209 protein-coding genes, 2 tRNA genes, 2 pseudogenes and 1 riboswitch (2 of these 214 only partly in view) are annotated in these 230,686 nt (G+C 40.0%); of the genes and pseudogenes, 123 read left to right on the top strand and 90 right to left on the bottom strand.

Annotated features, from left to right (window positions below; all coding sequences use genetic code 11):
* Positions 1 to 1,301, top strand: the 3' portion of a protein-coding gene (pap, locus tag MKL33_RS08220) for a polyphosphate:AMP phosphotransferase (RefSeq protein ID WP_005065911.1). 118 nt of this gene lie to the left of the window's left edge; only the last 1,301 of its 1,419 coding nucleotides appear in the window; its start codon lies off the left edge, out of view; it ends in the stop codon at positions 1,299 to 1,301.
* A 22-nt stretch (positions 1,302 to 1,323) separates the two neighbouring features.
* Here the strand turns inward: pap and MKL33_RS08215 are convergent, their stop codons facing one another.
* Positions 1,324 to 1,830, bottom strand: coding sequence for a hypothetical protein (locus tag MKL33_RS08215; protein WP_005065913.1), 507 nt, complete (start codon positions 1,828 to 1,830; stop codon positions 1,324 to 1,326).
* A 169-nt stretch (positions 1,831 to 1,999) separates the two neighbouring features.
* Here MKL33_RS08215 and MKL33_RS08210 point away from each other — a divergent pair, with 169 nt between their 5' ends.
* The 3 genes from MKL33_RS08210 (at position 2,000) to recD (ending at position 11,197) form a co-directional block, all read left to right on the top strand.
* Entirely contained in the window at positions 2,000 to 5,635 is a 3,636-nt protein-coding gene (locus tag MKL33_RS08210; RefSeq protein ID WP_270906793.1) for an exodeoxyribonuclease V subunit gamma, read from the top strand.
* A 3-nt stretch (positions 5,636 to 5,638) separates the two neighbouring features.
* Positions 5,639 to 9,337: a UvrD-helicase domain-containing protein gene (locus tag MKL33_RS08205; protein ID WP_270906792.1), complete on the top strand. Its 3,699-nt coding sequence runs from the start codon at positions 5,639 to 5,641 to the stop codon at positions 9,335 to 9,337.
* 108 nt (positions 9,338 to 9,445) lie between these two features.
* Positions 9,446 to 11,197, top strand: coding sequence for an exodeoxyribonuclease V subunit alpha (gene recD, locus MKL33_RS08200; RefSeq protein WP_270906791.1), 1,752 nt, complete (start codon positions 9,446 to 9,448; stop codon positions 11,195 to 11,197).
* A 695-nt stretch (positions 11,198 to 11,892) separates the two neighbouring features.
* On the opposite strand, the gene MKL33_RS08195 is transcribed toward recD, so the two are convergent.
* A complete protein-coding gene (locus MKL33_RS08195) occupies positions 11,893 to 13,191 on the bottom strand; it encodes a serine hydrolase domain-containing protein (protein WP_270906790.1) in 1,299 nt (432 codons plus the stop codon).
* 210 nt (positions 13,192 to 13,401) lie between these two features.
* Here MKL33_RS08195 and rpsO point away from each other — a divergent pair, with 210 nt between their 5' ends.
* From rpsO to MKL33_RS08180, 3 genes are all read left to right on the top strand, one after another.
* A complete protein-coding gene (gene rpsO / locus MKL33_RS08190) occupies positions 13,402 to 13,671 on the top strand; it encodes a 30S ribosomal protein S15 (protein ID WP_002114951.1) in 270 nt (89 codons plus the stop codon).
* A gap of 257 nt (positions 13,672 to 13,928) precedes the next feature.
* Positions 13,929 to 16,016, top strand: a complete 2,088-nt coding sequence (gene pnp, locus MKL33_RS08185) for a polyribonucleotide nucleotidyltransferase (RefSeq protein ID WP_170814194.1) — start codon at positions 13,929 to 13,931, stop codon at positions 16,014 to 16,016.
* 85 nt (positions 16,017 to 16,101) lie between these two features.
* Positions 16,102 to 17,313 carry a magnesium transporter CorA family protein gene (locus MKL33_RS08180; protein ID WP_270906789.1) on the top strand — a complete coding sequence of 404 codons (1,212 nt, stop codon included), beginning with the start codon at positions 16,102 to 16,104 and terminating at the stop codon, positions 17,311 to 17,313.
* Positions 17,314 to 17,543: 230 nt separating this feature from the next.
* Here the strand turns inward: MKL33_RS08180 and MKL33_RS08175 are convergent, their stop codons facing one another.
* The 6 genes from MKL33_RS08175 to MKL33_RS08150 form a co-directional block, all read right to left on the bottom strand.
* Positions 17,544 to 17,873: a chaperone modulator CbpM gene (locus tag MKL33_RS08175; RefSeq protein ID WP_002114963.1), complete on the bottom strand. Its 330-nt coding sequence runs from the start codon at positions 17,871 to 17,873 to the stop codon at positions 17,544 to 17,546.
* Between the two features lie 11 nt (positions 17,874 to 17,884).
* Positions 17,885 to 18,841, bottom strand: coding sequence for a DnaJ C-terminal domain-containing protein (locus tag MKL33_RS08170; RefSeq protein WP_270906788.1), 957 nt, complete (start codon positions 18,839 to 18,841; stop codon positions 17,885 to 17,887).
* Positions 18,842 to 18,987: 146 nt separating this feature from the next.
* Positions 18,988 to 19,599 carry a LysE family translocator gene (locus tag MKL33_RS08165; protein WP_002115157.1) on the bottom strand — a complete coding sequence of 204 codons (612 nt, stop codon included), beginning with the start codon at positions 19,597 to 19,599 and terminating at the stop codon, positions 18,988 to 18,990.
* Between the two features lie 137 nt (positions 19,600 to 19,736).
* Positions 19,737 to 20,612 carry an Hsp33 family molecular chaperone HslO gene (gene hslO, locus MKL33_RS08160; RefSeq protein ID WP_017481969.1) on the bottom strand — a complete coding sequence of 292 codons (876 nt, stop codon included), beginning with the start codon at positions 20,610 to 20,612 and terminating at the stop codon, positions 19,737 to 19,739.
* Positions 20,613 to 20,775: 163 nt separating this feature from the next.
* A complete protein-coding gene (locus MKL33_RS08155; RefSeq protein ID WP_270906787.1) occupies positions 20,776 to 22,620 on the bottom strand; it encodes a monovalent cation:proton antiporter-2 (CPA2) family protein in 1,845 nt (614 codons plus the stop codon).
* A gap of 76 nt (positions 22,621 to 22,696) precedes the next feature.
* The gene (locus MKL33_RS08150) at positions 22,697 to 24,925 is read right to left on the bottom strand and encodes a primosomal protein N' (RefSeq protein ID WP_270906786.1); all 2,229 of its coding nucleotides are present in this window, start codon (positions 24,923 to 24,925) and stop codon (positions 22,697 to 22,699) included.
* A gap of 148 nt (positions 24,926 to 25,073) precedes the next feature.
* On the opposite strand from MKL33_RS08150, the gene gspF reads away from it, so the two are divergent.
* The 4 genes from gspF (at position 25,074) to MKL33_RS08130 (ending at position 27,983) form a co-directional block, all read left to right on the top strand.
* Positions 25,074 to 26,279, top strand: a complete 1,206-nt coding sequence (gspF, locus tag MKL33_RS08145) for a type II secretion system inner membrane protein GspF (RefSeq protein WP_005065941.1) — start codon at positions 25,074 to 25,076, stop codon at positions 26,277 to 26,279.
* Between the two features lie 23 nt (positions 26,280 to 26,302).
* A complete protein-coding gene (gspG, locus tag MKL33_RS08140; RefSeq protein WP_005079288.1) occupies positions 26,303 to 26,887 on the top strand; it encodes a type II secretion system major pseudopilin GspG in 585 nt (194 codons plus the stop codon).
* Positions 26,888 to 27,154: 267 nt separating this feature from the next.
* On the top strand, positions 27,155 to 27,499 hold the full coding sequence (locus MKL33_RS08135; protein WP_227062224.1) for a hypothetical protein: 345 nt from the start codon (positions 27,155 to 27,157) through the stop codon (positions 27,497 to 27,499).
* A 145-nt stretch (positions 27,500 to 27,644) separates the two neighbouring features.
* Positions 27,645 to 27,983, top strand: coding sequence for a tRNA-binding protein (locus MKL33_RS08130; RefSeq protein ID WP_005065945.1), 339 nt, complete (start codon positions 27,645 to 27,647; stop codon positions 27,981 to 27,983).
* A 1-nt stretch (position 27,984) separates the two neighbouring features.
* Here MKL33_RS08130 and lnt read toward each other — a convergent pair whose 3' ends face one another.
* Positions 27,985 to 29,544: an apolipoprotein N-acyltransferase gene (lnt, locus tag MKL33_RS08125; RefSeq protein ID WP_270906785.1), complete on the bottom strand. Its 1,560-nt coding sequence runs from the start codon at positions 29,542 to 29,544 to the stop codon at positions 27,985 to 27,987.
* Complete coding sequence (locus MKL33_RS08120; protein ID WP_002114976.1) at positions 29,541 to 30,380, bottom strand: HlyC/CorC family transporter; 840 nt, start codon at positions 30,378 to 30,380, stop codon at positions 29,541 to 29,543. The genes lnt and MKL33_RS08120 overlap by 4 nt, the downstream gene beginning before the upstream one ends.
* Before the next feature lie 184 nt (positions 30,381 to 30,564).
* Between MKL33_RS08120 and tusA the strand changes: the two genes are divergently transcribed.
* Together tusA and MKL33_RS08110 are read left to right on the top strand one after the other, a co-directional pair.
* Positions 30,565 to 30,822 carry a sulfurtransferase TusA gene (tusA, locus tag MKL33_RS08115; RefSeq protein ID WP_002053527.1) on the top strand — a complete coding sequence of 86 codons (258 nt, stop codon included), beginning with the start codon at positions 30,565 to 30,567 and terminating at the stop codon, positions 30,820 to 30,822.
* A gap of 132 nt (positions 30,823 to 30,954) precedes the next feature.
* Complete coding sequence (locus tag MKL33_RS08110; RefSeq protein WP_032056275.1) at positions 30,955 to 31,335, top strand: hypothetical protein; 381 nt, start codon at positions 30,955 to 30,957, stop codon at positions 31,333 to 31,335.
* 86 nt (positions 31,336 to 31,421) lie between these two features.
* Here MKL33_RS08110 and MKL33_RS08105 read toward each other — a convergent pair whose 3' ends face one another.
* Positions 31,422 to 33,134 (bottom strand): electron transfer flavoprotein-ubiquinone oxidoreductase, encoded by a 1,713-nt coding sequence (locus tag MKL33_RS08105; RefSeq protein WP_005804177.1) that lies wholly within the window; start codon positions 33,132 to 33,134, stop codon positions 31,422 to 31,424.
* A gap of 187 nt (positions 33,135 to 33,321) precedes the next feature.
* On the opposite strand from MKL33_RS08105, the gene MKL33_RS08100 reads away from it, so the two are divergent.
* From MKL33_RS08100 to MKL33_RS08080, 5 genes are all read left to right on the top strand, one after another.
* The gene (locus MKL33_RS08100; RefSeq protein ID WP_270906784.1) at positions 33,322 to 33,933 is read left to right on the top strand and encodes a DUF1285 domain-containing protein; all 612 of its coding nucleotides are present in this window, start codon (positions 33,322 to 33,324) and stop codon (positions 33,931 to 33,933) included.
* Between the two features lie 46 nt (positions 33,934 to 33,979).
* Positions 33,980 to 34,846: a glutamate racemase gene (gene murI, locus MKL33_RS08095; RefSeq protein ID WP_069120435.1), complete on the top strand. Its 867-nt coding sequence runs from the start codon at positions 33,980 to 33,982 to the stop codon at positions 34,844 to 34,846.
* Positions 34,847 to 34,962: 116 nt separating this feature from the next.
* Positions 34,963 to 35,967 (top strand): DUF4062 domain-containing protein, encoded by a 1,005-nt coding sequence (locus MKL33_RS08090; protein WP_068930420.1) that lies wholly within the window; start codon positions 34,963 to 34,965, stop codon positions 35,965 to 35,967.
* A 73-nt stretch (positions 35,968 to 36,040) separates the two neighbouring features.
* The gene (hemH, locus tag MKL33_RS08085; RefSeq protein WP_069036483.1) at positions 36,041 to 37,057 is read left to right on the top strand and encodes a ferrochelatase; all 1,017 of its coding nucleotides are present in this window, start codon (positions 36,041 to 36,043) and stop codon (positions 37,055 to 37,057) included.
* A 23-nt stretch (positions 37,058 to 37,080) separates the two neighbouring features.
* Positions 37,081 to 37,725, top strand: coding sequence for an MBL fold metallo-hydrolase (locus MKL33_RS08080; protein ID WP_069036482.1), 645 nt, complete (start codon positions 37,081 to 37,083; stop codon positions 37,723 to 37,725).
* Here the strand turns inward: MKL33_RS08080 and MKL33_RS08075 are convergent.
* Positions 37,722 to 37,916 (bottom strand): DNA gyrase inhibitor YacG, encoded by a 195-nt coding sequence (locus tag MKL33_RS08075; RefSeq protein WP_270906783.1) that lies wholly within the window; start codon positions 37,914 to 37,916, stop codon positions 37,722 to 37,724. The two genes, MKL33_RS08080 and MKL33_RS08075, sit on opposite strands and share 4 nt — an antisense overlap.
* Before the next feature lie 87 nt (positions 37,917 to 38,003).
* Here MKL33_RS08075 and MKL33_RS08070 point away from each other — a divergent pair, with 87 nt between their 5' ends.
* From MKL33_RS08070 to MKL33_RS08050, 5 genes are all read left to right on the top strand, one after another.
* Positions 38,004 to 38,642 (top strand): SAM-dependent methyltransferase, encoded by a 639-nt coding sequence (locus MKL33_RS08070; protein WP_270906782.1) that lies wholly within the window; start codon positions 38,004 to 38,006, stop codon positions 38,640 to 38,642.
* Entirely contained in the window at positions 38,632 to 39,837 is a 1,206-nt protein-coding gene (locus tag MKL33_RS08065) for a TIGR03862 family flavoprotein (RefSeq protein WP_270906781.1), read from the top strand. The genes MKL33_RS08070 and MKL33_RS08065 overlap by 11 nt, the downstream gene beginning before the upstream one ends.
* 78 nt (positions 39,838 to 39,915) lie before the next feature.
* A complete protein-coding gene (locus MKL33_RS08060; protein ID WP_017398757.1) occupies positions 39,916 to 40,326 on the top strand; it encodes a GFA family protein in 411 nt (136 codons plus the stop codon).
* Positions 40,327 to 40,371: 45 nt separating this feature from the next.
* Positions 40,372 to 40,438, top strand: a riboswitch (Fluoride riboswitch).
* 124 nt (positions 40,439 to 40,562) lie between these two features.
* Positions 40,563 to 40,943 (top strand): fluoride efflux transporter CrcB, encoded by a 381-nt coding sequence (gene crcB / locus MKL33_RS08055; protein WP_044101313.1) that lies wholly within the window; start codon positions 40,563 to 40,565, stop codon positions 40,941 to 40,943.
* A gap of 166 nt (positions 40,944 to 41,109) precedes the next feature.
* On the top strand, positions 41,110 to 41,238 hold the full coding sequence (locus MKL33_RS08050; protein WP_014208263.1) for a hypothetical protein: 129 nt from the start codon (positions 41,110 to 41,112) through the stop codon (positions 41,236 to 41,238).
* Between the two features lie 158 nt (positions 41,239 to 41,396).
* Here the strand turns inward: MKL33_RS08050 and MKL33_RS08045 are convergent, their stop codons facing one another.
* From MKL33_RS08045 to MKL33_RS08035, 3 genes are all read right to left on the bottom strand, one after another.
* A complete protein-coding gene (locus tag MKL33_RS08045) occupies positions 41,397 to 41,729 on the bottom strand; it encodes a HopJ type III effector protein (protein ID WP_000046495.1) in 333 nt (110 codons plus the stop codon).
* Between the two features lie 249 nt (positions 41,730 to 41,978).
* A complete protein-coding gene (locus tag MKL33_RS08040) occupies positions 41,979 to 42,233 on the bottom strand; it encodes a type B 50S ribosomal protein L31 (RefSeq protein WP_002114896.1) in 255 nt (84 codons plus the stop codon).
* A gap of 101 nt (positions 42,234 to 42,334) precedes the next feature.
* Complete coding sequence (locus tag MKL33_RS08035; RefSeq protein WP_002115159.1) at positions 42,335 to 43,633, bottom strand: ABC1 kinase family protein; 1,299 nt, start codon at positions 43,631 to 43,633, stop codon at positions 42,335 to 42,337.
* A 256-nt stretch (positions 43,634 to 43,889) separates the two neighbouring features.
* Between MKL33_RS08035 and MKL33_RS08030 the strand changes: the two genes are divergently transcribed.
* Entirely contained in the window at positions 43,890 to 45,137 is a 1,248-nt protein-coding gene (locus MKL33_RS08030) for an SfnB family sulfur acquisition oxidoreductase (RefSeq protein ID WP_270906780.1), read from the top strand.
* A 32-nt stretch (positions 45,138 to 45,169) separates the two neighbouring features.
* A complete protein-coding gene (locus MKL33_RS08025; protein WP_270906779.1) occupies positions 45,170 to 46,420 on the top strand; it encodes an acyl-CoA dehydrogenase family protein in 1,251 nt (416 codons plus the stop codon).
* Between the two features lie 33 nt (positions 46,421 to 46,453).
* Here MKL33_RS08025 and abeM read toward each other — a convergent pair whose 3' ends face one another.
* Positions 46,454 to 47,800, bottom strand: a complete 1,347-nt coding sequence (abeM, locus tag MKL33_RS08020) for a multidrug efflux MATE transporter AbeM (protein WP_033849547.1) — start codon at positions 47,798 to 47,800, stop codon at positions 46,454 to 46,456.
* Between the two features lie 31 nt (positions 47,801 to 47,831).
* Positions 47,832 to 48,293 carry a DMT family transporter gene (locus tag MKL33_RS08015; RefSeq protein ID WP_031945662.1) on the bottom strand — a complete coding sequence of 154 codons (462 nt, stop codon included), beginning with the start codon at positions 48,291 to 48,293 and terminating at the stop codon, positions 47,832 to 47,834.
* A 116-nt stretch (positions 48,294 to 48,409) separates the two neighbouring features.
* On the opposite strand from MKL33_RS08015, the gene hemW reads away from it, so the two are divergent.
* Entirely contained in the window at positions 48,410 to 49,564 is a 1,155-nt protein-coding gene (gene hemW, locus MKL33_RS08010) for a radical SAM family heme chaperone HemW (RefSeq protein WP_270906778.1), read from the top strand.
* A gap of 45 nt (positions 49,565 to 49,609) precedes the next feature.
* Here hemW and MKL33_RS08005 read toward each other — a convergent pair whose 3' ends face one another.
* Positions 49,610 to 50,365 carry an SDR family oxidoreductase gene (locus MKL33_RS08005; RefSeq protein WP_017481992.1) on the bottom strand — a complete coding sequence of 252 codons (756 nt, stop codon included), beginning with the start codon at positions 50,363 to 50,365 and terminating at the stop codon, positions 49,610 to 49,612.
* 112 nt (positions 50,366 to 50,477) lie between these two features.
* Here MKL33_RS08005 and MKL33_RS08000 point away from each other — a divergent pair, with 112 nt between their 5' ends.
* Positions 50,478 to 51,374 carry a LysR family transcriptional regulator gene (locus tag MKL33_RS08000; protein WP_213385083.1) on the top strand — a complete coding sequence of 299 codons (897 nt, stop codon included), beginning with the start codon at positions 50,478 to 50,480 and terminating at the stop codon, positions 51,372 to 51,374.
* 63 nt (positions 51,375 to 51,437) lie between these two features.
* On the opposite strand, the gene MKL33_RS07995 is transcribed toward MKL33_RS08000, so the two are convergent.
* The 4 genes from MKL33_RS07995 to MKL33_RS07980 all read right to left on the bottom strand — a co-directional run bounded on the left by MKL33_RS07995 (position 51,438) and on the right by MKL33_RS07980 (position 57,152).
* A tRNA-Lys gene (locus tag MKL33_RS07995) sits at positions 51,438 to 51,513 on the bottom strand.
* Between the two features lie 22 nt (positions 51,514 to 51,535).
* Positions 51,536 to 51,611, bottom strand: a tRNA-Lys gene (locus tag MKL33_RS07990).
* Between the two features lie 184 nt (positions 51,612 to 51,795).
* On the bottom strand, positions 51,796 to 53,637 hold the full coding sequence (locus MKL33_RS07985) for a long-chain-acyl-CoA synthetase (protein WP_270906777.1): 1,842 nt from the start codon (positions 53,635 to 53,637) through the stop codon (positions 51,796 to 51,798).
* Positions 53,638 to 53,828: 191 nt separating this feature from the next.
* Positions 53,829 to 57,152: an Rne/Rng family ribonuclease gene (locus MKL33_RS07980; protein ID WP_161282805.1), complete on the bottom strand. Its 3,324-nt coding sequence runs from the start codon at positions 57,150 to 57,152 to the stop codon at positions 53,829 to 53,831.
* 721 nt (positions 57,153 to 57,873) lie between these two features.
* Between MKL33_RS07980 and MKL33_RS07975 the strand changes: the two genes are divergently transcribed.
* From MKL33_RS07975 to MKL33_RS07960, 4 genes are all read left to right on the top strand, one after another.
* Positions 57,874 to 58,806 carry an RluA family pseudouridine synthase gene (locus MKL33_RS07975; protein WP_017481996.1) on the top strand — a complete coding sequence of 311 codons (933 nt, stop codon included), beginning with the start codon at positions 57,874 to 57,876 and terminating at the stop codon, positions 58,804 to 58,806.
* A complete protein-coding gene (locus MKL33_RS07970) occupies positions 58,803 to 59,477 on the top strand; it encodes an HAD-IA family hydrolase (RefSeq protein ID WP_086393951.1) in 675 nt (224 codons plus the stop codon). Before MKL33_RS07975 ends, MKL33_RS07970 begins: the two co-directional genes overlap by 4 nt.
* A gap of 74 nt (positions 59,478 to 59,551) precedes the next feature.
* Complete coding sequence (locus tag MKL33_RS07965; RefSeq protein WP_002114898.1) at positions 59,552 to 60,247, top strand: helix-turn-helix transcriptional regulator; 696 nt, start codon at positions 59,552 to 59,554, stop codon at positions 60,245 to 60,247.
* A 49-nt stretch (positions 60,248 to 60,296) separates the two neighbouring features.
* The gene (locus MKL33_RS07960) at positions 60,297 to 60,902 is read left to right on the top strand and encodes a glutathione S-transferase family protein (RefSeq protein ID WP_005079230.1); all 606 of its coding nucleotides are present in this window, start codon (positions 60,297 to 60,299) and stop codon (positions 60,900 to 60,902) included.
* A 58-nt stretch (positions 60,903 to 60,960) separates the two neighbouring features.
* On the opposite strand, the gene MKL33_RS07955 is transcribed toward MKL33_RS07960, so the two are convergent.
* Together MKL33_RS07955 and hcaR are read right to left on the bottom strand one after the other, a co-directional pair.
* Entirely contained in the window at positions 60,961 to 61,638 is a 678-nt protein-coding gene (locus MKL33_RS07955) for a DUF1345 domain-containing protein (protein WP_270906776.1), read from the bottom strand.
* A 266-nt stretch (positions 61,639 to 61,904) separates the two neighbouring features.
* Positions 61,905 to 62,810: a DNA-binding transcriptional regulator HcaR gene (gene hcaR, locus MKL33_RS07950; RefSeq protein ID WP_002115024.1), complete on the bottom strand. Its 906-nt coding sequence runs from the start codon at positions 62,808 to 62,810 to the stop codon at positions 61,905 to 61,907.
* Positions 62,811 to 63,464: 654 nt separating this feature from the next.
* Here hcaR and MKL33_RS07945 point away from each other — a divergent pair.
* Positions 63,465 to 64,517 (top strand): MBL fold metallo-hydrolase, encoded by a 1,053-nt coding sequence (locus tag MKL33_RS07945; RefSeq protein WP_068930404.1) that lies wholly within the window; start codon positions 63,465 to 63,467, stop codon positions 64,515 to 64,517.
* Between the two features lie 66 nt (positions 64,518 to 64,583).
* Here MKL33_RS07945 and katG read toward each other — a convergent pair whose 3' ends face one another.
* From katG to MKL33_RS07930, 3 genes are all read right to left on the bottom strand, one after another.
* A complete protein-coding gene (gene katG / locus MKL33_RS07940) occupies positions 64,584 to 66,740 on the bottom strand; it encodes a catalase/peroxidase HPI (RefSeq protein ID WP_270906775.1) in 2,157 nt (718 codons plus the stop codon).
* Positions 66,741 to 67,265: 525 nt separating this feature from the next.
* The gene (gene ptsP / locus MKL33_RS07935; protein ID WP_005066019.1) at positions 67,266 to 69,560 is read right to left on the bottom strand and encodes a phosphoenolpyruvate--protein phosphotransferase; all 2,295 of its coding nucleotides are present in this window, start codon (positions 69,558 to 69,560) and stop codon (positions 67,266 to 67,268) included.
* 85 nt (positions 69,561 to 69,645) lie between these two features.
* Complete coding sequence (locus tag MKL33_RS07930; RefSeq protein WP_000567255.1) at positions 69,646 to 70,131, bottom strand: RNA pyrophosphohydrolase; 486 nt, start codon at positions 70,129 to 70,131, stop codon at positions 69,646 to 69,648.
* 182 nt (positions 70,132 to 70,313) lie between these two features.
* On the opposite strand from MKL33_RS07930, the gene MKL33_RS07925 reads away from it, so the two are divergent.
* The 3 genes from MKL33_RS07925 (at position 70,314) to MKL33_RS07915 (ending at position 73,394) form a co-directional block, all read left to right on the top strand.
* Positions 70,314 to 70,964 (top strand): HAD family hydrolase, encoded by a 651-nt coding sequence (locus MKL33_RS07925; RefSeq protein WP_002115098.1) that lies wholly within the window; start codon positions 70,314 to 70,316, stop codon positions 70,962 to 70,964.
* Positions 70,965 to 71,153: 189 nt separating this feature from the next.
* Positions 71,154 to 72,593, top strand: a complete 1,440-nt coding sequence (locus tag MKL33_RS07920) for a DUF2252 domain-containing protein (RefSeq protein WP_270906774.1) — start codon at positions 71,154 to 71,156, stop codon at positions 72,591 to 72,593.
* 54 nt (positions 72,594 to 72,647) lie between these two features.
* Positions 72,648 to 73,394: a sporulation protein gene (locus tag MKL33_RS07915; protein ID WP_002115100.1), complete on the top strand. Its 747-nt coding sequence runs from the start codon at positions 72,648 to 72,650 to the stop codon at positions 73,392 to 73,394.
* A gap of 29 nt (positions 73,395 to 73,423) precedes the next feature.
* On the opposite strand, the gene MKL33_RS07910 is transcribed toward MKL33_RS07915, so the two are convergent.
* Both MKL33_RS07910 and MKL33_RS07905 read right to left on the bottom strand, forming a co-directional pair.
* Positions 73,424 to 74,287, bottom strand: coding sequence for a LysR family transcriptional regulator (locus tag MKL33_RS07910; protein WP_005066023.1), 864 nt, complete (start codon positions 74,285 to 74,287; stop codon positions 73,424 to 73,426).
* A 115-nt stretch (positions 74,288 to 74,402) separates the two neighbouring features.
* A complete protein-coding gene (locus MKL33_RS07905; RefSeq protein ID WP_270906773.1) occupies positions 74,403 to 74,657 on the bottom strand; it encodes a DUF2061 domain-containing protein in 255 nt (84 codons plus the stop codon).
* Positions 74,658 to 74,894: 237 nt separating this feature from the next.
* Between MKL33_RS07905 and leuC the strand changes: the two genes are divergently transcribed.
* From leuC to leuB, 4 genes are all read left to right on the top strand, one after another.
* Positions 74,895 to 76,313 (top strand): 3-isopropylmalate dehydratase large subunit, encoded by a 1,419-nt coding sequence (leuC, locus tag MKL33_RS07900; protein WP_002115007.1) that lies wholly within the window; start codon positions 74,895 to 74,897, stop codon positions 76,311 to 76,313.
* An 18-nt stretch (positions 76,314 to 76,331) separates the two neighbouring features.
* Entirely contained in the window at positions 76,332 to 76,979 is a 648-nt protein-coding gene (gene leuD, locus MKL33_RS07895; RefSeq protein ID WP_002114814.1) for a 3-isopropylmalate dehydratase small subunit, read from the top strand.
* A gap of 112 nt (positions 76,980 to 77,091) precedes the next feature.
* The gene (locus MKL33_RS07890) at positions 77,092 to 77,676 is read left to right on the top strand and encodes a hypothetical protein (protein ID WP_005066026.1); all 585 of its coding nucleotides are present in this window, start codon (positions 77,092 to 77,094) and stop codon (positions 77,674 to 77,676) included.
* A gap of 38 nt (positions 77,677 to 77,714) precedes the next feature.
* Entirely contained in the window at positions 77,715 to 78,794 is a 1,080-nt protein-coding gene (gene leuB / locus MKL33_RS07885) for a 3-isopropylmalate dehydrogenase (protein ID WP_002114882.1), read from the top strand.
* Between the two features lie 53 nt (positions 78,795 to 78,847).
* On the opposite strand, the gene MKL33_RS07880 is transcribed toward leuB, so the two are convergent.
* The gene (locus tag MKL33_RS07880; RefSeq protein ID WP_005079209.1) at positions 78,848 to 79,255 is read right to left on the bottom strand and encodes a hypothetical protein; all 408 of its coding nucleotides are present in this window, start codon (positions 79,253 to 79,255) and stop codon (positions 78,848 to 78,850) included.
* A 170-nt stretch (positions 79,256 to 79,425) separates the two neighbouring features.
* Here MKL33_RS07880 and MKL33_RS07875 point away from each other — a divergent pair, with 170 nt between their 5' ends.
* Positions 79,426 to 79,800 carry a lysozyme inhibitor LprI family protein gene (locus MKL33_RS07875; protein ID WP_270906772.1) on the top strand — a complete coding sequence of 125 codons (375 nt, stop codon included), beginning with the start codon at positions 79,426 to 79,428 and terminating at the stop codon, positions 79,798 to 79,800.
* Between the two features lie 51 nt (positions 79,801 to 79,851).
* Here MKL33_RS07875 and infA read toward each other — a convergent pair whose 3' ends face one another.
* Positions 79,852 to 80,073 (bottom strand): translation initiation factor IF-1, encoded by a 222-nt coding sequence (infA, locus tag MKL33_RS07870; RefSeq protein WP_001284370.1) that lies wholly within the window; start codon positions 80,071 to 80,073, stop codon positions 79,852 to 79,854.
* Positions 80,074 to 80,336: 263 nt separating this feature from the next.
* On the opposite strand from infA, the gene MKL33_RS07865 reads away from it, so the two are divergent.
* A complete protein-coding gene (locus tag MKL33_RS07865; protein WP_005066032.1) occupies positions 80,337 to 81,347 on the top strand; it encodes an AraC family transcriptional regulator in 1,011 nt (336 codons plus the stop codon).
* A gap of 266 nt (positions 81,348 to 81,613) precedes the next feature.
* On the opposite strand, the gene truA is transcribed toward MKL33_RS07865, so the two are convergent.
* The 5 genes from truA to asd form a co-directional block, all read right to left on the bottom strand.
* The gene (gene truA / locus MKL33_RS07860) at positions 81,614 to 82,411 is read right to left on the bottom strand and encodes a tRNA pseudouridine(38-40) synthase TruA (protein ID WP_270906771.1); all 798 of its coding nucleotides are present in this window, start codon (positions 82,409 to 82,411) and stop codon (positions 81,614 to 81,616) included.
* A gap of 20 nt (positions 82,412 to 82,431) precedes the next feature.
* Positions 82,432 to 83,397 (bottom strand): asparaginase, encoded by a 966-nt coding sequence (locus MKL33_RS07855; protein WP_270906770.1) that lies wholly within the window; start codon positions 83,395 to 83,397, stop codon positions 82,432 to 82,434.
* Positions 83,398 to 83,455: 58 nt separating this feature from the next.
* Positions 83,456 to 84,718: a hypothetical protein gene (locus MKL33_RS07850; protein WP_060465237.1), complete on the bottom strand. Its 1,263-nt coding sequence runs from the start codon at positions 84,716 to 84,718 to the stop codon at positions 83,456 to 83,458.
* Between the two features lie 59 nt (positions 84,719 to 84,777).
* The gene (locus MKL33_RS07845; RefSeq protein ID WP_270906769.1) at positions 84,778 to 86,127 is read right to left on the bottom strand and encodes a type IV pilus assembly protein FimV; all 1,350 of its coding nucleotides are present in this window, start codon (positions 86,125 to 86,127) and stop codon (positions 84,778 to 84,780) included.
* 148 nt (positions 86,128 to 86,275) lie between these two features.
* Complete coding sequence (asd, locus tag MKL33_RS07840; RefSeq protein WP_005066045.1) at positions 86,276 to 87,394, bottom strand: aspartate-semialdehyde dehydrogenase; 1,119 nt, start codon at positions 87,392 to 87,394, stop codon at positions 86,276 to 86,278.
* 187 nt (positions 87,395 to 87,581) lie between these two features.
* Between asd and MKL33_RS07835 the strand changes: the two genes are divergently transcribed.
* The gene (locus MKL33_RS07835; RefSeq protein WP_270906768.1) at positions 87,582 to 88,691 is read left to right on the top strand and encodes an endonuclease/exonuclease/phosphatase family protein; all 1,110 of its coding nucleotides are present in this window, start codon (positions 87,582 to 87,584) and stop codon (positions 88,689 to 88,691) included.
* A gap of 698 nt (positions 88,692 to 89,389) precedes the next feature.
* Positions 89,390 to 90,676 carry a glutamate/aspartate:proton symporter GltP gene (gene gltP, locus MKL33_RS07830; protein ID WP_075383364.1) on the top strand — a complete coding sequence of 429 codons (1,287 nt, stop codon included), beginning with the start codon at positions 89,390 to 89,392 and terminating at the stop codon, positions 90,674 to 90,676.
* A 55-nt stretch (positions 90,677 to 90,731) separates the two neighbouring features.
* On the opposite strand, the gene MKL33_RS07825 is transcribed toward gltP, so the two are convergent.
* The 3 genes from MKL33_RS07825 to MKL33_RS07815 all read right to left on the bottom strand — a co-directional run bounded on the left by MKL33_RS07825 (position 90,732) and on the right by MKL33_RS07815 (position 93,776).
* Positions 90,732 to 91,832: a glycosyltransferase family 4 protein gene (locus MKL33_RS07825; RefSeq protein ID WP_202724485.1), complete on the bottom strand. Its 1,101-nt coding sequence runs from the start codon at positions 91,830 to 91,832 to the stop codon at positions 90,732 to 90,734.
* Positions 91,833 to 92,097: 265 nt separating this feature from the next.
* Positions 92,098 to 93,033 carry an LpxL/LpxP family acyltransferase gene (locus tag MKL33_RS07820; protein ID WP_270906767.1) on the bottom strand — a complete coding sequence of 312 codons (936 nt, stop codon included), beginning with the start codon at positions 93,031 to 93,033 and terminating at the stop codon, positions 92,098 to 92,100.
* A gap of 110 nt (positions 93,034 to 93,143) precedes the next feature.
* Positions 93,144 to 93,776, bottom strand: coding sequence for a LysE family translocator (locus tag MKL33_RS07815; protein WP_069031540.1), 633 nt, complete (start codon positions 93,774 to 93,776; stop codon positions 93,144 to 93,146).
* A 139-nt stretch (positions 93,777 to 93,915) separates the two neighbouring features.
* On the opposite strand from MKL33_RS07815, the gene MKL33_RS07810 reads away from it, so the two are divergent.
* A complete protein-coding gene (locus tag MKL33_RS07810; protein ID WP_119684855.1) occupies positions 93,916 to 94,923 on the top strand; it encodes an acyltransferase family protein in 1,008 nt (335 codons plus the stop codon).
* 21 nt (positions 94,924 to 94,944) lie between these two features.
* Here the strand turns inward: MKL33_RS07810 and MKL33_RS07805 are convergent, their stop codons facing one another.
* A complete protein-coding gene (locus tag MKL33_RS07805) occupies positions 94,945 to 96,855 on the bottom strand; it encodes an ATP-binding cassette domain-containing protein (protein ID WP_044101286.1) in 1,911 nt (636 codons plus the stop codon).
* A gap of 32 nt (positions 96,856 to 96,887) precedes the next feature.
* On the opposite strand from MKL33_RS07805, the gene MKL33_RS07800 reads away from it, so the two are divergent.
* Complete coding sequence (locus MKL33_RS07800; RefSeq protein WP_002115104.1) at positions 96,888 to 97,133, top strand: SlyX family protein; 246 nt, start codon at positions 96,888 to 96,890, stop codon at positions 97,131 to 97,133.
* A gap of 54 nt (positions 97,134 to 97,187) precedes the next feature.
* On the opposite strand, the gene MKL33_RS07795 is transcribed toward MKL33_RS07800, so the two are convergent.
* Entirely contained in the window at positions 97,188 to 98,198 is a 1,011-nt protein-coding gene (locus MKL33_RS07795) for a zinc-binding alcohol dehydrogenase family protein (protein WP_270906766.1), read from the bottom strand.
* A gap of 99 nt (positions 98,199 to 98,297) precedes the next feature.
* Here MKL33_RS07795 and MKL33_RS07790 point away from each other — a divergent pair, with 99 nt between their 5' ends.
* From MKL33_RS07790 to MKL33_RS07745, 10 genes and pseudogenes are all read left to right on the top strand, one after another.
* Entirely contained in the window at positions 98,298 to 98,675 is a 378-nt protein-coding gene (locus MKL33_RS07790) for a winged helix-turn-helix transcriptional regulator (RefSeq protein ID WP_044101283.1), read from the top strand.
* A 148-nt stretch (positions 98,676 to 98,823) separates the two neighbouring features.
* Positions 98,824 to 99,273: a hypothetical protein gene (locus tag MKL33_RS07785; protein ID WP_005066064.1), complete on the top strand. Its 450-nt coding sequence runs from the start codon at positions 98,824 to 98,826 to the stop codon at positions 99,271 to 99,273.
* Positions 99,274 to 99,308: 35 nt separating this feature from the next.
* Positions 99,309 to 101,945 (top strand): type I DNA topoisomerase, encoded by a 2,637-nt coding sequence (gene topA, locus MKL33_RS07780; protein WP_078224414.1) that lies wholly within the window; start codon positions 99,309 to 99,311, stop codon positions 101,943 to 101,945.
* Positions 101,946 to 102,032: 87 nt separating this feature from the next.
* Positions 102,033 to 102,791, top strand: coding sequence for a hypothetical protein (locus tag MKL33_RS07775; protein WP_270906765.1), 759 nt, complete (start codon positions 102,033 to 102,035; stop codon positions 102,789 to 102,791).
* 135 nt (positions 102,792 to 102,926) lie between these two features.
* A complete protein-coding gene (locus MKL33_RS07770; protein WP_017385703.1) occupies positions 102,927 to 103,499 on the top strand; it encodes an HdeD family acid-resistance protein in 573 nt (190 codons plus the stop codon).
* A 113-nt stretch (positions 103,500 to 103,612) separates the two neighbouring features.
* Entirely contained in the window at positions 103,613 to 105,592 is a 1,980-nt protein-coding gene (locus tag MKL33_RS07765; protein WP_270906764.1) for an ATP-dependent helicase, read from the top strand.
* A gap of 73 nt (positions 105,593 to 105,665) precedes the next feature.
* The gene (locus MKL33_RS07760; RefSeq protein ID WP_002115113.1) at positions 105,666 to 105,905 is read left to right on the top strand and encodes an RNA recognition motif domain-containing protein; all 240 of its coding nucleotides are present in this window, start codon (positions 105,666 to 105,668) and stop codon (positions 105,903 to 105,905) included.
* Between the two features lie 9 nt (positions 105,906 to 105,914).
* Positions 105,915 to 106,277: pseudogene (locus MKL33_RS07755) on the top strand (ASCH domain-containing protein).
* Between the two features lie 80 nt (positions 106,278 to 106,357).
* Positions 106,358 to 106,861: a DUF6586 family protein gene (locus MKL33_RS07750; protein WP_005066079.1), complete on the top strand. Its 504-nt coding sequence runs from the start codon at positions 106,358 to 106,360 to the stop codon at positions 106,859 to 106,861.
* 112 nt (positions 106,862 to 106,973) lie between these two features.
* On the top strand, positions 106,974 to 107,252 hold the full coding sequence (locus MKL33_RS07745; protein WP_002114792.1) for a hypothetical protein: 279 nt from the start codon (positions 106,974 to 106,976) through the stop codon (positions 107,250 to 107,252).
* A gap of 35 nt (positions 107,253 to 107,287) precedes the next feature.
* Here MKL33_RS07745 and MKL33_RS07740 read toward each other — a convergent pair whose 3' ends face one another.
* The 4 genes from MKL33_RS07740 to MKL33_RS07725 form a co-directional block, all read right to left on the bottom strand.
* Positions 107,288 to 108,997 carry a cation:proton antiporter gene (locus tag MKL33_RS07740; RefSeq protein ID WP_005066082.1) on the bottom strand — a complete coding sequence of 570 codons (1,710 nt, stop codon included), beginning with the start codon at positions 108,995 to 108,997 and terminating at the stop codon, positions 107,288 to 107,290.
* A 147-nt stretch (positions 108,998 to 109,144) separates the two neighbouring features.
* On the bottom strand, positions 109,145 to 109,300 hold the full coding sequence (gene rpmG, locus MKL33_RS07735) for a 50S ribosomal protein L33 (protein ID WP_001205031.1): 156 nt from the start codon (positions 109,298 to 109,300) through the stop codon (positions 109,145 to 109,147).
* A 12-nt stretch (positions 109,301 to 109,312) separates the two neighbouring features.
* Complete coding sequence (gene rpmB, locus MKL33_RS07730; RefSeq protein WP_000048256.1) at positions 109,313 to 109,549, bottom strand: 50S ribosomal protein L28; 237 nt, start codon at positions 109,547 to 109,549, stop codon at positions 109,313 to 109,315.
* 167 nt (positions 109,550 to 109,716) lie between these two features.
* Complete coding sequence (locus MKL33_RS07725; protein ID WP_270906763.1) at positions 109,717 to 111,165, bottom strand: coniferyl aldehyde dehydrogenase; 1,449 nt, start codon at positions 111,163 to 111,165, stop codon at positions 109,717 to 109,719.
* A gap of 112 nt (positions 111,166 to 111,277) precedes the next feature.
* On the opposite strand from MKL33_RS07725, the gene MKL33_RS07720 reads away from it, so the two are divergent.
* The 5 genes from MKL33_RS07720 to MKL33_RS07700 all read left to right on the top strand — a co-directional run bounded on the left by MKL33_RS07720 (position 111,278) and on the right by MKL33_RS07700 (position 115,107).
* Positions 111,278 to 111,970: a TetR/AcrR family transcriptional regulator gene (locus tag MKL33_RS07720; RefSeq protein WP_002114968.1), complete on the top strand. Its 693-nt coding sequence runs from the start codon at positions 111,278 to 111,280 to the stop codon at positions 111,968 to 111,970.
* A gap of 74 nt (positions 111,971 to 112,044) precedes the next feature.
* Entirely contained in the window at positions 112,045 to 112,908 is an 864-nt protein-coding gene (gene purU / locus MKL33_RS07715) for a formyltetrahydrofolate deformylase (RefSeq protein WP_019768007.1), read from the top strand.
* A gap of 381 nt (positions 112,909 to 113,289) precedes the next feature.
* The gene (locus tag MKL33_RS07710) at positions 113,290 to 114,039 is read left to right on the top strand and encodes an energy transducer TonB (RefSeq protein WP_002114938.1); all 750 of its coding nucleotides are present in this window, start codon (positions 113,290 to 113,292) and stop codon (positions 114,037 to 114,039) included.
* A gap of 43 nt (positions 114,040 to 114,082) precedes the next feature.
* Positions 114,083 to 114,703 (top strand): MotA/TolQ/ExbB proton channel family protein, encoded by a 621-nt coding sequence (locus tag MKL33_RS07705; protein WP_270906762.1) that lies wholly within the window; start codon positions 114,083 to 114,085, stop codon positions 114,701 to 114,703.
* Positions 114,703 to 115,107 carry an ExbD/TolR family protein gene (locus MKL33_RS07700; protein ID WP_000885432.1) on the top strand — a complete coding sequence of 135 codons (405 nt, stop codon included), beginning with the start codon at positions 114,703 to 114,705 and terminating at the stop codon, positions 115,105 to 115,107. The genes MKL33_RS07705 and MKL33_RS07700 overlap by 1 nt, the downstream gene beginning before the upstream one ends.
* A 57-nt stretch (positions 115,108 to 115,164) precedes the next feature.
* Here MKL33_RS07700 and msrA read toward each other — a convergent pair whose 3' ends face one another.
* From msrA to lgt, 7 genes and pseudogenes are all read right to left on the bottom strand, one after another.
* Positions 115,165 to 115,689 (bottom strand): peptide-methionine (S)-S-oxide reductase MsrA, encoded by a 525-nt coding sequence (gene msrA, locus MKL33_RS07695; protein ID WP_004794799.1) that lies wholly within the window; start codon positions 115,687 to 115,689, stop codon positions 115,165 to 115,167.
* 100 nt (positions 115,690 to 115,789) lie between these two features.
* Complete coding sequence (locus tag MKL33_RS07690) at positions 115,790 to 116,845, bottom strand: DUF4105 domain-containing protein (RefSeq protein ID WP_270906761.1); 1,056 nt, start codon at positions 116,843 to 116,845, stop codon at positions 115,790 to 115,792.
* A gap of 14 nt (positions 116,846 to 116,859) precedes the next feature.
* A complete protein-coding gene (locus MKL33_RS07685; protein ID WP_002114723.1) occupies positions 116,860 to 117,369 on the bottom strand; it encodes a dihydrofolate reductase in 510 nt (169 codons plus the stop codon).
* A 44-nt stretch (positions 117,370 to 117,413) separates the two neighbouring features.
* Entirely contained in the window at positions 117,414 to 118,256 is an 843-nt protein-coding gene (gene thyA / locus MKL33_RS07680; protein ID WP_270906760.1) for a thymidylate synthase, read from the bottom strand.
* 143 nt (positions 118,257 to 118,399) lie between these two features.
* A pseudogene (locus MKL33_RS07675) lies at positions 118,400 to 118,787 on the bottom strand (hypothetical protein); the annotation flags it as partial.
* 9 nt (positions 118,788 to 118,796) lie between these two features.
* The gene (locus tag MKL33_RS07670; RefSeq protein ID WP_270906759.1) at positions 118,797 to 119,156 is read right to left on the bottom strand and encodes a hypothetical protein; all 360 of its coding nucleotides are present in this window, start codon (positions 119,154 to 119,156) and stop codon (positions 118,797 to 118,799) included.
* 80 nt (positions 119,157 to 119,236) lie between these two features.
* Positions 119,237 to 120,055 (bottom strand): prolipoprotein diacylglyceryl transferase, encoded by an 819-nt coding sequence (gene lgt, locus MKL33_RS07665; protein ID WP_033849481.1) that lies wholly within the window; start codon positions 120,053 to 120,055, stop codon positions 119,237 to 119,239.
* Between the two features lie 93 nt (positions 120,056 to 120,148).
* Here lgt and MKL33_RS07660 point away from each other — a divergent pair, with 93 nt between their 5' ends.
* Positions 120,149 to 120,928 carry an NRDE family protein gene (locus MKL33_RS07660; RefSeq protein WP_033849479.1) on the top strand — a complete coding sequence of 260 codons (780 nt, stop codon included), beginning with the start codon at positions 120,149 to 120,151 and terminating at the stop codon, positions 120,926 to 120,928.
* Positions 120,929 to 120,976: 48 nt separating this feature from the next.
* Here the strand turns inward: MKL33_RS07660 and MKL33_RS07655 are convergent, their stop codons facing one another.
* The 5 genes from MKL33_RS07655 to MKL33_RS07635 form a co-directional block, all read right to left on the bottom strand.
* The gene (locus MKL33_RS07655; RefSeq protein ID WP_270906758.1) at positions 120,977 to 123,169 is read right to left on the bottom strand and encodes a PhoX family protein; all 2,193 of its coding nucleotides are present in this window, start codon (positions 123,167 to 123,169) and stop codon (positions 120,977 to 120,979) included.
* 205 nt (positions 123,170 to 123,374) lie between these two features.
* Positions 123,375 to 125,327, bottom strand: a complete 1,953-nt coding sequence (locus MKL33_RS07650; protein ID WP_270906757.1) for a PhoX family protein — start codon at positions 125,325 to 125,327, stop codon at positions 123,375 to 123,377.
* A gap of 175 nt (positions 125,328 to 125,502) precedes the next feature.
* A complete protein-coding gene (tatC, locus tag MKL33_RS07645) occupies positions 125,503 to 126,273 on the bottom strand; it encodes a twin-arginine translocase subunit TatC (protein WP_032005632.1) in 771 nt (256 codons plus the stop codon).
* Positions 126,270 to 126,707, bottom strand: a complete 438-nt coding sequence (gene tatB, locus MKL33_RS07640; RefSeq protein WP_002114889.1) for a Sec-independent protein translocase protein TatB — start codon at positions 126,705 to 126,707, stop codon at positions 126,270 to 126,272. Before tatB ends, tatC begins: the two co-directional genes overlap by 4 nt.
* A 12-nt stretch (positions 126,708 to 126,719) precedes the next feature.
* The gene (locus MKL33_RS07635; RefSeq protein WP_002114991.1) at positions 126,720 to 126,938 is read right to left on the bottom strand and encodes a Sec-independent protein translocase subunit TatA; all 219 of its coding nucleotides are present in this window, start codon (positions 126,936 to 126,938) and stop codon (positions 126,720 to 126,722) included.
* A gap of 252 nt (positions 126,939 to 127,190) precedes the next feature.
* Between MKL33_RS07635 and MKL33_RS07630 the strand changes: the two genes are divergently transcribed.
* Positions 127,191 to 128,066 carry an AEC family transporter gene (locus MKL33_RS07630; protein ID WP_086400282.1) on the top strand — a complete coding sequence of 292 codons (876 nt, stop codon included), beginning with the start codon at positions 127,191 to 127,193 and terminating at the stop codon, positions 128,064 to 128,066.
* Positions 128,067 to 128,258: 192 nt separating this feature from the next.
* Here MKL33_RS07630 and rdgB read toward each other — a convergent pair whose 3' ends face one another.
* The 7 genes from rdgB to MKL33_RS07595 form a co-directional block, all read right to left on the bottom strand.
* Positions 128,259 to 128,885 carry an RdgB/HAM1 family non-canonical purine NTP pyrophosphatase gene (rdgB, locus tag MKL33_RS07625; protein WP_032005168.1) on the bottom strand — a complete coding sequence of 209 codons (627 nt, stop codon included), beginning with the start codon at positions 128,883 to 128,885 and terminating at the stop codon, positions 128,259 to 128,261.
* A 174-nt stretch (positions 128,886 to 129,059) separates the two neighbouring features.
* Positions 129,060 to 129,647, bottom strand: a complete 588-nt coding sequence (locus MKL33_RS07620; RefSeq protein WP_005804213.1) for a tetratricopeptide repeat protein — start codon at positions 129,645 to 129,647, stop codon at positions 129,060 to 129,062.
* Positions 129,644 to 130,237, bottom strand: coding sequence for a methionine biosynthesis protein MetW (metW, locus tag MKL33_RS07615; protein WP_001217230.1), 594 nt, complete (start codon positions 130,235 to 130,237; stop codon positions 129,644 to 129,646). Before metW ends, MKL33_RS07620 begins: the two co-directional genes overlap by 4 nt.
* Positions 130,237 to 131,397 (bottom strand): homoserine O-succinyltransferase MetX, encoded by a 1,161-nt coding sequence (gene metX / locus MKL33_RS07610; protein ID WP_002114709.1) that lies wholly within the window; start codon positions 131,395 to 131,397, stop codon positions 130,237 to 130,239. Before metX ends, metW begins: the two co-directional genes overlap by 1 nt.
* Positions 131,398 to 131,480: 83 nt before the next feature.
* Positions 131,481 to 133,178, bottom strand: a complete 1,698-nt coding sequence (gene leuA, locus MKL33_RS07605; protein ID WP_032005170.1) for a 2-isopropylmalate synthase — start codon at positions 133,176 to 133,178, stop codon at positions 131,481 to 131,483.
* 458 nt (positions 133,179 to 133,636) lie between these two features.
* On the bottom strand, positions 133,637 to 134,320 hold the full coding sequence (locus MKL33_RS07600) for a Fe2+-dependent dioxygenase (protein ID WP_017398803.1): 684 nt from the start codon (positions 134,318 to 134,320) through the stop codon (positions 133,637 to 133,639).
* 107 nt (positions 134,321 to 134,427) lie between these two features.
* A complete protein-coding gene (locus tag MKL33_RS07595) occupies positions 134,428 to 136,716 on the bottom strand; it encodes a TonB-dependent receptor (RefSeq protein ID WP_032005620.1) in 2,289 nt (762 codons plus the stop codon).
* 414 nt (positions 136,717 to 137,130) lie between these two features.
* Between MKL33_RS07595 and tig the strand changes: the two genes are divergently transcribed.
* From tig to MKL33_RS07575, 4 genes are all read left to right on the top strand, one after another.
* On the top strand, positions 137,131 to 138,465 hold the full coding sequence (tig, locus tag MKL33_RS07590; protein ID WP_270906756.1) for a trigger factor: 1,335 nt from the start codon (positions 137,131 to 137,133) through the stop codon (positions 138,463 to 138,465).
* Positions 138,466 to 138,658: 193 nt separating this feature from the next.
* The gene (gene clpP, locus MKL33_RS07585) at positions 138,659 to 139,264 is read left to right on the top strand and encodes an ATP-dependent Clp endopeptidase proteolytic subunit ClpP (RefSeq protein WP_002114870.1); all 606 of its coding nucleotides are present in this window, start codon (positions 138,659 to 138,661) and stop codon (positions 139,262 to 139,264) included.
* Between the two features lie 105 nt (positions 139,265 to 139,369).
* Positions 139,370 to 140,683, top strand: a complete 1,314-nt coding sequence (clpX, locus tag MKL33_RS07580) for an ATP-dependent Clp protease ATP-binding subunit ClpX (protein ID WP_270906755.1) — start codon at positions 139,370 to 139,372, stop codon at positions 140,681 to 140,683.
* Positions 140,684 to 140,835: 152 nt separating this feature from the next.
* Positions 140,836 to 141,552, top strand: a complete 717-nt coding sequence (locus tag MKL33_RS07575; RefSeq protein WP_199943603.1) for a DUF2846 domain-containing protein — start codon at positions 140,836 to 140,838, stop codon at positions 141,550 to 141,552.
* Positions 141,553 to 141,576: 24 nt separating this feature from the next.
* Here the strand turns inward: MKL33_RS07575 and MKL33_RS07570 are convergent, their stop codons facing one another.
* The 5 genes from MKL33_RS07570 to MKL33_RS07550 form a co-directional block, all read right to left on the bottom strand.
* Positions 141,577 to 142,131, bottom strand: a complete 555-nt coding sequence (locus MKL33_RS07570) for a DUF2059 domain-containing protein (protein WP_174745914.1) — start codon at positions 142,129 to 142,131, stop codon at positions 141,577 to 141,579.
* A gap of 141 nt (positions 142,132 to 142,272) precedes the next feature.
* The gene (locus MKL33_RS07565) at positions 142,273 to 143,799 is read right to left on the bottom strand and encodes a fumarate hydratase (protein WP_005302199.1); all 1,527 of its coding nucleotides are present in this window, start codon (positions 143,797 to 143,799) and stop codon (positions 142,273 to 142,275) included.
* A 227-nt stretch (positions 143,800 to 144,026) separates the two neighbouring features.
* Entirely contained in the window at positions 144,027 to 146,171 is a 2,145-nt protein-coding gene (gene pta, locus MKL33_RS07560; RefSeq protein WP_114149524.1) for a phosphate acetyltransferase, read from the bottom strand.
* Between the two features lie 45 nt (positions 146,172 to 146,216).
* Positions 146,217 to 147,419 carry an acetate/propionate family kinase gene (locus MKL33_RS07555; protein ID WP_270906754.1) on the bottom strand — a complete coding sequence of 401 codons (1,203 nt, stop codon included), beginning with the start codon at positions 147,417 to 147,419 and terminating at the stop codon, positions 146,217 to 146,219.
* Entirely contained in the window at positions 147,401 to 147,520 is a 120-nt protein-coding gene (locus MKL33_RS07550) for a hypothetical protein (protein ID WP_005804223.1), read from the bottom strand. The genes MKL33_RS07555 and MKL33_RS07550 overlap by 19 nt, the downstream gene beginning before the upstream one ends.
* A gap of 659 nt (positions 147,521 to 148,179) precedes the next feature.
* Between MKL33_RS07550 and edd the strand changes: the two genes are divergently transcribed.
* The 5 genes from edd (at position 148,180) to MKL33_RS07525 (ending at position 154,553) form a co-directional block, all read left to right on the top strand.
* On the top strand, positions 148,180 to 150,033 hold the full coding sequence (gene edd / locus MKL33_RS07545) for a phosphogluconate dehydratase (RefSeq protein ID WP_270906753.1): 1,854 nt from the start codon (positions 148,180 to 148,182) through the stop codon (positions 150,031 to 150,033).
* Positions 150,034 to 150,053: 20 nt separating this feature from the next.
* Positions 150,054 to 150,683 carry a bifunctional 4-hydroxy-2-oxoglutarate aldolase/2-dehydro-3-deoxy-phosphogluconate aldolase gene (gene eda / locus MKL33_RS07540; RefSeq protein ID WP_009390833.1) on the top strand — a complete coding sequence of 210 codons (630 nt, stop codon included), beginning with the start codon at positions 150,054 to 150,056 and terminating at the stop codon, positions 150,681 to 150,683.
* Between the two features lie 185 nt (positions 150,684 to 150,868).
* On the top strand, positions 150,869 to 152,227 hold the full coding sequence (locus MKL33_RS07535; protein WP_002115035.1) for a GntT/GntP/DsdX family permease: 1,359 nt from the start codon (positions 150,869 to 150,871) through the stop codon (positions 152,225 to 152,227).
* A 17-nt stretch (positions 152,228 to 152,244) separates the two neighbouring features.
* Complete coding sequence (locus MKL33_RS07530) at positions 152,245 to 152,757, top strand: gluconokinase (protein ID WP_270906752.1); 513 nt, start codon at positions 152,245 to 152,247, stop codon at positions 152,755 to 152,757.
* Positions 152,758 to 152,924: 167 nt separating this feature from the next.
* Positions 152,925 to 154,553: an NADP-dependent glyceraldehyde-3-phosphate dehydrogenase gene (locus tag MKL33_RS07525; protein ID WP_270906751.1), complete on the top strand. Its 1,629-nt coding sequence runs from the start codon at positions 152,925 to 152,927 to the stop codon at positions 154,551 to 154,553.
* Between the two features lie 118 nt (positions 154,554 to 154,671).
* Here MKL33_RS07525 and MKL33_RS07520 read toward each other — a convergent pair whose 3' ends face one another.
* The gene (locus MKL33_RS07520) at positions 154,672 to 155,937 is read right to left on the bottom strand and encodes a glutamate-5-semialdehyde dehydrogenase (protein ID WP_044101247.1); all 1,266 of its coding nucleotides are present in this window, start codon (positions 155,935 to 155,937) and stop codon (positions 154,672 to 154,674) included.
* A 299-nt stretch (positions 155,938 to 156,236) separates the two neighbouring features.
* Here MKL33_RS07520 and MKL33_RS07515 point away from each other — a divergent pair, with 299 nt between their 5' ends.
* A complete protein-coding gene (locus MKL33_RS07515) occupies positions 156,237 to 157,550 on the top strand; it encodes an alpha/beta fold hydrolase (RefSeq protein ID WP_270906750.1) in 1,314 nt (437 codons plus the stop codon).
* Positions 157,551 to 157,605: 55 nt separating this feature from the next.
* Here MKL33_RS07515 and MKL33_RS07510 read toward each other — a convergent pair whose 3' ends face one another.
* On the bottom strand, positions 157,606 to 158,448 hold the full coding sequence (locus tag MKL33_RS07510; RefSeq protein WP_270906749.1) for a class I SAM-dependent methyltransferase: 843 nt from the start codon (positions 158,446 to 158,448) through the stop codon (positions 157,606 to 157,608).
* Positions 158,449 to 158,528: 80 nt separating this feature from the next.
* Positions 158,529 to 159,548 carry a beta-N-acetylhexosaminidase gene (gene nagZ, locus MKL33_RS07505; protein ID WP_270906748.1) on the bottom strand — a complete coding sequence of 340 codons (1,020 nt, stop codon included), beginning with the start codon at positions 159,546 to 159,548 and terminating at the stop codon, positions 158,529 to 158,531.
* Between the two features lie 192 nt (positions 159,549 to 159,740).
* Between nagZ and MKL33_RS07500 the strand changes: the two genes are divergently transcribed.
* The 33 genes from MKL33_RS07500 to MKL33_RS07340 all read left to right on the top strand — a co-directional run bounded on the left by MKL33_RS07500 (position 159,741) and on the right by MKL33_RS07340 (position 191,130).
* Positions 159,741 to 161,924 carry a carboxy terminal-processing peptidase gene (locus MKL33_RS07500; protein ID WP_017385731.1) on the top strand — a complete coding sequence of 728 codons (2,184 nt, stop codon included), beginning with the start codon at positions 159,741 to 159,743 and terminating at the stop codon, positions 161,922 to 161,924.
* 137 nt (positions 161,925 to 162,061) lie between these two features.
* Positions 162,062 to 163,351 (top strand): glycosyltransferase family 4 protein, encoded by a 1,290-nt coding sequence (locus MKL33_RS07495; RefSeq protein WP_270906812.1) that lies wholly within the window; start codon positions 162,062 to 162,064, stop codon positions 163,349 to 163,351.
* Positions 163,352 to 163,375: 24 nt separating this feature from the next.
* The gene (locus MKL33_RS07490; protein WP_017482038.1) at positions 163,376 to 163,927 is read left to right on the top strand and encodes a phosphatase PAP2 family protein; all 552 of its coding nucleotides are present in this window, start codon (positions 163,376 to 163,378) and stop codon (positions 163,925 to 163,927) included.
* A gap of 99 nt (positions 163,928 to 164,026) precedes the next feature.
* Complete coding sequence (gene iscX / locus MKL33_RS07485) at positions 164,027 to 164,227, top strand: Fe-S cluster assembly protein IscX (RefSeq protein WP_004698764.1); 201 nt, start codon at positions 164,027 to 164,029, stop codon at positions 164,225 to 164,227.
* Between the two features lie 113 nt (positions 164,228 to 164,340).
* Positions 164,341 to 164,772, top strand: a complete 432-nt coding sequence (ndk, locus tag MKL33_RS07480) for a nucleoside-diphosphate kinase (protein WP_000963851.1) — start codon at positions 164,341 to 164,343, stop codon at positions 164,770 to 164,772.
* 124 nt (positions 164,773 to 164,896) lie between these two features.
* Complete coding sequence (gene rlmN / locus MKL33_RS07475; protein ID WP_002115097.1) at positions 164,897 to 166,132, top strand: 23S rRNA (adenine(2503)-C(2))-methyltransferase RlmN; 1,236 nt, start codon at positions 164,897 to 164,899, stop codon at positions 166,130 to 166,132.
* Positions 166,133 to 166,146: 14 nt separating this feature from the next.
* Positions 166,147 to 166,947: a type IV pilus biogenesis/stability protein PilW gene (gene pilW, locus MKL33_RS07470; RefSeq protein WP_213030436.1), complete on the top strand. Its 801-nt coding sequence runs from the start codon at positions 166,147 to 166,149 to the stop codon at positions 166,945 to 166,947.
* Positions 166,938 to 167,729, top strand: a complete 792-nt coding sequence (locus MKL33_RS07465; protein WP_270906747.1) for a helix-turn-helix domain-containing protein — start codon at positions 166,938 to 166,940, stop codon at positions 167,727 to 167,729. Before pilW ends, MKL33_RS07465 begins: the two co-directional genes overlap by 10 nt.
* A 21-nt stretch (positions 167,730 to 167,750) precedes the next feature.
* Positions 167,751 to 168,866, top strand: coding sequence for a flavodoxin-dependent (E)-4-hydroxy-3-methylbut-2-enyl-diphosphate synthase (ispG, locus tag MKL33_RS07460; protein ID WP_086400274.1), 1,116 nt, complete (start codon positions 167,751 to 167,753; stop codon positions 168,864 to 168,866).
* Positions 168,863 to 170,155 carry a histidine--tRNA ligase gene (gene hisS / locus MKL33_RS07455; RefSeq protein WP_017385736.1) on the top strand — a complete coding sequence of 431 codons (1,293 nt, stop codon included), beginning with the start codon at positions 168,863 to 168,865 and terminating at the stop codon, positions 170,153 to 170,155. Before ispG ends, hisS begins: the two co-directional genes overlap by 4 nt.
* Positions 170,156 to 170,183: 28 nt before the next feature.
* Positions 170,184 to 170,882, top strand: coding sequence for a YfgM family protein (locus MKL33_RS07450; RefSeq protein WP_017398816.1), 699 nt, complete (start codon positions 170,184 to 170,186; stop codon positions 170,880 to 170,882).
* Positions 170,882 to 172,027: an outer membrane protein assembly factor BamB gene (bamB, locus tag MKL33_RS07445; RefSeq protein ID WP_064785518.1), complete on the top strand. Its 1,146-nt coding sequence runs from the start codon at positions 170,882 to 170,884 to the stop codon at positions 172,025 to 172,027. The genes MKL33_RS07450 and bamB overlap by 1 nt, the downstream gene beginning before the upstream one ends.
* A gap of 189 nt (positions 172,028 to 172,216) precedes the next feature.
* On the top strand, positions 172,217 to 173,626 hold the full coding sequence (der, locus tag MKL33_RS07440) for a ribosome biogenesis GTPase Der (RefSeq protein WP_005066184.1): 1,410 nt from the start codon (positions 172,217 to 172,219) through the stop codon (positions 173,624 to 173,626).
* A gap of 196 nt (positions 173,627 to 173,822) precedes the next feature.
* Positions 173,823 to 174,437, top strand: coding sequence for a beta-ketoacyl synthase chain length factor (locus MKL33_RS07435; protein ID WP_270906746.1), 615 nt, complete (start codon positions 173,823 to 173,825; stop codon positions 174,435 to 174,437).
* Positions 174,422 to 175,225, top strand: a complete 804-nt coding sequence (locus tag MKL33_RS07430; RefSeq protein ID WP_270906745.1) for a lysophospholipid acyltransferase family protein — start codon at positions 174,422 to 174,424, stop codon at positions 175,223 to 175,225. The genes MKL33_RS07435 and MKL33_RS07430 overlap by 16 nt, the downstream gene beginning before the upstream one ends.
* Before the next feature lies 1 nt (position 175,226).
* The gene (locus MKL33_RS07425) at positions 175,227 to 175,487 is read left to right on the top strand and encodes a phosphopantetheine-binding protein (RefSeq protein WP_000067033.1); all 261 of its coding nucleotides are present in this window, start codon (positions 175,227 to 175,229) and stop codon (positions 175,485 to 175,487) included.
* A 5-nt stretch (positions 175,488 to 175,492) separates the two neighbouring features.
* Positions 175,493 to 175,747 (top strand): acyl carrier protein, encoded by a 255-nt coding sequence (locus MKL33_RS07420; RefSeq protein WP_171257892.1) that lies wholly within the window; start codon positions 175,493 to 175,495, stop codon positions 175,745 to 175,747.
* Positions 175,744 to 176,298: a septation protein IspZ gene (locus MKL33_RS07415; RefSeq protein WP_086393920.1), complete on the top strand. Its 555-nt coding sequence runs from the start codon at positions 175,744 to 175,746 to the stop codon at positions 176,296 to 176,298. Before MKL33_RS07420 ends, MKL33_RS07415 begins: the two co-directional genes overlap by 4 nt.
* 9 nt (positions 176,299 to 176,307) lie before the next feature.
* Entirely contained in the window at positions 176,308 to 177,966 is a 1,659-nt protein-coding gene (locus MKL33_RS07410; RefSeq protein ID WP_270906744.1) for an AMP-binding protein, read from the top strand.
* Between the two features lie 2 nt (positions 177,967 to 177,968).
* Positions 177,969 to 178,709, top strand: coding sequence for a glycosyltransferase family 2 protein (locus tag MKL33_RS07405; RefSeq protein WP_270906743.1), 741 nt, complete (start codon positions 177,969 to 177,971; stop codon positions 178,707 to 178,709).
* A 2-nt stretch (positions 178,710 to 178,711) separates the two neighbouring features.
* Positions 178,712 to 179,638 (top strand): LpxL/LpxP family acyltransferase, encoded by a 927-nt coding sequence (locus MKL33_RS07400; protein WP_270906742.1) that lies wholly within the window; start codon positions 178,712 to 178,714, stop codon positions 179,636 to 179,638.
* 1 nt (position 179,639) lies between these two features.
* Complete coding sequence (locus MKL33_RS07395) at positions 179,640 to 181,175, top strand: HAL/PAL/TAL family ammonia-lyase (RefSeq protein WP_270906741.1); 1,536 nt, start codon at positions 179,640 to 179,642, stop codon at positions 181,173 to 181,175.
* 9 nt (positions 181,176 to 181,184) lie between these two features.
* The gene (locus MKL33_RS07390) at positions 181,185 to 181,613 is read left to right on the top strand and encodes an acyl-CoA thioesterase (protein ID WP_000542808.1); all 429 of its coding nucleotides are present in this window, start codon (positions 181,185 to 181,187) and stop codon (positions 181,611 to 181,613) included.
* On the top strand, positions 181,613 to 182,242 hold the full coding sequence (locus MKL33_RS07385) for a LolA family protein (RefSeq protein ID WP_270906740.1): 630 nt from the start codon (positions 181,613 to 181,615) through the stop codon (positions 182,240 to 182,242). Before MKL33_RS07390 ends, MKL33_RS07385 begins: the two co-directional genes overlap by 1 nt.
* The gene (locus MKL33_RS07380; protein WP_270906739.1) at positions 182,217 to 184,532 is read left to right on the top strand and encodes an MMPL family transporter; all 2,316 of its coding nucleotides are present in this window, start codon (positions 182,217 to 182,219) and stop codon (positions 184,530 to 184,532) included. Before MKL33_RS07385 ends, MKL33_RS07380 begins: the two co-directional genes overlap by 26 nt.
* A gap of 29 nt (positions 184,533 to 184,561) precedes the next feature.
* Entirely contained in the window at positions 184,562 to 185,857 is a 1,296-nt protein-coding gene (locus MKL33_RS07375) for an NAD(P)/FAD-dependent oxidoreductase (RefSeq protein WP_270906738.1), read from the top strand.
* 2 nt (positions 185,858 to 185,859) lie between these two features.
* Entirely contained in the window at positions 185,860 to 186,405 is a 546-nt protein-coding gene (locus tag MKL33_RS07370) for a DUF3261 domain-containing protein (RefSeq protein WP_270906737.1), read from the top strand.
* Complete coding sequence (locus MKL33_RS07365; RefSeq protein WP_270906736.1) at positions 186,402 to 187,604, top strand: beta-ketoacyl-[acyl-carrier-protein] synthase family protein; 1,203 nt, start codon at positions 186,402 to 186,404, stop codon at positions 187,602 to 187,604. Before MKL33_RS07370 ends, MKL33_RS07365 begins: the two co-directional genes overlap by 4 nt.
* Positions 187,604 to 188,029: an ApeP family dehydratase gene (locus tag MKL33_RS07360; RefSeq protein WP_042894862.1), complete on the top strand. Its 426-nt coding sequence runs from the start codon at positions 187,604 to 187,606 to the stop codon at positions 188,027 to 188,029. The genes MKL33_RS07365 and MKL33_RS07360 overlap by 1 nt, the downstream gene beginning before the upstream one ends.
* 23 nt (positions 188,030 to 188,052) lie before the next feature.
* Positions 188,053 to 188,778, top strand: coding sequence for a 3-ketoacyl-ACP reductase FabG2 (locus MKL33_RS07355; RefSeq protein WP_270906735.1), 726 nt, complete (start codon positions 188,053 to 188,055; stop codon positions 188,776 to 188,778).
* On the top strand, positions 188,778 to 190,004 hold the full coding sequence (locus tag MKL33_RS07350) for a beta-ketoacyl-ACP synthase (RefSeq protein WP_270906734.1): 1,227 nt from the start codon (positions 188,778 to 188,780) through the stop codon (positions 190,002 to 190,004). The genes MKL33_RS07355 and MKL33_RS07350 overlap by 1 nt, the downstream gene beginning before the upstream one ends.
* 11 nt (positions 190,005 to 190,015) lie before the next feature.
* On the top strand, positions 190,016 to 190,450 hold the full coding sequence (locus MKL33_RS07345; RefSeq protein WP_060465279.1) for a hypothetical protein: 435 nt from the start codon (positions 190,016 to 190,018) through the stop codon (positions 190,448 to 190,450).
* 23 nt (positions 190,451 to 190,473) lie between these two features.
* Entirely contained in the window at positions 190,474 to 191,130 is a 657-nt protein-coding gene (locus MKL33_RS07340; RefSeq protein ID WP_270906733.1) for a 4'-phosphopantetheinyl transferase family protein, read from the top strand.
* A gap of 69 nt (positions 191,131 to 191,199) precedes the next feature.
* On the opposite strand, the gene secB is transcribed toward MKL33_RS07340, so the two are convergent.
* The 4 genes from secB to rsgA all read right to left on the bottom strand — a co-directional run bounded on the left by secB (position 191,200) and on the right by rsgA (position 193,531).
* Complete coding sequence (secB, locus tag MKL33_RS07335) at positions 191,200 to 191,658, bottom strand: protein-export chaperone SecB (RefSeq protein ID WP_002115005.1); 459 nt, start codon at positions 191,656 to 191,658, stop codon at positions 191,200 to 191,202.
* Positions 191,659 to 191,685: 27 nt separating this feature from the next.
* Positions 191,686 to 191,943 carry a glutaredoxin 3 gene (gene grxC / locus MKL33_RS07330; RefSeq protein WP_002114715.1) on the bottom strand — a complete coding sequence of 86 codons (258 nt, stop codon included), beginning with the start codon at positions 191,941 to 191,943 and terminating at the stop codon, positions 191,686 to 191,688.
* Between the two features lie 11 nt (positions 191,944 to 191,954).
* Positions 191,955 to 192,371 (bottom strand): rhodanese-like domain-containing protein, encoded by a 417-nt coding sequence (locus MKL33_RS07325; RefSeq protein ID WP_270906732.1) that lies wholly within the window; start codon positions 192,369 to 192,371, stop codon positions 191,955 to 191,957.
* 98 nt (positions 192,372 to 192,469) lie between these two features.
* On the bottom strand, positions 192,470 to 193,531 hold the full coding sequence (rsgA, locus tag MKL33_RS07320) for a ribosome small subunit-dependent GTPase A (RefSeq protein ID WP_005066188.1): 1,062 nt from the start codon (positions 193,529 to 193,531) through the stop codon (positions 192,470 to 192,472).
* 125 nt (positions 193,532 to 193,656) lie between these two features.
* Between rsgA and orn the strand changes: the two genes are divergently transcribed.
* From orn to MKL33_RS07305, 3 genes are all read left to right on the top strand, one after another.
* Positions 193,657 to 194,223 carry an oligoribonuclease gene (gene orn / locus MKL33_RS07315; RefSeq protein WP_000099436.1) on the top strand — a complete coding sequence of 189 codons (567 nt, stop codon included), beginning with the start codon at positions 193,657 to 193,659 and terminating at the stop codon, positions 194,221 to 194,223.
* Between the two features lie 154 nt (positions 194,224 to 194,377).
* Positions 194,378 to 195,109 (top strand): Bax inhibitor-1/YccA family protein, encoded by a 732-nt coding sequence (locus tag MKL33_RS07310; protein ID WP_004794670.1) that lies wholly within the window; start codon positions 194,378 to 194,380, stop codon positions 195,107 to 195,109.
* Between the two features lie 136 nt (positions 195,110 to 195,245).
* The gene (locus MKL33_RS07305; protein ID WP_023274323.1) at positions 195,246 to 196,049 is read left to right on the top strand and encodes an enoyl-ACP reductase FabI; all 804 of its coding nucleotides are present in this window, start codon (positions 195,246 to 195,248) and stop codon (positions 196,047 to 196,049) included.
* A 68-nt stretch (positions 196,050 to 196,117) separates the two neighbouring features.
* On the opposite strand, the gene MKL33_RS07300 is transcribed toward MKL33_RS07305, so the two are convergent.
* From MKL33_RS07300 to leuS, 6 genes are all read right to left on the bottom strand, one after another.
* Positions 196,118 to 197,512 carry an efflux transporter outer membrane subunit gene (locus MKL33_RS07300; RefSeq protein ID WP_270906811.1) on the bottom strand — a complete coding sequence of 465 codons (1,395 nt, stop codon included), beginning with the start codon at positions 197,510 to 197,512 and terminating at the stop codon, positions 196,118 to 196,120.
* 22 nt (positions 197,513 to 197,534) lie between these two features.
* Complete coding sequence (locus tag MKL33_RS07295; protein WP_017385757.1) at positions 197,535 to 199,529, bottom strand: MacB family efflux pump subunit; 1,995 nt, start codon at positions 199,527 to 199,529, stop codon at positions 197,535 to 197,537.
* 2 nt (positions 199,530 to 199,531) lie between these two features.
* Positions 199,532 to 200,872, bottom strand: coding sequence for a MacA family efflux pump subunit (locus MKL33_RS07290; RefSeq protein WP_032005587.1), 1,341 nt, complete (start codon positions 200,870 to 200,872; stop codon positions 199,532 to 199,534).
* A 107-nt stretch (positions 200,873 to 200,979) separates the two neighbouring features.
* On the bottom strand, positions 200,980 to 201,969 hold the full coding sequence (gene holA / locus MKL33_RS07285; RefSeq protein ID WP_032005214.1) for a DNA polymerase III subunit delta: 990 nt from the start codon (positions 201,967 to 201,969) through the stop codon (positions 200,980 to 200,982).
* Between the two features lie 18 nt (positions 201,970 to 201,987).
* Positions 201,988 to 202,497: an LPS-assembly lipoprotein LptE gene (locus MKL33_RS07280; protein ID WP_002115142.1), complete on the bottom strand. Its 510-nt coding sequence runs from the start codon at positions 202,495 to 202,497 to the stop codon at positions 201,988 to 201,990.
* Positions 202,498 to 202,524: 27 nt separating this feature from the next.
* On the bottom strand, positions 202,525 to 205,149 hold the full coding sequence (leuS, locus tag MKL33_RS07275) for a leucine--tRNA ligase (RefSeq protein ID WP_270906731.1): 2,625 nt from the start codon (positions 205,147 to 205,149) through the stop codon (positions 202,525 to 202,527).
* A gap of 534 nt (positions 205,150 to 205,683) precedes the next feature.
* Between leuS and MKL33_RS07270 the strand changes: the two genes are divergently transcribed.
* From MKL33_RS07270 to MKL33_RS07255, 4 genes are all read left to right on the top strand, one after another.
* Positions 205,684 to 207,408, top strand: a complete 1,725-nt coding sequence (locus tag MKL33_RS07270; RefSeq protein ID WP_069036276.1) for an acetolactate synthase 3 large subunit — start codon at positions 205,684 to 205,686, stop codon at positions 207,406 to 207,408.
* Positions 207,408 to 207,899, top strand: a complete 492-nt coding sequence (gene ilvN / locus MKL33_RS07265; RefSeq protein WP_002114824.1) for an acetolactate synthase small subunit — start codon at positions 207,408 to 207,410, stop codon at positions 207,897 to 207,899. The genes MKL33_RS07270 and ilvN overlap by 1 nt, the downstream gene beginning before the upstream one ends.
* Positions 207,900 to 207,931: 32 nt before the next feature.
* Entirely contained in the window at positions 207,932 to 208,948 is a 1,017-nt protein-coding gene (gene ilvC / locus MKL33_RS07260) for a ketol-acid reductoisomerase (protein WP_002115094.1), read from the top strand.
* A 326-nt stretch (positions 208,949 to 209,274) separates the two neighbouring features.
* Positions 209,275 to 211,329 carry a bifunctional diguanylate cyclase/phosphodiesterase gene (locus MKL33_RS07255; RefSeq protein WP_262461759.1) on the top strand — a complete coding sequence of 685 codons (2,055 nt, stop codon included), beginning with the start codon at positions 209,275 to 209,277 and terminating at the stop codon, positions 211,327 to 211,329.
* Positions 211,330 to 211,768: 439 nt separating this feature from the next.
* Here the strand turns inward: MKL33_RS07255 and MKL33_RS07250 are convergent, their stop codons facing one another.
* Positions 211,769 to 212,341 (bottom strand): TetR/AcrR family transcriptional regulator, encoded by a 573-nt coding sequence (locus MKL33_RS07250; RefSeq protein WP_270906730.1) that lies wholly within the window; start codon positions 212,339 to 212,341, stop codon positions 211,769 to 211,771.
* Positions 212,342 to 212,667: 326 nt separating this feature from the next.
* On the opposite strand from MKL33_RS07250, the gene MKL33_RS07245 reads away from it, so the two are divergent.
* The 7 genes from MKL33_RS07245 to MKL33_RS07215 all read left to right on the top strand — a co-directional run bounded on the left by MKL33_RS07245 (position 212,668) and on the right by MKL33_RS07215 (position 222,076).
* Entirely contained in the window at positions 212,668 to 213,531 is an 864-nt protein-coding gene (locus MKL33_RS07245) for a hypothetical protein (protein ID WP_270906729.1), read from the top strand.
* 221 nt (positions 213,532 to 213,752) lie between these two features.
* Positions 213,753 to 215,345 carry a peptide chain release factor 3 gene (locus tag MKL33_RS07240; RefSeq protein ID WP_002117155.1) on the top strand — a complete coding sequence of 531 codons (1,593 nt, stop codon included), beginning with the start codon at positions 213,753 to 213,755 and terminating at the stop codon, positions 215,343 to 215,345.
* 69 nt (positions 215,346 to 215,414) lie between these two features.
* Positions 215,415 to 216,257 carry a hypothetical protein gene (locus MKL33_RS07235; protein ID WP_005066206.1) on the top strand — a complete coding sequence of 281 codons (843 nt, stop codon included), beginning with the start codon at positions 215,415 to 215,417 and terminating at the stop codon, positions 216,255 to 216,257.
* A 90-nt stretch (positions 216,258 to 216,347) separates the two neighbouring features.
* A complete protein-coding gene (locus MKL33_RS07230) occupies positions 216,348 to 217,289 on the top strand; it encodes an RsiV family protein (RefSeq protein WP_270906810.1) in 942 nt (313 codons plus the stop codon).
* Positions 217,289 to 218,101, top strand: coding sequence for a TatD family hydrolase (locus tag MKL33_RS07225; RefSeq protein WP_270906728.1), 813 nt, complete (start codon positions 217,289 to 217,291; stop codon positions 218,099 to 218,101). Before MKL33_RS07230 ends, MKL33_RS07225 begins: the two co-directional genes overlap by 1 nt.
* Before the next feature lie 124 nt (positions 218,102 to 218,225).
* Positions 218,226 to 220,982, top strand: coding sequence for an aconitate hydratase AcnA (acnA, locus tag MKL33_RS07220; RefSeq protein WP_270906727.1), 2,757 nt, complete (start codon positions 218,226 to 218,228; stop codon positions 220,980 to 220,982).
* Between the two features lie 332 nt (positions 220,983 to 221,314).
* Positions 221,315 to 222,076, top strand: coding sequence for a tRNA threonylcarbamoyladenosine dehydratase (locus MKL33_RS07215; protein ID WP_005079081.1), 762 nt, complete (start codon positions 221,315 to 221,317; stop codon positions 222,074 to 222,076).
* 62 nt (positions 222,077 to 222,138) lie between these two features.
* Here the strand turns inward: MKL33_RS07215 and MKL33_RS07210 are convergent, their stop codons facing one another.
* Positions 222,139 to 222,261 carry a hypothetical protein gene (locus MKL33_RS07210; RefSeq protein WP_002117232.1) on the bottom strand — a complete coding sequence of 41 codons (123 nt, stop codon included), beginning with the start codon at positions 222,259 to 222,261 and terminating at the stop codon, positions 222,139 to 222,141.
* A gap of 96 nt (positions 222,262 to 222,357) precedes the next feature.
* Here MKL33_RS07210 and MKL33_RS07205 point away from each other — a divergent pair, with 96 nt between their 5' ends.
* Positions 222,358 to 223,257: a LysR family transcriptional regulator gene (locus MKL33_RS07205; RefSeq protein ID WP_270906726.1), complete on the top strand. Its 900-nt coding sequence runs from the start codon at positions 222,358 to 222,360 to the stop codon at positions 223,255 to 223,257.
* A 10-nt stretch (positions 223,258 to 223,267) separates the two neighbouring features.
* Here the strand turns inward: MKL33_RS07205 and MKL33_RS07200 are convergent, their stop codons facing one another.
* The 6 genes from MKL33_RS07200 to MKL33_RS07175 form a co-directional block, all read right to left on the bottom strand.
* Entirely contained in the window at positions 223,268 to 223,663 is a 396-nt protein-coding gene (locus MKL33_RS07200) for a hypothetical protein (protein ID WP_075383422.1), read from the bottom strand.
* 169 nt (positions 223,664 to 223,832) lie between these two features.
* Positions 223,833 to 224,351, bottom strand: a complete 519-nt coding sequence (locus MKL33_RS07195; RefSeq protein ID WP_032005238.1) for a hypothetical protein — start codon at positions 224,349 to 224,351, stop codon at positions 223,833 to 223,835.
* A 336-nt stretch (positions 224,352 to 224,687) separates the two neighbouring features.
* A complete protein-coding gene (gene dusA / locus MKL33_RS07190; RefSeq protein WP_270906725.1) occupies positions 224,688 to 225,692 on the bottom strand; it encodes a tRNA dihydrouridine(20/20a) synthase DusA in 1,005 nt (334 codons plus the stop codon).
* A 142-nt stretch (positions 225,693 to 225,834) separates the two neighbouring features.
* Complete coding sequence (locus tag MKL33_RS07185) at positions 225,835 to 227,025, bottom strand: MFS transporter (protein WP_170247666.1); 1,191 nt, start codon at positions 227,023 to 227,025, stop codon at positions 225,835 to 225,837.
* Between the two features lie 15 nt (positions 227,026 to 227,040).
* Positions 227,041 to 227,451, bottom strand: a complete 411-nt coding sequence (locus MKL33_RS07180; protein ID WP_270906724.1) for a RidA family protein — start codon at positions 227,449 to 227,451, stop codon at positions 227,041 to 227,043.
* A 68-nt stretch (positions 227,452 to 227,519) separates the two neighbouring features.
* Positions 227,520 to 228,446 carry a DMT family transporter gene (locus tag MKL33_RS07175; RefSeq protein WP_270906723.1) on the bottom strand — a complete coding sequence of 309 codons (927 nt, stop codon included), beginning with the start codon at positions 228,444 to 228,446 and terminating at the stop codon, positions 227,520 to 227,522.
* 238 nt (positions 228,447 to 228,684) lie between these two features.
* On the opposite strand from MKL33_RS07175, the gene MKL33_RS07170 reads away from it, so the two are divergent.
* The 3 genes in view from MKL33_RS07170 to MKL33_RS07160 are tightly spaced (at most 12 nt apart) and all read left to right on the top strand, a layout consistent with a single transcriptional unit that may run on beyond the window.
* Positions 228,685 to 229,812, top strand: coding sequence for a Re/Si-specific NAD(P)(+) transhydrogenase subunit alpha (locus MKL33_RS07170; protein ID WP_262762540.1), 1,128 nt, complete (start codon positions 228,685 to 228,687; stop codon positions 229,810 to 229,812).
* 11 nt (positions 229,813 to 229,823) lie between these two features.
* On the top strand, positions 229,824 to 230,138 hold the full coding sequence (locus tag MKL33_RS07165; RefSeq protein ID WP_000230434.1) for a proton-translocating transhydrogenase family protein: 315 nt from the start codon (positions 229,824 to 229,826) through the stop codon (positions 230,136 to 230,138).
* 12 nt (positions 230,139 to 230,150) lie between these two features.
* Positions 230,151 to 230,686, top strand: the beginning of a protein-coding gene (locus MKL33_RS07160) for an NAD(P)(+) transhydrogenase (Re/Si-specific) subunit beta (RefSeq protein WP_233734423.1). It continues 919 nt past the right edge of the window; only the first 536 of its 1,455 coding nucleotides appear in the window; the start codon lies at positions 230,151 to 230,153; its stop codon lies beyond the right edge, outside the window.

The following is a 230,686-nucleotide window of genomic DNA, read 5'->3' as shown; positions in this document are numbered from 1 at the left end:
TGATATTAATGAGCGGTATTGAATTGGCTGGAAAAGGTGAGGCTGTTAAGCAACTCCGTGAATGGCTAGATCCACGATATTTACGAGTCAAAGCAGACGCGCCACGTGTGCTGACAGATACAGAAGCATTTTGGCAATCTTACTCGGAGTTTATTCCGACTGAAGGACAAATTGTGGTGATGTTCGGCAACTGGTATAGCGATTTGCTCGTCACAGCAACGCATGTTTCCGAGCCTTTAGATGATTCGCGTTTTGATGAATACGTTGAAAATATGCGGGCATTTGAGCAAGATTTAAAAAATAACTATGTCGATGTGGTTAAAGTCTGGTTCGATCTATCATGGAAATCACTACAAAAACGTTTAGACAAAATTGACCCGTCAGAGCAACACTGGCATAAGCTCCACGGCCTAGACTGGCGTAATAAAAAACAATATGACACTTTGCAAAAGTTACGCCGTCGTTTTACCGACGATTGGTACATTATTGATGGCGAAGATGAAAAGCAGCGTGATCAGTTTTTCGCTCAATACCTTTTACAACACATGCGTCAACTTCCAGAGCATGAAACTGAAGTTAAAGGAAAATGGCAGCAAGCTAAAATTCCAGAGAGTTTATTAAAACCTTCTAATGAACCACTTGAAAAAGCTGAATATAAAAAAGAGCTGGATAAGCTGAGTAAGAAAATTGCCGATGCCATGCGTTTTGATAAACGCAATGTCGTCATTGCTTTTGAAGGTATGGATGCTGCTGGTAAAGGAGGGGCCATTAAGCGAATTGTTAAAAACTTAGACCCACGTGAATATGATATTCATTGTATTGGTGCACCTGAACGCTTTGAAGCTCGACATCCTTACTTATGGCGCTTTTGGAACCGCATTAATGAAGCTGAAAAAATCACGATTTTTGATCGGACATGGTATGGGCGCGTACTCGTTGAACGTGTCGAAGGTTTTGCTTCGCCTTTAGAATGGCAGCGTGCCTATGATGAAATAAATCGCTTTGAAAAAGATTTATTTGATAGTCAAACGATTGTGGTAAAAATTTGGCTAGCGATTAGTAAAGATGAGCAAGAGCAGCGTTTTAAGGCCAGAGAAGAAACACCGCATAAACGCTTTAAAATCACTGCGGAAGATTGGCGTAATCGTGATAAGTGGGATGATTATTTAAAAGCAGCAGCCGATATGTTTGAGCGAACCAGTACTGAATATGCACCTTGGTATATCGTTGCAACTGATGATAAATATACGGCCCGTCTGGAGGTGTTGAAGGCCATTTTAAAACAGCTGAGAGCAGACTAAGCTCTCAGCTACAAGGCAAACATTAATTTACAATGGTGCTACGGCTTTTTTGCTGAATACGTTTTGCAAGGTTATAACTGTCATTCAGATGAGTTTCTGCTATTTTTTTCATCATGAAATAGCCTAAACTTGCTGCTACAATTTGTCCGCCTAGCGGTATAAATTTAGTCACCTGTTTTGTTACGATTTTGCCTAAAAAGCCGTTAAATGTTTTTTTAACGGTAGTACGTGCCACTACAAAACCAGAAAACTCAAAACCGCGTTTACGTAACTCATCCCAATGAATAGTTTTAGTTTTTGGGTCGTAAACGCTCACGTGCTCAGGTGCTAAACCGAAACGGGAATTGATATCTGGAATTAGGTGAGACAAAATTCCCAAATCTACCGCCACGTCAAAAAAAGGAATCGGTACAATTGCCGCTCCGGCTGAGACGTAAGCTCTTTTTTTGATGAGATCATGGCACTCATCGCGAATTTGTTCCAGATTTAGGCTAGGATCAATATAGTCAGGAATCTTGTCAATTTTCATAATGTCTACCTGTATAAGTTTCTTGATGGCGTCATTCAAACTAAGTGTAAGTGACACCTAAAGTTAAATTATGCTGTGTTTAAACCAACGTGACATAGTCAGATTCAGTTGTATAGTAATGAATGTTTATGATTTTGTGCATAAATTATGCAAGCAGGAAATGAAATAAATGGGGATCCATGTTATTCAAAGTCAACGTATTGATGTGTTGTTGCAAGGTGTATTGGCGTCTACATCTCAAGCTTCAACGCATCCATTACAGGTTTTGAAAACCCAACATTTTATTGTTCCAAGTCCTGCGGTCGAGCAGTGGCTGATACAAAAACTTGCAGAACAGCAAGGCATGAGTGCCAATTACCAGTTTCACCAACGGGTACGAGGTTTCCAATGGTTTGCCTATCAGCAAGTTTTAACTGCGCATAAAGAACAGGTCCGTAAAGCGAACATCCCGCGTTTGATTTTTAAATGGCGGGTGCATCAGGCTTTGCACGAATTTATTCAACCTGACACGATGAGCATCGATACGTCGCATCCTTTACATTCTATTGTTCAGCGTATTTATGACAGTGCAGATCGACTCGAACAAGGCATAGATAAACAATTAAAAAAACAAAAAATGCTGTATTGGGTCGCTGAGCAGGTTGCTGATCTATTTAGCAACTATATGATTTATCGTGGACAGTGCCAGCGTGGTTGTGAAAATAGTTGTACCTGTCCGGAAAACTGGTTGTCTGCTTGGGGACAGGGCCGAGCACTCGATATTGAAAAATATATTGTGCAGAAAGATGAAGAAGTGACTGCTTTTGCATTACATCAAACTGAGGAGCTAGAGCGTTGGCAGCGTTGGTTGTGGCAGCAACATTTTCATGATGATTTTGTGCAGATGCAGCAAATTGACGCGTTGTTTTGGCAAGAGTTAGATCATCCAGACCGTGGTAAGCGTGCTATTTCAAGATTACCTAATCAAGTGGTGATCTTTACATTATTAGATTTGCCGCCAAGTCAGTTACAGTTCTTGCGCCGTTTAGGCCAATATATTGATGTCTTGATTTTGCACTATAACCCTTCACAAGAATATTGGGCCGATAGTGTCGATCCACTCTGGAAACAGCGTTATGACTTAGGGGTAAAAGAGCGTTTTATTGCGAAAAATCCAAAGGCTACTGATGCTGAAATTAGTGATTTCTTTAATAAATTCACACTCAATTTTAATGCTGAAGCGCGTGAGTCTAGACATCCGCTTTTAACCAGATTGGGTAAACAAGCCCGCGACCACTTTTCTTTATTATCGAATTTATCTACGGGGGAAGAAGGTAAGTGGGTGGATGCTTTTGTGGATGATTTTCCTGAAAGTTTACTCGGTAAAGTTCAGTCAGATATTTTGCATTTAGTTGAACCTCAAGCTAAGCAATATGAGCTTGCCCCAGACGATGACTCGATTCAGATTCATGTTTGTCATTCGACTTTACGTCAGCTTGAAGTTCTAAAAGAGCAATTAATCTGTTGGTTGGCTAAACCACATGAGCAGCCGCGCCGACCAAACGATATTTTAGTTTTAGTTCCTAATTTGGCCGACATAGAACCTTTAATTCGAAGTGTATTTCCCGCTACTGCCACTGAGCAAGGTGTACATTTGCCAGTGAAAATTGCAGGTGTTGCATCACTTGATGCACTTAATGCTTGGCGTGCCGTAATTGGGCGTATTCAACTGATGCAGGGCCGTTTTAGCTTTGATGATTTTGCTGATTGGTTAAGCTTGCATGCTACCCAGCAACGTTACGAACTTGAGTATGTTCAGGTCGAGCGGATTTTAAATTTGCTTGCCGATGCGGGTTTTAAACGAGGGCTTGATGCAGAGCATCTCAAGCGCAGTTTGTGTGACGGTGATGATGATTATCGATATAGCTTTAAATTTGCCTTAGAGCGATTGGCTCTTGGTATTGCTGTGCCTGTACATGCGACCTTTAATCAGGTGTTGAGTTATGCCAAAGTTCAACCGAGCGATTTCGAGTTGGTGGGTACACTCATTCAGATTTATCAGGATTTGAACGAGCGCCGTGATTGGCTGACTCTGCATGAACAAGGAAAAGTCTATACGATTGAATATTGGCTTCAGGTACTAGGCAAAGATATTGTTGAATTTGAGCAGGTTGGTGTTGCTGCTCTAAAAGCTGTGCGTGAAATTGTTAAAAAACAAGAGCGAATGTTGACGCTCGCAAGCTATTACGCCGAGACAGAAACAGGAACTTTGCGCAAAATTACCTTGCCTCTGCCTTATATTATTGAAGAAATTCAACGGACATTAGAAAGCCAAAGTGCACAAGCTGAACCGACAGGGCAAATTACCTTTGCCCAAATTGGACACATTCGACCGTTACCTTATCGTTTAATGGTCATGCTAAATCTTGATGCAGGACAATTTCCAAACCGTGATACACACGTTCCATTTGATTTGATGGATGCACTGCGCCAACAGTTAGGTGATCGTTCTCGACTTGAAGATGATCAAGGTGCTTTTTTAGATGCTTTATTATTAGCCCAAGAAAATTTATGGCTGTTTTATAACGGCTTTGATGTGAACGATGGCGAGGTGCGCGAACCTTCCAGTATTCTTCAAGAGTTCCGTGAACATCTTGCCCTGATTGTGAAAGCTGAAGATGGTGAACCTGAAAGTGTCGTTATTGAAGGGATTGAGATACCTTCACAGTTAAAACAACTCTATCACTTACATGATTTACAGCCCTTCGATCCGAAAGGTTTTACTGTTGAAAAAAGTGTTATTCGCTATCAAGATCATTGGTTTAAGGTCGCTTCACAAATTCAGCAAGTTTCAGGAAGTCGCCAACCTTGGGCGAACACAACCTATCCGCTACAAGCGCCTGACATGCTGGTTTTAGAGAGCCAACAGTGGATACAGGATGTGACATTCCCTGCACGATTATATTTGAAAACTTTAGGGGTAGAAAACTTAGGAAGTGTCGGAGTGCTCGACCAAAATGAACCTTTATTATTAGATGGTTTAGGGCGCTATGCGATTCGACATTTTTTACAACAATCTGAACAGCAAGCACAACCTGAAGTATTAATTGATCAGTTGCCTGTCGGTAAAGTCAAATATAGCGCATGGCAACAAGGTGTTTTTGAGCAAGAATGTTTACTTGAACGCCTTCACCATTATGCACCAGCAGTGACACAAACAACTCAGCGTATTTGGCGAATTGCTAAACAGCTTCATATGAATATTACCGTTCCGAAGTCTGAAACTCGGGACTGGGTGAGTATGGAACCTTCAAGCGCTCGGGCAAAAAGACGTGCTAAAGTCTGGTTAGAATATCTGCTCTGGTTAGCTTATTTAAATGAGGGTAGTGCAGGAGCTGAAAAGCGCCGTATTGTGGTTTTTAGCGATCAAACTGTGATTTGTAGTGGGATTAGTTCTGAGCAAGCTCGGCAATATTTACAACCATGGTTTAAAATCTGGCGCCATGCACAGCAACAACCATTGGTTTTACCAGCAGCCTTATTATTAAAGCCATTAGAAAAAGCTAAAGCATATCAGTGGGAAACAACAAATCAGACAGAAAAAGCAAAACTGGATGAGAAGAGCTACACTGAGCTGTTAAAATACTGGAATGAAACAGGGTCATTTACCACAATGGATATGACTCAAAATGAAGCTTGTAAGTTGCATCAAGACTGGAGCTTTATTTTACAAGAACAAGATGCACAGGCTTTGCTTCAACATGCTTGTGATGAGTTTGCGTATGATTTGTATCATCCGGTTTTTCAATTTCAACATTCGGAGTAAGGCATGAACTCAAGAGTACAGGTGTCTTATCAACCTATTATTGATATTGAATTTAGTGGATTGCACTTAATTGAAGCTTCGGCAGGTACAGGGAAAACCTATACCTTATCAAGTTTGATGGTCCGTATCTTTCTTGAAAAATATTTGCCTAGACAAGTCATTGCGACCACGTTTACCCGTGCTGCTGCTGCTGAGTTAAAAAGCCGTATTCGTGCACGTTTGGTTGAAACGTACCGTTATTTAGATGCCAAGCGTAGTTTTACAGAACAAGAATTACTTACGCAGGCAGAGCAAGAACCTGACTTATTACTCCAGCATATTCTAAAGCATTTTGCGACGCGTATTGCCTATGCGTGTGAACGTTTAAAATTGGTTATAGATCAGTTAGACGAGTTATTTGTCGGAACACTCGATAGCTTTAGCCAAAAACTATTACGTGAGTTTGCCTTTGAGAGTGGCAAAATTGAACGCGCTCAAATTACCGATGATGCTAAAACTTATAGTCGACAACTGATTCATGATGTTTTGCGTGAATGGATACAGTCTCAACCTCAGACCGTGATTGATGCGTTGTATCTGGCAGGTGAGTTAAAAAGTGTCGATAGTTTTGTCAAACTTGTTGAAGACTCACTTAACTTTAGTTCTGCTCATTTTAAACTTCCTGAAAAACCAACCATTCAATTTGAAGAACTTACGCAGCTCAAACAATTAGCGACAGAAATTGATATCAGTCTTTTAGAAGCATATTACTTGCTTGATGGAGAGCACTATAAACATGTGAGCGGGACAGTATTTAGAAATGGGGCATTTAATAAACTATTTAGTGAATGTTTGCCACAGCTTTTGCAAGTTCTAACGCAAAGCGACAGCATTTTGGTTTTTGACGGTTCGTTGGCGGTACAGCGAGAGCTTGTTTTTAAGTTTTTAGGTCAACTTGTCGATCAAAAAGTTTTCAAGAAATGTCCTGTTGAAATTTCAGATGGTTTCTATCAACATCCTTGTATTCAACAGATTCAACAGCTATTTGGTGTGCTGAAAAACTACGCTGAGCAGTTCGACCAGCTTCATATTTTTTTAAAAGCCTATTTATGTGTTGAGGTTAAAAAACGTTTACCACAGGTTTTGCAAAATAAAGGTGAAACTACTTTTTCTCAGCAAATTCGAACACTTTCTGAAGCTTTAAAAGGTGAACAGGGACAGCGTTTCGCTGTGTTTGTGCAGGCGCGTTATCCCTTAATTTTGGTCGATGAATTTCAGGACACCAACCAAGATCAAGACGACATGTTAGCGAGCATTTGGCGCCATCCAGAGCGCTACCAAAAAGGTTGCATGATTATGGTGGGGGACCGTAAACAGGCAATTTACGGTTTCCGTGGTGGGGATATGCTCACCTTTTTAAATGCCTATAAAGATATTCAAGCCAAACATGGCCGCGAATATAAGTTAATTCATAACCATCGTTCTGTTGCTGATCTGGTTGAAGTGGTCGATGCCTTATTTCAAAGGCAAATCGACTTTGGCGAAGAAGTTCAATATGACCCAATTCGAGCGGGCACTCGACCTCATCCTGTACTGATTGAGCAGAACAATCATAATCCTCACCCTTTGCGCTGGTTAATGCTCAAAGATAAAGAAACAGAGGCTCAGCAAGTTGCATGGAAGATTCGAGATCTACTTAACCAGTCACATGCTGGACAGCTATATTTTCAAAAAGATGCTCAGACTCAAGTCTTAAACGAAGATGATATTGCGGTATTGTCTCGTAATCATGATGGGTTGGATAAAGTTCAATTTGAGCTAGAGCGTTTAGGAATTCGGGTTAATAGGCCATCAAAACGAAGTGTTTTCGACTGCACGATTGCTCAAGATGTGGGTGCTTTGTTGACCGCCATACTTCATCCTTACGATGAGGCAAAAGTGAAGCGAGCTTTAATTAGCCGTCTATTTGCCATGGATTTAAAACAACTCTTGCAACTTGAGCAGACAGCCGAAGGGTTAAGCCAGTTTATGACTGGTTTTGACACGATTAGAGAGTTGTGGTCCGCTCAAGGCTTTTTAGTGGCATGGCAACAATGCCTCATCCAGTTTGATATATGGCAAAATTTGGTCGCTGCCCAAAGTAAAGATAATGAAAGGGTTGTGGTGAACTTGCGTCATTTAACTGAAATTCTGAGTCAGCACAGTGAGAAATACTCAGGTGCTCAGAACCTTTATCACTGGTATCTCAAACAGTTGCGTTCTCCTCTTGACCGTGATTGGGAGTTAGAACGTAAATTATCGAGTGAAGCTGGTGTTCAGCTCATGACAATTCACCAGTCAAAAGGGCTGGAATTTAAGATTGTATTTTTATTAGGTGCAGATAAGCCCTTTCGAGAAAATAGTAAAACACTCAATTTTTCGACCCAAGATATTGTCAAACCGGACTCAAACCAGACTTTGACTCAACGTGTCGTTGCGATTGCTGACAAGACTTATTTGAATGAAATAGAACTTAAGCAGCACGAAGAACGAGCGCTCGCTGAACAGAATCGACTTTGGTATGTCGCTTTAACGCGAGCAAGCCACCGCGTCTATGCGCTTTTACAAGATGGGGATGGTAAATCAGTATCAGGCCTCGCGTTTTGGAAAAATAGGACTGAGCCTTTTCAACACCGTTGCTGTACGGATGAAATGGTTTTGGAGCAGATTCCACAGGCAATTCATTTAGCCAAACAAACAAGTATTATTGAAATACAAGCACAACGGTTTCCTGAACAACGTTTTTATTCGAGAGGTAAAACCAGTTTCAGTTATTTGGCACAGCATTTAAAACATAAGGCTGGCACAGATTTATTGGCGAGTCAGAGCAATGATGCTGTATTAGCAGAAGATGAGCTGGATTTAATCAACACTGCTGAAGCAATCGGTGCTCAGCCGATTGACTGGATCAAGAGTAACTTCCCGCGAGGAACGCTTGCCGGTAATTTCTTACATGAAATATTTGAGCATATCGATTTTCAATGCTCAGATGAGTGGATCATAGAAATACGTCGTCGTTTTAAAAATGACTATAGTAGCCTTTGGCAAGATTTACTTAATAAATATAACGAGAGCTTCCCAGACCAAGAGGACGCCGAGAATCTGCTTTACCAGTCAGTTGCAGACTGGCTGAAAGATATTTTGCGAACACCGCTTTATCAAGGTTTCCGGCTAAATCAACTTCAACAAGAACAGTATTTGTCAGAGTTTCCTTTTTATTTAGCACTCTCAGATCGAGTTTTAGCGATGACACGTATTCAGCAGCTTTTCGCTGAGTATGGTTTGAATATGCCGGAATTACTTGAGGCTCGTTCAGCGCGTTACCTTAATGGTTCTATCGATTTGGTTTACTTTGATGGGCAGCGTTACCACATTGCCGATTATAAAAGTAATTACTTAGGTGATGATCTTGCAGATTATCGTAGCGATAGCATTGCCCAAAGCATGTCTTTAGCAAGTTATTGGCTACAAGCAGGCTTATATCTCGTTGCATTACATCGCTATTTGCAAGTCAAAATGCAGGATTACCAAATTGAGCAACACTTAGGTGGGGCAACTTATCTTTATTTACGTGGCATGAATGGTGAAGCTGAGCAGGGCTATTATTACTGGCAACCTAGCATTGAGTTTATTCTGCGTCTTGATGCCATTTTAGGGTATTTTGCTGAGGATAAAATTGCATGAAAAATGCTGATAAAGTATGTAATTTTAATATTAACAAATATTTGGCATGTGGATAAGCCTGTCTATAACCATGTGGACAAGCGTGTGGAAAACTAGGTGGATAAGTGTGTGGACAATCTAAATAGCTCTGAACAGGCCGATTTAAGCTGGTTAACAACGTGGAGTAACTTCTTAAATCAGGCTCCATTTACTGAGCAATCGCAAGTGTCAGAAGCCACTTCTTACTTGCAGCAGCTTATTGAAGCGAGCTTACAAGGCGATAGTTGTATTGATATCAGTTCAGAGCAAATTGCAGCACTTGGTCAGCTTACTATATCTGCCGATCAAGCAACCTCAAAAGTTGCGCCGTGCGTCTACGATGAGCAGGGGTTGGCATTATACCGATATTGGCACCTAGAGCAACGACTTGCAGAACAAATTTGTCGATTAAAGCAACAATTAATTCAACCTGTCTCTTGTGATGACTATTTAGACCTGCTTACCGATGCTCATCAACAGGCAGCTTTACAAATGGTTGCTCGGCAGGGCTTGAGTATTATTACCGGTGGGCCGGGTACAGGTAAGACTTATACGCTGGCACGTATTATTGCTGTGCTGAGTCAGGCAATTCCGCATATTCGTGTGGCGATGGCTGCTCCAACAGGTAAGGCAGCACAGCGAATGCAAGAGGCTTTACAGAACTCATTTAACGATCCTAAATTGCTTGAGTCCGGATTAGTGAGTGAGGAACTCAGAAATCAGGGAACACAAACGATTCACCGTTTGTTAGGGATGGGACATAGCCAAACACCACGGTTTAATCAAAAACAGCCTTTGCCTTATGACGTGATTGTCGTGGATGAGGCTTCTATGCTGGATTTAAATCTGGCTACTCTTTTATTTGAAGCTGTGCCAGAGTCTTGTCGAATTATTTTATTAGGAGATGCAAATCAGCTCGCTTCTGTCGATGTCGGGGCGGTTCTTGCAGATTTGCAGCAAATACAGGCGTTGGCTGATAACCGGGTACAATTACAAACCAGTCGTCGTTTTGCTGAAGGTGCGTTGATTGGACAAGTGGCCAAATTTATTCAGGCACAAAGCTATCAACAAGACCATGTAGAAGTTTTGCAGCGGTTTGAAGTTGATATTGTTCAGGTGTCAGAATTAAAGCCCATACTTTTACAAAGAGATATGCCTGATGTTGTTCAGCTTGAATATTTACCAGAAGGAAATCACGCAGAAGTCGAAATTTATTATCAGAAGCTCATGCTCGGTTTCCAAGGATATGTAAAAAGCCTAAAAAATTATTTAAAAGAAGAACGCTCGATTGAACAGGTCCAAAACGTAGTAAAAGCATTTGATGACTACCGGATTTTAACCGCGGTTCGTCATGGTCCGTTTGGATTGCAGCAGTTAAACCAATATGCGCAGCGTTGGTTGCAGCAGCAACTTTCAATAGTGACAGCAGGGGGATGGTACGTGGGTCGTCCTGTAATGATGACTTATAACGATTATCAGCTCGGTATTTCAAATGGCGATATTGGTTTGTGTTTTGAGCACAGAACTCAGCCACAGCAGTTCGAAGTATATTTTCCAAGTTTGAATAAATGGGTCGCTGCAAATCGATTACCTAAAAGTATTCAAAGTGCATTCACTTTAACGATTCATAAATCGCAAGGGTCTGAATTCACACACACTGCTGTCGTTTTAGATCAGGCTGCCAAGAACTTATTAAGCCAAGAACTTATTTACACTGCGATTACACGAGCTAAGAAGGTAGTCAGTCTTTTGGTGCATCAAGAGGCTTTATTACAAGCATTTACAGTTCGTACTACACGAAAAAGCGGTTTAGTTCAAAAAGTTAATCGGTTAGTTCGTTAAGACAAACTTAATATTTTTACCCTTGTAAGAAAAAGCTTACATAGATTCGAGATATTTGCTGCTAGAGTACACCCCGTGTTTTTGAGATTATAAACGCACAACGAGCTTGGCACGGAATGTCGGGCAAAATCGCACAATAATAATAACTTAAGTCGAGAGACTGCGAACTTACAATGAAGTAGGTGTATAAAGAGGAAACTTACAGCCGCTAAGCCTTGTAGTTTTGGGAGAGACTACAGGGCTTTTTTATATTCTACTTTTCACTATGTTTAAAAAAGCATTACAACATTTCGTTTTTAGCACTATCTTCACTCTGTTTTTGTCTAAAGATTTAAATCAATAATATCAATATATTTATCTATAATATGATTTCAAAACAGGCATTTTTCCTGTGAATTGTTAAGTTATATGTTATACAGAACTGTACGTTAAAGGGTAAAAATGGCTATTTACCAAATATTATACAGACCTGTACGTTTTCACTTACATGATGATAAGAAAAATACTACTTTTCTTCATAATTGGATATGTCACAATACATCACATAAGGAAAACGAAAACATCGGAAGTGAGTTAAAACAACAAGAAGGATGTGACTAGCATCTCACCAACGACAATAAAAACAGCAATAACACGATAAACAAAAACTACAGCGCAAAAAACCCAAGCAGAAATGCTTGGGTTTTTATTTGCTTCTACACTAAGTCAGTCTCATGAGAATCACTACCAAATAACGAACGGCGTTGATCTCTCGGTATACGTGGACATTGGGTTGAGATTTGATAGAGCACTTTAGCTAAAGCAGGTAGGTGAGTACCTACTACAGACTTACCAGTTGTTAATAGAGAAACACTGATATCTCTTTCAGGATCGGCCCAACATAAAATGTTGGAGAACCCTAAGTGACCAAATGCTTGTCCTGTCATTGGGCCAAAAAGGCCTACAGGGTTGCTACCTAACATTGGCCCCAGAGCATAGCCCATTGGAATTAACAAAGTACGGTCAATGTTAACACCTGTGGTTGGCAGTGTTGCTCTGAAAATTGTTTTCTCACTAAAGATTTGCTGACCGCCGTAGCTTCCACCACTTAAAAGCATTTCAAAGAAGCGGCTAGCTTGTTCTGCACTGGTATAGATGTTTCCAGCTGGGCAAATGGTGTCCATAAAACGACTATCGTTAGTCACATCAACTGCAAGTTGTAAACCGCCACCTAACACATGATTCAGGTAGTGATCGGTACCAAGGCGAGGGTGCAGACCTGTTGCACAGTTTAAGGCGACTTCTGAACGGTATTCTGGTTTTAAGCCATAATTGAAATAAGGCATCCCCATTGGTTTTTCGATAGTTTGATGTACAAATTCACGTAAATCCTGCCCAGTCACCCGTTCAATGACTTCTCCTAAAATATAACCTGCCGTAACAGCATGATAGGCAAGGTGATTGCCAGCAGGAGACACAGGTCGGGCAGCATATAAGCGTTTTAAAATTTCATCTTTATCAAATAACAATTCTGGTGTGACATCACCATCAATATAGGGAATGCCACCACGATGTGCTAATAAATGAAAGATCGTTGCACGGCGCTTACCGTTGACACCATATTCAGGAACATAATAGCTCACTGGATCAAGCAAATTGATTTCACCTTTTTCATCTAATAGATGAATCAACATGGCTGTGATCATCTTTGATGCTGAAAATAGGCAAACAGGTGTGTCTGGTGTTGCAATCAGGGCATTTCCTTGAAGTCCTGCCGGAGAGTTTCCTTGGGCATATCCAATGCTTCTATTCAGCAAAATTTTACCTTGTCTGCGTAAACAAAAGGTAATAAGTGGATAGTTTCCGGTTTTATATAGTGCTTCTATACTTTTCCAGATTTTTTGAATCTGGTGATCACTCATTCCACCCTGTTCAGCAGCAACTTCATCTTTTTGTCGAATGACTTGCTCAATATTGTCCGGTACTGGACAAGTGTTGGTTGAAAAAATTTTCACACGTCCCTCGCGCTTCTTTCTTTTTATTCGAGGCTAGTGTGCAGGGTTAAGGTCTTCATGTCAGTGTCTAAAATGACAAGTTACTGAAAACTATTTTGCAATCCACCTATAGATACCTTAAAATAGGCGACTTGCTGTAGTGATGCACGGCAGTCAGTTGCCTCAACTGATTCATATCGTTTACTTTTTTAAGCATCTCGGAGAAATCGAATGGCTTTAACTAATGCAGACCGCGCAGAGATCATTGCTAAATTTGCTCGCGCTGAAAATGACACTGGTTCACCAGAAGTACAAGTAGCTTTATTGACTGCTCAAATCAATGATTTACAAGGTCACTTCAAAGCTCACAAACACGACCACCACAGCCGTCGTGGTTTGATCCGTATGGTTAACCAACGTCGTAAATTGCTCGACTACTTAAATGGTAAAGACCACGGTCGTTACACTGCTTTGATCGGTGCTTTAGGTTTACGTCGTTAATTCGATTTTTACTTTGTTTTCGCTATTTCGCATGTCGCAATGCTTTATCGCTGAAAAGAGAGTTTCACTTAATGTTAGGTTAAGTGATTTTTAGAAGGGGCGCTTGTGCGCTCCTTCTTTGCGTTTAACTTATTTTAAATAATTGATCTAGTGTGATGGCTTCTAAGCTTTGTCATTTATCTACCAATCGGTGTAGTCTGAATGCCAAACCTTAGGGGTCTCACTAGAATAAAATTAGGAAAATACAATACATGTCAATGTTTAATATCGTTCGTAAAGAATTCCAATTCGGTCAACATCAAGTCGTTTTAGAAACGGGTCGCGTTGCACGTCAAGCAAACACAGTTTTAATCACTATGGGTGGCGTAACTGTTTTAGTTGCAGTTGTTGCTCAACCTAAAGCAAAAGCGGGTCAAGACTTCTTCCCGTTAACAGTGAACTATCAAGAAAAACAATATGCAGCTGGTCGTATCCCTGGTGGTTACGGTAAGCGTGAAGGTCGTGCTTCTGAAGCTGAAACTTTAATTTCACGTCTTATTGACCGTCCAATTCGTCCGTTGTTCCCAGAAGGTTACTTCAACGAGATCCAAGTAACAGCAACTGTTGTTTCTTCTGACAAAACTATGGATGCTGACATTGCAGCAATGCTTGGTACATCAGCAGCATTGTCTATTGCTGGTACTCCTTTCCGTGGTCCAATTGGTGGCGCACGTGTTGGTTTAATCAACGGTGAATATGTTCTTAACCCGAACTTCGAACAGTTGAAAGAAAGTGACCTTGACCTTGTGGTTGCTGGTACAGAATCTGCTGTATTGATGGTTGAATCTGAAGCGAAAGAACTTTCAGAAGACCAAATGCTGGGTGCTGTTCTTTTCGGTCATGACGAAATGCAAATCGCAATTCAAGCGATTAAAGAATTTGCTGCCGCTGCTGGTGCTGTTGAGTCAACTTGGGTTGCTCCAACTAAAAACGAAGCTCTTCTTGAGCAATTAAAAGCAGCTTTCGAAGCGAAAATTTCTGAAGCATATACAATTGCGGTTAAACAAGATCGTTACGCAGCACTTGATGCACTTTATGCAGAAGCTGTAGCTCAGTTCGTTCCAGAAAATGATGAAACTGGTATTGCTGATGAAGTAAACGAATTATTCGAAGACCTTAAATACCGTACAGTACGTGACAACATCTTGTCAGGTAAGCCACGTATTGATGGTCGTGATACTAAAACTGTTCGTGCTATCGATGTTCAAGTTGGCGTATTAGATCGTGCACACGGTTCTGCATTATTTACACGTGGTGAAACTCAGGCGTTAGTAACAACAACTTTGGGTAATACTCGTGATGCGTTAATGGTTGATACCCTTGCTGGTACTAAAACTGACAACTTCATGTTGCACTACAACTTCCCTGCATACTCTGTAGGTGAAACAGGCCGTGAATCTGGTCCTAAGCGTCGTGAAATTGGTCACGGTCGTTTAGCACGTCGTGGTGTTCAAGCAGTTCTTCCTGCTGCTGACCGCTTCCCGTATGTAATTCGTATTGTATCTGACATTACTGAATCTAACGGTTCATCTTCAATGGCTTCTGTATGTGGTGCTTCATTATCACTTATGGATGCAGGTGTTCCGCTTAAAGCTCCAGTTGCGGGTATCGCAATGGGCTTAGTGAAAGAAGGCGAGCGTTTCGCAGTACTTTCTGACATCTTGGGTGATGAAGATCACTTAGGTGATATGGACTTTAAAGTAGCAGGTTCTGCAAACGGTATTACTGCGCTTCAAATGGACATCAAGATTGAAGGTATTACCGAAGAAATCATGGAAGTTGCATTAAACCAAGCATTTGCTGGTCGTATGCACATCCTAAACGAAATGAATAAAGTCATTTCACGTGCTCGTGCTGAAATCAGTGCTCATGCTCCGACGTTTGAAGTTATTAACATTAACCCAGACAAGATCCGTGATGTTATTGGTAAAGGCGGTGCAACTATCCGTCAAATTACTGAAGAAACTAAAGCTGCAATTGATATCGAAGACAACGGTACTGTTCGCGTATTTGGTGAAACTAAAGCTGCTGCTAAAGCTGCAATTGCTAAGATTCAAGCAATTACTGCTGAAGTTGAACCAGGTAAGATCTATGACGGTAAAGTAATCCGTATCGTAGAATTCGGTGCGTTTGTAAACATCATGCCGGGTACTGATGGTCTTCTTCACATTTCGCAAATTTCAAATGAACGTATTGCGAACGTAACTGATGTTCTTAAAGAAGGTCAGGAAGTGAAAGTACAAGTTGCTGATGTTGATAATCGTGGTCGTATTAAATTGACTATGAAAGACATTGAACAAGCATAATTGTTCTAGTGACATGAAAAAGTCCGCTTGATGCGGACTTTTTTTATGGCATGATGCAAGTAATACAAAAACAGATCATTGTGGTATGCAGGTTTATTACTTTTATCGCCATCAAGCTGACGGTTATGTCTTTTTAAGCCGTGAACAGCATAATGAACACATTCTGGAGTTTTTCTGGATTGATAGTGTCAGAGCTGATGTGGTGAACCATAACGAAGAATGGCAACAAAAAATTCAGCAGCTTTCAGGCGTGGTTATTAATGAATTTCATATGCGAGATATTGCGAATATTGAGCATCCTTGTGCATTTGATACGCTTGAAGAATATGACCTGCTTATTTTTAGAAAGCTCGTTACACCTGATGATGAAATTAAAAATGGGGAATCCCACGAGAGTGTATTTGGCCTAGCAACTACGCCGATTAGCTTTGTTTTTACCCCTAAAGTTCTGATTAGTGTTCGTGAGCAGGGCAATAAGTCGATTGAAAACTATATTCAACGTCTCGAAAATATTTTATGTAAAACTTTGGAAGAACAAAACAAAACCCGTAAGCTTCCTAATTCACCTGTAGATTTATGTTTACGACTGCTTAATAGTATGGTGGATGGCTACCTTGATATCCGTTCACCTTTGACTAGAAGGGTCGAGCATTGGCAACAGCAATTGCTGCAAGGTAATCGTCGTTTTAAACAATGGCATCAGTTGTTTCATGAAAACATGGCCTTTCAGCAAGTTGAAAATTTATGCGAAGAGCAAATCGAAACCTTACAAGAGTTTCGAGATGAAATTGTAGAAAACTATCATCATGTTATTGGTGAGAAGACGCATAGTTCTCAAGACCTTCTGTTAGTTCGTTTGAATGATTTAATGAGTCATGTCGAACGTATTCAAAAACATACTTTACGTTTACGTAGCGCTATTCAATCAGCGATTGATTTGCATTTCTCGGCAATTGCAAACCAGACCAATGAAAATATGCGTATTCTTGCCATTATTACTGCCGTATTTGCACCACTTACCCTTTTAACGGGTATTTATGGAATGAACTTTGAATTCATTCCAGGGCTTAAATCACCAGTAGGTTTCTGGATTATGCTGGGTGTCATGCTGCTCAGTACTGTTTTATTACTGTACTATTTTTATCGACAACATTTGGTCGGGCGAGGTGAAAAAAGTGTGATTGATTTATTGGCTCAACAACATCGCCAAGATCGGATGAATTTGTTTTGGTTTTTGGAATATGAACCGATTAAGCAGACTTTGAAGGAAGTGGAAAAGATTACTCGGTTGAAATAATTCTTCAATTTTTATTGAATTTTTTCCAAATTTGCTTGAGCTAAGCGTCATCCACAACCTGCCCATAATTTAGAAATTATTGTTTTTGAAAAGTAATATTTTAAATGAAAGTAGTGAACAGGTTTTGTGGATGACAATGGTTTTGGTTACTTTTGCCAAAACAAAAGTAACGTAATTAGCTGATGAAATAGATAGGGAGTGCCAGTAGGACTCCGTCGTGACTATCTAATCTAATGAAAATGCTTCAACTGTTTTCTAAGTTGTTGCACTTCATCAATCAAATCTAACATCACAGCAACTGCTGCCAAACTTGCGTCAAAGTCACGTTGTAAACGATAAGCTTTACGTGCGCGTGCGACATCTTCACCCATAAACTGGTGTGCTTCAGGTGTGTTCTCGACTGATAAAATGTCATATTCAATTAACTGAAGAATCCAGTCAGGACTTTGGCCACAAGCTTGGGCAAATTGTTGTAAATCAAATGTCGATTGTTCATCAACGACCTCTGCACTAAAGGTGTGGCCGTCATATACAATTTCTCGATAGTGAATGGTTGTCATGATCTTGCTCCCTAATGAGATGAACGAGGTTCGAATGAAGCAAATGCTTCTGCCAGTTGCTGATACGCTTCTTTTTCTTTTTCAGAATTTGCAGGCGGGAATACAATATTTAAAATTAAATACAGATGCCCTGGCGTTTTATTTGGTATCCCTTTGTCTTTTAAACGTAGCTGTTGTCCTTGTTTTGCATTTTTAGGTAAATTGACATGTAAAGATCCTGCTGGTGTTTTCACTTCAATACCTTGACCTAATGCCGCTTCCCATGGGGTTACATCTACAGTCAAATACACATCATTGCCTTCGACATGAACACGGTCTGTATCTTTATACTGGATTTCAATATAAAGATCGCCGTTCGCACCACCATTAATCCCACTTTGGCCTTGTCCACTTAAGCGGATCTGCTGACCTTCTTTCATACCTTTTGGTATTTTTACCTGCAAAGTTTTGCGTTGAACTTCAGGCTCACCATAAGCATTCATGGTTGGAATTTGCAGAGTAATTTGCTGGGTTGAACCATGATAGGCAATATCAAGATCAACCTCTATGCTGGCATGTTGATCTTCACCGCGATAACTACGTTGTTGTCTTTGATATTGTTGTTGGCCACCGCCAAAGCCTGCACCAAAGCGACCAAATAAATCTTCAAAACCACTAAAGTCTGCTTGTTCACCGCCTGTAAAACCTTGATGATAAAACTGTGCTCCATCAAAACCACCTTGTGCAGCACCTTGACCAAAGTTATTAAAACCTTGAGGATGATCTAACATTTGGTCATATTCGGCTTTTTTATCTGCATTGCTTAATGTGTCATAGGCAACATTAATCGCCTGCATTTTTTCTTCTGCATCTTTTTCTTTGCTGATGTCGGGATGATATTTACGGGCTAATTTTCGATAAGCTTTTTTAATTTCATCAGCAGAGGCTTTGCGTGTAACCCCTAATTCTTCATAATAATTTTTTGCCATAATGTTTTATCACGATGGTGTTGTTTATTTCATTATGAAACGATTTTTAGAGTTTTCAATAAGCTAGATTGTATAAGAGTTGTTCTATTACGAAATGAAATTGATAGAAAAAGATATAAGCAAGTGAAGCCCATATCTCTCAGGATTTAGATGAAACTTTGATATAAGCCATACAGGGCAATAAGTAGAAGTAATAAACCGCAGAGGCCTAATATTTTTGGATATAAATGACTGTTAGAAAGGCGGCGGAAAAAGATATAAACCAAAGATAGTGTGAGGAAGTCTAAAACAATCCATGTCAGCGTAAGTAGGGTTAAACTTAAATTTAACTGAGGTGTAATAGAAACAAATTGCGGAAAGAAAGCCGAGAAAAAGATAATATCTTTTGGATTTGAAATACCGACAAGAAAACCTTTTTTAAAGCCACCATTTTGTGCTGAAACTGTTTGTATCGCTTCTGGGTGAGGTGCTTGAATCACTTCTTTGAGAATACTAAAACCCAAATAACCAATATATAGGCAGCCTAAAATACGAATGATATTGAGGTAACTATCATTGACACTCAGTACTCCTTTTAAAACCAGTACTGAAATAAAAATTAAAACAAGGGATGCTAGGTTTGTACCAAAAATGGTTTCCAGTGCTTTTTTATAGCCCCCTTTAAGTCCAGCGCTTGCAACTAAAATCATGACAGGACCAGGGGTCGCAATCATGATAACTACACTAAAAATAAAGAGAAAATAATCAAAATAATTCATGGTATTTAGGCATCTTATTTATTAGGCTATAAAGTAGCCTTATATTATCCTATTTAAATTAACATGTTGAAAATTATCATCAAAAAATACAGGTAAATAAAAAGGCGGTATAACCGCCTTTTTATAAAGTTAAAATATTAACTTAAATGTTCACCAAATAACGCTAAAGCTTCTTCAGCGGTAAAGGTATATTGCGTATTACAGAACTGACAGTCCATACGAATCGGGTTCTGATGTTCTAGGGTTTCATGAACAGCGTCTACACCAATTTGAATCAGGGCATTTGCACAGCGTTCTTTTGAACATGTACAGCCAAATTTTAATGCTTCAATTTCTGGTAAACGAACTTCTTCTTCGTTATATAAACGATATAAGATTTCATTTGCATCTAAATTGGTAAGCTCTTCAGCTTTTAATGTTTCAGTCAACATCGTCAAACGTGGCCATAAATCTTCATCGACTAAGTTTTGCTCTTCTTCATCATGACGTGGTAAGAGTTGAATCAGTAAACCGCCAGAACGCTTATCTGTACTTGCTAACACAATACGAGTTGGAATTTGTGCAGATAAATCATAATATTGCATTAAGCAACCCGCTAAAGTCACTTGATCAAGCGGCACGATCCCTTGATAACGTTCGCCAAATTCCGGTTCAATATTAATAAATAAAACCGGATTAACTAAAGCGCCAAGAACTGTGCTGCTGTCTGTTGCTTCAACAAAGCGAGGGTCGGTTTCATAGTCCGCTAAAGCACGAACCTCTCCTAAGTGGTTACATTCAGCCATCGCCCATTTGAAGGTGCCGCTAGCCTGGATTTGCAAGCTGATACGGCCTTTGATTTTTAGTGTACTTGCAAGTAATGCAGTCGCACTCAACATTTCACCTAGCAGAATTTTAACCGCAGGCATATAGTCACGTTGAGCTAAGATAGTTTGTAGGGCTTCTTCTAGATGAACTACTTCTCCACGTACTGGAAAGTTCTCTATATAAAAGCGTTGGCGTAAATCAGACATAATATTCTCCAGGGCCCTAAGCAGAGTATAACTATTTCGTTTTAATCAAGCTCAGGAAATGCAGCTAAGCCGCAAGCCGGACAGGGGCAGCTTTGTGCCCATTGTCCAATTATTTAGGCAATGTGAATAAGTCCTTAATATAGCCATTTTCTGAAATCTCAAGTTATTCTAGATGATCTCTTGTAATGTCGATGCGATTTGGTTGTAAATGACGCTTTAAATTAACATCATGCTTTGATGTAGCCTGTTGCTGCGCATCACTTTCAAACAAATGTTCAAGCTCGGCTAAGGCATTACGATGTGTTTCAAAAATCTTCTGTTCATCAGTATAAATACTTTGCTGCTGTATGAGCAATTTCTCATCATAATCCCGAAAGATTTCGATATTGTTATAGGCTTGTTCATCAGAGATTCCAAGTTCTCGTAAAGCGCGATAAGCCATTCCTAATGAAGATAAGTACGTTTCACGCCAAATATATTCAACACCTAAATCTCTTAAAAGATGGACATGGTGACGGTCGCGAGCACGAGCTAATAGCTTTAAGTTTGGATAATTTAATCTAAGATGACGTGCGACATTCATGGAGTCTTCAACATCATCAATCGCTAAAATAAATACTTTAGCTTTTTCAATACCGGCAGAACGCAGTAAATCGGGCTGGGTCACATCGCCATAATAGAGCTTGCCGCCGTAGCGACGAACAAAGTCCACTTGATGAAGATTGTTGTCGATTGCAGTAAAGCCTAAATGCTGTAGGCGAGCAATACGCGCGATGATTTGTCCAAATCGACCAAAGCCGGCAATGATAATCGGGTTATCCTGCTGAGGAATTTCATCATACTCGGGAGGACGTTCTTTATTAAACAGAGGAATGACCTGAGTTGCCATGATCCAGTAAATTACTGGTGTAAGTACCATCGACAATGTCACGATCAGAGTCACGGGTTCTAATATAGCTTGAGTTAAAACCTTCTCACTTTTTGCAAGACTCAAAATTACAAAAGCAAATTCTCCGCCTTGTGCCAAGCAAGTACCTAAAAGCAAGCTGTTATTCCAACTGTATTTTTTATAGCGGGCAATGGCGGTCAATATCAGCGTTTTGATGAGCAATAAGCCGACTGCACCACCAATAATAAGCAAAGGCATTTCAATGAGCAGTGACAGCTGTGTAGTCATGCCGACGGTCATAAAGAATAAGCCAAGCAATAAACCTTTAAACGGTGCAATACTCGCTTCAACTTCATGGCGAAATTCTGAATCTGCTAATAATACACCTGTAAGGAATGCACCTAATGTGGTGCTAATTCCTAAAGTATCCATAAGCAAGACAACAGCAAGAATAATAAATAATCCTACTGCTGTAATAAGTTCAGTCGCTCCACTTTTGGCAACAAAGCGGAAGAATGGACGCATCACATAGCGACTAAACAGAAATAGACCAGTAAACGTTGCAATGATAGCCGCAAAATAAGCCACCCCATGATGGGTTGATTCTGTTCCTGCCAATAATGGAATAATGGCAAGTAAGGGGATAGCCGCTATATCTTGGAAAAGTAAAATGGAAAAAGACTGCTGACCATAAGTCGTATTGAGTTGCTGCTTTTCGGTCAGAAGTTGTAATACAAAAGCTGTAGAAGAAAGCGCAAGGGCAAAACCAATCACAAAGCTGACAGAAAGCTGCTGTTGAAAGAGTAATAGTACGATCAGCATAAGAATAGTCCCACTAATGAGGACTTGCAGACTTCCCATTACAAAAATAGAGTCACGCATTTCCCATAAACGTTGGGGGCGTAACTCTAAACCAATCAGGAACATTAATAAGATAACGCCAAATTCGGCAAGTTCCATAATCGCTTCAGGGTCATGTGCAATATTTAAAACACTAGGGCCCAGAAGTATTCCTGTAAATAAATAACCTAAAACTGTTGCTATCCCTAGGCGCTTGCCAAGAGGGACTAAAATCAGAGAAGCTCCAAGAAAAATTGTTGCTTGCAGTAAGAATGACATTCATTGCCTCGAATGTATTAGTCTCTTTTAAGTGTAAAGCCAAAAAGGCTTCTTCACACCATGATATTCAAGCCATCTAATTAAATTCTTGCGGATCAACATCAATTGACAGCCTGAGTTGATGCTGACGCGGTGCATGAACCAATTGAGACCACCATTGTCTTAAGTAAAAATGCAGGCGAGCACGGTCGGCAGATAAAATCACCATGTGGGCGCGGTAGCGTCCAGCTTTACGCTCCATAGGGGCTGGAATCGGTCCCCAAATATCAACAATGTCACCTGCAATTTGGCGTAAATGTTCTGCCGCTTCATTTAAGAAATGTAAGGTGTAGTCGCGATCTTTGGACTCTGCACGTATCAGTACGGCATAGCGATAAGGCGGCAGCAATGCGACTTTACGTTCCGCAAGAGTCTGTTTAGCAACCGCGCGATAATCTTTTTCGATGAGTGTGGTTAGTAAAGGGTGATCTGGTCTTAGGGTTTGTAAATAAACATGGCCTTTATGTTCACCACGGCCTGCACGTCCAGCGACTTGTACAATCAGCTGCGCCGTACGCTCTGGCGCACGGATGTCGACACTAAGTAACCCAGCATCAATATCTAAAATAGCAACCAAAGTTACGTGTGGGAAATGATGGCCTTTAGCCAACATTTGAGTGCCAAGCAAAATTGTTGGTTTGTTTTGATGAATACGATCATAGATTTTTTGCCAGCTACCGACACGACTGGTGCTGTCACGGTCAACCCGAATCACATCATAGTCTGGAAATAGTTCTTGTAAGTGCTCTTCAACCTTAGCCGTTCCAGCACCTAGGGTTTTTAGGCTTTTTTGCTGGCATTCAGGGCAGTGATCGGGCAAGCGATGAACAGTGCCGCAGTGGTGGCAGTGTAAATAAGAATAAGGCTGAGTGTGCAACGTAAAATGCGCATCACAATGCGGACAATTTGCTTGCCATCCACAACTTTCACAGACCAGTACAGGTGCATAGCCACGACGGTTTAAAAAGATTAAAACCTGTTCTTTTCTCGCTAGCGTATTTTTAATCTGTTCGATTAAAGGCTGGCTAATTCCATGCTGTTTTTTGACAATTTTAAGGTCAATCAAATGCATTTTAGGTAAAAGCGCATGGCCTGCACGTTGGTTAAGTTGCAGTGAAGTTAATTTACCAGTTTCGACCAAATAATAACTATCGATGCTCGGTGTTGCTGAACCTAAAATAACAGGGCAGTTTTGTAAGTGGCCTCGATAAAGTGCGACATCACGTGCATGGTAGCGGAAGCCTTCTTGTTGCTTATAAGACAGGTCATGCTCTTCATCTAAAATAATTAAGCCCAAACGTGGTAGTGGCGTATAGATGGCTGAGCGGGTTCCTAAAATAATAGATGCTTTGCCAGTCTGGGCCTGTTGCCATGCTTGTAAGCGTTTAGAGTCATTTAAGCCTGAGTGCAATAGAGCAATATCACAGTTAAAACGAGACTTAAAACGAGAAATCGTTTGAGGGGTTAGACCAATTTCTGGGACTAACACCAGTACTTGTTTACCTTGCTTTAGAACCTCGTGCATGATGTGCAGATAAACTTCAGTTTTACCACTTCCTGTTAAACCATCTAATAAAAATGCTTGGTATTGATGCTGTGCGTTTACTACGTGCTGAGTTGCTTTCTTTTGGTCTTCATTTAGCGTGAGCGGCATTTGTGCCAATTGAACAGGCGATGGGCTAAAGTCGTGTGGTTCAAGCGTACAGTCAACCAGTCCTTTCTTTTGAAGTGCTTTAAGCGTAGCCGTTTCTACACCACTTAAATTAAGAATATTCTCTGTAGTTCCGGCAGGGTGTAACTTTAAAATTTGATACGCGTCTTGTTGCTTAACAGAGCGTTTAAGAAGTGCTTCAACATTATCACATGGTGTGATTTTCCAAAGATGGAACAAAACATCCATCGGTTTGCCCTGACGCAATAACGCAGGTAGGGCGGTTTGCATGACCTCACCAATTGGAAATTGATAATACTGGGCTGACCATGTCAATAAACTTAAAACTTGTTCATCTAAAATAGGCTGTTCGTCTAAAAGGTCAGAAATGGCCTTAAGCTGAAAGGTACCTGTAAATGATTCACTTGGGTCAACTTTTTCAGTAATGATGCCAATCAGATTTTGGCGTCCAAATGAAATCGCGACGCGTGAGCCTACGTGAGCCCGTTCATATTGTGCTTGGGTGAGTGTATAGTCAAAAGTGTCGTACAGATGCACAGGTACGGCTACACGCACACGATAAACAACTGAATCAGGCTTTGGCGTTATGGTCATAGAGGCTCATTTCGTCAATTTTAAAAAACGGCATAGCGTCGTGAAGAGGACTTGGGTATTCTACACAGGCTATAGAACGAATATGAATGATTGCGTAGCATAGATGCAACAGCAGCGACTATTATTTTTGGAAAATTAGAACATTACCATGCCTGCATATCAATTTACTGCCATTGATGCTTCAGGGAAGCAGCAAAAAGGGGTGCTTGAGGGAGACTCAGCGCGCCAGATTCGCCAACAATTACGCGATAAAGCATGGACTCCCATTAGTGTCGATCCTGTTGAACAAAAAGATAAACATCAGAGTCAGGGGTTATTCCAAAAAAAGTTCAGTGCTTACGATTTGGCGCTCATGACCAGACAACTTTCGGTCTTGGTTGCTGCTGCTATTCCACTTGAAGAAGCTTTGCGCGCCGTGAGTAGGCAAAGTGAAAAAACACATGTGCAAAATCTTTTATTATCTGTGCGTTCTCGAGTCTTAGAAGGCCATTCACTCGCACAAGGTATGCAGCAATCTGGACGGTTTCCTGACCTTTATATTGCAACGGTCGCCGCTGGTGAACGCTCGGGACATTTAGATCTCATTTTAGATCAGCTTTCGGATTACACCGAAAACCGCTTTGCCATGCAAAAGAAAGTTCAGGGTGCCATGATTTATCCCATCATTTTAATGCTGATGTCTTTTGGTATTGTGATGGGTTTAATGACTTATGTTGTGCCAGAGATTGTAAAAACTTTTGATCAAAATAAAGATGCTTTACCGTGGATTACAGTCGCTTTAATGAAAGCCAGTGATTTTATTCGCCACGCTTGGGTGTTTATTATTCTTTTTGCAGTGGTGGGTGTTATTGCATTCGTACGGTTTTTAAAAACCACTGCTGGACATTATGCTTTTGATCGATTAACACTCAAATTGCCATTATTCGGTAAACTATCACGTGGTATTAATGCTGCACGATTTGCCAGTACCTTATCTATTTTGACCCGTTCAGGTGTCCCTTTGGTTGATGCCTTAAAAATTGGTGCAGCAGTGACCAACAACTGGGTTATTCGCGACTCAATTGCTCATGCGGCTGAGCGAGTGACAGAGGGGGGTAACTTAGGTACGCAACTGGAGCGCAGTGGTTATTTCCCACCAATGATGGTACAAATGATTCGAAGTGGAGAGGCATCAGGCGAGCTTGACAGGATGTTAGAACGAGCATCGACCATGCAAGACCGTGAGGTGACGACATTTATTTCAACCTTACTGGCATTACTTGAACCGCTTATGCTGGTTTTAATGGCAAGCATTGTACTGGTTATTGTAATCGCGGTTATGCTGCCAATCGTAAATATGAACAATATGATTTAATAACTTTGATATTAGAGATAATGATGAAAGTAAAAAATATTCAAAGCGAAACAGCGATGGAACAACATAGTGAATCTGCGGTTTCAAATCAGTTTGAGCCAACGTGCCATTCCGAGCATTGCTCTCTATCAGATGTTTGCTCCTCAAGCACAGCTTTCGGACTTGCGGCACGTTCGAGCGGTGCTCGAATGAAGCGTGCCTCAGGCTTTACCCTCATTGAAGTCATGGTCGTGATTGTAATTTTAGGTGTGTTAGCAGCTTTAATCGTACCAAATGTCATGGGGCGTAGTGAAAAAGCTAAAATTGATACTACTCAAATTGCATTAAAGGGTGTGGCGGGTGCTTTAGATCAGTACAAGCTAGATAATGGCCATTTCCCAACCATGCAAGAAGGTGGGTTAGATGCTTTGGTTAACCAGCCTGCTACAGCGAAAAACTGGATGCCAGGTGGTTATGTAAAAGGTGGTTATCCTAAAGACAGCTGGAAAAATGATATTCAATATGTCATTCCTGGGGCAGATGGTCGAGCTTTTGACTTGTACTCATTTGGAGCAGATGGCAAAGAAGGCGGTGAAGGTAATGATGCAGATATTTATTATCAACCTTAATTAAAATGTAATGGAGATTATCAATTCAGTTAAACAGTTAAAATGATAAATACGAATTGATAATCTCTCTCAATCAGAAAAATATAATAACTAACTGAAAAATATAAATTAAAGTTAATATCAATATTTGAGATTTATAATAAGAATTATTCCCATATTTAATAGTTACAAGAAAGTTAAAATGTAGAGAAAAATAAGCTATATATTTAAATAAAAGCTTTGCATAATAAATAAAAAGCACTTTATTCAATTAAAAGGAGAGATTAAATGAAAGCATTTCTCATATTAGATGAACTGACTCAGTTTCATTGGGTAATGCTCAAGTCTGTCCTATTGATTTTGGGTTTATTGCCGATTGCTGAGGTTTCATTAAAGTTATGGCTGAGTACAGAGGGAAGTAGCCAAATCATGATTGGTTTCTTCGCATTAAGTATTGTGAGCGCATGGTTAATGGTGAGCTTCTTTACAGCATTAAAAGCGAGCGTCTGGCAAGCTAAACAAATATCAACTAAATATGAGCAATTTCTTTTTAAAGCTTACCGTTATGTACCTATGGTCTTTTTATCGAGTTTAGTTGCTTATTTATCTTTGCAATTATCGATAGCTTTTTAATAACATTTTAAAAACAAATTTTTAGATAAAACGTAGACTAAACATCTACGTTTTATTTTTTAACTGGACTTAAAAGCAGGATGTTTCTTCATTTGTACATATTATATGCTTCAAATCAGCAACTTAAGAAAATGAGAAATATGAAATGGAACAAATCGAGTGGAATGATTTTTTTAAAGTAGAGCTGCGTGTTGGTAAAATTATTCAAGCTGAGGTTTTTGAAAAGGCGCGTAAACCTGCTTATATTTTACATATAGATTTTGGTGAAGAATTGGGTGTGCGTAAATCAAGTGCGCAGATTACTAAGCTTTATCAGCCACAAGATTTGTTGGGTAAATTAGTCGTTGCTGTAGTGAATTTCCCTAAAAAACAAATAGGGCCTATTCAGTCAGAATGTTTGGTGACAGGGTTTCATAATGCAGATGGTGATGTCGCACTTTGTATCCCAGAGTTTGAAGTGCCTCTGGGTACAAAGTTGTTGTAAATTAGCGACGAGATTTAAAAGAAACATCAACTTTACGTGGACGATAAACCCAACCTAAAATCAGCAGTAAGACTGCAAATCCTAAAATTGGATAATCACCTAAACGGTTATAAAGAGTTTGGCCTTGCATGGCAGGTAAATCACCTCTCAAGACAAACTCTTTATCAATCGGTGCTTGTTCAGTGATATGACCATTTTGATCAATAAACGCTGTTACACCTGTGTTGGTTGCACGAATAAACCAGCGGCCATTTTCTTTCGCGCGCATCTGCACCATTTGTAAATGTTGCCAAGGCCCAGCAGTGCCCGTAAACCAAGCATCATTCGATACAGTAACCAAGAAGTCGCTGTCTTCTGCATTACGTCTTGTCAGATTCGGGTAAGCCACTTCATAACAAATTGCAGCAGCAAGCGCATGCCCTTTAATTAAAAGTGGTTTTTGGTCACTCTCACCACGTGTAAAACCGCTCATGCTGATATCATTTTGCATGGCTGGTAACACCCAAGAGAGTAAACCTGAAAGAGGGATGTATTCACCAAATGGAACAAGACGCTGCTTTTTATAGAGTCCACTTGAATCACTGCCAGAAGCCATAATACTGTTGTAATACAGTGGGCTACCAACTTGATGTGATTTTGCAACATCCCAGTAGGGAATTCCAGTTACCCATGCAGTATGGTTCTTTTTAGCTTGTGCATCCATTGCATCCAAAAACGGTTCAATATCGGTTTGGAAAAGCGGAATTGAAGACTCAGGCCATACAATCAGATCACGGCCCCATTCAGATTGTGTCAAACCAGCATAAATTTCTAATGTTCTAACTTGGTATTCAGTCAGCCATTTTAAATCTTGTGGAATGTTACCTTGAATGAGTGAAACGCTAAGTGGTTTAGCAGCTTTAGGTTTTACAAACTGTATATATGATGCTCCCCATGCACCCAAAATCAATAGGGCCGAAGGGATAACCCAGAAAATACGTTTACGCAGAACTTCAACTAAAGCACATGCTAATACAATGACAACGAAGGAAATTGCATAAATACCAAATAACGGCGCATAACCATCGAGTAAACGTTCAGTAAAGGCGTAACCTACAAACAACCATGGGAAACCTGTAAACACCCAAGTTTTTGCCCATTCGAAAACAATCCAGAGCGGGGCAAAAGTAAGTGGTGTTTCAGGGAAGAATCGTCGGTAAACCCATGTCTGAAATGCTGTAAATAAACCCATCACAAGGGCCATAACAGCGATCATACATACGCTTAGAAATGCATTGGTATCGCCATATACATGGATGGAAGTATAGAGCCAGAAAGCGCCTACAAACCATAAGCCAAAGCCATAGCTCCAACCAATAGCAAAGGCTTGTTTAGCTGAGCGCTTATGTAATGCTGCATAGAGTAGGGCTGGAGATAAAATTGCCAACCACCACCAATAATAAGGTGCCAGTGAAAAACTGAACACGGCACCTGAAAATAAAGCAATGAGTAAAGGAAAAATTAAAGGAAGCTGTTTTTGTTGTTGCGAAGAATCTAACAGCTTTTCAAAGTATGCTCTCATTGACGTACAGCTCGAATCAGATGAATAGTGCGGGCATCTGCTTCAACAATTGTAAATAACCAATTTCCAAGCTCAACAGTTTGACCTTGTAAATCACTTACCAGACCAATCTCTTGAAGCAATAAACCGCCGACAGTTTCTACTTCATCGTCAGAAAAATCAGCATCTAAAACAGTATTGAAATGTTCGATTGGTGTAAGTGCTTGCACCATCCACGCATTTGCTACCGTATGGTCATTGTCAGGAACAATGTACTGAGCATCTTCATCGACCGTGTCGTGCTCATCTTCAATTTCGCCAACGATCTCTTCAAGAATATCTTCAAGCGTAACAAGACCGGCTGTTGAACCATATTCATCAATCACAATCGCAATGTGAGTCTGAGTATGTTTTAACATGCGTAGTACTTGATCGGAACGTGCACTTTCAGGAACAAATAACGGTTGGCGCATAAGAACTCGAATATCGACTTTGGTATTCGGTTCAGTTAGAAACGGCAACAAATCTTTTGCGAGCAAAATCCCGACAACATTGTCAGGTTGATCGGCAGAGAAGACTGGAAAGCGTGAGTGAGCAGACTCGACCAGTACATCAAGAATATCAAGTAATTGATCATCTTCTTGTAAACTGATCATTGCTGTTCGTGGCGTCATGACTTCACGAATTTTTGTAGCTGGAAGGTCAAGAACGCCTTCAAGCATAGCAACAGTATCGGGTTCTAAAAAGCGGCGTGAATTTTGGACTAATTTTAATAATTCATCACGGGTTTCTGGCGCTGTACCTAACCATTTTCGTAAGCCTCGCATTCCCCACGACGGACTTGGTTCCTCTTGCATGATCTTTCCTAAAGACTCAATGTATCAAATGAATACACAGATCATACCGAAGAAAAGATGCTTATGCATCTATAAAACAAGCTAAAAGACAAAACGTATATTGTTATGTAAAAGCCAGTTACAGTTAACAGCTCAGTAATTTGTTTATGCTAAAATGTGAAAATTCTATTTGTTCGAGTTTGTTATGTCAGAGCAACCCATTTCACCTACTGTACAACTCAATACGCGTGGTTTACGTTGTCCGGAACCTGTCATGATGTTGCATCAAGCCATCCGCAAATCTAAGTCTGGGGATGTGGTTGAAGTCTTCGCAACTGATAATTCGACCTCGTGGGATATTCCTAAGTTTTGTATGCATTTAGGCCATGAGTTGTTGTTACAAGAAGAACGCTTAGATGAAAATGGTCATAAAGAATTTCATTATTTAGTGAAGAAAGGTTAATAGGATAATAAGGCTTCTAATAAAGACGATTAGAAGCCATGAATAATTTAACTTTAATTTGAAATGATAATTTTTTACAAATAAGAATCGTTATATAATTTATAAAATTAAGTATATAAATGACGTATAAAAATGAATGATTATTTTGTGAAACGAAGCTTATTAATCTGTCTTTGGTTTTTCACTATTGCTGGTTTATTACATTTAGAGATCTCTTGGTTATCTGAAACTGTTGCTATCATTATTATATGTATTCTCATCGTTTTAGGTTCTGTTCTCCTCGGTTATAGGAATACATCTTTTGCTCCTGAACCAAAGATAAAGATGAGTTTGATCTTGCATACAAGATTTCTCGGGCTGATGTTAATTCTTGATTTATTATTTGGTAAATCGGTTTGGTACTACGATTTAGCGCGAAACTTTGGTTTTCTTGGCTTATTTTTATTAGGCACATTTATTTTCTATAAAAAGAATTTTAATTTAAACGTAGAAAAAATACCGCCTTTTCAATAAGTGGATACTAATAAAAAAGCCCCGAATAATCGGGGCTTTTTTATTACATATTAGGATATGAGCCGCGGCTAAAGCGGCGCAAGGAATTACATGTTAGGGTAATTCGGACCACCGCCGCCTTCAGGCGTTACCCACGTAATGTTTTGAGATGGGTCTTTAATATCACAGGTCTTACAGTGAACACAGTTCGCTGCGTTAATCTGGAAGCGTTTAGAACCATCATCATTTTCCATGATTTCATAAACACCAGCAGGGCAGTAGCGCTGAGCAGGCTCATCCCATTTTGGTAAGTTCACATTCACTGGAATTGAAGGATCAGTAAGCTTCAAGTGAGCTGGCTGGTTTTCTTCATGTACAGTGTTTGAGATAAATACTGAAGATAAACGGTCAAATGTAAGTTTGCCATCTGGTTTTGGATAGTTTGGCTTAAAGCTTGTTGCATCAACAGTTTTCAATGCAGCAAAGTCTTGCTTCAAGTCATGTAAAGTGAATGGCACTTTAAAGACATTCTGGTCGATAAAGTTAAATGCACCACCCATCCATTGACCAAATTTATGCATCGCTGGGCCAAAGTTACGAGAGTTATAAAGCTCTTCTTTTAACCAGCTGTTGTTAAATTTATCAGTGTATGAAGTTAATTCTTTAACGAATAAATCTTCGCCTTCAGTAACACGTGCAATCGCAAGATCACCGCCTTTTTCTACACCCGCAGCAATCGCTTCAAATACAGCTTCACCACATAACATGCCTGATTTCATGGCAGTGTGTGAGCCTTTGATTTTTGCAAAGTTTAAGAAACCTGCATCATCACCAATCAAGCAACCGCCCGGGAAAGTTAATTTAGGAAGAGAGTTGAAACCGCCTTTCACTACCGCACGTGCGCCGTAAGAAATACGTTTACCACCTTCTAAATACTGTTTAATCAGTGGGTGAGTTTTCCAGCGCTGCATTTCCATAAATGGATACATGTGTGGATTTTCATAAGACAAGTCCACAATCATGCCCAAAGTAACTTGGTTGTTTTCAGCGTGGTATAACCACCAGCCACCTGAAGAAGCTGTTTCTGCTAAAGGCCAACCTGCACCGTGCATGACTAAGCCCGGTTTATGTTTTGCTGGGTCAATTTCCCAAAGCTCTTTAATCCCGATACCGTAGTGCTGAGGATCAGCATCTTTATCGAGGTTGTATTTCGCAATTAGGCGTTTACCTAAGTGACCACGGCAACCTTCAGCGAAGAGGGTATATTTAGCGTGAAGCTCATAGCCTGGAGTAAAGTTATGCGTTGGTTCGCCATCTTTACCAATACCCATGTCACCTGTTTGAATACCTTTTACAGTACCGTCTTCATGGTAAAGCACTTCAGATGCAGCAAAGCCAGGGAAGATCGAAACTTCTAGCTCTTCAGCTTTTTGACCTAACCAGCGAACCACGTTACCTAAAGAGATCACGTAGTTACCGTCGTTGTGCATGGTTTTAGGAACCATCCAGTGAGGTACTTCTTTAGAAGTGGTGTCTGAAAGTAAGAAGAATGTTTTGTCTTCAGTTACAGGGACATTAAGAGGCGCGCCTTCATCTTTCCAGTTCGGGAAAAGTTCATTGATGGCACGTGGCTCAAGCACAGCACCAGACAAGATATGCGCACCTACTTCAGAGCCTTTTTCAACTACACAAACAGAAAGATCGGGTAAGTTTTTTTCAATCGCTAATTGACGGATCTTAATCGCAGCAGATAGACCTGCAGGTCCTGCACCTACGATGACAACGTCAAACTCCATCGATTCACGTTCGATGTGTTCCATGTAGGACTCCTCAATACTTAAAGGTGGCAACCGTCATATTCAGATAATTCGGTGCTGCCGTGAGTGTTTTAATCCATAGGCGCAAATATGCTATTGTGCCTTTTATCGTTTGGGCTAGTATAGTTTTAAACCATGATCTAGCCAATTGGCTGAGTCGTAACATTTTTTCGTCAGCAAGGCATAAACTATGGTAAATCAAAATAATTCACCATCGGATATGGGAAAAATACCGTTATCTGATGATAAAAACTTAATGAACATTGCACAATACTTAAAAGGTGTACAGCAAAGTCACAAAAGGTCAATTCCACCTTTAGAGCAGTGGCATCCAAAGCATTGTGGCAAAATGGATTTGACGGTGAAATCCAATGGAGAATGGTGGCACGAAGGTCAATTAATCAAGCGCCAAGCTCTATTAGATCTGTTTACCAAAGTCCTATGGAAAGAAGAAGGCAAATTCTACCTGAAAACCCCTGTAGAACAAATTGAAATCGAAGTTGAAGATGAACCTTTATTAATCAATCAGGCAGATCAGGTGGAAATTTCAGGTGAGCAGTTTTTACAACTGACCACCACCAACCAAGATGTAATTTTGGTTGATGCAGAACATCCTATTTTTATGCGTGAATATGCAGGAGAGTTGCGTCCTTATGTGCATGTCCGTTTTGGGATTAATGCGCTGATTCAACGTCAGGCTTTCTATCATTTGGTGAACTATGGAACACTAATTGAAAACGATAAAGGTGAAACCATTTTAGAGCTAAAAAGTGGTAATTTGCTCTTGCAATTAGGCACTTGAGGTTTAAGCTTTAGGGAGTGAAATTTTCTGACACTTCAGTACAGCTATGACCGCCATACAACCTTTATTTTCCGAGCTAGAACCTATGCCTAAAGCATCAGCAGATGCCCCAATTGGTATTTTTGATTCGGGAATTGGAGGGATGTCAGTTGCAGCAGAAATTGCCAAATATTTACCAAATGAACGTATTGTGTATTATGCCGATACTGCCTACGTTCCTTATGGACCACGCTCGGATGAAGAAATCAGGGAACTCACGGCTCGAGCAGTCGATTGGCTATATCGTCAAGGTTGTAAAATTGCAGTTGTAGCCTGTAATACGGCTTCCGCATTTAGCCTTGATCATTTGCGTGAGCATTATGGTGAACACTTTCCAATTGTAGGGTTGGTTCCAGCATTAAAACCTGCTGTATTACAGACTCGCTCTAAAGTGGTTGCTGTGTTGGCCACACCTGCTACTTTTCGCGGCCAGCTTATTAAAGATGTAGTCGAGAAGTTTGCTGTTCCAGCAGGCGTTAAAGTGATGACTTTAACTAGCCTTGAACTCGTTCCTTGTGTAGAGGCAGGTCAGCAAATGGGTGAAATATGTTTAAAGGCATTAAAAGAAGTTTTACAACCCGCTGCTGAGCAAGGTGCCGACTATTTAGTGCTCGGTTGCACGCATTATCCTTTCTTAAATCAAGCAATTCATCATCTTTTTGATAACCAATTCACACTGGTTGATTCTGGATTGGCAGTTGCCCGACAAACAGCCCGTATTTTAATAAAAAATGAGTTATTATGTGACCAAATAGGTCAGAATGTTGCACGTATTGAATGTTATGTCAGCGGTAATAATGCTGAGGCACTGCAACCTGTTTTACAACATATGATTCCACAAGAATTAACTTGGACACTTCATAATCTGAACTGAGCTTTTAGCATCATTTAGAAAGCAGTGTTTTTTAGATTTATTATTTTATTTGGGGCGGTTCATGATCTTGACTGATATTAAGTCACGGACAGATCATGGGGCGAAAGGGTATTGTTATGCTCGATACACGCTATCAGATTTTTATTTCAACATCCGGCCGCGATATGCAGCCAGAGCGAATGGTTTTGTCTCAAACCTTGGTAGGGATGGGTTTCTTTGCTTGGGGATTAGAACAACGAACACCCCTAACCACTACGCTTGCTCGTCGACAAATTGATGAGTGTGATTATGTAATCCTACTTTTAGGCAGCCAGTATGGAGAGCAGTCGATTGCTGGTGTGAGTTATTTATCTTTAGAATATGAATATGCGTTAAGTCAGGCTAAACCCATTATTGTGTTCATGCATGAGCAGCCTGAAAGTCGTGAAATGCATTTACAAGAAACACATCCACAGCTTAAAGATAAATTTCTCGTATTTAGAAAAAAACTATTACATGAAGCTCAGCACGTATTTTACTTTAAAACGCCACGTGAACTAGAGTTGGCTGTTCGTTTAAATATGCCTTTAATGGTTGAACAACATATGGGGCAAGGTTGGGTGCCTGCTCATCAGGCTCATCACTTAGAAGATGAAATTAAGTTATTAAAAAGTAAAATTTTACAGTTAGAACAACAATTAGCAGAATCATCAGCTCAAGTAAACGAAGTTGCTCCCCAAGACGTTTTTGCATTTGAATATCAAATTCAAGCATTTCAGGATGGGAATTTTAAAGAGCTTAAACGACAACGACAAATGACTTGGTCGCAGTTGTTAAGCATATTGGCAAAGCAGTTTGAAACAGCGACACCAGAAGAGAATTTTGGGACATGCTTAAATGAATATTTAAATCAGGCTGGCCTAGAAGATGCTCGTCAGGAGTTACCCCGCGCTCATGCTGTCGCCTGCGCTCAGATTAACCATAAAGCATTGTTTCGGATAAAAAAGCAAATGCAGTCACAGGGCTGGATTGTTCCAACTCAAACTGAACAATCCTATAGCTTATGGAAAGTCACAGCTAAAGCTCAAAAATTATTACTTAGCTATAAATGGAATCATCGGGGCATTCGATTAAAAGCTTAGAGCGATTCAATTTATATATGACAATAAAAGCTGTTACATTAGTGACATAAGATGAATTGAAAGGCATTTACACATGTCGTTTGAACAAAAACCGAAAGTCACAGTCATTTTAGCGAATTTAGGAACACCGGATGAGGCCACTGTTCCAGCGGTTCGCCGTTTTCTAAAGCAGTTTTTATCTGATTCACGCGTGATTGAAATACCGAAATTCATTTGGTGGATTATTTTAAATCTGTTTGTTTTACCTTTTCGCCCAAAAAGGGTAGCACATGCCTATGCTTCGGTATGGTCAAAAGATTCGCCCATGCGTGAAATTGTGTTTGAGCAAACTCAACGTATTCAGGCTTATTTGCAGCGAGAAAATAATCAGTTTGATTTAACCGTGATACCAGCGATGACCTATGGTAATCCGGGTATTGACGCAGTTTTAGAAAAACTGGCAGCTAATCCGCAAGAGCATGTCATTTTATTGCCTTTATTTCCTCAATATTCAGCCACTTCTACAGCACCATTATACGATGCATTTGCTAAATGGATTCCAGCCCAGCGAAACTTGCCGGGTCTAACGATTATTAAAGACTACTATCAGCATCCAATGTTTATTCAGGCATTGGCAGAAAGTGTTTTAGCTTACCAAGAGCAACATGGAAAACCTGAAAAACTGTTGATGTCATTTCATGGTATTCCACAGCCTTATGCAGACAAAGGCGACCCGTATGCAGACCGTTGTCGCATTACTGCAAAGTTAGTCGCTGAAGCTTTGCATTTAAAAGATGATGAATGGGCGATTAGCTTCCAGTCACGGTTTGGGAAACAAGAGTGGGTTAAACCTTATACAGACCAACTTTTGCAAGATTGGGCGAAGCAGGGCATTAAGTCAGTACAGGTATTAAGCCCAGCTTTTTCTGCTGACTGTTTAGAGACACTTGAAGAGTTGGCCATACAAAATGCTGAGTTGTTTCAACAAGCTGGTGGTGGCAGCTATGCTTATATTCCTGCTTTAAACAGTGATCAAGCTCATATTGATTTGCTTGCAGGGTTAGTTCAGGCTAATCTTGATGCCCTTACTTATACCTTAGCCCACCGTTAATTGCGTTTTAGCCAGAGGTTCTTATGCTGCAAGTCAAAATTGTTCCAGTTACTGCATTTGCCCAAAATTGTTCTCTTCTTTGGGACAGTGAAACAAAAGAAGCAGTTTTGATTGATGCTGGCGGTGATGCTTTAGTTTTGAAGAAAGAAGTTGAAGCCTTAGGTTTAAAAGTGAAAGCTCTTTGGCTCACTCATGGGCATTTAGACCATGCTGGAGCGGTGGGTGAACTTGCCAAAGAATGGAGCGTTCCAGTTATTGGTCCCCATAAAGAAGATCAGTTCTGGCTAGATATGATTCAGGAAGTTTCAGCACGTTATGGCTTTCCAATCCCACAGCCTGTTAAAGTCGATCAATGGCTTGAAGGCGGTGAAGTGCTAAAACTGGGTGAAGATGAGTTTGAGGTACGTTTTGCCCCAGGCCATACACCAGGGCATGTTATTTTCTATAATAAAAATCATGGTTTACTTTGGACTGGTGATGTCTTGTTTAAAGGCTCGATTGGCAGAACAGACTTCCCGCGTGGAAACCATGATCAGTTGATTGAATCGATTAAACGTGAGTGTTTTAGTTTGCCAGATGATACTCAATTTATTTCGGGACATGGTCCGATGAGTACCATTGGCTATGAAAAACAATTTAACCCGTTTGTCGCGGGTAAAGCAGGTTAATCCTCGTAATCATCTTCATTTTGACTACCCTTGTTATGCTGAGGCGCATCTTGGGTAGGCAGTCTATATTCATCATTTGCCCAAGCACCTAAATCAATTAATTTACAGCGTTCAGAGCAAAATGGACGAAATTCGTTACCTTCCCAAACACTTTGTTCACCACAACGTGGGCAGGGGAATGTACGTGGCATAAAGCGATATCCTCAAAGTGAAGAGAAATAGATTAGGCAAAAGTCAGGTGACTTGTTAGACTTATGCCGATTTTTATTTAGTTTGATGTGATTATGCAGATTCGTCAATTTCAAGCACAACGTATGCAAGCGCCTCGCGATTTTACCCCAATTGAAAATACCCCAATTTGTGTAGAAATTGGAGCGGGCAAGGGTAAACATGCTTTGCTTTTTAGCGGGCAACAGCCGCAGCACATATTGTATGCAATTGAACGAACCCGAGAAAAATTCTTGGCAATGCAAAAACAGCATGGTCTGGAACCAAGAGATAATTTAATTCCTGTACATGCAGATGCTTTACCGTGGGTGGTACATGCACTACATCCTGCTCAAGTTGAACATTTCTTTATTCTCTATCCAAACCCAGAACCCCATAATCCAGCACAGCGCTGGTTGAATATGCCATTTTTTGAGTTCTTAATCTCTCGTCTGCAAACAGGTGGAACCATTACTTTGGCAAGTAATATCCATGAATATATTGAGGAAGCTGAACAACAATTAATTAATGTCTGGAAGCTGCCTTACCAAAAAGAAAAAATTGCTCAAACATCTGCACGTACTCATTTTGAAATTAAGTATTTAGAACGTGGAGAACTTTGCCAACAGCTTGTGATCACTAAACCTGAAGGTTACAGCACACGTTTTGATGAGTTTGCCCCATTACAAGGTCATGTGCATGGCGAATAAGCGGGTTGCCATTATTGGTGCGGGTCCGGCTGGTTTAATGGCAGCTGATGTACTGAGCCAGTATGCTTATGAAATTGATTTGTATGAGCAGAAACCTTCAGCTGCGCGTAAGTTTTTGATGGCAGGTAAAACAGGGTTAAATATCTCGCATGCTGAACCTTTAGTGCAGTTTATTGAGCGCTATGACCATGCAGAATGGCTTAAACCATGGGTTGAAAAATGGGATGCAGTCTGGATTCAAAACTGGATGAAAAGTCTGGGAATAGAATCTTATGTGGGTACTTCAGGTCGTATTTTTCCTGTCGAAATGAAAGCGGCACCTTTACTGCGTGCTTGGCTAAAGCGTTTGGCAGAACAGCAGGTTAAATTCTTTTATCGTCATCGTTGTATTAATTTACAAGGCACAACGGTGACTTTAGAAAACCAAAATAATCAAAGCACTGAAACCTTTACCCAGCAATACGATGCAGTAGTATTGGCTTGTGGCGCTGTGTCGTGGTCACAATTGGGCAGTGATGGTGCTTGGCAGCAATGGGTTGATCAATCTGATATTGAGCCTTTCCAGCCAAGTAATGCAGGTGTACTTCACACTTGGTCAGTTTTTATGGAAAGCTGTTTTGGTGAACCTTTAAAACGTATCAATGCATGGGTTGAACCCAGCCAAGTTACTCATGGTGATATTGTGATTACTCACTATGGGTTAGAAAGTGGTGTTATTTATAAACTCGGACGTGCTTTACGAGAACAACAAAAACAAGGGCAAAGCTTAAATTTGTTTTTAGATTTATTGCCTGATGTAGAGTTGTCACAGTTAATTAAAAAATTACAGGCTAGCAAAAAACAATCGCTCACCAATATTTGGCGTAAAGCAGGCTTAGACACAGCCAAGATTAACTTAATCAGAGAAGTGGTCGATAAAGCGCTATGGAGCCAACCAGAGATTATGGCTCAGCAAATTAAAGCACTTCAAATTAAGCTAGAAGGGTTTAGACCCATTGAAGAAGCGATTAGCTGTGCTGGTGGTGTTAAGCAGAATGCATTAAGTCAAAGCTTAGAGCTTACACAAACCTCAGGTGTTTTTTGCTGTGGTGAAATGCTCGATTGGGATGCGCCTACGGGTGGATATTTACTTACAGCATGCTTTGCTACAGGGCGAGCGGCTGGTGAGGGTGTGCATTCATTTTTAGAGAAATAACAGGATAATTTGGTGCTATGTTTGATATGTGAAAAGTGTTATTTTTGAGCAATCAATAATAATAGGATTTACGAGAACATGTCTCAAGCATCACCAGTTTATCAAGGAAGTTGTTTATGTCAGGGTATTCGCTATGAAATTAAGGGCGATATCGGAGATATTATTCAATGTCACTGTCAACGCTGCCGAAAAGCCAATGGAACAGCATTTGCAACGAATGCTCCAATCAACAGTGCAGATTTTAAAATTACCCAAGGTGAAAACCTTGTCAAAAAATTTGCTGTGAACGGTGTATATCGTTGGTTTTGTAGCGAATGTGGCTCACCTTTGATTAGTTCTCGTGATGCGCAGCCTGAATTATATCGTTTAAGAATTGGGACCCTTGATACAGTATTAGACAAAAAGCCGACAATGCATATTTTTGCTGCGTCTAAGGCGGAATGGGAATGTATTCAGGATGATTTACCACAATTTGCTGAACGTCCATGATTTTAAAAAGTATGTTTAAATCAAATTCAAGATGATCTAATATACTTAAAACAGGGAGATGGCATTCCTCCCTTGAAAAACTGCCATATTGGCTAATGATGCCTACGTTACCCTCATGTGTTTATATCGCTGGGTACGTAGGTTATTGCGTACTCTGCTTATTTTTGGAGTATGCTGTGTCATATTTCCCTTCATTATTTTTTGCTCTTTTAGCGTCTATCTAAAGGGGTGGTCCTATGTATTACTCTCTACTTTCAATTGCTTTAGGCTCAGTTCTAGGGGCATGGCTGCGTTGGTTTTTAGGTCTAAAACTCAACCCGATTTACCCGCAGATTCCACTTGGTACTGTCACTGTTAATTTGGTCGGTGGTTTTATTATTGGTTTTGCGATTGCCTACTTTGCTCAAAGTGATTTAAGCCCGAACTATAAGCTTTTTGTGATTACTGGTTTTTGTGGTGCTTTAACTACCTTTTCAACGTTCTCGATTGAGATCGTCACTTTATTACAAAGTGGTAAGTTGGGTATGGCGATGTTGGGGATTTCCATCCATTTAATTGGATCGTTAATTTTTACGTGTTTGGGTTTGGCGGCTTATCATTGGCTGGCGGGTAACTGATTATTCAGGTGTGTAAGCACCGAAATATATTGCACGGCCTCCGTTTTACAATGTTCTCTCATACCATTTGTGTAGGCCTACCTTACTTTTGAAAGATCAAAAGTAAGCAAAAATCTTTTGTTTCGCTGATGCCACATCCATGTAGCACAGCAAAACTGCGGCATCCATGCCGCTTGTCACGATAGTAAATGATGAATTAAAAACTTCTGATTTATTTTGGGATTTGATACGCGTTAAAGTCATCAACAGCCTGACTGAAATTAGCTATATATTGTTTTTGCAAGATATGGGATAAGTGCAAACAGATAACAGGTTCTGTTGATGAAAATGGTTTTGCCTACTTTTCCCAAAAGAAAAGTAGGTCGAGCCGAAGGCTAATCTAGATATAGAACGTCACTAAAAAAACTCTGTTGTGACAATCTTCTAATTTAAGACATTACTTACTAGCACTTATTATTTTTCAGTTAAAGCCTGACCTTCAAACTTCACACCATCCCAACCATTTTGCATAAACTGACGAATATTTTGATGATCAGTTCCTTCTGGTGTAGCCAATACAGATGCGTAGTGTTCTGCAAATAAACTTAAAGTTTGTGCTTGGTCTAAACCTTGTAACTTGGCAAAAGAGAAAACTTTTGCACTGCCTTGATTTTCAGTAGCAGCGTTATGCTGTGCACCATTTTGAAAAGCCGTTGGAGTATGTTGGTAACGTGCTTCAATATAAGCTAAAACGTCTGAAAATTTTGCTGTGCCTGCTTGTAATTGGGCAAGTAACTCTTGTGCCATAATCTTAAACTTCCTATCAAATGGGGCTTAAGCATAGCATTGAATACATGCTTTGAAAGCTTGGCAATTATAAAAATTGAGGAGTTATTGAAAAAAATCAGAAGTGTTTTTAGACAACTTGTGGATAAGTTTTCTTTTATACACAGTTTATAAATGATGAAAAATACACATAAAAAAAGAAGCCTAAGTGGAGGAGATAGTCTTAGGCTTCCAATGATTTAAGTGTATTGGTCAAATCTTAACGCAAGATTAACTCTTACGATTAAAGCGAGCGAAACGTTTATTGAAGCTTGCTACACGGCCTTCGTTACTTGCTTGACGTACTTCACCTGTGTAGAAAGGGTGTGATGCACTTGAAATATCAAGAGTGACATAAGGGTAGACTTTCCCTTGATACTCTTTGGTTTGTTTAGACTGAAGAGTACTACCAATTAAGAAGTACACGTCTGCATTGGTGTCATGAAATAACACTTGTTGATAAGCAGGATGAATATCTTTACGCATGAGAGATTGTCCTAAATTATTTTTGATTAAAGAAATGTTATAACATAACAATTAAAAAGTCAATGTAACCCATAAAAGGCTACACTGATCAGTAAATTAAGTTAGTTAGAAGGTGGAACAAGCTCTTCAAATAGATCGTTTAGATTGTCATGAACTTTTAAGTGAATCAGGTTCCAGTAATGTCCTGAAATGGTTCTGTTGACCATTAAAGTATCTGGTGATGGTTTAAAGACATCCCAATACTTCAAAGATTTTTTCACAAGTAACATGCCATCATGATGTGATGAGTTCTCTGCAAAATTATAAGTGGTGGTAAGCGGACGTAACAATACTTCAATCCAGAGTTTATATAGATCACTCGGGAATTTGCCTTTTTCAGCAAGTGAATGTAGTTCAAATAATTCTGTTTCGATCAAATCGATATTTTCATGGCGAGCTGCATTTACTAAGCGTTTAAAGTGCTGCACGATTTCATTTGAAAGCGTTTTAACACTGCCATAGTCATAAATAATGACACTGCCATCTTGGCGGAAAGCAAAGTTACCCGGATGAGGGTCACAGTGAAAACGTTTTAAAAAGAACATTTCCTGACCTAAAGCACGAATCAAGCGGCGTCCAATGGTATTTCGAATTTCGATAGGCCAAGCGCTGGCAGTTTCAATGCTGTCACCTTGTTCGAGACTCAAGGTTAAAATACGTCTTGAAGAGTAATCTTTATAAACAGTCGGGATGATAATTTTGTCATCTAATTGGCTATGAAATGTTTTGAAAACTTCAAGGTTTTGAGCCTCGATTTCATAGTTAAGCTCTGCTGACAGACTATCTTGAATCTCTGCAAAAAGCTGATCTTGTAGCTTTTTATCAATTTTAAGCACACCCATTAAACGAAGTGCCAAACGTACTTGTTTTAAGTCACTTTCACAGGCTTCATCAACACCCGGATATTGCACTTTAACAACAACTTGCTCGCCACTTGGCAAGACAGCTTTGTGAACTTGTCCAATTGAAGCAGCTGCAAAAGGTTCTTGATCAAAAGATTTAAAGGCAACATTCAGCGGCTTTCCAAGCTCACGTTCAACTTGTTGTTGAATAGCAGCAAAGGGCATAGGTGGAGCTTGGCGCTGTAACTTAGAAATTGCTTTAGCGACCTCGGGTGGGAAAATATCTTTATATTGTGATGCAATTTGGCCGACCTTCATGACGGCACCTTTCATTTCGCCTAAGGTGTCGGCAATTTGCAAACCAATATCCTGAAATAACTTGGTTTTTGAAGCCAGCTTTTGTTCTTCATCTGCGGTCAAGTTTCGAATCGAGTTAGAAACGGTTTTCGTTGCAATGCTCGCGGTCATTCCTGCAAGTTTCATAAATCGTTTGCCGGGTGAACTTGCATTCTTTGCCATATCTTCGATACCTCATTGACTACAACATAATATTGCCTAGTTTTGATCATAGGTGACAAAGCTTAAAAAGCCTATATGAAATTGTTTATCTCATGTAAGAAATTTTTCGAAAAACAAAATGTTATTTTTATAGTAAAAAATATGAAAAGCTTGTGAAAATCCATTTCATAAACAAAGCTTTAATATCTATAAAGTGCCTGTTTTTTTGGTGGTAATGTGAATGACAGGTTAAATAAAAATAGAGATAACAAAAGTTATGACAAGTTTAAGTTCGGCCCATGGGCGGTCTCAGGCGGTTCCTTTATCTGTGTTTGAGCAGTCAAAAGATGCGCATATTATTCGTTCTGATGAAGAGGCAATTGAGCTTGCCAAACAACTTGCTCAAGAGTTTGCACAAGAAGCATCTGAGCGAGACAAAGAGCGCCGTTTACCTCTAAACGAAATTCAACAGTTCTCACAAAGTGGCTTATGGGCTATTACGGTTCCCAAGCAATTTGGTGGTGCCCAAGTTAAATATCGAACCTTGGCTGAGGTCATCAAAACAATTGCGAGTGTTGACCCATCTCTTGCACAGCTTCCTCAAAATCACTTGGCTTTTATTGAACATTTACGCCTTGATGCAGGCCCAGAACAACAACAATTTTTCTTTAACTTAGTGTTGAGAGGGATTCGTTTTGGCAATGCCTTTTCAGAAAAACATAGCAAAACGGTGGCTGACCTCACTACCACATTACGAAAGACCGAGCACGGTTATGAAATTAATGGCAAGAAGTTTTTTGCAACAGGTGCATTGCTTGCGCATTGGGTTCCTATTGTCGCTGTAAATGAAGAGGGGCAACCTTATGCGGCGCTAGTTCCTCGGGAAACTTCAGGGGTGAATATTATTAATGACTGGTCTGGTTTCGGGCAAAGAACCACGGCCAGTGGAACCGTTGAACTTAATCAAGTTCCAGTACGTGAAGAATATCTAATTCCGATTTATCAGGCTTTCGAACGTCCTACTCCAGCAGGTGCAATTTCACAATTTATTCAAGCGGCTGTTGATGCTGGTATTGCGCGTGGTGCAATTGAAGAAACAATTCACTATGTCAAAAATCATAGCCGTGCATGGGTCGATTCAGGTTTGGAAAAAGCGAGCGATGATCCCTATACGATTGTAAACATTGGTGATTTAAAAATAAAACTGCGTGCAGCAGAAGCAGTATTAGATTTAGCAGGAGATGCGATCGATCAAGCGATTGCCGACACGACAGAAGAACATGTAAATCAAGCGACATTACTGGTTGCTGAAGCAAAAGTACTCACTACAGAAGTTGCGATTTTAGCAGCGAATAAGCTTTTTGAGTTGTCTGGAACACGTTCTACTTTGTCAGAGCTTAATTTGGACCGCCATTGGCGTAATGCGCGTACTCATACCTTGCATGATCCAGTGCGTTGGAAATATCACATTGTCGGTAATTACTACCTCAATGGCATCCATCCACCGCGTCATGCATGGAGCTAAAGTGAAGAAAAAATAAGATTAGGAGAATAAAGATGACAATTACTCAAATTGAATTAGAAGAGCTATCGGTAGGCGCCGATTATGAAAAGGTAGCAAGTAGATTTCGTCCAGTTTTTGAAAAAATTGCCCAAGGTGCAATTCAGCGAGAAAAAGAACGAATTTTGCCTTTTGAACCTATTCAGTGGTTAAAAGAACTCAAATTAGGTGCAGTACGGGTACCCGTTAAATATGGTGGAGATGGGGTATCATTGCCACAACTTTTTCAGCTTCTAGCAGAATTGGCGCAAGCAGATTCGAATATTGTGCAAGCGTTGCGTGGACATTTTGCTTTTGTTGAAGACCGCTTAGTTGCCCATAAAGAGCATTCGCAGGAAGTCTGGTTTCAGCGTTTTGTACAAGGTGATTTAGTTGGAAACGCATGGACCGAAGTTGGAAATGTACAGATTGGTGATGTCGTTACACGAGTAACCAAAGATGCTTCGGGCAACTTGGTGGTGAATGGTGAAAAGTACTATTCAACAGGAAGTATCTTTGCTGACTGGATCGATTTATTTGCTTACGATGAGGTAAATGACCGTCATGTGATTGCTGCTATTTATCGTCATGAAACAGGGGTTAGTGTGATTGATGATTGGGATGGCTTTGGTCAAAAGACAACGGGCAGTGGTACTTTAAAAGTACATCAGGTGCATTTACCAGCTTCGCACCTTATTCCATTTGACCAGCGTTTTAAATATCAAACTGCTTTCTATCAAGTAGTACATCTTGCAACTCTAACAGGGATTGCACATGCTGCGGTCGAAACTTTTAGCCAAGAAATACGTGAGCGAAAGCGTATTTTTAGTCATGGTAATGGTGACCTTGTTCGTCACGACCCACAAGTTTTACAGGTGGTGGGTAAAGCCTCTGCTCAAGCCTATGCAAGTCTGGCAATTACGATTAAAACAGCTGAAGCATTGCAGAAGGCTTATGAAAGTCACTTTAGTGAGTTAGAGGTGAAAGAACATCAGTTTAATGTAGATGTAGAGCTTGAGTCAGCGCAAGGGCAGGTGGTGATTTCTAATTTGGTACTCGATTTAACCAGCCAATTATTTAATGCTTTGGGCGCGTCAGCAAGTAGTCAGGTCAAACAACTCGACCGTTTCTGGCGTAATGCACGAACGGTCTCTTCACATAATCCGCTCATCTATAAAGAAAAGGTGATTGGAGATTGGGAAGTTAACCGGACCGATTTACCGTTTGTCTGGCAAATTGGAGCAAGCCCGCGGGCAAAGTCTGCATAAAATAAAAAAGCCGATGTTTCATCGGCTTTTTTATTAGGTTTTGCTTAAACGTTTGGTATTTAAATAAAGCCTTGAAAGTAATAAAACACAAGCAATGCTTAAACCAATAATTAAGCCTAGCCACACACCAGCTACACCCCAATGGGTATAACGTGCTAAATAAAGTCCGATAGGAAAAGCAATCACCCAATATGCCATAAGCGTAATCCACATCGGTGCTTGCGTATCTTGCATCCCTCTTAAACAGCCTGCGGCACTCACTTGCAATGCATCCATCAACTGATAACCCATTGCAAACCAGAGTAAATACATGGCAACAGGAACCACTTCTATATCTTGGGTATAAACCGAGACAATTTGTTCACGACCTAGAGCAATAAAAGACATGGTCAATAAGGCAAAAAATATTGCTGTGCTCAGACCAATTTTTTGGACTTGGTACATGGAAGCCCAATTTTTTTCACCATAATACGTTCCCACACGAATGGTCAGGGCAATCGCAAGTGAAAGCGGAATCATAAACAGCACAGAGGTGACTGAAATTGCAACTTGATGTGCTGCAATAAACACTTCACCTAGTGGGCTAAGCACCAATGCGCCAGTACTAAAAATACTGACTTCAAAGAACACAGCTAAACCGATGGGTAGGCCAAGCTGTAAAATTCTTTTAACCCAAGTCAGGTTAATTTTATCGAATCTGCTAAAAATAGAGGTGTTTCGATAAGCCGAAGCTTTATAAATATAGCCAGCTAAAGTAATTAGCATGAGCCACTGTAAAATGGATGTTGCAAAACCACAGCCTGCACTACCTAAAGCAGGTATTGGTCCTAACCCATGCATAAAGATCATGTTAAGAGGAATCAAAACCACTAAGGCCAATAAGCTAATGACCGTTACAGGGCGTGGATGGCCTAAAGCTTCTGAATAACCGCGTAGGGCTGCGTACATGGTCACAGCAGGCATACCTAAACCAATCGCATGTAAGAATAAACTTGCTTTAGGCTGTAGGCTCTCTGGTACGCCAAACACATGCAAGAAAAACGGCATGAGCTGCAAAATGAGCATAGCCATTACGCCTAAAATGATGGCGACCCATAAGGATTGACGAACAATGACGGGAATTTGTTCTGTATTTCTTGCGCCCTTTGCTTCAGCGACCAAAGGTGTAGTTGCAATCATAATGCCACTGAACAGGAGCATGACGGGGATCCATAAGCCCACACCTACCGCAATTGCTGCTAAATCGGTTGCAGATAAATGCCCAGCCATAATAGTGTCAATTAACCCAAATCCCGCTTGAGCAAACTGGGTAATTAAAATCGGTAGCATTAAGTGGAAGAGTTGTTTTAATTCAGACCGAAAAGATGTGACATTCGACACAAAAGGTACTCTTTTAAATATAAAAATGAAGCTAACGTTGCAAAGTGAGTAACACACCGACAAAGATGATCACGCCACCAAGAAACCGTTGCCATGTAACAGGTGTCTTTTCTGTACCTAACCAGCCAAAATGGTCAAGCAACATTGAAATGAGCAATTGCCCAAAAACGACCAGCCCTGTAAAGGTTAAAAAACCAAGTTTAGGTGCAGTATAAATGCTCATGCTAATTGCATAAACCCCAAGGAATCCTCCTGTCCAAAGAAGCCATGGAATATTTGATATTTCACTTAAAGTGGGCTTCTCGGCACTTTGAAAGAAAACCATAACGGCTAAAACAATAGTACCTATGAAAAATGATAATAAAGCTGCCTGCAAGGGTGAGTGTAGTTGCTCGCGCAGTTGAGCATTGATTGCAGTCTGAAAAGCCATGGCAACACCGATTCCCATAGCTAGAGGTAAGATCAGGAAAAGTTGACTAGAGAATTTCATCATTTTTATCAATATTTAAGTATGTTTAAAAACAGTCTAAAGCAATTAAGGTATGTTTTCATAAGCCCATTGATGCAGTCATGTTAAAATAGAAATATTGTGTAAATTGGACCTGCTCCTTGGCCGAATTAAATCCTGCTTCTGTTCCTTTATCTTTATATATCCATATGCCTTGGTGCGTGCGTAAATGTCCATATTGTGACTTTAACTCGCATGCGGTGCCTGATGGGGCACTTTCGGCAGAGCTTGAGCAAACCTATTTAAAAGCGTTGGTGGCCGACTTTGAAACTCAAGTTGGCATGGCACAGGGACGTTCAATTCACAGCGTATTTATTGGTGGTGGAACGCCTTCACTTATTTCTGCCAAAGGTTATACATGGTTGTTTGAACAGCTTAAGTCATTGCTCAAATTTGAAGATGGCTGTGAAATCACCCTAGAGGCAAATCCCGGAACACTAGAACATGACCCGTTTGCAGGCTATTTAGACGCAGGTATTAATCGTTTATCCATTGGCGTACAAACTTTTAATCCTGATCACTTGCAAAAGCTTGGGCGCATTCATTCAGCCAGCAATGCTATGGATGCAATTGAGCAGGCAAGACAAGCAGGCTTTAAGCGAGTTAATGTCGATTTAATGCATGGCCTACCTGAACAAACGCTAGAACAAGCGCTTTATGATTTAAAGGCTGCTGTAGAGCATGGCGCGACACATATCAGTTGGTATCAACTTACTATTGAGCCAAACACGGTATTCTTCCGAACTCAGCCTATTTTACCTCAAGATGAAGTGTTAGAAGATATTCAAGAGCAAGGCGAAGCATATTTAAAAGCAAATGGCTTTGTAAACTATGAAGTGTCGGCTTGGCGTAAAGAACAACCTTCAGCCCATAATTTAAATTACTGGGAATTTGGTGATTACCTTGCAATTGGTGCAGGAGCACATGGCAAAGTAACCCGACCAGATGGCGTGTATCGTTTCCAAAAGACTCGTTTACCGAAAGACTATTTGGCTAAGGTTCCAGCCGAACATTTGCAAATGAAAAAGATTGAAGTAGAAGAGCTACCTTTTGAATTTATGATGAATGCTTTACGTCTAAATGACGGGGTAAAAGCTGAATTATATGAACAGCGTACAGGCTTAAGCTTAGATCATTTAAATGAGGTACTCACTTCACTTCGAGCTAGAAAGCTACTGGTAGAGGATAGTTCTCGTTTGGCTTGTACAGAGCAGGGGCATATTTTCTTGAACTCAGTACTAGAAGAGTTCTTGTGATAAAGCAAAGTCAAAGCCGCATTATCAAATGCGGCTTTTTTGATTTTAGCGAGTGGTGTAGCCACCATTTGCAAAAATTGTTTGACCAGTAATCCACCAACCATCGGTCACTAAAAATCGAACTAGAGGTTCAATATCTTCAATTTTGGTAAGCCCACCTAAAGCTGAGGCTGATTTGTGGTAAGCCACTGCCTCGGCAGACTCCTGGCCATAAAAGAAAGGTGTATCCATTGGTCCGGGTGCAACAGCAGTCACAGAAATCTGACGATCACCAAATTCTTTTGATGCAGCACGGGTGTAGTGTTCAACAGGAGCTTTTAAACCCTCATAAGTTGAATAGAGCCCAGTGTAAGCTGCAAGAAGAGAAGTAACGATTGAACAAATCTTGCCGCCGTCATTTAAATGACGACCTGCCGATTGAATAAAGAAATAGGCAATTTTTGAGTTGATATCGCTCATGCTATCAAACTCTTGTTCTGTGGTGTCTAAAAAGGATTTCTTTAAAACCTTTCCAACTGTATTAATGGCAATATCAATTCCGCCAAAATGCTGCTTAGTGTCTAAGAATAGCTTTTCGATATTATCAATATCCGTTAGGTCTGCCTGAATTAAAACGGCATCTACACCGAATGCTCTTACATCTGCGAGCGTCTGTTCAGCATCTGCTTGAGTTTCAGCGCTATTGTAGTGAATCGCGATTTTTGCGCCTTGTTCTGCAAATTTACGGCTAATCAGTCCACCTAAGTTTTTTGCGCCGCCTGTAATCAATACAACTTTATCTTTAAGAGTATGAGTTGCCATGATGGTTGTTCCTATGATGACTTGTTTTAATGTGTTTTTAGTCTAGATTGGCGGTAATTTTTGATCAATTATGCTAGTTTGGTTTAACTATTCAGAAAATACGAACAATTAAATGGATCGGTTGCAGCAATTTTTTATTTTTACAGAAGTCGCTAAACGACAAAGCTTTAGTGAAGTGGCAAATCAGCTTGATTTACCTCGTTCGACAGTGACGAGTGCTATTCAACAGTTAGAAACTCACTATGGAGTACGCTTATTTCATCGTACTACGCGTAAAGTAAGCCTTACCCAAGATGGACAACGAATATTACCTGAGTGTCAAAATCTATTATTTGATTATGAACAGCTCGAACAGCTTATACAGGCACAAAAGCAGCATTATCGTGGCACGCTAAAAATTTCAATGCCCAGCCGAATCGTGCATCAAGTGATTATTCCTGAACTGCCCGTTTTTTATAGCCGCTATCCAGATATCCATTTACAACTTCATAGCTCTGATGACATCACTGACTTAATCGAGAAAGGAATCGATTGTGTTGTTCGGGTGGGGCAGCTAGATAATAGTAGTTTAATTGCGAAGTTCGTTGGTAACTTGATTATGGTGAACTGTGCAAGTGCTGACTATTTAGAACAGTACGGTATTCCTGAACAATTAGAAGATCTATCTCAACACAAACTCATTAACTATGCGGGAGCAGTAGGAGAAAAACAGGGCGTATTTTCATATCAAGATGGAACTGTGATGATGGATAGTGCTTTAAGCGTAAATAATACGGAAGCCTATATTGCAGCGGCTATTGCAGGTTTGGGAATTATTCAACTTCCATACTACGATGTTCAGGATAAAATCGAGCAGGGAACTTTAGTTGAAGTACTAAGCGCCTATACTGCTCAATCACTTCCACTTAATATTTTATATCCGAACCGGAGTTATATTCCTAAACGTTTGGAAATCTTTATGGAATGGGCTAGGGATGTTCTATATAAGAAGTGCATCGTCATCTTTTAGTCATAAAACTAAAATACATTAACAATAAAAAAAGCCTCTCGAACTGAGAGGCTTTTTAGAATTTGGTGGGTCGTCCGCGACTCGAACGCGGGACCAACGGATTAAAAGTCCGCTGCTCTACCAACTGAGCTAACGACCCAAATAGGTTCAAAACAGATAAGTGGTGGGTCGTCCGCGACTCGAACGCGGGACCAACGGATTAAAAGTCCGCTGCTCTACCAACTGAGCTAACGACCCTGAACAAACATTCAAATATCATTTGAATGTGAAGTGCAAGATAACTAAAAGTTTTCTAACACCACCTTTGTTTTGATGTCGCGTATTTTAGCAAGTTATTCAACTAACACAAGAGGAAATTTAAAAACATTTGCATGATTGCCTATAAAAAGCACGATTTCCTCTTGTTTAGCTAAAAAATGAACTAAAAACGGTATTTATATGCCTGAATGTTGTCAAAAATTTCAGTTGTGATGTCACAGTAACTGCTTGCACCAGGCAATAAAGCGAGTAAACGTTCAGAAGTTTTGCTTGGATTAAACGCATCTTCCTTCAATTTATTCTTTTGGTACTTAAAAGTACCTGTGGTTTCAACTTTAGCTTGTATACGTAAAAACACTGGTACCGCATAAGCAGGTAAGCATTTTTTAAATACAGTCACCATTTCTGTTAAATCAGCGTCATTTAACTCGGCACCATCAGCAAGTGTGATTGCTGCCATACCTGCACGACCATTGGTATTTGGAATTTCTACACCATAAACGACAGCTTCAGCGATCTTGTCATATTCACACACCATGTTTTCAACTTCGGTGGTAGATACATTTTCGCCTTTCCAGCGGAAGGTATCACCTAAGCGGTCAACAAACTGAGCGTGACGGAAACCAATATTACGAACAAGATCACCTGTGTTGAAATATGAGTCACCTTTTTTAAAGACATCTTGCATAATCACAGATTTATTCTTTTCTGGGTCGGTATAGCCATCAAATGGAGAGCGACTGGTAATTTTTCCTACCAATAAACCGACTTCACCTGCTTTAACTTTTTTACACCAGCCATTTTTATCGCGTATCGGTTCGTTTTTCTCTTTATCAAACTCAATAATTGCGTATGGCGTAGGGGAGAAGCCTACTGTGTTGTCAAAGTTGAAAATATTACTAAAGCCAACGTTACCTTCACTTGAGGCATAAAGCTCAAGAACTTCTTGAACGCCAAAACGTTGTTTGAATTTATCCCAGATGTTTGGACGCATGCCGTTACCAATCATTTTGGTTACACGGTGAGCACGGTCAAGCTCTGTAGTCGGAGCATCCATCAAGTAACGGCAAAGTTCACCTACATAACCGATTGCAGAGGCATTAAACTTTTGAACATCTTTCCAGAATGCACTGGTTGAATATTTACGTCGGATGGCAAGGGTAGCGCTTCCTGCAATCACACCACACCAGCAAACAACTACGCCTGTTGCATGATATAGCGGCAAAGTGACATACATCACATCATCTGGGCCAAGGTTTAAAATGTGGCCGTAAGTACCATAGGCCAGTGTCCAGCGACTATGTTTAAAAATAACTGCTTTTGGTAAGCCTGTTGTACCCGAAGTATAAATATAAAACAGGCCATCATTTCCATGAACGGATTGTGTGGTCGATGGATTGAATTTCGGGAATTGATCAATTTCTATTGCAAGATTGGCATAACCTTGAGGTGCTGTTCCTGCATCTTGACGAGTAGCCTGATCTGCAAACCAGTGGAAACGGTCTTTAGGAACGTTTAAGTCTTGACGAATTTCATCAATTGCAGCACGAACTTCTTCACCTGCAATGACTGCAATTGGTTTTACAAGATTGATGCTATGAGCGAGAACTTTACCGACTTGAGATGTATTTACAAGCGCAATAGTTACCCCAATTTTAGCTAAGCCCACAATAGTGGCAATAAGCTCAGAACGGTTCTCAACCATTACGGCAATCACATCGCCTTTACGTGCGCCGAGAGATAAATAATAGTGAGAAATCTGGTTAGCCCATTCATTTAAAGCTTCATATGAGTAACTTTGATCTTCAAATAATAAAGCAATACCTTTCGGATTTCGCTTAACAGCTTTCTCAAAAGCTACACCTAATCCAGTTGGTGTATTTGCTGTTCTTAAATAAGCCTGTTTAAGACCATTCAGGATATGGGGTACTTTGGGAATGAAGCTAGGAAGTCTGGTGGCAACATCCCCAAGCGTAATGATATCGGTCTGTGTTGTCTGGCTCATATCAATCCTATTTATTTTTCGATCAATCCAAAAAAGGTTGCGTTGGCAAAAGTACAGTATTTTTCATGGTTCACCATGCTTTTAAAACTTTTCTTCTAGTGCAATCAACCTAATTGGTTAAAAATAACAAAAAAAACCTAGTCATCGAAATGACTAGGTTTGTTTAAATTAGCTGCAATTGAGCAAATGATTTACTCAGCTACAGGATTTGCTTTCTTTGGTGGACGACCGCGAGGGCGACGAGGACGACTTGGTTTGTCCTTATCAGCTTTAGAATCTTCCGATTCACTCTCGGCAGGAGCTTCAGTTGGCTCTACAGCTTGTTCTGTAGCTGCTTTGGCTTTTGCAGCTGCTTTTGGCTGTTTTGCAACCGGAGCTTCTACTGCAGGTTCAGCTGGTGTCTCTTCTACATTAGCTGCTACTTCAGTTTCCTGATCAAGCGCAAGCGGTTGTTGCTTTGATTCAACAGGTACTTGTGTTTCAGCAGTAGGAGCAACAACGGCTTCTTCCACAGTCTCAGCTACAGGGGCAGCTTCTTCTGGTGCAGAATGTTGTTGTTTAACTTGCTCAAAAGCTTGTTCAGCTGCAAGTTTCGCTAAACGACGGCGTTCACGCGGATCATTAGCAACACGTGGTGTCGCTTCTTTTGGTGGCGTCAACGGAAGTACTGGCGCAGGTTCTGCTTCTTGTGAAGGCTTATTGCTTGGAAGCTCGGCATCACGAGTAACAGGCTTTTTGTCTTCAGCTTCAGCTGCGACTTCAGTCACTAGAGTACTTGCGTATTGCTCTGCAAATTTCTGCAATGCACGGTTGAATGTTGGAACTAAACCAAACTGTTCAATCAGTACTGTGCAGTCTTCACCGTAAACATGACGGATCAAGCTACCAATTGTATATTGCGCCAACGTTGGAATTTGCGATGGGGCAATTGATGGTGCAGCAGCTTTAGCACGTTTTGCATTGCGTTGTTCACGGCGACGCATACGAGGATCATTACTTGCACGTTGAACTTGCGGTTGAGTTTTCTCAGCCTTCGGTTGAGGAGCTTCTGCTTCAGCAGTTACCGTCTCTTCCACTGCCACAACTGGTGCTGGAGCTGGTTCTGAAGTAGCTTCAACAACAGGTGCTTTTTCAGTACGCTCAACAGGTTGCTCAGGCGTTAAAGCAATAATTTCGCTTTGTGCTTGATCAACATTGATGATTAAGGCTGTATTCATGACTTCATGCTGTGGAGCATCAATCAAATCAACCTTAACTTGTTTTTCATCAACAACTGCAGGTGCTGGCGTATTTTGATTTTCATTTAATACGCTTGGATCGCGGTGGCGATTCGGGCGGTTTGGACGTTGTTGATTATTACGGTCACGACGTGGTACAGCATGTTCAGCTTGTTGCCCATCATTTTGATGTTGCGCATGCGGCTGATCTTGTTGTTGACGCTTTTGTTGACGTTTTAATTCACGTTGCTCTTGGCGTGATAACTGTACAACCTCTTCATGAACCTGTTGTTGCTGTGGTTCTTGATTGTGGTGGTGCTGATGTTGTTCACGTTGCTCTTTGTGCTTACGTTTTTTGTTGTTTGGACGCTGCTGTTGTACTTTATCGTCTTTTTCAACATTCTCACGTGCTTCCTGCTTAACAGGAGATTGAGAAATATAAGCATTGTTAGATGGAGCCGAAGTAACTTCTGCAACTGCTGGTGCTACAACTTGTCCAAACTGCCCACGGCTAACAGCGCCAGTATTCACCATTTGTTCAATTGCGGCAGCAGCATTTTGTGCTGAGCGAGATTGATCAACTGTTTGAGCTTGTTTTTGAACAAAAAGGTTTTCTAACCATGCACAAGGGCTTGCTGCTTTTTGAGCGCTTGCCTGAGCAGCAGGTTGAGCCGCTTGATTTGCTTTCTTTTGATTAGCTGCGTTATTGGCAGCAGGAGTAGCATGAGTATGGCCATGATCAGCTTCTTCTAAATGCCATTCAGAAGATTCATAACCTAACTCTTTTTCACTTGAACGAGTTGCTTCAGTACGTTCGTAGCTAGATGGTGCAAACCCATCTGGATTGTACTGAATTTCGTAGTGAGGTGTTTCTAAGTGTGGGTGAGGTAAAACAGTCACACGAACACTAGAAGTTTGTTCTAAATAAACAAGGCTATGACGTTTTTCATTGAGTAAGAATGCTGCAATTTCAACAGGTACTTCTACTTGTACTTCACCATGACGTTCACGAAGCGCGATCTCTTCTACTTTACGCATAATAGAAAGCGAAAGTGAGCGTAAGTCACGAACCATGCCTGTACCATGACAGCGTGGGCACACATAACCTGTTGCTTCTTCAAGAGATGGACGTAAGCGTTGACGGCTCATTTCCATTAAGCCAAAACGAGAAAGTTGGCCAAACTGAATACGTGCGCGATCGCTTTGAGTTGCTTCACGAAGTTTTGCTTCAACCATGCGTTGGTTGCGCTCTTTAGTCATATCGATGAAGTCGATTACAACTAAACCACCAATGTCACGAAGACGAAGTTGGCGAGCAATTTCTTCTGCTGCTTCTAAGTTAGTATTCAGCGCAGTTTCTTCAACGTCATGTCCACGAGTCGATTTCGCAGAGTTAATATCGATTGAAACTAAAGCTTCAGTCTGGTCAATCACAATTGAACCGCCAGAAGGAAGTTTTACTTCACGTTCATAAGCAGTTTGAATTTGGCTTTCAATACCAAAATGAGCAAACAATGGCTCGTTTAAAGTATAAGTTTTGAGTTTGTCTAATTGACGAGGCATCACTGCTTTAACAAAGTTATAAGCTTCGTTATAAGCCTGTTCGCTATCAATTAAAATTTCTGCAACATCATCACGTAAATAATCGCGGATAGCACGAGTAACAACACCAGCTTCTTGATGAACTAGCATTGGAGAAGGGCCAGAGCTCGCTGTGCCTTGGATTTGAGCCCAAAGGTCAAGCAAATGCTGTAAGTCCAACTGCAATTCTTCTTGGGTACGGCCAATACCAGCGGTACGTACAATAACGCTCATACCACGTGGTAAATTTAAAGAAGCTAAAATTTCTTTTAATTCTTCACGTACAGAACCTGAAATTTGACGACTAATACCGCCACCTTTCGGGTTGTTTGGCATAAGAACCAAATAACGTCCTGCAAGTGAAATAAATGTAGAAAGGGCTGCACCTTTATTGCCACGTTCTTCTTTTTCGACTTGAACAAGTAATTCAGTACCTTCAGTGATAAGTTCACGAATGTTTGAAGTTTGTCGTGGGTCTGCTTGGAAATAACTGTTAGCAATTTCGCGCATAGACAAGAAGCCTTGACGGCCTGCGCCGTATTCAACAAAAACAGCTTCTAAAGAGGGTTCTACGCGGGTTACATGGCCTTTATAGATATTGGATTTTTTCTGTTCTCGGGTACGATTCTCTAAATCAAAATCGTAAAGACGATTACCAGTGATAAGTGCAACGCGGACTTCTTCTGCGTGAGTTGCATTAATCAACATACGTTTCATGGGTGTGACACCTAATAGTGACCCACACAAACATATCGCACAAACTTAAAGGTTCTGAACGAACATCGAACATGACGGATCATTTCCCAGATCTCAAAATATTTGTGGTCTGAGTCATCTGTTACCGGCTACATTTAGCCTTAGCTTCGATTCTCGTCTGTGATGTAGGCAATACTGCTTCAACCTTTAAATCGGACTTCCTTAGTGCTTCACTGGCGGGTGAGCGGTGCATTGGTTAATGACTTTCACTGTCATTGGGCGCGAAGTGACTTCTTTTTGGAAGTTTGATACGGAATGCTCATCGTATCGGTGCTTTCGGCAGTTCCAATGCATCAACGCTTTAGCCTGAAGGCAACATTAAGGAGCGATTTGTCTGATGTGTATCAGTTTACGTTCCATAACCAACTAGAGTTGGTAACATATTTTTTTGAACAAACTGAATTAAACGCAACAGTTTGTCATTTTGCCGATATAATAAGCCTTCGGCGTCGGCATAATTCTTTAGGACCAATCCGAGCTGGTGATGAAAGCATCATTTTGATTGAGGTTTCAATCAGGGAAATTCCCTATTAGATGTTCACTTACGGCGGTATCCGTGCGCTGACTATATCAAACCTTGCAGCATCTGCCTATGGGCTAAGCTTAGATTTCTTGTGAAAAAACTAAGCTAATCGGTCATTTATTAATCAAATTTAGCAAAATTTCAGGTTTAAATATTAGTATGAATTCTACACAGCAATGGCAAAGTGTCACTTGGTTTGAGGTGGATGAACATCAAGCAGGACAGCGAATTGATAATTTCCTGTTTTCGCGTTTAAAGGGTGTACCTAAGAGTCGTATTTATCGTTTGATTCGTGAAGGTCAGGTTCGAATAAACAAAAAACGTATTAAAGCTGAGACCAAATTAGAGATTGGAGATCAGATTCGTGTTGCACCTATTCGCTATGAACAAAAGGATGAAACCGCTGCTCCTGTAAGTGATAGTGTAGCACAAAGCCTACTCAGCCGCGTGGTTTATGAAGATGAAGGCCTGTTAGTCATCAATAAACCATCAGGTATTGCTGTACATGGCGGTAGTGGTGTGGCGTATGGTTTGATTGAGGCTTTACGCGCAGCGACAGGTAAAAAATATTTAGAACTAATTCACCGCATCGACCGTGACACCTCTGGGCTGGTCATGATTAGCAAGAAACGTAGTACTTTAAAGCTGCTACAAGATATGTTGCGTGAGCACAAAATTCGTAAGACTTATGCGGCAATTGTAAAAGGTCAGGTGAGTCTCGACAAACAACTCATTGATGCTCCTTTATTTCGTTACGAGTTAGCCAATGGCGAGCGTCGTGTGCGTGTGTCTAAAGAAGGTAAACCGAGTAAAACCGAATGGGTGGTTGCAGAGCGTTTTAAAAATGCCACTTTAGTTCATGCATCGCCGTTATCAGGCCGTACTCATCAAATTCGTGTCCATGGTTTAAGTATTGGACATCCGTTGTTGGGTGATGATAAATATGGACACACCACTGAGTACACAGGTCCGCAGGCACGACGTTTATGTTTACACGCGATGCGTTTAGATATTCCGGGTTATCCACCGATTGAAGCGCCGTTACCAGAAGACATGACCCAGTTATTAAAGGCTTTGAGAGTAGCAAAATGAGTCTGAAAACCGAATTAGTAATTTTTGACTGGGATGGAACTTTATATAACTCTGTTGGCCAGATTGTTGCGAGCCTACAACATGCAGCAGAGCAACATGAATTGTCTCTAAGCGATGAAGCCGCAAAAAGTATTATTGGGTTAGGCTTGCCTGAGGTGATGCAGACCTTATTTCCAGAAGCGCCAGAATTGCATGACTCGATCTTAAAGGCATATGGCGATCACTATATTGCGAACTCGACTAGTGATGCATGGTTTGAGGGTATTTCTGAACTACTCCATGATTTAAAAGCCCAAGGTTTAAAACTTGCAGTTGCAACGGGTAAAAACCGCCGTGGCTTAGACCGTGTAATCGCAAAAACACAAAGTACTCATCTTTTTGATGTAACTCGGGCAGCCAACGAAACACGTTCAAAACCAGATCCGCTCATGCTGCAAGAAATATTGACTGTAACTGGAGTGAGTGTTGAGCAAGCAGTCATGATTGGTGATAGTAGCTATGACCTTGAGATGGCACAGCGTTTAGGGATGCCGCGTATCGGAGTAGGCTATGGCGTACATTCGGTTGAAGTTCTGCAAAAGTTCCAACCTTTAACGATTGCTAAAGATGTACAAGAGCTTCACAGCTTTTTGAGAGGATATGCTCAGTTACCTACTGTAGATGTCGCTTAAATTGAAACAGTATTAAAGAGGGAATTCGTTCCCTCTTTCTTTAAGCTGAATAACAAAACAATAAGAAGAGAAAAATGAGCCGTTCAATTCGTCTATTAAATCTTTTACAACAGCTCCGTGAAGCCCGTTACCCCATCACAGCGCAAGTCTTGGCTGAAAGCCTAAACATTAGTGTTCGAAGTGTCTATCGAGATATTGATAGCTTACGTGAGCAAGGTGTAAGAATTGATGCCTCAGCAGGCTTAGGTTTTCAGCTTAAAGAAGACATTTTATTACCACCGGTTACTTTTAATGAGAATGAAGCCGAAGCTCTATTTTTAGCTTTAGAGTGGTTGAAAGACGTTCCAGATCAGGCAATGAAATCGGCAGCCGTTTCAATCTATTCTAAACTTTATGCAGTTCTACCTGAGCACCGGAAATATTTGATCGATGACATGACGCTAGGCGTTACACATTACTGGCATCCGGTTGATGAAGCTTTAGTAGAACAAGTACGTTTAGCGATTCGTAAACAAGTAAAAATAAAAGTCGATTATTGCGATGAACAAAAACGGTTAAGTGAACGTTCACTTTGGCCTTTTGCTTTAGGATATTTACATGACAAAGTTGTACTTGCTGCTTGGTGTGAATTACGGCAGGCATTTCGCCATTTTCGGATAGATCGTATCCATGACTTGCAAATGAGTGAGGAAATATATCCTGAATTTAAAAAACATCTGTTTCAAAGATGGTGGAAACAAGAAATGCAAAGGACTACTGACAAAAACTGACAAAAGTTATTTGTAAACTAGGAACTACGATAAACAAGGAGTAATAAGAATGAGCCTTAAACTTTATACTAACAAAGAGTCACGTGGTGTCGTTATTGACTGGCTTTTGGTCGAGTTGGGTGTTGAATGTGAACGAATTGAAGTCGCATATAAGACCGAGATGAAATCGCCTGAATATCTAAAACTTAATCCTTTCGGAAAAGTACCGGTATTGGTAGATGGCGATGTCGTGATTTATGAGTTGGGTGCAATCTGTGCATATCTAGCCGACAAGTTTAGTGATAAAGGTTTGGCACCAGCCTTGAATGATCCAAAACGTGGTTTGTACTATCGTTGGTTATTTGTGATGGCGGGCCCTTGGGAAGCTGCGGGTGTTGATAAAGCTTTAGGCATAGAAGTATCACCTGAGCAAAAAATGTTTGTTGGCTATGGCGATTACAACGATGCTTATCAAGCTTTAGTTCAGGGATTGAGTGAAGCAAATCCGTATGTATGTGGTGAGCAATTTACCGCAGCAGATGTAAGTGTTGGAGCAATGCTTTTATGGCAGTTAAAAATGAATGCGATTGAATCACATCCTGCTATTACCCGTTATGTTGAAACGATCAAACAGCGTGAAGGCTTAAAACAAAGTACTATGGGGCAACTGCTGTAAACCTAATATTCTTAAAAGTCACCCAAAGGGGTGGCTTTTTTGTTTTCAAATAAAGGTTTTAATTGGTAAGAAAGCCAGCAGCAACGTTAATACAAATCGCTAAAATGGTGGTATTAAATCCAAAAGACAACACAGCGTGAAATAAGTTTAAAAGACGCATGTGCTTGGTGGTAATTGACACATCCGCAGTTTGAGCCGAAGTACCAATAATATAACTAAAATATAGAAAATCAGGATAAGTTGGCTGTTTTGTGTCAGGGAAATCTAACCCTCCATTTTCCTCATTTCTAGATAAAGCTATATAAAAATCATGGGCATAATGTAGAGCAAAAACGGTATGCATAAAAAGCCATGCAGACACAATGGTGAGCAAAGCTAAAGCCACATGACCTAACTTTGCAGAACTGTCAGAAGGGAGCTGTGACAGTTGAATTAGAATAGCAACCAGACACATGATTAATGCCAATAAAACAATCAGCATAATGACCCATTTGCTTTCATCTTGTTTTTTAGCTTGCTGTTGCATTTGTGAATGGTCGGCACTTTTCATGAGTTGCCAAACATGGAGTAAATATATGCTAACGGAAGCATTCCAGCTGACTAATAAAATAGTTGACCACTTCCATGATGTTAACCATGTCAAAATACCAGTTGTGACAATACCTATGAATAAAGCAATAAAGAAATGCGGGCGGTTTTGTACACTACGTCCTAGATGTTGAAATACGCCAACCATTTTCCTAGTCTCCTTTATTACACGGTAAATATATTATTTTTTATTAAATGGTGAAAATAATATATGGTTTTATATAGATTTTATTTCAATTCGTTTCATTTATATTCATGAGATATTTAATTTTACTTATTAGGTAAAATAAGACATTACCGCGGATTAAACTGTTTATAAAAAGTATAAAATAAATAGAAAGAAGATTTATTTATACTTTTTTATAAAGATGATCTTATTAATCATGTGCTTAATAATAAAGTTATTCGTAATAATTAAGCATGGTTTAAGTTTTTATCTAAATGGAATACTTTAGTGAGCTGGTCAATGAATTTTTGAACGCCTAAAGACTGTGAGTTTTTACGGTAATTTACGAATAAATCAAGTGTTGGTAAGTCGACATCCAGTGGACGAACTATCGTGTTTTTGATGCCTAAAGGCGCAACGTAGGCAGGTAAAATTGTACAGCCTAATCCAGAACCAAGAGAGTTAATATTGAATAATATACTGTCTGCTCTTTGAACAATATTCAGTTCAATGTTATGAGTTTTAGCGAAATCTAAAATAGTGTTATGTAAGGTTTGTGATTGCTCGGCTGCCGGGATAATAAAGTCAATACCTTGTAAGGCATGGACTGGGATTCGATCATATTGAGCAAGTGGATGATTTTTAGGAAGTAAGAAAATCAGGGGTTCAGTTAAAACAAATTGGCTTTGTATTTCATCACTATCTGTATTTTCACGAGTAAACGTAATGTCCAGCTCTCCTTTTTTTAAGGCTTTAAGCTGTTCAGTATTGTTTAAATTAGATAGTTCAATAGTAAGGTCGGGGTGTTGTAGTCGAAGATTAGGAAGTACATAAGGGAAAATTTTCATTTCTGCGATGGGAACAAAACCGATACGTAACAATTGCTGTTTAGCCTTAGAAACTTGTCGTGCCATAGCGACCGCTTTTTCAGCCTGAGCGAGGGTGAGTCGAGCATGTTCTAAAAATACTTCGCCTTCTTCTGTTAACTCAACTTTGCGTTTTGTGCGGTTTAAAAGTCGTACACCAACGTCTTCTTCTAAATCTTTAATTTGTTGGCTAAGAGAGGGCTGTGCAGTAAAAAGTTTAAGAGCGGCTTTACTAAAATTTAATTCTTCAGCAACGGTAATGAAATATCGGAGATGGCGTAGTTCCATAAGACTAATCCAAAAAATGTCTTACTATGATTTAAGTGAAGTATAAAGCATAAATAGATATAGCGTGAAGGTGATTTAGGTATTTATAAAATAAATGGAATTTTAATTTTCATTAAAGATTTAATATGGGAATATAAGCTCTAATAATTCATAAAATATATTAATAATTAAATAATAAATACATTATTTATAATTAATCAAAGAATTTTCTAAAGGATTTAAATATTCATTTAAGAAATTCTCATATTATGCAAAAACTAGAATAATAAAATAAATTTATAACCTAGAGGTCACTAAGATCTACCTAAATGTAATTGTTACTAAATATATTGTTTTCATTGCACAGAAGAATCTTAAGTTAAAAATTACGGGCGACAAAGATGAAATAGACAGGTTCTATGGCGGCTTTTCGTCATCTTCTAATTGTTATGTTATACAAGAAGTCTTAGTAAGAATGGTAATTATTGACGCATAAACTCAACACATCTAAGTGTTTTTTATGGCACTCTAATTTAACGTAGGTTGGCTATGACCACGATAAAATGGATATTTATATGATAAATAAGTGTAAGTGCCATAGCTTAATTTGTTTTAATCGTTAAGATAGAAACCTGATCACATCCATTCTGCTGATGCTAAAACATAGAAAAGCCCATGAAAGACAAGCCGACATTAACATATCAATTGCCGACTCAGTCCTGTTGGACGCATACATGGATAAAACCTCCTTTTTGTCATCCCGAGTCTGGGCATGAAACGGATACACGTTTTTATAATCAACAACCTAAATCACCTGCTCGTGGCTCAAAAGAGTTATTGCGTTGGTTGGTTACGCGTGAGTCTTTTACATGGAAAGTGGATATTCAAAATGAATATGAAACCCGTGTAAATACGGCTGTAGCTTTGCCGCAAAATCGACCTCAGGCAGATCTGGATGATTGGCAAGTCTGGTTTGTTGGGCATGCAACGGTATTGGTTCAGATTGGTCCTTATAACTTTATTACCGACCCAGTGTGGTGTGATTATGCAAGTCCTTCACAAGGGCGTGGCCCACGCCGTGTATGCCCGGCAGGTTTTGCACTAGAACAATTACCGACGATTCATGGAGTTTTGCTCAGCCATAATCATTATGACCATATGGACTTGGCGACGCTTGAATGGCTACATAAAAAATTCGCAATGCCAATTTACACTGGACTCGGGAATGGTTTTTATCTACCTAAAGAGTTCCATGTCATTGAGATGGATTGGTGGCAAGAAATACCTTATCACGAATTAAGAATAATCTATACACCTGCACAGCATGGTTCAGGTCGTGGTTTGCGCGACCAGAATAAGGCACTTTGGGGCGGCTTTTCGGTTGTGGCTAAAACAGGTCATTGTTTCTTTGCGGGTGATACCGGTTATGCGGGTCATTTTAAGCAAATACATGCCCGTTATGGCGCACCGCGAGTTGCCTTGCTTCCAATAGGTGCGTATGAGCCACGTGAACTGATGAGCTATGTTCATATGAACCCGCAAGATGCGCTACATGCGCACTTCGATTTACAGGCTCATCGTTCTATTGCGATTCACTATCGAACTTTCCAGTTGACTGATGAAGACCGAGAAGATCCAGAGCATGCTCTAGCACATGCAATTAAAGCTTCGTCAAAGCTTGCAAATCCTTTTTATTGCATTCGGGAAGGACACAAACTGACTGTTTAAAAAACGATGCTTGATATTAAAAAAGCCAGTTCAAATTGAACTGGCTTTTTACTATTTTGACTTAAATTAAGCTAAGTCAAAACGGTCAAGATTCATGACTTTGGTCCATGCAGCAACAAAGTCTTGAACAAATTTTTCTTTACCATCTGCCTGAGCATAAACTTCGGCTAATGCACGTAAGATTGAGTTTGAACCGAAGGCTAAATCATTACGTGTTGCGGTAAATTTTACTGCGCCTGTTTTACGATCTTTGCCTTCAAATACTTCGCTTGTTGAATCAACAGGTGCCCATACATTCGACATGTCGAGTAAGTTTGTGAAGAAGTCTGTGCTGAGTACACCAACTTGCTGAGTGAATACACCGTGTTGAGAGCCATCCCAGTTGGTATCCAGTACACGTAAACCACCAATCAATGCAGTTAATTCTGGTGCAGTCAAAGTCAGTTGTTGTGCTTTATCAATTAATAATGCCTCAGTTGTTGCGCTGACACCCTCTTTTTTCCAGTTTCTAAAACCATCGGCAAGGCCGAGCAATAATTGGAAAGATTCGACATCAGTTTGACTTTGTAATGCATCAACACGACCAGGAGCAAATGGAACGCTAATATTGAAACCAGCCGCTTGAGCAGCTTGCTCTACACCAACGTTACCTGCAAGCACGATTAAATCAGCTAATGATAATTGAGTAGATGCTTTGAGTTCTTCAATTTTGCTTAAAGTCTCAACTGCTTTTTTATTTACGTCCCATTCACGTTGTGGCGATAAAGCAATACGTGCACCATTTGCACCGCCACGCTTGTCTCCACCACGGAACGTGGATGCCGAAGCCCAACCAAGGGAAACTAGCTCACCAGCAGATAATCCCAATGCAACAATTTTTGCTTTTGCATCATCTATGCTAGCAGCAGACGGTATAGCGCTGGCAACAGGTAATGGGTCTTGCCAGATTAAATCTTCAGCCGGAACCTCAGGACCTAAATAACGTGCTTTTGGACCCATATCACGGTGAGTTAACTTGAACCAAGCGCGAGCAAAAGCATTGGCAAATGCTTGTGGATCGTTAAGGAAACGACGAGAGATCTTTTCAAACTCAGGATCAAAACGTAAGGTCAAATCTGTAGTAAGCATTGTTGGCTTACGTTTAACTGATGGGTCGAATGGATCTGGAATGATTGCCTCAGCATCTGCTGCTACCCATTGAATTGCACCAGCAGGTGAGCGCTCTTGTACCCACTCGTATTTGAATAGGTTTTCAAAGAAGTAGTTGCTCCATTGTGTTGGTGTTTGTGACCAAATCACTTCTAAACCTGAAGTGATCGCATCTTTACCCACACCAGTGCCAAAACTGTTTGACCAGCCAAAGCCCATTTGTTCAATTGAAGCTCCCTCAGGATCAGCCTGAACATGGTCAGCAGAGGCAGCGCCGTGAGTTTTACCTAAAGTATGACCGCCTGCGATTAAGGCAACAATTTCTTCATCATCCATTGCCATATTGCCGAAAGTCGCGCGAATAAATGGTGCAGCTGATTTAGGGTCACCGCTGGCTTGTGGGCCTTCAGGGTTTACATAAATTAGACCCATTTCGGTTGCAGCTAGATTGCTGCCTTCCAATGCTTCAGAGTTGCGATGAGCTAACCATTCTTTTTCATCGCCCCAGTTTACATCGTTGTCTGGTTCCCAAACATCTTCACGACCTGCACCAAAACCGAAGGTGCGGAAACCCGAAGATTCAAGTGCGATGTTTCCAGCAAGAATAAATAAATCTGCCCACGATATTTTTTGACCGTATTTTTGTTTAACTGGCCATAATAAGCGGCGCGCTTTATCTAAGCGTGCATTGTCAGGCCAACTATTTAATGGCGCAAAACGTTGTTGACCACGACCAGCACCACCACGACCATCGCCCATGCGATATGTACCGGCAGCATGCCATGCTAATCGAATAAATAAGCCTGTATAATTTCCCCAATCGGCTGGCCACCAATCTTGAGAATCGGTTAATACATTTTTGATATCAGCTTTGAGGGTGTAGTAGTCGAGTTTTTTAAATTCTTGACGGTAATTAAATTCTTTACCGAGTGGATTAGAGCGTTCTGAATGTTGGTTGAGTAGGTCGACGCGTAGTTGTTTTGGCCACCAGTGTAAACTAGGCGTGCCACCACCGACCGTTACCTCTGGTTTTGATTTATGGCCTGAAAAAGGGCATTTTGATTCGTCTGACATGGTTATATTCTCTCTGGGTAATAATTATTGAGCTCTTCGTAAAAATGTTAGGGCTCATTTTCCTGGACTTCTGGTTTAAAAACTCATGTTTACTAAATAAAGAAATGGGAGAACAAATGGTGAGAGAAACCGTTTAAAAGTCTTTTCACTGAGATGTCGGCCATTATATTTTATTTAATAATGCATCAGATTCCTTTACTTGTTATTCCTCCAATTTACTGCATGAAGGTTAAAAAACAAGAGGAAAAATAAGATGGAACTTGTAAATAACGATGCATAGAATTACCTCTTCAATTGTTGGAACAACGTAAGATCTTTTAATAACGCTCTGTAAATATACTAGGAGTAGGAGTCTTATTTTTCAAATGGATTAAACTGTCAATATTGATTTAAAAAACCGATTATATGTTTATTTAAAAGATTAAGATGGCGGCAATAGTGAGATGAAATTTTTTATATTGAGTTGTAGTAGAAGCTATCTTAAACAAAATAAAGGAGAGCATTGCCCTCCTTTATTGTTTATATTTAAACATTTACGATTCTATTCGATTTAACCATATCAGCTAAACCGTGAGTTTTAAAATAGTACTCAAGCCAACTTTTCACGATGAGTGGATTATTCATTTTCATGACATCATCCAGCAATTTTTGTGCATCTGTCATAGGGACATGACAAATTGCTTTTCTTACTCGCAAAATGTTACTCGAACTCATTGAAAGGGTATTAAAGCCCATTGCCATGAGCAGGATTGCTGATAATGGATCACCTGCCATTTCACCACAAATACTGATAGGTTTTTTGTATTCATGACATTCTTTAACTAAGCGGGTTAGCGCACGTAGAATGGATGGGTGAAAGTGTGAGTAAACGTTTGCTACATGTGGATTATTACGGTCAACTGCAAGTAAATACTGGGTTAAGTCATTTGAGCCGACCGAGAAGAAATCGACGAGTTCAGCAAACTCATCAATTTGTAGCAGTACGCTCGGCACCTCAACCATAATTCCAATTTTTGGTTTGGTAATTTTAACTTGCTCTTCTTCTTGCACTGCAATCCAGTCACGCTCAAGTAAATAAAGTACTTCTTCGACTTCACTGACTGTAGTGACCATTGGCAATAAAATATGCAAATTATTTAAACCAATGCTGGCTTTGAGCATAGCGCGAATTTGCGAAGAAAAAATCTCGGGATGATCAAGCGTGAAACGAATACCACGCCAGCCTAATGCAGAGTTTTCTTCTTCAATACTGAAATACGGCAAGTCTTTATCGGCACCAATATCCAGTGTTCGCATCACCACAGGTTTGTTGGCAAAGTGGCTCAACTGTTGACGGTAGATTGCACGTTGTTCTTCTTCACCCGGGAAACGTTCCCGTAACATGAATGGAATTTCACTTCGATATAGACCTACACCTTGAGCACCACGTTGTACACCACGTACTACGTCAATCATGAGGCCCGTGTTCACATAGAGCTGAACAGACACACCATCAGGAGTAATCGCTTCTTTGGTCTCATATTGTTTGAGATCTTTTGCGATTTGTTCATCTTCTTTCTGAATTTCTTTATAGCGTTGGCGTAAACGACGTGGCGGATTAACAAAAACACGGCCCTGATAGGCATCCACAATCATTTCTGCATCATCAAGTGTGTTCACTGGTAGTTCAGTTACACCAACTACAGTTGGAATACCTAATGCACGAGCAACAATCACCATATGTGAGTTGGCTGCACCTTCGGATGTCACAATCGCTGCAATATTGTCTACTGGCAACTCTACAAGTGCCGCAGTACTAATCTCTTCACCAATTAAAATACTGTCTGGACTCAGGTCACGATGGCTAGAGTCTTCTTCTTGCAAAGAGGCTAAAATACGTCGCCCTAAATCTTTAAGGTCGGAAACTCGTTCACGAAGATAATCATCTTCCATTTGTGCAAAAAGGGCAGTGTGTTTTTCAATGACACGACGTACTGCACCTTGTGCCCAATGTCCATCACGAATGAGTTCTTTAATTTCTGCTGGCAATGCATTTTCATCTAGCATTCTTAAGAAAACACTAAATAAAGCGCGCTCTTCGGCCATGAGTGAATCATGCATTTTTTCATCCAGAGAACGAATCTCTGAACGTACTGATGAAATGGCTTGATCTAAAATTCGAAGTTCATCGCTAATATCTTCTGCTTCACGATCAGGCACAGAACCCAAATCGGCAGGTGGATATAAAATAATAGCGCGACCTAAAGCAACACCGCCTGCACCTGAAGCGCCTTGAAAGGTTTTGTAGGCAGGTCCATTACTCGGCTTACGAAATACGTCAATATTACCCACTGCATGAGCATGAGCAATAACGCCAGAAAGCTGGGCACACAGCGTAACTAAAAAAGACTCGGCAGCTTCACTAAAATCTTGAGGAAGTTTGTTTTGGACAACCAAAACACCCATAACCTTACGACGGTACATGACAGGTACGCCGAGGAAAGAGTTATAAATTTCTTCGCCTGTTTCAGGTAAATACAAGAAACGCTCATGTTTTGGCGCATTGTCAAGGTTAACGATTTCTTCACGTTGCCCGACCAGACCAACCAAGCCTTCACCGAGTTGCAAAGATACGTGGCCTACAGATTCTGGATTTAAGCCTTTAGAGGCCATCAATACATAGCGCTGGTTACGTTCATCGAGTAAATAAATAGAGCAAACATCCACTTTCATGGCCTCAGCAACCTGATTAACCATGATGTCTAATGATTCATGCAAACTGACGGACGCATTAACCTCTTGGACAATGCGCCGTAGAGTGTCGAGTTGCATGTTTGACATGGATGTATACTCCAGTATTTTTTTAGACTATGAATGTATTTATAACAGCACTTTTAATAAAAATCATTTGCTAGATAAATGATTTTTAGGGTAATTGTTGCATCGGCAACTGTGTACACAACTCCACCATGGCTTTACGATAAACATCACGCTTGAAGTTCACCACTTGTCCAAGAGGATACCAATAGCTAACCCACTGCCATTCATCGAATTCGGGCGGGTCGGAAAGGTTTAACTGAATATTTTTTGCAGGCGCAGTTAACTTCAGTAAAAACCATTTTTGTTTCTGTCCGATACATACGGGGTCAGAGTCTGACCGAATGTACCGATGTGGCAAACGATAACGCAGCCATCCTTTGGTTTGCGCAATAATCTGGACATGTTCGGGCAATAAGCCGATTTCTTCTCTCAGTTCTCGAAAAAGTGCCTGTTCAGGGGTTTCTCCAAACTGGATGCCTCCTTGTGGAAATTGCCAAGCATTGTGACCAATGCGCTTTGCCCATAAAACCTGTCCATCATCGTTTGCCAAAATGATCCCGACATTCGGTCGGAAACCTTCTGAATCGATCATTTGGCTACCTAAATATTGTCTATATCGTTGACTTTAATCGCGGGGACAAACACTTTTTTATGTCCAGCTCGAAAAGATCAAAGTAAAATGTTTAAATTGCTACGATCTTAACGAATTTCTATCGACTAGCGGAGATAGATTTACATTTTTTTTCTTAAATTTCAGTTTAAACGAGAATTTTCATGAAACTGGCGTTGTTTGATTTAGACCATACCTTGTTAAATACCGATTCAGACCATTCTTGGGGTGAATTTTTAGTCAATGAAGGTTTGGTTGATCCGGTTCATCATCGTCAGATGAATGATAAATTTTATGAAGATTACAAAGCAGGCCAACTTGACCCGTATGCTTATAATGAATTTGTTTTCGGATTTTTAACGCAGCATGACAATGACTACTTAACTGAGCTCCACCAATTGTTCATGCAAAAAGTCATTCGTCCGCAAATGCGTCCAAAAGGTTTTGACGCAATCAAAAAACATCAAGATTTAGGCCATACTATTGTGGGTATTACGGCAACAAGTGATTTTATTACTGCACCGATTTTTCGTGAATTTGGGATTACCGAAATTTTAGCAACCAATGCTGAAGTGGCTGATGGAAAATATACAGGTAAAGTTGCTGGTTTAGCGTGTTATCAAAAAGGCAAACTTGCACGTCTAGATGCATGGTTAGAAGGTCGTAACGTGTCTGAGTCTTGGGCATATTCCGATTCAATTAATGACCGTTTTTTACTTGAATATGCAACGCATGCAATTGCAGTAAACCCCGATGATCGTCTTGAAAAACTGGCTCAAGAACATAACTGGGACATTCAGGACTGGTCGATTTAAAATTGTGGAGTTGGAAGAACAGTTTAAAAAGTTTTGAGGTCTTCCAACTCTTAATTATATTTAAAATCATTTTTTAATATCTCTTATAAATCTTAGCTAAAAACAGATATTGCTATGATTAATAAAATAAATTCTATCTTGGCAAAGATTTCAGAATATAAAAAAATTTAATTTAAAAATGAGGAAATAATGTCAAAAACAGCACAAATTAAATTACCAAAACAACTTTGGAATGATGAAAGTATTGATTTAACACGTCATAGCTATCAGGGGAAACTACTAAATAAAAGCGAAGGCTTCAAATTAGGTAAGGCTCAACGTAAAAAAGTTCCACGTGAACACCTATCAAAGCTTTCTGAACGACCAAAAGGTACAACTGCCTTAACGGTCTATGATTGGAGTAACCAAGGACGTTTAGAAAAGCTCAAGCCGATTCGTGCAAAACGGATGAGTGTTTCTCCATTTACATTTTATCGTGGCATGCCTTCTTTGATGCTATTTGACCAAGCGTGGGAGCCGGTAAACTCAGGCTTATTTCAACAGATTTGTGGGGATTGTCATTTAAGTAATTTTGGCGGTTTTGCAAGTCCCGAACGTAACCTGTTATTTGGAATTAATGATTTTGACGAAACTTTAGTTGCCCCGTTTGAATGGGATGTAAAGCGCTTAGCAACCAGTTTTGTAATCGCGGCACGTGATATTCATCTTGCAGAGAAAGTCGGGTTAAAAGCAATTAAAATAATGCTGAATAGTTATCGTCAGCACTTATTAGAAATTACAGAACTTTCACCACTCCAAGTTTGGTATGAAAAAGTTGATGCCAGTACATTATTAGAAAATACTGAGTGTCGAAAACTAAGAAAGAAACGCGAGAAGCATCTCGATTCAGCACACAAAAGAACTGCGTACTCTGTTTTGCCGAAGCTTACCCAGCAAGATCAAGATACAGGATTTCGTCATTTTGTAGATGATGCGCCGTTATTATGGCATCCAAGTGCAAATGAGCCATTTGGTAAAGATGTTGATGTATTCTTTCAACAATACCGTGATTCTTTGAAATATGATCGCCAAGTGCTTTTTGATCGTTATCAACGTACAGATGTAGCTTTGAAAGTGGTGGGTGTTGGAAGTGTTGGTACACGATCCGCGATTGCATTATTTCAAGATGCAGATCGGGAACCGTTAATTTTACAAATGAAAGAAGCGAATCCATCAATTCTCAACCCGTTATTTGTAGACAAGGTAAATCACGAAGGTGAGCGTGTAGTGCATGGTCAGCAGCTCATGCAGGCCGCAAGTGATATATTTCTTGGGTTCTCTTCCATATCAAATCAACATTTTCATGTACGTCAGTTACGTGATATGAAAATCTCGGTTGATCTTAGTGACATGGATGATGAGTATTTCTATGAGTATGCCGAAAGTTGTGGTTTAGCCTTAGCTCATGCCCACGCTAAATCTGGAAATGCAGATGTACTTATGGGATATCTTGGCGAAGGTAATATGATAGTAGAAGTATTACAAACGTATGCAGAAGAATATGCAGAACGTAATCTAAATGACTATGACCAATTTATGAATGAAGTTGCAGATGGTAAGATTCAGCTCGCTGGAGATGATGCACTTTAATAATAAGTATGCTGCTACAGATGACAGGAAATAATTCGAAAGGTTAGAGAAAAAATGTTTAGTAAAATTATGTCTGGTTTGGGTCTTCAAGGTGTGACGGTAGAAACTGTTTTACAGAACCCAAGCTTGCAAGCAGGCAGCACATTGCATGGAGAAATTAGCTTTAAAGGCGGATCATCTGATAAAGAGATTAATGGTCTTTATTTGCAATTGGTAACGATGGCAGAAGTCGAATCTGGTGATCATGAGTTTAACCAACCTTTAGTTTTACAAGAGTGGTTAGTGAACTCTCGATTCCTCTTGCCCGCACATCAAGCACATTCTTTCCCTTTTAGTATTCAACTACCATTTGAGACACCAATTACTGAGGTTGCTTGTCGAAGAAATGGTGCACGTGTTTGGATTCAAACCCATATGGATGTTGATTGGGGATTAGATGCAACTGATCGTGATTATCTAAAGGTTCTGCCAACTCCAGCCATGCAAATGTTTCTACAGGCTATGCAGCGATGTGGCTTTGTTTTATCGACAGTAGATGTAGAAAAAGGGCAGCTGACTGCGCGAAATTTTAGATCAACGATTGGTTGTTACCAAGAGCTTGAATTTGTCTCTTCACATATGTTTAGCGGATTTAATGAAGTTGAGGTATCTTTTGTTGCTGAACCTAATCAAACTCACGTTATGCTTGAAGTAGACCGCCATTTTCGATCAGATCAGTTATTAACGATGACGATTCCCCATCATATGCTTGATGAAAACCAAATGGTGCAACAAATTAGAAGCCTCTTAAAGCTTGGGTAAATTAAATTAGATGCTTAAATGAGAGCCTTTTATGCATCCTGCATCATTTTAATCAACTCCTGCATGGCTCTAGATTGAGTACGTGCAGGATGCCAAACCATACCTAATTGACGATTCATCTCAACATTTAAATCAAGTTGCTGCATATCCTGATTCAACAGAGTTTTGGGTAAAACTGACCAACCTAAACCAATCGACACCAACATGCGAATAGACTCAAGAGGATTATTGCTCATGGTAATTTTTGGTTTAAGGCCTTGTTTTTCAAACTCAGCCAAAGTGATTTGAGCAGTATAAGTTTGTGCAGCGGGTAATAAGCTTGGATATTCAATTAAATCTTGTAAGGTGAGATTCTTTTTTTGTGCCAGCGGATGAAAAGGGGCAGCAACAAAAACTAAAGGATCATTCCAAATTGTAATGTAGTTAAGACGCTCATCTCCTGAAGGAGGAAGCGTTAAAAATGCTAGTTCTAGATCACCAGCTAATACTTGTTCATGGGCTTGCTCTGAATCAACAAAATGCACATCTAAGGTAACCTGCGGAAATTGCTGAACAAAATGCTTAAGTGGTGCAGGTAAATGATGTAAACCAATATGGTGACTCGTACCGACTTTTAAGCGGCCTTGTACCTGAGTTTGTTCATGGCTAAGCGTATGGTGAATATCACCCAGCTCATTTAACCAGTTTTTAACTTTAGGTAGTAATGAATGTGCAGCATGAGTTGCCTGAACACCTCGGCCTGCAGATTCAAATAGTTTTACGCCAAAATATTCTTCTAAACTGTGAATTCGTTTGGTAACAGCAGGTTGAGTAATAAATAACTGATCTGCTGCCACAGAGATAGACCCTGTTTCCATGACTTTTACAAAAGCTTCAAAGGCTGCAAGATTCATAATACAACTCAACTTGGAATAGAAAAATCGAGGGGCTAAAGTTGCCGAGCCAAAATCGTATCATGCTTGCAGCAAAACGAGTGAGAAAGTTATGAATTACCGCACTAATCTTAGCCTAAGCCGTTGTTTCTTTTTCAGCTAAGGCTGATACGTGGCGATCTTTAGCAGCCCAAACTTTTTCATGGAAGAAAAAAGCAAAAGCTTGTACGGTTGGTTCAAGCATACTTAATGTTAAAGCCATCCAGATATTACCTGTTACAAAGTATGCAACTAGCATTGCTACAGTAATATGCATAATGTAATAGCTTAAGGTTTTCTTTAAGGTACGTTGATTATTTATAACGAATTTTTGGATATTAGCCATGATCATTCTCTTTAGCCACTTTAGATATTTTTAGTATAGGCATTAGAGTATAAGATTAAAAATTGATTATGCAAATGATAATCATTAACAAAAACGATTTATTAAATTTGATGTCCCTTGCGGAAATCACAATTTATTCCAAAAAGTTTTCTAATTTATAAAAATGATAAATTAGATTTATGTGAAACTCTGGCTATAATCGAATAAAGATCAGAATTACCCAGTCCAATGGAGCAAGACGACATGGCAGGCAAAACTTTATATGACAAATTGTGGGATGACCACGTTGTTTCACAGCGTGATGATGGCTCATGTTTACTATACATTGACCGTCATTTATTGCATGAAGTGACTAGTCCACAAGCATTTGAAGGGTTGCAACTTGCGGATCGTCAACCATGGCGTTTAAGTGCAAACGTTGCTACACCGGACCACAACGTTCCAACGTCTAAAAAGGAACGTGACCAAGGCATCGCTGGTATTGAAGATGATACGTCTCGTATTCAAGTTCAAACCTTAGATGACAATTGTAAAGCCTTTAATATTGTTGAATTTAGTATTAATGATATTCGTCAGGGAATTGTGCATGTAGTTGGGCCTGAACAGGGCTTAACTTTGCCGGGCATGACGGTGGTATGTGGCGATTCACATACAGCGACTCACGGTGCTTTTGGTTGCTTGGCGCATGGTATTGGGACATCTGAAGTTGAACATGTCTTAGCAACACAATGCTTGATTCAGAAAAAATCTAAAAATATGTTAGTTCGTGTAGATGGCGTATTAGGCAAAGGCGTAACACCAAAAGATGTTGTGTTGGCCATTATCGGTAAAATTGGTACTGCTGGCGGTACGGGCTATGCAATCGAATTCGGTGGTCAGGTATTCCGTGATATGTCGATTGAAGGGCGTATGACGGTATGTAACATGGCGATTGAAGCAGGTGCTCGTGTCGGTATGGTTGCTGTTGATGACAAAACTATTGAATACGTAAAAGGCCGTAGCTACGCACCAAAAGGCGAGCAATGGGAACAAGCAGTTGCTTACTGGAACACATTGCATTCAGACGAAGATGCTGTGTTTGATGCTGTAGTTGAGTTAAATGGCGCAGAAATTGAACCACAAGTGTCTTGGGGAACTTCACCAGAAATGGTTATTCCAGTTACTGAAGCTGTGCCAACTTTAGAACAAGCGAAAGATGACGTTCAACGTAATGATTGGACACGTGCTTATCAATATATGGGTTTAAATGCAGGTCAGGCGTTAGCTGATATTCAGCTTGATCGTGTGTTTATTGGCTCTTGTACGAACTCTCGTATTGAAGACATCCGTGCTGCGGCTGAGGTGGTTAAGGGCCGTAAAGTGGCATCTACCATTAAGCAAGCCATGATTGTTCCGGGTTCTGGTTTAGTCAAACAACAAGCTGAAAAAGAAGGCTTAGATAAAATCTTCTTGGAAGCTGGTTTTGAATGGCGCGAACCGGGTTGTTCAATGTGTTTAGCAATGAATGCAGACAAGTTACAACCGGGTGAACATTGTGCATCAACCTCTAATCGTAACTTTGAAGGCCGACAAGGCAATGGCGGTCGTACTCACTTGGTGAGCCCGGCAATGGCGGCAGCGGCTGCAATCGCTGGTCACTTTGTTGATGTTCGTTCATTTTAATTCGGTCTGGAGCAAACCATGAAAGCTTATACAGTTGAACAAGGTATCGTTGCACCATTAGATCGTGCCAATGTTGATACAGATTTAATTATTCCAAAACAGTTTTTAAAGTCGATTAAACGTACAGGTTTTGGCGACAACTTATTTGACGAGCTTCGTTATTTAGACGAAGGCTATCCGGGACAAGACAATTCAGTACGTCCAAAAAATCCGGATTTCGTTTTAAATCAGCCTCGCTATCAAGGTGCAACCGTTTTAATTGCTCGTACTAACTTTGGTTGTGGTTCAAGCCGTGAGCATGCGCCTTGGGCATTAAATGAATATGGATTCCGCACTGTTATTGCGCCAAGCTTTGCTGATATTTTCTTTAATAACTGTTTTAAAAATGGCATGTTACCTGTCATTTTGCCAGAAGAAACAGTTGAGCAGTTATTTAAAGAATGTGCTGCTAATGAGGGATATCAATTAACAATTGATTTAGCAGCTCAAGAAGTACGTACGCCAACAGGTGAAGCGTTTAAATTTGAAGTTGATCCGTTTCGTAAGCACTGCTTGTTAAATGGATTGGATGATATTGGTTTAACTCTTCAAAATGCGGACGCAATTCGCGCATATGAAGAAAAAACTAAACAAGTTCGTCCTTGGGTATTCCAAGAGTTGAATTAACCTTTCGGTACATTTTAAACATAGCCATGGCGTAGCGTTCAAACTCTTGCTAACATGCTAAAGCATAAAAACACCTTAGAATTATGCACTAGATGAGGATTGGGCTTGAACAATGAAGAGGAACGTTACTCATAGCTTTTTGTTGAGCCTGTGCGCAATAACACTCAGTGCTTGTCAAAGCACTTACAATGTAGTGGATACTGTCCGCATTAAGCAGGCTGAACAAGAAAATTTGGGGCAGAATGCAGCAATATATTGTTCGGGCGCGAAGAGTTGTGAATTTGAACGACTAAATGATATTACTGTAGTGGATGCGCAAACACGAAGAATTAGTAATCAGGCAATTCATCAAGGGATTGTGAGATTACAAGGTTCAGTGCTTAGCCAAACTAACAGCTTATATTTATCAGTGCCTGCTAAACAATATGAAGTGGTGATTCGTTTCTATCCGATCTCTCCGGATCGTGCAGAAACATTTCATGTGATTCACCAGTTTAATGCTAACCATCGCTATACATTTAAAATGTACCGAGACAAATCTAACCGTTCGGGTAGTTTGCTGAATGTTTCTGTACCAGATCCATTATGTGTCGATTTAGAACAAGATGGGCATGTCATTCGCCGTTTTTGTCGACCATTTGATGTTACAACAGGGCTAGGTGAATTCCTTGAGCAGAAAAAACTAACACCGCGGTAGTTGTAGCACTGCTTGTCTTTGGAAAATGGAAAAAGTTCATGTCTAAACAGATTTTAATTTTAGCTGGTGATGGTATTGGTCCTGAAATTGTTGGGGCGGCAGAAAAAGTATTAAATACAGTAAATGAAAAATTTAATTTATCGTTAACTTGGGAACATGGCTTATTAGGCGGCGCGGCAATTGATGCGCATGGTGAACCGTACCCAGCAGTAACAAGTGAACAAGCAAAAAAAGCTGATGCAATTTTATTAGGTGCGGTAGGCGGACCAAAATGGGACACCATTGAGCGTTCTATTCGCCCTGAACGTGGTCTTTTAAAAATTCGTAGTGAACTTAACTTGTTTGCTAACTTGCGCCCAGCGATTTTATATCCGCAATTAGCAGATGCTTCGAGCTTAAAGCCTGAAATTGTTGCTGGCTTAGATATTTTAATTGTTCGTGAATTGACTGGCGGTATCTATTTCGGTCAGCCACGTGGTATCCGTGAACTCGAAAACGGTGAAAAGCAAGGTTATAACACCGACGTTTATTCTGAAAGCGAAATTAAGCGTATTGCAAAAGTAGCTTTTGAACTTGCAGGCTTACGTGGTGGAAAGGTTTGTTCTGTAGATAAAGCTAACGTTTTGGAAGTTACAGAGCTTTGGAAGCAAACAGTTACTGATTTACAGCAAGCAAATTATTCAAATATTCAGCTTTCACATATGTATGTTGATAACGCTGCAATGCAACTTGTACGTGCACCGAAACAGTTTGACGTGATCGTAACGGGTAACTTGTTTGGCGACATCTTATCTGATGAAGCAGCAATGCTTACAGGTTCAATCGGCATGTTGCCATCGGCTTCGTTAGATGAAAATGGCAAAGGTATGTATGAGCCTTGCCATGGTTCTGCACCTGATATCGCGGGTCAAAATGTGGCAAACCCATTAGCAACTATTCTTTCAGTTGCAATGATGCTTCGCTACACATTCCGTGAAGAAGCTGCTGCAAAAGCAATTGAAGATGCAGTAGGTCAAGTGCTTGATCAAGGTTTGCGTACAGCAGATATTATGTCTGAAGGTATGACAAAAGTAGGTACGGCTGAAATGGGTGAGGCTGTTGTAGCTGCTCTTGCTTAAAAGCTTATTATAAAAAAACGCAGCGTTGAGCTGCGTTTTTTTATGCCTATGTTTTAACAGGCTTTACCTTCATATTGAATTGACTCGGCAATGTCATTTTTAAGCTGGAAAATCACTTTGCAATTGAAATTAATATCATAAGAATTGCCGCTCAGATTTCCTGATTGGACAGGAATAGAGCTTCCTCTCATATCAACATTACTCACCATCGGAATAGGAATGCTTAAAGGACGCAAAATCGTATAGATGAGCTGATTGGGTGTTTTTTGCGGTGTATTGGCGACTTGAAAACCAAGACTACGTAGATTGATATCTTGTTGAATGGTCGCCGATGATTTTCCTAAAAAGCCTTTTAAATATTCCTGTAAATCTACGGATTGACGTGGGTGGCTAGCACAACCGTTAAGACAAATAATGATGAAAGATAATAAGCCAATTTGGCAGCGGGTATATATGTTCATTTTTCTCACTGTATGAAATTATATTTATTATTAAAGAACAATAGGTTGTATTTACAAGCTTGTAAAGCAAAAAAGGAGGATTAAGATAAATTGGAGAATAAGTTTATTTAGAGATTCATACTAATATTCAAAAGGCTTTATAATTATTTTGTAAAAAACTTAAGGAAAACATGATGAAAAAAATATTTTTTGCATTTTTATGCAGCTTTGGCGTGACTTCAGTCTATGCAGATAACTGTGATAGTGCCCGCAATACTTACGATGATATTTACTGTACAAATAAAATTTATGCGAGTGCTGATGCTGATCTGAATAAGAATTATCAAGCACTGCGAGTAAAGTTAAAAACCGCGCAGAAAAATATTCTTAAGAAGTCTCAGCTTGCATGGATACGTCAACGTGATGCCGAGTGTACAGATTCAAATAGGAATAGTGTAGACGTGCAATGTCGTTTACAGACAACGCAAGAAAGAAACCATTGGCTGCAAGAAAGATTGCGTGAATGCCAAACGGTGGGATGTAAAACCAGTCGCTTAAGTGAATAAATAACGCAATAAAAAAGCCACATCATAAAGTGGCTTTTTTGCATTCACTAATTAGCGAGCACGGTACGTAATACGACCTTTAGTTAAGTCATATGGAGTCATTTCGACTTTTACACTGTCGCCAGTAAGAATACGAATATAGTGTTTACGCATTTTACCAGAAATGTGTGCAATAACTTCGTGACCGTTTTCAAGACGTACACGGAACATCGTATTAGGAAGCGTTTCGGTGACAACGCCTTCGAACTCAATGAGTTCCTCTTTATTGGCCATAGCCTACCTGATGATCAAATTGGAAAGGCGCAAATTATAGTCAATTTTTTTAAAAAAAACAAGATAGACACACTTCTGCTAAAGCATCTGGTTAAAGTATGACTAATAAAAAAAGATGTAATTTTTTTCACAAAAGAAGTGTAATTCTGTTGTCAGTTTGGTCAATCAACGCTAATCTAAAATCATAGTTATTAGGGACTGTTAATTGCATAAAGGTCAACAGCCCTAAATATCAATGAAGTATCTACATGGAAGGGCACTGCGTGGGTCAGCTAACAGATGCATCAGTTGTATTACGCTTTGGCTACCAAGCGATTCGTCGTGCGGGTTTGCCAACAGAAGAAATATTAACCAAAGCGGGAGTTGCTTTAAATCAGGTCGATACCAATGCACGTACACCGTTAAGTGCACAGTACGCCTTTTGGACTGCCGCTCAGGAAGTCAGTAAAGATCCAGACATCGGTCTGCATTTAGGTGAGCATTTGCCTTTGTATCGAGGGCAGGTGATTGAACATCTATTTATTAGTAGTGAAACCTTTGGTGAAGGCTTAAAACGAGCCTTAGCTTATCAGCGACTGATTAGTGATGCATTTGATGCAAAACTAGTAGTTGAAGAAGGACGTTGTTATTTAACCAATGGTGAACAGATTGGTGCTGACAATCTCGTCAATCGTCATTTCTCTGAATGTGCAATTTCGGGCGTGCTTAGATTTTTTAAGTTCATTACTGAAGGACAATTTCATCCTATCTTCATCGATTTTAATTTTAGCGAAGGAGCTTCTGAGGATGAATATTTCCGTGTATTTGGCTGCCCAGTTAGCTTAGGTCAGAAAGAGACACGTTTATATTTTGACCCAGCTATTTTAGATTTTCAGCTTTGGCAGGCAGAGCCTGAGTTACTTCAATTGCATGAACAATTAGCGATTGAAAAGTTACAAGAACTCGCCCGTTATGATTTAGTGGGTGAGGTTCGTCGTGCGATTGGTTCGACACTTGAAAGTGGAGAAACAACTTTAGAGACGGTTGCTGCTCAGTTGAATATTACGCCGCGTCGTTTACGTACTCAGCTCAGTGAGGCAAATACCAGTTTTCAACAAATACTTTCTGACTATCGTTGTCGTTTGGCTAAAAAGCTTCTGGCAAATACCAATGAGAGTGTTGAACGTATTGTGTATTTAACTGGCTTCTCTGAACCAAGTACGTTCTATCGTGCATTTAAGCGTTGGACGAATGAAACACCTGTGGAATACCGTAAGCGTAAACAGCATCGTTAATTTATTCTATGTCATGACGGAGTCGTGCCATTGAGGCTTTAATAATTGGATCGGCTTTCAGCTAGAGTTACTTTTCTTTCGGGATGAAGAGCGCAAGCTTTGCAAGAGCAAAAGCTTGTGACATGGTAAAGAATAATCATTCTTACCGTGTCACAAGATGAAAAATGTATTGAACTACGCATTTCGTTTGTCTTGCACTGCAGTTAAAGTACACTTTAACCTTGTTCAGGTTGCGTATGACTTTGTCGCGTATCTTATTTAATGTTTTAATCTGGTAAATTAAGCCAATGTGGTCCAAGCGGTGGCTGTGGCAAATTAAACTGCTCAGGATAATTACACTGAATAAAATAAAGACCGTCGGGTGGGGCTGTTACCCCAGCTGCCTTACGATCCTGCGCCGCAAACATTGCATCGATATGATCAATCTCATACATACCTTGACCAATTTCGAGTAAGCAACCGACAATGTTACGCACCATATGGTGTAAAAAACCATCTGCTTGAATATCTAAAACTAAATAGCGTCCATGTTCAAATAAACGGCAATGTTTTACATGTCGAACAGGCTGGTTTGATTGGCATGCTGCTGCGCGGAAAGTTTCAAAGTTATGCGTTCCTTCGAACTTACTAGCAGCTTTAATCATCTTTTGCACGTCTAGCTTTTGGTAAATGTACGTAACTTGCTTGTGTAATAGTGCTGGGCGATGCGGTGCGTTATAGATGATATAGCGGTAACGTCGAGCAGTCGCTTTAAAGCGGGCATGAAAATTTTCATCCATCAGTTTAATCCACTGAATGGAAATATCTTTAGGTAGTTGACTATTTGCCCCTCTTAACCACCCCGTTTCTGGACGAATAGCGTTCGTGTCAAAGTGCGCCACCATATTTGTTGCATGTACTCCCGCATCAGTACGACCCGCACCGTGAAGTACAATGGGCTCATCTGCAATTTTACTCAGTACACGCTCGATCGTTTCCTGAACGCTGGCAACGCCTGGCTGTTGTGTTTGCCAACCTCGGTATTGAACTCCGCTAAATTCAATACCGACCGCATAACGTTGCATAGCTTTACCTCTATTTAATGCTAATTTTCATTCCAATGGCTGAGCCATTGTTCTGGGCTTGGGTATTTTAAATAGATTTGAAGTGCTTTTGCATAGAGATCTGCATGGCTATGAGCATCACTGATGACAATTTTTGCAGTTTTGGCCCATGCACTAATCGCATAACGTTGATCAATACCACCGAATGTCACCTGAGTGGTAAGAATTGGAACACAGCCACGTGCGTAAAGCTCATCTAATGTTGCGAGTAATTCTTGGTTTACTGCAATATTGCCAGTACCAAAACCTTGTAACACTAAAAAGTGTGGTGGGGCTGAAAGTAAGTGACGTAATTGTTGTACTAAGTGCTGTGTTGCAATGGGTTGCATCATCCAGTTTAAAATCTGGAAGGAAGCAGCTCGTTCAATTTGGGCATCTTGTATGATCAATTCATTTTGCTGAGGCGTAAACTCAGCTTCACTATTTAACCCTGAAAATGCATCGAGTTCAGTCGTATGCGTTTTTAATGCAGTTTGCGCGTGGAATACTTGATGGTGGAATGCGAGATAAGCACCCACAGGTAAAGCAATCACTTGTTCTAATGCAAGATATAAGTTCTCAATTGCATCAGTAAATTCACGGGTGTTATCGCCTTGAATATTGAGTAACGGGTATTGGCTACCGGTAATCACAATATGACAGCTTTGGCCCAAAAAGCGGGCTAGGGTCGCAGCCGCATAACTGAGCGTGTCTGTACCATGAATAACAACGAAATGCTGATAACCTTCAAGTTGTAGATGTTGTATACGTTGAATCAGGCGTAACCAAGCAGGTGCCGTGCATGCACTGCTATCAACAATATTGGGTGCAGCAAAGCAGTCAACTGTTAAGTGTGGGGGAATCACTTTTTCAAGTTGAGGTAAGAATTGCTCATAAGGCATAGGAGCTAGAGGTTCACCAATGCAACCAAAAGTACCACCCATATAAAATAAGGCTATTTTTTTCATATTTTTGCAGGCATAAAAAAGCAGTCATCTCTGACTGCTTATGGTAAATCGAACAGTTCTAAGAAGCTATGCGATTAAGTAAGTTTTTCGCGCGTTGTTGTTGTTCTGTGTTGAATTTTTGCTCATTGCTTGCCAATAAGGCTTGAGCTGCTGGGTAGGCTCCTAACTTGATGTATTGCTCAGCTAGTTTTAGATCAAGTTCATTTTCATCTAACTGTTTTAATTCTGGAAAAGCTTCTACAAGGGGATCTTTAGTTTGATCTGGGGTAGTTTCTTCGCCTACTAGGTCTACAAGGTTTTGAGTTTCAATCTCTGGTGCTGTAACTAATACAGGCTCGTCTAGCGAAAACTCAAGAGGTGCTATTGAATTCGACTCTAATGGAGCTTGTTCTACGAGTTGAAGCTCATCTAATGATGAGATCTGTTCATTAGGTTTTACTTCTGGATTTTCATGGGTTAATTCAAGATTAAAATCCAAAGCATTGGTGTTCTCTTGAGCTGCTGGTGCCGCTACTGTCTGGTTTTTTTCCTCAGATTCATGCAGAGGTGCCAAGTCAAAAGAAAACTCTAGGTCAGTTAGCTCATTTGTTTGTTGAGATGGCGATAACTCTGATTTCTGTGTTGGTTGGCTGGTACTTTCGGTAGTCGTGGTTTGCTCAAATGAAAAGTTAAACTCTAAAGGTTCAACTTCAACAGCAGGTTCTTGCTTTACAGGGGTATAGTCTTGCTGCAATTCATCAAAAGAAGTTTCAGAAGAACTTGTTGTTAATTGGTCAAACTGAGCTGTTGCATCAGATATATTTTTTGGCTCTTGGTATGTTTGAGCGTGAGGGAAATCGATCGCATCTGGTTGTCTTGATGACTCATATTCTTTTTGTCTGGCTTCTGCTTGAATGGCTATTTCATTGAGCGCTAAGCTACGAATATGGCTAATCAGTTGAGTTATTGCAAACTCATCTTTTTGTGCAATATGAATCTCAAGTAGCAATAAATAAAGTTCGTGTTGCGTATTATCTTTTTTTAGCGCTTGATTGACTTGAGCTTCAGCGGCTGAGAATTGTTTTTCTTGAATAAGTAGCTGAATCTTCTGACGAACAGTGTCTGGAACAGGACTGCTTTGTGGAGTAGAGGGAATAGATTCTTCAACTACATTTACTTTAGTTTTTTCACGCGAGTTTTTACTTGGTTTAGAGTTCGCTTTTTTATTGGTTTTTCTATTTATTGTTTTAGGGGAATTCGACTCTTGCTTCTGGCTATTTTCGCGTTTTTTTAAAATGACAGCGACCACGAGCAATATGATGAATGGAATCACATATAACATTACTTTCCCCTTAAAAAATAAATATTTGCAATATAAAGCGAGCTGACTCTGGTTTTAACTTAATGCTTTTGCTTATGAGTCTGTTGCTGTGCTTGTAACTGCTGTTGTAACTCTGCCAAACGTGCATTCAGAAGTTGAATACGTTGGTCTTTTAAACGTAAAGTTTGATTTAGTTTGGTTACATTCCTTTGTAATGTAACGGTTTTTTCTCTTGTTGTCATAACTTTTACTGCTAACTCAGTATTGTTTTGACTTTGTTGTGTGCTCTTTTTAGCACTTCCATGCGTAGAATTTTGACTGTTTTCAGCCACAATACTCATTTCGGCTTGCTGTAAACGGTATTTTGCTTTGCCAGAAGTTGATTTTGCAGTATGTGCGATATCTGTTTTTGACTTGTTTTGCTGAGGTTTAGCTGCAGGAGAGTGAGCTAGGTTAAGTGCGATTCCCTGACGCAAACGATTTACATCACCTTGAATAAAAGCATGTCGGTTTTGTGTTTGAATATCATGCATGACTTTCGCAACAGGTTGTTTTGTTTTCGCGGCAATACGATTAGCAATGCTCCATAAAGACTCATTTCGCTGTACCACATATTTACCTGATGATGCTGGTCCTTTGTAGGAACTTAACGATTGTTTCTTCGCAGGATTTTGGTTAAGCGCTTTTTGAGGTACAGATTTCTTTTGCGCTGTTAAATTTTTGACCGGTGTTTTTGGTGAATTATTTGTAGGTGTCTTAGCGCTGGTTGGTTTAATTTCTGTCTGATCTGGGGTAGTAGCTGTTGTAACTTGTTGGGTAAGTTGAGTAGAAGAATTTGCACTAAGTGTATTGGATGAATTTGTGTTTATTGCTGGAGCAGTTCCAACGTTAATATTAAGACTGTGTTCACCATTTGAATTATTTGTAGTTGAGGCCGAAGTTGGTGATGCATATCGAGTACTTTCTGGCAGATTTAGAGCAATGTCTTTTTCATTGACAATAAACTGAGGTGACAAAGTATTTTCGTTATTTTCAGTCTTTTTTATAGAAGAAGGCTTAATTACGGTTTTGATATGCTGCAAACGTGTAGCAGAACCTTCACTAATTTTTACTACAATATTTAGTTCAGGATCAATCACAGGGCGAGATGAGGTAATCACAATAACCCCTGAGCCTTGACCGTTTTGGCGTGTATAAAAATTAAGATTTCCGGGCGGCTGATGAGTTACGCCTAACGCGCTTAAATCTTCAGGAGTCGCTAGACTGACTTGTAGATTGGCGTTGGGGTCAGCTTGTTGAAAATTCATTTCGGCATATAACAAATCGCCAGGTGCGGACTGAATTTGTATAGGGTCTAATGTAATCGCATAAATAGAAGGCGAAGACATAATGGTGAAAATGGCAATTTTTAATTTGTTATAAACAGTCATCTCAATCCATGACCTAATAAGTCGTAAAGTCATTCAAAATTATACAATAATGAAATGTAAATAAATTGTAAAATTTTCACAAACCAGTTACGAAAAAGCCGATCTAATGTGATCGGCTTTTTATTTTGACTGAATAATTCAAATCAAATTATGAGCTTTTGTATTCAACTAAAATACGTAACATGCGACGTAAAGGCTCAGCAGCACCCCAAAGTAACTGGTCACCGACTGTAAATGCACCTAGATACTCTTTACCCATGTTGAGTTTACGTAGACGACCTACAGGCACAGTTAAGGTACCAGTTACAGCAACAGGTGTAAGGTCAGTCATAGACGCTTCACGAGTGTTTGGTACAACTTTCGCCCATTGGCTTGAAGTACGAATCATATCTTCGATTTCATCAAGTGGTACATCTTTTTTCAACTTGATAGTAAGTGCCTGAGAGTGGCAACGCATCGCACCAATACGGACACAGTGGCCGTCGATAGGAACAATTTGTGAGTTACCCAAGATCTTGTTGGTTTCAACTTGACCTTTCCACTCTTCCTTTGATTGACCACTTTCAAGTTGCTTATCAATATAAGGAATCAATGAGCCAGCTAATGGCACACCAAAGTTAGCAGAAGGGAAACCTTCACCACGTTGTAACTCGGCAACTTGACGATCAATATCCAAAATTGCAGATTTAGGATCATCTAACAATGTTTTAGTATTGTTGTATAAGTAGCCCATGCCAGTAAGTAGCTCACGCATGTTTTGTGCGCCAGCGCCTGATGCTGCTTGATAAGTCATAGCAGTCATCCACTCCACCAAATTATTTTGGAAAAGTGAACCTACACCCATCAACATAAGTGATACTGTACAGTTACCACCTACGAAAGTTTTGGTGCCGTTAACCAATCCGTCTTTGATGACGTTAAGGTTTACTGGGTCAAGAACGATGATTGCATCATCTGACATACGTAAAGTTGAAGCTGCGTCAATCCAGTAGCCATCCCAACCAGTCGCTTTTAACTGTGGGAAAACTTCAGACGTATAGTCACCACCTTGACAGGTAATAATGACATCCATTTGCTTCAGACTATTAATGTCTGTAGCTTCCATAAGTGCTGGGGCAGTCTTACCACCAAATGAAGGAGCTTCACCACCTGCATTACTGGTAGAGAAATAAAATGGCTCAATATGAGCAAAATCATTCTCTTCAACCATACGTTGCATAAGGACGGAACCGACCATCCCGCGCCAACCGACCAGACCTACTTTCATGTCATTTTGCCTCGGTGCGTTAAAATTGTTAGGGGGAGTTGAGTGTATCAAAAGTGTCCACAACTGCAAGCGTTACAGAAACAAAACACCATCTTTATTGAGTAGAATATCTTGTTTATGTTACATACAAAATTGATAAAGATGACAAAAACTTTAAAAAACAAATCATCTTAAAAGAGAAAATTCAATGATTTATATCGAAGTTCTAGCTGGTCTGGTGATTTGGTTAAGTTTCTGGTCACTTATTCCTCGTGATGAGTGGTGGTTTCGTGGTGCCGACTTCCCTCGGTTGCAGATTCTATTTGTTGGTCTTTTAGCCTTTATAGGAATACTGTTTTGGCCCAACGATTGGAATCTCTGGCGTGAAGTCGTGCTGGCTGCGCTCATTGCTGCCATTGCCTATCAGCTTAAAATGATTTTGCCTTATACCTTGTTTTGGAAAAAACAGGTTAAACAGGTGAAGACATCTCAATTAGATCCACAAAAGCAGATTTCCTTAATTGTATCGAATGTGCTCACTCCTAATGATAAGTATCATTTATTGCTTGAACAGATCAGGACATTAAAACCAGATTTGCTGCTTACATTGGAAAGCGATAAGACATGGGAAAATGCTTTAAGGGAGATCGAAGGTGACTATCCTTATCGCGTTCCTGTACCCTTAGATAATCTCTACGGCATGCATTTATATAGCCGTCTACCTTTATCAAATACTGAAGTTAAATTTATTCTCAGTGATGAAATTCCCTCTATTCATACCACTGTGACTTTACGGTCTGGTATGCCAGTTCAACTCTATTGTTTGCATCCTAAGCCCCCTAGTCCAACTGAGGCGAAGGATTCGACTTTACGCGATGCTGAACTTTTAATTGTGGGCGACCAAATTAAAGATCTAGATGAAAGCTGTATTGTGATGGGAGATTTAAACGATGTAGCATGGTCACGTACTACACGGTTATTTCAACGGATTAGTGGATTGCTTGACCCGCGTGTTGGGCGACATTTCATTAATACTTTTCATGCAGATTATCCATTGTTGCGTTGGTCTTTAGACCATATTTTCCATAGTACCGATTTCGGTTTGGTGAAGATGCAGCGTTTATCTCATGTTGGATCTGATCATTTTCCTGTCTATGTGGTTTTGCAGACTGGTCGAATATTTGAGCATATTCAAGAGGAATTGGAACAAACTCAAGATGATGAAGAAGAGGCACAAAGAGCTATCCAAGAAGGAATTGCAAAGGCTGAAGCCGAAGAAAAAGTGGTGACTGATAAAATTGCACAGCCTTATAAATAAAAAGAATATAAAAAGTGATGTAAGCAATATCGTACAAAGATTTGAGTCTAGGGCGAATAGGCAGAGGGTTATAAAAACCTTATTCTACATTCATCGGCACACGGAACCGGGAATGGATAGTCCCAAGTAAGGATACACAACGCTGATATGGAATAGCATCACGGATCAGATGTTGGAACGGAAACGATAAAAATAATTATTAACCTGAAAGCACAACCTCATTTACCCGAGTTTTGCAGGACGCAGAACTCGGGTTGATATTTTTATATACCTTATTAAATTTATTGTAAATCAAATAAATATTTCCAAGATTATCTTATTTTTAAAATCTATTTAATTCGCGTTAAGCCTTCATAAATTTTCATGTACATGTGCGCAATTTTTAATGAAAAAAGATACAAAATTTTTTTTATCTAAGTTTTTGTTTTTATAGATTATTGATGAATAAATATAGGCTTTAATTTATTTAAAGATAAATTGGGGTTGTTTAATTAATAAATCTCAATAGAATGTGCCGATCGTTGACATGTTGGATCGTCAACAGGCATTGTTTTTTACTTCGCCGGATCGGCGGGTTGTGATTTGTTTGTACATTTAAATTTCTGTTTGGAAATTACTGTACATGTTGAGGTTTCACTCTTAGTTAGTGTTCTTCTCCCTCTCATATTTGATACTTTGCGGTGCATAAGGATTGTCTTATGAAGAATTTTAAATTTAGCCTTGCTTGGCAAATTTTAATTGCTTTAATCCTAGGGATAGTTGTCGGGGCTGTTTTACATAACCAGCCTGAAATCAAAGACAGTATTGTGAATAATGTTCTTACACCACTTGGTAAGATCTTTATTAGCCTGATTAAAATGATTGTTATTCCAATCGTTTTCTCTACCTTGATTTTAGGTATTGCAGGTGTTGGCAGTACGAAAAGTTTAGGGCGACTTGGTTTTAAAACCATTCTCTATTTTGAAATTATTACGACTATTGCTATTTTGGTTGGCTTGGTTGCGGCAAATATCTTCCATCCGGGCTCAGGCATTGATATGTCTCAGTTGGTACAGTCGGATATTTCTCAGTACAAGCATACAACTGAAGAAGTTCAGTCTCAGTCACATGGTTTAATTCAAACAATATTATCGCTTATCCCAACGAACATTATTAGTTCAATGGCGCATGGCGAAATGTTACCTGTGATTTTCTTTGCTGTGCTATTTGGTATTGGTTTATCTTCTTTACCAGCAACCACTAAAGACCCATTACTAAACGTATTTCATGCAGTTTCAGAAACGATGTTCCGCGTAACGCACATCATCATGAAATATGCACCAGTGGGTGTATTTGGTTTAATCGCTGTAACTGTTGCAAACTTCGGTTTTGCTTCACTTATTCCATTAGGTAAATTAGTTGTATTGGTTTACGGTGCAATCTTCTTCTTTGCATTTGTTGTGCTTGGTTTGACTGCAAAAATGTTTGGAATCAACATCTTTATCTTGTTTAAGATTTTAAAAGATGAATTGATTTTGGCATATTCAACTGCAAGCTCGGAAACAGTATTACCGCGTATTATGCAAAAAATGGAAGCTTACGGTGCGCCAAAAGCAATTTCCAGCTTTGTGATTCCAACTGGTTATTCATTTAACCTTGATGGTTCTACGCTTTACCAAAGTATCGCTGCAATCTTTATTGCACAGCTTTACGGTATTGAAATGTCAATCAGCCAACAAGTTATTTTGGTTGTAACATTAATGATTACTTCTAAGGGTATTGCTGGTGTTCCTGGCGTATCATTTGTTGTGTTATTAGCGACATTAGGTAGTGTTGGTATTCCTGTAGAAGGCTTAGCATTTATTGCTGGTGTTGACCGTATTATGGATATGGCTCGTACTGCGTTGAACGTTGTTGGTAACGCACTTGCTGTACTTGTAATCAGTAAATGGGAAAAACAATACGACTCTGAAAAAGCTGCCGCTTATGAAGCAACATTTAAATAAGATGGCTTTCTTTTAGTTGTAAAAAACCCGCGAATATTGCGGGTTTTTTATTGGGTTATTTCAAAACGCGTTGGTATAGTTCTAGTGTTTGATCACACATATCTTTTAAGCTAAACATAGTGACAGGAGCAACGATTTGAGGTTGTTCAATATGATTTTTTACAGTCTCGATTAAGGCTTTTTCATTTTCTGCTTCAACAAGACCTTGGGGGTATACATTCGATAAAATCTCGGCAACACCGCCACGGTTCCAGCCAATGACTGGTGTACCCACTGAAAGCGCTTCTAAGGCTGTTCTACCGAATGTTTCTGCTTGATTGGATAGAGAGAGCACAATATCGCTAAAAGCGAGCCATTCCCGAATATCTGAGCGATGTCCTACGAAGGTAATTTTATCTGTGAGTCCTTTGCTTTGAATGGTACTTTGTAATTCACTTAAGTAGGCTTGCTTTTTGGCATCAGCACCGCCGACAACAACCACATGTAGCTGAGGATACTGCGTCTGAAGTTGCTGCATCAGTTCAATTAAACTTTCATGCCCCTTTAAGCGTGTAATACGACCAGGTAAGCAAAGTAAAAACTTATTTTCAAGCTCAGGAAAGTCATTAAAAACTTGGTTAAACCACTGTGCTGAGGGCTGGTAATTATGTGGAAAAGCGGCAGGGTCAATGCCCCGATAAATTCGCACAATATCTTGCGGTGGACAGTTTTTATAATGGTCAGTGATATATTTAACCACGCTGTCAGAAACAGCAATCACTTTTTCAGCTTGAGTCATAATCGCACTATAACGATTAACTGAATAGAAACCATGTACAGTGCTAATGAGGTGAGGGCGTTTGTTTGCAGGTATTTTTCTTAAGGCAAAGTGAGTAAGCCAAGCTGGTACACGAGAGCGCACATGAACAATATCAGGTTGATGCTGTTCAATCAGCCGGCGTAAAGGACGAATTTGCCACAAGCTTGAAAGTGATTTTTTATGAATAGGCAGCGTTAAGTGAATAGAACCTTCAGCTTCAAGTTGAGACACTAATCGTCCGCCATTAGACACAACCAGAGATTGATGGCCATGTGCAACAAGTGCGCGTGCAATTTCTAGCGTGCCGCGTTCTACGCCACCGCTATTGAGTTCTGGGAGAAGTTGCATCACTTTCATTGTTTTTTGCCTTATACATTCATAAAAGATGGACCATCTATAGATACATCATTTCAAACTAAATCATTATCCGGAATTTACTATCGTGCTAGCGACATGGATGTCGCTGTTTCGCTGTGTTACAAGGAAGTAACATCAGCGGAACAAAGGATTTTTGCTTACTTTTTATCCTTGAAAAGTAAGGTCTTCCTATTCGATAGTATTTGAATTTCACTTTAAATTAAGGCTGTGTCTGTCATCAATTTAAAATCATTACAGCTTTATCTTAATAAATCTCTTCATATCCCTCAGGACGTGTCTTAAATCGGCGGTGGAACCACATATATTGAGTTGGTGCAATGCGAAGCTGATTTTCAATAATTTTATTAACTCGAGTTGCATCATCGACTTCATCTTCACTTGGCATATTATCTACCGCAGGTTCAATCAGAACATGATATTTCGGGTTCTTAATATCACCGTGACGATAAAAATATAAAGGGACTGCAACTGCCTTAGAGATTTTTAATAAACGACGGTGAGCAGTTACTGTGGCCGCTGGCACACCAAAGAATGGTGCCATAACGCCTTGCTTGAGTCCGAAGTCTTGATCAGGGCTATACCAAATTGCATCACCATCTTTAAGGTGGCGAATTAAACCACGCATATCATCATGGTCGATTTGTGCTTTATAAATGGTGCCACGGCAACGATAAATCAGCATATCGAGCAATGGATTATTTTGAGGGCGGTACACAACATCTGGTTCGAAATATTGAGCACAAACATAGCCACCCGCATCAAGAAGCGTACTATGAGTACCCAATAATAAAACCCCTTTGCCTTGAGCTTGGGCATTGGTAATGTGTTCTAAGCCTTCAATGGTGACACGGTTTTTAAACCAGTAAGGCTTATACCATGCGTTTAGTGTCTCAAACACACCAAGCATCATATCCACAAAAACTCGCTTAGCTTGTTGCTGTACTTTTTCGGCTGACCATTCAGGAAAGCAAACTTCTAAATTACGAATAGTCGTTTTTCGGCGAGATTTTAAATATTTCCAAGCCAGATTTGCTAAGCCATGAGCCAGACGCCACTGAATTGCCCACGGCAAAATAGCCAAAAGCATTAAAAAAACAATGGCAATCCAAATACCCCAATATTTAGGCAATAAAAAGGACCATTGAAATTCACCGGGCGTATAAGTCTGCTTTTGGCTCATAACGATATAAAGAATTCAAAATTAAAACTGGCAAAAGTGTATCACGAACTGAATTTATCGTCGTAATACACTGTTGAATTGAGCGGTTAAGATGAGGAAGTGAAACGCGGTTATCGGCGATTTTCTAAAAGAATACGAACAGCAAGCCCAGCTAGTACCGTTCCCATAAGCCAACGTTGTATATTTGCCCAAAGGGGTTTTTGTTGAAGAAAAAGGGCAATGCCACCCGCAGAAAGCACAATCAGAGCATTTACCGAGACGCTAACAAAAATTTGAATAGTACCGAGCTGAATGGATTGCCATAAAATACTGCCTTGTTGTGGGTGAATAAACTGTGGCAATAACGATAAATACATAATCGCAATTTTAGGATTAAGTAGATTTGTAGCGAAACCCATTAAAAATAGTTTAGCTGGAGAGTCTACTGATAATTGTTTTACATCAAAAATAGGGGATGCATTGGGACGTAGTGCTTTCCATGCTAGCCAGAGTAAATAAATTGCCCCTGCAATGCGTATAGTGTCATAAGCATAAGGGACTGCGATAATAAGCGCTGTAATCCCGAAAGAAGCGCAAAGCATATAAAATACAAAGCCAACGCCAACACCGGCGAGTGAAATAAATCCCGCCGTTTTTCCTTGGCAAATTGAACGAGAAATAAGGTAAATCATGTTTGGGCCAGGGGTAAGCACCATCGCCAAGCAGATTAATCCGAATGCTAAAATTTGAGAAAGATCTAGCATGAAAAATACTCGAATATTATTATATTGGTAGATATAACATAATTATTTTGTATACAGCGAAACTTTATTTATTGTCTTTTTGAATTAAAAAATAAGAATAATTCAGTATGATATGAATATCCTGAATTCATAGAAATTTATGAGAAATCTCCATATCGATGCCACAAAAGGTGTCTTAATTTTTCTGGTTGTATTAGGTCATTACCTTGAAAGGTTAATTGGCTGGAACGAACCTCTAAATCAAGCGATTTTAGGGAGTATTTACTTTGTTCATATGCCAGCTTTTATTTTTATATCGGGCATGTTTTTTAAAGAAGAGAAAACCCTAGAAAAGTTAATTTACTTTTTATCGTTGTATTTGCCATTTCAACTTTTATTCCAATTGCTTGATGCTTTTTATAACGGAACTTTATGGAATTGGTCATTTCATTTGGTATGGTTTGCTAAGCCTTATTGGGTGTTATGGTATTTATTTGGCATGGTGGCTTGGACGTTTTTAGCTTTTTTTCTAAAAAAGACGGCATATCCAGTTTTGTTTTCAATAGTTTTAGCTTTACTTATTGGATGTTCACCCATCAATAATTATAGCTATTCGATTGGTCGAATTTTTGTTTTTTTACCCTTTTTTATGGCAGGGGCGATCTATGGTAAAACCATTTTTCAGTATATTCCGCAGTTGCCTTATGCAAAGTTATTTGCTGTTAGCACATTATTAATCATTACTGCTGTAGCCGCTATAAGTCATTATAGTTATTACTGGTTATTTGGCAGTTTGTCATATTTTCAATTACATGTAGATCTATGGCAGGGAATATTGATTCGCAGTGTAATTATGTTGTTATCGGCTATGGGTGCTTTGAGTTTATTTGTACTCACTCAAAATTTTAAACGACCTTGGATCGGTTTAGGCCAAAAAACGCTGCCAGTTTATATATTGCATGGTTTTGTAATTATTGTTTTGACTCATCAATTAAGTTTTAAATATTCGTTAGAGATTAATATTTTTATTAGTTTTGTTTTGGCGATCCTCATTTGTATGGTTTTGCAGTTACAGATATTTGAACGTGTAATTCGCTTCATCTCTTTATTTGTTTATAAACCTTTTATGGCATTATTAGAAATTCTGAATCCAAAAAAAGGGCTTTAATTAAAAGCCCTTTTTTATTGATTAACTGCCTTTGCTCATTTGTTCAAGTTCATCCCAACGTTCTAATTTTTCAAGTAATACCTCTTCAATTTCTGCGAGACGCTGACTTGCTTTAGTTGCTTCATCGGCATTACTGACAAACCATGAACCATCTGCAAGTTTGTCAGAAAGCTCTGCTTGTTCAACTTCCAGTTTCTCGATTTCGGCAGGAAGTTGCTCAAGTTCACGTTGGTCTTTATAACTCAGTTTGACTTTTTTAACGTTACTTTGTGCTGCGGCTTTTTCAGCTTCGGCTTTTGCCTGAGCTTTTTTAACGTCAGACTTTTGGTCTACGACTTTATCATCTGGACGTTGCTGCAAATAGTCTTGGTAGCCGCCAATGTACTCTGCAATATTGCCTTTACCATCAAATACCCAAGTCGATGTTACGACGTTGTCCATAAATGCACGGTCATGTGAAATGAGTAATAGGGTGCCTTTATATTCAGAAAGCATCTCTTCAAGTAGTTCAAGAGTCACCATATCCAAGTCATTGGTTGGTTCGTCCATCACAATCAGGTTGGATGGTTTAAGCAATAATTTAGCAAGCAAAATACGGTTACGCTCACCGCCAGAAAGGGCTTTTACTGGTGTACGTGCACGTTCAGGTGAGAACAAGAAATCTTGTAAATAGCTATAGATATGACGGCGGTTACCATTTACATCAACAAAGTCAGAACCTTCTGAAACGTTTGCCATCACTGTCTTTTCAAGGTCTAAGGCATTACGTAATTGATCAAAATAGGCTACTTCTAACTGTGTACCAGTCTTAACAGAACCACCGTGCTCAATTTCACCTAAAATGGCTTTAATTAACGTTGTTTTACCAACACCGTTATCGCCGACTAGACCAATACGGTCGCCACGCATGACAAGCGTAGAGAAGTCTTTGATAAGCGGTTTATCATCATAAGATACGCTTAAGTGCTCGATATCAAATACTAATTTACCAGAGCGATTTGCTTCTTGAGTCGCCATACTCACTTTGCCTTGTTGTGAACGGCGGGCTTTCGATTCTTCACGTAAAGCTTTTAAGGCGCGCACACGGCCTTCGTTACGCGTACGACGAGCTTTAATCCCTTGGCGAATCCAAGCCTCTTCTTCAGCTAATTTTTTATCAAATAAAGCATTTTGTTTCTCTTCTGCTTCCATTTGCTGAGCTTTAAGCTCTAAATAGCGTGAATAGTTACCTTCGTAGCCACGTAATATGCCACGGTCAAGTTCAACAATTCGAGTTGCAATACTGTCTACAAAAGAACGGTCATGCGAAATAAATAGTAGCGTTAAATTATTTTGATCGAGTAGAAATTTTTCTAGCCACTCAATACTTTCAACATCTAGATGGTTGGTCGGTTCGTCTAGAAGTAATACGTCTGGCTGCGTTAAAAGAGCACGAGCGAGTAAAACACGGCGTTTACGTCCACCTGAAAGATCTGCCAAATCTGCATTTGGATCGAGTCCCATTTTACTTAACAGGGCATTGACCTTATTTTCAAGTGCCCAACCGTCGAGTTGGTCGAGCTTATGCTGTAGGTTGCCCATACGGTCACAAGCTTCCATATCTCCTAACATACAAGCATCAGTTGCTTCATGATAAGCTCTGAGTACTTCGGCAGCTTCGCCTGCGCCATCAGCCACAATGTCAGCAACCTTACCTGAATCCATTGGAACGTCTTGGGCTAACATTGAAACAGTTAAACCATTTTGAATAGAAACTTCACCAGAATCCGGTAATAGGCTTCCCTCGATCAGTTTAAGTAAAGTAGACTTACCTTCACCATTACGACCAATTAAACAGACTCGTTCGCCACGTTCTAGATTAAAGTTCGCGCCATCGAGCAGGGCAGGTCCGCCAAAAGCAAGTTGGACATCCCTTAGGGTAATATAGGCCATAATGTTTTCCAGAATCTCAAATGAGGATTTAAATGACTAAACCACCATATCATGATGATCAAGCGTCATTTTCCGCACCCATTGAAGATTTGCAAGTGCGAATTACATTTTTGGATGATTTAGTTGAACAATTAAATCAACAACTCGCTATTCAAACTCAAGAAATAGCTGATTTGAAAAAACAAATGCAATTTCTTTATCAACGTGTGGAATCGTCGGATTTGTCAGAAGGCATTGCACCTTTTGATCCATTAACGAATAAACCTCCCCACTATTAATAAAAAGGCAAGTTCGATACTTGCCTTTTTATTTGGGAATATTTTCAATTTTGTTTAAAAACCTTGTAAGACGATCTTACCTTTTGTTTTACCACTTTCAATTTGTTGATGAACTCGTTTTAAATTTTCAGCATTAATTGGACTTATAACTTCAGTCACAGTTGTTTTGATTTTTCCTTTATCAACCAGCTTGCTGACTTCATTTAATAGTTCACTTTGTTTTGCCATATCTTCGGTCTGGAACATTGAACGTGTAAACATAAATTCCCAATGCACAGATACAGACTTGGTTTTAAACGGTTTGATATCTAACTGTTCAGGATCATCAATGAGCCCAAAACGGCCTTGCGGTGCAATCAACTCTACAATATCTGCTAAATGCTGATCTGTTTGAGTAGTCGAGAACACATATAAAGGTGCAGTTAAACCTAATTGCTTGATTTGGGCTGCTAAAGGCTGACGATGATCCAACACATAATCTGCTCCAAGTTGCTTAACCCAGTCTTGAGTTTCTGCTCGTGAAGCTGTTGCAATAATTGTTAGGTTAGTCAGCTGTTTAAGAAGTTGAATGGTGATTGAGCCAACACCGCCAGCTCCACCAATCACTAATATTATTGTGTTTTCTGGCGCGTTCTTTGAAACTTGCAGGCGATCAAATAACATTTCCCAAGCCGTGATTGCAGTTAAAGGGAGAGCTGCAGCCTCGGTTGCTTCTAAAGTTTTTGGTTTATGGCCAACGATGCGTTCATCAACCAATTGCAATTCACTATTACTACCTTGACGATTAAGAGCACCTGCATACCAAACAATATCGCCAATCTTAAATTGTGAAACTCTATCTCCAATCGCTTCAACGATACCTACTGCGTCCCAGCCAAGAGTTTTCCACTGATTATTCTCAGGGCTTACATTCTTTCGAATTTTAGTATCTACCGGATTTACTGAGACAGCTTGTACACGAACAAGTAAATCGTGTCCTTCAGCAATAGGGGCATCGAGTTCAATATCAACGAGTGCTTCTGGCGATGTAATGGGACCAGCTTTTTGATATGCCACAGCTTTCATAATTATCATTCCTCTTGTTGAGAGTTTGATCATAACGTAAGCTTAAAATAAGTGACTACAGACAAATAACGCTCATAGTGTCAAAAAGGATACTGTAAAATGGCAAAAGTACGACATTCAAGTTTTGATTGTTCTCCGGGATGTTCTGTTGAAGCAGCCATTAGTTTGATTGATGGAAAATGGAAATGCGTCATTCTTTGGCATTTATTTAATGAAGGCACCTTGAGGTTTAACGAAATTCGAAAGCGTGTTCCGAGTATTACCCAAAGAATGCTGACAAATCAGCTACGTGAATTGGAACAAGATGGAATTATTCATCGGGAAGTCTATCCTCAGGTACCACCTAAAGTAGAATACTGCCTGACTGATTTAGGGCAAAGTCTTGAAAAAATTCTGTTTGCTTTAAAACAGTGGGGGGATGCTCATATTGACCAATTTGGGAAGCTGACACTTGTTAATGGCCATCCGAATCCTTAATGATATTTGTGTCAGCTCATCGCAATTTGCACTGTGAAGTCTGATTATTTTGAAGCGTGCCCCTGTATCGGGCATTATTTTTATGATGAAACTTGCGTTTTCTGGTCAGCTTATGCAACTCTAATAAAAGAGATTAATAGGTTTTGCTATGGACAATATGGGAATTTGGGTTACCGTTATCATTGTTCTTTTCGTACTAGGCTCCATTTTTGGTTTAAGAGTGAGCCCACGTGAAAAGGCACTTGGTATTATGCGTGATAAAGCTCGTAAAATGGGTTTACACCCACGTGTAATCGTTGCACCCGAATGGACTCATATCCCAATGGCGACTGAAAAGCGTGCCAGCATGGTTGCTTATTATAGTGTATTGATTCCCGATGCCCGTTTATCTTTAATGCGTGCTCGCGTTATAGACGGCAAATTAAAAGTGGTTCAGGGTGATGAGAAATTTAATGATTCTCCCATTGCATTAAAAGGGATTTATGCTATTGATATGCAGGCAAACTGTGTAGGGCTTTATTGGGATGAGGAATCAGACCTGAGAGCAACACAATTAGATGAGATGAAGGCTTATCTGTTGAACTTGGCTAAAGCCTGATTTTTAAATTTATTGGTATAGGAATAACATTTTATATGGCGAATACCTCGCGCTCTGCATCTCAAAGCACAGCATCTACTGCACCTGCTGCACATAAACGTGCCTTAGTGATTGTGGAGTCGCCTGCCAAAGCGAAAACCATCAATAAATATCTGGGTTCGCAATACATTGTAAAGTCTTCTGTAGGTCACGTGCGTGATTTGCCAACAGGTGGCAGTAAATCAACTGAGAAAAAGCCGGCTGCACGGACTAAACTCACTGAAGCAGAAAAAGAACAAAAAGCCAGTCAGGCTTTAGTTAATCGTATGGGGGTCGATCCTGAACATGGTTGGGAAGCTCATTACGAAGTTCTGCCAGGTAAGGAAAATGTTGTTGCTGAACTAAAGAAACTCGCCAAAGATGCCGATGCAATCTATCTCGCAACGGACTTGGATAGAGAAGGGGAAGCCATTGCTTGGCACCTAAGAGAAGTTATTGGTGGTGATGACAGTCGTTATCATCGCGTGGTATTTAACGAAATTACTAAAAATGCCATTCAAGAAGCATTTAAACAACCTACGCGCCTAGATTTAAACCGAGTTAATGCTCAGCAAGCACGCCGTTTCTTGGACCGTGTTGTTGGATTTATGGTTTCACCATTACTTTGGGAAAAGATTGCCCGTGGTTTATCGGCAGGTCGTGTACAGTCTGTAGCGGTGAAACTGGTTGTAGAGCGTGAAAGAGAAATTCGTGCTTTTATTCCGGAAGAATACTGGCAAGTTTTTGCAGACACGCAAGCCAAGAAAGATGACATTCGTCTTGAAGCAGTTAAGCAAGCTGGTAAAACCCTTAAACTGAAAAATAAAGCTGAAACTGATGCTTTATTGGAAGTTTTAAAAGGTGCTGAATATAAAGTTGCACAGCGTGAAGATAAACCGACTAAGGTAAATCCAAGCGCACCGTATATCACTTCAACGCTGCAACAAGCTGCAAGTACACGTTTAGGTTTTTCTGTAAAGAAAACCATGATGCTGGCACAGCGTCTATATGAAGCAGGTTTTATTACTTATATGCGTACTGACTCAACTTTCTTGAGTGATGATGCAGTAAGTATGGTACGTGCCCATATTGAAAGCCAATTTGGTGAGAAATATTTACCGGCGAAGCCAAACCGCTATGGTAACAAAGCGGGTGCTCAAGAAGCCCATGAAGCGATTCGTCCTTCAAATGTTGCACTTACAGGTGATCAACTTGCGGGTGTAGAGCGTGATGCTCAGCGTTTATATGATTTGATCTGGCGTCAGTTTGTTGCATGTCAAATGACTCCAGCAGAATATTTATCTTCAACTTTAACGGTTGAAGCTGCAAATGTTGAATTGAAGGCAAAAGGCCGTACGCTTGTATTTGATGGTTTTACACGAGTGCGTGGTGCCAACAAGTCGGATGACGATATTATTTTGCCTGCAATTAAAGTAGGTGAAATTTTAAAATTAGAGAAGTTAGACCCAAGTCAGCACTTTACTAAACCACCTGCACGTTTTACTGAAGCATCTTTGGTTAAAGAACTCGAAAAACGTAGTATTGGTCGTCCTTCGACTTATGCAGCGATTATTTCTACAATTCAAGAACGTGGCTACGTTAAGTTGGAAAACCGCCGTCTTTTCGCCGAAAAAATGGGTGAAATCGTGACAGATCGACTTGATGAAAGTTTCAATAACTTGATGAACTATGCCTTTACAGCAGACCTTGAAGGGCAGCTCGATAAAGTTGCAACAGGCGAGCGTAACTGGAAAGAGTTACTTGATACTTTCTATGGTGACTTCAAGAAACGTCTTACCAATGCTCAAGGCGAGCACGGTATGCGCCGCAACCAGCCGGTTGAAGTGCCAGCGGTACATTGTCCTGAATGTTCACGTCCAATGCAGATTCGTACAGGTACAACAGGCGTGTTCTTAGGTTGTTCTGGGTATAACTTACCGCCTAAAGAGCGTTGTAAAGGTACTTTGAACTTAACACCAGTTGAGTCCTTAGCTGCTCTTTCTGATGATGATGGTGCTGAAACCGCAGACTTGATGTCAAAACATCGTTGTGCGAAATGTGGCACAGCCATGGACAGCTACGTGATTGATGGTGGTCGTAAACTACATGTATGTGGTAACAACCCTGACTGTGACGGTTTTGAGCTTGAAGAAGGCGAGTTCAAGATTAAAGGCTACGATGGCCCAACCATTCCGTGTGATAAATGTGATGGTGAAATGCAGCTTAAAACTGGCCGTTTTGGTCCGTATTTCGCTTGTACAAGCTGTGACAATACTCGTAAGGTCTTGAAAAGCGGTCAGCCTGCACCTCCACGTGTAGAACCGATCAAAATGGAACATTTGCGCTCAACAAAGCATGATGACTATTTCGTGTTGCGTGATGGTGCTGCTGGTTTATTCTTGGCTGCAAGTAAATTCCCGAAAATTCGTGAAACACGTGCGCCAAAAGTTGCGGAATTGCGTAGTGTTGCCGCTCAGCTTGATCCTAAATATCAATTTATTTTACAAGCACCAGACGTAGACCCTGAAGGTAATCCGACAGTTGTGAAATTCAGTCGTAAGAATCAATCACAATATGTAGGCTCGGAAACTCCAGAAGGTAAACAAACCAAATGGAGCCTAATTTATCAAAATGGTAAATGGGTTGAGGGCTAATTAAGTCCACAATAAAAATGCTAGCTCAGCTAGCATTTTTTTTATCTAAAACAATAAAAGAAAATTTTAAATGTATGGGGAAAAAGAATGTGGAAAAACATTCGAGTTTTATGTTTGTTAATTATCTTATTGATTGTTGCTGTTCAGGCATGGCGAGATCAAAACCAAGACTGGAATCAACCTATTGTTGTCGTTTTACATCCTATTAATGCAGATGGTTTGCAGACAACGCAGAGCTATATTCATCAGTTAAAATACACTGATTTTGAGAGAATAAGAAATTATTTGGGAGAATGGTCGCAACACTATCGTGGTCAATCAGGAAACTTTGTAATTCGTTTAGGTCAGCCGTTACAGCAACGACCTCCTGAGGTTCCTCAAAATGCCAATATCTTTCATGTGATGCGGTGGAGTTTAAAGTTCCGTTTTTATGCATGGCGACATCAACAACCTGAAGACAATGGGGCATCACTTAAACTTTATTTAAATTATTACGATCCCAATTATCAAAAAGTTTTGATCCATTCGACTGCTTTGGAAAAAGGTCGTATTGGTAGTGTGAATTTATTTGGGACTAAAACACAAGCTTCCCAAAATCAGGTTGTGATTGTTCATGAGCTATTACATGGCTTTGGGGCACAAGACAAATATGATTTAAAAACTGGTCAACCGCTTTATCCTCTAGGGTACGCGCACCCTGAAAAAGTGCCTTTATATCCGCAAATTGACGCTGAAATCATGGGTGGTCGAACACCATTATCTGAGCAGAGCAGTAAAATGCCGAATGGTTTACATGAAACGATAATAGGTTTACCTACAGCTCAAGAAATTGGTTGGGTGAAATAAAATTGTGGATAAATACTGCTTTATCCACATTAATTGATAAGAAACGATGCAGATCTTATACAGACAAAAAATGTGAAGTGGATCACTATTATTAGGTAGATGAAATTCTAATACCTGATAATAAGAGTAGCCATGATGAAAACTGTCGGTAATGATTTGGTGCGTAATCAGTTACATGCTGATCGTAAGTGGTATTTGATATTAGGCTTTGTGCTTATTGGCTTCGGTCTAATTTTGTTTAGTTCATTGCCATTTGCGACCTTTTCAGTGGTTTTTTTATTTGGAATACTCATGATGGTCGGAGGTGTTTTACATCTTGTCGCGGCCATTAGTGTCTTTAAAGGTGCAAGCCGTTGGTTATGGGCACTTTTTGGCGTGCTTTATCTAATGGCAGGTTATTATGCTTTTTCTACTCCCGTAACGACAGCGGTAGTTTTGACGAGCTTATTATCAATAGCACTGATTATTGCTGGAGCTATACGTACAGTAAACGCGATTTTACTTAAACCAATTACTGGGTGGGGTTGGACCTTATTTTCAGGATTATTAACACTCGCTACAGGTATTTTGATTTTGGTTTCTAAAGATTCACCTTTTTGGGTGTTAGGCATGTTCCTTGCCATAGATATCTTATTCCAAGGAATTAATTTTCTAGGTCTGGCTTCTGCGATTAAGCATCTGCCATCTAGTTCAAAAACAGTATCTTAAATAGAATATAGAATCAAAGAGCACTTTAGGTGCTCTTTTTGTTTATAGGGCGGGCAAACGCATCTGGGGTTGGGTCTGTTAAACTATGTCTTGGTGTTTTAGCGATATGTGTTATGAGTCTTGCAAAATTAATTAATGAACTAAATGCTCAGCAAAAAAAAGCAGCCACGACGTCTGCGCAGAACTGTTTAGTTTTGGCAGGTGCTGGCTGTGGCAAGACTAAGACGATTGTTGCCCGTGCTGCTTATTTAATTGATCAAGGCTTACCAGCAAACCAAATTCAGATTTTAACGTTTACTCGACGTGCTGCGAGTGAAATTGTTGCAAGAGTAGAGCAGCATGTAGGAGCACAGGCAAAGGGTCTAAGAGCTTCAACTTTTCATACTTTTTGTATGTATTTACTGCGCCGTAATCCACAGGCTTTTGGCTTAAATCAATTTAGTATTATTGATCGTGATGATCAGTTGCTGATGTTCCGTTTATTAAGAGGTAAAGACAAAGATAATGTTTTACCTAAAGCGGCAGAGCTGTGTGATCTATATTCCTATGCAAGAAATACTCAAACAAAGCTTTCAGAAGCATTAATCAAACAGCTTCCAGATGCATATGAGCATAAAACTCAAATTGCTGAGTTGATGAAAACTTATGAGCAACGCAAAAGAGAGCGTAATTTTTTAGATTACGACGATATCTTGTCGATTGTGGCGGTGCATTTACAAAACTCAGAAGCGTTGACCAATTGGGTTGCAGGTTTTTGTCAGGCATTGCTAGTTGATGAAATGCAAGATACAAACCCTTTGCAATGGGCTTTATTGCAGCCCTTAATTGGTAAAGTGAAGTTGTTTTGCGTGGGTGATGATGCTCAGTCCATTTATGGCTTTCGTGGCGCAGACTTTGAAAATATTCATTCTTTTAAAGAACGAATACCTGATGCAGAAGTACTTACACTGGCTTTAAATTATCGCTCGACTCAAGAAATTCTAGATTTATCAAATTGGTTGTTGGCACATAGCCCAATTGATTATCAAAAACAGCTACAAGCGCATCGTGGCCAAGGGCAAAAGCCAAAGCTACATTTGTTTGGTAATGAGTTTGAAGAAGCAAACTGGATTGCACAAGATTTAATAACGCGCCATCAGCAAGGTGCAAACTGGCATGACCATATGGTGTTAGTTCGTTCTGGTTATAGTGCCCGATATCTAGAAGGGGCTTTTATTGCTGCTGAAATACCTTATCGTTTTATTGGTGGGGTAAAGCTTCTTGAGTCGGCCCATGTAAAAGATGTACTGAGCCTGCTACGTATTGTGAGTAACCCTCACGATGATTTGGCTTGGATGCGGTTTTTAACATTGTGGGATGGGATCGGTGATGTTGGAGCGAGTAAGTTAGCCCAAGAGCTGATGGGAATTGTTGATGTCGAGGAGCGCTGTCAGCGACTTGAACGCCATGGCAAAGTACCTTTACAAGCGATTTTAATTTTAAAACAGCTAGATGTATTACAGCAGCATGTCGAGGCAAGTATTGGCTTGGCTCTCGATGCTTTAGGTGAACAGCTAGAGCAAAATTATAAAACTAAAGATTGGTCGCGTCGTTTAAAAGACTTTGATTTGGTTAAGCAACTTGCACGCAAACATGCGTCGTTAGGTGAATTCCTTGAGGAATATGTGCTTGAGCCGATTTCAGTTTCTGAAATTGAAAAAGCTGCTGATCAAGATTTGGTAACTTTAATTACGATTCATTCAGCTAAGGGTGCCGAACAGAAAGTTTGTTATGTACCTCACGTATCGCCAAATCAATATCCTTATGCAAGAGCACAGGGTGATTTTGATGATGTTGAGGAAGAGCGCCGTGTGCTGTATGTCGCCTTAACGCGTGCTGAAAATGAATTAATCTTGACGAAGCAAAATCTTAATACGTGGTCGCAAGACACTTATGATGAGCAAGGTCGTAAAATTGAGAGTTATTTCTTAAATGATCTGCCTGCACACTTGGTTCAAGCAAAAATTCATAGGCAAGTACCTCAGCAATTTACTAAAAAACAATGGAACAGATCTCCTGCAGTAAATTTAGGTTTTGGTATCGATCTGGACTAAACTACTGTATAAGACGCTGTGATTACTTAAATGTATATTGGCCCTCCCTTTTATTGCCAATTAAGGTTAGAAAATGAAGATATTAGTTCGTAATTTAGATCGTGCTGTAAGTGAAGCGGAAGTTTTAGAGTTATTCAAGGCATATGGTAAAGTTGATACATGTGTTCTGGTGACTGATAAAGACACAGGTAAATCGAAGGGCTTTGGTTTTGTTGAAATGCCTAATCCCCGTGAAGCGATTAAGGCAATTAAAGGCTTAAATACGCTTAAAGTTAAAGGCTATGGAATTCGAGTTAAAGCAGCCGAAGAATAAGTTTTCCTGGTGAAAAGGCAATTTTTAGCTCTCTCGATTGTAACGCCGAATGGTACTCGTATTGCTGAAGGTATAAAAACACTTGAAGTGCGTTCATGGATACCTACGCAGTTATCAGTGAAAGATCTATTAATTGTCGAAAACCAGAACTTTCTGGTTAAAGATACTGATGAAGAGGAATGAGTTGCTGTCGCTTTAGTTGATGTCGACTCTATTCATGCTTGGCGAAATGACGAGGTCAATTTAGCCTGTGCCTCTGCTTGGAGTGAAGGGTATTTTGCTTGGGTCTTAAGTAATGTTCGTCCTATAAAACAGCCAGCGAAAGTTTTAGCTAAACGTAAAATTTATCAAGTTGAGCTGGATTTACCATAAATAACGTTGATTTTATCAATGGAGTCGTTAAGCTAAGAATAGCTATTGCAATGGCGATTTTAGAACAGGAAAGTTTAGTTATGTCACGTGTTGCTCGTTATCATGCCGATCGTACCAATCAGAAGCTCTATTTTGCACGTTTAGCGTGTCAACAGGCAGAGCAGACTGATCATGTGCAGCAGGTACAAGCTTACCGTGAAGCAGCTGTATTTCATTTACATGGCGCAATGTTAGCGTTCTTACAAGAATTGGTACGTTATTACCGTTTAAATGATTTGCAACCCACCTTAAAATCTATTGAGGAACATATGGCGGCAAAAGGACAGGTTTCCCCTGAAGTGTCCGTTTTGCAGCAATTGGCAAAAGATGGTTTTGTTGCAGAGTTAAAACGAGCTTATCGTATGTGCCAATACGCCCCAGAACCAAAAGAACCGACTCCTGAAGAAGAAACTTCTTCTAACCTTATTATTAAAGTGACACAAGGGCCTCAGTCTTGGTTGCCAGATGTTAAAATCTTGCGTGAATGGCACCGAGAATTAAGTCATTTAATTGATGGTTTTCGTAACGAAATGGTCGAGTTCTAAAATTAAACTGCCTAGATGCTTGAAATTTAGACTAGGTGTGCCTATATAAAAAAGACAAGAGATGCAAAGTGCAAGGGTGCTTTGCCACCATGTTGAAACATGGAGGAAGTATATGTCTATACAGCAATTGAAAGAGTTATTTGGAAATCAAGAAGCAGTGTTGGAATTAGTTCAACTCGAAGGTGGTGAACTCGCCTTGCGTAATGCAGGTTCTGAGAATGAACCCTTGGTTAAAATTCAATTTAGCGATGAAGTCAAAGCAATCTTGGGTGAGCAGACTCCAGTTGTTGCTCAGCATATGATTCAGGCTGCATTGTTTGGACTGCTGGAAAAGCAGGTAAACGAGTGGCAGGCTGAGGTATTAGACGAACAGCCTAAATTCTTGAGTTAAAAAAAGCGTACTCTTGAGTACGCTTTTTATATGGGTTAATGAATTGTTGACTGATGAGCAAGCTCGATCTGATTTAAGATGTGGTGACTCATATTCTTTGCCATTTCTTCTTTTGCATAGAACACTTCGCCAATATTTTCATCACGGATAACCGCTGCTTCTTCTTTGCTTTCTGCGCAAATTAATACCTGAATCTGAGGATTTAATTGCTTGGCAATGGTCACAATACGGTGAATATCTAAAATATCCATAGGTGAGATTACCAAGAGTCGTGCATGCATGATATGTGCTTGAATTAAAACACTTGGTTCAGTAGCAACACCACTCACAGCAGCAATATTTGCGTTACGTAGTTTTTCTACGATTTCACGATTCTCTTCTGCAATAACGACCTTAATATTCTCATTAATTAAATTTTCAGTAATGCGTCGTCCAACACCGCCATACCCCACAATTACGACCTGATCACGTAAGTAAGCTTGATCAACTTCATCGGGTAACATTGCCAATGGGTCACCGCTACGTTCAAGCAGTCGAGCTAAGTGAGAGCGTTCACGAATCCAGCGTTGTACAGGTTCAATCGCTGAGAAGATGAAAGAGTTAAGCGTAATTGAAAATAAAGCGCCTGCTAGAATTAGATTCTGAGCTTCTAAGCTTAATAAGCCTAAAGAAACACCAAGTGTCGCTAAAATAAATGAAAACTCACCAATCTGTGCAAGGCTTGCCCCGACTGTTAAAGCTGTATTGATTGGATAGCGGAAGAATAAAACCAATGCCATTGCTGCAAGTGTCTTACCCACCATAATAATCGCGATAACAGCTAAAATATGGAGCGGACTCTCAACAAGAATATGTGGATCAAACAGCATACCCACAGAAACGAAAAATAAAATCGAGAAAATTTCACGTAGTGGGAGAGTCTCTTCTTCTGCACGATGGCTAAAGTCTGATTCTTTAACGACCATACCCGCAAAGAATGCCCCTAAAGCCATTGAAACCCCAAAAATGGCATAAGAACCGTAGGCAATCGAAACTGCAGCAGCGACGACAGTCAGCGTAAATAGCTCTCGTGACCCTAAACGAGCAACAAATTGCATAATAATAGGCACAACGCGCTTGCCTACAATGAGCATAAAGGCAATAAAGCCAATCACCTTTAATAAGGTTATCCCAAGGGTTAACCAGATATTACCATCTGCACCTGCTGGTGCTTTTCCACCGAGTAAAACAGCTGTAGCCGGAAGAAGTACTAAAACCAGTACCATCACTAAATCTTCGACTAACAACCAACCCACAGCAATTTTGCCGTTAACTGAATCTAAAAGACCTCGGTCTCCTAATGCTTTTAATAATACAACTGTACTCGCACACGATAGACTTAAGCCAAAAACGAGTGCAGACCCGAAACTCCATCCCCATAGCATTGAAACGCCAATACCAAGTAAGGTTGCAACAGCGATCTGTAAAATTGCGCCAGGCAAGGCAATACGACGAACTAGTAATAAGTCTTTTAATGAAAAGTGCATCCCTACACCAAACATCAGGAACATGACCCCGAGTTCTGCAAGCTGGTTGGCAAGGTGGATATCTGCTTCTATACCCGGTGTATTTGGGCTAATAATAATTCCGGCAATTAAATAGCCGATAAGAGGGGGGAGTCGTAATCGGGCTGCAATATAGCCAAAAATGAGGGCAACGCCGAAACCAACAGCAAGTAAAATAATTAAATCTACGTCATGCGGCACTAAAAACTCCTTTTACGTGAGTTAGGCTAAAAACAAGCATAAAAAATGCCAAGGCGGAATGTAGAGAAAGTTTAACAAAAAGGTGGGTATAAAAAAAATGCAAAAAAAAACGACTTCATAAAGAAGTCGTTTTTTTTGAGGCTAAAATTATTTGATTTTAGCTTCTTTGAAAATCACGTGTTGACGGATTTTTGGATCAAATTTTTTGATTTCCATTTTTTCCGGCATAGTACGTTTGTTTTTAGTCGTGGTATAGAAGTAACCTGTACCAGCTGAAGAAACGAGGCGAATCTTATCACGCATTGCTCAGACTCCTTAGATCTTTTGACCTTGAGCACGAAGGTCTGCAACAACCTTTTCGATACCCAATTTGTCAATAATACGCATACCTTTAGTGGTTAAACGAAGACGTACAAAACGTTTTTCGCTTTCTAACCAGAAACGGTGGTGGTGCAGGTTCGGCTCGAACCGGCGCTTGGTTTTGTTGTTGGCGTGTGAGACGTTGTTACCAACGACTGGACGCTTGCCGGTAACTTGGCAAACCTTAGACATGGTGTAACTCCATTGATTCAGCCAACAGCAAATCTGTGGCCAGTCATACTAAATGTAAACGGATGAATTCATTCAAGGGGCGTTTTATACCAAAAATACGATTAAAAGACAAGCGAAATTGGTAAAAACGAGGCATGATTTAGTATAACAGATCATGCCTTGATCAGTTAGCGCAACAAGGTTTTCGAAATGAATCGATGAATCGGCTTATTGAACGGTGGAAGAATGTATTTAAGGCTATAAAGTTTTGGATTTGACATCACCGAACGCTCATGAGAAAGGCTAAAAAAGCCCTCTGGTCCGTGATATTTACCCATACCTGATGCGCCAATTCCGCCAAACGGTAAATCATCTTGTGCAACATGGGTAATCACCATGTTAATTCCGAAATGCCCTGAATGGGTGTGCTGTGCAATATAGTCAGCACGCGCTTGATCATAATCAAAATAATACATCGCTAGAGGACGTGGACGACTATTAATGAATTCGATGACTTCTTCTATTTGGTCATATTCTAAAATTGGCAGAATAGGCCCGAAGATTTCATTTTGCATAATATCCATTGCAGTCGTCACGCCAGTGACTAAAGTTGGCGCAATTTTACGGACATCATCTAAAATTTCATTTTGCGGATTAATTTCAACAATACGTGCACCTTGATCACGGGCATTTTCAAGATAACCCTGAATGCGGTTGTACTGTTTATCATTAATAATAGAGGTGTAGTCTTGGTTGTTGCGGAAATGAGGATACATTCCAGCCACAATCAATTTAAAGTTTTCGATGAACTCGGCAGTTTTGCCTCGTGGTAAGAAAATATGATCTGGCGCAACACAAGTTTGTCCTGCATTCCATAATTTACCTACAGCAATACGCTGGGCAACATCTTTCATGTCCATTGATGCGTGTACTAAGGCAGGAGATTTTCCGCCCAACTCAAGAATAACTGGAACTAGATTTTGAGCTGCGGCTGCCATCACTGTTTTACCAACAGAAGTTGAGCCTGTGAAAATCATTTTGTCAAAAGGCAAATGACTAAACGCATCTGAAATAACGCCACCACCATTTACCACAGCAACTAATTCTTGTGGGAATGCTTCTGCCAATGCACTTTCAAGGACACGTCCAAAATTTGCAGAGGCACTAGAAATTTTGATCATTGCATGATTGCCCGCAGCTAATGCACAGATCAGAGGTCCAACCGAAAGTAATAATGGATAATTCCAAGGTGTAATAATACCAATGACACCCATAGGCTGATATTGTACCCAACCTTTTGCTGGCTGATGTAATACACTGATGTGGCGTTTTGATGGTTTCATCCACGCAGTTAAATGCTTACTGTAATATTTAATTTGTTCCAAACTCGTGAGTAGTTCACCAATTTTTGTTTCCATAACTGCACGATTGCCATAATCAAGGTTAATTGCTTCGGCAATCTGATCTTGATATTTTACCAAGACTCTTTTAAGACGAGCTAAACGATCAATACGCTCTTTAGCAGTGGGTACCGGATGACGTAAATAAGCGAGCTTTTGTTGTTCAAGCAAATCATGTAAATGCTTAACATCATAAGGAAGCTGAGTCTCTGGATTTGTTTTTGTTTGACTGTTCATCGGTACTTACCAAATATACTGATATACTTATTTTTTAGAGTAAATACTCTAAATAGTCAAGTCGGTTTATGTGTTTAAGTCTTAACCATGTGAATTATTAAAGGTTATTAAAATGTCTCTACCTAAAGCTCTGAAGACAAAAGACCGGATTTTACAAATCAGTTTGCAGCTTTTTAACGAGCGAGGTGAACGGTCGGTTACAACCAATCATATTGCGGCGGAGTTAGGTATTAGTCCTGGAAACTTGTATTACCATTTCCGGAATAAGCATGAAATTATTAAAGAATTAATGTACCAATATCAGGTTGAGACTTTGGAAATGCTGTCTTTACCTGAAGACAGACCACTAACGACCAATGACAAAATCAACTATTTTCAAGTGTTAAGTGGTCAACTTTGGAGTTACCGTTTTATCCATCGTGATGTCTATCATTTAGTTGAAAGTAACGAAGACTTTAAAAAGATTTATCCGCGTTTTGCGGGGCAGGTCATGCAGCAAGGGCAAAAAATTTATCAAGCCTTTGTCGATGCCGGCCTTATGAAAATGACACCATCTGAAATTGAAGCGCTCATTATTAACTTATGGATTGTATTAACAAACTGGACAAACTTTTTATATATGTCTGGTCACATTAGTGACAATAACCACTTAGAAGAAAAATGGGTTTGGCAGGCATTACGTCAAATGGTTTTCCTTGAAGGTCCTTATCTTATGGGAGAAAGCCGAGCAACTTACGAGCAGTTGCTTGATTCACTGGGGCCTTCTGATCTATTCGCCAGCTTGTCGTCGTTAAAAGATGAATAGTTGTACTTGCCTATTTAGAGCGCTAGAATACTCGGCTTATTAAAAATTTGACTCAATTAAGTGATATTAACCAAATGAATATGACCACTGCCAATACAGCCCGTTTACTGATTACTTGTGAAGACAAGCCTGGGATCGTACAGGCCGTATCGAGCTTTTTGTACCACCAAGGTGCAAACATTACCGCGCTTGATCAGTATGCGACGGAAGCTCAGGGTGGACGTTATTTCATGCGTGTTGAGTTTGAACTTGACCATTTACAGTCACGTAAAGATGCATTAATTCAAACATTTGCTGCCAACGTTGCTGAGCGTTATGGCATGCAATGGCGTCTTGCTTTCGTAAACGAAATTAAAAAGGTTGGTATTTTAGTTTCTAAAGTCGACCATGCTTTACTTGAGTTATTGTGGCGTCATGCACGCGGGTCGTTACCTTGTGAAATTACACACGTGATTTCTAACCACGAAGATTTACGTGAATCTGTTGAGAACTTCGGTATTCCATTTACTGTAATTAAAGTAAATAAAGATAATAAAGCTGAAGCTTATGCACAAATTGATGAAATGATGCAGGGCAATGACTTGTTAGTTCTTGCACGTTATATGCAGATTTTAAGCGAAGATTTTGTTGCGAAATGGGAAATGAAAATCATCAATATCCACCATTCTTTCTTGCCAGCTTTCGTGGGTGCCAACCCATATAAACAAGCTTATGAAAAAGGTGTGAAGTTGATTGGTGCGACAGCTCACTATGTGACGGCTGATCTAGACCAAGGTCCAATTATTGAGCAAGACGTTGAGCGTGTAAGCCATGACTATAATGTTGAGCAACTTCGTGAGCTAGGTGAAGATGTTGAGCGTAATGTATTGGCTCGTGCAGTAAAATGGCATTTAGAAGACCGTATTATTGTTGATGGTAACAAGACAGTTGTTTTTTAAATAACGCTTATTTAAAAAAAGCACGCTTCATGCGTGTTTTTTTTATATCAAAAAAAATATTGAAATGATATAACGTAACAATATTGAATGAGTTTATGGTAAGATTTGATCTCTTCATAGTGAAATTAGCCTAACTATATAAGTTAGATTAAACACTTTGTGAACAAGAGATACGCGTTCATGTAACTATGAGAAAACAAAAGCAAAGACACTCAACTGATACAAATTAGTGATATTGAGCAAATGTTTTTCTCAAAAAATAGTTGCAAATGAAAACACTTCTCATTTATTATTGTGGCACTTTATTGTTCTATCCGATGTTTGAAATCGTTTCTACAAATAGAAATCTGAAATCATCATCCATTAGGTAATTAGATTCTTATGAGTCAATCTTCCGCAGCCTTAAACTCTCCCAATCCGATGAAAAAGAAAGTCATCACGGCACTAATTGCGGTTGCAATTGGTCATATCGGGGTCTTATGGGCGGTCAGCCATATTAAGCCTGCTGAATTAAAGCCAATCGAGAAGAAGCCTTTACAGGTACGTTTCGTAAAAATTCAAGAGCAACCAAAACCATTACCTCCTAAGCCAAAGGAACCGCCTAAAAAGCCGGAACCTAAAAAAGAGGTAAAAGAAGTTAAAGTTGTTGAAAAGCCTGTGACACCACCTAAAAAAGTGGAAAAAATTCAACAGGTGAAAAAAGCTGAAACACCAAAAGAAACAGTAAAGACAGAACCTAAAGTTGAAACCAAAGTGGTAACAACAACTGTTACTGAAAAAGTTATTGAAAAACCAAAACCAGTGGTACAAGAAGCGCCTAAAGCTCAACCTGCCCCAGATCCATCACCGAAACGCGTTTCAATTGGTGGTTCGGGTGTACAGTGGAGCCGCTCACCACGTTTAACAGTTTCTTCAAAAGATTTACAAGGCGAAGCGCGCTCTGTCATGGTACTCATTGAAGCCGATGAAAAAGGCAAAATTATTAATGTACGAGTGACTAGAAGTAGTGGTATTTCAAGTCTAGATGACAAAGTAGTCCGTGCTGTTCGCGGTGCGAAATTTAAACCTTATATGGAAAATGGTGTTGCTTATCCAATTAAAGCAGAGCAACCCTTTGATTTAACCCCTTAAATGAATTTGAGTCCCAACGGCTAACCTTAATCAGGAGTTCAATATGAACTTTTCAATCTATTGGCAACATGCAGATGCAGTGAGTAAAACCCTGTATTTCATCTTATTGGCAATGTCGATTGCTACCTGGACAGTTTTCATCTTACGTTTGATGGGGACTCGCCAGCTAAAACAACAAGCTTATGCTCAACTTTCTCAGGCTATCACTTCGCTAAAAGCAAAGTTACAACCTTTGAGTTTTGAACAGCGTAAAGCGGTTGCAGAGCAGGCATTACTTCGTCAGATTTCTGCTGAAAAGGCCAATGCTGATAAAGGTATTTCTGTTTTAGGAACGATTGCTTCAATTGCACCATTCGTAGGTTTGTTTGGTACTGTTTGGGGTATTTTCCATGCGCTGGTTGCCGTAGGTAAAAGCGGACAAGCAGGTTTGGCTCAAGTGGCTACACCAGTAGGTGAAGCACTGATTATGACGGGTCTTGGTCTTGCAGTTGCGATTCCAGCGGTATTGGCTTATAACATTTGTGTACGTGCAAACCGTGGTCTTGCTCACGACTTACAAGACCAAGCGCACAGCTTGTTAATTGACACGATGTTGCAGCAAGACTCAACTGTAAAGTCTGATGTTAAAACTGCACAGGAAAGTTACGTTGGAGGTCAAGCTTAATGGCTTTTCAATTGGGTGAAGACCACGATAGTGGCATGAATGAGATGAATCTCATTCCGCTAATCGACATTATGTTGGTGTTAATGATCATCTTTTTGGTCACAGCAACAGTTGCCAACCCATCGATTCCATTAACGCTTCCTAAAACAACTGCTGAAATTATTGATCCACCACCAAAAGCAATTACGATTAGTATCAATGCAAATGGTGAAGTGGCTTGGGATACTCAAGTAATTAGCCTAGATGAGCTTCAAAAACGTTTTCAAGAAGCAGGTCAAGGCGATGTTAAACCAACAGTTCAACTTCGTGCTGATAAAGAGTCGAAGTACGATACTGTTGCTCAGGTAATGTCTCGCGCCAGTGAAGCCGGACTGAGCGATATTGCCTTTGTAAGTGAAAACTAAAATTTAGTTTACTCAATAAAAAAGCAACCAAACTGGTTGCTTTTTTATTGTTCTGATTTATTGATCTTTCATCAGATGCTGGAATTTACTATATAGCTTGAGCAGCTTTGGTGGAATCGCAAAGTTGCAATAACCTTGTGAAGGATTCTTTGCATAGTAATTCTGATGATATTCTTCTGCTGGATAGAATGTCGGAACAGGGGACAGCTCAGTCACAATATCAAGATCGTCATTTTTTAGAGTCTGAATCGTGTGTTCCGCTGCCTGCTTTTGCTCTTCATTATAATAGTAAATAACAGAGCGGTATTGCGTGCCAATATCATTACCTTGACGGTTTAAAGTCGTTGGATCATGAGTCGCAAAGAACACGTCGAGTAACTGGGAGTAAGTTACTTGTTCTTCATCAAAGTCGACTAAGATCACCTCAGCGTGCTGGGTGTCTCCTTGACATACTTGCTCGTAGGTAGGGTTAGTAGTGTGTCCACCTGCATAACCACTCGTTACTTTTTCTACACCGCGTATTTGTAAAAATACAGCTTCGACGCACCAAAAACAGCCGCCGCCAAATAATGCCTGTTGCATTGTTTTTCCCTCTATTTCCTGCCTATTACAATAGGGTTTATGTATTTAAAATACAAAGTAAAGCATGTATAAAAAAGTAAAGAAAAGTGCATTACTTATTTCATTTAGCTTTAGGTAAACCTTGTCGAACGATTTGAGAGAAGTGTTGACTACTCTGATCTGAAAGCTGTTCAAAATTTTCAGTACGTGGGTTGATATGCGCAATTTGATACCACTGTTTTAAACTGATATTTTGATTAAGTGCTTTAAGGTCATATAAATAATTAGGTAAGTAACCCGAAGCGATTAGACGATAATCTTTAGGAAGTTCATAGGGATTAATTGCTTGAACCATATCAAAAATTAAAGTTGTACAGTTACTCGTAAGGGTGTTGTACCACTTCGGTTCTGCACGTAGCTCATCCGATTTTTTAAGATATTCTAAAAATAGCGCTTTTTGCTCGCTACGCGGCATATTGACTGGGAAATTATAAACTTGCTCTTTGCGGATGTTACTGCGCGTGTAGACAATATCTTTCTCATCAGAAGCAATTAAGCTCAGTTCATATTTTCTAAAAAAACCGCCAATTGCCGAAAACTCTTCAGTCTTTTCTTTACGAATCTCGATTGAGAAGACTAGTGGTTGTTGGTGTGCAAATTCGAAACTTACTAGTGTGTGAGCAATTTGTGGTCCCATCCAGTAAGAAGTAATGATATTTACTCCATTTAACTGGTTGAGGTCAAAAGTGCGGGTTTCCCATCGCACATCATAGGTTCCGTCAGGATGCCAGTTGAAGTTACGAACATTGTGCAAAGTGATCACATCGCCGTGCTTTTCATAGCTCAGCATATTGGCGACTTCAGGGTTCCAGTCACGGTCTTGACGTGCAGTAATCGAAAAATACCAGACTAGCGAACAAGCAAATGCAAGAAGATAAATCAGGATATCGGTACGGCGGCTAATAATATGACCTTCAACATATAAGCCAACCATGCTGAGTGCAAAAGCAATCCAGATGCCAATGAGTATGCGGCTGCCTAACCAGCCAAAAGGTTGTTGAACCCAAAGCGCTACGCATACCCAAATGCTAGAGAACACAATAAACAGCGTGAATAAACTATGTAATAGCCCAAAAAGTAGAGCAGTAATAAATTCACGTGTTCCGATATTGTGCATAGGCATCCATAAAATTATTTTTTATAAGTGGCAAACTCGAATGAAGTTCCTGATTTTTCATCAACATGCTGTTCACTTGCGGTTTTATGAAACTCACTCGGTATTGTTGGATAATGTGCATCACCTTGTACATCTAAGTCAACATGAGTGAGCTCAAGACGGTCTGCAATCGATAAGGTTTGCTTAAATATCTCGCCGCCACCAATGATGAATAAAGCTTGTTTTTCGGTATTCTTTACATCTTCTAAAGCTGCGTTTAAAGCATCTTCAATTGAATATGCAACTTTAACACCGTCAAATTGCCAGTTAATGTCACGGGTAATTACCCAGTTCACACGGTTTGGTAGAGCACGGCCCATAGACTCAAGGGTTTTACGACCCATCACGACCACGCCACCTTGTGTGATTTCTTTAAAATGTTTTAAGTCGGCAGAAATATGCCATGGCAATGCATTGCCTTTACCAATACAGTGATTTTTGTCCATTGCCACAACGTGAACAACTTCTACATTTTGCCATGCCATAATCTTATTCTCTAAACCGTAATCTAATGAAATTTAAGCCGTCTTTATACTGCAACTGGTGCTTTAATTGCCGGATGTGACTCGTAACCTACAATCTCGATATCTTCAAATTTGAAATCGAAAAGGTCTTTAACTTCCGGATTAAGTTTTAATTGGCAAAGTGGTAATGGTTCACGCGTTAATTGTAGTCGTGCCTGCTCAAAATGGTTGGCATAAAGATGCGTATCACCACCAGTCCAGACAAAATCACCTACACCTAAACCGCAAACTTGAGCAATCATATGGGTGAGTAGGGCATAACTCGCGATATTAAAAGGTACGCCTAAAAACACATCGGCACTACGTTGATAAAGCTGACATGACAATTTGTTATCTTGTACGAAAAATTGGAAGAGCGTATGGCAAGGCGGTAAAGCAACTTGTCCAGCTTCATTCGGGTTCCAGCCAGAAACAATTAAACGGCGTGAATTTGGATTGGTTTTAATTTCATTAATTAACCATTTAATCTGGTCGAAACCATCTTGGTTATAAGAGCCGTCTGCATTTTTGGTTGCGCCGAAATTACGCCATTGATGACCATAGACTGGTCCAAGTTCATGCTCTGGACGTCCAAAGCGAGCAGTTTGTTCTGCGGTTGCCCATTCATCCCAAATTGAAACTTTATTGTCTTTTAGATATTGGACGTTGGTGTCACCTTTTAAAAACCAAAGTAACTCAATCACAATCGAGCGGAAATGAACTTTTTTTGTGGTGAGTAAAGGAAAACCTTTAGAGAGATCAAAACGCATTTGATGACCAAATACAGAACGGGTTCCTGTGCCTGTACGGTCGCCTTTGTCACCGCCATTATCAAGGATATGTTGTAGTAGGTCTAAATATGCACGCATAACACTCTCAAGTTCGGATTAATTCCATAAAATAGAAGGGAGATAGCTCAGAAGATAAATAATTACTCAATAGAGCTGCTTCATCATGAACCACTGAAGATGATACCTGTTGTAGCTCAAGATGAAAATCTAAAATTAGTTTTAAGATATTTTTGCTGAATGTGTTTAGTTAAATCTTTTAGCACGATTTTGATAAATCGAGACAAGAAAAAAACCAATCAGTACAAAGCCTAAAGCTTGGATTAGATGAATCCATTCATGCTGAACAGGGAGCAAATACATCAAAATAATAATGATCAAAATAGGATAGATTTTGATTAAAACTCCCAAGCTCGATTTGCCTGATGTGTTGTTTGAAAATTTGGTATTCAAGTCATGCCCAATATGCAAACCAAATCCAAAAATAAGGCTAAGTATTGTATAAATAGGAGATAAGGGCTGAACTTGATTAGCAGCATAAACTGCAACACAAACAACAATAATGAATATAAGTTTGATATGACGTGGTGCGTTGTACCAATAAGCCAGCATATATTGAGCCTATTTATTAAAAAGTGATTGAGGTGAAAAAATAAAAGCAGTAAGCGCCATAAAAGCGATTCCTTGCACACCCCAGATCAGCAAGTTCGGCATTGTTTTTACAAAAATAAGTGCAAATAAAAGAGCGATAGGAATCCAAGTCAGCAGGCGGTAAAGTAGGCCAGTTGGATTTTTCTGAGCAAAATGTAATTTAAAATAGCGGCAGATTAAAAAGATAACACCCGTGCCAGTAAACATTAAAATCGTATCTAAGGGCAAAGGCTGGTATTGATATAGCCCAATACAAATAGCCAAAGTAATAATTAAAATCACTAATTTTTTAAATGTCGGGACTTGTGTGTCAAACCAGAATTCCAGCATGGCATATCTTCATTTTTAGGAGAGTAAAAACTGTAGCATAAAAAAGAAAAGAGGAGCCGAAACTCCTCTGATTTATCATATTAACTGTTCTTTTGTGGACCCCAGTCATAAATTTTCTTTTGGTAGGCATACCACATCATCCAAAGGCCAATCAGCAACATTGGAACGGTAAGGATCTGACCTTTAGTCATCCAGCCAAAAAGAATAAAACCTTGATCGGCATCGGGTTGACGGAAGAATTCCATTACAAAACGTGCAACGCCGTAGCCCATTAAAAATAGAGCAGAAACAGCCATACGTGGACGTGGTCTTGAACTAAACCACCACAAGACAATAAATAGGATTAAGCCTTCACAAATTGCTTGATAAATTTGTGATGGATGGCGTACCAGTTGTAATGGATCAGTTGGGAAGATCATACCAAATGGATAATTTGGGTCAGTTACTGCACGACCATATAACTCCCCACCAATGAAGTTACCAAAGCGCCCAAACATTAAGCCAGTCGGTACACATGGGGCGATAAAGTCGAGGGTTTGGAACCATGTTTTTTGGTATTTTTTACACCAGAATAACATCGCAATCATGACGCCTAAAAAGCCGCCGTGGAAACTCATACCACCTGTCCAGACTTGGAATAGCCAAATCGGATTTTCAAGGAATTTATCAAACTCATAGAACAGGACATAGCCGATACGACCGCCCAGAACGACACCTAAAGCACCGTAAAACACCAGATCGGAAACCATGTCCGATGTCCAGCCATCACGCTGTTTGGCACGGTAGGAGGCAAGTCCCCAAGCGCATAAAAATGCCAATAAATACATGAGTCCATACCAATGGACTTGAAGAGGTCCTAGATGTATTGCGACCGGATCGATATTAGGATAGGTCAGCATTGCTGCTCCTTGATCTTACGTTTTGACAGATTGTAGCGGAATGATGTGAAAAATGTTGTACATTCAATGTGTAAAGATAGGGAATAAGAAAAGATGTGTATTGTGGCTTTAGCATGGCATGTTCTGGATGATATGCCCTTATGTCTTATGTCAAATCGGGATGAGTTCTACCACCGACCAACAGCTTTATTGCATCAGTGGCAACACACACCAATTATTGCTGGGCAAGATTTACAGTCGGGTGGTACTTGGATGGGTGTAACTCCTCAAGGTCGATGGGCTGTGTTAACCAATTTTAGGGATGGGCGAGATCAAAAAACATATGAAACTTCTCGGGGGCACTTAGTTCAGGCTTTTTTAGAGTCTGATTTATTGCCGATTCGATTTGCTCAGCAATTAGAACAGCAGCAACAGAACTTCGCTGGCTTTAACCTGTTTATGGGAAATGCTGATCAAGCAGTTTATATGAGTAATCGTGGTGAAGCGCCGCAAGTATTAGCCAATGGTGTTTATGTGGTTTCGAATGGCTTAATGTCTGAACATTGGGAAAAAACCAGACATTTAAGAACACGTTTTACGCAAGAGTTTTTGCCTATGCTTCAGCACCAGACGGAAGAGTTAACTTTGCAACACGCTGCATGGGATATTCTTGAAGATGAACGTAAGGTCACAACTGCATTATTACCCAATACGGGCATTCAGCCAGAAATGGAAGAGTTATTGTCATCGACTTTTATTCAAAGCCCTGTGTATGGCACACGTTGTTCAAACTTTCTAAGAATGACCAATAATGAATGGCTTTGGCTGGAAAAGACTCAGCAAGGCGAGCATAGTGGGCAAATTGTTCAGCAGCAGGTTCTCTTAAATCGATGATAATAAAAATGCCGATCAATCGACCGGCATTTGATAGTTATAAACGAATTAGCCCGCGATCACACCGCCATCTTTACGAGTAATCACAACAGTTGCTGAGCGTGGACGCGCAGTTTTGTTGTTTGGATCTTTCTGGGTTGCTGGCCAGTTACTTTCTGGTGTTGCGTAACTTGCAGAATCTTCACCAGGGTGCTGAACATTAATGAAAATTGCTTTGTAGTCAGGTGTCATCGCAATACCTGTAATCTCACATTGCTTAGGCCCCACCAAGAAACGGCGCAAAGTTGAGTCTGTAACTTTAGCACCCACTAAAGTTTGCTGACCATTTGAAGTAGTTGCAGGAGCACCATCTCCAATCTGGCCTGGTAGCGCAGCAAGCATCATACAATTAGTGACATCAGTGTATGCGCCATCATCTGTTTGAATCCAAAGTACGCCACGTGGGTCAAACCACATACCGTCTGGAGATGACAAATCATTGTTGTCTGTTAAACCAGATAAGTTGATGTTTGAAGCCATAGATGCTTCAGCACCAAATAGATAAATATCCCACTTGAAGGTTTCAGCAGTCGTTTTGTCATCAGTTTCTTTAAAACGGATAATATGACCGTTAACGTTACCCTTTTGCTCTTTAGTGCCGTTGTAGAGGTCTGTGTAGTTACGTGGATTGGCAGCATCGGTTGCGTAATCTTTACCACGATTTGAGTTGTTGGTTAGGGTAACATAAACTTCGCCGTTCACTGGGTTGACCGTACACCATTCTGGGCGGTCCATTTTTGTAGCACCGACTGAGTCGCCAGCCAAACGTGCAAATGTGACAACGTCTGCTTGAGATTTAAATGGGTAGGTCGTGTTGCTTTCATTTAAGCCATTTTTGCCATAGGCAAGTTCAATCCATTGACCTGAACCATCGTTATTAAACTTGGCAACATACAATTTACCTGCGTTCATGTATTTGTCGCCAGCCGCATAACCACGATTTACATCTTTGACATCCCACACTGCGGTAGAGACGAATTTATAGATGTACTCACCGCGAGAATCATCGCCCATATAAAATGCTAATGGCTGACCTGCTACGGCACGGCAAGCGCTGTCTTCATGTGCAAAACGACCTAGTGATGTTCTTTTAACTGGGTTCAGACGGTTATCAAAAGGATCAATCTCGACCATCCAACCGAATGTATTTGGTCCATTGCGGTAGTCCTGTGTTGCTTGAGTGCCTTTTACGTCGGCATTCCAGCGATCATATAAGTCTTGTGATTCTACTTGACCAATTGCTGTTTCCCAGCCGTAGCGTGAACCAGATCCTGCTTTTAAGCCATAGCGTTTCAGTGCAATAATTTCTTCTGGAGTACGTAACGCGTCATCAGTCGTACTACGAGCAAAGTAACCAATAAAGTTTTCTTCTGTAGTTAAGTATGTGCCCCAAGGGGTATGACCATTACCGCAGTTATTATGAGTGCCACGTGTTTGACGTCCAGCAGGCGAGAAGCGAGTTGCCAGTAGGTTTGAACCAGCCGCAGCTCCTGCAAATTCCATTACTGTAGAAGCTGTAATGCGACGATTAAAAATAGAGTTTTTATCAATTGTTACTTGTTGAGTTGCTGCATCTTTTTTGATGTGAACAATAGAAACGCCATGTGCATTGGTTTCACGAATGACTTCATCTTCAGGGCGGCGTCCATTAACTTTTGTTGGACCTTTAGGATGAAGGAAAGTCTGGTTGATATATTCGTGATTCATGACTAACAAACCTTCAGCTGAAACACTTTCGTCAAAGCGGTTTGTTGAAGTATTTAAGCCAAAATAATGCATACCATCATGACAGTCACCTGAACGGAACTGGAAGCTTGGGCCAGATGGAATATTATTATCGTCCCATTCGCCAAAATTAGGGTTGATTGAATCACCCAAAGCAAAAATGACATTCGCTTCATAACCTTCAGGTACAGTCACGATGTCGTTATGGTTTTTCGCAACTGCGGTAAAAGTTAATTTTTCTGGTTTTTTATTTGGATCTACAGGTGTGGTTCCACCGTTGTTAGAACCTGAATCATCATCGCTATCATTACAGCCTGTTAATGTAGAGGCTAAAGTTAACGCTACAGCACCACTTGCTGCTTTAGTAATTAAACTACGGCGACTGATGTGTTGTTCTAAAATGTCACGAAAGTGGATGTTGTCAGAAGTATTATTGTCCAGTTCTTGGTCTTCATGATATGGCGACAGCTCTGTCATGGGGAATTCCTAAGTAAATAAAGAGATTGTTCTAAAATTCTTCATGAGCTTAGTTTGTGAATGTGACGAGGCGTTGACGTTTTGATGATAAGTTAATGAAAAGTTCTGTAATTTTTCATTTAATTTTCATAAAAAGTAAAAGTTGAATGTAAAAATATTAAAGCTGACCTTAGCCAGCTTTAATATTTAAAGAGGTTATGAAAAATTATTTAGTTGTGACTGAAGGGGCAATTGGGTCTGCTGTAATATAGCCGACGTTAGCACTATAACCATTGTTGTAATTTTGGTTAATTAATGCCTTAACATCCTCAGGTACACTACTACTGTCGCCTGGATGTTGGAAGTTGCTCATGATGTAAGTCCAACCGTTGATTGAATCTACAGCATGTAAACCTGTTGACTCTGCACCTGCAGGTGTAGAAAGCAGTCGTGTTAACTCTTTGGTATCTACATTGTATGCCCACAAGAAGTTGTTCACGTGGTTACCTGAGTCTTCACCAATGAATAATGTACGTAAAGTTTCAGAGAACTTCAGATTGTCTGGGCTAGCAATTTTGTCTGGGTTCGCTGTATTACCTAAACTATCTTTCGCAGCAAGATCTTCACCCATGAGCAGCATATATGAGTAAAGAGGAACCCACTCACTATTAATTGCGCTGCCTTCATTGTCTGTAAAGCTATTACCTAACTTGTGTGCAAGCACGCCACCAGCAGTAATCTTTTTAGAGAACCCTACATTATGTTCCGCAACATAACCTTTACCGCCAATGACCATTGAATCTTGAATATTAGCTAAAGCAGAGTAAGCAACTTTATCTTTAATATTTACGTTAGTACCTTCCATCTTGGTGAACGCCATACTTGCACCTTTTAGTGCTGCATAACGATGTGTTTCCAAGAAAGCTGCTGCTTTTTCCATACCTGGTTTAAGTTTGACCCAAAGCTGTTTCTTTGCCAAAGTGATTTCAGTATAGCTGGCATCATTTGGATTGGTTGTTAAACTTTCCATGATGTCAGTTGACTTAATCCCACCAGCAACTAAATCCTCAATTTCTTTACTAGTCGCATGGCCAAGTTTGATCCATTGAATGCTAGCAGTTGAGGTTTCAGTTAGAGTATTGATGTATTTAGCAACATATAGTGTCCCTGCCGATAAATCTTTTTCTTTATCTGCAACGAACATGAAGAAGCCACCGTTGGTGTAGTCATCTCCCATAAGTGCTGTACGGTTGTCTGGCATAACATGGATAAGTTCGTGAGAAATACGACCTAAACAATAGTGTTTTTTAATGCTACCTGTACCATCAAGGTTAACTGTTACTTCTGGCAAATGACCGTAGTTATATGGGTTTGCTTTAGTTTCATCACCAAAGAAGTATTTACCAAGATATTTTAGATCTGTACCGCCAATACCTTGATTGAATGCATCTGGCTCGTATTCTTCACTTGATAAGTGAGTGTTCCAAGGTGATAGGCTAGCACCGCAAGTAATCCATAAACCGTGTACTGGTGCAGTATCAACGTTGAAGTATTTTTTAAGTTCTAGGTGACCTGTTTTTTGGTCTTGATCTAAAGTCAAAATTGCGATTGGTGAAGGTAATTGACCGTAAGTATCACCACCTGCTTGGTCTTTAGAGTTGTATTCAAATTGAACAACATGGAACACAGGATTTGCTACACCATCAACTTTCGCACCTTCTAATTGAATTAGAGATGAACCATCTGGACAGTCTGAAAAGAATTGACGTTCTTTACCAGCAACTGACTTATCCATAATTGGATTGCCGTTAACATCAAAATAACCACCCGCGATAATCGTCCCACCACCAAGTTTTGGTACGCTATCACCAGTTTTAAAGAAAGGTTTATAAGCGAGTTGGTATTCAGTACTGGTTGAATTTTCCCAATCAATTTTTAATTTAGAATTCACTACAGTTGTTGCACGATCAGCTGCAGTTGTTGGCGCTGGCATTGCTGTGAATTTTGCATTTTTAAATTTGCTTGGTTGTGGTGTTGGAGTGACTACTGAGCTGTCATCACTATCATTACAACCTGCTAATGTTGCTGCCGTAGCCATCGCTCCTAATGGTAGAAAAGGAATCCCCGAAAACCATTTTAAAATTTCGCGACGCGTTGGTTGAGTAGAAGCAGTTGTCATAAGAAATCCGTAAATTTTGTGGGTATATTTGTTGAGTTGATTCTATGGACTGAAAATGACACTTTTCTTACATTTTTAAGTCACTTTGAAGACAGTTTATTGCTTTGTAGATTAAAAAGTGTTCTACATAAAAAAGCCTGAACTTGTAGGCTCAGGCTTTTTCTTAAAAATCATTTTATTCAGCAGGATGGGCTTTTCTTTTCTCAAGAATTTTACCAAAGAGCAGGCCGAGCTCAAAAAGCAACCACATTGGAATTGCTAACATCACCATTGAAATTGCATCTGGCGGTGTAATAAACATCGCTACAAAAAAACATCCAACAATAATAAAACGTCGCTTTTCAGCAAGGCTTTTTGTATTTACCACACCGATTAAAATAAGGAGAAGCGTAGCGATTGGAATTTCAAAAGTCAGTCCAAATACTAAAAATAACTTTAAGCAGAAGCTTAGGTAGCTATTAATATCCGTCATCGGTGCAACAGTTTCAGGCGATACACTAATAAAGAAATGTAAAATTGCCGGAAGAGTAATGTAATATGCAAAAGCAACACCCGCATAAAACAAGACAATACTACCGATGAGTAATGGTAGTGCTAAATGACGTTCTTTTTGATACAGCGCTGGACGAACAAATGACCAGATTTCATACAGAATAAATGGCATTGCCAGCACAAGTGCGACAAATAAATTGAGTTTAAAAGGCGCCATGAATGTTGCAGTGACATCGGTTGCAATCATTGACGAGGAGGTTGGAAGTTGCAGCCTCAAAGGTTCGGATAGTAATTGGTAAGTATTATTTCTAAAAGGTAATAAGCAAAAAAATAAAAATAAGGTTACTCCGACAATCCTAAATAAATGACGTCGTAAAACGACCAAATGGCTCATGATTGGCATTTGGTCTAAATTTTCCTGATTATTTACAGTGGTTGAAGGCAGTTGGTTCATACGGCAATCTTCAATTTAACAGGTGATGTCTCTGAAATATCAGTTGATGATGCTAAAGGCATAAATTTTCTAATGTATGGGACTTTATAATGGCCTGATATAGGAAGACATATCCGAATAGGTTGGGGCACTGATTTGGTTGCCTCAGCCTTATCTATATTTTCAGAAATATTCTGCTTTTGAATTTCTTCAAGCTGTTGTTGTACTTTACGTTCTAGTGCTTCAATGCGGTTGAGTTCTTCTTGCATTTCTTTTCGAAACTCAGAAAGACGCAACTCTTGATCAATCTCATTTTGCAAATTGGTAATATAACGTTTTAGACGAACATACCAACGACCAGCAAAGCGTGCAGCTTCTGGAAGTTTATCCGGGCCTAAAACTAAAATTGCAATAATTGCAAAACAGAGTAGCTCTGTCATTCCTACATCAAGCATGGTCGAAAACCTTTAGCTTTTTACTGATGTGCTGTCAGGTGTTTTGACTTGGGCATCAATTGTACGTGGAGTATTAAGAGCAGTAGTCTCATCTTCTTCACGAACTGATTTTTTAAAGTCTTTTACTGCACCGCCTACGTCTTTACCAATATTTTTTAATTTAGACGTACCGAATAATAAAATAACGACAATTGCAAAAATAACGACATGCCAAATAGATAAACCGGCCATGATCTTATACCTCTTTTCAGTTTGCTTTATATCAACAGGTTGCCATGACAGGAATGTGACATTTATATGTCATTTTTAAGACAATGAATGACTGTCAAAACCTAAAAAGTTCATTTTATAAACTGAATATCTTCTTTTTTTATTTATACATAGTTTGAAAAGAGTCACTTAAATTACTTGAAATGGAGAGTACATTTCATTTTGAAAAGGTGTAGCATAGCAAGCTGGTTTTGATGAGCAAGAGGAGAGAGCGTGGCGCTACTACTGCCTATATTGGCATTTATCACAGGACTTCTACTTGCTCAGACTTCTATTGCAGAAACCATAAAACCTATTCTTTCAGCTTGGCTTGCCCGCTTACTAATTCCGATTGTGATTATTTACAACATGGTATTTTATCAGCCGGGTAGTTTGAGTTTAATGCTGTTTAGCTTCGGTTCAGCATTTCTTATTTTCTTTGCCTATTTAGCTTTATTTAAAGACAGATTATTAGCACTATGCGTGAGTTATACCAATATGGGGTGGCTTGGCTTTCCGTTTGCTATGGCCTTATTTGGACCTGATGCTACAGCTCCTATTGTTGCGCTATATATTGGAGTCTCTCTTTTTGGCAATGCGTGGGCTGTTACGGCAGTCACCACTGCACCACAAAGTAAGCTCAACATATTAAAAAAGGTTTTAACTTCTCCACCGTGTATTTCAATATTTTGTGCACTTTTACTTAGGTCGTTAGGTGCTCAACATATCGAGCATCCTGCTATACATTGGGTATATGAAGTTGTCAAGTTTGTCATGACTTTTGCTGGTATGTGTGTGCTGGGAATGTGGCTACGCCGTACCCGAGTGCATTTAAAAGACTTAATTTACAGTACAAAAGCTCAAGCATTTAAAGTAGTGTGCGGGTTTATTCTTTGTGGCTTAACTTATAGATTTTTACCCATTCCAAATATCAGTCAGCAAATTGGAGTGATGTTTTTAATGTTCTGTCTGCCGCCAGCAGCCAATATTGTAGCGCTAGAAACACATTATCAAGGGACGGGAAGATCGGCGGCTTACATTGCCTCAGGGACGATTGTGAGTTGTATTTTTATTGCGATTTATGCGGTATTTTTGCATTTCCCACTATAATTAATTTAAAAATTTTTCCCCTACATCTGCTTGTGCGAAGGCGGCATGGATGCCGCCAGTTAGACTGTGGTACATGAACGTACCATCAGTCTAACAAAAGATTTTTGCTTACTTTTCATCTTTGAAAAGTAAGGTCTGCCTATACAAAGTTTAATATATTCTAACGCTGCATATTGTGGCCATGTGATCAGCTTACTTCTGTAAGCTCTCTTTAAATAACTGCATCGCTTGCCCACGATGACTAATCTTATTCTTGTCTTCTTTAGAAAGTTCAGCGCTAGAAACTTGTAGCTCAGGCAACCAGAACAGCGGGTCATAACCAAAGCCATTTTCACCACGTGCAGCTTCTAAAATTTCGCCGTGCCAGATGCCTTGGAAAATTTGTGGTAACGGATCTTCAGCGTGAGTGACTAAAGCAAGTACGCACACAAACATACCTTCAATCACTTCACCATTTTTACGAAATGGTAAAAGGTCATTTAATAATTTGGCATTGTTCGCTGCATCGTCACCATGTTCTCCAGCATAGCGTGCTGAATAAATGCCAGGTGCACCGCCTAAGACAGGAACACAAATACCAGAGTCGTCAGCCATAGCAGGTTTACCTGAAATTTTAGAGGCATGACGAGCTTTAATAATGGCATTTTCAATAAAGCTTAAGCCATCTTCAATTGCATCAGGAATATTAAGGCGACCTTGAGGAATAATTTCTACTGGTAACTTAAGCTGTTCAAAAAGTTTTTCAAACTCTGCGACTTTACCTTTGTTATTGCTGGCAAGAACTAAACTGCCCTGATCAAACCAATGTGGGGTAGACATAATAAAACCAAACTTTATAGCTAATATCGAACGTGAGTTATGTTACGTGTTTTTTAAGAGGGGATATAGAGGGAAATAAATAGAATATAAAATGGGACAACCTAAACTAAAGCCACCTTGTAGAGCATACAAGGTGGCTTTAGTCGAGTAAGGTTTTTTACGGATGAACCGTTATTATTGTGCTTGAATCCATTTGTCCGCACGGTCACGTGCTGTACGGATTTGTTCTTGAGTTAAGTTAGCTGCTAGAGCAGTTTTCTTACCTTCAGATAGGCTAATCACTTTATTGTCGAGCATGCCATCACGAGTTGAAAGCTCATACCACTGGTAAGCACCAACGTAGTTTTTCTTTTGCTCTTCCATCATAGCAAGGTTATAGCTTGCACGGTTATCACCATTGCTTGCTGCTTTTTCAAAGTATTTACGAGCCATAGACTCATCTTTTTTAACACCAATACCGTCGGCATACATGCGGCCTACGTTTAATTGTGCTGGCGATAAACCTTGATCCGCTGCTGCTTTAAACCATGCGAAAGCCTGTTTGTCATCTTTTGCTACATCTTTACCATATTGATAGTGTGTACCAAGATAAAACTGTGCGCCTGCTTGACCAGCTTTTGCTGCTTTCTGAAGATCGTTAATCCCCATTGTTGAAAAACGTGCAGCCTGACTCGCAACCGATTGTGGCTGGGCGATATAATCTGCATGAGCCTGCATACTTAGCAGTCCTGCAAATAGTGTGCTAAATAATGTCTTTTTCATAGTGCACTCACTCGATAAATAGCGACTTCACCAAACAAATTCGGAACATGTTTGCTTAACAGGCTTCCCTGCTGATTTCCATTGACGGCGAGTCGATTAATAATTTGTATCTGATTTTCAGCACATAGTGCTTCGAAATCTTTAAATGTACATAAATGAATGTTGGGGGTGTTATACCACATATATGGTAGAGCATCCGATACAGGCATCATTCCTTTTAATGCAAGAAAAGAGCGAGTCTTCCAATGCGCAAAGTTTGGAAAAGTAATAATTGCCTGTTTACCCACACGCACCATGTCTCTTAATAAAACATCGGGTGCATCTACGGCTTGCAAAGCTTGTGCCATAACCACATAGTCAAAGGACTGGTCTGCAAAGCGGCTTAAGCCGAGATTCAAATCTTGTTGAATAATATTTAACCCGCGACTGACGGCAATTGCAATCTTTTCTTGATCAATTTCTAAACCATAAGCACGAATTTGATGCTTTTGGCTCATATGAGCGAGTAATTCACCGTCACCACACCCTAAATCGAGTACGCTTGAGCCGGGTTTAATCCACTTTTCTGCTAGTTGTTGATCAATACGCATTAGCTTGCCTCCAGTGATGTCGATTTTAAGTGTTCTTCACCGCCTAAGAAAGCGCGCATGGTTTTGACATACAGTGGAATCGGGAATAAGAACGAGTCATGGCCTTGTTCAGCATCAATGTCGAGATAACTTACTGGCTTATGATTGGTAATAAGTGCATCTACAATTTCTTGTGAGCGGCTTGGTGCAAAACGCCAGTCAGTTGTGAACGAGACAATCAAGAACTGGCATTTAGTTTTACCCATCGCTTCAGTTAAAGAATGACCGTACTCACGAGATGGGTCAAAATAATCTAAAGCTTTAGTCATGATGAGATAAGTATTGGCATCAAAGTTACGGCTGAACTGTTCACCTTGATAACGTAAATAGCTTTCGACCTGAAATTCGACATCAAAACCGTACATAAATTTACCAGATTTTAAATCACGGCCAAATTTTTGTTTCATGGCTTCTTCTGAAAGATAGGTGATATGACCGACCATGCGAGCCAAAATTAGTCCGCGTTTCGGATAGCTATCATTTTCTAAGTAACGACCATGATGGAAGTCTGGATCAGACAGAATTGACTGACGTGCCACTTCGTTAAATGCAATATTTTGTGCTGAAAGTTTTGGTGCGCTGGCAATAATCACACATTTTTGCAGGCGATCAGGGTAGTCTACAGACCATTGTAGTGCTTGCATGCCTCCTAATGATCCACCGACCACTGCATACCAGACATCTACACCCAAACGGTCAGAAAGCATGGCCTGAGTTTTAACCCAGTCACGTACCGTTACTAATGGAAAATCAGGTCCATATGGGCGATTGTCATTTTCAGGGTTTGGTGAGGTCGGGCCAGTTGAACCATTACAGCCACCAATATTATTGAGCGAAACTACAAAAAACTTATTCGTATCAATTGCCTTACCCGGGCCAATACAACTATCCCACCATCCAGCTTTTTTATCATCTTCGTGGTGATAACCCGCTGCATGATGATGTCCGGAAAGAGCATGACAGATTAAAATTGCATTTGATTTATCAGCATTTAAAGTGCCGTAAGTTTCGACCATTAGTTCAAAACGTGGCAAAACACGATCACATTCAAGGTGTAATGGTTCTTCAAATTGGAACTTTTGCGGAGTGACTAACCCCACTGAATCAGCTGGAAAAGACACGGGAACATTTCGCCTTTTAAATCTTTCAGGAATAAAAAGAAAGGATACCAAGCTAGGTATCCTTTCCAAAGTCTTTTTTTTAATTAAACAGCGGCGGCAACAACCTGATCTGTACTTAAAACACCTTGATCAATCAAACGGTTGGTACACGCAATAATTGCTTCAATAGATGAGGTGACTGTATTGTCATGAACACCGGCACCAAATGAACCTTTACCTGTACCTTTTACTTGAAGTTCAATTAAGGTTAATGCTTTCGCATTTGCACCTGAACTAATACTACGTTCTTCATAGTTCAATACGTCAATTGGTAATTGAAGTGCATTTAAGAACGCAGAGATTGGCCCGTTACCTTCACCACGAAGTTGTTGTGTTTCACCTTCGACATCAATATCAAGTTCGATAATCTGAGTACCATTAATGTCAGATAACTTGTAGTGTTTGACTGTGTAATGATGATTCTTCACATCAACATACGCATCTTTAAATAACGTCCAGATTTCTTTAGCGTTAATTTCTGTACCGTTCTCATCAGCATATTGTTGAACAACCTGACTGAATTCGATTTGCAAACGACGTGGTAATACAACGTTGTAGTTTGATTCTAATAAATAAGCGATACCACCTTTACCAGACTGACTATTTACACGAATTACAGCATCGTAGTCACGGCCCAAATCTTTCGGGTCGATTGGTAAGTAAGGCATATCCCAGATTTCTTCGTTTTTCTGGTACTCGAAGCCTTTTTTGATCGCATCCTGATGTGAACCAGAGAATGCAGTAAATACCAAGTCACCTGCATATGGATGACGAGGGTGTACAGGTAAACCAGTACATTCTTCAACCGTTGCAATCACTTCATTAATATTAGAAAAATCTAACTCTGGTGCTACACCTTGGGTATACATGTTCAATGCAATTGCTGCAACGTCAACGTTACCTGTACGTTCACCATTACCGAACACACAGCCTTCAACACGGTCAGCACCCGCCATAATGGCAAGTTCTGATGCAGCAATACCACAGCCGCGGTCATTGTGGCAGTGAACAGAAATGATTACGCCATCACGACGTGCCAAATTACGATGCATCCATTCAATTTGGTCTGCATAAACATTTGGTGTAGAAACCTCGACAGTCGCTGGCAAGTTTAAAATAACTTTATGATCTGGACGTGCATCCCAGATTTCTGTGACGGCATCACAGACATCTTTAGCGACTTCTAATTCAGTTGCAGAGAAACATTCTGGACTGTATTGGAAAATCCAGTCAGTTTGAGGATATTGAGCCGCATATTCTTTAACTTTTTGAGCAGCATTAATTGCTAATTGTTTTGCGCCATTAACATCTACATTCAACACCTTTTGACGGAAGGTTGGAGAGTTCGAGTTATAAATATGCACAATTGCGCGTTTAGCACCTGCCAAAGATTCAAAAGTACGTTCAATTAAATGGTCACGTGCTTGAACCAAAACTTCAATGTATACGTCATCAGGAATATGATTTTCTTCGATCAACATGCGAGTAAAATCGAAGTCAATTTGAGATGCAGAAGGGAAACCGATTTCAATATGCTTAAAACCAATTTTCACAAGCATTTTGAACATTTTGAATTTTTGTTCCATGTTCATTGGTTCAAAAATTGCTTGGTTACCGTCACGTAAATCCGTACTCATCCAGATTGGCGCTTTTGTAATTTCGTTATTTGGCCATTGGCGATCTGGTAAATCCACACGCTGGTACATACGGCGGTATTTTTTGCTAGGGTCAGCCAACATCATGAGAAAACTCCTTGTCTCGTAGCGCGGTTGCTCTGGATATATTTAAAAGGCAACGTCTCTACTTAATATATGGTATCTAATTCAGAAAAATTAAAGGGAATTTTAAAGTGCTGCTTTAAAAAGCAGACAAAATTTTTATACGCGCGCTTGGCGCAGCATCAGGAGTTGCAGATGATGTCTTGCTTGAGTAGGCGGGGCAAACAAGTAATTCGTTTTCATCTCTAGACCGTGAAATAATAAGTTTGGTGGTTTGCAGGTAATCTTGTTATTTAGATATATCACATCTAAACAATGATTACACCTTGTGCAAAATTCTTATCATAATTTTAGTTAAGTTGTTTAGAAAATAATTTTCTAATTTTGCGCTGTTTTGTTTTTTGTGGGAAATAATTTTCATATTTTTGCCTTATTAAGGTAAAAAAGATTATCTGGTCTTAAAAAGGCAAAAATAAATATGGTTACAGTTCTGACCACATACGGATTAAATTATGATAAATGTTGGTCAGCTTCATGACTTCTGGGTAGTTATCTCCGTGTGATTTACGTAGTTCTCGAATGCTCTCATCAAGATTAAATAAAAGGTGGCGTTTACTATCGTCACGGACCAAACTTTGTACCCAGAAAAAAGAAGCAAAACGAGTACCTGAGGTAATGCTACTGACTTCGTGCAGGCTAGTAGACGGGTAAAGCACGACATCACCTGCTGGTAATTTAACTTCGTGATAACCATAGGTGTCTTCAATCACTAGGTCACCACCTTCATATTCATCGGGTTCACTTAAAAATAATGTACAAGATAAATCAGTGCGTAACTGTTCTGAAGTTCCACGGATAAGGCGAATTGAGTTGTCTACATGGAAACCGAAGCTTTCATGTTCATCATAACGATTAAAAAGCGGTGGAATAATTTTGTGGGGTAGGGCAGCAGCCTGAAACACTGGATTTTGCCAAATTGCTTTGATGACAAGATCACTTAAATGATGAGTAAGCGGGTCCTGTTCTGAGAGTTGCTGATTTCTTTTCACAGAAGCAGACAAGGTACCGGCAGTCACTTTCCCACCTACCCAATTGGCGTCTTTCATGAGCTTACGAAACTCGGCAACTTGCTCTTTGCTTAAAACATTCGGGATATGATGAATCACAGCAAACACCTTTTAATATAAATACTTCATTTGTAAAAATAGCCTCGTGACGAGGCTATTTTATATGAACTTTAATTAATTCCATAAATAAATTATGGAATTCAACCTTAGTACTTAAAATTAATTGCTAAGACAGCATTACGACCATTGCCTTCAAATGCGTAGTGAGCTGCATGCGCACTAGTAAAGTAACGCTTATCAGAAATATTATTAATATTAAGCTGTAAGTTTACGTTCTTGTTCACGTCGTATTTAGCCATCGCGTTGTAAATAGTATAGGTTGGCAAGTATTTCGGAGCAGTTGTGTTCACAAAGACTTGATCACGATATTCAACACCAGCGCCTAAAGTCAATTGAGGCATTACTCTGTAAGTAGACCAAAGTGTAGCACTGTTTTTCGCTACAAATGGTAATGGTTTACCTTCTTGAGCAACCGCATTATATGCAGCTTCTGTGATTTCGCTATCTAAATAGCTATAGCCTGTAGAAACATCCCATTTGTCGGTAATTTTCCCGTTCAAACTAATTTCAAATCCATCAACTTTACTTTTACCAGCATTGGCTGTCGTGTTCGGATCAATTTGGATACGTGTATTTTGCTTTTCAGTACGGAAAACTGCTGCTGTTAAATTAGCACGGTTATTAAACAGATCCCATTTAGTTCCTAACTCGAAAGTACGAGCTTCTTCTGGTTTTAGATCATTTGCACTCGCACTTGCAGCACCTGAGTCGCTAATAGAATCTGAACCTGTGTCACCTTCAGCAAGCACGCCTACTGGATTTGCTGACGTAGCATAGCTTAAATAAATACTACCATCTTCTGTTGGTTTAAAAACTAAACCAGCTTGGTAAGAGAAGTAATCTGTATCGCTTTCTAATTTATCACCAGCTTTATGAGGAGTACGTCCACTTACGTCCTTATTATATTTTTTCTCAGTTTCAAATTTATCCCAACGAACACCTAAGTTAAGTAACCATTGTGGATTAAATTCGATACTATCTAAAGCATACACGCCTACATTATGACTACGAGTGGTCGATTGTGCAGTGATAGATCCACGCTTATCTGTGAAGGCACCATTTCCAGGATTATTTAAACTCGTACACCAGCCATTTGCCACAGCAGCAGCTGAAGTACAGTTTTGAATATTGCTGTCTAAAATGGTCGATGTGGTTTCGCCAGCAGCATTAGTAAAAGTATGTACACCTTGGTCAGTTTCTTGGAAGCTCCACTCGGTACCAACATTAAAAGAATGCTTTAGGCTACCTGTGTTGAATTTACCTCTTAAAGAAAGCTGATCGCTATAAGCATCGCTATCTAAGATACGGCTTAACGCACGGCGAGCGATTGTGCCTCTGTAAATATTACCCTTAGAGTCATCAGCATTCGTATAAACATAATCAGATTTAGATTTGTTGTAGGTTGCTATATTAGACAAGGTAAGATTTTCATTAAAATCATGTTCTAGCTTAAACGTACCAATGTGGTTTTCGCGTTTGTCGAAATCACGCGCTTTCCAGCCATAGTAGGTTCCAGCTTTTACATCAACAGGCTTGCCGTCACCAGGAGTTACAATAACTCCAACAGGAGGTTTGGTTGGGTTTGCATTGTTAAACGGAATACCTGCATCAGGTTCATCGTTACTACGTAAATAGTAGTAGCTCAATGTTCCACGAGTTGCTGTGTCTAAACCAAATGCCAGACTTGAGGCAATACCGGCACGGGCATATTCTGCACCGTTACTTTGACCAGCTTTTTCATTTTCGTGACCCATAATAACAACACGACCAGCAACTCCGTTACCAAAGTCTTTGTTGGCATCAAGTTGGATATGACGATAGTTGTCAGTACCACCTTGAACACTACCTTGGTAAACGTCACCTTCATGAGCTACTTTAGGGATTAAGTTAATGCTTCCACCCACGCTACCGCCACCACCAAGGGCAGAAGAAGAGCCTTTAATAACTTCAACTTGTTCAATGGCAAACATGTCGCGGTTTTGGGAAGTCGTATTACGAACGCCATCGACATAAATAGAAGATTGACCGCTATAACCACGAATGTAAGGCATATCTGTAAACGGTGTGCCGCCTTCACCAGCACCTAATGTAATACCAGGTTCATAGCGTAACGCTTCGAGTAGGGTATTAGAGTTTGTATCTTTAATTAATTTTTGAGAAAGAATAGAGACTGATTTTGGTGTGTCTTTTAGAGGAGCTACGAATTTAGAGTTTGCAGACTGATCTACTTTTAAAGATTCTTCTTGAGTCGCTTTAGTATGAATTGTTGGTAATTGTGAAACTGCTTCTTGCGCCATGGCTGTTGTTGCAATCATTGATAGCGATGAAGCTATTGCAGAAGAAACAATTTTTTTACGTGTTCTAATCAAAGACATAACTTCAGGACTCTAAAACTAAAAGGTTATGCGAATAATAATAATTCTTATTTATATGTACAGTTTGTGTTAATTGGATTTGCCAATTGAATTATGAAGAAAAAATGAATAACTGAATGGTAAATTATACTTTTATGTAGCTAATCTACTGATTATTGGTAATTGTTTGTTAAATCGATTAAATTCAAAGTTTAATTGTAATTTTAGATTTATAAAGAATAACTAAAAAATTAGTTTTACTTAAGTACTTATGAAAAATATTTAAAGAATCATAAAATTACTGTGAAATTTACTAGAATAATGTCCTTCACTTACATGAAGTGATCGGTTAATTTTGTATATCTTGAAAGTTGTCATATAATACAGCACTTTTTTAAAAACTGTTCCTACTAACTAATTTTTATCGAGGAAGCCATGCAAGTAACGACTGAAGCGGTTTCGGGCGTTGCCCGTCGTTTAAATGTGTCTGTACCGACGAGCCGTATTAACGAGCAATTTGAAGCTCGTTTGAAGCGCACTGCCAAAACTGTGAAGATCAACGGCTTCCGTCCAGGTAAAGTACCTGAAAACGTTGTTCGTCGCGAATACGGTGCAAGCATTTATCAAGAAGTTGTAAATGACATCATTCGTGATAGCGTTTTTGAAGCAATTCAACAAGAAAAAATCAATGCGGTAGGTATGCCGAACATTGAGAAAGTTGAACATAAAGAAGACGCTTTAGTTTTTGAAGCAACTGTAGAAGTTTATCCAGAAGTTGAAGTAAAAGCATTTGACGGCTTAGAAGTTGAACGTAAATCAGCTGAAATCAAAGACGCTGACGTTGACGCTATGATCGAAAACTTGCAAAAACAACGTCAAACTTGGGCTGTAACCAAGGGTATGGCGAAAAAAGACATGCAAGTGACTTTTGACTTTGAAGGCACTATCGATGGTGAGAAGTTTGAAGGCGGTTCTGCTGAAGACTTTAAACTTGTGTTAGGTTCAGGTCGTATGATCCCTGGCTTCGAAGATGGCATCATTGGCATGAAAGCTGGTGAAGAGAAAGTAATTGACGTTACTTTCCCAGAAGATTACCAAGCTGAAAACTTGGCTGGTAAAGCAGCTCAGTTCAAAATCACTGTGAAGCAAGTTGAAAAATCTAAACTTCCAGAAATTGATGCTGAATTCTTAAAAATCTTCGGTGTAACTGAAGAAGAAGGTGTTGAGAAGTTAAAAGCTGACGTTCGTAAGAATATGGAACGTGAAGTTCGCAATGGTTTACGTAACCAAGTTAAACAAGCTGCTTTTGATGCACTTGTTGCTGCGAATGAAGTTGAAGTTCCAACTGCAATGGTTGCTCAAGAAATTGACCGTCAACGTCAACAAATGGTTCAACAGTTCACTCAACAATTTGGTGGTGCAGGCGCGCAATCTTTTGACAAGAGCATGCTTCCTGACGAATTGTTCAAAGAACAAGCAGAGCGTTCTGTTAAGCTTGGCGTATTGGTAAGCAAAGTTTTAGCTGATGCTAAACTTGAAGTTGACCAAGCTCGCGTTGATGCTTACATTGACGACATGGCTTCTTCTTACGAAGATCCAACTGAAGTGATCGAATACTTCAAAAATGATGCTCAACAACTTGCTCAAATCGAAGCAGTTGTATTAGAAGATCAAGTTGTTGATCACATCTTAGCTGGTGCTAAAGTGACTGACAAAGCTGTATCTTATGATGACTTATTGAAAGAACAACAAGCTCGCCGTATGGGCTAATCTTTTAAGAAGTCAGAAAAAGGCGCCTGAGGCGCCTTTTTTGTTTTTCTTTATGTGGTCAACTAGAGTGCGGCATTAAGTACTTAGGTATAAATAATATAATATTTCAGTGCGAACCTTTTGCAATTTGAGAAATTATCCCGCATATTGTTGCCATAGGTTAAGTCACAAAAAATTTAGGAATAAATAACGTATGTATGTTCCAACAATTGAAAATGCTTTAGTTCCTGTTGTGGTTGAACAATCTTCTCGCGGCGAACGTTCTTTTGATATTTATTCACGACTTTTACGTGAGCGCGTCATTTTTTTGACAGGTGAAGTTGAAGATAACATGGCAAATCTGATTGTTGCCCAAATGTTGTTTTTAGAAGCTGAAAATCCTGATAAAGATATTCACCTTTATATCAACTCTCCAGGTGGATCTGTGACAGCGGGCATGGCTATTTATGACACGATGCAGTTTATTAAACCTGATGTCGTGACATATTGTATGGGTCAAGCTGCTTCAATGGGTGCATTCTTATTAAATGCGGGTGCCAAAGGCAAACGCTATTGTTTAGAAAATGCCCGTGTCATGATTCATCAACCATTGGGTGGTTTCCGTGGTCAAGCATCGGATATTGAAATCCATGCGCGTGAAATTCTCTTTATTAAAGAGCGCTTGAACCGCTTAATGGCAGAGCACAGTGGTCAAGACTATGAAACCGTTGCTCGTGATACTGACCGCGATAACTTTATGACAGCCCAAGCTGCTAAAGAATATGGTCTGGTTGATCAGGTGTTAAGTAAGCGTCCATAAGGACCTTCTTATATAAATAACTTGAGATGTTGAAAAAGATCTCCATTTAGTTATTTATGCAGTGCATCTTGCCCTAATATTTAAGATTCTATTTGTGGAGTGAATATGTCCGAACATCCTCAAGGACAAAAACATTGTTCATTTTGCGGTAAAACGCAGTCTGAAGTCGGGAAACTGATTGCAGGTGAGGACGCATATATTTGTAATGAGTGTGTGGATGTCTGCTTAGACCTTGTACAAACCAGCCAACAGGTTGAAGCAGGGGACTGGGCGAGTAAGGCATTGCCAAAACCACATGAAATACGTGCTGCGCTTGATCAATATGTAATTGGTCAAGATCTTGCCAAAAAGACATTATCCGTTGCGGTTTATAATCATTATAAACGCCTAAAAGTTGGTCATAATGGCCATGTGTCTAAAGAAGTAGAAATTGCTAAAAGTAATATTCTATTAATTGGACCTACAGGTTCGGGTAAAACTTTACTTGCGCAAACATTGGCTCGCCTTTTAGACGTTCCATTTGCAATGGCAGATGCAACGACATTAACCGAAGCTGGTTATGTCGGCGAAGATGTTGAAAATATTGTACAAAAACTTTTGCAAAAAGCGGACTACGATGTAGAGAAAGCTCAGAAGGGCATTATCTATATTGACGAAATTGACAAGATTACTCGTAAATCTGAAAACCCGTCAATTACGCGTGATGTTTCTGGTGAAGGCGTACAGCAAGCATTGTTAAAAATGATTGAAGGTACAGTGGCTTCTATTCCTCCGCAAGGTGGACGTAAGCATCCGCAACAAGAGTTTATCCAAATTGACACTTCGAATATCTTGTTTATTTGTGGTGGTGCATTTTCTGGTTTGGAAAAAATTGTACAGCAGCGTCAAGAGAAAGGCGGTATTGGTTTTACAGCTGATGTTAAAAACAAAGATGAAACCAAAAAACTTGCTGAATTGTTCCGTCAGGTTGAGCCAACCGACTTAGTGAAATTTGGTTTAATTCCAGAATTCATTGGTCGTTTACCAGTGATTGCGACACTTGAAGAGTTGGATGAAGAAGCATTGATGCAAATTTTGACTGAGCCAAAAAATGCATTAACTCGCCAGTATCAATATCTTTTCACTATGGAAAATGTTGATCTGATCTTTGAAGATTCTGCATTGCGTGCTATTGCGAAGAAAGCACTTGAACGCAATACTGGTGCACGTGGTTTACGTTCTATTATGGAGAACGTGCTGCTTGAAACCATGTACGATTTACCAAGTCGTACTGACGTTGGGACAGTCATTATTAATGAAGCAGTCATTAATGGTGAAGCAGAACCTGTTTATAAAGCAGAGCGTCAACCTAAAGAAGCTACAACACATGAAAGTGTTGCTAAGGCAGATTTAAAGGTTATTGATTCGAAGTCTGCATAGATTTCATTCATCTAAAAAGCATGAATCACGAGAGTGATTCATGCTTTTTTTGTTTTCAATTTATGTGCGCGGTGTTAATCTTAAAAATACAAAATACGCATAGTTTTGCGTTGTAAAAAATAAATCAAAAACAAAACGCTTTGAGGGATGCCATGCGTTATTTAATCGTATCTTTGTGCTGTGCCGGACTGTTTGTGGGCTGTCAAAGTTCATCTCATTTAGAAAAAAATACGGGTGAATTGACTGCAACCTTACCTAAAGTTGATGTTGAAAAAGAACCTGGTTTATTTGATCAATATCATGTGGGTGGTTTTGCTGTAGGTGGTTGGGTTAATCAAAAATTGGGTCAGACTTTTGTTCCAGTCAAACCACAAAATCAACAAGCTGCTGTTGTTTATCTTTACCGACCAGACACGAAATGGAATCGTCAGGAAATTGCGGCGATAAATCTCTTTGTGAATGGCAAGCGCATTCCGAGTCTATTACATAATCATTATTACTGGATTGAATTGCCGGCAGGCACTTATCGTCTTTCTGCTAGCCGGCCTCTACTTGGTATTCATTTTCAAGAACCAAAATATATTGATATCACTGTTGAGGCGGGAACGTCTTATTATTTGAAATATGATGAAGAGAACAAAATGGACCGTAGCGAACACACTGGCCCATTTATGTTAATGCAAGACAATATTGGACGTAGAGAGATAGCATTTACTGAGCTTAAATCTTCTAGCTACAACTTTGTGGCTGAAGATGCTTCAGGAAAGATTCGACATAAACCACAGGAATTAAAGCCAGCCAAATATGATGAAAAATCAGATGTACATCTGATTAAGCCATTTAAATTATGGAATCCTTTAACTTGGTAATAGTCTACAAAAGATAAAGAAAAGTTAAGACTTTTCTTTATCTTTCATGAGTGGGGCAAGAATTTTAAGCATCTCTTCTTGCATATGATCCCTTGCTTTAGGGTCATTAAAGGTCTGTTGCCCCAACTCCATCATGTATTCTGAAATTTGCCCCATAATTTGCACATTTTTACGTGTAATTGATTGGCCTTCAGGAGTTTTTAAAAACTTAAGATTAGCTTGAACTTCCTCTTCAGTATAAGTCTTTAGGTAAATATCCTGTAAGGCTTGAGCGGTTTTTGGGTTGCTAATGAGCTGATTGCTCGAATCTTTTAGAAGAGAACCTAACTTCTTCGCGGCCTCTTTTTCTTTTGGACCTAAAGTTTTGGTACCCGTGATATTACTAACGATCTGTTCCGCCTGTTGATCATAGTAAGGCGTTAATTCATTAATTGATTCTTTAAGTAGGTAATCAATTTGGCTCATTTGCATGAGTTCTTTGACTGAACTTAATTTAGCAGGAGAAGCAAATAAGCTTGTGGTAATACAGCTTAAGCAGAGACTGATCGAAAGATTTTTAAGAATAGGGCGAATAGTCATGAAATGACCTATATTCAATATATGGCGAGAGAGTGCATTTATTAATAGCACAGATTGAAGAAGTAATTGTTACAATTCTTTTCAGATTTTAAAATAAAAAAAGAATGCAAAAAAAAGCACCGAATTCGGTGCTTTTCTTGATTAGCCAGCTGCTGCATCGACTACTGGAATTTTTCCAATTTTCGCTTGCCAGATTTTTGGAGCTACTGCGTGAATTGAAGTACCGTTTACATCAACTGCAACAGAAACAGGCATATCTTCAACTACGAATTTGTAGATTGCTTCCATACCTAAGTCTGCAAATGCAACAACTTCAGCTTCGCGAACAGCTTTAGATACGAGGTAAGCCGCACCACCAACTGCCATTAAGTAAGTTGCTTTGTTGTCTTTGATTGCTTCAATTGCTGTAGGGCCACGATCAGCTTTACCAATCATACCGAATAGACCAGTATGTTCGAGTACTTTACGTGTGAATTTGTCCATACGTGTTGCAGTTGTAGGACCAGCAGGACCAACGACTTCATCACCTACTGGATCAACTGGGCCAACGTAGTAAATAAATTTACCTTTAAGATCAACCGGTAATTCTTCACCGTTGTCGATCATTTCAACCATACGTTTGTGCGCAGCATCGCGACCTGTGTACATTGTTCCGCTAAGAAGTAATGTATCACCCGGTTTCCAAGAATCCATTTCTGCTTGAGTAATGGTATCAAGGTTTACGCGCTTAGATTGTGAAGAGTCCCAAGTTACTGAAGGGTAGTCTTCAAGTTTTGGTGCTTGAATATGAGCTACACCTGTACCATCAAGCTGGAAGTGAGCATGACGAGTAGCAGCACAGTTAGGAATCATACCTACTGGTTTACCAGCAGCGTGACATGGGTAGTCTTTGATTTTAATATCAAGAACAGTCGTTAAACCACCAAGACCTTGAGCACCAATACCAAGTGCGTTTACTTTTTCAAAGATTTCGATACGAAGTTCTTCGATTTTGTTCTCTGGTCCACGGCGAAGTAATTCGTCCATGTTGATTTCTTCCATGAGTGCTTCTTTAGCAAGCATCATGGCTTTTTCAGCAGTACCACCAATACCAATACCGAGCATACCTGGAGGACACCAGCCTGCACCCATTGTTGGAACAGTTTTAAGAACCCAGTCAACAATCGAGTCAGATGGGTTAAGCATTGCAAGTTTAGATTTGTTTTCTGAACCGCCACCTTTAGCAGCAACAGTAATATCTACTTTATTACCCGGAACGAGTTTGTAGTGAATTACAGCAGGGGTATTATCTTTTGTATTTTTGCGACCAAATGCTGGGTCAGCAAGTACAGATGCACGAAGAACGTTGCTGTTTTCAAGGTAACCTTGGCGAACACCTTCGTTTACCGCATCGTCTAAGCTCATTGTTAAATCAAATTTAACATCTAAGCCCACTTCAAGGAAAACGTTAACAATACCAGTATCTTGGCAAATTGGACGATGACCTTCCGCACACATGCGAGAGTTAATTAGAATCTGTGCAATTGCATCCTTTGCGGCTTTGTTTTCTTCGCGATCATAAGCACGGCTCATCGCTTGGATAAAGTCTTGCGGGTGATAGTACGAAATAAACTGTAGGGCGTCCTTGATCGATGTAATCAAGTCATCTTGTTTGATAATCGTTGTCATACCAGAAAATCTCTTGAGCGGGCTGTTAGCTAGCGGGCTAAATTATATGACAAAAAGACAGCGTTGTGGGAGATTGGTTGATCTTTTGACCGAAAGTCGCATAAGAAGATATTGATGTGATTTAAAATAGACAGATCGGAAAATTAATTATTTTTGAATGACTAAAATAAAAAAAGCCATTTGAGCGGATATCAAATGGCGAGAGGTAGTAAAGGTGAATTTATTAATTATTTGGCAGCGGCTTGCTGCTCTGCCTGAATTGCCGTTAACGCAATGGTAAAGACGATGTCATCTACCAATGCTCCACGAGACAAGTCATTAACAGGCTTGTTTAGGCCTTGCAGCATTGGTCCAACGCTCACAACATTTGCAGCACGCTGTACTGCTTTGTAAGTGGTATTGCCCGTATTTAAATCTGGGAAAATAAATACATTTGCACGGCCAGCAACGCGTGAGTCTGGTGCCTTTTGACGACCCACACTTTCAACTGAAGCTGCATCGTATTGAAGTGGACCATCAATGAGTAAATCTGGACGACGTTGTTGAGCAATTTGAGTTGCTTGCTGTACTTTTTCAACATCTGCACCTGTCCCAGAAGTACCAGTTGAGTAACTGATCATGGCAATACGTGGGTCAATTCCAAATGCTTTCGCTGAGTCAGCAGACTGAATTGCAATTTCAGCAAGTTGTTCTGCTGTCGGGTCTGGGTTAATCGCACAGTCGCCATATACATAAACTTCATCTGGTAAAAGCATAAAGAATATTGATGAAACCAGTGAATAATCAGGGGCTGTTTTGATGAGCTGAAATGCTGGGCGAACCGTATTTGCAGTGGTGTGTACCGCACCAGAAACTAAACCGTCGACTTGATCTAAGGCTAACATCATGGTGCCAAGCACTACGGTATCTTGAAGCTGTTCTTTCGCTTGCAGCTCGTTGAGTTTGCCTTTACGTAGCTCAACCATTGGTGCAACGTATTGGTCACGAATACTATCGGGGTCGACAATTGCTAATTCGGCAGGTAATTCAATACCACGTGCTTTTGCAACATCCTGTACTACATCTGGTTTAGCCAGCAAAATACAGTCAGCAATACCACGTGCCTGACAAATTGCTGCAGCTTGAATGGTGCGCGGTTCATCACCTTCAGGTAGTACAATTCGTTTTTTTGCTGCAATTGATTTTTGCACCAGTTCATGACGGAAAGCCGATGGCGACAGGCGAGGGGTGGCGGCATTATTGCTGTGCTGCTTAAGCCATTCAACATCAATATGACTTGAAACAAATCGGGTCACTTGCTCAGCACGTTCGGTATCGTCAGTTGGAATCTCATTGCCAAAATTAGATAAACGCTGTGCAGTTTCAAGTGTGTTTAAACGGGTATGTAAAATCGGTAACCCTTGTTTAATTGCACTTTGACAAAACTCTAAAAGCTCTGGTGCTGGCGCTTCTCTTTCCGTAAGTACCAAACCAGCCAGAGGAATACCATTGCTGGTTGCTAAACTACTTGCGAGTAAAACGTCGGTACGCTCAGATGCGCTAATAATCAACTCGCCTGCAATAAACTTATTCAGTTCATATTCAATGCTTGAAGCAATTAAACTCGAATGCAAAATACGACGTGTTTTAGCTTCACCTTGATGTACCCATTGCCCATCAATGACATTTGCAATATCGAGGGTTCTTGGTACGCTTAACGTGTTGCTAAATGGAACTAAACCAATGATTGGCAAATCGCTAGAACCAAAATAACGATTATATTTTTGCAGTTCGGTCGTAAATTTCGCGATTTCTTCAGTTGGTCGTAACGATGGATCAAACGCAACAGGAATTTGAGCTGTTTCTTCGGTTAATCCACGGGTACGCATAAACAGTACACCAGCAGTACGATTTGATGTTGCTCCACCAAACTGGCGTAAATGAGCATCTACTTTTTCTGCGGCTTTTTTCGGGTTTTGAATATCTGCTGTACTAACTAATACAACTTCTGCATCAAGCGCTTGTGCAAGACTTGCGTTGAGCTCACTGGCAAAGTGGTCTTGTCCGTTTGGTAATAAGCCTTCCACAATAATGACATCATGGTCTGCTGCAACACTACGATGAAGGCTAACCGCTTCTTCAAGTAATTCATCTACTTCCCCAGCGGCAATAAGCTGAGTTAATTTTTCATGCGAAATAGATTGAACAGTTTTACTTTGGAATAAATGACCAAATAATGAAGTGGTTCGGTCAAGATGCTCTTGGTCTTCTTGAGAAAATGGTTTTAAAAAGCCCGCTTTAATGCCGTTGCAATCAAGTGCGTAAATCATGCCTAAACAAGCAGAGGTTAAGCCAACCCCTTCACCTGTAGGAATCAATAAAATTGTATTCATATAAACCTATAAATAAACGAATATCGAGTTTTCGCTAAGCTCTAATTAAACAAGGCTTGCTACAGATGCTGTATTTTCTGCCGCTTCAACAACTTGACGAGTTTCTTTGGCAATACGGCCTTCCTCGTCTGTAGGAATGACCCAAATTTGAGGTCCTGTTCCATTGTCGATTCGTCCTTCAGTGCCACGTTTTAGGTTGTTGTTTTGATCTTTATCAAGCTGCAAACCAAAATGAGGTAAATACGCTAAGGTTTTTTCACGAATATAGGCTGAGTTCTCGCCAATACCACCTGTGAAGATTAAGCCGTCCAATGTTGGTAAACCACAGCTTAATGCAGCAAGTGATTTTGCTAGGCGATAGCTAAACACTTCAATTGCAAGACTAGCATCTTCATTGCCATTTTCAGCTGCTTCAATCACTGTACGCATGTCGTTAGACAGTTGAGATAAGCCTAGTAAGCCACTTTCGTTATTTAAAACTTTATCAATTTTTGCTAAGTCCCAACCGAGGTTTTTCGCAAGGAAGCTATGTAAGCTTGGATCAACGTCACCACTACGCGTTCCCATCACTACACCTTCAAGTGGAGTAAGACCCATAGAGGTATCAACACTTTGTCCATTCCACACTGCGCAAGTTGAACTGCCGTTTCCTAGATGCGCTGTTAACCATCCACCTTTTTTAAGGTTACCTGCTAGCTCACTCGCTTTGTCAGACACATAAGCATGGCTTGTACCATGGAAGCCATAACGACGAACGTTGTGATCAGTATATAAAAACTTAGGAATTGCATAACGGTATGCATGCGGTGGCATGGTTTGATGGAATGCAGTGTCGAATACGGCAACTTGAGGTAATTCAGGAAATAGACGTACGGTTGCGTCAATACCAATTAAATGTGCTGGGTTATGAAGTGGGGCTAAAGGTGTCGCAGCACGAATACGTTCAATAATTTCAGGAGTGAGTAATTCTGCTTTGGTTAAACTACCACCGTGTACAACACGATGTCCGATTGCTTGCGGTTTGTAGTTGGCAAGACGTGCAAGTAAAGTTTCTAAAGCTTTGGCATGGTCAGCATAAGGGATTGAAAGTTCAAGTGGTTCACCACCTACTGTAATTCCCTTAATACGAGCATCAGCTGCCCCCAAGTTTTCTGCTAAACCGTAAATACGATCTTCACGACGCTCTGAAACCAGTGCGTATTTAATAGATGAAGAGCCGCAATTGATAACTAATACTGATGTAGCCACGTTGAAATACCCAAGTCCTGATTTAAAATAGTTTTCCTAACTTCCTGTTCAACATGTATTATTTTTCGATACAGATTGAACGGGTTGTCATGTTTTAACATGTGTTGTTTTTCTGTCCAAGATAGACTTTAGCCCATTAGACTTAAGCACTATCGACCATCAAATTATTTGTAACTAACATTTGTCCAGTATAAAGCTTAACCACTGTATTCCTTGTTTTTTTATGCGTGTTGAAACGAGTTTTTTGTATATATTTATGAAAGGTAAATTTCTATTTAATGTATTTTTCAAATATTTGGTATAAATTTTTTAAGAAAAAAGACATGCTGTTATTTTAATCAAACTAGAGGGGAGTATTACAAATAATATACGTAAATGAAATTAAATTTTAATCGTTTATATATAGGTTAAAATATATAAATCATAAACATTTTTAATATAAAAATTAGTATAAAAAAGCCGATATCAATACATTTATAAGAATATTTTATTGCTTTGATATTATGAGAATTTTCTCGTAGTTATTAGAGGCTAATATACCAGTAAATATAGTCAAAAATAAAACCATCTTCTTGTTTAAAACTTAAACATAATTTGTATTTAATACCCATGCTCGGGTATTACCGTAAAATTGACTAGGGCTTGCATGTCGGTTTTTGCCTTAATAATATTGTCCCTTCCCCTTATCAAATGATGATGAAATATATCATTTGGTCTATTTTTATGTTCCGGCTTATCCGGTTGTACAGGAGCGTCCAGCATGGACTTGCCGAATCCAGTATTGGCAAAAGTGACCGAGCGTGTAATCGCACGTAGTCAAAAAACTCGTTCTGCATATTTACAACGTATTGAACATGCACAAGGCAAATTTCCTGCTCGTGGAGCACTTTCATGTGCCAATCTGGCTCATGGTTTTGCCAGTATGGACGATAATGAAAAATTAATTATTAAAGTAGGCCGTGAACCAAATATTGGCATCGTATCTTCATATAACGAAATGCTGTCGGCTCACGCACCATATAAAACATTTCCAGATTTAATTAAAAATGCCGCTCGCGAAAATGGGGGAGTAGCGCAGTTTGCAGGTGGTGTACCTGCGATGTGTGACGGTATTACCCAAGGTAATGCTGGCATGGAACTATCTTTGTTCTCTCGTGAAACCATTGCGATGAGTACAGCGATTGCATTGTCTCATAACATGTTTGACGCAGCTTTATGTCTTGGTGTTTGCGACAAGATTGTGCCGGGCTTGCTCATTGGTGCTTTGCAGTTTGGCTATTTACCTACTATTTTTGTGCCAGCTGGCCCAATGACCAGTGGTTTATCTAACGATGAGAAAGCCAAAATTCGTCAGCAATTTGCAACGGGTCAGGTTGGCCGAGATGCTTTGTTAGAAGCTGAGTCAGCTGCTTATCACGGACAAGGGACTTGTACTTTTTATGGTACAGCCAACAGTAATCAGATGCTGATGGAAGTAATGGGCTTGCATTTGCCAAGTGCCGCATTTGTTCATCCTCATACACCATTACGTGATGCACTCACCGCAGAAGCGGCGATTCGTGTACTTGATTTAACAGTTGAGCGTGGAAACTACACGCCGATTGGTCATGTTGTCGATGAAAAAGCAATTATAAACGGTATTGTGGCTTTACTCGCTACCGGTGGTTCAACCAACCATACTTTGCATTTGATTGCGATTGCTCGTGCCGCCGGCATCTTGATTGACTGGGATGACTTCGATGAGTTGTCTGCTGTTGTTCCATTACTCGCAAAAATCTATCCAAATGGTAAAGCTGATGTAAACCATTTCCAAGCTGCGGGTGGGGTTGCTTTCCTCATTCGTAACTTACTTGAAGCTGGCTTGTTGCATAACGACGTAACGACTGTGGCTGGTAAAGGTTTACAGCACTACACCAAAGAACCGAAATTGATTGACGGTAAGCTCACTTGGGTTGACGCTGTGGTTCAAAGCCTTGATGACAAAGTTTTACGTAGCATTGATGCGCCGTTTCAACCAGATGGTGGCTTGCGTTTAATGCAGGGTCGCCTTGGCCGTGGTGTGATCAAGATTTCTGCTGTTGCGCCAGAACATCGCAAAGTTAAAGCTCCAGCAATTGTGTTTGATTCGCAAGAAGCGGTGCAAGCTGCGTTTGATCGTGGTGAGTTACACCGAGACTTTATTGCAGTTGTTCGTTTCCAAGGTGCGCGTGCTAACGGTATGCCTGAATTGCATCGTTTGACGCCTGTGTTGGGTGTTTTACAAGATCAAGGTTTCCACGTTGCTTTAGTCACGGATGGGCGTATGTCTGGTGCTTCAGGCAAAGTTCCTGCGGTGATTCATTTATCTCCAGAAGCCTTACTAAATGGGCCGATTGCTAAAGTTCAAACAGGCGATATGTTAATCATTGATGCCGAAGCTGGCGTACTCGATGTTGAAATAGATGACGATGTATGGCAGTCGCGTCCTGTTGCACAGCCAGAACATCAGGCAGAAAACGAAGTTGGCTTTGGCCGTGAATTATTTGGTGTTTTCCGTGCTGCTGCTGCACCAGCTGAACATGGAGCATCTGTATTTGGTGCATTGGTTGGTGAAAATTCACCAGAGCAGATTTGAATCAAAGGAACTGAAAAATAATGATTAAAATTGAAGATATCGTCAAATTAGGCCCAGTTATCCCTGTATTGGCATTTGATTCTGCTGAGCAAGGTGAGGATGTATCACGTGCTTTACATGCAGGTGGCGTGAAAGTTCTTGAGATTACATTGCGTACCGCTGCTGGTCTTGCTGCTATTGAGCGTGCTAGCCAATTAGCTGATGACATTGTGGTGGGTGTAGGTACGATTACTAAGCCAGAACACTGTGCGCAAGCTAAAAAAGCAGGTGCTCAATTTGGGGTATCTCCTGGTTTGACTAAAGACCTACATTTGGCTGCGCAAGATGCTGGTTTACCTCTATTGCCGGGTGTGATGACACCAAGCGACCTGATTCAAGCGATTGAATTGGGTTATGACATTGTGAAGTTCTTTCCAGCTCAACAGGCAGGTGGCGTTGAGATGCTAAAAGCATTTTATGGTCCATTTCCAAACTTGCGCTTTTGTCCGACTGGTGGAATTACGGCAGAGTCAGCGCCAGATTTCTTAAAGCAACCTAACGTGGTTTGTGTAGGTGGTTCATGGTTAACACCTAAAGCTACTGTAGCTGCCCAAGACTGGGCTGAAATTACTCGCTTGGCACAAATTGCGAGTCAGTTGAGAGCGCTGTAGATGTAGTCGATATTTATAAAAAATGAAGTGCATTTTATGTGCTTTAAAGGCTGTATTGATGTGACCAGTTTTTGCTGGTCACACCTAAATATAAAAATTTAATGTCTTAACAGTAGGAATTACTGTGGTTAAAGACCCTTGTTTAGGCAGTGTGCCTAAATAATTATTCCAAGGAGAAGTGTCCCATGGAGACGGTTCAGGGTGGCATGTTACTGATCTACACTGTAATCGCGATTATTGCTTTAGTGGTCATGATCGCGAAGTTTAGAATTTATCCATTTTTAGTTCTCATTATTGTTTCACTCGGTTTAGCCTTGGCTGTTGGTATGCCAATGGGTGATATTGTTAAGTCATATGAAGCCGGTACAGGTAAAACCTTAGGTCACCTCGCGATTGTAATCGCACTAGGAACGATGCTCGGTAAAATGATGGCCGAGTCTGGTGGCGCAGAGCGAATAGCGATTACCCTAATTAAGTGGTTTGGTGAGAAAAATATTCACTGGGCCATGATGTTTATTGCCCTTATTGTTGGTCTTCCCGTATTTTTCGAAGTAGGTTTCGTTCTACTCATTCCAATTGCGTTCAACATTGCTAAACGGACAGGCAAATCTTTACTGGTTGTTGGCTTGCCAATGGTTGCAGGTTTGTCAGTTGTGCATGGCTTAATTCCACCACATCCAGCGGCACTGTTGGCAGTACAGGCTTACCATGCTGATATTGGTAAAACAATTGCTTATAGTCTAATCGTTGGTGTGCCAACAGCTATTGTTGCTGGACCATTGTATGCACTTTGGATTAATAAATACGTTAAATTGCCCGAAAATAATCCGTTAGCGAAGCAGTTTATTGAAGCAGATACCAATAGAACTCGTGAGCTACCAAGCTTTGGGATTACCTTATTCACAATTATGCTGCCTGTAGTATTAATGTTGGTTGGTAGCTGGGCTGATCTATTCTTTGCACCACAAACTTTCGCAAATGATTTACTACGTTTCATTGGTACTTCTGATATTGCATTACTCATTGCCGTACTGGTCAGCTTTATTACCTTTGGTACGATGCAGGGCTTTAACCGTGAACAAATTGAAAAATTCTGCGGTGGGTGTTTAGCTTCTATTGCTGGGATTATGTTGATTGTAGGTGCTGGTGGTGGTTTTGGCGGCATTTTGCGTGACACTGGCATTTCTAATGAGATTGTTTCTACAGCGTTGAAGGCAAACCTGTCGCCGTTATTGTTAGGCTGGTTTGTTGCAGCACTGATTCGTTTGGCAACAGGATCGGCAACAGTGGCTATGGCTACAGCGTGTAGTATTGTCGCTCCAATTGCAGCTACGGCGGGTGTCGCTGTTAGGCCAGAACTTTTAGTACTTGCCACAGGTTCAGGTTCATTAGTTTTCTCACATGTAAATGACGCAGGATTCTGGTTAATCAAAGAATATTTCGGTATGACAGTAGGGCAGACGCTCAAGACTTGGTCTGTATTGGAAACGATCATTTCAGTGTTGGGTTTATCTTTCACGCTACTGCTTAGCACTATTTTATAATTAAAGGTGAGTAATCCATGATTGTGATTGCAATGGGTGTCTGTGGAACAGGTAAAACCCTAATCGGTGAATTGTTATCAGAGCGTTTGGCTTGTGAGTTCCTTGATGGTGATACGCTTCATTCAGCTGCAAATAAAAGTAAGATGAGTCAAGGCATTCCCTTAACTGATGAAGACCGCTTGCCATGGTTACAAGCAATTCGTCAGGTCATTGAAACCAAACAAAGAGACGGTGAAACAGCTGTATTTACATGTTCATCTTTAAAACGCATGTATCGCGATATTTTAAGAGGGCAGGACCAAAATGTTAAGTTTATCTACTTAAAAGGTTCTTATGAGTTATTACAGCAACGACTTGCAGAAAGATCAGGTCATTTTTTTGACCCAGCGTTGCTACAAACACAGCTAGACACATTAGAGGAACCTGATGTGAATGAAGCAATTGCTATTGATATTGCTCTCACACCAGAACAGATTATTGAACAAGTCATCCAGAAGCTAGGGGTGACTGATAGTGTGTGTCGGGGGTAAATTCATCTAGAAAGATTATCAACGCTTTAAGATATTCACCTTGTGGTTTACGGTTCAAGCAAGGTGAGTACGGATAATAATAGTGATATTGACCCGAATAAAACCTGATTACAGGGGTGAATTCGGGAATATATAAAAGACATACGAATAATAAGGTATTAAGAAGAATGAATCAGTTAAATAATCTACAGCTTAAATTCCCAGTAGTGGACGGTATTCCTGAAAGTGTGCGTCTACCATCTCAAATTCATCAGCGTGTCTCACTCGTGGATGGTGAGTTGAAGCTATGGGCGGGTGCAACCAAGAAAACATTATCTCCAATCTGGATTCAGCAGCCTGACGGTAGCCTAGAGCAAGTTGAACTTGGTAGTTATCCGGTCATGGGCGAAAAAGAAAGCGATGAAGCACTAGAGGCAGCGGTAAGGGCTTACAACAATGGTCGTGGCGAATGGCCCATGATGAAGGTTGGTGAGCGCATTGCCTGTATGCAAAAATTTATTCAGCGCATGGTGGAACAGCGAGATCTAATTATTAAGCTGATCATGTGGGAAATTGGCAAAAGCTTGGCGGATTCAGAGAAAGAATTTGACCGTACGATTACCTACATGCGTCAAACGATTGATGCCCTGAAAGATTTGGATAATGCCAACTCCCGCTTTGTAATTGCTGAAGGTACGATTGGACAAATCCGTCGTACTCCATTAGGCGTAGTGTTGTGTATGGGACCATACAACTACCCACTGAACGAAACCTTTGCAACTCTGATTCCAGCCATGCTAATGGGTAATACCATTATTTTTAAACCACCTCAATTTGGGACCTTATTGTTTGAACCGTTACTAGAAGCGTTCCGTGACTCATTTCCGAAAGGCGTGATCAATACGATTTATGCACCAGGTTCTCTAGTAGTGCCGCATTTGCTGGCATCTGGGCAAATTAATGTACTGGCACTCATTGGTTCTAGTAAAGTGGCTGATCACTTGAAGAAACAACATCCTAAATCTCACCGTCTGCGTGCGATTTTGGGGTTGGATGCGAAGAATGCAGCTATTATTCTGCCGGATGCCGACTTGGATCTAACAGTGAAAGAGTGTCTGTTGGGTGCATTGTCATTTAATGGTCAGCGTTGTACTGCGCTCAAAATGCTGATGGTACACCGCTCGATAGCCGATGAATTTGTTAACCGCTTAACGGCTGAGCTGGCCAAACTTAAAGTGGGTATGCCGTGGGAAAAAGGTGTATTTATCACCCCATTACCAGGTATGCACCGTACGGCCTACATGACTGACGTCATTGAAGATGCCGTGGCTAAAGGGGCTCAAGTAGTTAATCCGGAAGGGGGTGAATTCTGCAAAACGATGTTCTATCCAGCCGTAGTTTATCCAGTGACTGAAGGTATGAGGCTGTATCGTGAAGAACAGTTCGGTCCAGTGATACCAGTCTCTGTTTATGATGATATTGAAACTGTGCTGGAATATGTCACTACTTCTGATCATGGGCAGCAGGTGAGTATTTTTGGTAGTGACCCTGAGCAAATTGGTCATTTAGTTGATCCGTTGGTCCATCAGGTTTGCCGTGTAAACATCAATTGTCAATGTCAGCGTGGCCCTGATGTATTCCCGTTCGGTGGTCGTAAAGATTCTGCGGAAGGCACACTGTCTGTGCATGATGCGCTTCGAGCATTCTCTATCCGTTCCATGATTGCTGCTAAACAGACAGATGACAGCAAAGGCATGTTGGCCTCTATGGTGTCTGAACATTACTCTAAATTCGTGAATACTGACTTTATTTTCTAATAAATATTTGAATAAAAAAACCAGCCTACGGGCTGGTTTTTTTATAGTGACTCATAACTTGAATAATAAAAAACGCCTGAAATTGATCAGGCGTTTTTATTTGAACTCATAGATTTAATTATTGGCGAATTTGTCCGTCACCTAACACAATCCATTTTTGAGAAGTTAAGCCTTCTAAGCCAACTGGGCCGCGGGCATGGATTTTATCTGTAGAGATACCAATTTCTGCGCCTAAACCATATTCGAAACCATCAGCAAAACGAGTTGAAGCATTAATCACGACTGAACTTGAATCTACACGAGCTAAGAACTGACGAGCCAAAGTATAATTTTCAGTCACAATGGCATCAGTGTGATGTGAACCATATTTGTTGATATGGTCAATTGCTTCATCAATGCCGCTAACCACTTTAACAGCAAGAATTGGCCCTAAATATTCGGTATACCAATCTTCTTCTGTTGCAGGTTTTACAGAGGCACCCAAAATACGGCGTGTTTCTGGGCAGCCACGTAATTCAACTTGTTTTTCAGCATACAGTTCGGCAATGCGTGGTAAGAAAACGTCTGCAATTTTTTCATCAACAAGCAATGTTTCCATCGCATTACAAACACCGTAACGATGTGTTTTTGCATTTAATGTAATTGGTAAAGCTTTTTGCAAGTCTGCTTGTGCTTCAACAAATACATGGCAGTTACCATCAAGATGTTTAATCACCGGAATACGCGCTTCGTTGGTTACGCGCTCAATTAAGCTTTTACCGCCACGTGGAACGATTACATCTACATATTCAGCCATGGTGATGAGATGACCAACAGCTGCACGGTCAGAAGTTTCAATGACTTGTACTGAATGCTCAGGTAAACCAGCAACTTTTAAACCATGCTTAATTGCTTCTGCGATTGCTTTATTTGACTCGAGTGCTTCTGAACCACCACGTAAAATAATAGCATTGCCTGATTTAATCGCTAAAGATGCAGCTTCAAGTGTTACATTTGGACGTGATTCGTAAATCATACCCACTACGCCTAAAGGTACACGCATTTTTCCAATTTGAATGCCTGTGGGGCGATATGCAAGATCCGTAATTTCCCCAATTGGATCGACAAGCGCGATCACATCTTTTAAACCTTGCAACATCCCTTTAAAGCGTGCGGGCGTAAGCTCAAGACGATCAAGTAAGGCGCTGTCGAGCTGGTTGCTACGACCTTTATCCATGTCGATTTGATTCGCCGCCAAGATTGCTGCTTGATTATTTTCCAAAGCAGTATAAATAGCAGAGAGTGCATGATTTTTTAGTGAGGTAGAAGCACTTGTTAAGACGCGTGAGGCCTCGCGTGCTTGTTGCCCAACTTTTTGCATATATTGTTCAATTGAATCTTGCATAGCATTTTTTAATCATTTACCAATGAGTAAGATAGTAGCAGTCAAATGCGGAACAATGAATGGCTTTTTTTGAAAAATGTGACCGCCATAAAAAAACATTTAAATATTTTGCAAACTATTAGCGACTTAAACAAGATGAGCGGTCATTTCAGCGATTGCGTATATTTCAGACAATTGTTTAGAATGTTATTGTGCAATACAAACTAATACAAATTTTAAAGTTTTGTGCATAAAAGATTACGTGTTCAAGAAGGAACTCTTGCAGCATAAAAAAATTACAGCAAGGAGGAAGCAAGGATATGAATTCCATTATTCAAATGGATTCGGAGATCAACCAAGCTTATGCCGGTTTTGGCTTTTTCGATATCTACCATAGAGATAGTTTTAAACAACCTGCTCGTACAACATGGATTGACGGTTGGAAAATTGAATATATGGCAATTGCCGATCCTAAAACGATTCACAAAACGCCGATTGTGATTGTTGGTGGTGCTTTCCAGAATTTTAATTCTTATAAATATTGTGTTGAACAATTGTTTGAAAGTGGTCCGGTTATTTTAATTGATTTACCTTCGATGGGTGCAAATCAGCAAATTACCAATCGCGATACAGGAGTATCTGCGGGTACTTTAGAACTTCCTGATTTATCTGAAATGTTAGGACGTTGGTTAGATATCGTTGGAATACAAAAAGTTTCTGTAATGGGAATGTCTTTAGGTTCCGTGATTGCCTCTTGTTTTGCCTATCAGCGCCCTGACCTGATGGATCGTATGATCTTGATGGGAGTTATGCAAAAGACTCGTAAAAGTTGGCGAATGATTTTGGAAGAGTCTCTCAAACTCATGCAAGAAAACCGCATGGAAGAGTTTGGGCAAGCTGTTATTTTGTATTTAGTTAATCATGCAAAATTAGATAAAACTCGTATGTCACCAACCGCTAAAAAGTTATTTTTTAGACAAATGGCCGAGTTTACGGGGACTGAGCGGGAACGTTATGAAATTAACTGTAACCGCCTTTTGCGGTTAACAGATGTACCTATTCCAGAGTGTAAAACGCTAGTTGCAGCAGGGCAATACGACAGTTTTACTCTGCCTCATGAAAATGCCAATTTTGCTTTGCAATGTCCTGATATGGAATTTGCACTTATTGCAAACGCTGATCATGTACCGCAGCTCCAGCGTCGTAAAGAAACCATGAGTTTGTTCACTTCATTCTTGAAGGGTGAATCTATCCAAAATCTGGATGGGATTATTCCTATGACACGTGAACAAATGCAAAACATGGAGCGCCGTGGTGAAGAGCGAGTTCCAGTTTTGCAACCGAACACTCAACTGAGCCACCGTGAATGTAAAACAGAAGTGCCAGTGATGATTGTTGACGTGACTTTCTTTGGGATGTATTTAAAAATGGATGATGTTTCGCAGCTTGATTTTGTGAATGATCATCCACGTGATTTGGCACTTCATTTAGAAGATGAAGAAGGTCGTTTTGCAATTGAGTGTTTAATCTTTGAAGCTACTGAACAAGGAATACGTGCTTTATTTAAACATGGTAGTTTTGAGCTTGCTGATCGGTTAAGCCGTTTTATTGCTCGTCAAAAACAAGCAGCTTAATAATATAGTTATAGATGGAAGCTCGTTTATGTCGAGCTTCCATTTTTTATATTTATTATTTTATTTGAGCGTGAATAATCCAAACTAAGTCGCCTAAATGCTCTTCATGGTTATCTTGAGAAACTTGCCCAAAGAATATTTGTGGCTGTTCAATAGTAATCTGCTCAAACTCTGTATCTTTAAAAAAGTCTTTAACTTCTTGTGGACTTTTGAAATGAAAACTAAATGAACTGCGAGACATGAGTTTAAGTAACTTACTACTATTCCAAATAATACTAGCGAGTTTGTTTTTAATGGGTTCAGGATATAAGTCTGTTAAATAGTGAAACTTTTTAAAAGTAGCCCCATAGTGGCCAGTCGATTGAATCAGCTGTTTTAGTAAATCTTTATCAAAATAATTAATTAAACCTTCACTAATTACAACCAATGGGCGATTAGGGTCAAATACTTCAAATGCTTGTGCAAAAGCTTCTGTAAATAAATCAACTGATAAGATTTCAGGTGCATTTTTTTCAATTTGCTGTAACGCATTTTGTTTGGTTTGTGCCATATCGGGCAAATCAAGCTCCCGATAGGTAATCGAAGGGTAATGCTGTCTAAACCACCAGCCACGTGGAGACAGGCCACATGCTATTTCTAGAACTTGTAAATCAGGACTTTCTTGAATGAGTTGTTCTAAATGATGGTCAAGCATGGTGTGGCGTTGTTTGAGCGTAGTGCGCATACTACCGCCCACATATTTCTCTGCCCATGATTCTATTGGATGAACCAAATAAGCTAGTGATTTGCCTTTGGTTGTGGCAAGTGCTTCATGAGAGATCCCCATTTGATACCAGATATAGCCTGTATAGTGGGCTGTAAAAGAGATATGGCGGTGTTTTGAAAGTTGTTGTGTCATTCGTCCTGAACTCGATTTATTGTTTTTGTGTGGTTTGACTGATGATCAAGATCATCAGTCAAATATAGGTTTAACTCAATTTAGATCGAATTTTTAAACTCTTCAATGGCTGTTTTGACAGCTTGCCACTCATTTCCAAGCGATAAAGTTTCACCAATCTGAATTTGTGGAATTTGGCCACGCATGCGTTCTAAACGCTGTTGATTTGGCAGTGCTAAGTTTGTAATACCTTCGAGCGCTGTACAGGCTGCACTACGGTCATTACATACCAGCCCCATGTCACACCCAGCCGCTAGAGCAGCCTGAATACGAGCATCTGCGCCACCTGCGACACATGCAGCCTGCATGCTTAAGTCATCAGAGAAAAGTACACCATTAAAATTCAAACGCTTGCGTAGAACTTCTTGAATCCAGAAAGGTGAAAAACCTGCTGGATTTGGATCAACTTGATCATAAATCACATGTGCTGGCATGAGCGCATCTAGCTGAGGCATAAGCTTAATGAAGCTTTGCATATCGTGGTTGTAAATTTCGTCATAGCTACGGCTGTCGATTGCAGCAGCAACATGAGAGTCTGCTTTCACAGAACCGTGGCCTGGGAAATGTTTGCCCGTATTTGCCATTCCTGCTTTTTTCATGCCTTGCATAAATGCGCCTGCAAGTGGGGCAATATCTTCAATATTTTTAGAGAAGCCACGGTCGCCAATCACGTCACTAATTGCATTCAGATCTAGAACTGGTGCAAAACTAAAATCGATACCAACAGCCAAGACTTCTGTTGCCATTAACCAACCGCACTGTTCAGCCAGCTCAAGTGCTTTTTGAGGTTGAGTTAAATATAACTCCCCAAAACGACCCATGGCTGGTAATAAGGTAAAACCTGATCTTAGGCGCTGAACTCGGCCACCTTCTTGGTCAACAGCAATCAAAATATCTGGGCGAATTTGACGCATATGGTCGGTTAAAGCACGTACTTGTTGTGGAGATTCAATATTTCGTGCAAATAAAATCATGCCACCGACTTGCGGAGCGCGTAATAGTTCAATATCTTCTTGAGTAAGTTCTGTGCCGGCGATGTCCAGCATCAATGCGCCAATCATATTGGTTCCATTTGAATTTTGATTGAAAAACAATAAGCGAATTTTGCAATGTTTTGCTACATTTTGTCAGTACAGAATATGATAAAACTACACGGTATAAACAATTTAGTTGGTTAAGATTTTGAATCTGCTTAGTTCATATCGAAAACAGAGCGTGTAAGATAGGAACACCCAAGGAAGTATTAAAAATTTATGAAACTTCAAACTATAGCTTGTGCAGTAGCGATCGCGACTGGCGGTTTATTCTTCTCTCATACGATGAATGAAGCGAGAGCGGCAACCAATACTGCTGCGGTTTCTCAATCAATCCAGCCAACGCAAGAACAGGCTTTGGTGGCTCGCCAACTGGCAACTTTAGTTGATCGTCAACATTATTTAAATATGCGTCTGGATGCGACCACATCAAATCGTATTCTGGATATGTATTTAGATAGCCTTGATCCAGATCACTCATTATTTCTAGATTCTGAAGTTCAAAATTATAAAAAACTATATGGTTCAAATTTTGGTGCTTCATTAAAAGCGGGGAATTTAACTGGACCGTTTGCAATTCATCAGCAATATCGTGAACGCTTAAAACAATTTTATGAGTTCATGTTAGCTGAGTTAAAACAACAGCAAAATTTAAAGCAGCCTAATAGTTATATTGAAGTTGATCGTGAAAAAGCGCCGTATTTTAAAACGACTGCTGAGCAACAAAATCACTGGCGTAAAATGCTGGTTTCTCAGTTAATTAATTTAACGATTAGCCGTGAAGAAGAGCAGGCGAAACAAAAAGCGCTTAAAGAAAATCCTTCACTTGCTGATGGTCAGGACTTAACTGGCCCAGAAGATTTAACGCCAGCTCAAACGTTAACTAAACGTTATACGCGTCAGCTTGAAAGAATTAGTCGTGTGAAAAGCGATGACGTCTTGGACAAAACATTAAATGCAATGTTGGCGACCTATGATCCACATAGTAACTATTACCCGCCAATTGATGCGATCGAACTGAATCGCCAAACTACCTTGCAACTTGAAGGTATTGGTGTGTCGATTCGTCCAGAACGTGGCAACGAAGATTACACCAAGATTGAAACCATTGTAGAGGGTGGTCCTGCAAGTAAGTCTGGCCAAGTGAAATCAGGAGATCGAATCATTGGTGTCGCCCAAGAAGGCGAGAAAATGGTTGATGTAATCGGTTGGACAAGTTCTGAAATTGTTGGGCTTATTCGTGGTAAACGCGGAACAAAAGTCACATTAAAACTTCTTGGTGCTGGTGCATCAATGAGTCAGGCACGTAATGTGACTTTAGTACGTGATGTTATTCAAGAAGAAGATGCTGGTGTTCGTTCGCGCACAGTTGAAGTGACACGTGATGGCAAAAAGCATGTGTTGGGCGTAATTGAAATTCCATCATTCTATTTTGACTATCGTTCACGTCGTGCGGGTCAACAATACCGTTCAGTTTCTGAAGATACTGCAAATGCTTTCGAAGCACTAAAAGCGAAGAAAGTAGAAGGTATTATTATTGACTTACGTAATGACCCAGGTGGCTCATTAGAAGAAGTTGCACGTATGTTGGGGCAGGTGATTAAGTCTGGCCCGGTAGTACAAATTCGTGATGGCAATGGCAACGTAAGCGTGTTTGAAGATAACGATGGCGGCCAGCAAATCTATACAGGCCCACTCGCGGTATTGGTGAACTTGGCATCTGCATCGGCAAGTGAGATTTACTCTGCTGCAATTCAAGATTATGAGCGCGGTATTATTATTGGTAGTACAACCACTGGTAAGGGTACAGCTCAGGTACAACTTGATACTCTTGCATATGGTCAAGCGACTTTAACTCAGCGTAAGTTCTATCGTATTACTGGTGGTAGCACACAAAATAAAGGTGTAGTGCCAGACATTAAACTCGTCGATATCTATAACGAAGAGTTTGGTGAGCGTAAATCGAAGAATGCGTTGAAGTGGGACACAATTCCTACTGCACCATTTAAACGTGAAGGTTCTGTTCAGCCTTATGTGACAAAGTTGTCCCAATTCTCTGAACAACGTGTTGGCAATGACGCTCAGTTTAAATATCTAAATAAACGTACTGCGATTGCTAAGGTGACGAGTGATCAAAAACAAGTAGTACTTGATATTGATAAGCGCCGTGCTGAATTACTTGGCTTAGAGAAACAAACTTTAGATGCAGAAAATGAACGCCGTGCTGCAACGGGTCAAAAGCCTTTTGCAAACTGGGAAAGCTATCAAGCTTCATTAGATGCTCTAGCTGAATCTCGCGCTAAAATGAAAGCATCGCAACGTCCAGCGTTACCAGAAGAAGAAACTTTTGTGACTGAAGCTGCTAATGTACTCATGGATTATGCAAAATTGCAAAATCGCTAAGAGTTACTAGAATTTAAGAAAAAGCATGCTGTCATCAGTGTGCTTTTTTTATTTTTCATGTCAGTAAACTGTCATGCATTTATCATCAAAATGTCAAAAAAACTGCTTAATCTTTAAGCATGAAAATAAATACATTGATGGATGGCGCTATGCAAAGTTCATATGCGACAGCACTATTAAAACAACAGCAACTTCCTGAAAGCTTCCAATTCTTTTTTAAACAAAAGCAGCAGCTATCTAATGCACATTCATTGCATGATTTGGTGCGTCCACGTTTAAAAATTGCGATTGTAACGGAAACTTGGCCACCCGAAATCAATGGTGTGGCACTATCATTATTACAGTTATGTCAAGGTTTACAAAAACAGGGGCATAAGATTTTACTGATTCGCCCCGAGCAAAAAGCGAAATGTCATGACTTTATGCCAGAGCAAGAATGTCTGGTGATGTCGCAGGCGATTCCAAAATATCCAACTTTACAATTTGGTTGGCCACAATATTTAAAAGTATCGAAAGCTTTTGAAAAGTTTGTGCCAGATGTTGTGCACATCGTGACTGAAGGGCCGTTAGGTTTAACCGCCATGCAGGCTGCTAAGGCAAAAGCTATTCCTGTTTCGAGCGGCTTTCATTCGCCATTTCAAGACTTTAGTCGTTTCTTCGATTTGGCTTTTTTAGTCAAACCGATTCAAAAATACCTGTGCTGGTTTCACAATAACACTCAAGTAACTTGTGTGCCGAGTAAAGATACTCAAGAAGCATTACGCGGTTTTGGTATTACTTGTCCACTGGTTGTTGTTGGGCGTGGCGTAGATACAACCAGATTTTCACCGAAGCATCGCTCTGAAAATTTGCGAAAACAATGGGATGCTGATGAGAATACTCGCGTTATGCTTTATGTGGGGCGCTTGTCTCCCGAAAAAGAAGTGCAAGTTCTCATTGAAAGTTATGCGAACCTGCAAACCATTCAGCCACATAAAACTAAATTAGTAATTGTAGGAGATGGCCCAGATTTTGCTCGTTTAAAGTCACTACCTGAAGCGAAGGGTGTTATCTTTACCGGAAGTCTGAGAGGTCAAGATTTGGCGGCTGCCTATGCGAGTGCAGATGTATTCGTATTTGCGAGTCAAGTTGAAACGTTTGGTAACGTAGTTTTAGAGGCAATGGCAAGCGGTTTACCAGTTATAGCGTATGATTATGCATGTGCACATCAATACTTAACACATGGTGTGAATGGATGGTTAAGCCCACTTGGACAAAAAAACCACTTTATACAACAAATTTATCAGCTTCCTTCAGTACAACAACTTAGAGAAATGGGCGTACAAGCCTGTCATAAAGTACAGCAAAGCGGTTGGCAACTTCCGGTTCAGCAATTGGAGCAGGCATTTTATCAGGTAGTGAAGGAGCCCTCGTTGGACTTCACCTAAGTATCCTAAGATAGGAGAATGACCATGAAATTTAAGAATGCAAAAATAAAAATACTCGATTTAGATTTGAGAGGCTGTTTATATCTGAACAATTTCTCTCACTCACAACGTGTTGCCCTTTTTTTCAAAATTATCAGTCGTGTTGGTGATGGTCCATTTTGGTATCTAATGCTGGCAATCGTGTGGGGTATGCAAGGCATTACCTATAGCTTGCAAATCATCTACTTGTTGCTAGGTGGTTCTGTTGGCACAGCAATCTATAAATTTTTAAAACATAAAACAACGCGGCCACGTCCTTATCAGGTGCATCAGGTAATTGTACTTGGTGAAAGACCGCTTGATCACTTTAGTTTTCCATCAGGTCACACGCTGCATGCGGTTATGGTGACAATTGTATTGGGTTACATCCAGCCAGTTTTGCTTGCTGCCATGTTCCCATTTATGGTGCTTGTCGCTTTGTCTCGTATGGTACTGGGTCTTCATTACCCAAGTGATGTGATTGTTGGTGCGCTAATTGGTGCAGCGGTCGCGGCTACGATTATTTTTGTGGCGCCATTATTGAACATCGCTTTATAAGCATCGGTAATTTTTATCAGCTTAAGCTATCGATTAGGTTTGTGGATTTGCTAAAGTACACAGTTCTTGATTTAGCAGATTAAACAGATAGGAGCCGCTATGGGCTTACGTTGGACAGATACGATTGATATTGCCATTGAATTGTCAGAAGCACATCCAGAAGTTGATCCGCAATGGATCCGTTTTACCGATTTGCATGCATGGGTGTGCGCATTGCCAGACTTCAGTGATGACCCAAATAAATCGACAGAAGGATTGCTAGAAGGCATTCAGATGGCCTGGATAGACGAAGTTCGCTAAAAACAGTAGAAAAAATCGCAACTTTTACACATTCAAAGCTGATTATTGCCTATGACATCGGTATAATGCGGCAAATTTTTTAAAGTTTAAATCTTAAAATAAAGGAGCCACTCATGGCTATTGAACGTACTTTGTCTATCGTAAAACCTGATGCAGTGTCTAAAAACCACATCGGTGAAATTTTTGCTCGTTTTGAAAAAGCGGGTTTAAAAATTGTTGCGACTAAAATGAAACACCTTTCTCAAGCTGATGCTGAAGGTTTCTATGCTGAGCATAAAGAACGCGGTTTCTTTGGTGACTTAGTTGCATTCATGACTTCTGGTCCAGTTGTAGTATCTGTTCTTGAAGGCGAAAATGCAGTTCTTGCACACCGTGAAATCTTAGGTGCTACAAACCCTAAAGAAGCGGCTCCTGGTACGATTCGTGCTGACTTCGCTGTAAGCATCGACGAAAACGCTGCTCACGGTTCTGACTCAGTTGCTTCTGCAGAGCGTGAAATTGCTTACTTCTTTGCTGACAACGAGATCTGCCCACGCACTCGTTAATCGAAAGCATTCAAACCAGATAAGTGGTATACTACTTATCTGGTTTTTTTATTCTCTTAAGAGAATATTGTTTGATTCTTGAACAATATCTTCAGTTTTTTTGACATGGTTTAGGTAAATACACATGAGCTCTGCAGTGGTCGTTTCATCTGAAAATCTTGATGGACAGCAGCAATCTTCGTCCACGCCGGTAATCCCTGCTGCCGAAAATAAAGTGAATTTACTCGGCATGTCTCGTCCTGAGTTAGAAAAATTCTTTGAAGATATTGGTGAGAAGAAGTTTCGTGCCGGACAGGTCATGAAATGGATACATCAATACTTTGTTACTGACTTTGCTGAAATGACCAATATTTCAGGCAAACTACGTGCGAAGCTTGAGCAGATTTGTGAAATTAAAGCACCTGAAGTGGTTCATCGTCATTATTCAAAAGATGGTACACGTAAGTGGGTGTTTCGCGTAGGTGAGGGTGCAGGTTCTTTGGTTGAAACTGTATTAATTCCTGCCGAAGATAAAACTGGATTACGTAAAACACTTTGTATTTCCTCTCAAGTGGGCTGTGCATTAGATTGCTCATTTTGTTCAACAGGCAAACAAGGTTTCCAACGTGATTTAACGCCAGATGAAATTATTGGGCAACTCTGGATGGCAAACTATTCTTATATGGAAGAAGTGCCAGTTGCTGAGCGTGAGCGTTCAGTGACCAATGTCGTGATGATGGGCATGGGTGAGCCATTGCTCAACTATGATGCTGTATTAAGCTCAATGCAGATTATGCTTGATGACTTTGCTTATGGCATGTCAAAACGTCGTGTGACTTTATCGACATCGGGTGTTGTACCGAAAATTGACCAGCTTGCAAAAGACATTGATGTCGCTTTAGCCATTTCTTTACATGCGCCAAACGATGAATTACGTAATGAGCTTGTGCCAATTAATAAAAAATATCCATTGGCTCAGTTAATTGCAGCATGTCAGCGCTATATTGCCAAAGATGGTAATGAAAGTACGCGTAAACATGTGACCATCGAATATGTGATGTTAGAGGGCGTAAATGATCAGCCTGAACATGCACAGCAAATGATTAAGTTATTAAAAAATTTACCAAGTAAAATTAACTTGATCCCATTTAACCCATTCCCGCATGCGCCATATGGTCGCTCAAGCCGAAATCGTATTATCTCGTTCCAAAAAACTTTGTCTGATGCGGGATTTGTGTGTACGATTCGTCAAACACGTGGTGATGATATTGATGCTGCATGTGGACAGCTAGTGGGTCAGGTGGCTGATAGAACCCGCCGTGCTGAACAGTGGCAGAAAAAAGTAACACAGCGTCAAGAGATTTTGCGTACACAAGGATAAATTGAGGGCAGGCTTTGAGTATTCCAAAGTTGAAAACGGTCTTATGTATGGGGATTGCAGTTGCATTTCTGGCAAGTGGTTGCCAGACAACGCATACGCAAAAAAAAGACCCAGAGAAAGCGGTAAAGGTGCGTACACAACTTGCTGCTGAACATATCCGTTCGGGTGACTTGGACTCAGCAAAGCGAGCTCTTGATCAAGCTTTAAGTGTAGATAGTCGCGATGCTACTGCAAATATGATGATGGGTATTTTGCTACAGCAAGAAGGTAGCAAACCCAATTTAGAAAAAGCAGAACATTATTTTAAACGAGCAATTTCATCTGAACCGGATAATGCTCAAGCACATAATAATTATGGTACTTATTTATATCAAATGGAGCGTTATAATGAGGCTGTTGAGCAATTTCGTATTGCTGGCGCAACATTAGGTTATGACCAACGCTATCAGGCATTAGAAAATCTGGGGCGTATTTATTTAAAATTGGGTGATGTTGCGAATGCTGAAAAAACATTCAAACAAGCACTCCTTGCTAACCGCGACTCTTATATTTCAATGTTAGAGTTAGCGGAAATTTTTTATTTGCAGCAGCAGATTCCGGCTGCTACACAAATGTATGAGCAATATGTTCGTACAGTGGGGCAGAAAAATCAGGGTGCAAGAGCACTTTGGATTGGTGTAAGAGTGGCTCGAGCCAATGCGGATAAAATGGGAATGCAAGTGTTAGTAAACCAGTTACGTGCCTTGTTCCCGGAAAGTCCAGAATATCAACGTTATTTGCAATTACAGTATAGTACTGAGGCCGTATGGAAATAAATCCTAATTCACAGCAGCCAACTGGCTCAAGCTTACCGACTTCTGCTTTAGGAAATATTCAACGTCCTGGTGAGTATTTACGTCAAATTCGAGTTGCTCAGAATAAAGAGTTAGGGCAAGTTTCTTCAGATTTAAATATGCCGGTTAAGACCTTGACCGCTTTAGAGCAAGATGACTATAAATCATTGCCGGAAGCGACTTTCATTAAGGGTTATTACCGTTCATATGCAAAATATTTAAATACGGACGCGACCGCAATTATTCAGCGTTTCGATGAGATTTATGCAAATGATACTGGGCTGTTACCAAATCATGCCTTAAATAATTCACCAATTAAAATCATGGGTAAACTCCCGGGTTCTAATAGTGATCGTAATAAGAAATGGTTAAAGCGCGCACTTCTTGCTGTTGTAATTCTCGCTGTTGTGTCATTGCTTGTTATGGGTGTCCAAAAATGGACTTCAAAGAAAGAAGATGCTGATTTATCTAGAGTAAATCAATCGAATGTTGAAGTTTTACCTATGCAAGGAGCTACCACCTCAACAGTGGGTGATCAATTGGTGTTAAACTTTAACCGACCAACTTCTGTTCATATTGTTGATGCAACAGGTAAAGTTTTGGCGACAGGTCGTCAGTCATCAACTTTAAGTTTAAATGGTGAGTCTCCATTTCAGATTCGTCTTGATGATGCAACGGCTGTGTCATTAAGTCTAAACCAAGAACAGATTTCATTGTCTCCATATACGGTAAACGGTAAAGCAGAATTCCGTTTATCCCGCTAATACCATGAGTTGAGCGATACAATGATAGAGAACCCAATTAAACGTCGACCAACACGTAAAATCCGTGTTGGTTCGGTGTATGTCGGTGGCGATGCACCTATTAGTGTGCAAAGTATGACAAATACCGAAACTTGCGATGTCGATGCAACCGTTGCTCAAATCGAGCGTTGCGTTGATGCAGGTGCTGATATTATGCGTGTTTCGGTCCCATCTATGGAGGCTGCTGAGGCATTTGGTGCGATCCGTAAACGTGTTTCAGTTCCATTGGTGGCTGATATTCACTTTGACCATAGAATTGCTCTGGCAGTTGCAGACTATGGTGCAGACTGTTTACGTATTAACCCAGGTAATATCGGCTCAGATCAGAAAGTGCGTGAAGTTGTTGCTGCGGCACGTCATCATGGCATTTCTATGCGTATTGGGGTCAATGCGGGTTCTTTAGAAAAAGATTTACAAAAGAAATATGGCGAGCCTACAGGTGAGGCGTTGCTTGAGTCAGCACTACGTCATATTGATATTTTAGACCGCCTTGATTTTCATGAGTTTAAAGTTAGCGTAAAAGCCTCAAATGTGTTTTTAACCATGGATGCTTACCGCTTGCTTTCTCAGCAAATTGATAATCCATTACACCTTGGCGTTACCGAAGCAGGTATTTACCGTACGGGTACTGTGAAATCAGCGATTGCCCTTGGCGGATTATTGATGGAAGGTATTGGCGATACGATGCGTATTTCGCTTGCTGCCGAACCGGAAGATGAAATCAAGATTGGTTTTGATATCTTAAAATCGCTTGGTCTACGCTCTAACGGCATTAACTTTATTGCTTGCCCAAGTTGCTCTCGCCAAGAATTTAATGTTATTCAGGTAATGCAAGCATTGGAAGAGCGTCTAGAAGATATTCGTACTCCAATGGATGTGTCAGTGATTGGTTGTAAGGTAAATGGCCCGGGTGAAGCAAAAGAAGCTGATATCGGGGTTGTCGGGGCAGCGCCTCGCTCATTGGTTTATCGTAATGGTGAAAAAAGCCATTTAATCGATACCGATCAATTGGTTGATGAAATCGAAACTATGGTTCGTCAACGTGTCCAAGAGCTTGAAGAAGCTAAATCTAAAGAAATTATTCGTAGTTCATCATGAGTTCAATCGTCGCAATCAAAGGTTTTAATGACATCTTGCCAACGCAAACAGTAGCGTGGAGACGTCTCGAGCAACATTTAGCATCTTTAATGGATGCTTATGGATATCAACAAATTCGTTTGCCGATCGTTGAACAAACGGGTTTGTTTAAACGTGCTATTGGTGATGCTACCGATATTGTTGAAAAAGAAATGTATACCTTTTTTGACAAAGGCAATCCACCAGAGTCATTAACCTTACGCCCGGAAGGTACAGCAGGTTGTGTTCGTGCATTGGTTGAACATAATTTGTTGCGCGGTGCTACGCCACGTGTGTGGTATATGGGACCTATGTTCCGTTATGAGAAGCCACAAAAAGGACGTTACCGCCAGTTCCACCAGTTTGGCGTGGAAACTTTCGGTGTTGCGACTCCTGATATCGATGCTGAATTGATTATGTTGACCGCTCGTTTATGGAAACGTATGGGCGTTGCTGATAAGGTTCAGCTTGAGTTAAATACTTTGGGCGAAACTGATGAGCGTACAGAGTATCGTAATGCTTTAGTTGCGTTTTTAAACGAGCATAAAGATGCGTTGGATGAAGACTCACAGCGTCGTTTAACAACGAATCCATTACGTATTTTGGATTCTAAAATTGAATCTACTCAGAAAATTTTAGAAAATGCACCGAAATTACATGACTTCTTGAAAGAAGAAAGCTTGGATCATTTTAAGCAGTTACAAGATTATTTGACTGCTGCTGGCATCCAATTTGTCATTAATCAAAAATTGGTGCGTGGTCTAGACTATTACAACAAAACCGTTTTTGAATGGACAACAACTGCACTTGGTTCGCAAGGTACTGTATGTGCTGGCGGTCGCTACGACGGTTTAGTTGGTCAGCTAAAAGGTAAGGCCGATCAATCTGTACCTGCTGTTGGTTTTGCGATGGGTATGGAGCGTTTATTGCTTCTACTTGAGCAGGTTGAACAGGCTCAAGTTATACGTGATTGTGAAGTCTTCTTGGTTGCAGAACCTGCTTATCAAACTAAAGCTTTGATTTTAGCGGAGCAATTACGTGACCAGTTAGAAGCTGCAAATAGCAGTATTCGAATCAAAACAGGTTCACAAGGCAGTATGAAGAGTCAGATGAAAAAAGCTGATCAGGCTGGGGCTGTTTACGCCATGATTTTAGGTGAGCGTGAATGGGAAGCACAGCAGCTTGCTATCAAAGAGTTAGCAACAGCTGAGCAGTCACAAGTTGCGCTGGCTGAGCTTGTACCATTCTTAATCGAAAAATTTACAAAATAAACTGAAACATCTGGAAAAGGACAATCACATGAGTGTAAGTGATGAAGAACAATTCGACAGCTTAAAGTCGTTCGCCAAAAAATATGGTTCTGCCATGATTAGCGGGATTCTCATTGCATTGATTGCCTTTTTTGGGTGGGAATATTGGCAAAAAAGAAATCTTGCGAGCAGCCAGACAGAAACTGCAAAAGTACAGCAGTTAATGGATGAGGCAAATGCAAGTGCTGATAATCCTAATGCTTTAACTTCGGTCACTGCATCGGCAGATAAAATCGTAAAAGATGATATCGATTCTGTTCAGGCGATACAGACTCAGTTTGTATTAGCAAAATTAGCCTATGAAAAACAAGACTATGCTGCTGCTGAAAAAGCATTGAAGAAAGTCGAAAATTCAAAAGTAAAAGATGAAGGTTTGATTCAGGTTGTAAAATTGCGTTTAGCAGATGCACAATTGGCGCAAAACAAATATGATGAAGCACTAAAAACCTTGTCTGGTAACGTCGATCCTGCATTTAAAGCAACAGTAGAAGAGTTACGTGGTGATATCTTTGTTGCCAAGAAAGATATTGATTCTGCTAAAAAAGCGTATCAGGCAGCATGGGATTCGTTACTGGAACGTAAACAAGAACGACAAATTTTACAAATTAAACTCGAAAGTGTTGGCGTTTTAGTTGAAGATCCACAGATTGAGCGCCCAATTTTGGAAACACAGGTGGAAGAGTCTTAATGAATCAGAAATTCAAACTGCCTTTGGCAATTGCAATCGCATCAGCTGTACTGGTGGGATGTTCTAGCAACAAAGTAAAAGAAGCAAAACCAAATCCACTACCGAAATTGACTGAGTCGAAAAAGACTCTAGTACCCGTGTTTTCGCGCAGTGTTTCTTCTACTGATAAGGCAGATCCGTTACGTTTGCAGCTTGACGCAAGTGAGGGCGTGGTCTTTACGCTTGACCCAAAAGGTGAAGTCGCTGCATATCGTGGTAAGCAGCGTCTTTGGGAGAAAAAAGTCAGCAAATTAGGCTTGAGCTCTGGTGTTGAAGCTGCTGAAGGAATTGTTGTTGTTGGTAATAGTAAAGGTCAACTTTTTGCTTTAGATCAGGCAACAGGTGAACAAAAGTGGACTGCGCAGTTATCTGGTGCACTATTAAGTCCTTCTTTAGTTCAGTCTGGACGCGTTATTACCATTGCTAATGATGGTACTGTATTTGCGCATGATGCTGCTTCAGGCCAACAAGTTTGGGCTTATAAATTACCAAATGTCCAATTTAGTTTACGTGGTCAGGCCTCACCGGTGAGTCTTGACCCGCGTACCGTATTAATCGCATCTGCGAATGCGTATGTTTATGCAATTGATACGATTAGTGGTATTCCACGTTTCCAACGCCGTGTTGCAGTAAGTGAAGGCCGTTCTGATATTCAACGTTTGATTGATATCGATGGTGATCCTACTGTTGCTGGACAGTTTATGGTAACGACTAGTTTCCAAGGGCAAGTGACTGTAACTGATCTAGCTTCGCAACGTGTAGTTTGGAGTGAAGACTCAAGCAGCACGAAGCGTCCAGAAGTTTATGACAATAAAGTATTTGTTTCATCAACTGATGGTAAGTTAACTGCTTATGATTTAACGACAGGCGAACAAGTTTGGCAAAATGATAGTTTATTAAACCGTCATTTAAGTAACCCTGTTGTGTTGGGATCGGATCTTATTGTGGGTGATTTAGATGGCGTATTACATCTTGTTGATCCTGCAACAGGTAAGTTGATTGGTCGTTCAAAAACAAGTGGGGAGGTCAATACATTACGTGTTATTGAGAACCAACTTTACGTTTCGACCAGAAAAGGCGATTTAAGTATTTGGCAGAATCGTTAATTTCGTTTGCTTGTGCTAAAATAGCCGCTTAACAAATTACGCTGTTAAAAAAATATCGGGGTGTTTGAATTAAATCAGTTCAAAGCCCCGTCTTTTATTATGGTCATATCTGACCTTAAAATATATCTCCTGTATTGTTTCTAATGCTCATGCCATGAGATATGGCTGGTCTTGAATTAAGGTTATTGTATGAAACCCGTTATTGCGCTCATTGGTCGTCCGAATGTCGGAAAATCAACGTTATTTAACCAGATTACCAAGAGTCGTGATGCACTTGTAGCCGACTTCGCGGGTCTGACTCGTGACCGTAAATATGGTGATGCGACTTATCAAAATAAGTCTTTCATTGTTGTTGATACTGGCGGTATCGGTGAGAGTGAAGGCGGTATCGATAACTACATGGCCGAGCAGTCAAAAACAGCGATCAATGAAGCAGATATTATTATTTTTGTGGTTGACGCTCGTGCGGGATTGTTAGCTTCTGATGAGCAAATTGCTCGTGAACTACGTACTTTAGGCAAGAAAATTTATCTTGTTGCGAACAAGGTAGATGGTGTTCATGCTGAAGCAGCTTTGGTTGAGTTCTACAAACTTGGTATGGGTGAACCATTACAAGTTGCCGCTAGCCATGGTCGTGGCGTACAGCAAATGCTGGAAGATGTACTTGCGGAAGTTCCAGAAGATGAAAATCCTGAAGAACATGACAAAGATACTGGCTTACGTTTAGCAATTATTGGTCGTCCTAACGTTGGTAAGTCAACACTGGTCAACCGTTTGCTTGGTGAAGACCGTGTGGTGGCATTTGACCAACCAGGTACAACTCGTGACTCGATTTACATTCCTTTTGAGCGTGAAGGTCGTAAATACACTTTAATTGATACAGCAGGTGTGCGTCGTAAAGGTAAGGTTGATGAAATGATTGAGAAGTTCTCAATTGTTAAAACTTTGCAAGCCATGAAAGATGCACATGTTGTCGTAGTTGTAGTCGATGCGCGTGAAGGTATTGTTGAGCAAGACTTGCATTTAATTGGCTATGCGCTTGAAGCTGGTCGTGCCATGGTTATTGCCATCAACAAATGGGATAACATGTCTGAATACGACCGCAAGCAGTGTAAGCTTGATGTTGAACGTCGTTTTGACTTTATTCCATGGGCAAAAATCCATTTAATTTCTGCTTTACATGGAACTGGGGTGGGTGATTTATATCCTTCTATCCACCGTGCTTATGAGTCTGCGAACTTAAAAGTATCACCAGCTAAATTGACTCAAATTTTGAGTGATGCGACAGAAGCTCATCAACCGCCAATGATTAGCGGTCGTCGTATTAAAATGCGTTATGCGCATATGGGTGGACAGAACCCACCAACTATTGTGATCCACGGTAATAAGGTTGATAAGACACCTGCTGATTATCGTCGTTACTTGGAAAACGTATTCCGTAAAGTATATAAACTTGAAGGTACGCCAGTTCGTATTGACTTTAAAACTTCTGAAAACCCGTTTGAAGGTCGTAAAAGTCAGGTTGATGAACGTACTGCTGCACGTCGCCGTCGTTATATTCAGAAATTTAAGAAAGCAGAGAAAAAATTTAACCGTTAAGTTTTTTCTTATTCAAAAACCCAAAGTTTTCTTTGGGTTTTTTTTGCAAATAAATGAACTACTCCGAAGAGTTATGAAAAAGTGTGAGTGATAAACGTAATTTTTTGTAAATTTTATAACGAATGCTATAATCAGCATCTTTATAAAATAATTTATATTTCGACAGAATAATGCGGCTTAGGGTTCATTTTTTAGCATGGTAACATTACATCTTGCTCAGCTTATATTTACACATGCTCAGCCTTCCTATGCGGCTCTCGACTGCATCCCAGCTATGCAGCGTAGACGTTTATCACCATTGGCCAAACTTGCTTTAAATAGTGCGATCGGTGCATTAGAAGATAGTAAGGCCGATTATATTGTTTGGGTATCAAAATATGGTGATGAGGCAAAAACGTTAAATATCTTGCAAGACGTTTTAAATGATCAAACTCCATCGCCAACACAATTTTCAACGTCTGTTCATAATGCAATTTCGGGCCTCTACTCGATTTTATGTCAGGATGATACTCCCTCTACAAGCTTAAGCTGTTCATGGACTGAAGGTTTGATTGAGGCTTATGCACTTTTAAAGTCAATGCCTGAGATTAAGCGGGTCTTAGTCGTCGCTTATGATGAGCCATTACCTAATATTTATGCTGAGGCAGTCGATTTTTCTGCCTATGCGATGGCTGCTGTTGTTACTTTAGAGCAACCTAATTTACAAATTACTGCGTGGACGCATATAGATGAAGCAGATGCTCCTGCTTTTGCTCATTTTTGGCAGGATGCTGACCAGTTAACATCTGCATTTGGGTGGAACAAATGCTAAATCTTAAAAATCTCAAGCAAAAAAGTAATTATTGCTGGCGTGTGGCTGCTACTGGCTTTAGTTTTGCCAGTTTTGGGCTGGGTGGTATGGCCATTGCCTCAGTGATTGCACCCGTACTCAATGCAACCACTTCTGATCCGCAAAAGCGGCAGCAACGTGCGCAAAATGTGATTAAATATAGTTTTAAAGGCTTTACCGACATGATGGTCAAACTCGGCATCATGACTTATTCGGTAGAGGGGCTAGAAAAACTACAAAATAGTCGCCAAGAGCTGGTGATTGCCAATCATCCGACTTTGATTGATGTTGTAGTACTAATTGGTATGATGCAGCAGGCTAATTGTGTCGTGAAGCAGTCTCTTTGGTCGAACCCATTTACCAAAGGTCCCGTACAAAGCGCAGGCTATATTTTAAATGCAGGTTCTCAGCAGTTTGTTGAAGACTGTGTAAAGCGTCTAAAAGAAAATAATGCGGCTTCTCTTTTAATTTTTCCGGAAGGAACGCGCACTGAAAAAGGGATGACCTTAAACGAGTTTCAGCGAGGCGCAGCCAATATTGCCATTCGTGCAAATGTACCAATTCGCCCAGTAATTATTACTTGTACACCATCAACTTTAACCAAGAATGAAAAATGGTACCACGTACCATCTCAACCATTTCATATCGAGGTCAAGGTATTAGATGCTGTGCAAGTATCAGATCTGTTAGATGATTTAACAGTAGGACCTAAACAAGTTCGTCAGTTAAGTCGTAGTTTTTATAATATTTTTGATGAAGAGTTATCTTGAAATGAGCAATCTTGCTGATGAACTAAAGCAAATGATTATTGATGTTCTAGCACTAGAAGATATTACTATTGCCGATATTGATACAGAAGCTCCATTATTTGGAGAAGGTTTAGGATTAGACTCGATTGATGCACTTGAGTTGGGACTGGCTTTGAAAAAGCGTTACAACATTCATTTAAATGCAGAGTCGGATGAAACCAAACAGCATTTTAAGTCAATCCAGAGCTTGGTTGCTTTAGTTGAAGCACAACAGAAGTCATAAGGAGCGTGATGATGTTATCTCAAGAGCAAGTACTAGCTAAACTCCGCGAATGGATGGAAGATTTGTTTGAGATTGAACCAGAGACTGTTCAACTCGATTCGAACCTTTATTCAGACCTTGATGTGGACAGTATTGATGCGGTCGATTTAGTTGTAAAAATTAAAGAGTTAACAGGCAAGCAAGTAAAGCCTGAAGACTTTAAAAATGTGAGAACCGTACTTGATGTGGTGACGGTTATTCAGAACATGACTGCTGAATGAAGTTTATTCTTAAAGGGATAATGACGGCACTTTTTGTGCTGTATCCCTTTATTGTGGGCTGGAGTTTGAGTCACGGCCAATTTGTCTGGGTGAGTGCTTTACTCATCGGGTTGGGTGTGATCAGACTTTTTAGCAAAGGCAACTCGTTATTATGGCCATTAACGGGTTTTGCTATCGTTTGCGGTAGTCTAAGTTTATTGTTACATGACCATGCTTGGCTAAAGTTATATCCAGTGGGTATGAGTTTAGGCGCATTAATTATTTTTTCGCTGACACTCATTAAGCCGCCGTCTATGATTGAGCGCTTTGCCCGACTCGTTGAACCTGATTTACCTGCTTCTGGCGTACAGTGGACCAGACAGGTCACCAAAGTTTGGTGTGTTTTCTTTTTTTGTAATGCACTGATTGCTTTAAGCACTGTGCTTTTTACCTCAACTCAGGTTTGGGTCATTTATAATGGCTTTATTTCTTATGTGCTGATGGGCATTTTGTTCCTTGGTGAATTTATTTTGCGTAAGCGACATCAGCGTTTACATTCTTCAAATCATTAATTAAAAACTATGTATTGCCATTTTCAGAAATTCATCGATTCAGCTCAGCCACTTTGTATAGACGGTACTCTAAACTCGACCAGTTTTAATCAATTTTGGCAGGATGTGGCGTTACAAGCTGCTGCAATTGCTCAAATGGAAAATCTAACTTGGGCTTTATGGGAAGCAGATAGTTATGAATTTCTGGTTTTATTCTTTGCTGCTTTGTTAGCGAAAAAACAAATACTTTTGCCACCCAATCGAGTGCGTGAATTAGAACAGGATTTTGCAGCACAACAGATTTATTTTTTAAAGCGTCAAGAAATTGGAGAAGTTGTTCCTTTATCTTTAACCTTAGATGATACTTTTTTAGAGCAGGCTCAACTCTATTTTTATACGTCGGGTTCAACTGGGGAACCTAAAAAAATTCCAAGAACACTTAGACAATTACTTAACGAAGTCCAAGGGTTGAGTCAGAGTTTTAGCTTTGATGAACATGCAACTGCGATTGCAACAGTTAGTCATCAACATATTTATGGATTACTGTTTAAATTATTACTACCACTTTCTACAGGTCGAAGTTTTTATAATCCTCAAATGGCATTCCCTGAAGATGTGGTACAAGCCCAAAAACAATTAGAAACAATGGGGTTAAGCAATTATTTGATCTCAAGTCCTGCTTTATTAAAACGCTGGACAACCGATGTTGTTTTACAACACTGCCAGATGGTGTTTAGTTCTGGGGGCAAGCTAGAAAGTGGTGTTCGCCCTTTATTAAATCGTCCGATTATTGAGGTTTTGGGAAGTTCGGAAACTGGTGGTATTGCCCATCGTGCTAAAGATGAAGATGCTTGGACTGCATTTAGTAATGTGGCTATTCGGATTGAAGACCAACAGCTTATGGTCAAGAGTAATCATGCCTATGAGAATGACTGGATTACCACAGGTGATGGTGCTGTATGGACAGATGCCACATGTCAGACCTTTAAGCTGATGGGGCGTACAGATCGGATTGTAAAACTTGAAGAAAAGCGTTTAAGTCTAGATGCGATCGAGCAAAGCATTCAAGCCTTAGATGTCGTAAAGCAATGCCATGTATTGGTATTTGAACATGAGCAACGCCAAATGTTGGGTTGTATTGTTGTTCTAACAGAACAAGCTCATGAACAATTACAGCAACAGGGTAAGTCTGCTTTTGTCAGCCATTTAAAACAACAGTTGAAAGACAGCTTGGAAATGATCGCAATTCCACGTCAGTGGCGTTTCCTCAGTCAGTTACCACAAAATACTCAGTCCAAACTCAATAAAAACTATTTGAAAACTCTATTTAAGCCTATGTTGCAACCCGTGGTGCTGTCACAGTCTCAAAATTCAGATGACTACATTTGGGAGTTGGAATTTCCACCTGAGTTAGCTTGTTTTAAAGGGCATTTCCCAACACAACCGATTTATCCTGGGGTTGGGCAAATAGGTTTTTTACAACATTTTGCTAAATCAATTTGGTCTGATTTGAGCTGGTGTCAGGGATATGAGCAGTTAAAATTTCAAAACCTGATTCGTCCGTATGCTGTGGTACAACTCAAGCTTGCTCGAAAAGAGCATAAAGTGAGTTTTGAACTACGCGATTCAGAACAGATTCTGGCTTCAGGGCGATTAGTATTTGCCTTGCAAACAGAAGTAGAGGATTAAAAATGCAGTCCAATTACGGCTTTGTTGTTCCCGTTTATAATCATCCACATTATTTAGCAGATTTAATTTCTTATCTGGACAGTTTTCATCTACCGATTGTGTTGGTCAATGATGGAAGTGATGATGCTTGTAGCCAAATTTTAAAAGCATTGGCAGAGCAATATTCCCAAATTCACTTAATTGAACATGAGGTGAATAAGGGTAAGGGACAAGCCGTAATGACTGGTTTACGTGCAGCCTATGAGCTTGGTTTAAGCCATGTATTACAACTCGATTCGGATGGTCAACACTGTTGGGATGACATTCCAAAATTTATTGAGCAGTCTCACCAGCATCCCGATGCAATGGTGATTGGTCAGCCATACTTTGATGCCTCTATTCCTAAAAAACGCTTATATGGCCGTTACATTACTCATTTTTGGGTGTGGTTAAATAGCTTATCTTTTGAAATTAAAGATAGCATGTGTGGGTTTCGCGTATATCCGCTTAAGAGCACGGTAAAGGTTTTAAATAGTGCTAAGTTCCAGCCACGTATGGGTTTTGATAGTGAAATTTTAGTACGTTTAAAATGGGAAAATACCCCTTTTATTAATGTACCAACACCTGTGGTTTATCCAGAGCAGGGAATTTCTCATTTTCATGCTTGGCGAGATAACTTAGGGCTAAGCAAAGCGCATGCAACCTTGTTTATGGGGATGCTGATTCGCTTACCGAAGCTATTAAAACAAAAGCTGCAAGGTTGATTATGACAGATTCAGCTTCACCAAAATGGAACGACATTAAAGAGCGAGGAGGAATGCTGCCCCTCATGCTGATGTTATGGTTTTACCGTTTTGGTGGACGTTGGTTATGCAAGTTTGTGATGTACTTCGTCATCATGTGGTACTGGTTATTTGCTGTCACAGCAAGGCAGGCCTCCTTACTTTATTTACAAAAACTGCATCATTTTGCTGGACCGCAGTCTCCCTTTAGCCACCAACCAAATTGGACAAATAGCTATGCACATTTCATGCAATTTGGTGAATGTATTTTAGATAAGATTGAGGGCTGGCTAGGTAATATTCCCGAGCAGGAACTGCAAGTTTTTGGACATGAAAACTTCTCTCAGCATTATCAAAAAGGTGCTCTGATTATTGTCTCTCACTTTGGCAATATTGAATTGCTTCGAGCCATTAAGTCAGAGCATCCGCAGAAAATTAATGTGCTGGTTTACCAAAAGCACGCGACAAAATTTAATGAGTTTTTGAAAAAAATAAATGATAAGGCAGATGTTTGTCTTTTATCAGTTGATGAGCTGGGTATTGAAACTGCCATGCTATTGCAAGACAAAATGCAGCAAGGTGAGTGGGTCATTGTGGCGGCAGATCGAGTGCCTGTGCAGTCAGATCGTGTACAGCATGTTGATTTTTTAGGAGAGTCAGCAGCTTTCCCGCAGGGTGCATGGATTTTAGCAAATTTACTCAAAGTGCCTGTTATTGCCGTGTTTTGCTATCGGGTGCAGCAGCAGTTTCAAGTGCATATTCATTCAATTGCCGAGCAGATAAATTTACCTCGTGCTAACCGTATTGAAAGTATGCAAACCATCACTAAAACATACGTTGCCGTACTAGAACTGCATTGTCTACGTGCCCCTTATCAATGGTTTAATTTTTATAATTTTTGGACGAAATAACATGCGTGTGTTAACCGTAGGTGAACAGCCACTGAATATTGAAGATGTTGTTTCTGTAGCAAGAAGCGAATGTCAGGTTGCTTTACCTGAAACGTCTGAGTGGCGTGAACTAATTCAGAAAGGCGCTGATTTTCTCGATCAACTCCTTGAAGAAGAAGGCGTGATCTACGGTGTGACTACGGGTTATGGTGACTCATGTTTGGTTGAAGTTCCATTGCATCAGGTTAATGAATTACCGCTGCATCTTTCACGTTTTCATGGTTGTGGTTTAGGTGAAAATTTAGATGTCATCACTGCACGTGCAGTGGTGGCGACGCGTTTATGTTCGTTAGCTCGCGGTTATTCTGGTGTGTCGATAGCACTACTTGAACGTTTGGTTTGGTTGCTGAACGAAAATGTAATTCCAGTCATTCCCTCTGAAGGTTCAGTCGGGGCAAGCGGGGACTTAACGCCTTTGTCTTACATTGCGGGAACTTTAGTCGGTGAGCGTGATGTGTATGTTGATGGGAATATTGTTCCAGCTGCTCAGGTGTATGCTGAAAAAGGCTTGCAGCCTTTAACGCTCAGACCAAAAGAAGGTTTGGCGCTCATGAACGGTACTGCGGTGATGACGGCAATTGCTTGTTTGAACTATAAAAAAGCAGAACAGATAGCACTTGCTAGTACTTTAATTACTGCTCTAAATGTATTGGCTTTGGAGGGTAATCCTAGTCATTTTGATGAAGTGCTGTTTGCACAGAAGCCCCATCCGGGACAGCAACAGATTGCTAAGCAATTACGTGACTGGCTGAACAGTGAAGTACAAACAGCACATCAAAGCCCACGTTTGCAAGACCGTTATTCGCTTCGTTGTGCACCGCATATTATTGGTGTGTTTGAAGACTCAAAAGTATGGTTACGTCAGTTCATTGAAAATGAGCTGAATTCAAGTAATGACAATCCACTGATTGATCCAGTCGGTATGCGTGTGTTGCATGGCGGTCATTTTTACGGTGGGCACATTGCACAAGCAATGGATAGCTTGAAAATTATGATCGCTAATATTGCTGACTTGATGGACAGACAGATTGCACAGCTAGTCGACCATAAAATGAATCATGGTTTACCGCGTAATTTAACAGGTGCAACGGCTGAACGTTTGCCACTGAATCATGGTTTTAAAGCCGTACAAATTGGGGTGTCGGCGTGGACAGCTGAAGCCTTGAAAAACACTTTGGCAGCTTCAATTTTTTCACGTTCAACCGAATGTCATAACCAAGACAAAGTCAGTATGGGAACCATTGCTGCACGTGATGCGAGTCGCGTAATTACCTTAACACAGCAAGTCATTGCAGCGCTGTGCTGTGCAAGTGTGCAGGCAATTCATCTGAAAGGCCTCACCACACAGTTAAGTCCAACATTGCAAACGTTTATGCAATGGACCTTACAAAGCTTTGCATTTGTCGAAGAAGACCGACCATTACAAACCGAATTACAACAGATTGTTGATCGTTTAGACCAACTTGAATTGTTTAATCAACCTGAATTCATGGGATAAGGTGAGCCAATGCATGCAGATGTAATCATTGAAATTCCATTTCATGATGTCGATACCATGAATGTGGTTTGGCATGGACACTATTTAAAATATTTTGAGATTGCGCGCTGCAAATTGCTCGATCAATTTCATTACAACTATATGCAGATGAAAGAATCTGGCTATGCATGGCCTGTGATTGAAAGCCATGTTCGCTATGCATACGGTATTGAGTTTGAACAAAAGATTCGGGTTCGGGCCATTTTAAAAGAATGGGAAAATCGTTTGAAAATCGATTACTTGATTTTTGATGCTGAGTCTGGGAAACGTTTAACTAAAGGTTATACCACGCAGGTTGCGGTGAATATTGAAGCGCGTGAAATGTGTTTTCAGTCGCCTCAAGTTTTGTTTGATCGCTTGAATGCATGGTCTGAGTTTCAACCGAAGAGGAATGCGTGATGTCTAAATTCATCAAAACTTTAGGTTTAGGTGCTGCAATCTGGATGGGTAGTTTAAGTGCAGTCTATGCAGCACCAGCACAGATCACTCAAATTTTTCAGCAATTGTCACAGTCTCCTACGGTTCGTGCTGATTTCGAACAACAAAAAAAATTGCCATCGTTAAATAAAACTTTTGTATCGAACGGCTCTTTATTGTTCTCAAAATCTTATGGTGTAGCGTGGCAAATCAAACGACCTGTGCAAGCAGATTTGATCGTTACCCCAACCAAATTGGTACAGAAAACTCAGCGTACATTTAGCCAAATACAAGTTGATCAATCGCCATATAGTTCGGTCGCGACTTTATTCTTACAGCTCATGTCTGGTAATGAACAGGCCTTAGCAAAGAATTTTAATGTAGTAAGTGCGAATTATAGTCCAGCGGGTTGGAGCATGAGCTTAACTCCGAAAAGTAACTTGTTTAAAAAGTTATTTGTGCGTGTTGATGCTCAAGGGCAACAGTACGTTAACCAAATCGTAATTACCGAGAAAGCGAATAATTTAACGACTATTCGCTTTAGTCACCAGACTTCTCAACCGACGAATCTAACGGCTGCTGAGCATGCGCTTTTCCAACTGGCAAAATAAGTTTACCGCGCTTTGGTTAATTGCTCTGCTACTGATTGCGGTGGGGCTTGGCGTGACGTGGCTGAATAAAGATATTCATATTCAAACTAATATTTTTGCGTTATTGCCTAAGGTTCAGCAAGACCCAGAACTTGCACGTACTCAGCAGTACATGAATGAGCAACTCAACAATAAAGTATTTGTGGTAGTAGATGCTAAAGATGAAGCTGAGATACAACAAGCGACTCATTTCTTAACAGCGCAGGCCAAGCAAAGTCAGTTGTGGCAACCGTTGAAGCCACAACTTGATTTTGATCAATTTGCAAAACAGTTGTATCAACATCGTGCAGGATTGTTGAGTACTCAAGATCAAGCCTTATTGCAAAAAAAGGACTATGCTGCGCTGACTGAACAAAGTCTGATGCAGATGATGAGTCCAGGCATGCCTGTCACTGCTGAATCACTTAAGCAAGACCCGCTATTATTGTTCCCTCGTTATGCCATGCAGTTGGCAACTCCGTCACAACAAGATATTGAAATGGAGCAGGGCTTTGCCACGATTCATCATGAGCAAGGCATCTTTCGGCTTTTCGTATTACAGTTGACGCAAAGTCCATACAATATTGATTACCAAGAACAGACCTCTACTTGGATTGAACAAACTAAGCAAAAACTAGCGGCAATGGGATTAAAATCTCATTGGACTGGAACTATTTTATTTTCAAATTTTGGTACGCAATCGGCTAAACAGGAAATCTCAACCATTGGTGTTGGCTCGACACTGGGCTTAATTTTTCTGGTTTGGTTCGGCTTTCGTTCATTGCGACCTTTGGCGACCGAGTTTATTGCAGTTTCGACTGGAAGCTTTGTGGCGTTTGCAGTCACACATTGGGTGTTTGGTGAAATTCACCTGATGACGTTAGTCTTTGGTGCAAGTCTGATTGGTGTCTGTGTTGATTTTTCATTTTATTTTATGGCGATGCAATCGCAGCACAGAAAGCTTGATGGTTTTCAAATTTTAAAACCGCTATTACCAAGTTTGTTTATGGGTTTAATGACCACATTAGTTGCATATATATTTTTGAGTTTTACTCCGTTTCCTGGGTTTAAGCAGATTGCGGTCTTTTCAATTGTAGGATTAACTGCGGCGTGGATCAGTAGTGTACTGCTATTACCAAGATTACCTGCGCTCAATGCTCAGCCAGCAATAAAAGCTTTATCGTGGATTGGACAAGCACGCTTATGGTTTCAACAGCGTGCCAAAGTTCGTTATGGCTTGATTGCAGTCATTTTAGCAGTAGGTACTTCGAGTCTTTTCTATCTTAAAAGTAACGATGATATTCGTAACTTACAAGGTATGGACGCGAGCTTAAAACAGCAGGACCAAGCTGTTCGTAAGCAATTTGGCCAGCAGCAAAGTAGTGATTATTTTGTGGTGCGTGCAGCATCTGCAAATGAAATGCAGCAACAAGAGCAGCAACTGATAGGGCAATTACAACAGTTGCAAAAAAACGGAAAAATCAGTGCATTTCAAGCTTTAGGTCAATGGATTCCACCATTGGCAGAGCAGCAAAATAATCTACAACTATTAAGAAATATTCCAAAAGCGACTTTGCAGCAATATGCACAAAGTATGGGCCTAAATGTCACTGATGTTTTACAGTGGCAACAGCAACTAGCGGCACAACCGTTATTAGATTTTTCAGTATTTAAAGATCACCCTTTAGCTTTTTTACAACCTCAAGCCAATGAGCGATTAGTCATGGTGACAGGGGCAAAACAGCCTGAAGTGTTAAAGCAGCTTCAGAATGAGCATATACATTTCCAACAACCGATTACCGAAATGTCGCAAATGTTTGCTGAACATCGAGTGCAGGCTCAACATCTTCTGATTTATGCCTTAATTGGTCTAGCAATTAGTTTGGCGCTTATTTATGGATTAAGTTCGATTGTGCCTTTGGTCCTGCCAGTCAGCTTGGCATTACTGAGCACTTTTGCTGTTCAGGCATGGTTAGGTGTCGAGATTAACCTGTTTAGTATTATGGCGACTTTCCTGATTATTGGGATTGGTGTCGACTATGCAATTTTCTACCGACATGGACATGATCACCCTCAAGTAGTTGGAATGGCATTATTTTTATGTATGATGTCGACCTTACTTGGCTTTGGATTACTTTCATTTAGCCATACTTATGCAATTCATTGTTTTGGTTTAACGGTTTTATTCGGGGTTATTTTCTCGTTTATCTATGCGACTTTGTTAACCCCTGCAGATGAAAAACATATTGTAAATTTACAAGACCATTCATAATTTGAATAAATTAAAAAGGAAGTTGTGCTATGAGCACTATAGAAAAAATTGATGTCGTGATTATTGGGGCTGGGCCATCAGGTAGTTCTGCTGCTGCACTTCTTCGACAAAAGGGCTACACCGTTACGGTCATTGAAAAACAGCATTTCCCTCGTTTTTCGATTGGTGAGTCATTGTTACCACAGTCTATGGCGTTTTTAGAAGAGGCTGGTTTATTAGAAACAGTCCGTGAACATGTTGAACAATACGCTTTTCAATTTAAAAATGGCGCGGCTTTTTTACGTGGCAAGCAACGTAGCTTTTATGACTTTACAGAAAAATTTACCGATGGTCCGGGCACAACTTGGCAAGTTCGCCGTGCAGATTTTGACAACTTACTAGCAAAACAGGCTCAAGCTTATGGTGCTGATATACGCTTTGGACATGAAGTTTTAGATGTTGATGTTGCATCTGAACAGCCTGTACTTACAGTAATTAATCAAGAACAACAGCGTTATCAGATTCAAGCTAAATTTTTGTTAGATGCGAGTGGCTTTGGGCGGATTCTGCCAAAATTATTAGATTTAGAGAGCCCATCAAATTTTCCGGTACGACGTGCACTGTTTACCCATATTGAAGACGGAATTACAGATGACCCAGAGTTTGACCGTAATAAAATTTTAATTACTGTCCATGAAAAAGATCATCGTGCATGGTATTGGCTGATTCCATTTGCAGATGGACGGGCTTCTTTCGGTGTTGTTGCAGAACAAGACTTTTTTGACAAATACACGGTCGAAAATGCTGAAGATAATGAACCGGAAGCAATGTTCAAACGCATTTTAGCCGATGAACCAAGCTTGTCACATGTCTTGCGCTGTGCAAAGTTTGATACACCAGTGCGTACTTTGGTGGGCTACTCAGCGAATGTAAAACACTTGGCAGACCGCAACTATGCGCTATTAGGTAATGCGGGTGAGTTTCTTGATCCTGTCTTTTCATCAGGTGTAACGATTGCTCTTAAATCTTCAAGTTTGGCTGTTCCTTTAGTTGAACGAGTTTTGCAAGGTCAGCAAGTCGACTGGTTAGAAGAATATGAAAAACCATTACGCCGCGGCATTCAGGTATTTCGTGCCTATGTTGAGTCATGGTACGAAGGCGAGTTTCAGGATGTGGTGTTCTCGCAAAATCAGAATGAAGGCATTCGCCGTATGATTTCTTCATTATTGGCTGGTTATGCGTGGGATGAAAAAAATCCAATCCATAAAAATGCTAAACGTAGACTCAGCACTTTGGCAGAATATTGTCGTGAAGGCTTGGCGCAAGAACAGGTACTTGAGGGATAACTATGCAACGCAAATGGGCAACGATATTACTCAGTAGCTTGATATTTTTAAATGGTTGTCAGGTTATGCCACATGCCAAAGGATTGCAAAGTCCACTATGGCAGGCTCAGACTTATCAAAGACAAGATCAGGTTGAGGTCCAGTGGAAGCAGCAAAGTTTTAGCTTCTTGTTATATCAACAGCAAAAGGGTGCTGTACTAGATATGGTTGCTTTGAGCCTGACAGGCCAGCAATTATTTAAGTTACAGTTTGATGGGCATCGGGTTCATGTTGAACAACGTATTGATCAAATGCGTTTATTGCCTTTTGAGTTTGTAGTGCGTGACCTTTTGTTTGCGACATACCCTCAGTTTTCGCATTTAGGGCAGCAAGCTGTAGAGATGAAACAACAAGCAGACAAGCAGGTTGTTTATATTGAAAAGCAACCTGTGTTGCAGCTTAAACAGGAGCAAGGAAGCATTGAATTGATTAATGAACAAGTTCCTTATGCCATGATGCTGAGTTCGATTGAGAACACTTTACAGACAGAAGAAAGTCCTACGCCATGAAACATTTACCTTCAGAAAATGCAGCTCCAATGGCAGTAGGCATACAATTTAGTGTTGGTTTATCTGCATTAGGTTGCGAACTTAATCAAATTAAACAGGCATTACAAGAGCCGCAGCAAACCTTAACTTTGCGAGATGATTTAATCGCTGATCGTGATGTTTGGGTGGGACAATATACGCATCCATTATGTTCGAGCGTACCTGATGCTTTGCGGTCTGTAGATTCACGTAATCTACGTTTTGCCTTAACCGCATTATCTAAAATTGAAACAGAGTTAAAAGCTTATAGTGCTTCCTTTGAAAATAAACGTTTAGCCATTGTGGTAGGCACCTCTACTTCTGGTATTGCAGATAATGAATTATTACTTAAGCAGTATTTTCAAGGGCAAATCGATCTATCAATATCTCACTATCCTCAAGAAATGAGCTGTTTAGCGAAAGCATTGCAGCAGTACTTAGGATGGGAAGGGCCTGCATATACGATTTCAACAGCTTGTTCTTCAAGCGCTAAAGCATTAGCCGCAGGACAGAGATTACTTCACGCAGACTTAGCAGATGTTGTGCTGGTTGGTGGCGTCGATACCTTGTGTAAGTTGACCCTAAATGGATTTAATAGTCTAGAGAGTTTATCTGCACATATTTGCCAACCCTGCGGTGTAAGCCGTGATGGTATTAATATTGGTGAAGCTGCTGCGTTTTTTGTACTAAGTAAAGAACAAGCACCTGTCATGTTAATGGGGGCGGGTGAGTCCATGGATGCATGGCACATTTCAGCCCCGCACCCTGAAGGTAAAGGTGCCGCTTTAGCTATGCAACGTGCATTAGATATTGCACATATTTCCGCTCAAGAGGTGGGTTATATCAACTTGCATGGGACAGCAACTCCACAAAATGACGCAATGGAAATTAAGGCTGTAAGACAAGTTTTTGGTGATTACCAAGTTGCTTTAAGTAGTACAAAACATAAAACTGGACATTGTCTCGGTGCAGCGGGTGCCATAGAAGCTTTCATTTGTGAACAGGTTCTAAAGGATCAAAGCTGGTTGCCTTTACATCAAAATGTTGAGGTTGATCCAGATTTGGCTGACCAAAACTATGTGCAAGAAGCTGAACCAAAACAATCCATTCGCTATGTCATGAGTAATTCTTTCGCTTTTGGGGGAAGTAATATTAGTCTTGTTTTTGGAGTTAAGCCCTAGTGAAACTAGATGCAATTCAATATATTCCTCATGAGCAACCGATGGTATTTATCGACCATTTAACCGAGGTTGCAGAAGGGCGGGCGCAAGCAGAGCTCACGATTACGCCAGAGCTGATGTTTTGTGAAGCAGAAGGTTTGCCGACATGGGCAAGCATTGAAATTATGGCACAAACCATTAGTGCTTACTCAGGCTGGCAAGGCCAACAGTCAAAACAAGCACCAAAAGTCGGTTTTTTATTGGGAACACGTAAATTAAATTTACCCATCCCTTATTTCGCCTTAGGTTCACGATTGATCATCCAAATAGAGCAACAATATTTTCATGAAGGACTTGGGCAATTTTCCTGTGAAATTCAATATGCTGAGCACTGCATCCAAGCAACATTAAGTGTATTTGAACCTACAGAAACACCATTTGAATAACCACAAAGAATTAGGAATACATTGTGACAAGACGAATTTTAGTAACGGGTTCAAGTCGAGGAATTGGGAAAGCGATTGCATTACAGCTGGCAAAGACTGGTTTTGATGTAACTGTACATGCACGTTCTCGTCAGGCAGAGGCTGAGCAAGTCGTACAAGAGATTCAAGCCTTAGGACAAAATAGCCATTATTTAATGTTTGATGTAAATGAGCGCCAGACGGTTCAACAAATTCTAGAGCAAGACGTAGAGCAGCATGGTGCTTTTTATGGTGTCGTATTAAATGCAGGACTTACTCATGATGCTGCTTTTCCTGCGTTAACAGATCAAGATTGGGATGAAGTGATTTCGACCTCTTTAGATGGTTTCTATAATGTTTTAAAACCACTCATCATGCCAATGATTCATTTGCGTAAAGGTGGCCGTATTGTCACTTTATCTTCTGTATCTGGAATTATGGGTAATCGTGGACAGGTCAATTACAGCGCTGCAAAAGCAGGTCTGATTGGTGCGACCAAAGCCTTAGCACTCGAATTGGCGAAGCGAAAAATTACTGTGAACTGTGTTGCACCAGGTTTGATCGAGACTGAAATGGTGACAGATGAAGTCAAAGAACATGCGCTTAAAATGATTCCGCTGCAGCGCATGGGACAGGCCGATGAAGTGGCGAGCGTAGTGAAATTCTTGTGCTCAGATGAAGCCTCGTATGTAACTCGACAGGTGATCTCTGTGAATGGAGGGCTCATCTGATGAAACGTGTTGTTGTGACAGGAATGGCAGGAATTACTTCTTTAGGTGAAACTGCCGATGACATCTTTGCGCGATTTGAAGCTGCTAAAAGCGGTATTCGATACATGCCGGAGTGGGAGCAATATGTTGACCTTCGGTCCAAGCTTGCTGGCCCTGTTGAAACATTTCATATTCCAAAACATTTTAACCGTAAGGTTACCCGTGGGATGGGGCGTGTAGCGCTCATGTCTGTGGTTTGTGCCGAAACTGCATTACAAAATGCTGGTTTGCTTGGACATGAAATTTTGTCTAGTGGCGAAGCGGGTGTTGCCTTTGGGTCTTCTGCGGGTAGCGTAGATGCCGTGGGTGAGTTTGCAAGTATGTTGCTTCACCAGAGCATGAGTAAGATTAATGCCACCACTTATATTCGCATGATGGCCCACACCAGTGCGGTGAACATGACCGTATATTTTGGCCTAAAAGGATTAACTTTACCTACCTCAAGCGCATGTACCTCTGGTTCTATGGCAATTGGGCAAGCGTATGAAGCAATCAAATATGGCAAACAACAGGTCATGATTGCGGGTGGTGCCGAGGAACTCAGTGCGGCAGGTGCGGCAGTTTTTGATGTATTGTTCGCGACCAGTGGCATGAATGATCAACCTGAAAAAACACCACGTCCATTTGATGCTAAACGAGATGGATTGGTGATTGGTGAAGGCGCAGGCTGTTTGATTCTCGAAGAATATGAACATGCCAAAGCACGAGGTGCTCATATTTATGCAGAAGTGATTGGCTATGGTAGTAATACCGATGGTCAACATGTAACTCGTCCTGAATCAGAAATGATGGGACGCTGTATGGAGTTAGCACTTAAAGATGCATCTGTAGAGGCTAAAGACATTGCTTATGTGAATGCGCATGGTACCTCAACTGATCAGGGGGATGTGGCGGAGAGCCAAGCCACTGCAAAAGTTTTAGGCTATAAACCAATCAGCTCTTTAAAGAGTTATTTTGGACATACGCTGGGGGCGTGTGGAGCTATTGAAGCTTGGCTAAGCATCGAAATGATGAATCGTGGCCGTTTTATTTCAACTTTAAATCTAGATGAAATCGACCCGCTATGTGGTGAACTGGATTATATCGTTCAGCAGCCGAGAAATTTGGATGCTGACATAATTATGAGCAATAACTTTGCTTTTGGCGGAATTAATACTTCGCTTATTTTTAAACGTGTTAAACAATAAGGAACACAACAATGTTAAATAAAAAACTTTTATTTGTAGCAATGCTAAGTGCGGGTTTTACTGCCACTGTTCAGGCTGGAGATGAAGTACATCAGTTGAATTTTAAAGAAGCTGTAGACCGTGCAGTTGCAGATGGGACTTTAGATGGTTCAGTAAAGTTTTATTTAAAGGGTACAAAGTCTGGCGGTAAAATTATTCAAAAAGATGCGGTGACGAATAAAAAGACCAATGGTTTTGGTAAGTCGGCAGCAACGTCTTGTGACTGGGTTTTGCGTTCAGCACTGATCCAAATGCAAAACAATGCTAAAGCACAAGGGGCAAACGCCGTTACCAATATTGTGAGCTATTTTAAAGCCAATGAAACAACGAGTACGACAACTTACGATTGCTATAAAGGCACCATGATGGCGGGTGTTGCTTTAAAAGGCGATGTCGTTAAATTTTAATAATTTCTAGTAAGGTTGAGATAATGTCTAAGCGGAAAATTGAAGTCTATACGCAGGCATTATCTCAGCTTCTTTTAAAGTCTAAACAAGATTTTCCAGACTTCCGTTCATTTAATCATTATAAAAAACAACAAATACAGAGTGTCAGAAATCGACTGATTGCAGAGAAACTACAACTCAATTCAATGGAATTGGAGTTTGCCAAGCATGAACATGGAAAACCTTATTTATTGAATCACACTTTGCATTTTAATCACTCACATAGCCAACAATACTACGCTTTAGCCATGAGCGAACATGTTAAAGATATTGGCATAGATGTTGAGGAACTGGATCGAAATGTACGCTTAGACGCTTTAGCAAAACATGCATTTCATCCTGATGAATATGCAATGTGGCTAAGCTTAGAACAAGATAGAGAATATTGGTTCAAAGTCTGGACCATTAAAGAAGCCGTTTTAAAAGCTTCAGGATTAGGCATACGTTTAGATTTAAATACGTTAAATACTCAGGCACATCCTACCGATCATGGTGGAGTCTGTTCTCACCCACTTAATGGGACATTTGCTTATCAGAATTTTATTGTTGGCAATATGATATTAACTGTAGCATGGCGTTCAGAGTTATCTTGCCGTGGTTTTCAGTTTCCATCTATTCAGCTTCACTCACTTGATCTTTAATAATCTAAATAACACACATAAAAAAACCGCGTAATACGCGGTTTTTTATTAAAAGGAGAAGCTAAAAAATTAAGCTTGACCTTCAACAGCAGCAGCTTGAGCACGTTGCATATTCGCTTCAAACTCTGCATCAAAGTTGATTGGAGTAAGAAGTAACTGTGGGAAGCTACCTTTAGTTACTAAATCATTTACAGCTTCACGTAAGAACGGGAACAAAATATTTGGGCAGTATGCGCCTAAAATATAAGGTAAACGCTCTTCTTCAATGTTGTCGATCAAGAAAATACCTGATTGAGTTACATCTACAATGAACGCTGTTTCGTTGTCGTTATCGGCTTGTACCACAACTTTTAGAGAAACTTCAAAGTGAGTTGGGTCAATCTTTTCTGCAGCAGAAGAAAGATTGATATTAAGTTCAGGTTGCCATTGTTTAGTAAAAACCTGCGCCCCAGGAACCTCAAAAGAAATATCTTTTGTATAAATACGCTCTAAAGCTAATTGTGGTTGAACTTGTTGTTCTTCGCTCATTGTTTTTTCCTTAATATGGATGCGATGTTAAGCCAATAATTCGTCGAGTTTACCTTCACGCTCTAAAGCATAAAGTTGGTCAAAACCACCAATAAACTGATCGTTAATGAAAATTTGTGGGACAGTACGATGATTTGTGCGTTGCATTAATTCAACACGTACTTCGGGTGCTTCAACAGAAAGATTTACTTCTTTATAAGCAACACCTTTACGCTCAAGTAACTGTTTAGCACGAACGCAATACGGGCATACAGAAGTTGAGTAAACAATGACGTTTGCAGCCATGATAATTCTCCTTAAGCTTTTGGTTTGCTTTTAATAAGAGGTAAGCCTTGTGCTTTCCAGTTACTGATACCACCATCAAGACGATAACTATCGTGGTGAGCAACTTTTTGCAAAGCACTTCCAGCAACTTGCCCCAAGTTGCAAATAAATACCAATGGACGGTCACTTGCTTTTAATTCGTCAGCATGACTTGCGATTTGGCTATACGGAATATTGCGACTGCCACTAATGTGACCTTCGCGGAAATCTTTGCTATCGCGTAAGTCAATCAAAAGAGCATTTTTCGCTTTCACTAAAATACCAAGCGACTGTGGAGAAATTTTACGACCGTTACGTTGACCTTCAAAAATGAAGAACAACACGATCAAGACTCCGAGCGTACCAAACAAAATGGGGTGATTCCCCATAAACTCTAACCAGCGTTCCACAAGTCACCTAAAAAAATTAAAAAACAAAATTGACCTAGAGTATAGCGTATATAGATGGTGATCAAAATCACCACTTCAAGGGCAAATAGGGCAGAAAATCAGTTTTTTTGCTGCGCTTCTTGAATCTCATCGATTAAACGCAAAAAGCTATCTAAACGTCGTGGCAAAATTTCACCCGCTTCAACGGCCTGTTTAAGCCCACAATTCTTTTCATGAGTATGTGTGCAATTACGGAATTGGCAAGATCCTAGATGTGCTGCAATGTCTGGAAAGCCCATACGAATTTTTTCTAAATCGAGATGCCAAAGCCCAAACTCACGAATTCCCGGAGAATCAATTAAGGCACCATTTTTACCGAAGTTGATTAAGCGCGTAGAGGTTGTCGTATGTTGTCCAAGTGCAGAGTTTTCAGAAATAACATTGGTTTTTTGCTCTGCATCTGGAATGAGCACATTAATTAAAGAGCTTTTTCCTACGCCTGATTGCCCTACAAATGCTACGGTTTCACCATCTAAACGCTCAGATAAAGCCGAGATATCTCCCTTCTTAGACTGACAAATCATTACCTCATAACCCAAGGTTTTATATTCTTCTAATAGGGTAAGAATTGGGTCATTTTCAGTGAGTAAATCAGACTTATTGAGGACCAAAAGAGCAGGAATGTTTGCATCTGCACAAGCAACTAGATATCGATCGATTAACGTTGGAGCTGGTTCAGGAAGCGGTGAAAATACAATCACAATCAAACTGATATTCGCGGCCACTGGTTTAACTTTGTGATAGCGGTCAGGGCGGGTAAGTAAAGATGTACGTGGGTGAATGGCTGTAATAATGCCTAAACCCGTATTTGGGTCTGCCTGCCATTTAACACGATCACCAGTTACAAGTAACTCAAGATTAGTTCGAGTATGGCAACGCCAAACACTATTGAGCTCGATCGGCTTCCAGAATGGTTCTGGTTCTCCTTCGGCAACTTGTGGTTTTTCTGGGTGATGCTCAGGTACAGAGAGGGCTTGTACTTCAAGTTGACGGCCATAGTGTTGTACAACGAGTCCATCTAGATCCTGTGAAGTATCGATCTCTTCTTGGCGAGTTTTATGCTGTTTTTCAATACGACGTTGCTGTTGTTCAGTTAAACGACGCTTACGAATTAAAGCCATTCATATCCCAAAAAAACCATTGTTTGAAGACCGCAAAAATAGCATGAAGCAGCTATAGAATTACAGCGCGGAAGCAAGAAATTTGCTACTATTGATGTTTTTACGGCATTTTAGAACGTACATTCATGAGCAGTACTTTAAATACACGATTAATTTGGATTGATCTGGAAATGACCGGATTAGATACCGATAATGACCAAATTATTGAAATCGCAACAATTATTACAGATGATCATTTAAATGTACTTGCCGAAGGTCCAGTTTTGGCTATTCATCAACCTGATCGTATTTTAAATGCAATGGATGAATGGAACACTCGTCAACATGGGCAGTCTGGTCTGATTGAACGAGTTCGTCGCAGTAAATTAACAGCCCGTGATGCTGAGTTACAGACTTTAGAATTCCTAAAAAAATGGGTGAATCCAAAAGTTTCACCAATGTGCGGTAACTCAATTTGTCAGGATCGCCGTTTCTTACACCGTCTTATGCCTGAACTTGAGCAGTATTTCCACTATCGTAATCTTGATGTATCTACGGTAAAAGAGCTTTCAAAACGCTGGCGCCCTGAAATTATGAGTGGCCTGAAAAAGAATGCATCACATTTGGCAATGGATGATATTCGTGACTCAATTTCAGAGTTGAAATATTACCGTGAATATTTCTTTATTATGAATACTGATGGTAAAGATTGATTACGTTGTAGACGTGATATAAAAGGGAGGCTCATGCCTCCTTTTTTATTGCATAAAGGACATTGTTACAATAATGCCGATCGCCTGATTTGGCTTTCATATTCATTTTGCTTAAAATGATGTTTTAAATTTTTATTATAAAAAGAGAGCATTTATGCAAAGTAATAACCCGATACTGACGCGTGTTGAAACGGTCAGTGACTATAGTCAACCGATGACTGTGCAAGGTGCGATTCAAAAATCTGTTATGTTGACTGTCATTGCAGCTGCTGTGGGTGTCGCTTTATTTTTCTATGCAGCCTTTACTGCAAATGTTGGTATTGCTTACGCGGCTTCAATTGTGGGTGCAATTGGTGGCTTGGTTTTAGCTTTAATTACAACCTTTAAACCAACGACCGCGCCAACATTGGCAATTCCGTATGCCTTATTTGAAGGGGCTTTTTTAGGTGGTATTTCGTTTACTTTCCAGTTGAAATACCCAGGTGTTCCACTTCAGGCTTTATTAGCAACTTTCGTTACGACTTTGGTGATGTTTGGTTTATATAAATTCCAAATTATCCGCGCAACTGAAAAGTTTAAGTCAGTTGTAATCTCTGCATCTTTGGCAATCTTTATTGTATTTATTGTGCAGATGGTCATGCGTTTAGCTTTTGGTTCAAGCGTTCCTTATATTTTTGAAAGTAACTGGTTAGGTATAGGTTTTGCTGCATTTGTCGCTGTCATTGCTTCGCTTAACCTGATTTTAGATTTTGATTTAATCGAAACTAATGCAGCATATCGTGCACCAAAATTCATGGAGTGGTTGTGTGGTATCGCATTACTTGCAACTTTAGTGTGGATGTATATTTCTTTCTTACGCTTACTGGGCTTATTGTCTGACGACTAAGATTTAGATTATAAAAAGTCGCTCCTGCATAGGGGCGCTTTTTTTTCGTGCGATTTTTGAAAAAAGATGCATTATGCAATTTCGAAAACTGCCGAATATTGGCATTATGCTTGAAATTGTTTTGAGTGAGATCGGCATGACACAAGGACTTTTAGCAGGTAAGCGCTTTTTGATTGCAGGCGTTGCTAGTAAATTATCAATTGCTTTTGGTATTGCACAAGCATTACACCGTGAAGGTGCAGAGCTTGCGTTTACTTATCCAAACGAAAAATTAAAAAAACGTGTGGATGAATTTGCTGAGCAATTCGGTTCTAAGCTTGTGTTTCCATGTGATGTTGCTGTTGATGCTGAAATTGATAATGCATTTGCAGAACTTGCAAAACATTGGGATGGTGTAGACGGTGTTGTACACTCAATTGGCTTTGCACCTGCACACACGCTTGATGGTGACTTCACTGACGTGACTGACCGTGACGGTTTTAAAGTTGCTCATGACATCAGTGCATACAGCTTTATTGCAATGGCTCGTGCTGCAAAACCTTTATTACAAGCTCGCCAAGGGTGTTTATTGACTTTGACTTACCAAGGTTCTGAGCGCGTTATGCCTAACTATAACGTTATGGGTATGGCAAAAGCTTCTTTAGAAGCTGGTGTTCGTTACTTGGCATCAAGCCTTGGTGTTGATGGTATCCGTGTAAACGCGATTTCTGCGGGCCCAATCCGTACTTTAGCTGCTTCTGGTATTAAATCTTTCCGTAAAATGTTAGATGCCAATGAAAAAGTTGCGCCGTTAAAGCGTAACGTAACGATTGAAGAAGTTGGTAACGCCGCATTATTCCTATGCTCACCTTGGGCTTCAGGTATTACTGGTGAAATTCTATATGTAGATGCTGGTTTCAATACTGTAGGTATGAGCCAATCTATGATGGATGATGAATAAGTTTTAAAATTTATTCAGCCATAAAAAAGCCGTAGTTGAAGGACTACGGCTTTTTTAATTGGTACAAGTTATTGCGGCAGTTCTTTTACAGGTGAACCACCTAAAGCTTGCATGAGAGTGACATACGCGTTGTATTGGCTTTGCTTGGTTTCAACGAGGCTTAAACGTGCAGTACGTGTTGTTTGCTGAGCATCAAGAAGTGTTTTTAATGCAACAGCACCATAGCGATAACGGACTTCGGTTAAACGTTCAGTTTTTTCTGCAAGTTCAACATTACGTTCTTGTAACGCTACTTGTTTGTCGAGTTCGGTACGACTCGATAAAGCATTTTCGACATCAGCAAAAGCCTGATAAAGCGTTTGACGATACTGAATAATTGCTTTTTCATAATCCAGATTGCTAATCGCGATATCTTTCTTCATATCGTTATATTGCAAAAACGGTAAGCTTAAACTTGCACCAAGCGTGAGAGCAGGGTTACGTAATAACTCCGTTAACGATGTGCTGCTTGAGCCTAGACTGCTGGTTAAGCTAATCGACGGGTAGTAGCTCGCCTTAGTAGCATCTTTAGTTGCTAATGCTTTTCTTAAGCGGAGCTCACTTGCTTGCAAATCAGGACGGCGCGATAAAATGTCGGCAGGTAAACCAGCACCAATTGCAGGTAGAGCAGTGCGTGGTAAACGCTTTGGCTCTTGAATGTTTAATTGCTGCAATGGTTCATGCAATAACACTGCAATGGCTGTGCGTGTTTCAACCAGTTGCTGTTCAATCTGGCTTAAGCTTGCTTTTTGGCTTTGCACCGATTGTTCTGCTTGAGTCAGATCTACACCTGAAACAGCACCAGCTTTATATTGAATTTGTACCAAGTCATAAAGCTTTTGAGAGGTTGCTAGACTTTGCTGTGCGGTCGTATAACGCTCATTTAAATAACCCAGTTGCCAATAAAGTTTGGCAGTAGTTGCAATTAAACTTTGCCCAGTAGCTTGTAAATCTTGTTCTGTCGCTAAAGCTTCCCATTTACTTGCTTCGGTTTGGCGTGCAAGCTTGCCAAACAAATCAAGCTCATAGCTTACTCCCGCACTCATTGATAGACCTTTAGCACTGTCATCTCCCGAATTTAAATCGAAAGAATGTCCTGTAGAAACACTAGAGCTAGTTCGCAAGCCTTGCTTATTAGCGGTTAAATCAGCTTGTAGACGGGCTTGCTTTAAAGCAATACCTGCAACTGTTAAATCACTGTTACGCTCTAATACATTGCTTACAAGCTGATTGAGCTGTGCGTCGTTAAAGAGTGTCCACCAACGGTCAGAATATTGATCGGCAGACATGGTTTTTGTTTTTGCTGTGTCATACTGAAAACTACCCGGAACTTGTACTGCAGGTGTTTCATAAGGTGTTTTTACTACAGCTGCACATCCGACAAGAGAACCTGTGAGAAGAAGTGCTGTGCTGAGTTTAGTCATAGAGAAAGACATGCAATTTTCCTTATTCTCGAGATAGTGCGGCGACAGGGTCAAGTTTCGCGGCATTCTTGGCTGGTAAGAAACCAAAAACGACCCCAATCAGTGTTGAACAGACAAAGGCTGCAATAATTGAGGTGCTTGAATAAGCCACGCTAAAGTTACCGCCAGCAAATTTATTAATAAGTTGCCCAAGGCCAAGCGACAGTAAGACGCCAAGCACACCACCAATTAAACACACCAAAATTGCTTCAATCAGGAATTGCTGCAAAATATCACTTTGACGCGCACCTACGGCCATACGTACACCAATTTCCTGAGTACGTTCAGTCACCGAAACCAACATAATATTCATTACCCCGATACCACCAACCACCAGTGAAATTACGGCAATTGCTGAAACCAGAAGCGTCATTGTGCTGGTTGTTTTCTCAATGGTTTGGCGGATACTGTCACTGTTCATAGTGAAAATATCTTGTGCACCATGGCGCTGGGTTAATAGATTTACAATCGCATTTTCTGCGGCAGCAGTTGAATATTTGTCATTAATACGAACCACGATATTGCGAACATGGGTTTGCCCCAACATACGGCTCATCACGGTTGTATAAGGCATATAGACATTTAGCGTGTCATCTGAGCCCATACCGCTTGTTTGCGGTTCTACAATGCCAATAATACGAGCTGGTACACTACCGAGTAACACTACTTGACCGATAGGGTTGGTACCGTCACTAAAGAACTGTTTTTGAGTATTGGTATCAATGACTACATCCTGTGAGCGATCACGAACACTACGTTGATCAAAAGTTTGTCCATCTTTAAAGACCAAACCTTTCACATCGAAATAATCGTTACTCACACCATTAATGGTCGCGTTCGCTTCATTTTGTTGATAACGCATGGTCTTGGATGTACTAACGATTGGGCTGACTGCACTGACATACGGTTGAGTCATTAACGCATCGGCATCGGCAGGCACTAGGGTTTTAAAACTTGCAGTTTTAGAGTTGTCACCAAAACCACGGCCCTGAAACACGGTAATTGTATTTGTTCCCAGACTGCTAATATTACTTAAAATTTGCTGTTGAGAGCCTTTACCTAATGCGACAACGGTAACAACCGATGCAATACCAATAATGATCCCAAGCATGGTTAAAAAAGTACGCATGCGGTGGGCATTCATAGACAGTAAAGCCATTTGGAAGGCTTCAGATAAACGGTCTAAAGTAGAACGCCATGCAGAAATACTTTTGCCTTTCTTCTGTTTACCTTGTAAAGCAGGAGCGGCATCAGGATCAGTCTTGATTGGTTCGGCTGCTTGATCAGGAACATTAGGGCGGTCACTAATAATCTCTCCGTCACTAATCTCGATAATACGAGTCGCATTTTTTGCAACTTGCATATCATGGGTGACTAAAATAATAGTGTGACCTGCGGCATTGAGTTCACGCAAGATACGCATCACCTCAACACCACTATGAGAGTCGAGTGCCCCCGTCGGTTCATCTGCCAGAATAACGTCACCGCCATTCATCAGCGCACGGGCAATAGAAACACGTTGCTGCTGACCACCAGAAAGTTGGCTTGGTCTATTGAGTGTTTTTGTGCCCAACCCTAATTCAGTCAGTAGAGCGGTTGCACGTTGTTTACGCTCAGAAGGTGTAACACCTGCATAAACAGCTGGAACTTCTACGTTACCTTCGGCAGATAAATCACCCAATAAATGGTAGCGCTGGAAAATAAAACCAAAATATTCACGACGTAATCGAGCGAGCTGATCGGGCTCAAGTTTACCCGTTTCTTGTCCATTAACCTTATAACTACCACTCGTAGGTCGGTCCAAACACCCCAAAATATTCATGAGGGTCGATTTACCAGAACCAGACTGGCCGACAATGGCAACCAGTTCACCTTCATAAATGGTCAGATCAATGCCTTTTAAAATTTGTATCGTGCTTTCGCCAGCAGGGAATTCCCGGACTAGATTGCTGACTTCAAGCAAAGCTTGTTTTGTCATGCTTACATTCCCATTGGGCCGCTACGGCGACGGTTATTACTACTATTTGCTGATGCAGCAGAAGTATCTGCACTATCAGCAATGACAACTTGATCACCTTGTTTTAAGCCCGCAAGAACTTGTGCATTTACACGGTTGTTAATGCCAACCAAAATTTGAGTTGGTTTAGTTGTGCCATCAGCTTGTAATACACGTACAACACTTAACGTTAATTTACCTTGTTCAATTAACTGTTTTTGTTCAGCAGTCAAGTTTAGGCGTTCTAGACGAGCACCATTACCTTGAGATTTTTTAGCTGCTTCAGGTGAAGAACTTGATTTATCTGATGATTGGCCTGATTTTCTTTGACCTGAAAATTGTTTAGAACTCAGTGCTGATGATGGAACGAGCAGGGCATTTTTAGCTGAATTTAATACAATATAAACTTGTGCGGTCATATCAATACGCAATTTACCATCGGTATTTGGCACATCGAATAAGGCATTATAATAAACAGCAGAGCTTGTTGTTGAGCTTGTTGTACTTGTTGATTCGCTAGAAATTGAGTCTGGAGCTGGTTCAATCTGACGTAATGTTGCATAGCGCTTAGTTTCATCACCTAAAGTTGTAAAGTAAACCTGTTGTCCTTTTTCAACTTTCATAATGTCAGCTTCACTGACTTGCGCTTTAATCGTCATGTTTTGTAATTTTGCAATTTTGACAATTGTTGGCGCGCTTTGGTTTGCGTTTACGGTTTGACCTTCTTCAGTCACAATCGCGACAACCGTACCATCAGTTGGAGCAACAATACGTGTGTAACCAATATTAGTTTGTGCCGTAGATTTTGTGACTTTTGCAGATTCGATCTGTGCATCTAATGCTTTAATTTGTGCCTGAGCTGTTTTATAGCTTGCCTCAGCCGATTCTAAATCTGCACGTGGCGTTGCGTCTTGCGCATACATTTGTTGCTGACGACGGTATTCAAGTTGCTTTTCATTTAAAGAAGCAACTTGTTGAAGGCGCTGTGCTTCTAAATTTTTAATGTTTGCATCTGAAGTTTTTAAACTATTTTCTTGGGTGGTTGAGTCAATTTGTGCAATGAGTTGACCTTGTTTAACCTGATCACCCAACTGTACATACATCTTTTTAACCTGACCAGATACTTGCGCACCCACACTAATCAGTTTGGTTGCATCCAGTGTACCTGTCGCAAGTACATTATTTTCAATATCCCCACGTGTTACCTCAGCAGTAATATATTGAGGTTGCTGCTCTTTAGGCTTTAAAAACTTCCAAGCTAATACAGCAATAACTGCTATACAGAGGATAATAATAACAAGTTTGATTGGCTTTATTTTTGGCATGGTGAGAGGTCGAAAAGTTTAAAATTTAATTTAGTATAAAAGCGAAATGAGGATAAAACGTGAATTTTTATTATATTTCAAGAATGAAGAAAAATGATTCCGCCGAATTATTGTATAAATAGCGTTTTCCCACATAATTCAGCAATGGCCTGCTGCATCAAATGTTGGGCATTTTCATTCGACATACCTTTAATTGCTGCATCAACTTGCAATAGAAGGGTAGACCATCCTAAAAACTGTTGAGGATTTAATCTTCTTAAAGCTTGTTGATATAAACTGACTTTAGTTTTCCAGATACCAAGTTGTAATGCATTATGAGGCTGTTCAAATAATTGCATCAGTAAACGCATTTCTTTGCTTAGTGTCCATAAAATCAGACTTTCTGGTTCGCCAGCAGCAATTAAATATTGAAAAATTTTAATAGATTGAGCGAGATTACCTTCTAATAGTGCGTCACTTAAATCGTAAGTGGTGTAACGAGACTGATCTTGTAAACAAGCATACAGCTGTTCAATTTGAATCAGTTGTTGGTCTGGAAAAGTATCTCTTACACGCATCAAGCTATTCTTAGCTGCGAGCAGATTATGCTCATGATGCTGCATGAGCCACTGCCATGCGTCATTATCGAGTTGAATTTCAAGTTTCTCTGCTTCAGCAGATAAAATTCTTTGACGGTCTTGCGGATAGTTTGCTGTAAGGGCAACAACAACACCATTTGCTTCCACAACTTGGAAAAAAGCAGACTTTAAGCTACTACTATCTTGCTTAGGTAGAACAATTAAAAGCAGGTTATTTTCATTATGCTGAATATAGCTTTTAAGCTGTTTTAATCCATTTGCGTCAGGCTTTATATTGCCATGCACTTCAATGGCAAGCTGCTGAGAAAATAAAGATAAGCTGTTAAGCGCGTTAAAAACATTCTTCCAGTCGCTCACGCTACTAATATCATAGCGCTGTCTTTCAACTTCTTGTTGTTGCCAACTTTTACGAAAAGCATCTAATAAATTTTGTTCCAGCAAAGGTTCTTGGCCATGTAAAATCCACGCACCCCGTGCTTCCGGAATGCGTTTTAAGGCTTGTAAATAGTCAATTTTCATTGCTGGTAAAAATAAAGATTAAGGCTGAGCTTTTGGTAAACGGTTTGCTGAAATCTGACGAGTAATTTGCTGTGCAATGTCATCAATCACAATACGTTGTAAATAAGATTCTTGCTGATTTTCAGTGTTAACCGTTGCAAGATCATACTGATAACTACGAGATGCAGTTAATGAACGTGGTTCAGTAATTTTATTACCCTGACGGTCTTCAATCTGGAAGGTTACGGTTAAGCGTAATAATACTTCCGTTAGTTTTCCATTTAAAAGCTGACGACGTGGTGTGTACTCTAAAACACGGAGTACGTAGGCATCATTATCATTGCTGAATTGAACACCATTTGCAGCTAAATAAACTTTTAACTGGGTTTCTAAATCATCAGTTTTAGCTGGTAACTCAAGGCTTAATTTTTTATAAACAAGCGGAGTTGCAGTCGGGTTGGTTCCTTTTAAATGAAATCCACACCCGACTAAGCCTGCACTAAGGCCTAAGGTCAAAACAACAGCGGCTAAACGTTTGGCAAAGTGCATGCTTGATCCTCTCATTAATAACTTTAATTAAACCACGAGGTTAACTAATTTATTTGGAACCACAATTTCTTTCTTTGTTGGTCCTGTTAAGAATTGTTGAACTTCTGGAAGAGCTTTAGCTTGAGCTAATAGATCTTCTTTAGAGATATCAACCGAAACTTCAAGTTTACCGCGAAGTTTACCGTTAACCTGTACAACAATCGTTTGTGTATTACGAGTTAATGCAGAAGCATCGACTTCAGGGAATCTTGCTTCTGTTACATCTGTACCAAACTGAGCCAATAACGTTTGACTTAAATGTGGTGCAAATGGAGCAAGTAAAGTTAACAGTGTAGTGATGGCTTCACGTTCTACAGCAACGTCGTTGTCATCTTTTGCTTCAAACTTGTTGCTCGCATTTAACAATTCCATCAAAGCAGCAATCGCAGTATTGAATGCATGACGACGTTCGATATCATCACTTACTTTTTGAATAGTTTCGTGAGTTTTACGACGTAAATCTTGAGCATCTTTAGACAAGTTAGCAGCATCAATCGTAGAAGCTTGGTTGCCCTTTTCAAGGAAGCTTGCTACAAGGCGCCATACACGTTTCAAGAAACGGTTTGCACCTTCAACACCTGCATCAGACCATTCTAAAGATTGATCTGGTGGAGCAGCGAACATCATAAATACACGTGCTGTGTCTGCGCCGTATTGATCAATAATCGCTTGTGGGTCGATACCGTTGTTTTTCGACTTAGACATTTTTTCTTGTCCGCCGATCACAACTTCTTGACCATCACCTGAATATTTTGCAGAAAGAATGCGACCTTTTTCATCGCGTTCTAATTCGATATCAGCAGGGTTAAACCAAGTTTTCTTACCATTTTCTGCTTCACGATAGAATGTATCAGCAAGCACCATGCCTTGAGTTAACAAGTTGGTAAATGGCTCATTACCTTGTACTACACCTTCATCACGCATTAATTTGTGGAAGAAACGTGCATAAAGTAAGTGAAGAATCGCGTGTTCAACACCACCAATGTATTGGTTTACAGGAAGCCAGTTTTGAGCTGCTTCAGGTTTAACCATGCCGCCAGTAAAGTCTGGAGATGCGTAGCGTGCGTAGTACCAAGATGACTCAACGAAAGTATCCAAGGTATCTGTTTCACGACGTGCATCGCCACCACAACAAGGACATTTAGTTTCATAGAATTCAGGCATTTTATTAAGCGGGTTACCTGAACCATCTGGAACAACGTCAGTTGGTAATACAACTGGAAGCTGGTCTTCTGGAACTGTGACTTGACCACAAGTATCACAGTTAATCATTGGAATTGGACAACCCCAGTAACGTTGACGAGAAACACCCCAGTCACGTAAACGGAATTGAACTTTAGAATTTGCTAAACCTTGTGGTTCTAATTTTGCAAGGAATGCATCGAAAGCAGCTTGGAATTCTAAACCGTCAAACTCACCAGAGTTCACAAGTTTACCTTCTTTTGAGCCATACCATTCTTGCCACTCAGTTGCAGAGTAATCTGCATCATCAGCACCTTTGGCTTCAATTACTTGCTTAATAGGCAAGTTGAATTTGTTCGCAAATTCAAAATCACGTTCGTCATGCGCTGGTACAGCCATCACTGCGCCAGAACCGTAAGACATTAATACGTAGTTTGCGATCCAGACAGGAAGCTCTTCACCAGTTACAGGATGTTTTACAAACAAACCTGTCGCCATGCCTTTTTTCTCGGCTGTTGCCAAGTCTGCTTCTGCAACTGAACCCATGCGGCACTCTTCAATAAATGCAGCCAATTCAGGGTTGTTTTCAGCAGCTTTAAGCGCAAGAGGGTGTTCTGCTGCAACGGCAACATATGTCACGCCCATAAGCGTGTCAGCACGTGTTGTATAAACAGTTAAGCCATCAGCATAGATTTCGGTATTGGCTGAAGGAAAAGTAATTTCCATGCCTGTAGAGCGACCAATCCAGTTACGTTGCATGGTCAACACTTGTTGAGGCCAGCCGTCTTGTAGAGTGTCTAGGTCGTCTAATAATTCTTGTGCATAGTCAGTAATACGGAAGTAGTACATTGGAATATCGCGTTTTTCAACTAATGCACCAGAACGCCATCCGCGACCATTTTCAACTTGCTCGTTTGCTAAAACAGTTTGGTCAACTGGATCCCAGTTTACTGTTGAAAGTTTACGGTAGATCAGGCCTTTTTTATAAAGCTGAACAAATAACCATTGTTCCCAGTGATAATACTCTGGTGTACAAGTTGCGAATTCGCGATCCCAGTCTACAGATAGACCTAATTTTTTTAATTGGTCACGCATGTACGCAATGTTTTCAAATGTCCATTTTGCTGGAGCAACTTTATGGGCAATTGCTGCGTTTTCCGCAGGTAAACCGAATGCATCCCAACCCATAGGTTGTAATACAGTTTCACCTTTTAAACGGTAAAAACGGCTAATCACATCACCAATTGTATAGTTACGCACATGCCCCATATGCAGCTTGCCGCTTGGGTAAGGAAACATTGACAGGATGTAACGATGTTTACCTTCGACAGTGTCGGCAACTTTAAAGACTTTACGATTTTCCCAATCTTGTTGAACTGACGGTTCAATCGTGTTTGCTTGATATTCGGGGTCAATGTGAGAAATAGTCATAGACGTAAGCTATACAACAAAAATTGATATTAAAGATTGTTGCACAGCATAGCGCAAAATCGACAAAAATGCAGTTTTGGGATGGATTTATTTTCCGTTAAAAATTAAACAAGAATAAACCTGAAAAAAGCGGGGGTAGTCATAAAAAAGAAAAGTGGAAAAATCAAATAAGATGAAAAAATAGCCAGTTAAAAAATAATCATAGAAAAGTGTTTCTTTAATCTTGACTTTAGTGAATTAAACAACAAAAATGCTTCCTTTAGTTTTATATGCGATTATTTGATCACCCTTCGAATAACCGTCATGTTTTGTAATAGACATTCTCTCTAGCCGAGAGATTGATTTTACTTAAAGTATGTATATCCAGACATGCTTTATTAATGTTAAAAAAGCTTATACGGCTGAAAAACAGAAATTTTTCTATTGCAACGAAAACTAGACAATATGTGTGCTATAACAGTGCAGACAATTCAATGAATGAAACACTATTTGTGCCTTCCATAAATAGTGATAAAGATTTTAGGGTGAATCACGTTGGAACTTTTATCTGGTGGTGAAATGCTCGTTCGTGCTCTTGCGGACGAAGGCGTTGAACATGTTTTTGGTTATCCAGGCGGCGCTGTATTACATATTTATGATGCGCTATTTCAACAAGACAAAATTAATCATTACCTCGTACGTCATGAACAAGCTGCTGGTCATATGGCAGATGCTTACTCGCGTGCCACAGGTAAGACTGGCGTAGTACTGGTCACTTCTGGACCTGGCGCAACTAATACTGTGACTCCAATTGCAACAGCTTATATGGACTCAATCCCAATGGTGATTTTGTCTGGCCAGGTTGCATCACATCTTATTGGTGAAGACGCTTTCCAAGAAACTGATATGGTAGGTATTTCACGTCCAATCGTGAAACACAGCTTCCAAGTTCGTCATGCAAGCGAAATTCCTGCAATTATCAAAAAAGCATTTTATATCGCAGCAAGTGGTCGCCCTGGTCCAGTTGTAGTCGATATTCCTAAAGATGCGACAAATCCTGCAGAAAAATTTGCGTACGAATATCCTGAAAAAGTGAAGATGCGTTCTTATCAGCCACCTTCACGTGGTCATTCTGGCCAAATTCGTAAAGCGATTGATGAGCTTTTAAGTGCAAAACGCCCTGTAATTTATACTGGTGGTGGTGTTGTTCAAGGTAATGCATCGGCATTATTGACTGAACTCGCACATTTACTAGGTTATCCAGTAACTAACACACTTATGGGCCTTGGTGGCTTCCCTGGCGATGATCCACAGTTTGTGGGCATGTTGGGTATGCACGGTACTTATGAAGCAAATATGGCGATGCATAATGCTGACGTCATTCTTGCAATTGGTGCGCGTTTTGATGACCGAGTGACCAATAACCCAGCAAAATTCTGTGTGAATGCTAAAGTTATTCATATTGATATTGATCCGGCGAGCATTTCAAAAACAATTATGGCGCACATTCCAATTGTAGGGGCAGTTGAGCCTGTACTTCAGGAAATGTTGACGCAATTGAAACAATTAAATGTGTCTAAGCCAAACCCTGAAGCAATTACTGCGTGGTGGGATCAAATTAATGAATGGCGTAAAGTTCATGGCTTAAAGTTTGAAACCCCGACCGATGGAACAATGAAGCCACAGCAAGTTGTTGAAGCTTTATATAAAGTCACTAACGGTGACGCCATCATTACTTCAGATGTGGGCCAACACCAAATGTTTGGTGCGTTGTATTACAAATACAAACGTCCACGTCAATGGATTAACTCAGGCGGATTGGGCACCATGGGTGTAGGTTTACCTTATGCAATGGCTGCGAAGCTCGCTTTCCCAGATCAACAAGTTGTTTGTATTACTGGTGAAGCTTCAATTCAAATGTGTATTCAAGAGCTTTCGACTTGTAAGCAATACGGCATGAATGTGAAGATCTTATGCTTGAATAACCGTGCTTTAGGTATGGTGAAGCAGTGGCAAGATATGAACTATGAAGGCCGTCACTCAAGCTCATACGTTGAATCATTGCCTGATTTTGGCAAGTTAATGGAAGCTTATGGTCACGTTGGTATTCAGATTGATCATGCTGATGAACTAGAGTCGAAGCTTGCTGAAGCAATGGCGATTAATGATAAATGTGTATTCATTAATGTCATGGTTGATCGCACGGAACATGTTTATCCAATGCTGATTGCAGGTCAGTCTATGAAGGATATGTGGTTAGGTAAAGGGGAGCGTACATAATGAGACATATTATTTCTGTACTCGTTGAAAACGAAGCTGGTGCGCTTTCTCGCCTTGTTGGTTTATTTAGCCAACGTGGATATAACATTGAAACATTGAATGTTGCGCCAACCGAAGATCCAACTTTGTCACGTTTAACATTAACAACTTATGGTGATGACCATAAGATTGAACAGATTACAAAGCAGCTCAATAAACTTGTTGAAGTTGTAAAAGTAGTTGATTTATCAGAAGGTTCACACATTGAGCGTGAACTGATGTTGATTAAAGTAAAAGCGTTAGGTGCTTCACGTGCTGAAATTAAGCGAACAGCGGATATTTTCCGTGCGCAGATTGTAGACGTGACACCAACTACCTATACCATTCAAATAGCAGGGACAACTGAAAAATTAGATGGTTTTATCGATGCGCTTGCAGAAAACACTATTCTAGAAGTCGTTCGTTCAGGTGTATCTGGTATCGCCCGTGGCGAAAAAGTATTAGCCATTTAATTTTTTAAAAAGTATTTTAGCGGAGAACACAAATGCAAATTTTTTACGATAAAGACTGTGACTTATCAATCATCCAAGGCAAGAAAGTAGCGATTATTGGTTACGGTTCTCAAGGTCATGCTCATGCACTTAACCTTAAAGACTCAGGCGTAGACGTAACTGTAGGTTTACGTGCAGATTCAGCTTCTTGGAAGAAAGCTGAAAATGCAGGTCTTAAAGTTGCAGAAGTTCCTGCTGCTGTTAAGCAAGCTGACCTCGTAATGATTTTGACTCCAGATGAATTCCAATCACAACTTTACCGTGACGTGATTGAGCCAAACATCAAAGAAGGCGCGACTCTTGCATTTGCTCATGGTTTCTCTGTTCTTTACAACCAAGTTGTTCCACGTAAAGATTTAGACGTAATCATGGTTGCTCCAAAAGCACCTGGTCACACTGTACGTTCAGAGTTCCAACGTGGTTCAGGTGTTCCTGACCTAATCGCAATCCACCAAGATGCTTCTGGTAATGCACGTAACGTTGCTCTTTCTTACGCTTCTGGCGTAGGTGGCGGCCGTACAGGTATTATCGAAACTTCATTCCGTGAAGAAACTGAAACTGACTTATTCGGTGAGCAAGCGGTTCTTTGTGGTGGTGCGGTTGAATTGGTGAAAATGGGCTTCGAAACTTTAGTTGAAGCTGGTTATGCACCAGAAATGGCTTACTTCGAATGTTTACACGAACTTAAATTGATCGTTGACTTAATGTTCGAGGGTGGTATTGCTGACATGAACTACTCAGTATCTAACAATGCTGAGTACGGCGAATATGTAACTGGTGTTGAAGTAATCAACGAACAATCTCGTGAAGCAATGCGTAATGCATTGAAACGTATTCAATCTGGTGAGTACGCTAAGATGTTCATTCAAGAAGGTGCGTTAAACTACCCATCTATGACTGCTCGTCGTCGTCAAAATGCTGCACATGGTATTGAAGTAACTGGTAATAAGTTGCGTGCGATGATGCCTTGGATTCAAGCAAACAAAATCGTAGACAAAGAAAAGAACTAATTTTCTTTATCTAACGTTTTAAAAGAACCCTGCTTTAAGCAGGGTTCTTTATTTATACTATTTTATTTGAATATGAAAATTGCGATTAGGTCAACTTGACTAGATTAAATAAATTCTATATTTTTCATATAATTGGCTGCTTAATTTTTATTTACTTTATTGATTTATAAAGTAAAAAATACTTGACCAAAAGATAGATAATGTTATTGTTTATAACTGACTGAATAAGTCAAATTTACTAAAATTTCTTTAACATGTTTAATTGTATTTTGGGCAATGAGTTGAACAAAATAAAAAAAAGTATTGAATAATCATGGAAGTCCAATATGGGTCATGTTGATTACGATAGCACATTGATCGTCGGCTCTTTTATTGCAGCTGGCTTCATTTGTTATATTGTAATTTCCATGGAGCAGCTAATATTCAAGCAAGTCTATAAGAAATTTGAGTCCTTAATTTTATTTATTAATGGATTGCTACTCGCCTTAGCAATTAACATCGTCCATATTGTTGGTATACAAGCTTATCATCTGTTTGATGCAGCTCACTCTAATATTCCTTTAATTGCAATATCTTATGCTATTAGTGCATTGTTATCTTGCATTGCGATGTGGTTGACTTCGCGTTTTACGCTCCCTTTATTTAGACTCATTTTGAGCTCGATTATTATGGGAATCGGAATTTCAGCTTCTTATTACATTAGCATGTTGGGCTGGAATATTAATGTTTATAAAAAAGATTACACTTCGTTTTTACTTTTATTTTCTGTATTAATTGCAATGAGTGGTTCAGGGCTAGCATTTTTATTAGCCTATAAATTAAAAGACACTGAACGATATCGCTTAACTTTAAAAATCGCATTTTCGGTTATGATGACCTTAAGTATTATGGGGATGCACTACACAGCGCTTATTGCGACAAATATTACTGATAAATTTATTAGCCAATATCAGGCTGAGCATGACTTATTATTATTTACAATTATTCTAGTCACCTGTTTGGTCCTCGTAGCAAGTTTTATTGTTGCAATGTTAGAGCAACGCCTTACTCAACAGAATTTAGAGCTGCGAAAAGCAAATAAAGAATTAGCTAACCTATCTATACAAGACAATTTAACCAAATTACCTAACCGCCTTTATTTAGTGGATTATGCTGAAGTATTACTTTCAGATCATCGATACAAAGACCAGAAAATTGCTTTCTTATACATTGATTTAGATCGATTTAAATCGGTGAATGATGCATTTGGACATCATGTGGGGGATCAATTACTTATTCAGATGGCGAACCGCTTACATTGGCAACTCAATGAGAAGTGCAAACTGCTTAGAATTGGTGGTGATGAGTTTTTGCTTATTGCAGAAAATACCAATGCAGATGAAGCAGTTATTTTGGCTGAGAAAGTTTTACAGCTGATTCAAGAGAGTTATCAGATTTCTGGTAAAGAAATTAATATCTCTGCAAGTTTAGGGGTAGCACTATTTCCTGAGCACGGACAAAATGTTCAGGACTTACTCATGAACGCTGATGCCGCGATGCTCATGTCTAAAGAGCAAGGCCGAAATACTTACACCATCTTTAGTTATTCAACCCATCAACAAGAAACGAGAAGTCAGTCAAAACTGATCAATGATCTTTATAAGGCCGTAGAAGAAAAGCAGTTCATCCTATATTACCAACCAAAATTTAATACGAATCTTGAAGTCTGTGGCGTTGAAGCATTAATCCGTTGGAATCATCCAGCTTTAGGAATACTCACACCGCATATGTTTATAGAAGGTGCAGAAAAAACGGGTTTGATCATTCCAATGGGATATTGGGCACTTGAGCAAGCTTGCCTGCAAATTCAAGAGTGGGAACGCAGTAACACCCCATTTTATCCAGTCGCAGTAAACCTATCTGCACTACAGTTCGAAAATAAAAAATTATTTAGTACACTCGAAGCATTATTGAAAAAATATCAAATTCAACCTCATCACTTAATTGTTGAGATTACTGAATCAACTGCAATGCGACATATTGATTTAAGTATTCGAGCTTGTGAGCGACTACGTGATATGGGCATTCGAGTCGCAATTGATGATTTTGGAACAGGCCATTCAAGCTTTTTATATTTAAAAGATTTACCTGTAGATGAATTGAAAATTGATCGTGGTTTTATCGTTGACTTAAAACCAGGTTCAAAAGAAGAAGTTATATTAGAAAGTATAATACATTTAGCTAAAAAGTTAGGTTTAACCGTAACAGCGGAAGGGGTGGAAACTCAACAGCAAGTTGAGATTTTAACCCGTTTAGGTTGTCAGCAATTTCAGGGTTATTTATTAGGAATGCCTGTTCACGTCGATCAACTGATTGAATCTCAAGGCGCTCACTTCGCTTAATCTTTTCTATATCGATTTTTAAACCTAACATTTCCTTTTAATTTTATCTTTAAAGAACAATTAATTAAAATAAATTTATCTTCTAAAACACACCTATATATTTGTAGTAGTGAATAGTATTAGTTTCTCAATTAGTTGAGTATTTTACATATAATAATTTATAAATATATACTGTAAGTATAAAGTAATTCTAATAAATTGATGTTTGTATTTTATAAAATATAATAAGTTAAAAGGGTTGTTATAAAATATTGTGAAGTTTATATAATAATTAGAATTAATGAAGATAGAACTAAATAAAAATATTAATTTTTATAAAATATAAATCTATTAATTTTAGGGGGTGAATAGATTTTGGGTGGAGTTAGAGAGTAGACTCCACCGAACAAAAAATAACTTCTATCTTTATTGAAATATAAAAACTTAATTAATTTATAAATTAAATAGTTGCATACTCTTGAACTGTTTCTAATTCAATAATTTTGTTTATATAAGACCACGTTTGTTCTGGGTTAATCTTTCCTTTATTTATAGTGCCATCAATAATGATTCCATCTACAATGTTAAGAAAGAGCCCTGTTAGGATTTTTGTGTTTTCTACTTCTAACTCCGAAAGAGCTGAGAAAACTAATGAGTAAATCCACTCCCGATACTCATTAATTTGATGCTTAATAGAAGGGTACAATTGCATAACTTCGATTGTCGCTTTTTTAAATAAGCAGCCATTAAAGTCATCTGTATTAATCCAGTCGATATACCAATTAAATATCTTTTTTAATTTAATCAGTGGGTTAGTGGTATTTTTAATTTTTTCCAATATTGAATATTGGATCTCTAAATTTCTTTTATAAAGACATTCTTCAATTAAGGCTTCTTTAGAAGAAAAGTATTTATAAAAAGTCATTTTTGCAACATTTGACTCAGCAATAATGCGATCAACACCAATAGAAGTATAGCTTTTTTGGTTAAAGAGGGATGTTGCAGTTGTTATAATAGTTTCTCTTTTTGTCATCGGGTTCCCCGTTGCGGATATTTTTTGATTAACTTTGCTATTGTAAAGTGTATAAGCTTAAATAAAACTTATTTTATAGTATTTAAAAAATTATATTTATTCAATAGCTTGGTTAATTTAAAAAACAACATATTATATATTTAATTGGCAATAGTTTACTTTTTTAAATATTATTAATTAATCCGTTGATTTGTTGAGATAATACACATAGTATCAACTTGTTAAGTATGGGTGTGCGGAATTTATTTTAGCAATTGAATGCAAAATTGTAATAAAGAGAGAGCCTATAACTTAACTATAAGAAAAACTTTTTACAGAGAATCATTATGTTAAAAAAATTTGAAGACTTTAATAATCCAAGAGAAAAAGCATTGCAGGGGATGAGAAATAGTATTCCTGCAAAACAATGGGATGAAAATTTACAATTTCTTAAACAGTTAAGAAAAACGATTGCAGAATTACCAGTTTGCAACCATCCTGCTATTGAACTGTTAAACGGTGGATATCTTGATAAACAACGTTTGACTCTTATTCATTTAGAATATCGTCATGCGATTGTACAAATTTTTACTGATGCTCTATTAAAGGCTCAATTTTTAACAAAACAATTGGAACCTAAACTTCACTCTGGGGCGAAGATGTATCCACGGGTATTATTAAGTTTAAATATACTTGATGAGTTTGGTTTTCGCCCTGGTTTAGACAAAGATAATTACTATCTGGGTAATCCTGAATATGCTCATTATCCTTTATATGAAGATTTACTTAATGATTATGGTTTAACGGAACTTGACCGTCGTAATTATAAACCATCAAAATTTGCAGATCAGGTTAGATCATTTTTAGAATCTTCTTATGATAGTTATATTAATGTCGTGGCATTATTAGCTGTTGCAGAAGAAGAAGTCATTCTTTTCAGTCCTCCATTACGTCAAGCAACCAAATTCGTAAATATCGATGTTGAAGGTGGTGGTTATTACTATGTACATGGTGTATCTACGGATGAAACATCTGAGGCCGCTGATGACGATCATGAAGATGACTTGTGGTTTGCATTAGCACAAGCAATTACAAAAGATGATTATGAAAGCTTAACCAAGCTATGTATTGATTACTGTGCTTTATGGAATGAGTTTTGGGATGCACAAATTGCAGATGTTCAATTCATTGAAGAAAAGAAATTGGCGTAAAGATTCTATTAAGTCTTAATCAAGCCCCATCTTAAACAGGTGGGCTTTTTTAATTGTAAAATCTCTAAGAAGTTAAACTACATACTCAAAAAAGCTCATGAGTAACTCATGGCTTACCAACAATCATTAAACAGTTCTATAAATCTGCTACAATTACGCCAATTTTTATTTTGATCGACTTTAGGTCTTTGGCACTGCAATCTCCGCAGTAGGTGTATTTCATGAGTTTTAAAGATGAGTTAGCGGCACAGGTTGCTCAACGCCGCACATTTGCCATCATTTCCCACCCCGATGCCGGTAAAACCACCATGACAGAGAAATTGCTGTTATGGGGTAAAGCAATTCAGGTTGCAGGGATGGTAAAAAGCCGTAAATCTGACCGTGCAGCTACATCTGACTGGATGGAAATGGAAAAAGAGCGTGGAATTTCGATTACCACTTCTGTTATGCAGTTTCCTTATAAAGGTCACACCATTAACTTACTTGATACACCGGGGCATGAAGACTTCTCTGAAGATACTTATCGTACCCTAACTGCAGTTGACTCTGCATTAATGGTGATTGATGGTGCAAAAGGTGTCGAAGAACGTACCATCAAATTGATGGAAGTTTGTCGTATGCGTGACACTCCGATCATTTCATTTGTAAACAAGATGGATCGTGAGATTCGTGAACCACTTGAGTTACTGGATGAAATTGAGAATGTCCTCAATATTCGCTGTGTACCCATTACATGGCCATTAGGGATGGGACGTGATTTTGCTGGTGTATACAACATTCTTGAAAACAAATTGTATGTCTATAAAGCAGGCTTTGGCTCAACTATTACAGATATTGAAGTACGCGAAGGTTATGACCATGCAGATATCCGTGAAAAAGTAGGTGAGCTGGCTTGGGCATCTTTTGAAGAGTCACTTGAGCTTGTACAAATGGCGAATGAGCCTTTGGACCGCGAATTATTTTTACAAGGTAAACAAACTCCAGTTCTATTTGGTACAGCATTAGGTAACTTTGGTGTTGACCACGTGTTAGACGCATTTATGAATTGGGCACCAGAACCTAAAGCACATCCAACACAAGAGCGTGTTGTCGATGCTAAAGAAGAAGGTTTTTCTGGTTTCGTCTTTAAAATTCAAGCCAACATGGATCCGAAACACCGTGACCGTATTGCCTTTATGCGTATTTGCTCAGGTAAATATGAAAAAGGTTTGAAGATGAATCATGTACGTATTGGTAAAGATGTTCGTATTAGTGATGCATTGACATTCCTTGCGGGTGAACGTGAACATCTAGAAGAAGCGTGGCCAGGTGATATTATTGGTTTGCATAACCACGGCACAATTCAAATTGGTGATACTTTCACAAGTGGTGAAAATCTACATTTCACAGGTATTCCGCACTTCGCACCAGAGATGTTCCGTCGTGTGCGTTTGAAAGATCCATTAAAGTCAAAACAATTGCAAAAAGGTTTGAAAGAGTTGTCTGAAGAAGGCGCAACTCAGGTATTTATGCCACAAATTAGCAATGACTTGATTGTGGGCGCAGTTGGTGTGCTTCAGTTTGATGTGGTTGCTTACCGTCTGAAAGAAGAATATAAAGTTGACTGCGTGTATGAGCCTGTAAGTGTTAATACGGTTCGTTGGATTCATTGTGATGATGATAAGATTCTCAATGAATTTAAGAAAAAAGCACATGATCAGCTTTCTATCGATGGTGGCGGTCACTTAACTTATCTTGCGCCAAGTCGTGTCAACTTGCAGATTATGCAAGAGCGTTGGCCTGATATTCAGTTCCGTAACACGCGTGAACACTAATCTTTAAGATTTGACAGACAGCTTCGAACAGAAGCTGTTTTGTTTTGAAAAATAAGAAAGGATGATGAAATGAATTTGAATAGAAAGACAGTTATTGCACTTTTAGTTGCGGTAATCATATTACTTTTAGCTATTTGCCTTTTTGTCTGGAAAAGCTTTCAACCTTCATCATCTTCTCAAATGAAATCGGCTTCTACCCAAAATCAAAATATAGAGAAAGCTGAAGTACTACCATTTCTAAACTTGCAGCAAGTAAAAGCTGATTATGCTTTACCATTTTGTGAGAAGAAAAATTGTATTGATGTCGATATTCAAACGATAAAGACCCAAGATGCATGGCTAAATGAATGGATCGCGAAAAGTCAGGCTAAAGTGATTCAAGACCAAATTGATTTGAAAAAAGACTTAAGCTTGCAGCAAGCCATTAATGCCTATGTTAAAAAGTCTGATGAATGGCAAGATAAATATTCAAAGAATCGGGCTTATGAATTGCATCTTCATACCCGTATTGCATCGCAGCGTAACCAATATGTTTTATTGCAATTAGGACTTGATACCAAGCAGGAAGAGCTCACGATTAAAGACCGTTATTACTTTTTTGTGGCCGACCGAAAACTGCATAAGAGCTTAACTTTGTTAGATGTTTTGAAAAAAGATCAACAAACTACTGTGCATCAAATGGTGCAGGTGGCCTATCAAGACTGGTTAAAAAAGCAGACTGCTGACATAAAGAAAGAAGCACCAAAAACTTTATATTGGGGGCAGGCAGATTGGTTCTTTGATGGTGAAGGGGTTGGCTTACATTATCAGGCAAACCAGATTACTAAAGAAGCTCCACAGCTCGATATTTATTTATCTAAAGAACAGACCAAAAAAATATTACAACCCGAGGTTTATGAACAAATGTTTTAAGATGGTAGCAGAATTTGCAACCTCTATTTATATGCGCTAATTTCTTAGAAAGGCATAGCGTAATCTCCTTAGAATAAAAGGCAAAATATGATGTTATCTTCTAAAGCTTCACTGCGATTAACTTTGCTTGCTTCTGCTATATTTCTGGCAGCATGCCAACCTAAAGCTGATCCTAAGGATTCTCAAGAGCAGCAGAAATCAACTGTTCAAGAACAAAAGCCAGTAGAGTTGACTTTGAAGGGTGAAACAATTCCTAGTAAGGTGGTTTTACCTGATTGTGATGGTAAAACTTGTCCAGAATTTACGGTAGAGCGCTTACAGAGTAATTTTCCTTTTATTGACAAAATTATAGATCAACAAATCTTAAGTACACTAAATCAAATTTTAGAAATTGCTGAACCTGATGCTAAGGACACGCAAGCGGAACAAAAAGCAGAAGCTTCAGCAGTTGCGGGTGCAGAGCAAAAAAATAGCTTTGATGCACAGGTGCAGCGCTATGCAAATTCATTTATTGATCTAGATAATGAGTTAAAAGCTTTAAGTAGTAATCATCAGATTAATCTTCTAGTTAAACCTAAGATTTTGCAGGCTCAAGGTAAAGTTGTAACTGTAGTGCTTAATAGTAGTAGTTATTTAGGAGGGGCTCATGGCTCTGCTGCACAGCATTATTATAATTTTGATTTAAAAGAGCAAAAGCAAATTAAGCTTGAAGATTTATTACGCCCTCAGCAAAAAGCAAGTTTAGAGAAGTTAGCTCATGAAGCCTTTAAGACATGGGTAACGGACTCTAAATTGGCTGATAATGTTGCTGACTATGAACAAGCATGGCCATTTAAATTATCTAATAACTTCTTGCTGGGTGAGCAAGGTTTAATCCTTCAATACGGTGAGTATGAAATTGGACCATATGTGGTTGGACTCCCTCGATTAGTCATTCCTTATGATCAATTGCAAGATGTGTTGAAAGAGGAATATTTGCCACAGCCTAAAGCTAAACCAGCTTCGGCACCAGTTGCAAAAAGTGCTGGCTAATGCATTTGTTTGATACTCATACCCATTTCGATGTTGCCGATTTTGATGAAGATCGGCAACAATTAGCATTTAATGCTAAAAAAGCTGGAGTTGATGCATTAGTCTTAATTGGGTTTGTGCAGTCACGTTTTGATGAGTTGGTGCAAACTCATCATCAGTTAAAAAGCTGGGAAAATGTGCCTGCTTCATATTTAGCACCAGGTTTACATCCGTTTTATATTGAGCAGCATCAACCAGAACATTTGACTTATCTTGAACACATCTTGCAGCAAGAAAATTGTGTGGCAGTGGGTGAAATTGGCTTAGATACTTTTTTAAAAGAACATAAACAGCCAGATGTATATGCAAAGCAAAAACAATATTTTGCAGATCAGTTAGAGCTGGCAACCCAATACCAAAAACCAGTATTACTCCACATTCGAAAAGCGCATGGTGATGTGCTTGCTATATTAAAAGCTCAAAAATTTAAATTGGGAGGCATTGCTCATGCATTTAGTGGTGGGGTAGAAGAGGCAAAGGGTCTTATTAAGCTTGGTTTTAAAATTGGTGTAACGGGGCAAATTACCAACCCAAATGCGAAAAAGCTTCATACTGTGGTAAATGCTATAGGTGCCGAGCACTTGGTGATTGAAACAGATTGCCCAGATATGACACCGCTTTGTTGTCAAACCTCAACTGAACAGCGTACTCGTAATACCCCTGTTAATTTGCCTTATGTTTTACAAAGTTTGGCCGAAAATTTAAACATGCCTGAGTCAGATTTAGCTGAGTTGCTGTGGAAAAACTCTCAATCTGCTTTGAAATTATCGTAATAAAAATCAAAGATTAGAAATAGTAACTAAAACAAAACACAGCGATTAGAAAAGAAGCTTAAAGTAAGAAAACAACATGTAAAAACGTGAAAAATAACATTGCCAGACATGGGAGGATAACCCAATGGCTAAGTATAGCAATATCAATAGTTTTAATGCTTTACAGACGCTAACAGTAGGTTCCAGCAACTATCAGATTTTTAGCTTAACCCAAGCCGAGAAAAAGCTAGGTGACATTGCCAGACTGCCGAAATCATTAAAAGTACTGTTGGAAAACTTATTACGGTTTGAAGATCAGCATAGTGTTAAAACGGAACACATTCATGCTTTAGCTGAGTGGCTAAAAAACCGTAGTTCCGATCAAGAAATTCAATATCGACCTGCACGGGTTCTAATGCAAGATTTTACCGGTGTTCCCGCTGTAGTTGACTTGGCTGCAATGCGTGCTGCAATGGCACAAGCGGGTGGCGATCCTGAAAAAATTAATCCGTTATCACCTGTAGACTTAGTGATTGATCACTCGGTGATGGTGGATCATTTTGCTGATGATCAGGCTTTTGAAGAAAACGTTCAGATTGAAATGCAGCGTAATGGCGAGCGATATCAATTTTTGCGTTGGGGGCAATCTGCTTTTAATAACTTTAGTGTTGTGCCGCCGGGTACGGGGATTTGTCATCAGGTCAATTTAGAATATTTGGCTCAAGCGGTGTGGCTAGGTGAAGATAATGGACAAACCTTTGCTTTCCCTGACACCTTAGTTGGTACAGACTCCCATACCACCATGATCAATGGTTTAGGTGTATTAGGTTGGGGTGTTGGCGGGATTGAGGCGGAAGCAGCTATGTTGGGTCAACCCATCTCTATGCTGATTCCTGAAGTCATTGGTTTTAAATTGACAGGAAAATTACTAGAAGGGATTACTGCAACAGACTTGGTGCTGACTATTACTCAAATGCTTCGTCAAAAAGGTGTCGTGGGTAAATTTGTAGAGTTCTATGGAGATGGCTTAGCCGATCTACCTCTTGCTGACCGTGCAACCATTGCCAACATGGCGCCAGAGTATGGTGCGACTTGTGGCTTCTTTCCGATTGATGAAGTGACATTGGGATATTTGAAATTAACTGGTCGTCAAAGTGATCGTATTGAACTGGTTGAAGCGTACAGCAAAGCACAAGGCTTATGGCGTAACCCTGGTGATGAACCTGTTTTTACAGATACTTTAAGTTTAGATATGAGCACGGTTCAGGCAAGTCTAGCTGGTCCAAAACGTCCACAGGACAAAGTTCTTTTATCTGATGTGCCGAAAACCTTTAATGCTTTAATGGAGTTAACGCTAAAACCGGCTAAAGAAGCTAAAGAGCGTTTAGAAAATGAAGGCGGTGGTGGCACAGCCGTAGAGGCAAAAAAAGCAAATATCCAGCATGAAAGTCCGTCATGTGTGATTGAAGGAAAAGAGTATCCATTAACTCATGGTGATGTTGTTATTTCAGCGATTACCTCTTGTACCAATACTTCTAACCCAAGTGTAATGCTAGCCGCAGGTTTGCTTGCAAAAAAAGCGATTGAAAAAGGCTTGCAGCGTAAACCATGGGTGAAAAGTTCACTTGCACCAGGCTCGAAGGTGGTGACGGATTATTTACTGGCTGCTGGTCTTACACCGTATTTAGATGAGTTGGGCTATAACTTGGTTGGATATGGTTGTACAACCTGTATTGGTAACTCAGGTCCACTACCCGAACCAGTTGAAGAGGCAATCCAATGCCATGATTTAAATGTTGCATCTGTACTTTCTGGTAATCGTAATTTTGAAGGACGCGTACACCCATTAGTTAAGACAAACTGGCTTGCTTCGCCACCTTTGGTAGTCGCTTATGGTCTTGTTGGTAATATTCGTACTGATTTAACTACACAACCTATTGGGCAGGGTAAAGATGGACAACCTGTTTACTTAAAAGACATCTGGCCAAGTCAGGCTGAAATTGATGCTGTCTTACAGAAAGTAAATACAGACATGTTCCATAAAGAATATGCTGCGGTCTTTGATGGTGATGAAAGCTGGCAAGCGATTCAGATTCCAAAAAGTAAAACCTATGAATGGGCTGATGATTCGACTTATATCCGCCACCCGCCATTCTTTGAGGGCATTGGCGAACCTCCAAAACCAATTAAGAATATTGAACAGGCACGTATCTTGGCAGTACTTGGTGACTCGGTAACAACTGACCATATTTCACCGGCAGGTAATATCAAAAAAGACAGTCCGGCTGGCCGATATTTGCAAGAGCAAGGTGTTGAACCAAAAGACTTTAACTCTTATGGTTCTCGACGCGGTAATCATGAAGTCATGATGCGAGGTACTTTTGCCAATATTCGTATTAAAAACGAGATGCTAGGTGGTGAAGAGGGTGGTAATACCATTCATGTGCCAAGTGGTGAAAAGCTTGCTATTTATGATGCAGCAATGCGTTATCAACAAGAACATACGCCGCTTGTGATTATTGCTGGTAAAGAGTATGGCACAGGTTCTTCACGTGACTGGGCTGCCAAAGGAACGAACTTGTTAGGTGTAAAAGCAGTCATTGCTGAAAGTTTTGAACGTATTCATCGTTCAAACTTGGTGGGTATGGGCGTGTTGCCATTACAGTTTGTTGATGGGCAAACTCGACAATCTCTCAACTTAACTGGTCATGAGGTGATATCAATTCGAGGCTTGTCAGATGGTGTTCAACCTCATCAAATACTTGAAGTTGATGTAAAAGGAGCAAATGGGGTCGCTAGCCATTTTAATGTATTGTGCCGAATTGATACGTTAAATGAGGTTGAGTACTTTAAAGCGGGCGGTATTTTGCATTATGTACTGCGAAATTTGATTGCTTCATAAATTGGCTAAGCTTGTACAGCCTTGTAATGAATATGAATGAGCTAATGTTGGGTATATAGCCATATCCTTACTTTTTAAGGATAAAAAGTAACAAAAATCCTTTGTCGGGCTGACGGTATGTCCTTATATCGCAGCCCAACTGAGCGGCATCCATGCCGCCTGCCACACTAGTAATCAATAGTTTAAATCTTAAGCCGTATAATTTGATTAATAATCATAAGACTTGTCGTGAGTTTAAATATTACAGTCTCAAGTTTTCTTTGATCTAAAATACACTTTCTTCTGAAAAGCAGTAAAATACTCTCCGTGTTTTATATCCCCAAAGAGTAGCAATGACCGATCTCCAACAAGATGAATATGACCGCCGTTTTGCAGGTGTAGCCAAAGTTTATGGTGATTCATCGTTCCAGCACTATGAAAAAAGTCATGTGATGGTGATTGGTATTGGTGGGGTCGGTAGTTGGGCGGTAGAAGCTTTAGCGCGTACAGGTATTGGTGAGATTACACTAGTAGATATGGATGTGGTTGCAGCATCAAATGTGAATCGTCAGTTACCTGCAATGACATCAACTCTGGGTTGTGAAAAAGTTGAGATTATGGCGGAGCGTTGTCGCCAAATTAACCCACATATTAAAGTTAATATTATTGATGACTTCTTAACGCCTGAAAATGTCACAGAGCTTTTAAACCCTGTACCAGACATTGTTTTGGACTGCATCGATGACGTTAAAGCAAAACTGGCTTTAATGCTGCATTGTCGTTTTAATAAAATTCCTTTGATTGTTTCAGGCGGAGCAGGTGGTAAGCTCGATCCACTTAAAATTCGCGTGGCCGATCTATCAAAAACAGAGCAAGATCCGATGTTAGCGAAGCTACGTAGTCAACTTCGTGCTCGCGGCATCTGTAAAAAGCCAAAAGAGAAATTTGGTATTACCTGTATTTACTCAATCGATAATCCATTTTCTAGTGCAGATGTTTGCCCATCGGCGGGATTACGTTGTGGTGGCTATGGGTCAGCGGTAGTAGTGACTTCAAGTTTTGCCATGATTGCTGTGGCTGAAGTTTTGAAAAAGCTTGATTTAAAGAAAGCCTAATTTAAATATTGAAAAGGCATGTGCTTATGTGAGTGCATGCCTTTTATTTTTGAGAGAAACTATTAATCATACAGCTCTATGTTGTCTTGCTGGGGTTGTGTGGGTAACTGCTGATCATAAAATTTAAAACACCATAAAATTAGAACAACAACGGTGAAAATGACAAACCCTTTTAAATACTTCATGAATAATTCAATCAATTGAATGGTCTTGATAAAATTCTAGCGAAGGCTATCTATCTAATCTAATATAGAAAATAGACCTAATAATCTAATTTTGAGATGGTTATGCTCACATTAAAACAATTCCAATATTTCATAAAAATCGTTGAAGAAGGAAGCTTTACTGCGGCTTCTGAAAAGCTATTCATAGCTCAGTCTGCTTTAAGTCGGCAAATTAAATTATTAGAAGAAGAAATTGATTTTCAGTTATTTGATCGTACTGATAAGAAAGTAAAACTCACGGCGGCAGGAGAAGTCTTCTATAAAAAAATAAAAGATAATATGAATTATTTAAATGAGATCATTGGAGTTTCTAAGAATATTGCAGAAGGAAAAAATCGCCAGATTAAAATTGCTCACTCGAGCAGTATTATTATGGATGATAAAAAGGTTCAGATATTAAAAGAAATTAGCTTAACGCAACAAATCAATTTTGAGATAAATACCTTGTCATCTGAGCATCAGATTTTGGCTTTACTGAATGGGGAAATTGATATTGGTTTGATTAGACCGCCAGTTCTGCATAGCCTTGAAGAAATAACAACCTTGAAACTATATGAACAGCCATTATTTGCAGCTGTTTATATTGATCATCCTAAATTTAAAGAAACACAAAGTATCCAGATAAAAGATTTAAAAGATGAATATTTTGTTTCGACTCCACATCCTAAGCGGGGAGGTTTGAGTTATTTAGTTTCAAACTTGTGTATAGGGGCTAGCTTCTGGCCTAAAGCAGCGACGATCCAATCACGTAAGCTAAACCAATTACAGTTAGTTGCTGCAAACTTGGGTATTAGCATTGTTCCCGAAGAGTTTGAGCAAATATTACCCCAAAATGTAAAGTTGATTCCTCTAGAAAATAGGAATCTTTTATCTGAAGTGGTTTTAGCTTACAGAACTAACCAGAGTGATCTGATTCAACCTTATGTTGAGCAGATCTACCATCTGCTGGAAGTGTGAGCTGAAATAATTATTGTGGCCCAATATGTTCACTAATAGAAAATGTATATTCCGTATCACCTTCTAACTGACGTTCCTGAGATAGAATGTCCATTTTGGGACGTTTATGCTGGTAGAATTCCAAATTGATACAACCACTATTGTTAACCGCATAGCGAATATAGTAACGATCCGGCTCTAGATAAAATATTGCTTCTTCAAATGAGTGCAAAGATAGAATTTTCTTCTTGTCGTGATAAATCACAGAAGGACAGTCTAGTATTCCATTTAAATATTGTTTTCGTATCACATGGATTCGAGCTTGAGGAGTCGTCCCTTTTAATAAATATTGAGGTTGGTAAATCCGTTTTTCGGGTACTTTTTTAAAAACCTCTATAATGTTTGTATCAGAGGCGGCATAAGTCATGCCAAACGATGTTAGTAAGTAAAAGCTCAGCAGTATTCTTTTCATAAAGTTCCATCATTATTTTTGATAATTACAATATGAAAATAAAGCAAAAAAGAAGCCAAGCTGGGTTTAAAACACTCGTTTGATCAGTTGTTTGAAACAATTAAAGTAATTGAACATCTAGTTCTTAGGTAGACTGCCCTAGTCGATAATAGGTATACGTTACGCTGTCATCTTTATAGACGTCATAGCTATTTTGTTTGAAGTCAGAGACCCATTCACTTCCAGTATATCCTGCGATGTGCCCATAAACGTGGTTGCGGGTTCTGTGAATGATGTAAATGTCACCTTCTTGAGGTTCGTCGAAGGCTGGATCAATTTGTTTATAGCCAATCTTTTTGAGAGTATCGCCCCAATCTGAAGCTGCGATTGGGTGGTTTTCAACATTAGCACCAGCAGATTCCAGTGCAAGACGAATACTACGTGCGCATCTAGCTTTGCTGCGTCTAGAGGTAACGCTTTCTAATTTTTCTACAAACTTTTCTACATCGATCGGTGGGTTGGTTGAAGTTTGAGTTTGATGATTATTGGGTTTCATGGTGAAAGGATAAGGTAGGCTGGGTGCGCTGTGCGATACAACAATGGCTGCCTGATTTGAATCCTGATACATGTAATTATCAGCTACTTGTCCGTCATAAATAATCATCGTGAAATCTCTACCGTGCTACCTATATCCATATTAAAAAAAATCACCACCTACCTGTGGCGTTCAGAGATACTAATAGGCGTATCTTAAAAGTTTTGTTTATGTTATGTAATAATGTATCTTTTTTCCAGAGGTGCCTGCCTTGGAGCGAAAAGATACTTATCAAAAGAGGTGGTTAAAAATAGTGAAATTTAAATTATTGATATCATTGTAAATAAATAACTAATCAGAGCTTAAATTTGAATATTTTGTTCCAACATTTGCGAATATACTCAAAATCTAAGTCTCTGATTTAAAATGCCACATTTTCTTACAATTTAAGAAGTCGTCGCCAACTTAAACCTGCTGCTCTTTTACATACTCTTCAGTGCGAATCATGGCTGCTCGCATGTTCTGAATTGCAGTTTCAACATCGGCTAAAGTTTTTGCATTTCCGCCACTTAGCGCCTGACGCCATTTACGAGCACCTGGTAAGTTTTGAAATAAACCTAAAATATGACGTGTAATGATTGAAAGGGGTGCACCTTCAGCCATACGTTGCTCAATATAAGGCAGCATTTGTTCCATAATATCGAAACGGTCTGGTGCTTCTAAGTTCCAAAGTTGGCCAAGCTCAGCAAGTAGGTAAGGGTTGTGATAGGCTTCACGGCCAATCATGACACCATCAACATGTTGTAAATGAGCTTGAGTTTCAGCAAATGTTTTAATTCCACCGTTAATTTCAATGGTTAGGTGCGGACGTTCTTGCTTTAAACGATATACATCTTCGTAGCGTAAAGGAGGAACTTCTCGATTTTCTTTTGGAGACAAACCTTTCAAAATAGCAATACGGGCATGTACAACGAAATACGTACAACCCGTTGCCGCGACAGTATCTACGAAATGTAGCATTTCTTCGTAAGACTGCATGTCATCAATACCGATACGATGCTTTACCGTTACTGGAATATCCACTGCCTTTTGCATATTGTGAATGCATTCAGCCACTAAGTCTGGCTCTGCCATTAAACATGCACCGATTTTATTGTTCTGTACGCGGTCACTTGGGCAGCCTACGTTGAGGTTGACTTCATCGTAACCCCAGTCTTCGGCCATTTTTGTGCAGGTTGCAAGCTCTTGTGGGTTTGATCCGCCAAGTTGCAATACGATCGGGTGTTCTTGAGCACTATAGTTTAAATGACGTTTTGCATCGCCAAATAGAATCGCACCCGTAGTCACCATTTCTGTATAAAGCACAATATTTGGGTTAAATAAGCGTGCAAAGAATCGGTAGTCCTTTGTAGTCCAGTCCATCATAGGTGCGACAGAAATACGAGGTTGTAACGATTGAAGTGATTGCATAGCCAATAGACCCAAAAGTCGCTAAATTAATGAAAGGGCAGCATTATACGGGGTTTAGCCCTGAATCGACAGTGGCATTTAACCGCATAATTTATAACCGCCCTTGTGCTGAATATAGAAAGATGATTTTTAACAAGTTAGGTTATGAGTGTGCCATTTGCTTTTTTTGTAAGAAAGCATCAATCACACTAAATAAAATACAAAATACAACGAGCCCCACACCTGCAAGGCAGGTCATGGTCCATCCACCATGATTCCAAGCAAAAATTCCTAATGCTGAACCAGCTGCGCCGCCAATAAAATAAGTGGTCATATAAATAGCATTAATACGTGATTTAGCATCTGGACGTAAACGGAAAATAATGCTCTGGTTGCTGGTGTGAACGAGTGCGAGTGCTAATTGAATTAAAGCAAATCCAATAATATAAGTAGAAAGTAGAGTTTGTCCGAAGTAGAAACAAATCCAACTTATCAAGAACAATCCACAGCCCATCCATGTAAGTAATCTTGTGTAGCCTTGATCGGCATATTTACCAATATAGCGTGTTGATAATGCCCCAAAGATACCGACTAGAGGTACTAGTCCGATAAATAGATCTGGTAAATGGTGTGCTGAGGTGAGAAGTAATGCGATGGTTGAATACAAGGTACTTACTGCTGCAAAGGCAAAAGCACCTGTAAGTGCTCTTAATAAGAGTCTTTTTTCTTGCTTTAAAAGCTGAGCCATGGAAACAAAGATTTGCCCATAGTTCATTTTCATACGTAAGACATAAGGCAAGCGACTTTTTAAAGTAAATGCCAACAGAAGCATTAATACGCCGCTTACGACATACACTATTTTCCAGTGGAAAAGGTTGGAAAATAATCCAGCTAGACTAGTAGAGAGTAAAATCCCGACCAATAAGCCGCTCATTAAAAAACCAATGATCTCGCCAGTTTTTTCCGGTTTTACTGTCATGGTTGCAAGTGGAATGAGGACTTGGGCAGCAACAGAAAACAATCCCGCTAAAATTGTACCGATCCATAACATGGGTAAGTTCACGGCAAAAGCAGATGTAAATAGGCCAACTGCGCAAAGTACCATCAAAAACGGAATAGCTTTGGCTTTATTAACGATGTCACCCATTGGGACAATAAATAGTAAACCGAGGGCATAAGACACTTGAGCAAATGTTACAGTTAAAGCAGCTTGTGCCTGAGTTACAGCAAACTCTTGCTGAATGGAGTGAATCAGCGGCTGACAATAATAATTCACACCTGCACATAAACCGCATGCTGCTGCCATCAACCAAAGCAAAGGTTTATTTTGACTGATATCTTCAGGGGTAGACATGACGTTCTCTCAGTTTTATTGGGTGTATGCTGTTGCTTCAACTTCAATAAGCATGTGTTCTAGCGCAAGGCGCGGCACAGGAATAAGTGTACAGGCAGGAAAAGGATGATTTTTCCATAAATTTTGCATAATTTTAATCAAAATTTGATGTTTTTCGACCGAGTGGTCAACAACTAAAACTCTCAATACAGCAATATTGCTAAGCTCTGCATTGGCTGCTTTTAAAGCATATTGAATATTATCAAAAACTTGGTTCGCTTGTTCTTCAAAACTTGGGCTTAATTCACCTTGGGAATTTTCGCCTCCTTGACCTGCTACATGAATAATATTCTTAAAGCTTTCCACTACAGCAACATGACTATAAGCGTTAGGAGTTGGGTTATATAAAGTTGATGGATTTATGATTTTAAAAGTTTCTTGACTCATTGGAACTCAACCGTTCATTAAAATTTAGATGAGTATCCAACCTCAACTTAAGTTGAGGTCAAGAGAATTTAATGTTTTAGTCTTTTCTTTCTAAGTGTAATCATCATGACACCGACAATATTGAGAAGGCAACCGACCCATTGCCACATATTGAGATGTTCATTTAAAAAAGCAACGGCAAGCAAAATCGTTAAAACTGGTCCAATTGAAGCAATCATTGCAGATTGAGAGGCACCTAATCGTTCAATGCTTTGCATGAGCATAACGGTGGGTAGCACGGTAACTAAAAAGCCTAAGCCAATGCCATACCAAATTACACTAGAGGGAAGTTGTAATAGAAGTTGAATTGGATGAGGTGTACTTAATGCGTAATGAGTTAATGTGCCGATACAAGCCACAGTTAAGGCTAACCCTGTGAAATTCCAAGAGCCAAACTTCTTAATGAGAGGTGGTGTCAGCAACAAATAGCCGGCGAAAGCCACGGCACTTGCAAATACGAAACTTGTTCCTAACCAGAAGTTGCCCTGAATTGGTGCGTTGTTATGCTCCTGAAGCATAACCAGTACCGTTCCACCATAACTAAGAAAAATGGCAAATAAACTTTTTACATCTAATTTTTGTTTGTAGAGTAAGCTCGAGACTATGACGGTAAGCGTGGGATATAAAAATAGAATAATTCGTTCTAAAGAAGCACTAATAAACATGAGGCCCATGAAATCGAGCCAACTTGCAAAGTAGTAGCCTAATAGACCGGCAAAAATTAAAATTAGCCAATCCTTCTTTTTTATGCCCTGATTATGATGCCTGTTAAACCAGCAAATTAATAGAAAGAACGGTAAGGCGCTTAACATGCGTAAAGCCATCAAGATCGTACCGTCTACTAATGGAGAAAGGGCATAAGTCTGTTTAATAAAAATTGCTTTGGTACTGAATAGAAACGCAGAGCAAAGAGCAAAAAAAGACCCGATTTGAAACGAAGATAAAGAAATTTTCATATACAGGACTGTATAAGAGAGACTATTGTCTGCAAAAAAAGAAAAACCTTCTTATATTACACCCCTAAACAAATATCGTGAATCATCAGTTCAAAATATTGGTATTTATTAAATAAATAGTGGGTGGTATTTTAAAAAAGTTCAATTAGAATCCAAATTCTGTACAAAGAATACACATGGGGGAAACATTGCAGCTTGCAATGTTTTTGACAATGAGAAATTAGCTTGAGGAACGCTCATGCAGATCGGAATCCCAACCGAAACTGTCGTCGGTGAAAATCGTGTAGCTGCTACGCCAGAGACAGTAAAGAAGTTGATTAGCGCTGGTCATAGCGTTGTGATTGAACGTGGTGCTGGTGTAAAGGCTGCGTACATTGATAGTGCTTATGAACAGGTCGGTGCAACCATTACGGATGATGCCTATACGGGTAGTCAAATTATTTTGAAAGTTCGCGCACCACAGGGCGGGGAAATTCAGAAACTTGCAGCAAATACCGCTGTTGTAGCAATGTTTGATCCTTATCGTAACACCGAGCTAGATCAGTTTGCGAATCAACAAGTGTCTGCTTTTGCGCTAGAACTGCTTCCTCGTACGCTTTCTCGTGCACAAAACATGGATGTGTTGTCTTCTCAAGCAAACTTAGCTGGTTATAAGTCGGTTTTACTTGCTGCTGTTGAATATCAACGCATGTTCCCAATGCTTATGACTGCTGCGGGTACTGTAAAGCCTGCGCGTGTTGTAATCATGGGTGTTGGGGTTGCTGGTCTTCAGGCGATTGCAACTGCAAAACGTTTAGGTGCAATTGTTGAAGCGACCGATTTACGTCCTACAGCAAAAGATCAAGTTGAGTCTTTAGGTGGTAAGTGGTTAGACGTACCAATGTCTGAAGAAGAGCAACAACGTGCAGCGGATGCCGCTAAAAATGGTTATGGATGGATGCCGGGTGAGCAATACATCAAAGACCAAGCTGCGATTGTAGATAAAGCTGTATCTAATGCTGACATCGTGATTACCACTGCATTGCTGCCGGGGCGTGATGCGCCACGTCTGATTAAAGCTGAAACTGTTGCCAAGATGAAACCAGGCTCTGTCATTTTAGATATGGCTGTTGAAACTGGTGGTAACGTTGAAGGCTCTAAAGTTGGTGAGACTGTGTTTACAGAAAATGGCGTGAAAATTTTGGGTGTTCCAAATATTCCGGCAACTGTAGCAACAGAAGCTTCTGCATTGTATGCGCGTAACGTTTTTAATTTCGTAGAGACCTTATTCGACAAAGAGAAAAACTTTGCGATTAATCAGGAAGACGAAATCCAAAAAGCCCTATTGGTCACTCATGGCGGTCAAGTACTGCTTAAGCGTGGTTAAGGAGATTTCTCATGGTTGAAACTATTACAATTTTCGTCCTTGCCATCTTCGTAGGTTATTACGTGGTTTGGGGTGTTACGCCAGCTTTGCATACACCACTTATGGCAGTAACCAATGCGTTGTCATCTATTATCGTGGTAGGTGCGATGTTGCAAACTGTAGGTCTGCCAGTTTTAGGTGTAGATGCTAACGTTGCATTTCAAAGTGTGAATGTGGTGAGCGTACTCGGTGCGATTGCAGTATTTTTGGCAAGCATTAATATTTTCGGTGGCTTTGCAGTAACTGCACGCATGCTGGAAATGTTCAAGCCTAAGCAAAAGAAATAAGAGGGCTTTGACATGGAATTTATTCAAGCAAATGCAAACTGGTTGTACCTTGTTGGCGCAATCCTCTTTATCTTGACGCTTCGTGGCTTATCTGGTCCTAAAACAGCAATTCAAGGTAACCGTTACGGTATGATCGCAATGGCGATTGCTGTGGTAACAACCTTCTTTGTTGCGAATAACCCAGTTATTTGGATGATCGTTGGGGCAATGGTGTTAGGAGCAATTGTGGGTATTGCGCGTGCACGTACAGTGCCAATGACTCAAATGCCAGAAACTGTTGCGCTTATGCACTCATTAGTGGGTTTGGCTGCTGTTTTAATTGCGATTGCTGCAATTTTACATAACAACCAACTTACTGAACTATTTGCTCAAAATGAGGCGGCTTTAACAGCAGCTGGCGTGCAGCATGCACACATGAGTAAGGTTCACTTATTTGAATTGTTTGTTGGTTGTTTCGTTGGTGCGATTACCTTTACTGCATCTGTGTTTGCGTACGGTAAATTGGCTGCGAAAAAATGGGCTAAAACAATTTCTGGTGCATGGGTTAA

Origin of the sequence: Acinetobacter sp. AOR43_HL, from assembly GCF_027854635.1 — a bacterium.
Taxonomy (GTDB): Bacteria; Pseudomonadota; Gammaproteobacteria; order Pseudomonadales; family Moraxellaceae; genus Acinetobacter; species Acinetobacter pittii.
Note: the sequence above shows the minus strand (reverse complement) of the source record. Positions and strands in the feature narration are given on the sequence as shown.

Bases quoted from the DNA above. Each gene is read 5' to 3' on its own strand.
- MKL33_RS08215 (WP_005065913.1), bottom strand. From the start codon at position 1,830: ATGAAAATTGACAAGATTCCTGACTATATTGATCCTAGCCTAAATCTG.
- MKL33_RS08210 (WP_270906793.1), top strand. From the start codon at position 2,000: ATGGGGATCCATGTTATTCAAAGTCAACGTATTGATGTGTTGTTGCAA.
- MKL33_RS08205 (WP_270906792.1), top strand. From the start codon at position 5,639: ATGAACTCAAGAGTACAGGTGTCTTATCAACCTATTATTGATATTGAA.
- rpsO (WP_002114951.1), top strand. From the start codon at position 13,402: ATGGCTTTAACTAATGCAGACCGCGCAGAGATCATTGCTAAATTTGCT.
- pnp (WP_170814194.1), top strand. From the start codon at position 13,929: ATGTTTAATATCGTTCGTAAAGAATTCCAATTCGGTCAACATCAAGTC.
- MKL33_RS08180 (WP_270906789.1), top strand. From the start codon at position 16,102: ATGCAGGTTTATTACTTTTATCGCCATCAAGCTGACGGTTATGTCTTT.
- MKL33_RS08175 (WP_002114963.1), bottom strand. From the start codon at position 17,873: ATGACAACCATTCACTATCGAGAAATTGTATATGACGGCCACACCTTT.
- MKL33_RS08170 (WP_270906788.1), bottom strand. From the start codon at position 18,841: ATGGCAAAAAATTATTATGAAGAATTAGGGGTTACACGCAAAGCCTCT.
- MKL33_RS08165 (WP_002115157.1), bottom strand. From the start codon at position 19,599: ATGAATTATTTTGATTATTTTCTCTTTATTTTTAGTGTAGTTATCATG.
- hslO (WP_017481969.1), bottom strand. From the start codon at position 20,612: ATGTCTGATTTACGCCAACGCTTTTATATAGAGAACTTTCCAGTACGT.
- MKL33_RS08155 (WP_270906787.1), bottom strand. From the start codon at position 22,620: ATGTCATTCTTACTGCAAGCAACAATTTTTCTTGGAGCTTCTCTGATT.
- MKL33_RS08150 (WP_270906786.1), bottom strand. From the start codon at position 24,925: ATGACCATAACGCCAAAGCCTGATTCAGTTGTTTATCGTGTGCGTGTA.
- gspF (WP_005065941.1), top strand. From the start codon at position 25,074: ATGCCTGCATATCAATTTACTGCCATTGATGCTTCAGGGAAGCAGCAA.
- gspG (WP_005079288.1), top strand. From the start codon at position 26,303: ATGAAAGTAAAAAATATTCAAAGCGAAACAGCGATGGAACAACATAGT.
- MKL33_RS08135 (WP_227062224.1), top strand. From the start codon at position 27,155: ATGAAAGCATTTCTCATATTAGATGAACTGACTCAGTTTCATTGGGTA.
- MKL33_RS08130 (WP_005065945.1), top strand. From the start codon at position 27,645: ATGGAACAAATCGAGTGGAATGATTTTTTTAAAGTAGAGCTGCGTGTT.
- lnt (WP_270906785.1), bottom strand. From the start codon at position 29,544: ATGAGAGCATACTTTGAAAAGCTGTTAGATTCTTCGCAACAACAAAAA.
- MKL33_RS08120 (WP_002114976.1), bottom strand. From the start codon at position 30,380: ATGCAAGAGGAACCAAGTCCGTCGTGGGGAATGCGAGGCTTACGAAAA.
- tusA (WP_002053527.1), top strand. From the start codon at position 30,565: ATGTCAGAGCAACCCATTTCACCTACTGTACAACTCAATACGCGTGGT.
- MKL33_RS08110 (WP_032056275.1), top strand. From the start codon at position 30,955: ATGAATGATTATTTTGTGAAACGAAGCTTATTAATCTGTCTTTGGTTT.
- MKL33_RS08105 (WP_005804177.1), bottom strand. From the start codon at position 33,134: ATGGAACACATCGAACGTGAATCGATGGAGTTTGACGTTGTCATCGTA.
- MKL33_RS08100 (WP_270906784.1), top strand. From the start codon at position 33,322: ATGGTAAATCAAAATAATTCACCATCGGATATGGGAAAAATACCGTTA.
- murI (WP_069120435.1), top strand. From the start codon at position 33,980: ATGACCGCCATACAACCTTTATTTTCCGAGCTAGAACCTATGCCTAAA.
- MKL33_RS08090 (WP_068930420.1), top strand. From the start codon at position 34,963: ATGCTCGATACACGCTATCAGATTTTTATTTCAACATCCGGCCGCGAT.
- hemH (WP_069036483.1), top strand. From the start codon at position 36,041: ATGTCGTTTGAACAAAAACCGAAAGTCACAGTCATTTTAGCGAATTTA.
- MKL33_RS08080 (WP_069036482.1), top strand. From the start codon at position 37,081: ATGCTGCAAGTCAAAATTGTTCCAGTTACTGCATTTGCCCAAAATTGT.
- MKL33_RS08075 (WP_270906783.1), bottom strand. From the start codon at position 37,916: ATGCCACGTACATTCCCCTGCCCACGTTGTGGTGAACAAAGTGTTTGG.
- MKL33_RS08065 (WP_270906781.1), top strand. From the start codon at position 38,632: ATGGCGAATAAGCGGGTTGCCATTATTGGTGCGGGTCCGGCTGGTTTA.
- MKL33_RS08060 (WP_017398757.1), top strand. From the start codon at position 39,916: ATGTCTCAAGCATCACCAGTTTATCAAGGAAGTTGTTTATGTCAGGGT.
- crcB (WP_044101313.1), top strand. From the start codon at position 40,563: ATGTATTACTCTCTACTTTCAATTGCTTTAGGCTCAGTTCTAGGGGCA.
- MKL33_RS08050 (WP_014208263.1), top strand. From the start codon at position 41,110: ATGCCGCTTGTCACGATAGTAAATGATGAATTAAAAACTTCTGATTTA.
- MKL33_RS08045 (WP_000046495.1), bottom strand. From the start codon at position 41,729: ATGGCACAAGAGTTACTTGCCCAATTACAAGCAGGCACAGCAAAATTT.
- MKL33_RS08040 (WP_002114896.1), bottom strand. From the start codon at position 42,233: ATGCGTAAAGATATTCATCCTGCTTATCAACAAGTGTTATTTCATGAC.
- MKL33_RS08035 (WP_002115159.1), bottom strand. From the start codon at position 43,633: ATGGCAAAGAATGCAAGTTCACCCGGCAAACGATTTATGAAACTTGCA.
- MKL33_RS08030 (WP_270906780.1), top strand. From the start codon at position 43,890: ATGACAAGTTTAAGTTCGGCCCATGGGCGGTCTCAGGCGGTTCCTTTA.
- MKL33_RS08025 (WP_270906779.1), top strand. From the start codon at position 45,170: ATGACAATTACTCAAATTGAATTAGAAGAGCTATCGGTAGGCGCCGAT.
- MKL33_RS08015 (WP_031945662.1), bottom strand. From the start codon at position 48,293: ATGATGAAATTCTCTAGTCAACTTTTCCTGATCTTACCTCTAGCTATG.
- MKL33_RS08005 (WP_017481992.1), bottom strand. From the start codon at position 50,365: ATGGCAACTCATACTCTTAAAGATAAAGTTGTATTGATTACAGGCGGC.
- MKL33_RS08000 (WP_213385083.1), top strand. From the start codon at position 50,478: ATGGATCGGTTGCAGCAATTTTTTATTTTTACAGAAGTCGCTAAACGA.
- MKL33_RS07985 (WP_270906777.1), bottom strand. From the start codon at position 53,637: ATGAGCCAGACAACACAGACCGATATCATTACGCTTGGGGATGTTGCC.
- MKL33_RS07980 (WP_161282805.1), bottom strand. From the start codon at position 57,152: ATGAAACGTATGTTGATTAATGCAACTCACGCAGAAGAAGTCCGCGTT.
- MKL33_RS07975 (WP_017481996.1), top strand. From the start codon at position 57,874: ATGAATTCTACACAGCAATGGCAAAGTGTCACTTGGTTTGAGGTGGAT.
- MKL33_RS07970 (WP_086393951.1), top strand. From the start codon at position 58,803: ATGAGTCTGAAAACCGAATTAGTAATTTTTGACTGGGATGGAACTTTA.
- MKL33_RS07965 (WP_002114898.1), top strand. From the start codon at position 59,552: ATGAGCCGTTCAATTCGTCTATTAAATCTTTTACAACAGCTCCGTGAA.
- MKL33_RS07960 (WP_005079230.1), top strand. From the start codon at position 60,297: ATGAGCCTTAAACTTTATACTAACAAAGAGTCACGTGGTGTCGTTATT.
- MKL33_RS07955 (WP_270906776.1), bottom strand. From the start codon at position 61,638: ATGGTTGGCGTATTTCAACATCTAGGACGTAGTGTACAAAACCGCCCG.
- hcaR (WP_002115024.1), bottom strand. From the start codon at position 62,810: ATGGAACTACGCCATCTCCGATATTTCATTACCGTTGCTGAAGAATTA.
- MKL33_RS07945 (WP_068930404.1), top strand. From the start codon at position 63,465: ATGAAAGACAAGCCGACATTAACATATCAATTGCCGACTCAGTCCTGT.
- katG (WP_270906775.1), bottom strand. From the start codon at position 66,740: ATGTCAGACGAATCAAAATGCCCTTTTTCAGGCCATAAATCAAAACCA.
- ptsP (WP_005066019.1), bottom strand. From the start codon at position 69,560: ATGTCAAACATGCAACTCGACACTCTACGGCGCATTGTCCAAGAGGTT.
- MKL33_RS07930 (WP_000567255.1), bottom strand. From the start codon at position 70,131: ATGATCGATTCAGAAGGTTTCCGACCGAATGTCGGGATCATTTTGGCA.
- MKL33_RS07925 (WP_002115098.1), top strand. From the start codon at position 70,314: ATGAAACTGGCGTTGTTTGATTTAGACCATACCTTGTTAAATACCGAT.
- MKL33_RS07920 (WP_270906774.1), top strand. From the start codon at position 71,154: ATGTCAAAAACAGCACAAATTAAATTACCAAAACAACTTTGGAATGAT.
- MKL33_RS07915 (WP_002115100.1), top strand. From the start codon at position 72,648: ATGTTTAGTAAAATTATGTCTGGTTTGGGTCTTCAAGGTGTGACGGTA.
- MKL33_RS07910 (WP_005066023.1), bottom strand. From the start codon at position 74,287: ATGAATCTTGCAGCCTTTGAAGCTTTTGTAAAAGTCATGGAAACAGGG.
- MKL33_RS07905 (WP_270906773.1), bottom strand. From the start codon at position 74,657: ATGATCATGGCTAATATCCAAAAATTCGTTATAAATAATCAACGTACC.
- leuC (WP_002115007.1), top strand. From the start codon at position 74,895: ATGGCAGGCAAAACTTTATATGACAAATTGTGGGATGACCACGTTGTT.
- leuD (WP_002114814.1), top strand. From the start codon at position 76,332: ATGAAAGCTTATACAGTTGAACAAGGTATCGTTGCACCATTAGATCGT.
- MKL33_RS07890 (WP_005066026.1), top strand. From the start codon at position 77,092: ATGAAGAGGAACGTTACTCATAGCTTTTTGTTGAGCCTGTGCGCAATA.
- leuB (WP_002114882.1), top strand. From the start codon at position 77,715: ATGTCTAAACAGATTTTAATTTTAGCTGGTGATGGTATTGGTCCTGAA.
- MKL33_RS07880 (WP_005079209.1), bottom strand. From the start codon at position 79,255: ATGAACATATATACCCGCTGCCAAATTGGCTTATTATCTTTCATCATT.
- MKL33_RS07875 (WP_270906772.1), top strand. From the start codon at position 79,426: ATGATGAAAAAAATATTTTTTGCATTTTTATGCAGCTTTGGCGTGACT.
- infA (WP_001284370.1), bottom strand. From the start codon at position 80,073: ATGGCCAATAAAGAGGAACTCATTGAGTTCGAAGGCGTTGTCACCGAA.
- truA (WP_270906771.1), bottom strand. From the start codon at position 82,411: ATGCAACGTTATGCGGTCGGTATTGAATTTAGCGGAGTTCAATACCGA.
- MKL33_RS07855 (WP_270906770.1), bottom strand. From the start codon at position 83,397: ATGAAAAAAATAGCCTTATTTTATATGGGTGGTACTTTTGGTTGCATT.
- MKL33_RS07850 (WP_060465237.1), bottom strand. From the start codon at position 84,718: ATGTTATATGTGATTCCATTCATCATATTGCTCGTGGTCGCTGTCATT.
- MKL33_RS07845 (WP_270906769.1), bottom strand. From the start codon at position 86,127: ATGACTGTTTATAACAAATTAAAAATTGCCATTTTCACCATTATGTCT.
- asd (WP_005066045.1), bottom strand. From the start codon at position 87,394: ATGAAAGTAGGTCTGGTCGGTTGGCGCGGGATGGTCGGTTCCGTCCTT.
- MKL33_RS07835 (WP_270906768.1), top strand. From the start codon at position 87,582: ATGATTTATATCGAAGTTCTAGCTGGTCTGGTGATTTGGTTAAGTTTC.
- gltP (WP_075383364.1), top strand. From the start codon at position 89,390: ATGAAGAATTTTAAATTTAGCCTTGCTTGGCAAATTTTAATTGCTTTA.
- MKL33_RS07825 (WP_202724485.1), bottom strand. From the start codon at position 91,832: ATGAAAGTGATGCAACTTCTCCCAGAACTCAATAGCGGTGGCGTAGAA.
- MKL33_RS07820 (WP_270906767.1), bottom strand. From the start codon at position 93,033: ATGAGCCAAAAGCAGACTTATACGCCCGGTGAATTTCAATGGTCCTTT.
- MKL33_RS07815 (WP_069031540.1), bottom strand. From the start codon at position 93,776: ATGCTAGATCTTTCTCAAATTTTAGCATTCGGATTAATCTGCTTGGCG.
- MKL33_RS07810 (WP_119684855.1), top strand. From the start codon at position 93,916: ATGAGAAATCTCCATATCGATGCCACAAAAGGTGTCTTAATTTTTCTG.
- MKL33_RS07805 (WP_044101286.1), bottom strand. From the start codon at position 96,855: ATGGCCTATATTACCCTAAGGGATGTCCAACTTGCTTTTGGCGGACCT.
- MKL33_RS07800 (WP_002115104.1), top strand. From the start codon at position 96,888: ATGACTAAACCACCATATCATGATGATCAAGCGTCATTTTCCGCACCC.
- MKL33_RS07795 (WP_270906766.1), bottom strand. From the start codon at position 98,198: ATGAAAGCTGTGGCATATCAAAAAGCTGGTCCCATTACATCGCCAGAA.
- MKL33_RS07790 (WP_044101283.1), top strand. From the start codon at position 98,298: ATGGCAAAAGTACGACATTCAAGTTTTGATTGTTCTCCGGGATGTTCT.
- MKL33_RS07785 (WP_005066064.1), top strand. From the start codon at position 98,824: ATGGACAATATGGGAATTTGGGTTACCGTTATCATTGTTCTTTTCGTA.
- topA (WP_078224414.1), top strand. From the start codon at position 99,309: ATGGCGAATACCTCGCGCTCTGCATCTCAAAGCACAGCATCTACTGCA.
- MKL33_RS07775 (WP_270906765.1), top strand. From the start codon at position 102,033: ATGTGGAAAAACATTCGAGTTTTATGTTTGTTAATTATCTTATTGATT.
- MKL33_RS07770 (WP_017385703.1), top strand. From the start codon at position 102,927: ATGAAAACTGTCGGTAATGATTTGGTGCGTAATCAGTTACATGCTGAT.
- MKL33_RS07765 (WP_270906764.1), top strand. From the start codon at position 103,613: ATGAGTCTTGCAAAATTAATTAATGAACTAAATGCTCAGCAAAAAAAA.
- MKL33_RS07760 (WP_002115113.1), top strand. From the start codon at position 105,666: ATGAAGATATTAGTTCGTAATTTAGATCGTGCTGTAAGTGAAGCGGAA.
- MKL33_RS07750 (WP_005066079.1), top strand. From the start codon at position 106,358: ATGTCACGTGTTGCTCGTTATCATGCCGATCGTACCAATCAGAAGCTC.
- MKL33_RS07745 (WP_002114792.1), top strand. From the start codon at position 106,974: ATGTCTATACAGCAATTGAAAGAGTTATTTGGAAATCAAGAAGCAGTG.
- rpmG (WP_001205031.1), bottom strand. From the start codon at position 109,300: ATGCGTGATAAGATTCGCCTCGTTTCTTCAGCTGGTACAGGTTACTTC.
- rpmB (WP_000048256.1), bottom strand. From the start codon at position 109,549: ATGTCTAAGGTTTGCCAAGTTACCGGCAAGCGTCCAGTCGTTGGTAAC.
- MKL33_RS07725 (WP_270906763.1), bottom strand. From the start codon at position 111,165: ATGAACAGTCAAACAAAAACAAATCCAGAGACTCAGCTTCCTTATGAT.
- MKL33_RS07720 (WP_002114968.1), top strand. From the start codon at position 111,278: ATGTCTCTACCTAAAGCTCTGAAGACAAAAGACCGGATTTTACAAATC.
- purU (WP_019768007.1), top strand. From the start codon at position 112,045: ATGAATATGACCACTGCCAATACAGCCCGTTTACTGATTACTTGTGAA.
- MKL33_RS07710 (WP_002114938.1), top strand. From the start codon at position 113,290: ATGAGTCAATCTTCCGCAGCCTTAAACTCTCCCAATCCGATGAAAAAG.
- MKL33_RS07705 (WP_270906762.1), top strand. From the start codon at position 114,083: ATGAACTTTTCAATCTATTGGCAACATGCAGATGCAGTGAGTAAAACC.
- MKL33_RS07700 (WP_000885432.1), top strand. From the start codon at position 114,703: ATGGCTTTTCAATTGGGTGAAGACCACGATAGTGGCATGAATGAGATG.
- msrA (WP_004794799.1), bottom strand. From the start codon at position 115,689: ATGCAACAGGCATTATTTGGCGGCGGCTGTTTTTGGTGCGTCGAAGCT.
- MKL33_RS07690 (WP_270906761.1), bottom strand. From the start codon at position 116,845: ATGCACAATATCGGAACACGTGAATTTATTACTGCTCTACTTTTTGGG.
- MKL33_RS07685 (WP_002114723.1), bottom strand. From the start codon at position 117,369: ATGGCATGGCAAAATGTAGAAGTTGTTCACGTTGTGGCAATGGACAAA.
- thyA (WP_270906760.1), bottom strand. From the start codon at position 118,256: ATGCGTGCATATTTAGACCTACTACAACATATCCTTGATAATGGCGGT.
- MKL33_RS07670 (WP_270906759.1), bottom strand. From the start codon at position 119,156: ATGCTGGAATTCTGGTTTGACACACAAGTCCCGACATTTAAAAAATTA.
- lgt (WP_033849481.1), bottom strand. From the start codon at position 120,055: ATGCTGACCTATCCTAATATCGATCCGGTCGCAATACATCTAGGACCT.
- MKL33_RS07660 (WP_033849479.1), top strand. From the start codon at position 120,149: ATGTGTATTGTGGCTTTAGCATGGCATGTTCTGGATGATATGCCCTTA.
- MKL33_RS07655 (WP_270906758.1), bottom strand. From the start codon at position 123,169: ATGACAGAGCTGTCGCCATATCATGAAGACCAAGAACTGGACAATAAT.
- MKL33_RS07650 (WP_270906757.1), bottom strand. From the start codon at position 125,327: ATGACAACTGCTTCTACTCAACCAACGCGTCGCGAAATTTTAAAATGG.
- tatC (WP_032005632.1), bottom strand. From the start codon at position 126,273: ATGAACCAACTGCCTTCAACCACTGTAAATAATCAGGAAAATTTAGAC.
- tatB (WP_002114889.1), bottom strand. From the start codon at position 126,707: ATGCTTGATGTAGGAATGACAGAGCTACTCTGTTTTGCAATTATTGCA.
- MKL33_RS07635 (WP_002114991.1), bottom strand. From the start codon at position 126,938: ATGGCCGGTTTATCTATTTGGCATGTCGTTATTTTTGCAATTGTCGTT.
- rdgB (WP_032005168.1), bottom strand. From the start codon at position 128,885: ATGTCTACCCCACATTGGTTTGATCAGGGCAGTTTAGTTCTTGCCAGC.
- MKL33_RS07620 (WP_005804213.1), bottom strand. From the start codon at position 129,647: ATGAAAAAGACATTATTTAGCACACTATTTGCAGGACTGCTAAGTATG.
- metW (WP_001217230.1), bottom strand. From the start codon at position 130,237: ATGCGTATTGATCAACAACTAGCAGAAAAGTGGATTAAACCCGGCTCA.
- leuA (WP_032005170.1), bottom strand. From the start codon at position 133,178: ATGATGTTGGCTGACCCTAGCAAAAAATACCGCCGTATGTACCAGCGT.
- MKL33_RS07595 (WP_032005620.1), bottom strand. From the start codon at position 136,716: ATGTCTTTGATTAGAACACGTAAAAAAATTGTTTCTTCTGCAATAGCT.
- tig (WP_270906756.1), top strand. From the start codon at position 137,131: ATGCAAGTAACGACTGAAGCGGTTTCGGGCGTTGCCCGTCGTTTAAAT.
- clpP (WP_002114870.1), top strand. From the start codon at position 138,659: ATGTATGTTCCAACAATTGAAAATGCTTTAGTTCCTGTTGTGGTTGAA.
- clpX (WP_270906755.1), top strand. From the start codon at position 139,370: ATGTCCGAACATCCTCAAGGACAAAAACATTGTTCATTTTGCGGTAAA.
- MKL33_RS07575 (WP_199943603.1), top strand. From the start codon at position 140,836: ATGCGTTATTTAATCGTATCTTTGTGCTGTGCCGGACTGTTTGTGGGC.
- MKL33_RS07570 (WP_174745914.1), bottom strand. From the start codon at position 142,131: ATGACTATTCGCCCTATTCTTAAAAATCTTTCGATCAGTCTCTGCTTA.
- MKL33_RS07565 (WP_005302199.1), bottom strand. From the start codon at position 143,799: ATGACAACGATTATCAAACAAGATGACTTGATTACATCGATCAAGGAC.
- pta (WP_114149524.1), bottom strand. From the start codon at position 146,171: ATGAATACAATTTTATTGATTCCTACAGGTGAAGGGGTTGGCTTAACC.
- MKL33_RS07550 (WP_005804223.1), bottom strand. From the start codon at position 147,520: ATGTTAAAACATGACAACCCGTTCAATCTGTATCGAAAAATAATACAT.
- edd (WP_270906753.1), top strand. From the start codon at position 148,180: ATGGACTTGCCGAATCCAGTATTGGCAAAAGTGACCGAGCGTGTAATC.
- eda (WP_009390833.1), top strand. From the start codon at position 150,054: ATGATTAAAATTGAAGATATCGTCAAATTAGGCCCAGTTATCCCTGTA.
- MKL33_RS07535 (WP_002115035.1), top strand. From the start codon at position 150,869: ATGGAGACGGTTCAGGGTGGCATGTTACTGATCTACACTGTAATCGCG.
- MKL33_RS07530 (WP_270906752.1), top strand. From the start codon at position 152,245: ATGATTGTGATTGCAATGGGTGTCTGTGGAACAGGTAAAACCCTAATC.
- MKL33_RS07525 (WP_270906751.1), top strand. From the start codon at position 152,925: ATGAATCAGTTAAATAATCTACAGCTTAAATTCCCAGTAGTGGACGGT.
- MKL33_RS07520 (WP_044101247.1), bottom strand. From the start codon at position 155,937: ATGCAAGATTCAATTGAACAATATATGCAAAAAGTTGGGCAACAAGCA.
- MKL33_RS07515 (WP_270906750.1), top strand. From the start codon at position 156,237: ATGAATTCCATTATTCAAATGGATTCGGAGATCAACCAAGCTTATGCC.
- MKL33_RS07510 (WP_270906749.1), bottom strand. From the start codon at position 158,448: ATGACACAACAACTTTCAAAACACCGCCATATCTCTTTTACAGCCCAC.
- nagZ (WP_270906748.1), bottom strand. From the start codon at position 159,548: ATGATTGGCGCATTGATGCTGGACATCGCCGGCACAGAACTTACTCAA.
- MKL33_RS07500 (WP_017385731.1), top strand. From the start codon at position 159,741: ATGAAACTTCAAACTATAGCTTGTGCAGTAGCGATCGCGACTGGCGGT.
- MKL33_RS07495 (WP_270906812.1), top strand. From the start codon at position 162,062: ATGGATGGCGCTATGCAAAGTTCATATGCGACAGCACTATTAAAACAA.
- MKL33_RS07490 (WP_017482038.1), top strand. From the start codon at position 163,376: ATGAAATTTAAGAATGCAAAAATAAAAATACTCGATTTAGATTTGAGA.
- iscX (WP_004698764.1), top strand. From the start codon at position 164,027: ATGGGCTTACGTTGGACAGATACGATTGATATTGCCATTGAATTGTCA.
- ndk (WP_000963851.1), top strand. From the start codon at position 164,341: ATGGCTATTGAACGTACTTTGTCTATCGTAAAACCTGATGCAGTGTCT.
- rlmN (WP_002115097.1), top strand. From the start codon at position 164,897: ATGAGCTCTGCAGTGGTCGTTTCATCTGAAAATCTTGATGGACAGCAG.
- MKL33_RS07465 (WP_270906747.1), top strand. From the start codon at position 166,938: ATGGAAATAAATCCTAATTCACAGCAGCCAACTGGCTCAAGCTTACCG.
- ispG (WP_086400274.1), top strand. From the start codon at position 167,751: ATGATAGAGAACCCAATTAAACGTCGACCAACACGTAAAATCCGTGTT.
- hisS (WP_017385736.1), top strand. From the start codon at position 168,863: ATGAGTTCAATCGTCGCAATCAAAGGTTTTAATGACATCTTGCCAACG.
- MKL33_RS07450 (WP_017398816.1), top strand. From the start codon at position 170,184: ATGAGTGTAAGTGATGAAGAACAATTCGACAGCTTAAAGTCGTTCGCC.
- bamB (WP_064785518.1), top strand. From the start codon at position 170,882: ATGAATCAGAAATTCAAACTGCCTTTGGCAATTGCAATCGCATCAGCT.
- der (WP_005066184.1), top strand. From the start codon at position 172,217: ATGAAACCCGTTATTGCGCTCATTGGTCGTCCGAATGTCGGAAAATCA.
- MKL33_RS07435 (WP_270906746.1), top strand. From the start codon at position 173,823: ATGGTAACATTACATCTTGCTCAGCTTATATTTACACATGCTCAGCCT.
- MKL33_RS07425 (WP_000067033.1), top strand. From the start codon at position 175,227: ATGAGCAATCTTGCTGATGAACTAAAGCAAATGATTATTGATGTTCTA.
- MKL33_RS07415 (WP_086393920.1), top strand. From the start codon at position 175,744: ATGAAGTTTATTCTTAAAGGGATAATGACGGCACTTTTTGTGCTGTAT.
- MKL33_RS07410 (WP_270906744.1), top strand. From the start codon at position 176,308: ATGTATTGCCATTTTCAGAAATTCATCGATTCAGCTCAGCCACTTTGT.
- MKL33_RS07405 (WP_270906743.1), top strand. From the start codon at position 177,969: ATGCAGTCCAATTACGGCTTTGTTGTTCCCGTTTATAATCATCCACAT.
- MKL33_RS07400 (WP_270906742.1), top strand. From the start codon at position 178,712: ATGACAGATTCAGCTTCACCAAAATGGAACGACATTAAAGAGCGAGGA.
- MKL33_RS07395 (WP_270906741.1), top strand. From the start codon at position 179,640: ATGCGTGTGTTAACCGTAGGTGAACAGCCACTGAATATTGAAGATGTT.
- MKL33_RS07390 (WP_000542808.1), top strand. From the start codon at position 181,185: ATGCATGCAGATGTAATCATTGAAATTCCATTTCATGATGTCGATACC.
- MKL33_RS07385 (WP_270906740.1), top strand. From the start codon at position 181,613: ATGTCTAAATTCATCAAAACTTTAGGTTTAGGTGCTGCAATCTGGATG.
- MKL33_RS07380 (WP_270906739.1), top strand. From the start codon at position 182,217: ATGCGCTTTTCCAACTGGCAAAATAAGTTTACCGCGCTTTGGTTAATT.
- MKL33_RS07375 (WP_270906738.1), top strand. From the start codon at position 184,562: ATGAGCACTATAGAAAAAATTGATGTCGTGATTATTGGGGCTGGGCCA.
- MKL33_RS07370 (WP_270906737.1), top strand. From the start codon at position 185,860: ATGCAACGCAAATGGGCAACGATATTACTCAGTAGCTTGATATTTTTA.
- MKL33_RS07365 (WP_270906736.1), top strand. From the start codon at position 186,402: ATGAAACATTTACCTTCAGAAAATGCAGCTCCAATGGCAGTAGGCATA.
- MKL33_RS07350 (WP_270906734.1), top strand. From the start codon at position 188,778: ATGAAACGTGTTGTTGTGACAGGAATGGCAGGAATTACTTCTTTAGGT.
- MKL33_RS07345 (WP_060465279.1), top strand. From the start codon at position 190,016: ATGTTAAATAAAAAACTTTTATTTGTAGCAATGCTAAGTGCGGGTTTT.
- MKL33_RS07340 (WP_270906733.1), top strand. From the start codon at position 190,474: ATGTCTAAGCGGAAAATTGAAGTCTATACGCAGGCATTATCTCAGCTT.
- secB (WP_002115005.1), bottom strand. From the start codon at position 191,658: ATGAGCGAAGAACAACAAGTTCAACCACAATTAGCTTTAGAGCGTATT.
- grxC (WP_002114715.1), bottom strand. From the start codon at position 191,943: ATGGCTGCAAACGTCATTGTTTACTCAACTTCTGTATGCCCGTATTGC.
- rsgA (WP_005066188.1), bottom strand. From the start codon at position 193,531: ATGGCTTTAATTCGTAAGCGTCGTTTAACTGAACAACAGCAACGTCGT.
- orn (WP_000099436.1), top strand. From the start codon at position 193,657: ATGAGCAGTACTTTAAATACACGATTAATTTGGATTGATCTGGAAATG.
- MKL33_RS07310 (WP_004794670.1), top strand. From the start codon at position 194,378: ATGCAAAGTAATAACCCGATACTGACGCGTGTTGAAACGGTCAGTGAC.
- MKL33_RS07305 (WP_023274323.1), top strand. From the start codon at position 195,246: ATGACACAAGGACTTTTAGCAGGTAAGCGCTTTTTGATTGCAGGCGTT.
- MKL33_RS07300 (WP_270906811.1), bottom strand. From the start codon at position 197,512: ATGACTAAACTCAGCACAGCACTTCTTCTCACAGGTTCTCTTGTCGGA.
- MKL33_RS07295 (WP_017385757.1), bottom strand. From the start codon at position 199,529: ATGACAAAACAAGCTTTGCTTGAAGTCAGCAATCTAGTCCGGGAATTC.
- MKL33_RS07290 (WP_032005587.1), bottom strand. From the start codon at position 200,872: ATGCCAAAAATAAAGCCAATCAAACTTGTTATTATTATCCTCTGTATA.
- holA (WP_032005214.1), bottom strand. From the start codon at position 201,969: ATGAAAATTGACTATTTACAAGCCTTAAAACGCATTCCGGAAGCACGG.
- MKL33_RS07280 (WP_002115142.1), bottom strand. From the start codon at position 202,497: ATGCACTTTGCCAAACGTTTAGCCGCTGTTGTTTTGACCTTAGGCCTT.
- leuS (WP_270906731.1), bottom strand. From the start codon at position 205,149: ATGACTATTTCTCACATTGACCCCGAATATCAAGCAAACACGATTGAA.
- ilvN (WP_002114824.1), top strand. From the start codon at position 207,408: ATGAGACATATTATTTCTGTACTCGTTGAAAACGAAGCTGGTGCGCTT.
- ilvC (WP_002115094.1), top strand. From the start codon at position 207,932: ATGCAAATTTTTTACGATAAAGACTGTGACTTATCAATCATCCAAGGC.
- MKL33_RS07255 (WP_262461759.1), top strand. From the start codon at position 209,275: ATGGGTCATGTTGATTACGATAGCACATTGATCGTCGGCTCTTTTATT.
- MKL33_RS07250 (WP_270906730.1), bottom strand. From the start codon at position 212,341: ATGACAAAAAGAGAAACTATTATAACAACTGCAACATCCCTCTTTAAC.
- MKL33_RS07245 (WP_270906729.1), top strand. From the start codon at position 212,668: ATGTTAAAAAAATTTGAAGACTTTAATAATCCAAGAGAAAAAGCATTG.
- MKL33_RS07240 (WP_002117155.1), top strand. From the start codon at position 213,753: ATGAGTTTTAAAGATGAGTTAGCGGCACAGGTTGCTCAACGCCGCACA.
- MKL33_RS07235 (WP_005066206.1), top strand. From the start codon at position 215,415: ATGAATTTGAATAGAAAGACAGTTATTGCACTTTTAGTTGCGGTAATC.
- MKL33_RS07230 (WP_270906810.1), top strand. From the start codon at position 216,348: ATGTTATCTTCTAAAGCTTCACTGCGATTAACTTTGCTTGCTTCTGCT.
- MKL33_RS07225 (WP_270906728.1), top strand. From the start codon at position 217,289: ATGCATTTGTTTGATACTCATACCCATTTCGATGTTGCCGATTTTGAT.
- acnA (WP_270906727.1), top strand. From the start codon at position 218,226: ATGGCTAAGTATAGCAATATCAATAGTTTTAATGCTTTACAGACGCTA.
- MKL33_RS07215 (WP_005079081.1), top strand. From the start codon at position 221,315: ATGACCGATCTCCAACAAGATGAATATGACCGCCGTTTTGCAGGTGTA.
- MKL33_RS07210 (WP_002117232.1), bottom strand. From the start codon at position 222,261: ATGAAGTATTTAAAAGGGTTTGTCATTTTCACCGTTGTTGTTCTAATT.
- MKL33_RS07205 (WP_270906726.1), top strand. From the start codon at position 222,358: ATGGTTATGCTCACATTAAAACAATTCCAATATTTCATAAAAATCGTT.
- MKL33_RS07200 (WP_075383422.1), bottom strand. From the start codon at position 223,663: ATGACTTATGCCGCCTCTGATACAAACATTATAGAGGTTTTTAAAAAA.
- MKL33_RS07195 (WP_032005238.1), bottom strand. From the start codon at position 224,351: ATGATTATTTATGACGGACAAGTAGCTGATAATTACATGTATCAGGAT.
- dusA (WP_270906725.1), bottom strand. From the start codon at position 225,692: ATGCAATCACTTCAATCGTTACAACCTCGTATTTCTGTCGCACCTATG.
- MKL33_RS07185 (WP_170247666.1), bottom strand. From the start codon at position 227,025: ATGTCTACCCCTGAAGATATCAGTCAAAATAAACCTTTGCTTTGGTTG.
- MKL33_RS07180 (WP_270906724.1), bottom strand. From the start codon at position 227,451: ATGAGTCAAGAAACTTTTAAAATCATAAATCCATCAACTTTATATAAC.
- MKL33_RS07175 (WP_270906723.1), bottom strand. From the start codon at position 228,446: ATGAAAATTTCTTTATCTTCGTTTCAAATCGGGTCTTTTTTTGCTCTT.
- MKL33_RS07170 (WP_262762540.1), top strand. From the start codon at position 228,685: ATGCAGATCGGAATCCCAACCGAAACTGTCGTCGGTGAAAATCGTGTA.
- MKL33_RS07165 (WP_000230434.1), top strand. From the start codon at position 229,824: ATGGTTGAAACTATTACAATTTTCGTCCTTGCCATCTTCGTAGGTTAT.